This window comes from Paraburkholderia silviterrae, from assembly GCF_004353915.1.
Classification (GTDB): Bacteria; Pseudomonadota; Gammaproteobacteria; order Burkholderiales; family Burkholderiaceae; genus Paraburkholderia; species Paraburkholderia silviterrae.
Genome location: NZ_SMRP01000002.1, coordinates 148,574 through 376,511, shown reverse-complemented (window position 1 = coordinate 376,511; position 227,938 = coordinate 148,574). Strand labels below are relative to the sequence as shown.

The window sequence follows — 227,938 nt, the reverse complement described above, 5'->3', positions numbered from 1 at the left end:
CACGCCCGAGCGCGATGCGGAGCGCCTCGTTCTCGCTCTTGAGGTCGCCGCGCTCCATGCCGGATACGTCGAACTCGACGAAGAAGCGCTGGCGCAAGGGCCAGAGCTTCCGGTTGAATTCCTGGTTGAACTTGACGAGGTCGCGCAGCAGCGTGAATTTCACGAAGCCGCGGCTCATGTTCTCGATGCCGCTGCCCCACGACGTCGTCTTCTCGGTAGAGCCGACCATGAACGGCGGCACGCCGAGGATGCGGCAGATTTCCTCGAGGCCCCATTTCGACGTTTCGAGGATCTGCGCATCGACCGGGTTGAGCGTCAGCGTCTTGATGTCCAGGCCGCCGGTCAAGACTGCCGGCAGATGCGAATTCGAGACGCCGCCGTGGCGCTCGCCCCACGTTGCGCGCAGGAGCTTCGCCTGCTCTTCCGACATGTTGCCTGGCGTCGTCAGAGCAAAATCCGGGCGCGCGCCGTTCGAAAAGAAGCGCGCGCTGTATTCGGCAGCCGCGAGCGACGTTCCCACCGATTGCCGCGCCGCGTAGGTGATCGGGCTCGGACTGCGAATCCCGTCATAACCGAGGCTCGGCACATGGATGATGTCCGCCGGGTGCAGGATGTACTCTGCGCCGACGAGCGGCTGCACGCGGTAATACAGGTCACCGTGGCTGTCCCGGAACGGGAACACGCGCAGCGGGTGGTGCGCCTTGAACGCGGTAACCGAGCTGCTGCGGAACGACGGGCGCACGATCTCTGCAAAGCAATCGCCATAGAACAGGCGCGCTGCGACCATGAATTCCCAAAACACAGCCGCCGACACATCGGGCTCGGGCTGCTCATTCAGGAGCCACCAGTACGGATGCTCGATGCGTGCCCGGCCCGTGGCCGTGCGCTCATAGATCGGCATCGGTAGCGTCGAGATCGCGCCGGCGATCAGCGCGACGCACGCGTAGACCGCCGACACCTTCATCGCGGTCGTCTCGTTCACGACCGGCCCGGCGTTGCTGATCGCACCGCCGCCAATGATGTTCGCCAACTCCTGAACAGTCAGGTTCTGCCGCGTCTCGTTGACGTTGTTGATTTGCCCGGTCGCTTCAGGCCCATGCTGCGCGCGCCAGGCGTTTAGCACAGACGAGCCCGGCGTTCGGGCCTTCGCCTGCGCTGCCTTGAATACCGCTTCGCTCATAGGATCACTATTCCGGGTTGTGCTGCTGCCTGCGGGTTCAAGCTGATCAGCGAGATCGCATTGAACGTCGCCATTAGCGGGTCGATCTTCGCGGAGCCGCTCGCCTGCTTGGTGATGAGGATTGCGTTGCCGCGCGGCTCGACGCGGGCGTTGCCCACGCACCAGGCCATCATGCGCTGCCCTCCGTGCACGAGCGCGCCTTCGGCGAGCTTCCGCTCGGTTGTCTTGATCGCGCCGCCGAGTTTCCAACCCTGCGAGATCGCGATGACCTTCTCTTCCGGCACGCCACCATCAACCAGCGCATCAAGGATGGCGCCGATGCCAGCCGGGTCGACACCGATGCGGTCGAGCTTTCCAGACTGCTCGCATTGCGCGACAAAGCCGGCGAGCTCGTCGACGTCGTCGCCAATCACCTTGACCAGCGAGAGGTTGCCGTCGCGCGCGAAGTCATCGAAGCGCGCCGCCTCCGCCTTGCGCCGCTCGAGCACCGACGGGTGCGCCCAAGCGTGCGTCCAGAGCAACCACTTGCCCGTGCCCGTTTCGCGCCCTGCGACTGCGAGGCCCAGCAAGTCATCGAGGCCACCGCCGTCGATCCCAACGTCGACGATTTCCGAGCGCGCGAAAAGCTCTTCGAGTGAGCGGCATCCGGTCGCCTGCTGCTCCCAGTAGTCCGCGCCAGCCCATCGGTCGGACCGTAGTGCAAGCCCGATTTCGACGTTCGCGTGCTTCGCGAGGAAGCCGCGGAACGACTCTTCGCCGCCCTCCTTAGCCTTGCGAAACTCGCGAAGCAGGAAGGCCTCGTCGACCGAATAACCGAGGTTGGGGTTCACCATCCCAAGGTTTTCGGCGAGCAGGTGCTCCTTACGCGCCACCATTTCGGGCGGGTGCTCGTAGATCACCGGCACGAAGCAGGGATCGACAACCTTTCCGTCCCGCACGTCGCGCGCATAACGAAGCTTCTGCAGGAAGACGCCCGCCGGCGGATCGTCGGACTGCGTCGTCAGGTAGATGACGAAACCTTCCGGACGCGATGCGAGACCGCCGATGGCCTCGCGCAGCATGTTCTCGGCGTTCGGCTGCTTGCCGAAGAGCCAGACCTCGTCCACGAGCGTCCCGACGCTCTTCTTGCCGCCCACTGTGTTCGAATCGGCGGCCACCACCTTCAGCGTCGCACCCGTCGTGCGATGCGTGATCGTCTTGACGTGCGTCTGCACCTGGAAGAGATCGTCAAGCTCCTCTTCGTGCTTCACCATGTCGCGGCTGGGCGCGAAGCTGTTGCCGGCCACCTCGATCGTCGGAGCGAGAATCGCGTATTCCGCCGACATGCGCCAGTTCAGGATCATGGCCGTCATCATGATTCCGGCGGCCAGCGTCGACTTGCTGTTCTTCTTGGGCAGGCAAACGAACCATTCAGTGATCAGGCGGCGCCCGTTCTCAGCGTCGTACGCACCAAAGATCGACGCGACCAGATCGAACACCCACTGCGCCGATGACTCACCGAACGTCGGACTGCCAGGCGCGTCGACAATCTTGAGCTCCTTGAACACGGCGAGCGCGTGCTCGGCCTGCTCGGGAAAGATCGGCGGCGGAATGATCGACTGCCCCGCCTTGAGCCGCTCGGCCCAATCTGGACACGCTGTCGACCATTCCATACGTCACTTCCTGTTGTTCACCACCAGTTTCGGCGGCGCGAGCGATCCGAACTTGCTCGCGGCCTTCTTCGCTGCTTCCGCCTTGGCGTCCTTCTTGCCGCCTTCGCCGAGCTTCTGGTGGAAGAACGGCATGAGCGTTTGGGCCGCAGTCACGCGAAGCTTTTTCTCCGTCTCCGGATCGTTCATCGCAGCCAGCAGGAAATCCCTGGGGTCCTTGAAAGTCAGGATCGCGCCGAGATCGAAGCCGGCGTCGACAGCCGCACGGGTCATCGCTGCTCGTTCGTCGTCTTGCGGCAGCGACGACGGCAGCTCAGCCTTCGCGGCGCCCTTCTTCCCGCGCTGCTCGATATAGGCGACGACGTCCTTGTCCTTCGCGAGCCGAGAGCCAGCCGCCGAAGCGGTCTTCGGGCTGCAACCAGCCTCGATGGCTGCCTCTTTGTTCGACTTGCCGGCGAGAACGGCATCGGCGAACGCTCGCTTCTTGCCGGTCAGCGCCACAGCAACCTCCTTTAACAAGGCGCCATCGCTTTAACATCGCGTGGAAACGCCTGAAACCTTTGCCCGATAAAGCTTTGCGCCGTTTCGAGCGCTGTTAAACCCCTTTAACAAATTTCTGAAAGGGGGATTTTTTCTCCGCGTGGGAGGACGCGCGGTGTCCCGTGATACGAAACGCCAGACTTTCGGTACCCCCCACCGCAAATGCGAATTGATCTCATTTACAATCGACGGATCGGGCTGCGATCTGTTGCGAATGAGAACGATTTTCACTATATCGTCATCGCAACCGGGCGCGCGCCTCATCTGCAGTCTTCAGCTTGTGGCAGTCGTCGCACAGCAGCTTCAGGTTGCTATCGTCGTTGCTGCCGCCCTGCTCGAGCGGGACATCGTGGTCGAGCTGATCGCGCCACGGCAGCCACACACAGCCGCAGCGCTGGCACTTGAACTGCTGCGCGACCGCCATGCGCTGGCGCGTCCTAACCCAACGGCTGCCACGAATGCGCGGCGTCGTACCGGCTTTCGCCTCCAGCATCGGCACGCGCGTGGTCGTGAGCGATTGCACGCGAGGCTTGAGTGTCGTTAGCTTTCGGCCCATTTGAGAGAATATTCGGTCGCGCGCGCAGAATCGACCCGCACACCCCTAGTTGTTGAGACGGACCGCATTACGTTCAACTTACAGCCACTGTAAAATCGTTGAGCCGGAAACAACCGGCACATCACCATAAGGAATCCATCTTGGCTATCTACACCGCTACAGAGGCAACCGGGAAGGCGGTTGATCTCGCAAAGGCAGCCCTTGAGGCTGGTTGGTTTACACCGGTCATTGGCGCGAATTACGGCGATCCTGCAAAAGCCGGGCGCGAAAATGCCCAGTTCCTCGGTGCTTTCATCAAACAGCTCACCGAAGAGATCAAGGCGCTGTAATGAAAAAACCCGCAGGGCTTTCGCCTTGCGGGTGTATAGAGGCTTACGAAGTAAAATAAGGCCGCGCACAGCACAGCACGGCACAGCACATCAACCAGCATCTACGGGAGCTACATTATGAGCGAACCCAAACCCGTGGTCCCGCAGCCGCAACCAAGCCGGCGAGACCAAGCGAAAGATATGCCGTTCAGAAAAGACGACTCACCAAACCGACCGCAGCCGCAATAAGCGGTGTCAGCAATGCGCAGAGGCGGATTCGGTTCAGCCGGTCCGCCACACGTGCATTGCGCGCGGCAGTTTCATCTATCCGCTGCTGCAGATTCTCGAATTCCACTTCTTTAATCGACTCCAAGGAAAATGTCGGCTGGAAGATGTTCCGTGGCTCATTCGTCGGCGCATGAATGGCCTCAATCTTCATGCAGCCGTGAATCAGCCAGCCCGACAAACACAACAGGGATATGCCGAAGGCGACAGCCGCCGCGAGTAGCCATCCAGGATGATCAGGCTCAAGCAGCTTAACCACGTAGGCAGAAGCCCCGCCCACCCCTGCCAGCAGAAGAGTCAGAGTGGTATTCGCTTCCTTCGCGATGAGTTCCGCACTCTGAATATGGAAACGCAGATTCTCCAACGCCTGCTCTTCCACCCAATCAGTCAGATCACTCATATTTGAAATCGCTCACGTAGCAGCGCTTCAGTTGCGAACCGCCGGCCAGCAGTTTAGGCACAAGGGCTAATGCACAAGAAAAAGCCCGCTTGCTTTCGCTTGCGGGCTTCGTGTTCGCACCATTGGTACGGTATATGAAAACGTAGTTTATGCGGGCGATTCCCGCATGTCAAGTGCACAGCGTCTGCCGCACACCAGCGCCAGCTTATTCAATCCGCGGAATCGCGCCAACGACACCCAGCAATAGACTCGCCATCAAAGTCGAAGTCGTCTCATCGCCGATCCGGATGTCACCATCGATTTCCCATTCGAAGTCACCCGTCAAATTCCAAGTCGCCAAGCGGCTCTCATTGAACAGAAGCCCATATACCTGCTCCGCACGCTTCTCGCCCAACACATCGGTCCTGATCAAGAAAAATGTGAATCGGCCCAGCAAATCCTGATCACGAACGACCTGATCGTACACAACCCGGATTTGACCGTGCGCGCATTCGATTCGCAGATCGTCTGCGACATCCGAAGCGGCGAGCCCGAAACCATAAGCATCCGCGAACCGCGCCTCTTTCACACAGGCACGGAAAAGATTGCGCAGGATCACTGATGCACCATCCAGACGCTGACTGACCTGAACAAACCTCTTCGCATTTACAACTGCTTGGTAACCCATTCGCTTCCCCGTTTAGCATTGACTGGCCGCTGTGCTGCGGGCAATAGCATATTCCCTCGGACAACGAGGCACAAGGCGCCGGACGAAGGTCATCCAGCACGCATCAGCATGCCGATGTCGTCGAGTCGCTCGCTGAAAGCCGTGAGGCCGTTCTTCTCCAGATCCCGAATGCACTTGCGGATTGCCGTGATGTGGCGCTCGGCTGCGGCCTTCTTGATCTCAAGGTGCTTCGCCACCTCCAGCGGGTCAGTCTTCTCCCCGAAGTACTTCATGATCACTGCGACGCGGAATTCCTTAACCGGTGGCACAGGCGTTAGCGTGAGCGCAACATAATCCGCAAGCTGGTTCACAGCCTCCTCGAAAATCGGATTCAACTTCCAGCCGCGGCAGCATGAGCGGCGGCAATCGCAGCGCTCGCTGCGCGCGAGCTTGCCGGTAATGAGCACAGCTAGCTGCCAGTAATCGATGCGCTGCAGTTCGGCGAACACCATGCCTGCCTGTCCCGCGCCGTCGAGCCCGACCAGACCGCGACCGCTGCCGCGCGACGGACCTTGTAGCAGCTTGGCCATAGGCGACATCGCATATTGCTGACTGGAGAAGTTGCACGCGAACATGATCGCCTCTTGTGCGCTCTTGAAAATGCCGGTTTGGGTTGCGTTCATAGTCACCTTGTGGTTTGCGTTGTGTTCGGTCACATGACGACCGTGAAATCGATGCCGTAATACGTGAGCCAGTCGCCCAGCGCGTGCCGCAGCTCGACGGAGTGCGGCCACGCGAATTCGATCTGCGTCAAGCCCTCCGACGTCTCGCTGATTTCGCCGCTGAACGGCGAGTTATCGAACGCGATCAGGCGCGCGCCGGTCACCGTGTCACGATGGCGCAGCGCCGTTTCGAGCAGCGCCTCGGGCACATCGTCGTATTGGATGTAGGCGTGCGCGGTCATGCGGTCTCCGATTTCCATTCGTCATCACCGCTAGCGAGGAACGGCGCCAGCGACTTTTTGTTGTCTGCAAGCGTTGCGGTGCACCAGGCATGCTCGGCACCAACCAGCCTTCCCGATTCGCGCAGGTGGCTGCGGAACTGCTCTGGCACGAACGCGAGCGCTCGAACGTAGTCATCGGCGATCTGACCTTTGAATTCCACTCGGCGCAATCCGTGGACCATCGCCTCAATCGGTCCCTCGATCTCGCCGACCGCCGAACGCCCCTTGATGCTGAACACGCCGATCGTCGGCATCTGGACCTGCAGGCGGATCGGCTTCATGCGGACACCTCGGCACGCCATTCATCGTCGCCGCTCTCGAGGAACGGGCGAAACGCGGTCGAGTTGAGCGCGATGAGCGCGTCCACCCAGGCCAGATCCTTCGTCACCCACTGCCAGCTCTTCACGAAGAACCGATACCCGCTCGGGATTTGCGCGAGCACGTGGACGACGTATTCCTTGCCCGCTGCATCCTTCTGCCGACAGCGCCGAAACCCGTATGCCACCGCATGCACTTGCCGCATGATTCGCTCGTTCTTGAATCGCCCATTCACCCACGCGCGCCGCGGCGCCGCAGGCATCGGCAGCTTGATCTCGACTTTCACTGGCTGCATTCAGCACCCTCCGTAATACCCATCTTTCGATCACGAACCGGCTCCCAGCGTGCGAGCGCGTCGAGCGTTGCGTCGCGCCGCTGTTCCTTGGTCGGCTCCCTCGACTGGTCGAGCCAGAAGTGACAGGCGCCGCAGCCCGGAAACGTGAATCGGTTGTCCGCCTTGATACCCTTCCCCTTGCCGTGCTCGAGCAGATTCGAGTGGCACGGCACGACCGTGTCGTCGTTCGGGTTGAGACGGCAAATGCCCGGCACGCGCAGGTAGCACGGCTCGTCGCGGCACGCCGCCAGATACTTCGATCCTTCCGCCACCGTTGGCTTGCGCGGCCGGCTTCGCTTCTTGGCGCGGCGCTCGGCCGTCGCCCGATTCGCGAAGCTGCTGAAGGGCGAATCGGGCTTGCGCTTGAAGCCGGTCCGCTTCATCGGTGCCGAACGCCTCAAGCGCCCACCCTCCCCGTGCTCACCATGCTGTGCATCGCGCTCACAACTGCAACGTCCGCCACGGGCCACCATCCGGCGGCGGCGCGATAGCGCTGGTCCAGCTCGCGCTCGCGTGCGCGCGCTGCAACTGGGTCTTCATCGACCTCCAGATTGTCGAGCACCTCGTCATCGCCGTTGCCGAACTTGACGTACTGGGTGCCGTATGGACCGCGCTCTGCCGAGACGTACAGTTGACGCTGGTCGAGCATGCGCCCGACGATCCGGCGGATGGTTTTGTGCGAGGCGCCGAATTCGGTCACCAGCTCGCCGTATGTCCATGGCCTGCCATCGCGAAGCAGATCGAGGATCGCCTCCGGATACGATTCGACGAGCGGCACCTTGCTTCCGAGCCCGAGGCGCTCCGCGAGCTTGTGCACTGCGTTCGCCGTGCGGCCCGGCAGGCGATGCATCTGCTCGCCCACATGGCACCCGGCGCGCCAGATGTCGCGGACAGTCGCGAGCTCGTCATCAGTCCACTTCCTCGGCATCTCAGATCTCCTTGATGGTGATGTCGTGCACGGCGAGCATCTGCTTGCGCTTTTGCACGTATGTCCGGTTCTTGCGCGTCGCGATCGACTTCACGTCCTCGACAACCTGCTTGCCCGTGGCGACGTCGATGTAGACGAAATCCGCCACATACTTCGATGCGCGCTCCCATGTGCCGTCATCGCGCCGCTTGCGCTCGGTCAGGACGAACGGCACCTGCAGCTGCAGATCGCGGATGCGGCCGGCGGCCTGCAACTGGATCAGGTGGAACCAGCGCGAGCGCTCCTTCTCGCTGTCGAACTTGATGCCGTTGTGCTCGCACTTCGAGTTTCGATACTTCGGTGCCTTCCTCGGCTTGGCCATGCCGAGCGACGGGACGGCGTCGCGGCGATACGCCGGCGTGCGCGCCGTGCTGCTGTCGGCGCCGTCGGCGATCTCGTCGAAGCCGTGCGCGGGCTGCGTGCCGAACTTCTCGGCCAGCTTTCGCTGCGCGTAGCCAACGGGCAGCGCGTCGTCGCGCACGCGCGCGGTGCCGACTGTCTTCGTGCCCGCCGGCACGACCATTGGCCATGTGGTGCGCTTCGTCATCGATTGACCTCGCACCGCCGCGTCCCACTCTTCCGGAGTTGCGTCATCTATCGACCTCCTGTTCATTTCCAAATACCCCTGCGGTTTATGGGAAGGCACTGCCATCCCTCTCGAAGCGACTCGGGAATACCTCGCATACCCTTGCGCCCTCAACGGCTTAAATCGGCCCTAATTCGCTGGCGCCTCGCAATCTCGTTCGCCGAGAGCGCATCGAAGCGATCGCACTCGTTCTCGGTGAACGGCTCGTCGAGCCATTCGCGCCAGCGGCCCAGAGGGAACGACCGTGCGAAGCGGCACGCGGAGCCGATTGCGTTATCCAGCTTCACGGCGCAAGCGCAGTTAGCGCAGCAGTGCTTTTCGGCGCTCATGCGGCCTCCGCAAGCGCGGGCTTTTCGCGCGGAATGTCGTTGAAGTAGGCGTACAAGGCTTCGTAGCGCTCTTCGCTCTCGCGGCTGACCGTGCGTAGAAGCTCTTCCATCCATTCGCCCGGGCCCGCCAACTTGCAGACCTTCGCCTTGAATTGCTCAAAGAACTGGAACTTCGCTCGATCGACGCCGAGCTGCGCGCCGCGAGTGAGGTAGCCGCTCTCCGACTTCCACCAGTCCGCCGGCGGTGCCGCCGCACCCGACGTTGCGGCCTGCTGCTGCGCATCGCGCACTGGGAACAGGCCCGTCCATCCGCGCAGCACTGCCTCATCGATCGTCGTCTCCACCGACTGGCCGGCGTCGAGCAGCTTCTTGATCCGCTTGATCGACACCTTGGCTGCGGCCAGGGTCCACGGTGCGTCTTTCGCCTTCGCCTCGCGGTGCTCGCACCAATCGGCCCATGCTTCTGCTGGCAACCAGTCGGGCAGTTCCATCGATCGCAGTTCGGAATTCAACGCAACTCGCGACGCACGTCGCGCAGGTTGCTGATCTCCTGCTTTCTCTTGCACTACTAAAGCTATCTTGGTGTCGAAATTTGGAGGGGCTTCAGGTGAAATTTCACCCCCTTCAACGTGGGATTTGGAGGGGCTTGAAGTGGAATCTGGAGCCGCTTGGGATTTCGAGGGGCTTGGTTTTTCACCACCCTTAGCGGGGTGAGATTTCGAGGGGCTTCGTTTTCCACCCCTCTTCGCCATGAACTCTTCGAGCGTCGGCGGGCTCAGCGAGATCGTTTCTCCGCGCGCGTCGACGCTCTGCACGATCGTCGCAGCCGCAGGCGCCAGCATCTGGTAGACGACGATGCTTTGCGTGCGGCCGAGGCGCTTGTCCGTCTCCAGCAGGTAGCCAAGCTCGATCAGCTTGTTGCGCGCGCGGCGGATCGTCTGGATATTCAGTTCCGTGTCGAGCTCAAGCTCTTCGTTCGTGACCCACGTCGAATAGTCCTCACTGGCCCAGTTCGCGTAGGTCTTCAGCAGCGTCTTTGCAGACGAATCGCCGACTCGCTGACGCTTGGCCCACTGGTACGCGTATCCACTCATAGCGCCCTCAGTTCGCCGCCGGCAAGCCGAGCGTTTCGTTGTTGACGCCTGTGGCCGCGCACTTCTGCGCACCACGAACTGCCAGCTTCGCGTCGTCGAGCAGCTCTCGCACACGACCACAGACGCTCGACAGGCGCATGTTCGTGCGGTCGGCGATCTCCTGCCGCGTGAGCGTCAGGAACGGGCTGTAGAACAGGTCGAGGATCATTTGCTTCTGCGTGCGCCGCGCGCCGCCGTCGAGCGCGTCGTAGGCCGCGCGCTGGGTCCATGTGGTTCGCATTACTTGCCCTCCGCCATGCCTTCGATGCGGCCAACGAGACCGAGCAGCACCTTGATGTGGGTCCAGGCGCAGTCGCGAATACGGATCACTTCGTGGCGCTCGACGCGGCCGTCTTCGAACGTGCGATTGACCTCTTTGCCGATCTCGCCGTTCGTCTCCCACGTTTTCGCCATCAGCTCGATCACCTCGCCGTCCGCGCAGTTTTCGGGCGTCGGGAGCTTGATCAGGGCATAGCCGCGCTCGCGAGCCCAAGCTTCAAGGACTCGGTCATCGTCGGTCTTCACCGTCATGTCGACGACGTTCATCAGCGTCACGTGATGGGTGTCGGTATTCGGATTGACCTTGTTGCGCAGCACCTGCGCGGACATGCCGAGCCGCGGCGCGAGCGATTCGCAGCCACCGGGATATTCGTGCGCCACGGCGTGGACGGTGTCGAGGATGTTCAATCGAGCCTCCAAACAAACATGTTTTCTTGCCGTGAGGACTACTAAAGTGCAATCACACAACAAGAAACGGGAAACTAACAAAAATGAAAGGGTTGGTGACGGTTACTGTCGCAACTGCATCGGATCGAAGCGCGGGGAATCGCTTCGCCGTTCGTTCGCCCGCTCCGCGTAATGGAGTCGGGCGAACTCTCTTACCGTCTCAAGCCAACGCAGCAAGCGCATCGGTTGCCTCGCTGCTCTTGCTCGCGGCCTTGGCGCCGCTGCTGTGCAACTGAGCGAGCCGCGTTGCGGCCTCAACCTTTGCCCAATCGACGTGGTTCACGAAGCCCTTCATCGGAATGTTGCGCGCGGGCTGATTCAAGAACACCCGCTGAGACAGCGTTTCGCGCTCACCGTCTTCGATGTGCAGCGCCGCCGAGTTTTCCTCGCGGATGATCTTCACGACTGCGTTGATGCCGCCATGCGTGGCGTGCTCGCGAAGCATCTGTTGGTGGTGTGGAAGATGCATTTATGCTCCGTGGGTAGAGGGATGAGGATCCCGATATTCGTCTGTAGAATTGGAAGTCCTTACACAACCCTTTCTACAAAGGATCCTCATGTTCAATCGGGACTACAAAACCAAAGCGCGGTCGCATTCCGGCGCCGCGCCGGGGCCGAAAATCACTTCGTAGCTTCACCATTTGGGGCACCGCCAGTCGGCGGCTGGACGTCGTCGGAAGACGCGACGCTTTGTTGATCGGCCAGCTCAGGCCAGATTTCGTACCAGTCGTCAGGGCGAAGATCGCGGCGCGTGACAACGAGGCCCGATTCGCGCTCAATACGTACGCAGAGCTTTTCGCCAGCGATTCGCTGGCCGTACATGACATTTCGCAAGAATGCGTACGTTGTCCCACACCGCTTCGCGAACTCCTTGCGATGCGCTGGCGACATTGATGATAGAAACGCCTTGAGCTTGTCCATGGCGTCAGATTACACCGTTTGGTGAAATCAATCAACACCATCTAGTGAATTTCACCATTTGGTTTACGCTGGTCTAATCCAACTATGAAAATCGATCTGCTGGACTTCGAACAGGTCACCGAGATGCGCAGGCGGAACCTCGCGCGCTTAGTGGAAATACACACGCAAGCAGTCGTTGCGCGGCGGACAGGCAGGGTCGACCGCCAGATCAGCGATATGGTCAAATCGAAATCGTTTGGGGAAAAAGTCGCGCTCGAGATGGAGCGCAAATGGCTCGATAGCACGGGTGAGGCTATCGACCTGATCGCCCCGCGCCCGAGAGAAGAAAGTGCCGGTGCGCCGAGCGGATGGAATCAGCTGGATGATCTGGGGCGCATGAAGGTGGAGGCATACATTAGCGGCCTCCTCGCGCAATCGCCGTCACTGCCGCCCGGCAGCGGGCGCTTCCAGGCGGACTAAATCTGCATCGAGCCCACTCCTTTCGCGGAGTGGGCGAAGCGACGTATCGCGAAATGCCGTTTTGTTTCCGATGAGCGGGCGCCCAGTGCCGAATTCCAGGCCGAAGCCCGGCTCTCCCAGCAGAGTCACATTCCACCGGCCCTGCTCACCCCATTGCTCGACGAGAACAAGCCGCCCCACGAGGAGCGGATTGGTCGAATAAATCACCTGCGCAAGATCCCCCGGCCTGCATCTGCGGCCGCCCAGCTCCCCGATTTGATGCTGCATCTTCTTTTACCCGCACCCCAATATCTGTCTAAATATACAGTACCAGAGCTTTCGGTCGACTGCTAGAGTAGAAAGGTTTGTGGAGAGATTGTAATTATCCAAAACGCATAATACCAACATCAATGGCTGCCGGACTGCAAAGGACAGCCGCGACACAACCACATACATAAAACGGGGAATTCCATGGGGATTCGAACTATCGCCACATGTGCGGCCACAGCCGCCATCGCGTCGCTCAGCGCTTGCACATACAACGTTCCTCTTTCCGCGCAGAGCGGGGCCGCCGAGGTCATGTCGACCAAGGCCACGAAGGGCAGCGCATACATCGTCATGTCGCCCGAGCTCTCGAGTCTGGGTCGGACCGTCAAGCCGGGCTTGATCTGCGGAGCGCACAGCTATCCAATCTATGCGGGCGATGTTATCCGCAGCTCGCTTATAAAGACGCTTGAAGGCGCCTATTCGTCCGTCTCGGCGAGTGACTCACTGCCCACTGCTGCTCAAGGTCCAGTCTTTAAATTCGACGTCGCGGACTTCGACCCGAGGCTGCGCTTCGCGCAAGGCTTCTGGTCAGGCTCGGCAGATGCCAACGTTGACCTGGCAATACGCGCTCGCGTCACCTCACCCACGGGAGCTGAGCTCATCACAACGACGTTCCGCGGCCAGGGGCACGGCAGCGAAGACGGCCAGGGCTGCGGCATGGGAGCCGATGCGCTGTCAGACGCTGCCGCAAAGGCAATCCGCAGCGCGATGGAAAACTTCGTCGACAAGGTGATCAACACGGGTGCATTGCAGCAGCCTATAGCCCAGACGACCCAAGCCGCAACCGCTTCCGCAAAATGATCGCCGCAGCTGTAGTCGTTCGCTGCTATTCGTGTTGATGGCGAGAGGGTGCACTTAAAGTCTTTGCTGCAACAAAACTCAAAAAGCAAGCGACATAGAGGGGGGGCGTTGCGCCCGCCCTCCTCATTTATACCGTATGGGCTTACATCGGCTGGAGGCTGTGGCTGCGCATGAATTGCTCGATCTCGTCGTTACGCGAGCCAATGGCCCGGTAGTAGCAGACGTTGTCATCGCACTTGCTGCTAACCGCCTTTTCCCATTTCTTCTGATTATCCTGCAGCTCGCGCTTCTCGCTGTCGGATACGCTCGATGAATTGACGATGCGCTTGTAGTTCTCTTTCATACGGAGCATCCCACCGTTGGCGCCGTACTGGTAGCACTGCTGGGCTTCGGCCTGCGAGCGCTTCATTTCGCAAATGTCGACGTAGGCGTGGGCTTGAAGACTGATGGTTGCGAGAGCGAGGGCGACAATGAATATACGCAAGATTTCTCTCCTGGAAGGGTTCAATTCAAACGCATGTCGGGAACGCCATACTTCGACGTTTTCTGGTAGGTGAAGTCCTTGAACTTCTGGATGTGGTCGATGTAGCAAGCGGTATCCGGATAACCACCGCTAGCTTTCGGACACTGACGATCGGCATCTAGCGCGATATTCTCACGCTTGGTTCTCACCTGTTGTTTCACGGCTTCGGGAACCCTGCGCGTTCCAAATACCGCGATCTCGTATTCCTCGGCTTGTTCCATTTCGCTACTCATGATGTTCGACCAGCAGTCACTCCGCTGTTGCTTGGTCGGCATGGTGTCGCAGGTGGAGACAGCGAAAGCGGTGGAGGAGGACGCGGCGACAGTGGCTATAGCGACCGCCAAGGCCAGTTTCGTCGAGCTGTTTTTGTTCTTCTTCATCGAGGTTTTCCTTTCGATTGGTTGGTTTGTGGGTGGGAGGAAAAACTGGATTGTCGGGGAAAAATTTGACTACGAAAGCAAGAAGAAATGCAATAGAAAGGCTGGCAATGTCTAGGCGTTAACGGCATTCGTCCATGAAGGTTTAGCCCGGACTTTGTAGGGCAGTAAGACTTGCTTGTGTGGAGCAAGCGCATCAAGCCCGCCCCCCTCTCCAAAGCCCGCCCTGAGCGGGCTTTTTCACAGCCGCGCCATCCGCCCAGCCACGCCGTTAGAAAATTTCCTCGAGTATTCACCAAATGGTGTTGACATACGGAACACCATTTGGTGTAATCCGTCTCACGCACTCACCGAGGCACTGAGCGGGGGTGTCTCAAGTCGGCGCGGCGACTCTAAATAGCCCGTAACGGTCTCCAACGGCAAACAGGACGAGACTCCCCCGCTCAGTGCTGCGATACCTAATGGAGCTTGAGAGATGAATCGAATCGCTTGCGATAACGCCCTGCTGCTCGCATGCCATGACTTCTCGGGCCGCGTGGCGCTGGGCTGCAAAGTGATCGCCGTCGGCGCAGCGGTGGGCATCGGCTGGTGGCTGCTCGTCGCAATCCGCGCTGGTGCCTGATGGAAACGATCAAGCTCGGCGCGCGCCTCGCAGTCGCCATCCTCGCAGTGTTCGGCCTCCTGTTGATTCAGGCCCAGATGCAGGAGCGTGAAGCGGCATTCGAGACCCGCTGCAACGTGCATCGCTGCACCTAATCCCGTAAAGGCTCACCGATGAACCTGGTCGAAGCAATTTGCATCGCAGTCCTTATCGGTTTGCCTCTAGGTGTGGTAGTCGGAAAGTACCTCGCGTGGCGCCATTGCGGCGCGCGCGAATGCGCGGAGCTCACGCCGCCGCGCGAGTTGGATGAGCCCTACCCGCGTTGGTGGGAATGACCTGAGTTCTGGAGGACGTCGAAATGGGTGGCTTCTGTGTGTATGGGCAGTCGATGGAGGTTGCGCGTAAGCGCGCTGAGAAGAAGGTGTCCGAATTCGATCCCGGCACGCGCCGTCCGCTGACGCCCGTTGAGTGGAAAGAGCGCGTCGATGCAGAGGCTGTCGGCATCTTCGCGCAAATGAAACCCGTGCGCGTGAGCGGCGAATTCGACGCCCCCCAGTTCGCGCGCGACTTCATCGACGTTGCGCTCGAGACAGCGCAGTGCGCAAACATGGCCGTCATGCGCATCGAGAAGAAGCGCGACGCCAAAGGCAATAACGTTCTCAGCAAAACGAGCGGCCTACCTCTCATGACATGGGTTCGCCACGAATAGGAGCGTTGGATTGGATCAAACCTTTCTCGAGCACCGCCCAAGTTTGGTCGAGCACCATCTCAATGCGCAAAAGTTCGCCGCGGAATTGCGGCACTGCCTCGTCTAACCAGTTCCCTGACTTGAAGAATTTATTAGTTTCATCGCCCATTTGTGCAAGCACCGACTTCATCAGAATCAAAGCACGCACGTTCTCTGGGGACCCCAAATCATGCAGCGGAATATTATCGATTGCCAAGACCATGCCATTGAAAAGCGGTTCATTCTGGCCGTTCCAGGTCCTATAGAAGCCGGCTTTCTCGAGTGTGCTTCCCAAGCGAATAACATTTTTTGCTTGATTGTGCGCGCCTTCTACGACGGCACCGTATGCCCCCATCCTGTGGCGCCGCTCGCGTTCCGCCATCTCCTGTGCCTGCCTCATATTGGACTCGGACTGACGTTCGCCGATCTTGTAAGCGCCAAATATTGCGGCAATAGAACCGACAGCTTGAACCCATCCGGATGCGGCTTCGCTATGCAGCTTAAAAGCGTAGACCAAGAACGCGACAACGACGCCGAGCCCTGCGAGTGCGAACGCAACTTCGACGCATTGCCAAACTCGCTTCATTTCCTCACCCCGATTTATTTTGCTGGATCGTATCACGTCAATGCGGACTCGATTTGAGAGTAACTACGATGCTTACGCGCGCTCTCCCGGCATTACTCGCAGTCGCGGCTACCGTGACTGCAGCGTGCCTCTCGATTCAGTCTGGCCTGCAGCGTGGCGGCTTCTTTGCCGAACGCGCGCTGTGGGTCGCCGTCGGCGTCGTACTCGTCGTGGCCGCTCACCTGCTACCCGCCCTCGTCCGGTCGCACGGCTGGCGCGTGCGCGTCGTCGGCGCCCTGCTCTGGATCGGCTGCATTGCGGCTACCTGCTACGGTCACGCCGTCTTTTTCCTGACTGCTGCCCGTCACGCCGGTGAGCTGCGCGCCGCTGCCGTACCGGTCGTGACTGCGCATGGTCGTGACTTGGCCGTGATCGCCAGTGACCGCGCAGGTGTAGTAGCGCGACTGGCGCGAGTAACGGAGCGGCGCTGCGCTCAGCCGTGCCCGGCGCTGCGCGTCGAGCGCACGACGCTCGCCGCCACGCTGGACGCGCTGGACGCCGAGAAGGCCGAAGCGTTGCGCATTGAGGCCGCGCAGGATCGCGCCGCCGCAGCGCGCGCCGCTGCCCTCGCTGATCCGGTAACGGGCGCCATGACTGCCTTCGGCCTGCCCGCTGCGCGCGCCGACCTGATTGCCGGGCTCGCCTTCGCTGGCGTGCTTGAGGCTGTCGCCTGCTTCGCCTGGCTGCTCGCGTTGCGCCCCGCCGCCGTGACTGAAATTGCGGTAACGCCCGCCCAGCAAGGGAGTAACGCAGTACCAGTAACGCCAGCAACGCCCGAGAGTATCGCCGTGCCTGCAGTCGTGACGGTCACGTCGCCCGCCGCCGCGCCGGTCGTGGCCACGCCCGCCGCCGAGGTGCTGAGCCTGCCAGTAGTCGAGCAGACCGATGACGTGACCCGAGTCACGACTGCAATCGCCGCCGGCGAACTACGCGGGACCGTGACCGAGATCCGCAAGTTTCTGGGCTGCTCACAGTCGCGCGCCGCGGCAGTCCGCAAGCAGCTTGAACTACAACCGATTGAGTGAGACGAGCGTGAAATCAATGGATCACTTGAGAAAGAGCGCGATGACCGAGACGAACAGCGAAAGACCCGCGATGAGCCACGCAATTTTCGCGTGCTTCGCGGACTGCTTGGCACTGACCGCGGATTCCTCCGATGCCTGCGCCGATCGCTCCGATGCTTGGGCGGCAGCCTCAGTCGCCTCGGTCGTGCGGCGTGCCAATTCGCCTGCAGCCACGTCCCTGGCCTGTTGCTTCAGAAGAAGCCATTTACGAACGTCACGCTCCCGTGCGCCCCATCTGCGCGTATCGAGATCAGCAACGACGGAGGCCTCACCGCGCTCTTCAAGGACGTCGAAGAACCTGCGCTCGTCGTCGGTCAGGGCCATTTGCTGCGGCACGTCGCCCATACGAGTCTCCACGGCATTTGATGCGCCGAATGCTAGCACGACCACCACTCACGAGGATTGAACAAACATGGATGCACTACGCGCTGGTCTGCAGGAGAACAGTCCGGCCATCCTTCCCAATATTGATGAGCTCGTTTCGCCGATTGCAGTACGGGCAGAACACATATATGCCGAAATCATCGATGCCGATTTTCTCCGGCTTATACGGAAACTCCCTGTGGCAACGAACGCAGAGCCAATTCATCACGACCTCGTGTCGAAAAGGATGACAGCAATGAACGATAGGATAAGTTTGGAGGAAGGCAAGCGCGCCGCTCTCCCTTCCGATGCAGCGCAAGCGCCGGTCATGCTGACGGATGAGCAACGCGGGGCTATCGAGTGGGCGGCAGGACGGGCGCATGTTGCGTCGCTCGGGAAGCCTATCGATGGAATGGAGGGGCAGCGCTGGCGCGTCTTGAACGATCTATTCCGCGCCGCTCCCGTCGCCACTGCTGCGGCAGCACAGCCAGCTCCGTCTTGCGACCCAGCCGATGTTTGTGCCGGTTGCCGGTGCGAGTATGGCGCGACGTACGGAGCGCCCGACTCGGCAGCGCAGCCCGACGAGCAGGCGAAAGCCGACCGGGATCTCACACTCTACGGCGAGTCGTTCATGGTCGACGGCAAGCACGTTTCGCTCGAGCGCATCACGAGACTGTTCCGCGACACTGCGCGCCAGCCGGGCGCGATGCTGATTGCTGGCGAGGCGCGCATGAGCGACGCCGCGCGCGATGTATTCGCCGAACGTGCGCGGCAGGTGAACGAGGAAGGTTGGGACACGGCGCACGATGACCGGCACGTGACCTTTTCGCTCTCTCAGGCAGCAGCCTGCTACGCCTTCCACGCGTGCGGCGTCTACGCGGGCAGTTGTCCGGTTCTCTGGCCGTGGGATTACGAGCACCGGAAGCCGACGACGCCGCGCCGCGATCTCGTGAAGGCCGGCGCGCTGATCCTTGCTGAGATCGAGCACATCGACCGCACGGAAGGTAAGGCGCAATGAGCTATCCGTCCGACTGCTACACGCGCTTTCTGCCCTCAGTGGGCCGCGTGGAAACGCTCGTATATCTCGCGCATCTTGCGGTGCGTGCACGGACGCCCCGGAGCCACTCGCTGAATCTCGGCATTCAGCTGCCGCACGGAAAGCCCTCGCTCGCTCAACTTCGCGGCCATCTCCCTGAGATGAGTTTCATGCAGAAACTTTCCGCTTCGCCTGTTGCACCAGATCAAGCGCTGTCCGCGGGCTGGCCCTCGCTTAACGGTGCCGAACTCGAACTTGAGTACGCCAGCTGTCTTGAACCAATAGTCGACAATTTGTTGAGTTTCCATAGGCACCTCGCAGTTGAGTCAAGAGATGCTACGCCAGCTTGCAGCAGCCGTGTGATCGACGGTGTTCACATCGCAGTCGAAGGTAACCGCGCACCCATAGGCGTGCACCAAGAGGAGTGCGATTGATGGCTACATATATGACGCGCGCTGAGCTGGCAGAGCTCGTCGGCTGCGAGCCGCGCAGCCTGGCCTGTATGCGCCGCTGGCTCGACCGCAACAACTGGCCATACGTGACGAACCTCGCTGGCGTGCCGCAAGTAATCCGGCAGTACTTCATTGACCGGATGTCAGGGCGCGCTGCGCCCGCCGCCAACACCGAAGACGAACCAGACTTTTCAGCACTCGACGCATGATTGGACGACGCAAAACCCCGGACGGCCTACCGTTCCGCCTCTATCCCCGCTACGGCAAGCACAAGGTCAGCTTCGCCTACAAGCTGCCGAACGGGAAATGGGCGTTTCGACTGTCGGCGCCCGCGCACAACAAGGAAGCGATCGCCGAGATCCGCAAGCAGGCGATCGAGCGCGCCGAGGCGCTCAACGGCGACGCCGTCGAGCCGGGCACCGTCGAAGCGCTATTCGAACGCTACTTCTCCTGGCAATACGGTCTGCCGGTCGACAGCGAGCTTCGCAAGGCTTCGTCCACGCTCGAAGAGAACGAGCGCGAGAAGCTCCCACTGATCAAAGTGTTCGGGAAAATGTCGCCCGCGGCGATCAAGCCGAAGCACGTCTATGGGTATCTCGATAAGCGCGCACAACAAGGCGCGCCGGCCAAGGCGAACAAGGAAATCGCCCTGCTTTCCGCCGTGCTCGAGTACGGCCGCCGCCGCGGCGACCTCGAAGTGAACCCGTGCCGCGGCATCAAGTACAACCCGACGCGCCCGCGTGAGAAAGTCGTTGGTCTGCACGAGCTCGACCTCGCGGTCGAGGTGGCGCGCCAGCGCCGCAGTTCAGACGGCGACGCCGGTGCTTCGGTCTACTTAATCGCGGCGCTGTGCGCAAAGGCCGCGTATCTGACAGTCAGCCGGCCGACAGAAATGCGCGCGCTGCTCCGGCAGGCCATCGGCACCGACGGCGTCACGGTACCTGTAGGAAAGAGAAAAAAGGGACAGGCGCAGAAGAACAAGACTGTGCTCTGGTCGCCAGATCTGCGCGCGACCATCGATGAGGCGCTCGCACTTCAGCGCACGACGAGCCTGTATGTATTTGGCAACACGTCAGGCCAGCTCTACACGCGCAGCGGCTGGAACACGAACTGGGCGCGCCTGATGGGCTACTGCGAGAAGGTCGCGGCTGAGCGCGGCATCACGTTCGAACGCTTCTCGCTCGCCGACATGCGGCCGACTGCGGTCACCACGCGAACCGAGGAAGGCGACGATCGAATCGTCGACGCAACCGGCCACGCAGACGAGCGCATGGTGCGGAAGGTCTACGATCGTCGACGCCAGCGAAAGGTGCGTGCAACGCGTTAGAGCGTCAGCCTTCCGGACACCTGCTTGCTATTCTGTAAGGGGGTTCACTTCGGCGGCATCTACCGACAACGCGTTTAGGCTGTCAGACTTCTGAATCCCGATACCCATAATCGGGACCATGGCCGTCGGGTTGATGTCGTCTTGGCTCGGCCCCACGTTGACTACGCCAAACCCGAGGTTCACTGCCAATGCCCAGATGCCCTCGTGGATATTCTGCTTTTTGAGCAGCGCCGTGACGACTTCGCGGTGAGTAAACATGTATTGCGTTGCTTCAGCCACGAGCGCCCCCTATTCCCGTGTACACCATTGGATGAATGTTTGAGACGAACGTCCCCAAATCATCCACTTCAACGACCTCGGTACTAGTCGTCACTCCTGTCAGCACACCCCGACGTACAGCCTCCCACATGATGCGATAGTGCGCTCCTCCCATCACAACACCCTTGGCGTGGGAAGGCTGTGTGTGCAACACGGCGAGCCGCTCTTGAACGACGTGCAGACTCTGAGCGCTAGCAATTAGCGTCACCAAGTACTGATTCAGGCTGACACCCTCGCGTTGTGCACTGACTGCAAGATTTCGATGCATCGACTTGGGAACCCGGAGGAGGAACTTGCCGCTGTACTCAACCTCCGCCGGCCGCGAAGGCGGCGGGATCGGGTTTCCGGCGCTTGCTGCCGCCTCTTTCCAAGCGGCGATCGCATGTTTCAGTTCGGCAAGGGCGGACGCTTCGTCTTCACCAAATGCGGAGCAACCAGGGAGATCGGGAGCGATTGCGATGAAGCCTTCATCCTCGTCACTCCAGAACACCTCCGCTGGATAACGGTCAGGATTGTTCATCTTCGTACTTGTCCATCATGGAAATGAGCTGCTTCGCCTGATACGGCGGAATTTTGCCGGCACGATTCTGAAAATTCAGTTGCGTCGGCTCCCCCGGCCTCGAGTACGCCCAGTGGGACGTTCCACCCGATCCGGTATGCGTGAACCCCAGCTCTACGGCGACAGCACACGCGTCGTCAAACCGAACATCTTTCGGATTCTGACGAATTCGGTCGCGGCGCTTGAGTCGCTGGTTCATGGTCCTGATACTACACGTAGTATCAGACTCGCGCCACTTACTTTGGTTCTCGGATGTGCGGCAGCAAACTTTAGATCTCGAATAATCAGACCCTATTTATAAGCTGCGCCCCCATAATTTTGGAAGATGCTTGAAGTGCGTCCCGTGGGTAAAGGCTTGTCGGATGGCTCATGTTCCAAAGTTCCGACGCAACTACTTGTTTACATTGATATTGCGACCAGGATTGTGATTCCTGTCGTCGTGGGTTCGAGTCCCATCAGCCACCCCAAAGAATTCCCCGGTAGTTCAAGCAGTTAGAGAAAGGCACTGTGATTTGCACAGTGCCTTTTTTGCATTCAAGCCCCAAGAAATTCTCGATCTGGGAATATGCCTGGCCGACGCGCGCTTGACGTATCTGCGTTGACCTCAGCGCCTCGACTTCGCACGACCAGGAGAAGGCCCGCCTGAATGGCGAGCCTTCTGTTCAAAAATTCGCTGTCTTGCGCGTCGCCACGCATTTCGCGAGGCCCAGCTACCGGGCCAGCCGGAGCAACTCAGACAAGCGACCCCGCTACAACTGAGCGGTTGAGGTAACCGGTCCCGTGGAACCCTTCAATGCGTCGTAGAGCTCCGCTATCGGCAAATCACCAATCTCGCTTCGGATGTACGTGGTAAATGCGCGGTCGTAGAGTGCGCGCCCCTCTGCGGTTCCAATCGTCATATCGAAGCCCTCCAGTACCAACTCGGCGACTTCATCGGCCTCGATAAGAACGTGCTCAGCCTTTTTCCTGTCCATGTTCGCTCCTTACTGCAGCATGACCATGAATTTTAGGGCATTCGCGTGGGTGTTGAAGAAAAAGTAAGCGCGCTCCCAGCTGCCGTCGAAATCTTCCGGACCAGACCGGTGCATTCTCCAGTACTCCAGAGCAATCAATAACGACTCGACTCCCTCGGGCAAGCACGGGTGATCAGCATACTCATTGCGTCCCCGTGCTGCCCCCACGGCCCCCAGCATTCTGCGCAACCGGATCCGCCACTGCCGCCATCAACTCAGCCGGGCAGAGCGAAAAGAACGAGCGCGCTTCATCGGTCGATTGGCACGCCAGCCAATTTTCATACTCCGACGGCGGTACGATTACGACCGATCTCTTTTCATCGCCCGGTTTGTGGAAGCGACTCATCAACGGATGCTGCGCGGCATCGATCGTGATCATCGTGAACGAAACGGCGAGCGTCATGACTTCCGGCCCGCTGCCCTCGCCCCCGATCTCCCACTCACGCCATAAGCCGGCAATGGCTAAGGGCTCGCCCGATGCCATGCCGATCCGCCAGCGCACCGCCTTCCCTGTTTCGTAACACGGTTCGTAGAATGCCTCACACGGGACCAGGCACAACTGGAGCCGCTTCCACGCGCCGCTGAACGAACGCTTCGCTCCCACTGTTTCAGAGCGCGCGTTCATCGTGTCGAACGCCCTCACGCCCGCTGGAATACGCTTGCGCGGCACCATGCCGAATGTCGCAAGATCCGCGCGCCGGTCGCCATCGACACGGCGGATGATTGGCGCCGGGTAGTCCTTATAGATTTCGTCGCGCCACGGGCTATCCGGCGGCTCGACACCGAAATGCCGAAAGAGGCGATCGCGGCGTGCAGCCGCGTAGTTCGTGCACATGGCCGGCTCCTGTCAGGAAAATCCATCTTAGCCGCGCGACGTCCCCGATGCACACAAATGAAAGGCAATCGGCGGCAGCATTCACGCCACCTCTCGGCCAATCGCTCTGCGCATAGCCACACTATTTGCCCGCTGTACCAAACCAGACACGCGGATATATTCGTATTGAATAATCCACAGGATGCCAAATCAATAAACTCGATAATATCGCTGACGCGCCGCTTTCACCCCACCAGCCCCCTTGCGTAAAATCCCTTCCCGCAACGCAATAATCCCTAAACCTCGCTCGACGACGGAAAAATCGATAACCATGGAAAAATGGCTCGAACGACGCTTCACGCTGGCCGGCCGCGCCACGCGCCGCGAATATGCCTTCACGATGGCAGTGTTTCTTTTCTTCATTGTCGCGTTCGACGCTTTCATGCCCGAAGGCGGGCTCGGCGATACACTCCCGGCCGCGATCCTCGGCATCGTGATTGTCTGTGTGGCGTTCTGGATTCCCATTGCCGCAATGGTGCGCCGGCTGCACGATATCGGCGTGAGCGGCTGGTGGTGGTGGCTGATGGCGCTTATGCCGCTTGGTCAACTCGGCATGGTGCTGCTGCTATTCATTGGCCCCGATAAATTCAACCAGACGCGCCATTATCCGGACCCGCGTAAAAGCGGTGCGAATCTCGCCTGATTTTCTCGTGACTCAATACCTGCGACGCCATCGCCCGACCTGCCGATAACCCCTCAATGCGATTGCGCGGCGCCGCTGTCAATCCACGCGCGGGCCGCCTCGAAGCCCGCCTCGGCGGCGCCGTGCTCGGTCGGCCAGAGGCGGTCGATATGGACCAGTTGCCAGTCCGCTATCACGGCGCCGGCCTTGAGCACGCGAAAGTGCGCCTTCACGCCCGTGAGCACCTGTTCGACCGCGACCTCGATGTCGTAGTCCTTGTAGCGCTCTTCGTAGTCGCCCATGTCGATGCCTTTCGGCTCCATGATCGTCTCTCCGTCGTGGCTTGCCGGTCCATGCTAGCACTTCCACGCCGTGTGCCGGGGGCCGGACGCCGCCCCGCACACGAAACCGCCCATGGCCGCTCGCGACCGCTCACAAGCGCGCGATCGACACCTCCGTCGACTTCACGAGCGCGACGACTTCCGAGCCAACTTTCAGTTCGAGTTCGTCGATCGAGCGCGTCGTGATAACCGACGTGACCACGCCAAACGGCGTGTCGACGTCGACTTCCGATACCACCGGCCCGCGGATGATCTCCCTGACCTTGCCGCGGAACTGGTTGCGCACGTTGATGGCGGAAATGCTCATTGAATTAGCTCCCAATATGAATAAACGAAAATCACGCAATACAAGGGGTTCGCAAGGCGTTCAGAGCGCCCAGCGCACATCGGCGGGACGCAGCCCGTAAGGCGTCTCTTGCGCGTGCGGCGCATGCGCGGTCGCGGGCGTCTCGCTGCCCAGCACCCGCTGCAGCACGCGCTCTTCGAGCGCGGCAAAGCGTGCGTCGGCGCGGGCGCGCGGGCGCGCTAGAGGCACGCGCTGGTCGAGCGCGATGCGGCCCTGCTCCACCAGCAGGATGCGCTCGCCCAGCGCGACGGCCTCGTGCACGTCATGGGTGACCAGCAGCGCGGTAAAACGATGCTCGCGCCAGAGCCGCTCGATCAGTGCATGCATTTCGATGCGAGTGAGCGCGTCGAGCGCACCGAGCGGCTCGTCGAGCAGCAACAGGCTCGGCCGGTGCACCAGCGCCCGCGCGAGCGCCACGCGCTGGCGCTGGCCGCCCGAGAGCCGGGCGGGCCACTCGTCGGCCCGCGCGAGCAGCCCCACTTCGTCGAGCACGGCGCGCGCGTCCTCGCGTGCGCCGCGACCCAGCCCCAGCATCACGTTCTGGAGCACCGTCTTCCAGGGCAGGAGCCGAGCGTCCTGAAACATCATGCGCGTCTCGAGCGGCGCCCCGTGCTCGTCGCGCCGCGCCAGCTCGCCGGCATCGGGCGCTTCGAGTCCGGCAACGAGACGCAGCAGCGTGGATTTCCCGCAGCCGCTGCGCCCCACGATCGCCACGAAGCTGCCGCGTTCGATCGAGAGGTCGAAGCCGTCGAGCACGACACGCTCGCCGTAACGCTTGCCCACGCCGCGCAACTCGACAGCCGGGTCGCGCGCGCGCGCGCCGCTGCGCGCCGTCGCCGTTGTTACCTTTGCCGCCGCGCCTCGCCCGTCATGGCGGGCATGAGCGCGCCGCGTGCCGCGCGGCTCGGCGGCTTCATGCGCCTCGCGTTCCTGAATCCGCGGCAATTCGACCTCGGCTTCGAGATCGCGGCCCGCCACGCCGCCGAAGTGGGCTGCCAACGTGCTTGCGTTCATGCATCGCTCCCTTGTTGATACGCGGGGTGCCAGCGCAACGCGGCGCGCTCGAGCCCCTTGGCGAGCCAGTCGGCGAGCTTGCCGAGCGCGGCGTAGAGCAGAATGCCGACCACCACCACATCGGTCTGAAGAAACTCGCGCGCGTTCATCGTCATATAGCCGATGCCCGACTGCGCGGAGATCGTTTCCGCGACGATCAGCGTCACCCACATCAGCCCGAGCGCGAAGCGCACGCCCACGAGGATCGACGGCAGCGCGCCCGGCAGGATCACTTCGCGATAGAGCGCAAAGCCCTTGAGCCCATAGCTGCGCGCCATCTCGATGAGGTTCGTGTCCACCGAGCGGATGCCGTGAAACGTATTCACATACACCGGGAAAAACACGCCGAGCGCGACGAGAAACACCTTCGCCTCCTCCTCGATGCCAAACCAGAGGATCACGAGCGGAATCATCGCGAGCGCGGGAATGTTGCGGATCATCTGGATAGTCGAGTCGAGCGCGGTCTCGACAGGCTTGAACAGGCCCGTGGCAAGCCCGAGCGCGAGGCCGATGCCGCCACCGATCGCGAAACCCGAAATCGCCCGCCACGTGCTCACGCGCACGTCCTGCAGCATCTCGCCCGACTCGATGAGCGACCACGCGGCCTTCACGACCGCGAGCGGCTCGGGCAGCACGCGCGTGGAAAGCACGCCGCTTCGAGCGGCCAGCTCCCACGCGGCCAGGATCGCGAGCGGCACGAGCCAGGGCGCGATGTGCAGGAAGGCCTTGCGTCCATAGAAAGCGAATGGCCTGCCGCTACGCGGGGCGATGCCCGTGCCGGCAGCGCCGGCGGCAGTCACAGCGGATTGAGTCATCGGTGTGTTCTCCTCACCACCTTGTGCCGTGCGAGCGCCTGCGCATTCGTGTGCGCTCGCGCTCGCTGGCCGGTTGAATCCGATTGATTGCGTGTCAGCTCTGGCTCACCTTCGGCAGATACTGATTGCCGACCACTTCGCCGAATGGCCCGGAGACCGGGCCGCCAGCCGTCTTCGCCTGGCGCCCCGGCAGCAGCGGGAACACCAGCTCGGCGAAACGGTAGGATTCCTCAAGATGAGGGTAACCAGAAAGAATGAAGGTCTCGATACCGAGCTGCGCGTACTCCTTCATGCGCTCGGCAACCTGCTGCGGATTGCCGACGAGCGCCGTGCCCGCGCCGCCGCGCACGAGGCCCACGCCCGCCCACACGTTCGGGTACACCTCCAGCTCCTTGCGCGTGCCGCGCTTGCCGCCGTGCAGCGCGGCCATGCGGCGCTGGCCTTCCGAATCCATCTTGTTGAACGCGGCCTGCGCACGCGTGATGGTGTCGTCGTCAAGACGGCTGATGAGGCGCTCGGCCGCGGCCCACGCTTCCTCCTCGGTCTCGCGCACGATCACATGCATGCGAATGCCGAAGCGGATCTTGCGGCCGTGCCGCTCAGCACGCGCGCGGATATCGGCGATCTTCTTTGCTACGGCCTCAGGAGGCTCGCCCCACGTCAGATAGGTATCGATGTGCGCGCCCGCCATGTCGTGCGCCGCCGGCGACGAGCCGCCGAACCACAGCGGCGGGTGCGGCTCCTGCACCGGCGGATAGAGGGCCTTGCCGCCCTTCGAGCTCAAATGCTTGCCCTCGAAATCGATCGCCTCGTTCGTGTGCGACGCGGCGAGCAGCTTGCGCCAGATATGCAGGAACTCGTCGGTGATTTCGTAGCGCGTATCGTGGTCGACGAATACGCCGTCGCCTTCGAGCTCGGCGGCGTCGCCACCCGTCACGACGTTGATGAGCAGGCGCCCGTTCGAAAGGCGGTCGAAAGTCGCGGCCATGCGTGCCGACAGTCCCGGCGACGAGAGGCCCGGACGAATCGCGACGAGGAACTTCAGGCGCCGCGTCGCGGCGATCAGGCTCGATGCCACGACCCATGCGTCTTCGCACGAACGGCCCGTCGGCAGCAGGACGCCTTCGTAACCGAGCGTATCGGCCGCGACGGCCACCTGCTGGAAGTACGCGAGGTCAGCAGCGCGCGCGCCTTCGGCCGTACCCAGATAGCGGCTGTCACCATGGGTCGGGATGAACCAGAACACATTCATGTGTTGCTCCTGCTTTTGGTCGAGACGTGAGACGAATAATTCGGGACGCGGCGCCGGCAAGATGCGACGCACAGGACATCGCGCATGCGATTACAAGGACCGGGAGAGCGGCAGGGCCGGCGCCATGACGGCGGCGCCGTCTTCATGGGGATTCAGTCTAGGGATGGCACCAAGCGTTTAGAACGATTTTTTTTAGCTTAGGTTTTCCACTTTCGTGCTTTACGCGACGCTTTAGCATACGCAGGTGCAATCACAGGCGCGGCGCGCCGATATAATGGCGCACACATCGACAATAATCCGGCCGGCCGCGCTTTCACGCCTTTTCAGGCATGCGCGCTCCGCGCCACGCAACCCTCGCGCCCCCATGCAAAAACTGATTTTGCCGTTCGTCTCCGGCTTTCTGGCCTCGCTGTTCTTTCGCGAGGCCACGCTCGCGCTCCTTCACGCAGCGCAGGTCATCGACGCCGCCGGCTTCTCCACCGAGCCGTTCGCGCCGATCGGCCTGCCCGAATTCCTCGTCAACGCGATCTGGAGCGCCTTATGGGCCATCCCGATGACGTGGCTGCTGCGCATCTCGCCGTCGCGCCCCGCGCCGTGGGTGCAGGCGTTCGTGTTCGGCGGCATCGTGCTCACGGCCGCCATGCTGTTCGTGATCGATCCGCTGCGCGGCATCTGGCCGAGCGGCAACATGCTGCCGCGCGTGGCCATGGGCTTCGCTTCGAATGCGGTCTGGGGCTGGGGCGCACTCGTGTTCATGCGCGCCTTCATGAGCGAAACCGAAGAAGACTGAGCCGGCCCGCATGCGCGGCGCAAGGTGCGCGCCGCGCGAAGCCTCACGAGGCCGCGAAGCTAGTCCGGCAACGCCCGCAGCGGATGGTCCGCCGCGTCCCACGGGCTCTTGAACATCGCCTCGACGTCGGCGGGCGACACATCCTCGACACACGCGAAGCGCCAGTGCGGATCATTGTCCTTGTCGATGATGCGCGCGCGTATGCCTTCCATCACGTCGCCCCCGGCAAAGCTCGAGCGCGTGAGATCGAGATCGCGGCGCAGCACGCTGGCCATCGAGCCTTCCGCAAGCGACACGCCCTCGAGCGCGACCGCCATCGACAACGGCGAGCGCTCGCGCAACACCCCCACGATCTGCTCGGCCCAATCGCGTTGCGCATCCGCGGCGTCGCGCTCCACGCTCTCCAGCGACGCAACAATCGCCGCCACCGAGTGCCGCGAAAAGTGCAGATCGATCCATGCGCGCGCAACGGCCAGCGCGGAGCGTGCCGTGCCGCGCTGCACCTCGTCGCTTGCGGCAGCCGCGTGGCGAAGCCGCTCGACGACCTCCGCGCCCGAAGCAAACGACTCGCTCCTCAATGCGTCGAGCAACGCGGGCCACGCGGACTCGTCGATGAAGACATCGGCGAGTCCTGTGTATAGCGCGCTATACGCATCGATCGTGTCTCCGGTCACGGCGAGATAGCGCCCGAGCGCACCCGGCGTGCGCGCGAGGAACCAGCCCATGCCGACATCGGGAAAAAAACCGATACGCGTCTCGGGCATCGCCATGCGCGTCGAGCTGCTCACCACGCGCAGGCCACCTGTGCGATGCGCGCCCTGCGAAATCCCCATGCCGCCACCCATCACGACGCCACCCAGCAGCCCGATATAGGGCTTCGGATAACTGAAGATCGCGTGGTTCAGGCGGTACTCCTCGGTAAAGAACGTATCGATTGCCGCCTGATCACCGGCGCGGTACGACTCATGGAGAAAGCGGATGTCACCACCCGCGCAAAACGCACGCGGATGACACGTGTGCACGATCACGGCGAGCACTTCGGGATCGTCGCGCCAGTCGTCGAGCGCGGCCTGCATCTCGCGGATCATCGCCGTGGACAGCGCATTGAGCGCCTGCGGGCGATCGAGCTCGATGAAGCCGATGCGGTTCTCGACCTGCGTGAGCACGTGCTGCCCGGCATCGGCGGCAAAGGCGCTTGCGGTGGCTTCCTGTGACATGGCAATCGATCGGGATGAAAGCACTATGAAAAGGGGCATCCGGCGCCAGTGCGCGCCATGCTCGCACAACGACACGCAACTCGCACAACGACACGCAGCGCGCCCAACGAGGCTATCACGACGAGCCCTCCTGCGTTTGCTTTGCCACACGCGCCGGCGGCGATGTGTCGTGCCGCGCTTGCGCACTCCCGTGCGCAGACACGGGCTCGGCCAGCCAGCCGTCGAGCGCCGCGTCGACGATCGGCACCAGCGACGCCTCACCGGCAAACTCCGGCCCAATCAACGAAAAAGCCACCACGCCATGCAGCATCGCCCATAGCGCGCGTGCGAGCAGAGCGGATTCGCCAGGTGCGCCTTGACGCAACTGCCCCGCCGCTGCGAGCGCTTCGAGCGCATCGGCGAACAGATCCGCGACGCGAGCGGCCTCCTCGCATGACAACGCATCGTCCTGTTGCGCTGGCGCCGGAGATGCGGCGGTTTCCGGCGTTGCCGCACGCCCCACAGCTTGCGGCGCTGAACGGCCGCCCTCACCCGCCTCCACGTACATGAGCCGGTACGCCTGCCGATGCGCGCGTGCGAATGCAACATAGCCATGCGCAAGCGCATGAAGCCGCTCTCGTGGCTCGCCGATCGTCCCCAGCGGCTCGAGGTGCGCAAGCAATTGCGCAAAACCCTCGCGTCCGAGCGCGCGGGCGATCGCGTCGCGGCTTTCGAAATACGAATAGAGCGACGCGGGCGAATAGCCAATCGCCTCGGCAAGCTTACGCATCGAAAGCGCACGAAGCCCGTCTCGCGTCACGATGCGGCGCGCGGCATCGAGGATGCGTGCGCGAAGTGCCACGCGAAGCGCGGCGGCGCTACGGTCATTGGGCTCGGTGGGGCTCATGGGCGCGATTCTCGAACCGGCGTGGCGAAAAGTCGAGGCGCCGGGCGCGCGCAGCGTCGTCAGGAAAGCTGGGTGCCCGGCGGGAAATGGCCGCTTTTGAGGAGGACGGGGGTGCCGTTGCTGAGCTCGAGATGCGCGCGCGCCACGGCTTCGATGCGCGTGCGCCCCGCGTCGAACGCCTGCATCCACGCCTCGCGTTCCGCGCGCAGCGCGCCGAAATGATCTTCGAGCGCCTCGACGGAGATCGCGCAGGGCACGCGCGCGCCGTCCACCAGCGCGGGAAACACGACCGTGAGATTCGAATCGTGCCAGGACGGCGCCTCGGAAGGGAAATGAATATTCATATCCAGCCCCGTTTGAAAATCCGCAGATGAAAACCCGCGCCGGCGGACGGCGGGATCGCGATCCATGTTACCCGCTGCGCTTCCGGAATGGGCCGATGCTTGGCATCGGAGAACACGTGACGGGTGGACGGGTGGACGGATGGGCACGGGAACTGCAACACTGACGCCTGAGCGGCGCGAGTCGACTACGCGCCACATGCCCCTTTCATATTTGCAAGCCCGCATTGCGTGGGACCACGAGAGAACAATGGCATCGAACCTGACAGGCCAATACTTCGAAGCAAACCGCGAAATTCCGGAGCCGCAGGCCGCGACCCTCTGGTTCACCTATGCGCAGGAAAACGGCATCGACGTCGCGCGCGCGATCAGCCTGTGGGAAGACGCGGCCACGCCCGAAGGCGGACGAAGCCGCGACACCATTGCGGGCTGCGGCATCCGCATCGTGCCGCCCGAGCGCTGAATCAGGGACCGCTGCGGCCTCGAGCGGACGGCATCGGCGAGTACCTCAGTGCGCCTGCATCTTCGAAAACAGATTCAGGACGATCACGCCCGCCACGATGAGCCCGAGACCGAGCACGGCGGGCAGATCGGGCATCTGCTTGTAGAGCACCATCGCGACGAGCGTGATGAGCACGATGCCCACGCCGGACCACACGGCATAGACGACGCCCACGGGCAGATTCTTGAGCGTGAGCGAAAGGCAGTAGAACGCGACGCCGTAACCGGCGACGACCACCGCCGAAGGCACGAGCCGCGAGAAGCCGTCCGAGGCGCGCAGCGCGGAGGTGGCAATGACTTCCGCGACGATGGCGATGGTGAGGAAGAGCCAGGCAGACGTACGCATCGTGTCAGGCCTTTGCGAGCGCAAGCTGGCTGTAGTCGGCGTCGAGATGGGCGCACAGCGCTTCGACCACGAGTTCGTGATCGCGGCGTTGCGGCAGACCCGAGACGGTGACCGAGCCGATCACGCCCGCGCTCGCGACGGTCAGCGGAAATGCACCGCCATGCGTGGCGAAATCGGCGACGGGCAGGCCATTTTTCTCGGCGAGCGTGGCGCCCGACTGCTGCACGCGCAAGCCGATCGCGTACGAACTGCGGCGAAAGTGCTCGACCACGCGCGACTTGCGGCGCGCCCACTCGACGTTCTCGGGCGTGGTGCCGGCGAGCGCGCAAAAGAACAGCGGCTGGCCGAACGTGCGCACGTCGATGACGATCGCGTGCGAGCGCGCGACGGCCAGCTCGCGCAGCAGGGTGCCGAGTTGCCAGGCGCGATCGGCGTCGAAACGGGGGAACACCAGCGCACTTTCTTGCGCGGCTATCGTTTGCAGATCGAGGGCGATGTCCATGGAGGGTTGATGAGGCAGAGTCAGGGGCAAGGAAGAAAAACGACCCGGCGGCGCGCGATGCCCGCCGCGGCAACCGAGCCCCGATTCTAGCCTGGCGCCCCGTGCGGACGCCCCGCAGGCAGCCTTGCCGGAGCACTGCGCAACGCTTGTGCAATCGGCCAGAAGGCTATTCGTAAATTCCTGTTGCGCTGCCGCAGGATTTACCCTATAATCTTTTTCTCTGACGGACGCGGGGTGGAGCAGTCTGGCAGCTCGTCGGGCTCATAACCCGAAGGTCGCAGGTTCAAATCCTGCCCCCGCAACCAAAGCTCAGGGCTGTTTCTGGGCGAAAGCCGTAAAAATCCGTCGTACCAATGAACCCGCCTTCGAGCGGGTTTTTTGTTGTCCGGAGAAATTCGATTCGAGCAGGCGTTCATATTTTTGGGGGCTTTTCCATGAAGAAATACGCACTCGCACCGTTGGCGCTCGCCGCCGTAGCCATCAGCCTCACCAGCGTCGCACACGCGACCGATGTCAATGTCGGCATCAACGTGGGTACCCCTGTCATAGTCGCGCCGCCCCCGCCGCCCGCCGCCATCGTCATCGCGCCGGGTTGGCACGGCGACCGGTATTGGGACGGTCGTCGCTACTGGGACCGCGACGACTGGGAAAGGCACCACCATCACGACAAGGGCTGGCACTGCCCGCCCGGACACGCCAAAAAAGGCGAGTGCTGATCAGGCTCAGCACCCGGAGTCGCAGGTTCAAATCCTGCCCCCGCAACCAGGCATCCAGAGTCAGCGCAATCAAGGGTTACAACGCATCGGTGTGTAACCCTTTTTTGTTTTCCGGCGTCGGCGAATCTTGCGGCGTACAGCGCGGTGAACGGCGGGCACACCGTCCCTATACCGGGGATTTGTGCCGGTTCACGTCACCCTGCCCTGCGGTGATACACTCGCATCACCCATCCCCCTATCGTGCCCATGAAATTCTGCTCGACTTGCGGTCAGGCGGTCAGCCTGCTCGTCCCGCCCGGCGACAATCGCGAACGCTACGTCTGCTCGCACTGCGGCACCATCCACTACCAGAATCCGCGCAACGTGGTCGGCACCGTTCCCGTTTGGGAAGACAAGGTGCTGCTGTGCCGCCGCGCGATCGAGCCGCGCTACGGCTACTGGACGCTGCCTGCGGGCTTCATGGAGATGGGCGAGACGACTTCGGAGGCCGCCGCGCGCGAGACGCTCGAGGAAGCCGGCGCGCGCGTCGAGGTGCAAAACCTCTTTTCGCTGCTGAACGTGCCACGCGTGCATCAGGTGCATCTGTTCTATCTCGCGCGTCTGCTCGACCTCGATATCGAAGCCGGCGAAGAGAGCCTCGAAGTGCGCCTGTTCGAGGAGCACGAAATTCCGTGGGACGACATCGCGTTCCCCACCGTCGGCCAAACCCTGCGCTGCTTCTTCGCCGACCGCCAGTCGGGTAGCTACGGCCTGCACACGGGCGACGTGCTGCGCTCCCTGCGCGACGGCTGATCCGCTTCCGGCGATGGTGCCCTGGCTTTCGCCCGACGCCCCGTTCCCGCCCGTCGAGCGCGCCCTTGGCGCGTCGAGCGGCGCGCCGGGCCTGCTTGCCGCAAGCGCCGACCTGCTGCCCTCGCGCCTCGTCGACGCCTATCGGCACGGCATTTTTCCGTGGTATTCGGACGGCCAGCCCGTGCTCTGGTGGAGTCCCGATCCGCGCATGATCCTGCGTCCCGACGAGTTCAAGGTCTCGCCCTCGCTCAGGAAGACGCTCAAGCGCGTATTGCGCGACCCCGCCTGGGAAATCCGCGTCGACACCGATTTCGCCGCCGTGATGCGCGCCTGCGCAAACGCGCCGCGCCACGGCCAGCGCGGCACCTGGATCACCGCCGACGTGATCGACGCCTATTCGACCCTGCATCGCATCGGCGACGCGCACAGCATCGAAACCTGGCTCGACGGCCAGCGCGTGGGCGGTCTCTACGGCGTCTCGATCGGCAAGATGTTTTTTGGCGAGTCGATGTTCGCCTCCGTCACCGACGCCTCGAAAATCGCGCTCGCCGCGCTCGTCGCGCATCTGCGCCGCAACGGCGTCGAGCTGATCGACTGCCAGCAGAACACCGCGCATCTGGCCTCGCTCGGCGGACGCGAGATCGCGCGCAAGGCGTTCATCGCGCATGTGCGCGCGACGGTAGGCGCGCATGCGATCGGCTGGCGCTTCGACAAGCAGGTGCTCGCCGACTGGATCGGCCAGAGCCACGCCGACAACAGCCCCGTCACGACGCTTTGAGCCGCCCCCGCGCTAATTTGTGACCCCTGCAGCGCCCACTGCGGCACCCGCTGGGCGGCGCGCAATTCGGTGGATACACGCCTGGCGTCGATGTTAGTATGCAAGGAGAAAACGTCGCATCCGCCAAATCCACCATGGGCGGCGCTGCGCGACGATCCGAACTGCCTGCGAGAGCTGCCAACGTGACGCATCCAAACGAGCTGCCGCTTTCACCGCTTTCCGCGCTGCAATTCTATGCAACGGCGCCCTATCCCTGCAGCTATCTGGAGGGGCGCATCGCGCGCTCGCAAGTGGCGACGCCCAGCCATCTCATCAACTCCGACGTCTACACCGATCTCGTGAAGGCGGGCTTCCGCCGCTCGGGCGTGTTCACCTACCGCCCCTACTGCGACGGCTGCCGCGCCTGCGTGCCGGTGCGCGTGCCGGTCGAGCGCTTCACGCCGAACCGCACCCAGCGCCGCGCCTGGAAGCACCACGGCGCGCTCCTGGCGACGGTCGCGCCGCTCCATTACGACGAGGCGCATTACGCGCTCTATATGCGCTACCAGTCGGCGCGGCACGCGGGCGGCGGCATGGACCGCGACAGCCGCGACCAGTACGAGCAGTTCCTGCTGCAAAGCCGGATCAATTCGCGTCTCGTGGAATTTCGCGAGCCGGATCCGCAGCGCCCCGACGAGCCGGGCACGCTGCGCATGGTGAGCATGATCGACATCCTCGGCGACGGGCTCTCCTCGGTCTACACCTTCTTCGAACCCGACACGCCGCACACGAGCTACGGCACCTACAACATCCTCTGGCAGATCGAGCAGGCGCGCAGTCTGCAACTGCCTTACGTCTATCTCGGCTACTGGATTCGCGAAAGCCCGAAAATGGCCTACAAGGCGCGCTTTCAACCGCTCGAAGGCCTGTTCGACGGCGTCTGGCGTGCCCTCGGCCCCGCCGCCGCCGACTCCGAAAGCTAGTCCGGCGCACCTCTCGCCGCAGCCCCACGAGCTGAGTCACGGCAGCCTTCCCATGCGCGCACACCTGGCGCCCCGCCTGTGTCGCGAACTTTGTCGCTAAAATAGCGGGTTCTCATTTTCCGGCGCCCGCGCCTTTCTCCCGTGTTCAGTACCCTTTATCCGCTCGTCCGCGACCGGCTCTTTCGCATGGACGCCGAAGACGCCCACCACCTCTCCCTGCGCATGATCGGCGCCGCGGGCCGCACGGGCATGGCGGGCCTCCTCGCGCCGCGCGTGCCCGACTCGCCGCGCACCGTCATGGGCCTCACGTTCCGCAATCCGGTGGGCCTCGCCGCGGGTCTGGACAAGGAAGGCGCCGCCATCGACGGATTTGCCGCACTGGGCTTCGGCTTCATCGAAGTGGGCACGGTCACGCCGCGTCCGCAGCCGGGCAACCCGCGGCCGCGCATTTTCCGCCTGCCCGAGGCCGGCGGCATCATCAACCGGATGGGGTTCAACAACCAGGGCGTCGAGCAGTTCGTGAAGAACGTGCAGGCCGCGCGCTACCGCGGCATCCTCGGCCTGAACATCGGCAAGAACGCCGACACGCCGATCGAGCGCGCCGCCGACGACTACCTGTTCTGTCTCGAGCGCGTCTATCCGTTCGCGAGCTACGTGACGATCAACATCTCCTCGCCGAACACGAAGAACTTGCGCCAGTTGCAAGGCGGGGGCGAGCTCGACGCCCTGCTCGCCGCGCTCAAGGACAAGCAGCAGCGTCTGGCAGACCTGCACGGCAAGCTCGTGCCGCTCGCGCTGAAGATCGCGCCGGATCTCGACGACGAGCAGGTCAAGGAGATCGCCGACACGCTCCTGCGCCACAAGATCGAAGGCGTGATCGCGACCAATACGACGCTCTCGCGCGCCGCGGTCGAGGGTCTGCCCAACGCGAACGAAACTGGCGGCCTCTCGGGCCGCCCGGTGTTCGATGCCTCGAACGAGGTGATCCGCAAGCTGCGCGCCGAACTCGGCGAGCAGGTGCCGATCATCGGCGTGGGCGGCATCTTCTCGGGCGAAGACGCGCGCGCGAAGATCGCCGCGGGCGCCTCGCTCGTGCAGCTCTACACCGGCTTCATCTACCGCGGCCCCGCGCTCGTTGCAGAATGTGCGCGGGCGCTGGCTTCGGGCCGCGCGTGAAGCTATAGTTTCAGGCCATGTGCGGCGCATCGCAGACGCCGCCGGCCCTGTTGCAGGCACGCTCTGGAACCCCCAGGGGCATCCCGGGCTTGCCGCAAAACCGCAGCAAAACAAGAGGAAAACAATGAAAGTCGCCTTGCTGAAAAAACTCCTTGCGCTCGCACTCGTGGGCGCATCGTTCGTTGCAGCGAGCGCCCACGCCGAAGACCTGCTCGACCAGGCGAAGGCGCGCGGCACGCTGCGCATCGGTCTCGAAGGCACGTTCCCGCCGTTCAACTCGAAGGCGCCCAACGGCGATCTGGTGGGCTACGACGTCGACATCGCGAAGGCCGTGGCGGCGAAGATGGGCCTGAAGCCCGAATTCGTCACGACCGAATGGAGCGGCATCATCGCCGGTCTGCAGGCGGGCAAGTTCGACGTGATCGTCAACCAGGTGGGCGTCACCGACCAGCGCAAGGCCGTGCTCGACTTCTCGCCGGCTTACACGTACTCGGCCGCGCAGCTCATCCAGCGCAAGGACGACACGCGCCAGTTCAAGTCGCTCGACGAACTGAAGGGCAAGAAGCTCGGCGTGGGTCTGGGCACCAACTACATGGACATGGCCAAGTCGGTGCCGGGCATCGACGTGAAGACCTATCCCGGTGCGCCCGAATACCTGCGCGACCTCGCGGCCGGGCGTCTGGACGCGGCGCTCAACGACCGCCTGATGCTCGCCTACCTGCTGAAGAACTCGCAGCTGCCGCTGCGTACGGGCTCGATCGTCGGCGACGGCAACCCGTCGGCCATTCCGTTCAAGAAGGGTAATCCGAAGTTCGCCAAGGCCATCGACGACGCCATGACGCAACTCGAAGCCGACGGCACCTTCACGAAGATCTCGGACAAGTGGTTCGGCATCGACGTGACCAAGCCGATCACGAAGTAACGATGCAACTCACGCTGGCCACTCCCGTGCAGTTCGCGCTGGCGCATCTCGCGCTGGCGCATCTCGCGCTGGCGCATCTCGCGCTGGCGCATCTCGCGCAGCGCATCAGGGCGGCCACGTGACATAACAGGCGCGGGGCGGTATCGCAGGATGCCGCCCCTTGTTTTTACGGCTCGCACCGCGAGCGCTTCTCACCCGCGTCCTCCCATGCCCATCTCTACGCTCATCATCCAGTCGCTGCCGGTGCTCGCGCAGGGCGCGGTGCTGACGATCAAGTTCGCAGTCCTGTCGATGATCTTCGGGCTGATCGGCGGCGCCGTGCTCGCGCTCATGGGCATCAGCACGAATCGCGCGCTCGTGTTCATCGCGCGCGTGTACGTGAGCCTCATGCGCGGCACGCCGCTGCTCGTGCAGATCTTCGTGATTTACTACGGATTGCCGAGCATCGGCATCTCGCTGGACCCTACGCCCGCCGGCGTGATCGCGCTCTCAGCGAACGTGGCGGCCTATCTCTCCGAGAGCATGCGCGGCGCGATTCTCGGCATTCACCGCGGCCAGTGGCTGGCAGCGTATAGTCTCGGCCTCTCGCGGCGCCAGACACTGCGCTACGTGATCGCGCCGCAGGCGCTGCGCATTGCGGTGCCGAGCCTCTCGAACAGTCTCATCAGCCTCATCAAGGACACCTCGCTCGTCTCGGTCATCACCGTGACCGAGCTGCTGCGCAGCGCCCAGGAGATCATCGCTTCGACGTATCAGCCGCTGCCGCTCTATCTCGCGGCAGCCGCCGTGTACTGGGTGCTCTGCCAGGTGCTCGAGTGGATCCAGCACTGGTACGAAAAGCGCCTCGCCCTGCCCTCACGGCATTGAGCGCCATCCATTGCCGCTGGGCGCCGCCTGGCGCGCCCGAGCGGCAAAGCGACCCCAAGCCTCGCCGCGCGGGGCCGCGCCTCTTCCCCTTCACTCGCAGTCAAAACGCAAGCCGAGCGCCGCGCGCGCGGCGTCGGCCATCGCAATCATGCGCCGCGAGGTTTCGTGCGGCATGACCGGGCTCTCAAGCGCCCCAGCGCGCAGCAACTCGCAAAAGTGCGCGGTCTCGTAGTTCAGGCCGCCGCCATCGAAGGGCTCGTCGAGCTCGACCGTGCGTCCGTCGACATAGCGGATCGTCGCGCGCACCGGGTTCCACCAGTTCGCATGGATCGTCACGTTGCCGAGCGGCCCCGCCAGCAGCGCGTCGCCGAAGCCATGCAGGTCGAGCCCGCAAAAGAGCTGCGCGATACCGTTTTCGTGCTGGCAATTGAGGCTTGCAAACGTATCCACGCCGGTCGCGCCGAGGCGTCCGATGGTCTGCACCTCGCGCGGCGCGCCTAACCAGTCAACGGCCAGAAACATCTCGTACACGCCAATGTCGAGCAGCGCTCCGCCCGCATGCTCGAACGAGAACGACGGATGATCGGCGGCAACGTTGGCGACCGAGCAGCCCGCGCGCACGAGACCCACCGGGCCGATGGGATCGGCTTGCAGATGCGCGCGCAAGGCGCGATAGAGCGGATAGAACGGCGGTTTCATCGCCTCCATGAAGAGGCGCTGCGCGCCGTGCGCGGCGTCGAGCACGCGCTCGAGTTGCGCGGCATTCACCGTCGCCGGTTTTTCGCAGAGCACGGGCAAGCCCGCTTCCAGCGCGGCGATCGCGTAGTGTGCGTGGCTGTCCTGCATCGTCGCGATATAGACGGCGTCGATGCCGCTCGCGAGCATCGCCTCGAAGCTCGGGCACGCGGCGGCGCCGAACTCTTGAGCAAGCGCCTGCGCCGGCGCCGCGCGGCGCGACCACACCGCGCTCACGCGCGCGCCTGGCACGTGCGCCACGCCCTGCGCGAAGCGCCGTGCGATGCGGCCCGCACCCACGATGCCCCAACGTATCGTCTCGGGATTGGTCCCGCTGCTATTGACTGAGTCGCTCATGCCTTGCCTCGTATTGCCGATCGCCGAACGCTGTGCGCGTCAGCGTGTTGCGTCATCCGCCTCATCAGCGCGCTGGGCGCGACGAGGCAAAGACTCGCACGATACTGGCTCGCACGCGCGCAGGCAACTTCACAGGCAACCAGGCAGGCAAGGCAGCGCGCGCCCGGAATCAAACAACGGGCGGCGCGTGCAGGAAACGGACAAGGCGCGCTAGCGCGGCTCGACAGCCTCGGACGCGAGTGAGCGGTGGAGTTCGTCGGCGGTGAGGGCGATCATCGCCGACGCGGCCGCGCGTGCTTCCTCGGGCGCGCGCCGCTCAATCGCGTCGACCACGGTGCCGTGCGCGTTGACGACATTGAGCCAGCCGTCCTCGCGCTGGCTCAGAATGGGATTGACGAGCGTGAGCGCGCCGCGAATGATCGCCGCCATCTGCTGATAGAACTGATTGCCGCTCGCCGCGAGAATGCGCGTGTGCAAGAGCGTGTCGGCCGCTTCGCAGCCGGCGTCGCCGGGACTCGTCTGGCGCAGCGCCTCGAAGGCGTCGCGCATGCCCGCAAGGTCGGCCGCGCTCGCGCGCTCCGCTGCGAGCGCGCACGCGGCAGGCTCGATCAGCGCACGGAACTCGATCACGTCGCGCAGGAAGGTCTTGTCCGGCTTCGCGCGAAAGCGCCAGCTCACCACGTCTTCGTCGATCATGCGCCAGTCGCGCATGGGCCTGATGCGCGTGCCGATCTTGGGCCGCACGTCGAGCATGTGACGCGCGAGCAACATGGACAGCGCTTCGCGCATGACCGTGCGGCTCACGTCGAACTCCTTGGACAGGACGTCCTGCGGCGGCAGAATCGCGCCGTAACGTTCCTCGACGATGCCCGAAATCAGGCCATCCATGACCTTGCTCACGAGTGAGCGTTCCTTATTCCCGAGTTCCATGACCCCTCCCCCCGATGCGGCGTAATCGCCCTGTTTGACGGTTGCAGCGCGGGCCTCGTGCTTCGTCGAACTTAGTCATACGTTGCCATGCGAATTGCATAATCCGCCAGCCAGGATATCTCCTGACGCAAAAATCGCGCGACAAACGCCCAGTTCGTACGAGCCTTTCCCCGATCGGCCCTTCGTTTTCCCGAATTTTGTGATTTACAGTCTTTCGTTGTCGATTCGTAAGCAGTCTGTATGAATCGTCCACTTACCGTTTTGTCATGCCGCCGCGCCATCATCGGCATGACGATGATGGCGCGGCGTCCTCCCGTGCATATGCAGTGCTGCCCCGGCAATTTGCCTCAACGCGGCGCGGTGGTGCCAGCGTGCTCTCCCGCACGTCCGTACTGATCGTCGAAGCGCACGATGTCGTCCTCGCCGAGATAGCAGCCCGACTGCACCTCGATGATCTCGAGCGGCGTCTTGCCCGGATTTTCGAGCCGGTGCTTCACGCCGAGCGGAATGTAAGTGGATTCGTTCTCAGAGATCAGGAACACCTCGTCGCCGCGCGTGACGCGCGCCGTGCCGCGCACGACCACCCAGTGCTCGGCGCGATGATGATGCATCTGCAACGAGAGCTGCCCGCCCGGCTTCACGACAATGCGCTTGACCTGGAAGCGCTCCCCGCGATCGACCGAGTCGTAGCAGCCCCACGGCCGCTCGACGCGGCGATGATGCTGCGCCTCCTCGCCGTGCTGCGCCTTGAGCTTGCCGACGATCGCCTTGACACTCTGCACCCGGTCCTTGGCCACGACCAGCACGGCATCGGCCGTCTCCACCACCACCACGTTGTGCACGCCCACGCAGGCGACGAGCCGGCCATCCGAATGCGCGAAGCTTTCGCTCGAGTCTTCGAACAGCACGCGCCCGCGCGCGACATTGCCGCTCGCGTCCTTCTCGGAGACCTGCCAGACCGCATCCCACGCGCCGACGTCCGACCAGCCCGCCACGAGCGGCACGACCACGCCTGCGAGACGCGCGTCGGCGCCCACGGACTCCATCACCGCGTAGTCGATCGAATCGGAAGGACACGCGGCGAGCGCCGCCGCGTCGAGATGGACGGTGCCGTCCGCGTCGATGCACGCCCGTTCGAAAGCCAGCTCGCACTGCGCCGCGATGGCGGGCCGGCAGCGCGCGATGGCCGCGAGCCACACCGAGGCGCGCACCACGAAAATGCCGCTGTTCCACCAGTAGTCGCCCGAGGCGACGTAGCGGGCGGCGACATCGGCATCGGGCTTTTCGACGAAGCGCTCGATGGTGCGTGCCCCGCTTGCGCCGAGCGTGGTGCCTGCGCCTATGTAGCCGTAGCCGGTTTCCGCCCGTTGCGGCGGCACGCCGAGCGTGACGATCGCGCCGCGCGCAGCGTAGGTCACCGCGTCTTCGAGCGCGGCGGCAAACGCGGCACGATCGGCGATCAGATGATCCGCGGGCATCGCGACCAGAATCGGATCACTGTCGTTCTCCAGCACGTTTGCGTTTGCCGTTGCCGCTGTTTTCGCCGCTGTTTTTTCCACTGCCTGCGCGGCGCATGCGGCGAGCGCGGCAACCGTGAGCGCCGGCGCGGTATTGCGCGCGACCGGCTCGAACACGACACGCGCCGCCATGCCGCTGCGGCCGAGGCGGTCGGCCGTCATGTGGCGCAGCTCTTCGCTGCTCACGACGAGCGGCGCCGCCTTGCGCACCTGCGGGCCGCCGCGCGCGTATACCCCATCGAGGCGGCGCACGGTGGCTTCGAGCAGCGACTCGCCGTCGAGCAAGTCGATCAGCTGCTTGGGACAGTGTTCGCGCGAGAGCGGCCACAGCCGCGTGCCCGAACCGCCGGCCAGCACCACGGGCTGGACGACGAGTGCAACTTCGGGTTCATTGGCAGCGGCAATCAAGCCGGCCGGCGTGACGACCTGGTTCATGCGGGAAGCTCCCGTTCGGATGTCTGGTCCCGGACCCACGCGCGCGCCATATGGCCCACGCGCCGCCTCGGTGTTCGGACTCCATTGGAGCAAAGCGCGGCAGCCGATTCTGTACGCATACCCACACTGACCGCTCGCTACCGCACTTGCGGCTCGCCAGCGGGCAAAACGGCGTTGTGCACGCCCGTCTCGCACTTGCCGGGCCGTTGCGCGGGCAACGCCTGGCCTCTTCGTCAGCGGTGCCTTGCGTAACGTGATGGGTCGTAACGCCGTCATGTTTCAGGAGCGTACGTTTCTGCGCAGATCGCCTGCGGTGCAACGCAGCTGAATCAATTTCGAACAGTTCCACGCACGTCCCGGCCGCACGGCCATCGGCCCCGGGTGCGCGTGTTTCAGCATGGAGTCATTTTCGAACACACCCTCCGCCACCCCGAATAACTCAAGAAATTCAATCACTTGCCCCTGTGCGGAACGCTCGGCCGACGGCTGCGCGCCGGTGAGCCGTCGTACATATTTGAAACAAAAACCCGGGGTTACACCGGCGCGCTCAGGACGTAACGCCCGCAAAGCCGCGCAAGCACAAGGTTTGAGACTCTCTGGCACACACCCTGCTTAGTGGGAAGCGCCACACAGGCGTGACGCATACAACCGATATCGCGAACGCACTCGGGACTATGGGGCCGGCACGACGAACCAATAGCCGCTACGGGAAGCGGCATACAACAAATGGTTCGGCGGCCGGAATGACAAGACAAGAGGCGGCGAATGCTGCTTCGCACGAGGACCAATCATGTTGACCCTTCAATCGGACCTGCACGGCAACCACCTTCTCGGCGCATTGCCGTCGCACGAGTGGCAAGCACTCGCACCGCATCTCGAACTCGTCCATCTGCGCACCGAACAACTGCTTTGCGATTCCGGCCAGCGCATTCATCACGTCTACTTTCCGACGACGGCGATCATCTCCATGCTCTCGACGATGGAAGACGGCAGCTCCGTGGAAATCGCCGCGGTCGGCCGCGAAGGCATGACTGGCGTGCCCGTGCTCACGGGCGGCGAAACCATGCCCAATCGCGTGCAGGTGCAATGCTCGGGCTTCGCGTATCGCATGAGCGCACAAAGCCTCCGGCAACAGTTCGCGCGCTCGGATTTCCTGCGCCGCCTCATGCTGCTCTACATGCACGCACTGCTCACGCAAGTGGCGCAGACCGCTGCCTGCAACCGCCATCACTCGCTCAGCAAGCAACTGTGCCGGTGGCTGTTGATCGAGGTGGACCGCGTGGCGTCGAACGACCTGACGGTCACGCAGCAGCTCATCGCCGACATGCTTGGCGTGCGCCGCGAAGGCATCACCGAAGCGGCAGGCAAGCTGCACGACGAAGGTCTGATCCACCACAGCCGCGGCCGCATCCGCGTGCTCGACCGCAAGGGCCTCGAAGCCCGCGCCTGCGAGTGCTACGGCCTCGTGCGCCGCGAGTTCGACCGCCTGCTGCCGCGCCTTCAACAAGCGGAAACGGTGGAATGAGCCCGCGCCGGGCCGCCCCCCGGCAGAAGCGCGCTGACTCGTCTCGATGGCTGGGTTTGCAAAGCGTGCGCAACTGGGCACGCTTTGCCGCTTCGCCCGCTTCGCCCGCTTTGCCCGCTTCGCCCGCTTCGCCCGCTTCGCCCGCTTCGCCCGCTTCGCCCGTTTTGCCGTTTTGCCGTTTTGCCGTTTTGCCGTTTTGCCGTTTTGCCGTTTTGCCGTTTTGCCCGTGCCGCGACAGGCCGTGATAATCAGGATGTCTGATTAATTTCGGCGCACGACGGAAAGGTTCGCTTGATGCCTTCCCGCCCGCAGGTACCCGGCACACCGCCTGGCACCCAGTCGAAAGCGAGCGATAGCCCGCGCTCCGCGTAACGGTATGCGCGCGGGTTATCGCACGTCTTTGCTCGCCGCCGCTCGCGCGCGCTATCAGCCCTTGTGGTATTCGACGCGCTCTACGCCCGCTTCGCCGCCGATGAGGCACAGGTCGGCGCCGCGTGCCGCGAACAAACCCACGGTCACGACACCGGGCCATGCGTTGACGTGCGCCTCGAGCGTGCGCGGGTCGCTGATGCGCAGGCCCTTCACATCGAGAATCTCGTTGCCGTTGTCGGTGATATAGGGCGAGCCGTCCTTCTGCACGCGCAGCACCGGCACACCGCCGAGCGCCGCGACGCGGCGGCCGATGGCCGTGCGCGCCATCGGCACGACTTCGATGGGCAGCGGGAACTGGCCGAGCACGTCCACGCGCTTGCTCGCGTCGGCGATGCACACGAACACCTCCGACACCGAGGCGACGATCTTCTCGCGCGTGAGCGCCCCGCCGCCGCCCTTGATCATCGCGCCCGACGCGTCGATCTCGTCGGCGCCGTCCACGTACACGGGCAGCGATTCGATCTCGTTGAGGTCGAAGATCTTGAAGCCATGTGCTTCGAGGCGCGCGGTCGTCGCGACCGAGCTCGACACGGCGCCGCGGTAGCGGCCTTTGCTGGCGGCCAGCGCGTCGATGAAGCAGTTCGCGGTCGAGCCGGTGCCGACGCCAATCACGGCGCCTTCCGGCACGTGCGCGTTGACATAGTCGGCGGCGGCCTGGCCGACCAGTTTCTTGAGTTCGTCTTGAGTCATGATGGGGAACTGCCCGAGGAGAGAAAAACGCGGAAAACGCATAGTTTACCGGAGTTGCGGGCAGCCGCAGCCGCGACTACACCCGCAGTGCTTCGATCGCGAAGCATGGGATCAGAGTAAGGCGCTTTGCATGGGGCGGGAGTAAGTGCTGAAGCACTAACTCCCGCCGCGGCTCAAGGCGCGCTTTCAGCCGCGCCGGGCTGTGCGGGCGCCGCCTGATCGACGTATTTGTCGAGCAGCGCCTGCGCGATGGCATCGGTTTCGGCGTCGGGCGTGCCCGAGTAGTCACGCGGCCGGAAATGCATCTGGAACGCCGCGAACACGCGCCGCGTGCGCTCGTCGAACACGCCGTCGGTCGCGACGTCATAGCCATAGCGCGCCAGTTTCGTCTGCAGGCCGCGCACATCGGCCGGGGCGTCGGGGGCGCGGCCCGCGAGATCGGCCTTGAGCGTCGCGTCGTCGGGCCACGCGCCCACCCCCGCCTTGTAGAGCTGCTGCCACGGGAACAGCGGGCCCGGATCGATCTTGCGTTGCGGGGCGATATCGCTATGACCCACCACGCGCGTGGGGGGAATGCCGTAGCGCGTGACAATGTCCTTCGAGAGCGCGATGATCGCGGCGACCTGATCGGGCGGCCAGGGCGCCCACTCGCGCCCCTGCGGCGTGTCGCGCGGCCCCGAATTGACGTTTTCGATGCCGATCGAAGCCGCGTTCAGCTCGGTCGTGCCCTGCCACTCGCTCACGCCCGCGTGCCAGGCGCGCTGCGCCTCGGGCACGAGTTGCAGCACGACGGGCTTGCCGTCGCGCACCGGCGGATGCTGGGGAACGAGGTAATGCGCGCTCACGCTCTGCTGCGTCAGCTCCTCGAGCGAGGTGCGCTCGTCGCCCTCGGTGTAGTGCAGCACGAGAAAACGGATGCGCGAGTCGGCGCTGCGCGCGTGATATTGCGTGTCGGCGACGTAGCCGCCACGGTCGATCATCGTGGCGGGCGCACAGGCGGCGAGCGCCAGCGCGGCGAGCGAAGCGGCGCCGAACGTGCTCAATGTGCTGATCTGGCCCGCCAGGCCGGCTCCGCCAATCGCGGGCGGCGCAACGCGCGCTTTCGCGATCGCGATCCGCATCGCAGCCCGGCTCGCCTGGCGCAGAGACGTCATGGGCCGGACGCGTCAGCGGGCGGCCGCGCGTTGACGCACCGCCTCGAACAGGCACACGCCCGAAGCCACCGAAACGTTCAGGCTCTCGACCGTGCCCGCCATCGGAATCTGCATGACCTCGTCGCAGGTTTCGCGCGTGAGGCGGCGCATGCCCTCGCCTTCGGCGCCCAGCACGAGCGCGACGGGGCCGTCGAGCTTCGTCTGATAGAGGTTCGCGCTCGCGTCGCCGGCCGTGCCGACCACCCACACGCCCGCGTCCTTCAACTCGCGCAGTGCTCGCGCGAGGTTCGTGACCGTGATGTACGGAACGGTATCGGCCGCGCCGCTCGCCACCTTCGCAGCCGTGGCGTTCAGGCCCACGGCGCGGTCGCGCGGCGCGATCACCGCGTGAGCGCCGGCGGCATCGGCCACGCGCAGACAGGCTCCGAGGTTGTGCGGATCGGTCACGCCGTCGAGCACGAGCAGGAGCGGCGAGCCCTGGATGCCGTCGAGCAACTCGGCCAGGTTCTGGGCGAGCGGCAGATCGTGCACGCGCGCGACCACGCCCTGATGGCGCTCGGTGCGCGCGAGACCCCACAGGCGCGTCTCGTCCGCGGCGATGATGCGCACGCCCGCGTCCTTCGCGGCGTGCAGGAAATCCTGCATGCGGCGGTCGCGCCGCGTCGTGTCGTAGTAGACATCCTCGACCGTGGACGCGTCGTGCCGCAAGCGCGCGGTCACCGCATGAAACCCGTAAAGAACCTTGAGACGTGACATGACTTGATACAACCCCTGATGAACGGTTCGCGGCGCGCAAGGCGCGGTGCCTCTCGCCGCGAACGAGTGTGATTCCACCGGCCGACGCGCGGTCCGGGTCACGCCATGCCCGCGCCCGCGGCCACCTCGATGGCCGCCTCGGCGGCAGGCACGGCGTGTCTGGTCAAACGACCATGCGCCGCGCGGCATTCGCGGCGCGGCGCATTCATGCTCCACACGCTGCGCGCTCACGCGCGCAGCACGGCTTCAGCGCTTCTTGCGCGGTGAAGACTTCTTGACTGCCGCCTTCGATGCCGCGCGCTTTTTCGCGGTCTTGGCCGCGCTGCGCGCCGCGCGCGCTTCCTTCACGGCGGCGCTCGGCGCGGGTGCGGCCTTCTTGCGCCGCACGTCGTCGGCGCCCTGACCGCCCTGACCGCCTTGGCCGCCTTGACCTTGCGGCAGCGACCGCAAGCGCGGACCGCCGTCCGCCGCGCCACGCTCCTGCTGCTGGCCTTGCGGGCCGCGATTCATGGCAGGCTTGACCGGCGTGTCGCGCACGAGGCGGAAGTCGATCTTGCGGGCGTCGAGATCGACGCGGCTCACCTGCACGCGCACGCGGTCCGAAAGACGATAGCGGATGCCGGTGCGCTCGCCGCGCAACTCGTTCTTGATCTCGTCGTACTGGAAATAGTCCGAGCCCAGTTCCGTCACATGCACGAGGCCTTCGATGAACAGCGAATCGAGCTGCACGAAAATGCCGAACGACGTCACGCCGCTCACCATCCCGCCGTATTCCTCGCCGAGCTTGTCGCGCATGAAATAGCACTTGAGCCAGGCCTCGACGTCGCGCGAGGCTTCGTCCGCGCGGCGCTCGTTGGCCGAGCAGTGCAGGCCCAGTTCTTCCCAGATTGCCGTGTTCGCGCCGCGTGCGCGCTTGCCGCGCTTCGCCTCGTCCTCGGCTTGCAGCGCGCGGGCGCGCGGCGAGAGTGCCGTATTGAGTTCGACGCCCTCCGGCGCCGCCGGCTGATACTTCTTGCCCTGCAGGATCGCGTAGATCGCACGGTGCGTGAGCAGGTCCGGATAGCGGCGGATCGGGCTCGTGAAGTGCGCATAGGCCTCGTACGCGAGACCGAAGTGGCCGATGTTGTCCGGGCTGTAGACGGCCTGCTGCATCGAGCGCAGCAGCATCGTCTGCAGCATCTGGGCATCGGGCCGGTCGCGGATGTGCGCCATGAGCGCGGCGTAATCGCTCGCGTGAGGCGTGTCGCCGCCGCCGAGCGAGAGACCCATGCCGCGCAGGAAGGTGCGCAGGTTCTCGAGCTTTTCCGCGCTCGGCCCCGCGTGCACCCGGTACAGGCCCGGATGCTTGTTGCGCTTCATGAAGTCGGCCGCGCAGACGTTGGCCGCGAGCATGCACTCTTCGATCAGCTTGTGCGCGTCGTTGCGCTGACGCGGCACGATCTGCTCGATCTTGCCCTGCGCGTTGCAGACGATATAGGTTTCGGTCGTGTCGAAGTCGATCGCACCGCGCTTCTGGCGCGCCGCGAAGAGCGACTTATAGACACTGTAGAGGTTCTGCAAATGCGGCAGCAGCGCGGCGCGGCGCATCGCCTCCGGCCCCTTGGTGTTCTTGAGCACCGCGGCCACTTCGGTATACGTGAGACGCGCAGCCGAATGCATCACGCCGGGATAGAACTGATACGCCTTGATCTCGCCGCGCGCGGTGATGACCATGTCGCAAACCAGCACACAGCGGTCCACGTGCGGATTGAGCGAGCACAGCCCGTTCGAGAGCTTCTCGGGCAGCATCGGAATCACGCGGCGCGGGAAGTACACCGAGGTGCTGCGCTCGATGGCGTCCACGTCGAGCCCGCCGCCGGGCAGCACATAGTGCGAGACGTCGGCAATGGCCACGAGCAGACGGAAGCCGTCGCCGCGCCCGACCTTCGTCGGCTCGCAGTAGACGGCATCGTCGAAGTCGCGCGCGTCTTCGCCGTCGATGGTGACGAGCGGCACGTCGCGCAGATCGACGCGATAGCGGATATCGGCGGGACGCACGGCGTCGGGCAGCTTCGCGGCCTCGTCGAGCGCGGCCTTGCTGAACTCGTGCGGCACGCCGTACTTGCGCACGGCGATCTCGATCTCCATGCCAGGGTCGTCGATATCGCCGAGCACCTCCATCACGCGGCCTAGCGGCTGCGAGTGACGGCTCGGGAAGTCGGTGAGCTCGACCACCACGACCTGGCCGACCTTGGCCTTCTTCACGTTCTGCGTGACGAGGATGTCGTGGCCGATGCGCTTGTCTTCGGGCGCGACGATGAGCGCGCCGTTTTCGTTCAGGAGCCGCCCGATCACGCTGCGGTTCGCGCGGTCCGTGACCTCGACGATGTGCCCTTCCGGACGCCCGCGACGGTCGTAGCCGACGATGCGCGCGAGCACGCGGTCGTTGTGCATGACCTTCTGCATCTCGCCTTGCGGCAGGAACAGGTCGTCCTGGCCGTCGTCGCGCACGAGGAAGCCGTAGCCGTCGCGATGGCCCTGGACGCGGCCCGCAACGAAGTTCGACGGATGCGCAAGCTGATAGTGGCCGCGCGAGTCGAGCCGGATCTGAGCGTCGCGCTCCATCGCGGCGAGCCGCCTGAAGAACCCTTCGCGCTCCTGGCGCTTGATGGCCAGCGCCTCGGCGATATCGTTCGCGGTACAGGGCGATTCGCTGGTCCGCAGCACGCCGAGGATCTCTTCGCGGCTGGGAATCGGATAGGGATATTTGCTCAAGGGCTTGTCGATGGTTGTTCTCGTGACTTGGACGTCGGATAGTGCGCGGATACGGGAAATCATGCCGCGCCCCGGTCTTCGAGTGCTGCAACATGCGGCTGGCACAAACGGCGCGCAGATGTGCACCGCTGCGCGCTTCTGGCACACCACGCGCGGTGACGCTTTGAGCGCTTGCGCCATGCCGTCTCTACTGCTGCGAGGCATTCTAACACCCGCGCCGCACCCGGCAATTCAGCGTGCAGGCTTGCAGAGGCACGGTGCACGAGACTCGTGCACCGGACTCGGGCCCGACGGCGGCCGCGAATCTTTTTCTCAAAAGGGCCTTGACAGGCCCTACAGACACGCTAGAATCTCGTTCTCTGCTGCACGACACAACGCAGCAGCAAGTAGTAAGCGACACCTTGCCCAGGTGGCGGAATTGGTAGACGCACCAGGTTCAGGTCCTGGCGGTGGCAACACTGTGGAGGTTCGAGTCCTCTCTTGGGCACCAAGATTCAAAAAAGCCGGCTTTATGCCGGCTTTTTCATTTTCGGCGCGCGAGCAGCACTTCCCTCTGCGCTCCATGTTTCGCCGGTTCGTGCACACCGATGCAGATCTTTCGCAATGTGAAGATTTATTGAAAACATCTGTTGACAGAGTTCAGAATCGCGCTATAATCGCTGTCTAGCTTGAAGACGTGCCCAGGTGGCGGAATTGGTAGACGCACCAGGTTCAGGTCCTGGCGGTGGCAACACTGTGGAGGTTCGAGTCCTCTCCTGGGCACCACGCTGCTTCAAGTACTGAAGCTTCATTAAAAAAGCCCGCACATTGCGGGCTTTTTTGTTTTTCGCGCACATCGCCTTCCCCGCTCAGCGCCAGGACTTCGGCTCACCTCGCACAAAACGGCTGACCCGCGGACGCCGCTCAAAAAGCACCCCGTTATATTTAGTGGTATACATTGACCGCAAACGGTCGACGCCTGATGCACGTCGTCTGTACCGGACCATGCCGATAACAGGGAGACGAGATGCCAGTCGTCGTTAGCGTCGCGATCATAGCCGTGGGCTTCGGCGCCGCAGCGACATGGTTGATCGCAACCCGATTGCCAGCCGAATGGGTCGAGCGCGGCCGCAACGATGGACGCTATGCGGCGTTGTCCGCCGCAGACGAACTTGTCGAAGTGCCCGAGACCGATCCGCGCCGCGTCCAGGCGCGCACCCACTCCCGGCGTGTGCGCCGCGCGCGCGTACGCGCGACACACACCAGGACTGCGAAGCCGGGTTGAGGGTGCAAGGCTCGCGCCTTATTCTCCGGAACCAAGCGGCTCGCGAACCAACGCCCTGTCCGTACGCTTCGCGCTCACGCCCGACTGGAGAATCCAGCGCCGTCGCATCGGCTGCAAGAATACCTTCGCGCACACCCCCGCCATCATCGCGATACAGGCCGCGAATTCGAACACCATGTTCCATCCGCCGTGGAGCGCCAGCAGCGTGGCAACCGGCACCAGCAACGCGGCGGTCCCCTTCGCCGTATAGAGCGTGCCCGCATTGCCCGCCGCGTAGCGCGCGCCGAAGGTGTCCGCGCAGGTGGCCGGAAAGTTCGAGAAGATGTCGCCGTAGAACAGGAACACGAGCCCCGAGAACAGCATGAACAGGTACGGGTCGTGGCCGTAGTAGCGCAGGCCGAGCAAGGCGAGCCCCTCACCCAGGAACGTGATGAACATGGTGTTCTCACGCCCGATCCGGTCCGAAATGAGCCCGCACAGCGGCCGCGTGAAGCCGTTGCAGAGATTGTTGATCGACAGCGTCATCGTGAGGAGCGGAAGCGACGCGCTCATGAACGCCACCGGCATCGTGGCGAAGCCGTACGACCTGGCGATCGGTCCGATCTGCGCGGTCGCGATGATGCCGCCCGTGGCAACGCACACGAACATCGCGTACATCACCCAGAAGAGCGGTGCGCGGACCATCTGCCGCGTCGTGTAGTCGGTCTTCGTGGCGACGACGCGCTGCACGCCGGCCGCATGCGCAGGCGGCTTCGGACGCACCATCACCAGCGCGAGCGCCATGATGCACACGCCCTGCAACAGGCCGAAAAACACGAAGGCCGTCTCATAGCCCGAATGCTGGATCATGCGCGCGATCGGAATGACGGTGAGCGCCGCGCCCGCGCCGAAGCCCGCGGCCGTCATGCCCGCGGCGAGACCGCGCCGGTCGGGAAACCATTTGAGCGCCGTGCCCACGCAGGTGCCGTACACGCACCCCGCGCCGATACCCGAGATCACCGCCGCCACGTAGAGCACCGGCAACACGGGCGCCCATGCGTCGAGCGCCCACCCCAGCGCCACGCAGCATGCGCCGCCCATCACGACCGGACGCGGCCCGAAGCGGTCGACGAGCCAGCCCTCCACGGGGACGAGCCAGGTCTCCGTCACGATGAACAGCGAGAACGCGAGCTGAATCGCGGCCTGCCCCCAGTGATGCTTCGAATCCATCGGTACTACGAACAGTGTCCACGCATACTGCAGATTGGCGACTAGCCCCATGCAGGCGACGCCCGCCACGAGCTGCACCCAGCGGTTGTGCCGCCGCGCCGTATAAGGAACGTCGATGCGATCGGTATGTGCCACGGTTGTCTCTCTCCGTACGTTGATGCGCCGCCGTCACCGGTGGCCTCGCGCGCGGCCGGTCTCGCCGTGCCGCGCGCCATTTGCCGTGCGCGATTGCCCGTCAAGCTGTTTCGAGCTGCCTGAGCAGTGCGTCGACGCTGCCCTTTGCATCGCCGAACAACATTCGTGTGTTCTCCTTATAGAAAAGCGGATTGTCGACGCCCGCGTAACCCGTCGCCATGCTGCGCTTGGAGACCACCACGGTGCGCGCCTTCCACACCTCGAGCACCGGCATGCCGGCGATCGGGCTGCCCGCATCCTCCTGCGCGCCCGGGTTCACAATATCGTTCGCGCCGATCACGAGCACGACATCGGTGCTCGTGAAGTCTTCGTTGATTTCGTCCATTTCGAGCACGATGTCGTAGGGCACCTTCGCCTCGGCGAGCAACACGTTCATATGGCCCGGCAGGCGCCCCGCCACCGGATGGATGCCAAAGCGCACACGCACGCCCTGCGCGCGCAGCCTGCGCGTGATCTCGCTGATGGTGCTCTGCGCCTGCGCGACTGCCATGCCGTAGCCGGGCACGATCACGACCTCGGCGGCGTCGCGCAGCAGCGCCCCCACTTCCTCCACCGAGGTCGCCACCACTTCGCCCTGCGGCGCCGCGCTTGCCGTGCTGGCCACCGCCCCGAAGCCGCCAAGGATCACCGAAACGAAGCTGCGGTTCATGGCGCGGCACATGATGTAGCTGAGGATCGCGCCGCTCGAGCCCACGAGCGCGCCAGTCGTCACCAGCAGGTCGTTGTCGAGCATGAAGCCGGTTGCCGCCGCTGCCCAGCCCGAATAGCTGTTGAGCATGGACACGACCACGGGCATGTCCGCACCGCCGATCGCCATCACCAGATGCACGCCCAGCACCGCCGCAATCGCGCACATCGCGACGAGCGCAGTGAGTGCATACGGGCCCTGCGGCGCACTCACGAAGAGATAGCCGAGCGCGATGCACAGCGCCAGCGCCGCGGCATTCATGAGATGCCGGCCGGGCAGCACGAGCGGCTTGCCGCCCACCGTGCCCTGCAGCTTGAGGAACGCCACGATCGAGCCACTGAAAGTCACGGTGCCGATGAACGCGCCGACATAGATCTCCGTGTCGTGAATTCCGCGCTCGATGGCGCTAGTCGCGGCGGCGGGCGAGAGAAAGTTGGCGAAGGCGATGAGCGTTGCCGCAAGGCCGACGAAGCTGTGCAGCACGGCCACGAGCTGGGGCATTTGCGTCATCTCCACGCGCCGTGCGAGCACGGCGCCGATGCCGCCGCCCACCAGCGCGGCCCCGAGCGCGATCTCGAGCCCCGCCCCGCCCGTGACGAGCAGCGTGGCGAGCACCGCGATCGCCATCCCGCAGATGCCGAAGAGATTGCCCCGCCGGGCACTCGCCGGATGACTGAGCCCGCGCAGGCTGAGGATGAAGAGCGTGGCCGAGCCGAGCCACGCCATATTGCCGATTCCACCGAGCATGACGCCAGTCTCCTTAAGTCCGTTGGAACATCTTCAGCATGCGCTGGGTCACGAGGAACCCGCCCGCGATGTTGACCGTCGCGACCAGAAGCGCGACGCCCGCGAGCACGCTCACGACGGTGCCCGTATCCGCGCCATGGGGATGCAGCAGCGCGCCGATCACGATGATCCCGCTGATAGCGTTGGTCACGCTCATGAGCGGCGTATGCAATGCCGGCGTCACATTCCAGACGACCTGATAGCCGACGAACACGGCCAGCACGAACACCGTGAAATGCGCCACGAACGCAGGCGGTGCGACTGCGCCAAGTGCGAGCAACAGCGCGGCGGCCACGACCAGCGCGGCCAGCGGCCACGCGCTGCGCCCGCGTGCTGCAGCGGCATCGGGAGCCGCACCGCCTGCCGCAGCGTGCGCCTGCGGCCCGGCCTTCGCCGCAGGCGCCGCTGCGGCGGTCTGTGCGACCGCGGTCGGCACGGGGGGCGCCGGCCAGCACAGCTTGCCCCGCTCCATGACCGTCGTGCCGCGCTGCACGACATCGTCCATGTCGAGTATTATTTCGCCATCCTTAGTAGGCGTGAGATCGGTCAGCAGGTGGCGCAGGTTCGTCGCGTAGAGCTGGCTCGACTGGTTCGCCATGCGGCTCGGCAGATCGGTATAGCCGATCACCGTCACGCCGTGCGCATGCACGACCTCGCCCGCCCGCGTGAGCTCGCAGTTGCCGCCCTGCTCGGCGGCCATGTCGACGATCACGCTGCCCGCGCGCATGCACGCGACCATCTCCGCATCGATCAAGCGCGGCGCGGGCTTGCCCGGGATCAGCGCTGTCGTCACGATGATGTCCACCTCGCTCGCCTGGGCCTTGAAAAGCGCCATCTCCGCTTCGATGAATTTCGCGCTCATCACTTTCGCGTAGCCGCCGCCACCACCGCCTTCCTCCTCCACGTCCACGCTCAGGAACTCGGCGCCCATGCTCTCGATCTGCTGCCCGACCTCGGGCCGCGTATCGAATGCGCGCACGATGGCACCCAGCCCGCGCGCCGCGCCGATGGCCGCGAGACCGGCCACGCCCGCGCCGATCACGAGCACCTTCGCGGGCGGCATCTTGCCCGCGGCCGTGATCTGGCCAGTGAAAATACGTCCGAAATGCTGCGCGGCCTCGATCACGGCGCGATAGCCCGCCATGTTCGCCATCGAGCTCAACGCATCGAGCTTTTGCGCGCGCGAGATGCGCGGCACACAGTCCATCGCGAGCACCGTCGCGCCACGGGTGGCGAGCACGTCGAGCAGCGCGCCGCTTTGCGCTGGCCAGATGAAGCTGATGAGCGTCGCTCCGGTCTTCAGGCGCAGCGCCTCCTCGATCGACGGCGGACGCACCTTCAGCACGATGTCGGCGTTGGCCCAGAGCTCGAGCGCGCCATCGACGATGCATGCGCCCGCCGCGCGATACGCGTCGTCGCCGTAGGATGCTTTGTGGCCGGCCCCGGCTTCGATCTCGACCTCATAGCCGAGTTTGATCAGTTGTGCGACGCTTTCCGGCGTTGCCGCCACACGGCGTTCGTTTTCGAAGGCTTCGCGGGGCACTGCGATGGTCATTGCCATGACGAACCTCCGCGCATGGATGTAGCGCTATCGCAGACGCGAGGAATCGGCGGGGCGCAAAAGCCCCTGGCGCGCCGATGGCGTGGCCATGCTGTCATGAAACGTCTCCTGTGTCGGCCAGAGTGGGTCAAAGCGCCTGCTCCGGCCCCATGCAAGGGTGTTATTGCCCAGTTATTGGAATAGTTCGCGCGCGTCGGATGCTGCGCCGCGCGGCGCCTCGTTGCGTCTTCCCGGGACCGCTAGCGAAGCGCGTTGACTGTCCCGAGATACGTGAGCACGGCGAGCGCCGCCTTGCGGGCGCCCGCAATGGCGGCCGCCTCGCTGGCGAAGACGGTCTCGTCAGCCACACGCTGCTCGGGGAACACGGCCGCGCCCTCGCCATGCGGGCCACGCTGCCCGGACGGCTCGTCCGGGCGTGCATGGATCGCGGCAAACGCCGCCCAGCCGCCGTTGTGGATGACCTGACGGGCCGAAAGTTCGACCTCGTAATGTCCGAGTCTTTCTGTATGCATCGAAGCGCTCCGTGCGAACCTGAAGAGTGGCGTCAAGCGATCTACCGGCAACTGCGGGCGAACCCGCTGGCTCAGGACTGCTGCATGTGTGCCTGTGCCTGCGCTTCGAGCTCGGCAATGCGCTTGCGCAGATTGCGCTCCTCCTGGAAGCGCGCAGTCTCGTCGCGAATCACGGCGACGATGCCCGTCACCTCGCCTTGCTGCCCATGCAGCAGCGCGACGGTGAACGCGATGGAAAGCGCGCGCCCGTCCTTGTCGACGGCGGGCACGCGCAGCACGTCGTTGCCGTAGCGCGTCTGCCCCGTCGCCATCGTCTTGTGATAGCCGTCCCAGTGGCGGCCGCGCAGCCGCTCGGGAATGATCAGATCGAGCGTCTTGCCAAATGCCTCGTCGCGCGTATAGCCGAACATGCGGGTGGCGGCGGGATTCCAGTAAGTGATGTCGCCGGCGGCGTCCGAGATGACGATGGCGTCGCCGATCGCGTCGGCAAGTTGTTCGAAATCGATGGCGGTTGGCATGGCGCTAGACATATCTTGGGCAAAGGGGGAAAGGGTTGGGCCGGCAAAGCGCGGCGCGCGCGAAACTCACTCGCACGCCGCGCTGCGCTTGTCGGCCAGAGCGTCCCGCGCCTCAGACGGCGCGCGACTCACGCAGCGCCGCGATCTGCTGCGGCGTGTAGCCAAGGTCGGCGAGCACTTCGTCCGTATGCTCACCGAGCAGCGGCGAACCCGTGATTTCTGGCTTCAGCTCCGAGAACTTGATCGGGCTGCCCACGGTGAGATACGAACCGCGTTCCTTGTGCGGGACCTCGACGATAGTACCGCTTGCGCGCAGCGACGGGTCATTGGCAATTTCCTTCATGCTGAGCACCGGCGCGCACGGGATGTCGAACTTGCGCAGGATATCGACGGCCTCGAACTTGGTCTTGTCGGCAAGCCACGCCTCGATCACCGCGAAGATGTCGAAGATATGCGGCTGGCGCGCCTGGGCCGTCTTGTAGTTCGGATCGTCGATCCACTCGGGCTTGCCGATCGCGCGGCAGATCGGCTCCCATGCGTGCCCCTGGACCGTGAAGTAGATATACGCGTTCGGATCGTTTTCCCAGCCCTTGCACTTGAGCACCCAGCCCGGCTGGCCACCGCCGCCCGCGTTGCCGCCGCGCGGCACCACGTCGCTGAACGTGCCGTGCGGATACTGCGGGTACTCCTCCAGATAGCCCACGCGATCGAGACGCTGCTGGTCGCGCAGCTTCACGCGGCACAGGTTGATCACGCTGTCCTGCATCGAGACGGCCACCTTCTGGCCCTTGCCCGTCTTGTCGCGGCCGATCAGCGCCGTGAGAATGCCGATGGCCAGATGCATGCCGGTGTTGCTGTCGCCGAGCGCCGCCGCGCTGACCGTGGGCGGGCCGTCCCAGAAGCCCGTGGTCGAAGCCGCGCCGCCCGCGCACTGCGCGACGTTCTCATAGACCTTCAGGTCGTCGTAGTGATGGCCTTCGCTGAAGCCTTTCACCGAAGCCACGATCATCTTCGGATTGAGCTCCTTGATGCGCTCCCAGGTGAAGCCCATGCGATCGAGCGCGCCCGGGCCGAAATTTTCCACCATGACGTCCGACTCGCGAATCAGCTTCTCGAGCACCTCCTTGCCTTCCGGCTTCTTGGTGTCGAGCGTGAGCGAGCGCTTGTTGCTGTTGAGCATCGTGAAATAGAGCGCGTCGGCTTCGGGAATGTCGCGCAACTGCGAGCGCGTCACGTCGCCAGCGCCTGGCCGCTCCACTTTGATCACGTCCGCACCGAACCACGCGAGCATTTGCGTGCACGCGGGGCCGGCCTGGACGTGCGTGAAATCGATGATCTTGATGCCGTCGAGGGGTTTGCTCATTATCCAGACTCCTAATAAAAATATATCCTGACCGGGCGGATTTATTTCTTCATGGCCGCGCTTTGCGGATTCAGATTCGTGAGGCGGCCGCTCTCGGTGCCGGCCGACTCGTCGATTACTGCGTTGATCAGCGTGGGCTTGCCCGACGCGATCGCTTCAAGCAGTGCCGCGGTGAGTTCTTCAGGAGTGCTCGCCTGGAACCCGATGCCGCCAAACGCCTCGATCATCTTGTCGTAGCGCGCGCCCTTCACGAACACGGTGGGCGCGACGTCGGCGCTGCCGCTCGGGTTCACGTCCGTGCCGCGATACACGCCGTTGTTGTTGAAGACGATCGTGCAGACCGGCAGGTTGTAGCGGCAGATGGTCTCGAGCTCCATGCCGCTGAAACCGAACGCGCTGTCGCCTTCGATGGCCACGACCTGCGTGCCGCTCGTAACCGCCGCGCCGATCGCAAAGCCCATGCCGATGCCCATGATCCCCCACGTGCCCGAATCGAAACGCTTGCGCGGCTGATACATATCGATGACGGCGCGCGCGTAGTCGAGCGTGTTCGCGCCTTCGTTCACGACGTTGATGTCGGGGCGCGTCTTGAGCACGTCGCGAATCGCGCGCAGTGCGCTGTGGAAATTCATCGGCGACGGGTTCTTCTCGAGCGTCGCGGCCATCTTCGCGAGGTTCTTGCTCTTGCGTTCCGCGACGGCATCGAGCCACTGCGCGTCGGGCTTCGGAAAGTCCGCGCCCATGCCGGCGACGAGCGCCTCGACGCACGAGCCGATGTCGCCGATCACGGGCGCTTCGATCGCCACGTTGCTATCGATCTCGGTGGGCGCGATATCGATCTGCACAAAACGCTTGGGCGCCGGCGCCCCCCAAGTCTTGCCCTTGCCGTGCGAGAGCAGCCAGTTCAGGCGCGCGCCGATCAGCACGACGGCATCCGACTCCGCCAGCACGAACGAGCGCGCCGCCGAGGCGGACTGCTCATGCGTGTCCGGCAGCAGGCCCTTGGCCATCGACATCGGCAGGTACGGAATTCCGCTCTTCTCCACCAACTCGCGAATCTGCGCGTCGGCCTGGGCATAGGCCGCACCCTTGCCGAGCAGGATCAGCGGGCGCTTTGCAGTCCTGAGGACATCGAGCGCGCGCTTGACCGCTTCGGGGGCGGGCAGTTGGCGCGGCGCCGCATCCACGACCTTCACGAGCGATTGCTCGCCCTTCACGGCGTCGATGGTCTGCGCGAGCAGCTTGGCCGGCAGGTCGAGATAGACGCCGCCCGGCCGGCCCGAGACCGCCGCGCGGATCGCCCGCGCAATGCCGATGCCGATGTCTTCGGCATGAAGCACGCGGTACGCGGCCTTGGCATACGGCCTGGCCGCATTGAGCTGGTCCATTTCCTCATAGTCGCCCTGCTGCAGGTCGACGATCTCGCGCTCACTCGAACCGCTGATGAGGATCATCGGGAAGCAGTTGGTGGTGGCGTTCGCGAGCGCGGTGAGGCCGTTGAGAAAGCCAGGAGCCGAAACCGTCAGGCAAATACCGGGCTTCTTCGTCATGTAGCCCGCGATGGCCGCGGCATTGCCCGCATTCTGCTCGTGCCGGAAGCCGATGAAACGCAGCCCTTCGGCCTGGGCGAGACGCGCGAGGTCCGTGATCGGAATTCCGACCAGACCGTAAATCGTGTCGATGTCGTTGAGCTTGAGCGCGTCGATGACGAGGTGAAAACCGTCGGTCGTCGGTTGCGCTTCCTGCGCAGGGCTCTCCTGCGCGTCGTTGATGCCTGCTTCTGCCATGACGTCTCCTCTTTGTCGGGGCGTTGGGTTACTCGTGATATACAATATTCCACACACAGTATTAGTCAAGATGTTTTTTTACGCGCCCGGTTCATGCCGCGCTGCAATATGACGTGCAACGCTTATGCGAGCAGACGTCTGTGCCTTCGCTTTGATGCGGCACACAACACGATCCGCAACGCTGCGCCGAAATGCACGGGTGCAAATCATCCATTTATTACGGAGTCCAAACATATTGGGTAGCAAAAGCACGCAGATGAAAGCGCGGAACGCATGGGCTCACACCGCTGCAGCGGCGTTCAATTCATGCCCATGAATGTCCAGATGAACGGCGTGCGTCGTTGCGCGCGCCGTGCTCAATCGAGAAAGTCGCAGTTCGCCTCGACGAACAGCGCAAGATCGATCGAATGCTGGCGCACGAGCCGCTCCACTCTTTCGGTGTCGCGCGCCTCGAGCGCCTCGATGATTCGCATGTGATCCACGATGGATCTCGACGCGCGATCGCTCTGCGCGATCGTCATGCGCCGGATCGCGCGCACATGCATGAAGATGTTCTTGATGGTCTCCACGATGATCGGCGACTTGGACAGCTCCACCAGTGCCTGATGAAACGTGATGTTGGCTTCGGAGTATTCCTCGATATGCTCGGCGGGCGCGCCCTCGCCGAAGTCCGCGAACATGCGGCGCAGCCGCGCAATGTCCTCATCCGACGCGCGCTGCGTGGCCAGCCTCGCGGCAATGCTTTCGAGCGCGGCCCACATATAGATCATCTCGACGATCTCCTTGCGGGTCTTGCGCAGAATATAGACACCGCGCCGTGGCACGGTGCGCAGGAATCCTTCCTGTTCCAGCAGCGTCATGGCCTCGCGCACCGGTGTACGGCTCACGCCGAGCATTTCGGTCAGCTCCTTCTCATCGAGCCGGATTTCATCGCGGGAGCGGTAGATATCGGTTTCGGCAATCGCCTGCTTGAGCCGCGCATACGCCTGATCGCGCAGCGAGACGGTGGCGTGAATGGGTTCGAGCGTCAAGCTCAGCGGGGACAACCTCGCTTCGTACTGGGTTTCGGCAGACATCGGTGGTGTGTCTCCAACGTTGTGTTTAGCCGTTGCTACAAGCAAATTCCATATGTGCAATACAATATATCAGAAGCGAGAGCGCAACCAAGGGGGTTTACGCGCACCCCGTCCCGTTACGGCTCGTGGCGCACATTCATACACGATGCCTTATATAAATCGAAAAAAACTTTAACTATCGCTTATTCATTGGCGCTTCTACGATTGGCTCACGTCACCTGAACTTGAACGGAGGCAGCCATGAGCCACTCTTCAGCCAGCCAGAAAGCCGCGGAGCACGATCACCACTTGCACAACCAATTGAGCGCATTCAATTCCGCTTTCGCCGAGCTCGGACTGCGCTTTCGCTGGGACGCGCCCACGCTTTACGCGCTGGCGTCGATCCAGGGCGAAGCGGCACGCCTTGCGGCCTACATCGAAACGCATCATGCGCATCTGCTGAAGGCGTACAGCGTCGACTTTCTGTGCGAGGCGATTCTCGGGCGCAAGAATGCGCAGGCGCCCGGCGAATGGTCGCCGGGCCGCATCACGCAACACGCGGGATCGAAGGCGGCGCCCGCCGGGGCGCCGCTGGGAGGATGGGACTGGAGCGAGCCGGGCCTGCCGGCGCTGGCCGGGGCCTGAGGCTCGCGGGGCAGGAGGTTCGGCGCGCTTATGGCGCACTTATGGCGCGCTCGAGGCTTGCTTGAAGCATGCCTTAGCAGGCCTTAGCGCTCGGCGGCCTCCTCTTCCTGCAGCTTGCGCCAAAGGATCTTGCCACTGCCCGACTTCGGCAGCGTCTCGACGAACTGCACGATGCGCGGGGCCTTGTAAGCGGCCATGTTCTCGCGTGCCCACGCGACGATGTCGTCTTCGCTCACACTGCCGACCTGTTTCGGATCGAGCACCACGACAGCCTTCACGGTCTCACCGCGCTTCGGGTCCTGCGCGCCGATGATGCAAACCTCCTTGATCGACGGATGCCGGTACATGAGCGCTTCGACTTCGGCCGGCCACACCTTGTAGCCCGACGCGTTGATCATGCGCTTCAAGCGGTCGGTCATGAAGTAATAGCCGTCCGCATCGCGCCGCACGAGGTCGCCGGTGCGCAAAAAGCGCTTGCCGTCGCGCTCGATGAAGGCCTCGCTGGTGGCCTTGGGGTTGCCCCAGTAGCCCTGCATCACCTGCGGCGCGCTCATGATCAGCTCGCCCGCTTCGCCCTCGGGCACCTCTTCGAGCGTGATCGGATCGACGATGCGCGCATCGACGTCGTAGACCGGAATGCCAAGGCACTGCGCCTTCGGGTGCTGCGGCGGATTGATGTGCGTGGCCGCCATCGTCTCGGACATGCCGTAGCCCTCCACGAACTCGAGGCCCGTGAGATCGCGCAGTTTCTTGACCACGGCATCGGGCATGGTCGCGCCGCCGCCGCGCATCCAGGCGAGGCTAGACAGATCGTATTCGCCGATGCGCGGATTCGAAATGAAGTCGACCACCATCGTTGCGATCGCCTGCCAGCCGTTGATGCGGTAATGCTCGATCGCGCGCGCCGCCGCGTCGCGGTCCCAGCGCGGCAAGATCACGACAGTCGAGCCGTTGTAGAGCGGGCTGTTCATGCCGCCCTGCATGCCGGTCACATGAAAGAGCGGCAGCACGGAGAGCTGCACGGCATCCTGATTGCTGCTGAACCAGTTGCAACCGCCCACGGCCGTGCACATGACGCTGCGGTGCGTATGCATGCAGCCCTTGGGCTTGCCCGTCGTGCCCGACGTGTACGGCATCACGCACAGGTCGTCCGGCCCCGCGGTGAGCGCGCCGGGCGTGCAGTGCGCCGCGAGCACGTCGGCCCAGTGCGTGACGCCCGGGCCTTCTACGTGGCGCGGGGCGCTCACGAATTCGGGCGGCGGCGAGAACGGCTCGTTCTTCAAATAGTCGCTGTAGGTGGCGACGAGCAGATGCCGCAGCCCCTGTCCCGCGCCCTCGCCCACCAGCGGCGCAATGCGCGGATACAGATCCTGCGCCACGAACGCCGTGGTCGCGCCGCTGTCTTCCACGTAGTGCTCGAGCTCGTCGGTGAGGTTCATCGGGTTGACGGGCACGACCACGGCATTCGCGCGCAGGATGCCGTAATACGCGATCACCCATTGCGGGCTGTTCTGCATATAGAGCAGCACGCGGTCGCCGGCCTTCACGCCGCATTGCGTCTGCAGATAGCCCGCCACGCGCTCGGCCTCGTCCTTGAACTGCGCGAAGGTAACGGGCGTGTCGTAGAAGACGATGAACGGCTTGTCCGGGTAACGCGCGGCCGAAACCTCGGCGTTATAGAACAGGTTCGTGGCGGGAATGCTCAGGTGCGGCGAGAGTTGCGAAGGCCAGTATGGCGAGCGGGTGCGCGGTACGGCGGTGTCGGACGTGGGCATGGCAGGTATTCGTCTCGTGGGATGCGCGCCGTTGCGGGCGTCGCAAAGATCTTGCAATCCAGACAATCGGTCATGCAACACACGCGGTGCGCCGCACGGCCGCCCATTGATCTGCTTCGGACTACGATTCAAACGATGGCGCCACGCCATGGCGATTCGAGCGCGACGCACATCGTCGAATACGGCGTCAGACGACGCTCGCGCCGCCGTCGATCGCCAGATACTGGCCGGTGATATGGCGCGACGCGGCGCTCGCGAGAAACACGGCCGCGCCCTTGAGATCGCTTTCGTCACCCAGGCGCTGCAGCGGCGTGCGCTCGATCACCGTCTGACCGAGCGTGTCGAGCAAACCCGCCGACATCTTCGAGGGGAAGAAGCCCGGGCAGATCGCATTCACATTGATGCCGTACTTGCCCCATTCGGCGGCGAGCGCGCGCGTGAAGTTGATGGCCGCGGCTTTCGACGTGTTGTACGCGATGGTCTGCATGGGACCCAGTGCGCCCTTCAGGCCCGCGATCGATGCGATGTTGATGATCTTGCCGCGCCGCGCGGGAATCATGCTGCGCTTGCCCACTTCGCGCGCAAGGAAAAACGGCGCGTTGACGTTGAGGTTCATGACCTTGTGCCACGCCTCGTCGGGATAGTCCTCCGCCGGCGCCCCCCAGGTCGCGCCCGCATTGTTCACGAGAATGTCGATCTGGCCGTACGCCGCCAGCGTCTCGTCGACGAGCGGCTTGACGGCCTCGGGGCGCTGCAGGTCGCTCACGACCGTCATCGCCTCGATGCCGCGCGCCTGCAAATGCTGCTGCGCTTCTTTGAGCTCGTCGGCCTTGCGCGCCGTGATGACCACACGGCAGCCCATTTCCCCGAGCGCCTCGGCCATCTGCAGCCCGAGCCCGCGCGAGCCGCCCGTGATGAGTGCCACCTGCCCGCCCAGTTCGAACAATTCTCTGACCTGCATGCTTGTGTCTCCTTGATGTCTGCCGGCGGGCGTGCGCTGCGCGGCAACGCCCGCCGATTGCGCCAGGCCGCGAGGCGGCTCTGGCCCTGATCGCACTGCTGGCCCGCATAAATTCCGCATAACGGAATCCACGAGGATCAAACCGATTCTAGTGACGCTGTCCAGTCACGTGAATCGGGAAAAGCACGGTCGTTCATTATCATCGAAAATGTGCGTCCGCGCTGTGGGACGAACGCGTTGCACGTGGTGCGCGGCATCGGCGCAATTTTAAGAAGCCTCCGATATCGGCCATTTACAGGCGTCGATAGGATTTATCTGACAAACATCTTCGACGCTCCGCCGATGTCCCACGATCCGGAACAGCAACTCCTCAAGGCCTTCGTCGCGCACACCCGCAGCCCTTCCGACCCCGCCCCCCTCCTCCAGATTTGCGAAGCGCTCGTGCGCGTGAAGCGCGACGAGCAAATGCTGCCGTGGGCCGAAAAGGGCCTGGCGCTCGACCCGCGCAACCGCGCCTTCGTGCACGCGCGCGCCCGCGCGCTGCGCCTGCTCGGCCGGCACGCGCAAGCGGTGCAGACCTGGCTCGATTTCGCGCCGCTCGACTGGTCGCCCCTGTTCTATCAGGCGAGGCTCGGCCGCGACCTTTACCTGAGCGGCGACACGGCGGGCGCCGTCGCGTTGCTGGAGCGCGCCTTGCTGAACCCGGCTGAAGATGACGACGCCGACAAGCTGCGGGTGCACAAATGGCTGGCCGAGGCGCTCCTGAGCACGGGCGACGCACGCGGCTTCAAGCACTGGATATGGCGCAACCTCGGCGACAGCGGGAACTACCGTTACAGCGCGGTGCCGATGTGGGACGGGCAGCGCGACTTGCGCGGCGAGCGCGTGCTGGTCACGCACCAGATGGGCTATGGCGACCAGTTCATGCTGTACGGCAGCATCCGCCAATGGCGCGCCGCCGGCGCAGAGGTCATGGTGACCTGCGACGCGGTGATCCACAGCGTCATCGCGGCGTCGCTGCCGGACTTGCGGGTCGTGGCGGCGCGCCGTCCGATGGTACGGCGCTCGCCGATCGACGCCGAGACGCTACCCGCCGTTCAAGCATTTGCGCCAACCCTGCAGGCCACACTGCTGCACCTGCCGATGCTCGCCGCGTGCGACCAGCCGCGCCCCGAGCCCTTTTTTGAAGCCTATATCCGTGCACCGGTGGCCGCGCACGGCCACGCGGCAAGCTGGGCAAACGCGTTGCGCGCGCAGCACCCGGGCAAGGCACTGGTTGGCGTGTTCTGGGATTGCTCGCAACGCCATGCCCGCGAATTGAGCAACAAGGACCGCAGCTGGGCGGGCCTGCGCAGCTTGCCGCTCGAGGCGCTCGAGCGACTCACCACGGATCCGCAGCTCACGAGCCGCGTTCACTTCGTCAGCCTTCATCATCCCGTTGCGGAAATCATGGGCGGCTCACCACGCGGGAACATCAGCCACTACGCGCCAGGCATCATGACGTTTGGCGATACCGCGGCCTGCATCGCGCATCTGGACGCCGCTATCAGCGTCGACTCGGGCGTGGCCAATCTCGCCGTCATGAGCGGCAAACCCACTGCCGTGCTCGTCAACCCAGCCGGCGAATGGCGCTGGGGCAGTAACGGCATGCGCTCGCCCTGGATGCGCGATGCCCATGTGCTGCGCCAGGCCACCATGGGCGACTGGGACGCAGTCGTATCCCGCGCCGCCCAATGGCTGTTGCAACGCTGAACGACAGCCCCCGCCAGTCCCCTGCCCGAAGCGCCGCCAATCCTTGCGGCGCGCCCCCAGAATTCAATCAGGATTGCAAACGATCATCGGCGACGTTGCCCCCGTTTGCCCACTTGTCCGATCAATTCGGAATTGAGCGCTTAAGCACGCGTCTGCGCGCGCGTCCGTCATTCGAAGGACATTCAATTTTCGATTCACATTAATTACATTTAAATTACTACCAAGACAAAATCCTTTCATTTGATAAGACCCGATAAACCCCTTCTCCAGGGATTAGCCCGGGTTGCGCCGGGCTTTCATGCAAATGTTTAATGCCGGGCGTACACTCGTACGACGCTCGTCGCGCGGGGCGGAGCAAGCACACGCGCATAGCCGGGAGACAAGGCGTTGCGCGTGCCTATGAGGAGAACAATGAAATGAGCTGGACGCGAGAACAGAGAAACGTCACGATCGCAGCGTATTTGGGGTGGACGCTCGACGCATTCGATTTCTTTCTAATGGTTTTCGTTCTGAAAGATATCGCCACTGAATTCAACACCGAGATTCCCGCCGTCGCCTTTGCCATTACGATCACGCTGGCCATGCGCCCGATCGGCGCGCTGATCTTCGGCAGGCTCGCCGATAAATTCGGCCGCCGTCCCACGCTGATGGTCAACATCGCGTGCTATTCGTTCCTCGAGTTGCTCACTGGCTTCTCCCCCAATCTCACAACGTTCATCGTCCTGCGCGCGCTCTTTGGCGTGGCGATGGGCGGCGAATGGGGCGTGGGCTCCGCGCTCACCATGGAGACCATTCCGCCGAAAGCGCGCGGCTTCGTCTCGGGCCTTCTGCAGGCGGGCTATCCGAGCGGCTATCTGCTCGCTTCGATCGTGTTCGGCGTGCTGTACCAGTACATCGGCTGGCGCGGCATGTTCTTCGTCGGCGTGCTGCCCGCGCTCCTCGTGCTTTATGTGCGCGCTCACGTGCCCGAATCGCCGGCCTTCAAGGAGCTGGAAAAGCGCGTGCGCCCGACCCTGCTCACCACGCTCAAGCACAATCTCGGCCTGTCGCTCTACGCGATCGTGCTGATGACGGCGTTCAACTTCTTCTCGCACGGCACGCAGGATCTCTATCCGACCTTCCTGCGCGAACAACATCACTTCAATCCGCATACGGTTTCGCTCATCACCATCACGCTCAATCTCGGTGCGATCGTGGGCGGCCTTTTCTTCGGCTCGTTTTCCGAAAAGATTGGCCGCCGCAAGGCCATCTTTATCGCGTCGCTGATCGCGCTGCCGGTGCTGCCGCTCTGGGCGTTCTCGTCGGGTCCGGTGTTGCTCGCGCTCGGCGCGTTCCTCATGCAGATTTCCGTGCAAGGCGCCTGGGGCGTGATCCCGGTGCACCTCAACGAGATCTCGCCCGACGAAGTGCGCGCAACCTTCCCGGGTCTCGTCTATCAGCTCGGCAACCTGCTGGCTTCGGTCAACGCCACGCTGCAGGCCTCGCTCGCACAAACGCACGGCCAGAACTATGCAATGGCGATGGCGATCGTCGCGGGCACGGTGGCGGTCGTGATCGCCGTGCTGATTCCGTTCAGCCGCGAGCGGCGCGGCATCGACATGACACAGACCGCCAGGCACGTGACCGCCTGATGCGGCGCACCGCCTGAGCATCGGGCAAGCATTCGGGCGGCGCCGCTGTGTCGCCCGAATGCCGTCACGCAGGACACAGAACCACGAAACGAAGGCCGTGCCGGGCTGCCGCCCGCACGGCCTTTCGTTTTGGCGCGCCGCGCAATCGCACGACGGGCGCCCGGGCACGGCACGGCGCTGCGGGGAAACTCTGTCTGCCCTTCTTTCCAAGCGCGGTGCATCATGAATGCGTCGTGTAAGCCAGGCGCGCTGCACACGCCGGCGGCGCCATGCAATAAGGCGACGACCCACGCTACGCCCGGAGAACGAGAATGAGCGATACGCCACAACAGCCGCGGCACGAAACGGCCCCACCCCCTGCGCAAGCCGCCACGCCACCGCCTGCGCAAGCGCTCGCCGACGCCGCAGCCCCGAATACGGACGGCATCTGGTATGCCTCGTATCCGCCGGGCGTCCCGCACGAAGTCGACGTGACGCACTATGCCTCGCTAGTCCAGTTCTTCGACGACTGCACCTCACGCTTTCGCGAGTGCGTGGCCTACGTGAGCGCCGGCTCGCCGATGACCTACGGCGCGCTCGCCAGCAAGGCCACCGCATTCGGCTCATGGCTGCAGGGCGCGGGCGTGAAGCCCGGCGAGCGCGTCGCCATCATGCTGCCCAATACACTGCAGTATCCGGTTGCGCTATTCGGCGCGCTCAAGGCCGGCGCGGTCGTCGTGAACGTCAATCCGCTCTACACGCCACGCGAGCTCGCGCATCAACTGAAGGACAGCGGCGCGCAGACCATCGTGGTGTTCGAGAGCTTCGCGAAGACGCTGGAAGACGCGCTGCCCGGCACGCGCATCGAGCGCGTCGTCCTCACGCAGCTGGGCGACCTGCTGGGCGAAGGCTTCAACCTCAAGGGCCGCTTCATCAACTTCATGCTGCGCCATGTGAAGAAGCTCGTGCCCGCGTACCGGTTGCCGGCCAGCGTGCGCGTGGTGCGCTTGCTCGACGCGCTCTCGCAGGGCGCCCGCGAGCCGCGCGCACCCATCGGCGCAACGCTCGACGATCTCGCCTTCCTGCAATACACGGGCGGCACCACGGGCGTGGCCAAAGGCGCGATGCTCACGCACGGCACGATCCTCGCAAACGTGATACAGGCGAAAGGCTGGATCGCGGGGCAGCTCGAGAGCAAGGCCGAGACCATCCTCACGCCGCTGCCGCTCTATCACATCTATTCGCTCGCCGTGAACGCGCTGATCTTCATGGCGATCGGCGCGCGCAACATCCTGATTGCCAATCCGCGCGACATGCCGCGCGTCATGAAGATCCTGCGTCACGAAACGTTCACTTGCATGAGCGCGGTCAACACGCTCTACAACGCGTTCCTCGAGAACGAAGCCTTCCGCCAGCGCGATTTCTCAGGGCTCAAGCTCGCGATGGGGGGCGGCATGGCCACGCAGAAGGCCATCGCCGAGCGCTTCAAGGCCGTCACCGGCAAGCCGATCGTCGAGGGCTATGGGCTCACGGAATGCTCGCCCATCGTGGCGATGAATCCCGTCGATATCGCACATCTTCAGGACTTCGAGGGATCGATCGGGCTGCCCGCGCCCTCCACCCAGGTGCGCTTTCGCCGCGACGACGGCACGTGGGCAAATATCGGCGAGCCGGGCGAGCTTTGCGTGAAAGGCCCGCAGGTCATGAAGGGCTACTGGATGCGCCCCGACGAGACCGCGCGCGTCTTCGTGGGCGACGGGTGGCTGGCGACCGGCGACATCGGCGTCATGGATGCGCGCGGCTATATCCGCCTCATCGACCGCAAAAAGGACATGATCCTGGTCTCGGGCTTCAACGTGTACCCGAACGAAATCGAGGACGTGATCGCGCGGCATCCGGGCGTGCGCGAGGTGGCGGCCGTCGGCGTGCCCGACCCGGTGCAAGGCGAGCGCGTGAAGGTGTTCGTCGTGCGCCGCGACCCCGCGCTCACCGAGGACGCGCTGATCCAGTTTTGCCGCCAGCAGCTCACGGGCTACAAGGTGCCGCGCCTCGTGGAGTTTCGCGAGACGCTGCCGCAAAGCAACATCGGCAAGATCCTGCGGCGCGCGCTGCGCGACGAAGAGATCGCAAAGATGAGCCAGGCGAGCGCGGCTTAAGTCTGCGGCACGTCGAGCACGATGCAACGGTGCGGCGCGGCGAGACGTTCGAGCACGAAGCGGTCGGAGGCGCGCAACGCACAGAGCGCGACGACCGGTGTGTCAGCACGGGTTTCGAAGCGACGTGCAAACTGTGCATGCCACAGCATGCCGATGTCGTTGCCGAAATCTTCTCCGACTGCGAACGCCGGCACGCTCATGCGCGCCGCCGCGCGCGCAAGCGCCCTGCCCCGTGCCAGCGCCGGATCGTAGACGGCCATGCGCACCGGGCCTGGCATCGGCAGTGGCTGCGTGCTTTGCAGCGCATCGAGCGGGCGTGTGGCGGCGCGCGCAGCGCATGCCGCCGCTGCCAGCGCCCCACCCGTCGCGTGTAGAAACGTCCGCCGGTTCATCGCGTCATCCTCATTGCTGTGTGTGCCGCAAGCATGCGTGCACGCATATGCGAGCGTCACCAGCATCACGTATAGCCGCGCATTGCGCGCCACGCCGGCGGCCACACGCCCTGCTTGCCCGGCGCGAGCACGCCCTGCGGATCGAGCGCGTCCTTCACCGTCTGCGCAAGCCGTAGCAGCGCGCCATCGTTGAAGTCGTACTGCGCCGCTGCGTAATCCATGTAGAGCAGATGCGAACGGTAGACACCGTAGCCCGCCGCGCGCGCATCGCTCATCAGCGCGCGCAGCAGGTCGCCTGCGCGGGCCGCGTCGTCGCGCCGCTCGCGCGCGAAGATCGCCGCGAACACATGATGCAGGCAGCGGCCCGCCGCCGTGAAGCCGCCGTAGTAATCGAAGCCGTATTCCGCCGCGCGCGCCTTCACGAGCGCGTACTGGCGCAGCGCGTCGCGCCCGTCGGCGGGACACAGCGGCGAGAAGTCCACGTGCGCGCCAACGCCGCCGCGCCAGTCGAGCATGCGAAATGCACTCATCGAAGGAATGCCGGCCATGCTGCGATCGCCGCCGTCGTGCGGCTCCTCGCTGCCCGCATAGCGCTTCGCGAACGCGCGCACGTGTGGCACCTGCGCGAACGCGCGCTCGACAATGCGCCGCTGCAGCTCGATCACATCGGGGTCGCCGTAGAGCGCGTAATGCAGGTTCCAGCGGCCGATATCGAGGTCGCGCTGCATGGCCGCAACGGCCGCCTCGGGCATCGCCCCCTCCCCCGCGTACCAGCGCGCGCGCGGCGCAATGCCGGCCGCCCGGCGGATCGCACCTTCGATCACCGCGTGCTGCGCAATCGTGCCGCCCAGTTGCAAGCCACGCAGCGTATCGACGATCGTGCCCAGATCGTCCTCACGCGCAAACTGGATTTCGCCGATCACGTAAGCAGGCGGTGCGGGCATCAGCCAAAGCCCCATCTTCGTGACTATGCCGTAGTTCGATTGCGTGAAGAGCGCGTCGAACGACGGGCCGTAGCCTGACTTGTAGAGCTGCCACGCCGAGCCCGTCTCGATCGCGCCCATGCCGGTGCGCACGATGTCGCCATTGGCGAGCACGATTTCCATGCCGCACTGCGCCGCCGCATGATCGCCGTAGGCCGTGTAGCCGAAGCCGCGCTCGAGCGTATTGCCGATCACGCTGCCCCAGCCGGCCGCAGGCGGGTCCACCCAGAGCTTCAGGCCGCGCTCGCGCAAATGCGCATGAAGGTCGAAGTAGCTCACGCCGGGCTCGACGAGCGCCCAGGCGAGCCGCTCGTCCACGTCGAGCACGCGGTTCAGCCGCTGCAGGTCCAGCACGACCGAGCCCGCGAGGCGCGGGGCCGCGCCGCCATAAGCGAAGTTGCGGCCCGTGGAGACGGTCCAGAGCGGCACGCGCGCCGCGTTGGCCACACGCAGGATCGCGCGGATCTCATCGACGTTGGCCGGCAGGAGCGCCGCCGAGGGCGCGAACACGCGCTCATCCTCGACGGGCGCGAACGGATCGAAATACGGTGCGAGCGCGGCGCCGCCACGGCAGACATTGGGCGCGCCCACGATCGATTCGAACGCGGCGAGCGCACGCGCGAAGCGCGCCGCGCTCATGCCAGGAGGCAGCACGCGGGCCGTATCCGTTCTCGCGGGTTCCATCGCGCCCGTCACCATTGCGCCCGCGTGCCGCCGAGCGCGCCGCACACCTCGTACGCGATGGTGCGCAGGCGCGTCTCCGTGGCCGGGCCGGAGAGCGCATAGCCCATACCGTCGGTGCTCCAGTAGAAGGTGCGGTGGTTGCCGTCGCTCAGCAGATGCACCGCATCGCGGCCGCGGCCCGACACGCTCACGTAGAGCGTAAGCCGCGAGCCGGCGCCGTTCTGATACATGAACTGCGCCGCCGGGCCGGCCGCGCCGGGCAAGAGCCGTCCACCGACGAGCGTGTAGCCGTATTCACCGAGCGGCGGAATCGCGAGCGGTTTGCCGAGCCGCTTCGAGAGCCACGCGACCAGATGCGCTTCGTCCGCGGCGCCCACTTCCACGGGATGACGCACTTCAGGCGAGTACACGGCATAGGCCACGTCGGCGCGCCGCGCGAAACCTTCCGCGTCGCGCGCCAGAAACGCGGGGTCGTGGCCCGCGCCCGCGGCATCGCGCGTGGCGCCGCCCCAAGCGCCATCGGGAAGCCATTGCGGCATCAGCGTGCCCGCCGCCACCGCGAAGCCCGCGCCCACGACGGCCCACGCCGCCGCGAGGCCCGCGCGGCGCCACCACGGGTCGCGCCGCCTCAGCACCACGTAACCGGGCGAAGCCGCCTCGTCACCAGCGCGGCAAAGCGTTTGCAACGCGGCCTTCTGCGCGCGCCAGGCGGCGATGCGCTGTGCGGCGCTGGCGTCGGACGCCAGCCGCGCCTGCAGCGCCGCGCGTGCGTCCGCCGACAATTCGTCGTCGACGTAGGCGCCCAGCGCGGCAAAATCGGCGTCTGCGTCGCAGCCGGGAACAGCCGAGGGGGCGGTGGGCGGCACCCCGCCATCGGGCGAAGCAGCCGGTGCGGGACGGGCGCTCGCGCGCTCGCGTTCGCGTTCGAATTCGTCGTCGTTCATCGCGTCGTCCCCACCACCCTGAGCGGCGCGGCGCGCCGCGCCGGATCCTGTACCGGCCCCGTGTCCAGCAGCACCCGCAGATGCTCGCGCGCACGCGAAAGACGCGACATTACCGTGCCCGCCGGCACGCCGAGCACCGTGGACGCCTCCTGATAGCTCAGCTCCTCCACGCACACCAGCAACAGCACTTCGCGCTGCGCGGCGGGTAGCAGATAAAGCGCGCGCTGCACGTCGCGCAGCACGAGGCCGTCGACTTCGCCGTGCGGCGCTTCAAGGGTGCGCCAGGGCGCGCTATCGTCGTCCACCGCAATCTCGCGCCGGCCGCGCAACTGGTCGATGTAGATGTGGCGCAGGATCGTCAGCAACCAGGCGCGCAGATTGCTATCGGGCCGGAACGACGACGCGCGCGAGAGTGCGCGCTCGGCAGCGTCCTGCACGAGATCGTCGGCCCACGCGGCATCGCCGGTGAGAGCGCGCGCGTAGCGGCGCATGGGCGCGAGCTGCGCGACCACTTGCGCTTCGAACTCCGCGGACGGGCGGCGCAGCATGGCGCGCGGCAGCCAGTGGCGCAGTCAATAGAGCAATGTTTAGCGCAATCAGTAACCGCCCGAAGAGCCACCCGAGGAACCACCCGAACTGCTCGACGAGCCGCCGCTGCCCGAATCCATGCCACTGCATGCGGTCAGCGAACCCGAGACCGCCGCGATCGTCAGACAGAAAAGACAAGCAAGAACAATGCGAGTCCGTTTCATGGTCATCTCCCGTTTGAGGTTGTCAGGCAAGGCATTAGCCAAGCCGTTACCCGATATTGCCGGTTGCCAGGGACAGCGAACTGCCGGCGCATTGCGAACGTGGCATGCGGCTCATCGCGAACCGCAGGCGTCGACATGGTGATAAACGCAGCGCGGCGATGGCTTATTCCTGGCGCACGCCAGCCGTGCCATTTTTATTTGCGGGGCCGGCAAGAAACGCGCGGCGCACCGCGTCGCGCAGCCGGAAGTTGGCCCCCTGCACGTGCGTCGCCGCACGGAACCCAGGCGCGCAAAACTGGACAATCGAATTACAGTAAGGTGCTGGAAAGGTCTGTTGCGATCGCGCGCAAACACACCGAAATCCGTGACGCATTCGTGCGTGCTTTGCACTACGCTATGAACGTATGCGCTGCCCCTGCGTCAAATCGACCATGCCTGAGAGGCCATACTTGACAAGCCATACCTGACCGGCCGTGCCTGACTGTCGCAGTTCGGGCCCGCTTTCATGTATCTTGACTGGCATGCCCCATACACGCTCCCTGATTCTGCGATGACGGCCGCGAGCCGGTATAGTTCTACAGTAGAGTATGTCAACGCACGCGCGCTTTGCCGGCACAAGGTAGAATTGCGGCGAGCAAACGTTTCCAATTGAATTGCGGCACTGAGCCGCCTGGTCAAAATTCGTCCATGCCTTCCGCAGAATCGCACCCGCAAAACGACTTCATGAACGCCGCGCGCAAAGAGCGCAAGCGTGTCGAAATTTATCTGGTCAACGGCATTCGCCTGACCGGATGCATCGAGTCGTTCGATCAGTACCTGGTGATGCTGCGCACGCCTGTCGGCCTGCAAGGCATCTACAAACGCGCCATCTCCACCATCCAGCTCGACACCGGCACGCGCCCGGGCCCGCGCACGCCGCGCCCCTCGCACGGCGAACACACGAGCCGCGGCCCGCACGGCAACTATGGCAACCACGGTGGCCATGGCCCGCGCGAGTCCCGCGAATCGCGTGAGCCCAGAGACCGCGAGCCGCGCGAATCCTGGTCGGCGCCGGCTTCGTCCGAGCGCCCCGCCCAGGACGGCCCAGTGGTCGTCACGCGCCGCCGCCGGCTCTACGGCACCGTGAACAACGGCGGCAATGGCGGTGAAGGCTCGAACAACAGCTAAACCGTGCGTGCGCGTCCCACGCGCTCTTTTCTGCAACGGTTGAGTTCACAATGCACAGGCGCGCGCGACGCGCCTGTGTTCGTTCTGGTCAGCAGCCCGCGTTGCAAGCGCGTCCGCCCGGATGCGCACGACCAGACGCTCAAAATGCTTCCCTTTGCGTTATTCTGAAAGCGACTCTCTTCGCCCCCGGAGAACGCCATGAGCTCATCCAAACCGAAGTCCCCTCAGCCCTCGCAGGACGACGCGCTCGACGAGGCGCTCGAAGAAACTTTCCCGGCAAGCGACCCGATCGCCATCGATCCGCCGCCCTCGAAGCACAAGCCCGCCGACGACACTGAAAAGGGCCACGGCAAGCATCATCACGGCAAGCACTAAGGCCGCAAAAACATCCCGCCCAAAAACAACGAAGGCGGCGCGTCATGGACGCCCGCCTTGGTTTTACATCCCGTCTTCGCGCTGCGAGCCGGATCGCCGAACCGGCCCGCACCGATGAGGCCCGGTGCCCGCGCCCCAGTGCGCGTCACTGGACCGGCAAGCCGCCCTCCACCTGACGCTGCAGCTCTTGCACCTGGCGCTGTACCGCGCGCAGTTGATCCTGCGCCGCCGCCTTCTCGACCTGGAGCGCATTTGCCTGAGCACGCGTCTGCTTCTGCTGATCCGCAACGAGCGCCTGCTGCTGGCGGGCGATCGTGAGGTCGGCCTGCAGGCGATTCGCGTGGTCCTGCGTGAGCGCAATCATGCGGGCCGTGAACGCCTTTTGTGCTTCGAGGCGCGTCCGGCGAATCTCGACATCCGACAACTGCAGCGTCTTCTGCGCGAAGTCGCGGTAGATCGCCTCGGCGCGCGTTTCGTCGCTGGTCTTGATCACGCGCCAGAACGTCTTGTTCTGGAACAGCGCCACGTAATAGGTCATTTCCTTGCCATAGAACAGCAGGCTTGCGCCGTAAGTGCCGTTGTATGTCGTGCGCAATTCGTTGAGATCGGAGCCGCGGATCATCTGCTGCAGTTCGGCCACATTGCCCGCCGCGTTCTGCTGTGCCTCCTCCGGCGTGAGCGCGACCGGCGTGCCGGGCAAGGGCTGCGCGGCGGATTCCGCCTGCGGCTGCACCGACGCGGCCGCAGGGTCCTGCGCCGCCACCGTGCTCACTGCCGTGTTCGCGGCCAGGTTAGCCGTCCCCTGCGCCGCGGATTGCGCTTTTGCCTGCGCCTGGGCCTGTGCTTTTCCCTGCGCTTGTGCCTGATCAGCCAGCGATTGCGCGCAACCGGCCTGGGCACCCCCGAGCAGCATTAGCGCCACGACCGCGACTTGCCGAACTCTCCACTTGTCGTTCATGAAGCCCCTGTTTTTGTACCGTTCTTTTGTATGATTTTACAAAATCGCACAATTATTACTCACTTTCACCAGTTGCGGGTTCCTCGTCGAAAATTTGATATTTGCGGATCTTTTCCCACAACACCTTGCGGCTGATTCCCAGGTATTGGGCCGTGTCCTTGCGGCGCCAACCGTTTGCGTCCAGCGCCGCCAGCAGCCGGCTGCGCTCGGCCATGTCCCATTTGCTGCGATCGACGACGGGCGCCGCAGGCTCCGTTGCCACCGCCTGGACACCGCTCGATCCGGCGAGCAGCCGGCGCAGGCGCGGCAAGTCCCAGTTGCCCATCTGCCGCACCGTCACGCCGACCCGTTCGGCCAGGTTGCGCAGCTCGCGAACGTTGCCGGGAAAGCGCATCGCGGCCACCTGGTCAGCCAGCCAGTAAGGCAGCTCCGGCAGCGCCCCGAGCCGCTCTGAGCCCACCACCGACGCGACGAAGGCCTTGAACAGCGCGATTTTGTCCACCGCGCCGCGCTCTTCGAGCGACGGCACGATCAGCTCGATCACGGCAAGCCGGTAATAAAGGTCGGCGCGAAAATTGCCCTCCTTCACCAGTTGCGGCAATTGCCGGTTGGTGGCCGCCACGAGGCGAAAATCCACCTTCAGCGGCGTGGCCGAGCCGATGCGCGTGACCGTGCCGTCCTCCAGCACGCGCAGGAGCTTGACCTGCTGGTAGAGCGGCAAGTCGCCGATTTCGTCGAGAAACAGCGTGCCGCCGTCGGCCTGCTCGAAGTAGCCCTTGTGCGCGAGCGCCGCTCCCGTGAAGGAGCCCTTCGCATGCCCGAAGAAGAGCGACTCGAACAGGCCGTCCGGAATCGCGCCGCAGTTCACGGCGACGAACGGCCCCGTGCCGTAGCGGGCGTGCTTGCGGTGTAAAAGTTCGGCGACGCGTTCCTTGCCGGTCCCGGTTTCGCCGTGCACGAGCACGCTCGTGTCGCAGTCGGCGAAGGTCTCGACTTCCCTCAGCAGCGCACGCATGCTCTCGGACTCGGCCACGAGCATGTCGGCGCCCGCCGTCTCGGCCGAATGCGCGCGCAGTTGCGCGACGAGCTTGGACACGAGCCCGCGCAGTTCGGCGCAAGTGAAGTCGAGCGGCAGGATGTGCGAGTACTCGGCGGGATACATGGCCGGATCGTTGTCGCGCGGCGCCGCGCCGACCCAGATCACGGGCATGCCATGGGTGGCCTGCCAGTCGCGCAGCACGAGCGCACCGGTGTCGATCACGCTCACGCTGACGATGGCGATCGACGCGCGCGCGGCAATGCGTTGCGGCGAGACGGCGGTGTCGTCGGCGCGGATCACCTCGACGTCGAGGCTCGACATGCAGCGCGCGACGCGCTCGACGATATCGGCTTTGCCTTCCCAGACGTAGAGGTCGAGTTCCTCGATGGGGGTGGTGGTTCGCATCGTGGGTTTTCTTCTTATTGGACGAGTGTTGCAACACCGCAGGTGAGCGGCTTGGGGATCACCGTCGCGACGCCGAGCTGGACGCCGAGGAGTTGGAGCAAGGGGCCGATGATGAGGTCGTCGAGGCTTCCGGGTCCAGTGAGCGCCGGCCCCAGCGTCGAGCCCAGAACGCCCGTCACGAGCGGCAGCGCGACTGTGTTGACAATGGTGCCGACCAACGGAGTCAGGATGCTGGACAAGCCGGTCACCCCCGGTAGCACCTTCACCGTCAGCCCCCCGTTGCTTGCACTCAGTTGGCTGAGCGTCGTCACGGTCGACTGGAGCGTGTTGTCGAGCTCCGCGCCAATCGCGTTCGAATTGATCGAATTGCCGTCGATCGGGTCGCCGTTGCCGTCGAACATCAAGGTCGCACTGGACGGGTTGACGACCGGCACGCCGAACGAAGGCGCGGTCACCGTCGCCACCTGTATGCCGACCAGCGACACGTTCGCGAGCGTCCATGGCACGTTCGTGCTGCTGCAGCTGAAACCGCTGACGCTCTTCGCGCTCACGCCCGCTGGAAGTGGCGTACCGAGGCAGAGCGTAGCCAGCCCAGTCTGCACACCGATCGTCTGCGTACTGGCCGTCTTGCTCGCCGCGCACTGCGCGGACTGCAGCCACGCCTGGCCCGGCGCCACGACGACATAGAGCGGGATCTGCACGGTCACGTCGACGGCATAGGACAGCAGCGCAAGAAGGTACTGCCCGCTCTTCGACGCAATCTCGGCGTTCACGCCAAGCAGGATCTGCGCGGTCTGGGCCTGCGTGCGCCACGTGCTCGTCCCCTCGAAATAGCCGGGCTCGCCCACGGCGATCGAAGGCGGCGAGATCACTTGCAGCGTGAGCGCAACGCCCAGCCCGTTCAGGCTCACGTTGAACGCGCTCGGCGCATTGCCCGCGGCGGCAATCTCCGCGCCGGCGACCAGCATCTGCATGACGTTGACCGTCGCGTCGGCCGCGTACTGGGCATTGGCCACGCCGAGTTGCAGCAAGGCGGGCGAGCCGGACAGCGCCGCCACCTGAATCGGGTTGAGCGTTGCCTGCGGGACCAGCGCGGCCACCGCGCTCAATGCGCTTTGCGCCGCCGACACATCGGCCGTGAGCGCGCCGTCCTGGCCAACGGCATTGAACAGGATACTGGCGAGACCGCTGACCGTAGTCTGCGTGGCGAGCAAGCCATCGTAAGTGCCGGCCGTGGTCGCCACGGCGGCGAGATCGGCCACTTTCACGTTGGCATTCAGGAGTCCGTTCCACTGCGCGGCATCGAGCCGCACCTGCGTGCCGCCCAGCAGCGCGCCGAGCATGCCGTTGAGCAGATTCACCTGCGCAAGCGAGGTGCTCAGCTGAAACGAGCCGATCACCGTCGCCTTGGCCGTGGCGCTCGCCGCGATCTCCAGGCCCTTCCCAACAAAGAAGTACGGCACGAAACTCGTGGCGCTCACCTGCACGCCGTTCAGCGGCGGCGTGCCGTTGTTTTCCACGAACGTCATCCCGCCATTGCCGTTCGAATCCCAGCGCCCGCACTTCGTGCTGAGCGTGCGCGTCGTGCCATTCACCACGAAGCCGTTGCTCGCCGCGTTGGCGAGCGCCGTCGTTTGTGGCTGCGAGCATGCGTCGTCCATCTGTTGCGCGGCAGCGAGCGCCGCGAGATCGGCAACGTTTTGCAACTGGCGCTTCGCGAGATAGATATTCGCCACATCGATCACGCCCAGCGCCGCCACCGCGACCACGAGCCCGATGACCGCGATCAACGCGAGCGAGCCGCGCTGGCGCCGCGCGAGCATGCGCGCACGCACACGCGAGCGTGCACGTCCGGGCGCATGCGCGCGCGGACACGGCGGTGCAACGGCTGCCGCAGCGACACGAGAGCGCTGGCCTGAGCGCGCCACCATCTCAGTAGGCGCCTGAACCGCTTGACGAAGCCGAGCCGCCTGCGCTGCCTTGCCCACTGCCCGTCTGGATCGTCGAGCCGAAGCTTGCCGGAATTTCCGTGTCGAACGACTTCATATAGCGCCGATAAGCGTAGCCTGCCTCGGCGCCGAGCATCGGCAGCGCGGGAGCCGCCTGGGTGTTGCTGCGCTGAAGCTCGAGCCAGGCTTGCGTCGCATGGCCGACCTCGCTGTCCGGAACCGGCGCGCCTGAAGCCTGCACATCGGTACCCTGCGCATGCGCGGCCGGCACCACGAGCGCCATCGCCACAATCGCGGCAGCAACGGCCGCGGCGTGGAAGCAACGCGCCCGAGAAGCCGCCGAAGCGACGACACCAGCGGCGCAGCCCGCATCCATGAGCTGATTGTTTTTCATCGTATTCCTCGTGTTGCGCGAGACGTGCCGCGCCCGCCAGGTCCTGCATGCACTTATTGCGCGAAGCGATCCACCAGGCGTGGCTGCGCATCGCCGCCGGGCCAGCTGCCCTGGGCACTCGCCAGCGCGCGCGCCGCCGGCACCGCCGCGCGCCGCGCCGCTTGCTGCGAGGCCTGCTCCGCCGATTCGCGCCGCTGCGCCAGCTGGCGCGCGCGCTGCACTTCACGCACCTTCTGCGCGTCGCGCGCAACCGCCGCGCGTGTCTGCGCAGGCAAGCCCTGATGCGCCATCAGCGCCTGCGCGTCCGCGTCGTTGCCGCTCGCCTCGAACAACAGCGCCGCGTTCGCGACGATCTTCGCGTTGTGCGAGTCCAGCTCCAGCGCCTCGAGGAGCGGCACACGCGCACCCGCCACATCGCCGTCGCGCAGCAGCGCATAGCCCAGGTCGGAGAGCATGGCTGCGTTGGTCGGGTCGAGCCGCGAGGCCTGCGCCAGTTCCTGCGCGGCCTGGTGGAAGTCGCCCGCAGCGCCCGCGAGCAGACCGAGCCCGCGATGGCCGCGCGCAGCAAGCGGCGTGTCGAGCAGCTGCGTGTACGCCGTCGCGCTCGCGCTGGCCTGCCCCGTCACGCGCAATGCGTCGGCGCGCAGCAGGATCGAATCGGGCGTGGCGCCGTACTGGTGCTCGAACGCGTCGATGTGCGCAAGCGAGGCGTAATAAAGCCCCTCGGCCTGCATGCGCTCGATGAGGCCGAGGTACATGCCGGGCGTGTCAGGCGCCGGGTCGTGGCTGGCCGAGCGCATCTGCATCTCGGCCTGCGCCTGCGGGCCCACGCCATAGCCCTGCTGCGTGCCGCACGCGGCGAGCGTCGCGAGCCCCGCGCAGGCCATGGCCGCCAACGCGCGGCGCGCGGCCGGCCGGCGCACCGTGGCCGTATCAATGGTGAAATTCTTCATGAGGGTTCTGGCCGTATTCATAGCTCGATCACGCTTCTCGATCACACTGCGCCTCAACGCTGAATCGATGCCAGCGTGCGCATCACGGCGATGACGCCGGGCCCCGCCGTCACAATGAGCAGCGCAGGTAGCAGGGTCACCACCATCACGCCGGTCATCCTCACGGTGAGCTTGCCGATGCGCTCGCGCAGCGTCGCGCGGCGCACTTCGCGCAGCCGGTCGCCGAACTGCCTGAGCGGCTCCTGCACCGCGCCGCCGTGCTTGTCCACCTGTACGAGCATCCGGATCACCGCGCGCAGATCCTCGTTTTCGTAGATCGTCGCCATCCGATGCAACGACTGCTCGCGCGTGCGGCCCGCCACGAACTGGCGCTGCGCGATCTCCATCTCGCCCGCGAGCACGGGCAGCACGAGGCGAAATTCGTTGATCATCACCTGCAGGCTCTGATCGAGCGAGAGCCCGACGCCCTGCAAAAGACGCAGCAAATCGACGAGCATCGGCAGCTCCTCGGCCACGGCGTCGAGGCGTGCTTGCGCACGGCGCCGCACCACGAGCTTCGGCACGAAGAAGCCGAGCAGCAGGCCGGCACCCGCGAGCGCCACGGGCCGCGCGCCGTGTGCGAGCCCGTACCACGTGGCCAGCAACGCCATGACGGACGCGCTCACGAGGCGGATGATGCAATAGAGGCCGCGCGCACGCGCGTCGGCATAGCCGCATTGATCGAGCAAACGGCGGTCCTCGTCGGCGACGATCAGCTTGCCGGCCGACGTCTCGAGCCAGCGCATCCCGGCGGCGCCGAGCGCGTCGAGCATGCCTGGGAGTCCGTAGCGGTGTGGCGTGCCCATGAGCGCATCGACAGGCGCGGCACCGCCCTTGCCTTGCGCCGGCGCGCCGCCCTGCGCGCCGCGGGAGGCGCCAGCCGCGCCGCCGCGTATGCTGCCCGCGAGGCCAACCTGCACGCCTGGCGGCACACCGGCCGACGCGTCCATCGATGCACTGACCGATGCACCCAGAGATGCACCCACCGGCACGCCACCCGCCGCGACGCGTGCGTCGGCTGCGCCCGTGCCCTGCTGGCTCGCGTGCGAAGCGTAGTTCGTCATGACTTGCTCGAGCATGCGCGCGCTCTTGTGAGCCGCCACGAGTCGTGCGCACGCGAGCGCCGCGAGCAGCGCGAAGCCGAGCGCGCCGAGCAGCAGCGCAAGCACGCCGAGGCTATGCGCGCTCACAGCGCCCCCTTGAGCCGCGTGAGCCGGTACAGCAGCCAGGCACCCGTGAGCTGCAGGCCGATCGCCCCGTACACGAGCAAACGTCCCGAGCTGTCGTTCCACATCGACGCGAAATACTGCGGGTTGGTGACGATGAGAAAGCCGACGATGCCGAGCGGCAGCAGCGCGAGCACCCATGCTGACAGGCGCGTTTCCGCCGACATCGCGATCAGCTCGCGCTGCCCCTGCTCGATATCGCGCATGAACGTCGCCATGCGTTCGAGCATCACGTCGGCGCGTCCCCCATAGCGCACCGAAAGACGCAGCACCGCGCCCACGAGCTCGAGCTCCCGCGTCCGATAGACTTGCGCGACCTGATTCAATGCGCGATCGATTTCGACGCCGGCGCGCAACATGCGCGAAACGTGATCGAGACATTCGCGCAGCGGCGCCTCGGTGCTGAGCAGCGCGGCCTGAAACGCCGCGGGCACGCTGTTGCCGAGCACAATCAGCCGCACGATGCCGTCGAGAAAAGAAGGCAACTGCGCGACGAGCCGCGCGCGCCGCCGCTGCATGCGTATCGATAGCGCAAAGGCCGTCAGCGCCGTCACCAGCACCAGCACGGCGAGCGCCGCCGGCACGCCGCTCAGCAAGAGCGCCCAAAACGCCAGTAGCGTCGCAATGAAGCCGATAAACACCAGCGGCTTGCGCACGTCGACAATGCCGGCGCGGCTCAGCATGCCCTGAAACGCGAATGTCACGCGGCCGCGCCAGCCTTGTGGCGGAGCCGCGAATGACGGCAGCGCGCCGCCGCGCGTGGCGGCGTTGCCGCCCACATAGGCCGCGCGTATTGCCTCGGGCCTGGCCGCCCCCGCTCGCGCCCCGAGGTTGCCCGCGCCGGGCATGCCAGGCGCGCCCACGGGCGGGCTCGCGGCGGCGACGCGGCTATCGACGAAACGTGTCACGTGCTCACGCGCGGCGCGTTGCTGCGCCCGCTGCCAGAGCATCAACCCGGCAGCGGCAAACAGCAGCGCAAGCGCCGCAATGAGCGTGATCACGCTAGACATTGAAGCCCCCGTCGCGCCCGCCCCCAAAGCCAAAATTCGACGACGCCGAAAGCGTCTGGCGAAAACGCGCGAGCTTGGGCGAATGCGGATGAATGCCGAGCGACTCCCATCGGTCGAGCTCTTCGCCGTCCGCGTTCATGACCGGCTCGTAGCGGTACAGCTCCTGCGTGGCGATGATATTGTCCGCGAGCCCCGTTACTTCGGTTACCGAAAGAATCCGGCGGCGCCCGTTGGAGAGGCGCCCGATCTGCACGATGAAGTCGACAGCGTTGGCGATCTGCCGGCGCAAGCTGCTTTCGGTCCCCTGAAAGCCCGCAAAGCCCGCGAGCATTTCGAGCCGGTACAGACACTCGCGCGGCGACGACGCGTGCACGGTCGCCATCGAGCCGTCGTGGCCGGTGTTCATCGCCTGCAGCATTTCGAGCACCTCGCCGCCGCGCACTTCGCCCACGATGATGCGGTCCGGGCGCATGCGCAGCGTATTGCGCAGCAGATCGCGTATGGTCACCACGCCCGTACCGTCGAAGCCGCCGGGACGGCTTTCGAGCCGCACCACGTGCGGGTGATTGAGCGAAAGCTCGGCAGTGTCCTCGATCGTCACCACGCGCTCGATCTCGGGAATATGAAACGCGAGCGCGTTCAGGAGCGACGTCTTGCCCGAACTCGTGCCGCCCGAGACGAGAATGTTGCAGCGCGCCTGCACCGCCGCCTCGAAGAGCGCGCCGATCTCCACGCCGAACGTGCCGTTGCCGAGCAGATCGTCGGGGCGCAGCGGATCTTTGCGGAACTTGCGGATGGAAACGATGGGGCCGGCGAGCGAGAGCGGCTCGATCACGACATTGATGCGCCCGCCGTCGGGCAGGCGCGCATCGACCATCGGATTCGATTCGTCCAGTCGCCGCCCAATAGGCGCAAGAATGCGCCGCACGATGCGCAGCAGGTGCGCGTTGTCGGAAAAGCGCACCGGGATCCTCGAGAGGATACCGTGCCGCGACACATACACGTCGCTATAGCCGTTGATGAGGATGTCCTCGACGGCCGGATCGGCGAGCAGGTCCTCGATCGGACCGAAGCCGGCGAGCTCCTTGGTGAGCGCACCGGCAATCGCGCGTACCTCGCTCTCGTTGATCGGAATGTGGCGCAGCCGCACGAAGCTGTCCATTTCCAGGTCGACGAACTGGTTGATCGCCTGGCGCGACCAGCGGCCAAACTCGGCGCCAAGCTCCTCGATGCGTGTGAGCAGGTGCTCGTGTGCCGCGTTCTTGATGTCCTGGAACTGTTGGCTCTGCGCGAACAAGGGCGCGTCATCGGCAAACTGGATGTTATCCGCCATGATCTACGAACGCTTCGATGAGTGTTGGAAAAGGCCACGCAGCGGGCGGCGCAGCGCGTCGAACTTCTTCGGTACCGGCGTGCGCATGCCGTCGAGCTGTGCCGCGAGCGCGTCGAGCGCACGCACGTAGGGGTCGCGCGGCGCGCTCTGAACGAGCAGCTGGCCGCGGTTCGCCGCCTGGCACAGCGCCACGCGACGCGCAGGCAGCACGCCCGCGAGCTCGATGGCGAGGCGCTCGGCGATCTGCGCCGCGCTCAGGTCGATGCCCGCTTCGTACTGGTTGATCACGAGACGCAGGCTGGTGTTCTCGATGCCGCCGTCGCGCAGCAATTCGAGCTGGCGCGACGCCGCGACGATCGACGCAACGCTCTGGTCGCACACGAGCCAGGCCTGATCCGCCGCGTGCGCCACCTCGAAGACGAACTCCGCGTTCGAGAAGCCGCCGAGGTCGACGACCTGCTGGTCGAAGAACGCGCGCAGGCGCGTGAGCAAGGCCACCGCCGACTGATACGAGACCTCGCGCAACGCGCCGAGATCGGCGGGCAGCGTGGTGAGCGCGAGCCCGCTCTCGTGACGTGCGAGCGCCGTGTGCACGAAGGTCTGATCGAAGCGGCGCAGGTTGCGCACCGCATCGACGAAACTGAAGCCGTTGCCCGCGTTCAGGAGCAGCGCGCCGTCCCCCGCGGGCAGTCCGAGATCGAGCAGCGCGGCGTGCCGGTTCAGCGCGGCGCCCTTTTGCGCGAGCAGCACGCCGAGGCCCGCCGCGAGCGTCGTGACGCCCATGCCGGGGCGCGCGCCGAGCAGCACCGTGAGGCGGCCATGCCGGCTCACGGGCTCCACGCGGTTCTCCAGCACCTGGCGCACGATACGTAAGGCATCCTCACTGTCTGCGCCCGCATCGACGAAATCGCGCACGCCTGCGCGCAGCGCCGAAATCGCGCTCTCCGGCTCGGCGAGGGTGCCCACGGCGATGATTTGCAGGCCCGGAAACGCCGCATGCGCAGCCGCCGCCACCGCGCTCGCGGCGCTACCCTGCGCGAGGCCGGCGCGCCGGGAGCCGCCCTGCGCATTGCCGCTCCCGGAAAAATCGACCAGCAGCAGCGAAGGCATGTTCTGCGAGATCTGCTGCGCGACGAGTGCGGGGTCGAGCACGACGGTCTCCACCTTGCCTACCGGGCCGAGCGTGTGCGCGACCCAACGCGCGTGCGCGTCGTTCGCCGACGCGAAGACGAACGAATCCGCCACCGTGCGTTCAGTCGACACCTGCGCTCTCGCGTTCATGAATGCTCTCCTTGTGCTGCTCGCGCAGCGAATGCCGCCGCGGATGCGGCCCACGCGCGCGGCGTGCGTACCAGAGCGCGCCACTCGCGCGCCGCGTCACGGTGAAAATCCCGGCACCGGATCGCGCGAGGCCGCGCCGCTAAGCAGCGAGCGCCATACCGGCGCGTCGCGCTGCTCGGACAGCTCGCCGGGCGTGGCGGGCAGCTTCGCGTCCTTCGCGAGCGGCGACACCAGGTGCGGCGTCACGATGATCACCAGTTCCTTGTCGTTTTGCTGATAGTTCAACTGCTTGAAGAACGTGCCGATGATGGGCAGGTCGCCCAGCACCGGCACCTTGTTCACGTTCGACGCCGTTTCGCGATCGATCAGGCCGCCAATCACGAAGCTCTCGCCGTCGCCCAGCTCGACGGTCGTTTCGGCGCGGCGCGTGGTGATCGCGGGCACGGACACGCCGCTGATCGTCACCGCGTTCGCGAAGTCGAGCTGGCTCGCCTCGGGCGCGACTTTGAGCGCGATGCGCTGCGGCGAGAGCACCGTGGGCGTGAGCGAGAGCCCAATGCCGTAAGGCTTGTATTCGATCGCGGTGGCGCCGAGCGCCTGCGGCACCGGCACCGGAATCTCGCCGCCCGCGAGGAAGTTCGCGCTCTGGCCCGAGAGCGCGACGAGCGTGGGCTCGGCGAGCACGCGCGCAAGGTTGTTCGTCTCCATCAGGCTCAGGTCGGCGAACAGGCCGTGCGTGGCGGACGCGAACACGAGGTTGAACGCGGAGGCGATCGGCGCGGCCGCCTGGAGCGTCGTGCTCAACGCGCTCGACGTCGTTGAATTCGTGGACCCCATCGAACCCGACGATCCCGATCCCGCCGAGTTGATGGTCCCCGAGTTGAATGAGGTGGGCGAGAACGAGCCGAACGCAAAGCCATTGTTCTGGTGAAAGAAGTTGAAGCCGATCTGCTTGAGCACGCTGCGGCTGAACTCGACCACGCGCACGTCCACCTGCACGACCGGGCGCGTCGCGATGCTCGACGTGTCGAGCACGTTCCCTTCCCTGGCGTCCTTGCCGCCCTTTGCGCCCTTGCCGACCGAGCCCTGCGCCGCCGCCACCGCGCGCTGGTGCTGCTCCATCGTCGCGGCGCGGCCGGTGATGAGCGCCGTGTCGCCCAGCACTTTCACGTCGGGCGTGCCCGCGCCCAGCAGCGCGCGCGCCGCATTCGTCGTCACATTGACGGTGAACGTGCGCGGCGCGCCGCCGCCTTCCCACAGCATCACGTTCGTCGTGCCCGCACCCTTGCCGACGAGCAGCACACCACCGCGCCGGTCGCCGCGGATCACCAGCACGTCGGCCACGGAGGGGTCGCCCACGGCGATACGCGTGAGCGTGCCCGTGACGGGCAGCGTGCGCTGTTCCCCCACCGCGATATCGATGCTGGATGGCAAGCCCTCTGCGGAGTCGCTCGCATATGCCGTGCTGCCCTGCGCGGGCGGCGCTGCGCATGCGGGCATGGCGGCGAGCACAAGCGCGCCCGCGCATGCGGCGGCCACAGCCACGCCGAAAACTCTCGTTATCGTCATTGTGTTCCTGCTTCTCTCGTAGGCGGCCAGGTCCGCGCAACCTGCTGGCGGCTTGAGCATCACGCGCCCCTGCATCGTTACCAGGCGACCGTTTCGGTGCGCCCCCCCCGTATCACTTCGAGCCCGCCGTGCGCGCTCGCGCCGGCGCGGCGCGGCGCGGCCGGCGCTGCCGGCGTTGCCGGCGCCGTCTCGCGCTGCACGCCGTTGCCCGCGAGCTGGTCGAGCGCGACGCCCGCCGCCGCACGCGTGGAACTGTCCGGCGCCGTGCGCGAGACCACCTTGAGCACGCCGGGCTGCGGGCCGAATGCGGCGGGATCCGCCTCACCGTCATCGGTCGGGTTGCGCAGCGCGAGCATCAGTTGTCCCTGGCTTTGGGCGAGTGCGAGTTGATCGACTTCGGCGAGCGGCACGGCGAGCACCGCCGTGCGTGGCGCTACGTTCTGTCTGCCGAAGTTGCTCGTGCGCTGGCCGCCCGCATACCCCGGCGCCTCGGGCTGCGCACCGAACACCAGCACGCGCGCCTTCGAAATCAAAAGACGCGCCTGGGTACGGGCGATCTCGCCGCCATTCGCGCCGTTGCCGTCGCGGCGCAGCGTGAAGAACACATCGACGTAGTTGCCCGCGTGCAGCGCATTGCCGACCGCGTTGGTTTCATCGACACGCACGGCCACCGCGCGCTCGCCAGGCGCCAGGCTCGCGGCGAGGCTCGACGAGAGCTGCTGATCGAGCACGGGCGCGTCGGCGGCGATATCGGCTAGCGGCACGCGGCCCGCAACCAGCGCGCTGTCGCTCACGGCACCCTGCGGGTGGATCGGCAGCGGCTGGACACGCAGCGCGTCCGCAGGAATCGGCTGGCCCGCGGATAGCGCGCGCGTGGCCACCACGACCGGCGTGAGCACCTGCGTAGTAGGCGGCGCCGGCATCACGGAGGGCGGCGGCGGGCGGCGCGCAAGCGTCCACGCGAGCAGCCCGAGCACGAGCGCGCCCGCGATCAGGAGTCCTGCGGTGATTTTGGTCAGGTTGGCCATGAACGGTCATCCACAATGCGAGCGAATTGGATCTAGCAAGTTTCGAGCCGGCAGACTCCGTAAGCAAACCGAAGGCACGCACGCAGGTTTCACAGGAGGTTCTCCGGATCGATCTGCACGCTCGCCTGGCCAACGAGCGACGACGGCGCGAGCAGCCCCATGAGCGGCAGCGGCGGCACCAGCGGATTGGTGCTCCATGCGTAGGTGAGCGTGATCTGCACGCAATCCATTGCCGTGTTCCCGGTGCATCCAGACGGCGCGGCGTTGACCGCCGGCGTGCATTGCGGCGCGTGCGTGAGCCAGCTCACGACGGTGAGCGCCCGCGTGCAGGCCGCCTGTGCGCGGCTCGCAAGCGCCGAGGCGGGATCGGCCCCGTTCTGATAGACGAGTGCTGCACGCGCGCCTTCCGCGGCGGCCGAAGTCAGGCTTTGCTGCACGAGAAAGATCACGCTGTACATGACGATCCCGTAAAGGATCGCGAAGAAAAGCGGAAATGCGAGTGCAAACTCGACAGCGGCGGTGCCGCGTTGAGCGCGCTTGCCACGCCCTGCCCGCGTGAGGATTGCCAGCTTATTGGTTGTTCGCGCAATCATTTCGGCAACCCGGACGCCAGTTGGAGCACGAGCCAGACGAGCGCGGGCACACTCAGACACGCAGCATACGGCGTACCGCGCCGCGCCCCCACGGTCACGAACCGCGCGGGCCGCACCGTGGTGACATGCGCGCGTGCGCGCAGCGTAATCAGCATGGCGAGCGCGTGCACGAACGCCGCAAGGCTCGCGACCACCCACAGGCCCACGAGCGAGTGCATCCCGCACCACGCGCCAAGCACCGCAAAGACCTTGACGTCGGCCGCGCCCATCATGCCGAGCACGAAGAACGGCATGAGCGCGGCAAGCCCCACCGCGGCGGCGGCCAGTGCCTGCCCGATGCCCAGATGCGCCGGACCCGCGTGCAGCAGCGCCGCCGCCAATGCGGCGACTAGCCCTGCGCCCACGAGTCCGTTTGGCACGCGGCGCGAGCGGCAGTCGCAGACGGCAACTGCCACAGCCCACGCGCCAAACACGAGGCTGGATAGATAAAATGGAATCATCGAGAACGGTGTGCGCGCAACCATCCAGCACGTGCTCGCAAGCGAGCGCGCGCTGGAACGTCTAACAGTGAGCGATGTTGAGCGTTACCCGAAACGCTCGATCAGCCTGCCGCGTTTGAAGCAGCAGTCGCGACCTTGCCCTCGATGGAGTTGAACAAGGACGTGAGTTGTGTTCCCAGTGCAGGAACAGTCGACGCCACAGCAATGACGATAACCCCGGCGATAAGCCCGTACTCCAGCGCCGTGACCCCTTCTTCCGACTTTGCGAAGTGCTTTAACAACTTGTTCATTTCGGCCCTCTCTCTTTCGCACGCTTACGCTGATTCACACCGGCGCTCGTAATAAACGCTTCTTGAATTGCGCCGATGCATCCGGTCCACGAACTGCCATGTCAGTCCGCCAACGTTGCGGCCCAATCGCAGGCATGTCCCTCGTTCATGCTTGCGTAAGGCTCTGTTTGTATTTTTTGGTCTGTGCGTTTTTATAGCGTAACGCCCTACGTAACGCAATCGATCGTTATGCAAGCGCCAAGTCGTAACTTCATTATCGGCATCTGCATTTTGCGGTTTACTTCGGGCAAACCATTACGTCACTAGTCAGGACTCGATAATCTGACAGTGTTTAACGTTTGCTCTGCCAACCCAGTCTCCATGCGGGCGCGAGGTTATTTATCTTCGTGTCACCGCGATGACTTTCCTGTCTCGTTACGCCAACACCCGTAACACCGAACTCTCCACGTTACGTGACGTAACGCATGGCATCGCGTAACGCCCCATTTCGGCCTCCCGCTATTCATTCGACAAAAGCGCTCGCAAAGGCTTGATAAGTCTTGATTAGACGAAACCCTCCACACGGCACCAGGTGTTGTTTTCGCGCGAGCGCTTGCATTGGCACGTCAGTTGCAGTGTAGGTGGCGCAGGTCTGATGGACCGGGCACATAAACAAACAACACACGATACGAACCGAGGGCACATCATGAACAAACAGCGCATCGCGAACGCAGCACGCTTGACGGTCGTCGCTGCGACCATCGCCACGCTGCTCTCGCTGAGCGCCTGCGGCGGCTCGGGCTCCCTCAGCAGCGGTACCGGGGGCGGCAGCGGCGGCGCGCTGCAGACAAGCAGCGGCGCAAGCGGCGCCACTGGCGGCAGCACTGGCAGCGGGGACGGCAGCGGCTCAGGCTCAGGCTCAGGCGCCACCGCCGCGGACAACGCCAACGGCACTGGCGACAGTGGCGCGGGCACAGCCAGTGGCAACGGCACACAAAGCGGCGCGGGCAACACCACCACCGCCTCCAACGGAAACGGAAACGGCAGCGGGAACGGTTCGGGCGACAGCAACAGCAGCAATAACAGCAGCGACAACAACAATAACAACAACGGCACGACTGTCTCGGCCAATGCCGTGGGCGCTGTCGCGCATGCTGCGGGCAACGTCGTGGGCGATACCGGCTCCACCGTTTCGGGCGTCGGCAACACGATCGCTGCGCAGACGCTGCCCGGCGTGAGCCCACAAACCACCCAAGCCGCAGGCGGTGTCGTCCAGAACGTGGGTGGCGCGGTCTCCACGCTCGGCAACGGCGTTTCCCAAGGGCTCGGCCAGCTCGGCGCGAGCAGCAATCCGGTGGGCACCACGCTCGCGAGCACGGGCGGCGGCGTGAGCGACGCGGGCAAGGGCGTCACCAGCACGGGCCAGCTCGTCACGAGTCTTGGCAGCGGCCCGCTTGCGCCGCTCGCAGCCATCACGACGCCCGTAGGCGGCGCGGTGGGCACGTTGGGCAGCGCCGTCACGGGCGCGGGCAACACGCTCACGGGCGCCCTCACGCAAGGCCCGGTGCAGCAAGTCACGCAGCAACTGAGCTCCACCATCACGCCGATCACCTCGATGCTCGCCGCCACCACGCAGACGGCGGGCAGCACGACGGGCGCAAGCGCACCGGTCGCGGGCCTGCTGCAGACACTCGGCGGCGGCATCCAGAAAGGCGGCGCGCTGGTCTCGCAAACGGGCGGCACGAATCCCGCCGCGACGGGCGTGGGCAACCTCGTCGCCGATACGGGCAAGACCGTCGCCACCCCCGGCAACCTGCTGACGGGCGGTAAGACGAGCGGCGGCACCAATCCGCTTGCGCCCGTCACGGGGATCTTGAGCAGCGTGACCGGTGGCGCTGCCGGCGGCGGTGCAACGCTCGGTATCGGCGTCGGCGCAAATGCGAGCGGCGGCAATCCGCTTGCGCCCGTCACCGGCGCACTCGGCACGGCGACCAGCGCGCTCTCCTCGGCCTCGGGCGGCAGCAGCAGCCCGCTCGCTCCGGTCACGGGCCTCGTCGCCGGCACCGTCAACAGCGTCACCGGCGCGCTCACCAGCGCCGCGAGCAGTACTGGCACCCCGGGCGGTGGGGTTGTCGCGGGAGCAACGCTCAGTGCAAGCACCAAGCCCGCCAGCACGTCCAGCGCACCGGCCGCCAGCAACACCTCCAGCACAGCGCCGGGGCTCTCGCTCAGCTCCCTGACCGGGGGCAACGCCGGCAGCGGCGCAACGAGCCAGCTCGCTGGGCTCACGTCACTCGTCGGCGGCCTGCTCGGCGGCAAGAAGTAATCCGCCCCGGAAAGCCGTTCGGCACCGCATTCCAGCGCTCTTTCAGTTCAAGTTCAGGAGACAGCGTCATGTCCAGCAGTTCCAGTTCCAGCTTTACTGCCAATCACAACCACCCCGGCAGCGGCGGCGACCGTGTCGTCGCGCTCGTGCGCAGCCTGCGCCTCACGGCGCTCGCCGCAGCCGTGGCCTGCAGCGTCGCCGCCTGCGGCGGCAGCAGCTACACGCCACCCTCGGCTTCGTCGGGCGCAACCGGCACGACCGGTGCTGGCGGCACCGGTGGCAGCTCCGGCGGCTCCGGCGGCTCCAGCGGCTCGACCGCCGGCACCAGCGGCAACGGCTCGAGCAACACCAGCGGCAACGGCAGCACCAGCGCGTCGACCGGCACGAGCGGCGTGGTCAACTCGGTGGCCAAATCGGCAAACGATCTCGGCAACGCGGTCGGTTCGACCACGGTGTCGGGCACGAGCCCACAGGCCAGCCAGGGCCTCGGCGATGCCGTGTCGAGCACCGGCACGGTCGCCGCCGCGCTCGCCAACGCCGTCTCGAACGGCGTCGGCCAGACCGGCTCGACGCCAAACCCGGTCGGCACGACCGCAGCCGGGCTCGGCAACGTCGTGAGCGCATCGAGCGGCGTGGTCCAGGGCGCCGCAACCACGGTCAACGGACTCGGCAACGGGCCGCTCGCACCGCTCGCCCCTGTGACGACGCCCGTCGCCACCGTGCTCGACACAACGGCCGACGCCGTGAACACCACGGGCAAGTCGCTCGGCAACGTGCTCTCGTCCGCTCCGGTGCAACAGGCCACGCAGCCGATCAGCACGACCATCACGCCGATCGTCGCCACGGCCGGCCTCATCACCCAGCAAGCGGGCACCTCGACCGGCCTTGGCGTGCCGGTCTCGGGCCTGCTCGCGCAAGTGGGCGGCGCGGTGCAGACGGCCGGCACGAAGGTCGCATCGACTACCGCCGGCTCGCAGGCAAACGGTGCGCCTGGCGCGCTCGGGCCGCTCGGCGCCGATGCCGGCACGCTGATCAGCGCCGTCGGCAACACGGTCACCAACGCAGGTGGCCTCGTCAACCCGAACGCACCGAATAGCGCTGCGCCTATTCCTGGCCTCATCACGAGTCTCGTGGGTGGCAACACCGCGCTCGTCGCCAACGGGCCGCCGAGCGGCGCAGCTGCAGCTGGCCCGCTCGGCCCGCTCAACGCGACGGTAGCGAGCGTCGGCCTCGGCGGCACGCCGCTCGCAGCGGTCACGGGCGCGGCAGCCGGCGCCACGAATGGCAGCGGTGGTGCGGGCGGCGCTGGCGCGCTCACGAGCGGCCTTGGCAGCCTGCCGGTGGCCGGCGGGCTGCTTTCGAGCGTGAGCTCCACGGTAACCTCCGCTGCGGGCTCGGCAGGCAGCGCGGCAGGCAACGCGGCAAGCAGCGGCGGCTCGGGCACCGCGACGGCGACGGGTCCGCTCGCTGCGCTCGCGGGCGGCAGCAGCACGGGTGCGGGCGCCCTGCTCACCCCAGTGACAGCCCTTGTCGGCTCGCTCACGGGTGGGCTCGGCGCGACGGCCGGCGCCGCGGGTTCTTCAAGCAGTTCTGGCGGCACAAGTACATCGGGGGGATTACTGAGCGGCGTGCTGCACAAGCTGCCGTAGCGCGCACAACCACCGCCGTGCAAGATGGGCGATGCGCAGCGCGGCGTTTGGAGAGGAACGGCGCGGCGCGCGAAGCCTGGCAACGTCAGATCAGGTAGTACGGAGTACACAGGAATAACACGCGGGCAATCAGGGAGCCACGCAAAGACCGCTGAAAAGGCGGCACAAAGAGACGGCCGCGCCACAGTGTTCAGGCACCCGGCGCGCGCCGTCCGACAAGTCGAGGGTAGTCCAATGAAAGTCGCAGGATGGGCCGTGCTCGCCGCGTTGGGAGTCATGGCGAGCGCCGGCTTGACGGGGGTGGCAGTAGCACAGCAGAACCGGCCGGCGTCGGGCGGGAATTTACAGGGAGGCAACCCGCTGGGAGGCAATCCGCTCGACGCTCTGCCGCAAATCAATGCGCCACAGAAAGCGCCCAGCGTGACCGTGCAAGTGCAGCAGCAAACACCTGCCCTGCAGCAGTTGCTCGCCACGCATATCACGCCGACCACCTTCAAAGTGGAGGGCGTGAAATCGATTCCATTCGACGAGGTCGCCAGGCGTTTTGCGCCCCTCGCGAATCACGACATCACGATCGGCCAGCTCATCGAAACGGCCAATGGCGTGACGAAGCTCTACCAGGACCGCGGCTATGCGCTGTCGTTCGCGTTCGTGCCGGCGCAGGACTTCGCGGGCGGCGTGGTGCACATCACGGTCGTCGAAGGCTATGTAAAAGACGTGAAGATCACGGGCAAGCCTGGTGCGCTCGAGGGCAAGATGCGCGCGGTCGCGGCGCACATCGTCGAGGACCGGCCACTGCGCACGGCCACGTTCCAGCGCTACATCAACGTGCTCGGCATGCTGCCGGGGCTCAAGGTAAAGGCGAACGTGCCGCCGCCCACGACCACCGACGGCGCCACCACGCTCGAGCTCGACGCCGCGCACAAGCCGTATGACGTGAGCACCGGTATCGACTTCAATCACCCGGGCGTGCAGGGCCTCATGACGCTCACCGAAAACGGACTCACGCCGTTCGGCGAGCAGTTGAGCTTTTCGGCGCTGCTGCCCAAGGGGCGCGACAACGTCACCTACCTCGCCGCGCATGCAGCCGTGCCCATCGCGAGCGACGGCTTGACGGCGAAGCTCGACGCCTCGCATTACCGCGGCAACCCCGTCGACAACCCGGGCCTGCCCAGTTACGTGGAGCGCACCGTCATCAGCGACAAGCTCACGGGCTCGCTTTCGTATCCGCTGCTCTTGAGCAATACGCGCAGCGTCGTCGGCACCGTGAGCGCCTATGCGGCGCACGACGAGGACCGCTACCACAACACCATCAACGGCCTGCAATACGGCCTGAGCTCGCAGGTGCGGGTGCTGCAACTGCAAGCCGATTACACCGACGTGAAGCCGGGCCAGGTGCGCAAGGCGAGCGTCGCGGTGGCGAAGGCCTTCGACATTCTCGGCGCATCGAAATCGGCGGACACGAACATTCCCGGGTTCGCGCTGCAGAACCCCGTGTCGCTGAACTTCGTGCGCACCGACGCCTCGTTCTCACAGACCAACGACTGGCCGATGGGTTTCGGCACCGCAATCGCCGCAACGGGGCAATACAGCCCGAACACGCTGCCGACCTCCGAGCAGATCTCCTTCGGCGCGCAACGCTTCGCTGCGGGCTATGAGCCGGGCGAGGCGTCGGGCGATTCGGGCTGGGCCTTCGCGCTCGAGCTGAACCATCCATTCAAGGTGGGCCAAGTGTGGCTGCAGACGATCACGCCCTACGTCTCGTTCGACATGGCGCGCGTGTACCTGCATGCGGGGACGCCCTCGCCTTCGCGGCTTTCGTCGGCGTCGCTGGGCTTCCGGATCACCGACGGCAAGTACTACAGCCTCGATCTCTCCGTGGCAAAAGCGCTCGCCGATGCGCCCGTCGAAAGCGCCTCGCGCAGCCCGCGTGTGAACGCGACGTTCTCGTATCAGCTCAACTGAGCCCGTATCCGGGCGGGACGACCGAACGGGACGAGGGCCCGCATCGCTCGGCCAGGCACGGCGCGTGCATAGCGCGCTCGTGCATGCCGACTAGAGTTTCTCCTCGCAAACGCGCGCAGCGCTTTCGCGTATCCTGCCCTGACCGCTGCGCGCCTTCGCCGCGAACGAATGCGCCGTGCGGTTCGCCGCAAATCGAGGCCATGCACTGTGGCCCGCGGCGGTTAGACGCACACATAGCGATAAACATCAGTGGAGGAAGACACATGTTTCAATTCAATAGCCGTGCCCCCTCGTTGGCGGCCCGCGCGGTGCGACAATTCGCGCTGGCGGGAGTCCTGCTCGGCGGAATGCTCGCCGCGCATGCGCAGTCGAACTCACCCGTCGGCGTCTGGCAAACGGTCGACGATCACACCGGGCAGCCCAAGGCGCTCGTGCAAATCAGCGAGGACGGCAGCGGCGGTCTCAGCGGCAAGGTCATCAAGGGTCTGGATCCGAACGACCACCCCGACCGCCGCTGCACCGCATGCACGGACTCACGCAAGGACCAGCTGATTCTCGGCATGACGATCATCGACGGCATGAAACAGGCCGGCGACGAATGGGACGGCGGCCACATTCTCGACCCCGAGAATGGCAAGGTATACCGCTGCAAGATGCACACCGAAGAGGGTGGCCAGAAGCTGGTGGTGCGCGGCTACCTGGGCATTTCGCTGCTCGGCCGCTCGCAAACCTGGGTACGTCAGCAGTAAATTCGCGAACGCCTGAAAAAGCGAAGGCCGCCTTGCAACAAGGCGGCCTCGGCAGGCTTCTCGGGTGCGCATCACGCGCTCGGGGCGCTCGCCCCGTCAAGCCGTGTGACGGTACACCGAGCGATAGCTGAACGGCTGCGGCACACCGGGCGTGGCCGGGCTGAACGGCGAATTGCGCGGCGCGGACGGCACGCCCGGCATCCCTTCCTGAACGCGCGCAGCGGCCTTTTCGGCACGGCTCAGGTGCTTGCGCATGCGCGTTTCGATCGTGTCGCACAGCGCGACGCCCTCTTCGCCGAACAGCTCGGCCATCACGCGCTTGAGAACACCTTCGTCATGCCAGGCTTTGAAGCGCCGATGGCAGGTTTGATAGGACGGGTAGCGGCGCGGCATGGCCGACCACGTGGCGCCGCTATACATGACCCACAGGACGCCATTGAGCACCGAACGGGTGTTGGCAAGCGGACGGCCGCGCATTTCCGAGCGCGGACGCAATTCTGGCAGCAGCGGCATCACGCGCTGCCATTCTTCCTCGGTAATATCGCGATGGGGGGTCATGGTCTACTCCTTTGTCAGAACCTGTCCTGACTAAAGATATCGACTTGACCCTCCGGCCCCTATCAGACGAGTCCGAATCTTGAAAAAGCGGATTCGCGCCTGTTTTTTCAGGGCCGTAGTGGCGCATTGCGCCCCGGATGCTCGACTCCGGACGCCTGAGCGTTTAAGTCAGCGACGTATCCACGATACGGCGCGGCGTTTCGAGATATTCCTTCGACTGCATCTCGACGATGCGCGAAACGGTGCGCGTGAATTCATTGGCCATCGGGCCTTCGACGTATAGCTGCTCCGGCGGCACCGCCGCCGACATGAGCAGCTTCACCTTGTGGTCGTAAAACACGTCGATGAGCCAGGTGAAGCGGCGCGCTTCGGACTGCATACGAGGCGTCATTTGCGGCACGTCCGAGAGGATCACCGCGTGAAAGCGGCTCGCGAGCTCGAGATAGTCGTTCTGCGAGCGCGGACCGCCGCACAGCGTCGCGAAGTCGAACCACACGACGCCATCGGCCTTGCGCAGTGCCTTGAGCTCACGCTTTTCGATGCGCAGGAGCGGGCTTTCGTCGGGCACCGCGGCGAGCTGCGCGAACGAGTGGCGCAGCGCGCGGTCGGCGGCCGCGCCAAGCGGCGTGTGATAGACCTCGACCTGCGCGAGCGTGCGCTGGCGATAGTCGACACCCGCATCGACGTTCAGGACATCCAACTTTTCCTTGATGAGCTCGATGGCCGGCAGCATGCGGTCGCGATGCAGGCCATCGGGATAGAGCAAATCGGGATCGTAGTTAGACGTCATCACGAACTGCACACCGTTCTTGAACAGACCATCGAGAAGGCGATAAAGAATCATCGCGTCGGCGATGTCCGAGACGTGGAATTCGTCGAAGCAGATCAGGCGATAGCGCTTCGCGATGCGCCGCGCGAGTTCATCGAGCGGGTCGGCCTGGCCCTTGAGCTCTTCTAGCTCGCGGTGCACCTCGCGCATGAATTCGTGAAAATGCAAGCGCGTCTTGCGCTGTAGCGGCACGACCGCATAGAAGCTGTCCATCAGGAAGCTCTTGCCGCGGCCGACGCCGCCCCACATGTAGACGCCGCGCGGCAGGTCCGGGTGGTTGATGAGCTTCCAGAACGCGTTCGAGCGACGCGACTTGTATGCGACCCACTCGTCGTAGCACCGCTGCAGCCGGTCGATGGCGACACGCTGGGCCGGGTCGGGCTTGTATCCCCGCTTCTGCAGTTCGTTTTCGTAGTATTCGGTGACGTTCATTTCGTGGGCAACAAACAAAGAAAGGCGGGGGGGCCAAAGCCCACCCGCCTCTGTACGTGATGCATGGTACTGCGAGGCAAAACGGCCATTAAAAGACGGCCGCCCTGCCCTGATGCATTACATGTTGAGCGCGCGCTTGTCGGTGGCGAGCGCCGCTTCGCGCATGACTTCGGACAGCGACGGGTGCGGATGGCAGATGCGGCCGATGTCTTCGGCGGCAGCCTTGAATTCCATCGCCACCACGGCTTCCGCGATCAGGTCCGATGCGTTGGCCGAGATGATGTGCACGCCGAGCAACTCGTCGGTCTTGGCGTCGGCGATCATCTTCACGAAGCCGTCCGACTTGTTGATGCCGAGCGCGCGGCCGTTGGCCATGAACGGGAACTGGCCCGTCTTGATGTCGCGGCCTTCGGCCTTGAGCTGCTGCTCCGTCTTGCCGACCCACGCGATTTCCGGCTCGGTGTAGATCACCCACGGAATGCAGTTGTAGTCGATATGCGGCTTCTGGCCGTCGATGATCTCGGCCACCAGCACGCCTTCGTCTTCGGCCTTGTGCGCGAGCATCGGGCCGCGCACCACGTCGCCGATCGCGTAGACGTTCGGCACTGCCGTGCGGCAGTGGTCATCGATGTCGATGAAGCCGCGCTCGTTGGCCTTCAGGCCGATCGCTTCGAGACCGAGGTTGTCGGTGTTCGGCACGCGGCCGACCGACACGATCAGGCGGTCGGCTTCGAGCACTTGCGCGTTGCCGTCCTTGTCCGTGTAGTTGATCGTGACGTTGTTGTCGGTGGCCTTCACTTCGCCCACCTTCACGCCGACGTGAATGTCGAGACCCTGCTTCTTGAAGAGCTTCGCGGCTTCCTTCGCGAGCGCCTGGTCAGCCGCGCCGAGAAATTCCGGCAGCGCTTCGAGGACCGTGACGTCGGCGCCGAGACGGCGCCACACCGAGCCGAGCTCCAGACCGATCACGCCTGCGCCGATCACGGCCAGCTTCTTCGGCACGGAGTCGAACGTGAGCGCGCCTTCGTTGTCGGCGACGATCTTGTTGTCGACCGGAATGCCCGGCAGATGACGCGCCTTCGAGCCCGTCGCGATGATGACGTTCTTCGCCGTGACGACTTCGGTCTCGCCTTCGCCGCTCACTTCGATCTGCACGCCGGCATCGGTCTTGCCCGTGAACTTGCCGTGGCCCTTGAGCCAGGTGATCTTGTTCTTGCGGAACAGGAACTCGATGCCCTTGGTCATCTTCTCGACGATGCCGTCCTTGCGGGCGAGCATCTTGGCGATGTCGATCGACACGTCGCCCACGTTGATGCCGTGGTCGGCCAGGTGATGCTGGGCGCTTTCGAACTCTTCCGACGAGGCGAGCAGCGCCTTCGAGGGAATGCAACCGACGTTCAGGCAGGTGCCGCCGAGCTTCAGCGTGCCAGCCGGGTTCTTCCATTTTTCGATACAGGCAACCGACTTGCCGAGCTGCGCGGCGCGGATCGCCGCGATATAGCCGCCGGGGCCGGCGCCAATCACGACGACGTCAAATTCTTTGGACATGGTCATCCTTTCGATACGTGAGCGCGGCGCGCGGAATCCGGCTTGACGGATTGCGCGCGCGCGACGCTCAGTGTGAGACTGGATGCGCGAGCAGGACGTGAGCCCTGGCCCGCGCTACAACGCGTTATTACAGGTCGAGCAGCAGGCGAGCCGGATCTTCCAGCGCGTCCTTCATCGCGACCAGCGACAGGACGGCTTCGCGGCCGTCGATGATGCGGTGGTCGTACGACATCGCGAGGTAGTTCATCGGACGGATCACGATCTGGCCGTTCTCGACCACGGCGCGTTCCTTCGTCGCGTGCACGCCGAGGATCGCCGACTGCGGCGGGTTGATGATCGGGGTCGAGAGCATCGAGCCGAACACGCCGCCGTTCGAGATCGAGAACGTGCCGCCCGTCATTTCCTCGATCGAGAGCTTGCCGTCCTTGGCCTTCTGGCCGAATTCGGCGATCTTCTTCTCGATGTCGGCGAGGCTCATCTGGTCTGCGTTGCGCAGGATGGGCACCACCAGACCGCGCGGCGAGCCGACAGCGATACCGATGTCGAAGTAGCCGTGGTAGACGATGTCGTTGCCGTCGATCGACGCGTTCACGAGCGGGAACTTCTTCAGCGCGTGAACCGCGGCCTTCACGAAGAACGACATGAAGCCGAGCTTCACGCCGTGTTCCTTCTCGAACTTGTCCTTGTACTTGTTGCGCAGGTCCATGACCGGCGCCATGTTCACTTCGTTGAACGTCGTGAGGATGGCGTTGGTTTGCTGCGACTCGAGCAGACGCTCGGCGATACGCGCACGCAGGCGCGACATCGGCACGCGCTGTTCCGGACGGTTGTTGAGCCAGTTGGCAGCCGATGCCGGTGCGTTGACTTGCGGCAGCGACGGCTTCGCTGCAGCGGCGGGCTTCGCAGCCGGTGCGGCGGCCGGAGCTGCCTTCGGTGCGCCGGCGCCGAGCACGTCCTGCTTCGTGATGCGGCCGTCGCGGCCCGTGCCGGCGACGTCGCCGCCCGACAGGCCCTGCTCCGCCATCAGCTTCGAAGCGGCGGGCGATGCGACCGTGCTGCTGGCCGTCGATGCGGCAGCGGCGGCGACCGGTGCCGCTGCGGGAGCAGCAGCCGGCGCGGCAGCAGCGGCGGGAGCCGCAACGGCGCCAGCCTTGCCTTCCGTGTCGATCTTCGCGATCAGCTGTTCGCTCGTGACGGTTGCGCCGTCGCCCACCACGATCTCGGCCAGCACGCCGGCGGCCGGCGCGGGCACTTCGAGCACGACCTTATCGGTTTCGATCTCGATGACGACTTCGTCCTGGGCAACAGCTTCGCCCGGCTTCTTCTTCCACTGCAGCATCGTGCCTTCCGACACCGACTCCGAAAACTGAGGGACCTTGACTTCTACGATAGCCATGTGATTTTCCTGAATACTTGTCCGGGGACTTTCCCCGTATGACGAACCGGGTCGCGCACGTGAGCGCGGGAAAGCGCGTGATCGATGTGTCGCGCTTTCCCGGTTCGATTCACTCTATGTGTGCTTACTTCGCGACCTGCGCGCCCTTCAGGCGGCCGAACGCACCTTCGATCAGCGACTTCTGCTGCTCGTAGTGCTTCGCGTAGTAGCCGACGGCCGGCGAGGCGGAGGCAGGACGGCCGCTGTACGCGAGCTTCATGCCCTCCTTCATGCCTTCCTTCAGGTGGTGCTCGATGTAGAACCACGGGCCCTGATTCTGCGGCTCGTCCTGCACCCAGACCACTTCGGTCGCGTTGTCGTACTTCTTCAGCTCGGCTTCGAACTGCTTGTGCGCGAACGGATAGAGCTGTTCGATACGGATGATCGCGACGTCGTTCGACTTCGATTCGCGGCGATGCGCGACGAGGTCGTAGTACACGCGGCCCGAGCAGGCGACCACGCGCTTGACCTTCTTCGCGTCGATGGCGTCGTCCACTTCGCCGATGACCGGCTGGAACGTGCCCTTCGCGAGCTCCGACAGATCCGAAACGGCTTCCTTGTGACGCAGCAGCGACTTCGGCGTGAAGATGATGAGCGGCTTGCGGAACAGGCGAATCATCTGGCGGCGCAGCACGTGGAAGATCTGTGCCGGCGTGGTCGGTTGAACGACCTGCATGTTGTGCTCGGCGCACAGTTGCAGGAAGCGCTCGATACGCGCCGACGAGTGCTCCGGACCCTGACCTTCATAGCCGTGCGGCAGCAGCATCGTGAGACCCGACACGCGGCCCCACTTCACTTCGCCCGACGAGATGAACTGGTCGATCACGACTTGCGCGCCGTTCACGAAGTCGCCGAACTGGCCTTCCCACGCGACGAGCGTGTTCGGCTCAGCCGTCGAGTAGCCGTACTCGAAACCGAGCACCGCCTCTTCGGAGAGCACCGAGTCGATCACCGTGAACTGCGCCTGGTTCTCGCCGATGTTCTGCAGCGGGATGTAGGTGCCGTCGTTCCAGCGCTCGCGGTTCTGGTCGTGCAGAACGGCGTGGCGGTGCGTGAACGTGCCGCGGCCCGAGTCCTGGCCCGTGAGACGCACGGCGTAGCCCGATGCGACCAGCGAGGCGAACGCGAGGTGCTCGCCCATGCCCCAGTCGAGCTTCGCATCGCCCTTGCCCATCGCGCGGCGGTCGTTGATGACGCGCTCGACCAGCGGGTGAACCTTGAAGTTCTCGGGGATCGTGGTGATGCGCTCGGCAAGGCGCTTGAGCTCGGCGAGCGGCACGGCCGTGTCGGCGGCGTCGGTCCACTTGCGGTTCAGGAACGGCACCCAGTCCACCGCGTACTTGCTCTTGTAGTTCGAGAGCACGGGGTCGATCGTGTGGTGGCCTTCGTCCATCGCGGCACGGTAGGCCTTGATGTAGCTGTCCGCGTCTTCAGCCGTGATCACGCCCTGCTGCACGAGCTTCTCGGCGTACAGCGCACGGGTGCCCGGGTGCTGCGCGATCTTCTTGTACATGAGCGGCTGCGTGACCGCCGGGGTGTCCTGCTCGTTGTGGCCGAGCTTGCGGAAGCAGACGATGTCGACCACGACATCCTTGTGGAACTGCATGCGGAAATCGACCGCGAGCTGGATCGCCAGCACGACCGCTTCCGGATCGTCGCCGTTCACGTGCAGAACGGGCGCCTCGATCATCTTGACGACGTCGGTACAGTACAGCGTCGAGCGTGCGTCGCGCGGGTCCGAGGTCGTGAAGCCGATCTGGTTGTTGATGACGATGTGCAGCGTGCCGTGCGTGCCGTAACCCCGCGTTTGCGCGAGGTTCAGCGTTTCCATCACGACGCCCTGGCCCGCGAAGGCCGCGTCGCCGTGGATCTGCACCGGCAGCACTTGCAGGCCGTCGTCGTCGCCGCGGCGATCCATACGGGCCTTGGCCGAGCCTTCGACCACCGGGTTGACGATTTCGAGGTGCGACGGGTTGAACGCGAGCGACAGGTGGACCGGACCGCCTTCGGTCGCGATGTCCGACGAGAAGCCCTTGTGGTACTTCACGTCGCCGGCCGGCAGGTCGTCCACGTGCTTGCCTTCGAATTCGGCAAAGAGGTCAGCCGGCATCTTGCCGAGCGTGTTCACGAGCACGTTCAGGCGGCCGCGGTGGGCCATGCCGATGACGATTTCCTGCACGCCCTTCGCGCCAGCGTGACGGACGACTTCGTCCATCGCGGCGATGAAGGACTCGCCGCCTTCGAGCGAGAAGCGCTTCTGGCCGACGTACTTGGTGTGCAGGAAGCGCTCGAGGCCTTCGCCGGCCGTCAGGCGCTGCAGGATGTGCTTCTTCTTGTCGTTCGAGAAGCTCGGCGTCGAGCGGATCGACTCGAGACGCTCCTTCCACCAGCGCTTTTGCTCAGGATCGCTGATGTACATGTACTCGGCGCCGATCGTGCCGCAATACGTGTCGCGCAGCGCCTTGACGATCTCGCGCAGCGACGCGCGCTCGAAACCGAAATACAGGTTCGTGGCGCTGAACGTCTCGTCCATGTCGGCTTCGGTGAAGTCGTAGAACGCGGGCTCGAGCTCGGGAATGTTCGGACGTTCGCGGCGCTGGAGCGGATCGAGATTGGCCCATTGCGAGCCGAGGAATCGATAAGCGCCAATCAGGGACTGAACGTAAACTTGCTTGCGCGCCGTGGCGAGATCTTCGCCGCCTCCGCGCGGGATGAAGGCGTTGGCTTTGGCGCGCTGGGCAAACGACTCGACGATCGGCCCGTGGGCGATGTCGTTGTCGGACGTGCCGCTCGATGACGGCACGTTTTGCAGTGCGTCAAAGTACTGGCGCCACGTGTCCGGAACGGACGCGGGGTTATCAAGATATGCTTCGTATAGCTCTTCGACATACGGAGCATTGCCGCCGAACAGGTAGGAGTTCAGCTGAAACTGCTTCATCGTTTCCGACATTTACGCTCACCTTTCTTCGAGTTTCTCGAGAAATAGCGGGTTACTCAACCTTCCGCGCCACGGCCTGACCGTTTAGCGGATTGCGAATCAAGTCTGCTTGGAAGGACCTAAATCATGCATCCGCGGAGGATATCACAGAAGTGATACTCCCCATAGATTGCAATGTGGCACAACCGCACACGCAAACCCTTTGCAGACGGGCCTTTGCGGCGTTTGCAACGCACTCTTCTTGCACTGCAACGCAATTACCGCCGGATGCAAAAAAGCCGCCCACAGAGAGGCGGCTTTGCTGGCTCCTTACTTGCATTGCAGTGCGCAAAAAATCAATGACTGAGCTTACTCTGCAGCGCCTTCGCGGCTCGCGCGGCGACGCTCGTGCTCTTTCAGATGGCGCTTGCGCAGGCGGATCGACTGCGGCGTGACTTCGACGAGTTCGTCGTCGTCGATGAATTCCACTGCGTACTCGAGCGACATCTGGATCGGCGGCACGAGGCGCACGGCTTCGTCGGTGCCCGAGGCGCGCACGTTGGTGAGCTGCTTGCCCTTGATCGGGTTCACGACGAGGTCGTTGTCGCGGCTATGGATGCCGATGATCATGCCTTCGTACAGCGCATCGCCCGGCTTCACGAACATGCGGCCGCGGTCCTGCAGCTTCCACAGTGCGTAGGCGACAGCGGCGCCGTCGTCCTGCGAGATCAGCACGCCGTTGCGGCGCTCGCCGAGTGTGCCTTCCTTGACCGGACCGTAAGCGTCGAACACATGGCTCATCAGGCCCGTGCCGCGCGTGAGCGTCATGAACTCGCCCTGGAAGCCGATCAGGCCACGGGCCGGAATGCGGTACTCCAGACGCGTGCGGCCGCGGCTGTCCGAAGCCATGTCGAGCATTTCGCCCTTGCGGCGGCCCAGCTCTTCCATCACGCCGCCCTGGTGGCCGTCTTCGACGTCCACGGTCAGCATTTCGTACGGCTCCTGCTTCACGCCGTCGACTTCGTGCAGCACCACGCGCGGACGCGACACGGCCAGCTCGTAGCCTTCGCGGCGCATGTTTTCGATCAGGATCGTCAGGTGCAGCTCGCCGCGGCCCGACACTTCGAACGTGGTTTCGTCGCCGGTGTCCTTCACGCGCAGCGCGACGTTATGGTTCAGCTCCTTCGTGAGACGGTCGCGGATCTGGCGGCTCGTCACGAACTTGCCTTCGCGGCCGGCGAGCGGCGACGAGTTCACGAGGAAGTTCATCGTGAGCGTCGGCTCGTCCACCGTGATCATCGGCAGCGCCTCGGGGGTATCGACCGCGCAGATCGTGGCGCCAATGCCGATGTCTTCAATGCCGTTGATCAGCACGATGTCGCCAGCTTCGGCCGATTCGACCTGCACGCGCTCGAGGCCGCTGAACGACAGCACCTGGTTGATCTTGCGGTTCATCACGTCGCCGTCCGGACCGAAGCGCAGCGCCACCGGTTGACCCGGCTTGATGCGGCCGCGCTTGATGCGGCCCACGCCGATACGGCCGACGTAGGTCGAGTAGTCGAGCGAGGTGATCTGGAGCTGGAGCGGACCTTCCGGATCGGCGTCGCGCACCGGCACGTGCTCGAGGATCGCCTCGAACAGCGGGCGCATGTCGCCTTCGCGCGCATCGGCGGTGAGCGACGCGTAACCGTTCAGGCCCGAGGCGTACACCACCGGGAAGTCGAGCTGCTCTTCGGTCGCGCCGAGCTTGTCGAACAGATCGAAGGTCTGGTTGATGACCCAGTCGATACGCGCGCCCGGGCGGTCGATCTTGTTGACGACCACGATGGGCTTAAGACCCAGCGCGAGCGCCTTCTTCGTGACGAAGCGCGTTTGCGGCATCGGGCCTTCCACGGCGTCGACGAGCAGCAGCACCGAGTCGACCATCGAGAGCACGCGCTCCACTTCGCCACCGAAGTCGGCGTGGCCCGGGGTGTCGACGATGTTGATGTGGGTGCCTTCGTACTCGACCGCGCAGTTCTTCGCGAGAATCGTGATCCCGCGCTCTTTTTCGATGTCGTTCGAGTCCATGACGCGTTCGGCGACCTGCTGGTTGTCACGGAAGGTGCCGGACTGGCGCAGCAGTTGGTCGACGAGCGTAGTCTTGCCGTGGTCGACGTGGGCAATGATGGCGATGTTGCGAAGGGCGCGGGACATAGGAACCTGGGTACAGTTGAGTGCGCCGCGCATGCCCTGCTGGCAGGCCCGGCTCGGGCACGCGGCCGCCGCCTCGATCCGCCCGGAAATTTCGGCCGGCGGATCAGTTCAGCATCGCTGCGATGACGCACTTTTGGGAACCTGAAAGTATAGCACGTGTAGATGAATTGATCGTGCTCATACCCAGGGCGCGCCAAAGAGCTCAAGTGGGCGCCTTGGTCGCAGCCCCCTGCCGCTACTGGCGCAGCCACGTTGTTGGCGGAGCGCCCCCGCCAGGGAGAATTTTCGCATGCGCATCCGGGCCCAATTAAGACCTTAGCCGGCAAAGGTTTCTTCGCCCTGCCACAATAAACCCTTGCCGCGTCAACTAACCGACCCTATAATCCCTGCCTGGTCAATCATTGCAGCCGCAGCAGAAACATGACGGATCCGACTCCCACGGTGCCTCCTGAAGTCCGCGATTACGATTTCGGCGAAAGCGTTGGCTACCTCATCTCGCGGGTGAGATCGACGATGTCGAACCTGATCACCCAGCGCACCGTCGCCGAGCTCGGTGTGACGAGCCAGCAAGCCAGCGTGCTGTTCATGGTGGCGAGCGGCAAGTGCGTGCTCGCGGCGGAGCTCGCGCGCGAGTACGGCATCGACGCGAGCGCGGTGACGCGCCTCGTCGACCGGCTGGAAAAGCGCGGCCTGCTCAAGCGCGTGCGCAGTTCCGAGGACCGCCGTGCCGTGCGCCTTGCGCTCACGCCCGAGGGCGAAAGCATTGCCGCTCGCATGCCGGCGATCTTCACGAGCGTGACGGATCAGCTCTCGCAGGGCCTGACACCCGAGGAAATCGGCTTCCTGAAGAGCATGTTGCGGCGAGTTCTCTCCAATAGCTGCGAAGCTATCCAGAATCCGGGCCCGAGCACGGGGCAAAACCCACCGGCTAATTGATGACGCGGCAAGCAAATTTGAGATCGCTGCACAGGAAAATAGCTGCAACGTCCAGTATTACCTCACCTTCTCACGCCATGAGACGAGCAATGAAACCTCAAACCCAGTTTGCGCCAGCGCTCTCCTGCCGGGGAGCCGTCGCCGCCGCGGTGGCGGCGCTCGCGCTCGCGGGCTGCGCGAACTACTTCGGCGTCAAGAGCGACAAGACCATCGCGCAACCGCAACAGTTCGAGACCTCGCAGAGCATTCCGGCCGGGGGCGGCCAATGGCCGACGCTCGATTGGGCGCAGCAGTTCGGCGACCCGCAGTTGCCCAAGCTGATCGACGAGGCGCTCGAGGGCAACCCCACCATCGCGCAGGCGCAGGCGCGCATCGCCAAGGCGTCGTCGTATATCGACACGTCGAAAGCGGCGCTCTACCCGAAGGCCAACGCGAGCTATTCGTGGACCCGCGAGATCTACACGGAAAACACCATCTTCCCGCCTCCGTTCGGCGGCACCTGGTATAACGAGAACAACGCCCTCGCGAGCGCTTCCTGGGATCTGGACCTCTGGGGCAAGAACCGCCAGCGCCTCGCCCAGGCGGTTTCGGCCCAGCGCGCTGCCCAGGCCGACATGCAGCAGGCGCGCATCACGCTCGCCTCGTCGGTCGCGCGCACCTACAACCAGCTCGCCCAGCTCTACGCGCTGCGCGACATCGCCGCGCGCGAGATCGACAACCGCAAGACCATCGGCACGATCACCAACGGCCGCGTGGCAGCGGGCCTCGACACCAACGTCGAGCGCGAGACCGCCAATGGCAACGTCGCGACGAGCCAGGCCAACCTCACGCAGCTCGACGGCCAGATCCAGAACGTGCGCTACCAGCTGGGCGCGCTGCTGGGCAAGGGTCCGGACCGGGGCCTGCAGATCGCGCAGCCGGTGCTCAACCCGGTCGCCGACATGGTCCTGCCCAGCAACCTGCCCGCCGACCTCGTGGCGCGCCGGCCGGACATCGTCGCCGCGCGCTGGCAGGTCGAGGCCGCCATGCACGACGTGAAGGAAGCCAAGGCCGAGTTCTATCCGGACGTGAACCTTGCGGCTGCCGCCGGCCTCGATGCGTTCGGCTGGGGCAAATTCCTCACCTTCTCGAGCCGGCAGATGAACTTCGGCCCGGCCGTGCATCTGCCGATCTTCGACGCGGGCGCGCTGCGCGCGCAGTTGAAGAGCCGCTATGCCGACTTCGATCTGGACGTGGCCAACTACAACCAGACGCTCATCAATGCTTTCCAGGAAGTGGCCACCCAGGTTTCGTCGATCCGCTCGGCGGACCAGCAGCTCGTGGACGCCCAGCGCGCGCTCGACGCCTCGACCAAGGCTTACCAGCTCGCCGTGATCCGCTACAAGGCGGGACTCTCGGAACAGCTCCAGGTGCTCAACGCCGACCAGAATCGTCTCGCCGCGGAGCAAACCGTATCGAACCTCAAAATGCAGCGCCGCGACCAGCAGATGGCGCTCGTCACGGCGCTCGGCGGCGGCTTCGACGCACACGACGCGGGCCTCGCGCCGCCGGTCGAAGTCGGCAGCGACGCGAAGGGCCAGAGCGACGTGAACGGCGGCCCGTGGCGCGACGCGCCGTGGAGCGCGCCCGCGACGGCCGCGTCCATACGCCCCGCCACGGCCGCGAACTGAGCACCCATCACTGAACGAACAGCACGCAAGAACCCGGAGATCCTTCCATGAGCACCCCTCAGCAACCGGCGGCCAATCCGCAGCCGACCGCGACCAATGGCAAGCGCAAGCGCATGATGACGCTGCTTGTGCTCGTGATCGTGATTGCGGCCGTCGCCTACGGCCTCTACTACTTCCTCGTCGCGCGCTTCACAGAGAGCACCGACGACGCCTACGTGAACGGCAACGTCGTGCAGATCACGCCGCAGGTGACCGGCACGGTCATCGCCGTGAACGCCGACGACACGCAGACCGTGAAGATCGGCGACCCGCTCGTGCAGCTCGACCCCGCCGATTCGCGCATCGCGCTGCAACAGGCCGAGGCGAATCTCGGCCAGACGGTGCGCCAGGTGCGCGGCCTCTTCGCCGACGACAGCCAGTACCAGGCGCAAGTCGCCCAGCGCCAGTCCGACCTCTCGCGCGCCCAGGACGACCTGCGCCGCCGCATGGAGGTCGCACAGACGGGCGCCGTCTCGCAGGAAGAAATCTCGCACGCCCGCGACGCCGTGAAGAGCGCCGAAGCCACGCTCGAAGCCGCGCAGCAGCAGCTCGCCGCGAACCGCGCACTCACCGCGAACACCACCATCGCCAATCATCCGAACGTGATGGCCGCCGCGGCCAGGGTGCGCGACGCCTATCTCTCGAACGCGCGCAACACGCTGCCCGCGCCGGTGACCGGCTATGTGGCCAAGCGCTCGGTGCAGGTGGGCCAGCGCGTCTCGCCGGGCACGCCGCTCATGTCGGTGGTGCCGCTGAACGCCGTGTGGGTGGACGCCAACTTCAAGGAAGTGCAGCTCAAGCACATGGGCATCGGCCAGCCGGTCGAGATGACGGCGGACGTGTATGGCTCGTCGGTGGTCTTTCACGGCAAGGTAGTAGGCTTCTCGGCCGGCACGGGCTCGGCCTTCTCGCTGCTGCCCGCGCAAAACGCCACGGGTAACTGGATCAAGGTGGTGCAGCGCCTGCCGGTGCGTATTTCGCTCGATCCGGAAGAGCTGCAGAAGCATCCGCTGCGCATCGGCCTCTCGATGCAGGTGGACGTGAACATCAAGAACGAGACCGGCAGCCACCTCGGCAACGCACCGAACACGGTTTATCAGACCGACGTGTTCGCGAAGTACGGCGACGAAGCCGACGCGGAAATCGCCCGCATCATCGCGGAGAACGCGGGCCAGAGCGCCGGCAAGGCGCAGGTTTCGTCGACTGCCACCGCTCCCGGCGCGGCGAAACCCGCCGCCAGGCTGATGTAAGCCCGCGCGCGCCACCAGCAAGTCAACCACGAAGCACTCAATGGCAGCACAACAACCCGTAGTCCATCCGCCGTTGCAAGGCGCGCAACTCGTGATCGGCACCATTGCGGTGTCGCTCGCGGTGTTCATGAACGTGCTGGACACCTCGATTGCGAACGTGTCGATCCCGACGATCTCGGGCGATCTCGGCGTCGCCTCCGATCAGGGCACGTGGGTCATCACCTCGTTCGCGGTCGCCAACGCGATTTCGATTCCGCTGACCGGCTGGCTCACCGACCGAATCGGGCAGGTGCGCCTGTTCATGGCGTCGATCATCCTGTTCGTGATCTCGTCGTGGATGTGCGGCCTCGCGCCCACGCTGCCCTTCCTGCTCGCTTCGCGCGTGCTGCAGGGCGCCGTGGCGGGCCCGATGATTCCGCTCTCGCAAACGCTGCTGCTCGCGAGCTATCCGCGCGCGAAGGCGCCCATCGCGCTCTCGATGTGGTCGATGACCACGCTGATCGCGCCGGTGGCGGGCCCCATTCTCGGCGGCTGGATCTCGGACAACATCTCGTGGCCGTGGATCTTCTACGTGAACATCCCCGTGGGCATCGTGGCCGCGATCGCCACGTGGACGATCTTCCGCAACCGCGATTCGGCCATCAAGAAGGCGCCGATCGACGGCGTGGGCCTGGGACTCCTGATCGTCTGGGTCGGCTCGCTGCAGATCATGCTCGACAAGGGCAAGGACCTCGACTGGTTTGCATCGACCACCATCGTCGTGCTCGCGCTCACAGCGGTCGTCGCGTTCGCGTTCTTCGTGATCTGGGAGCTGACCGCCGACCACCCGGTGGTCGACCTGTCACTGTTCGCGCGGCGCAACTTCACCGGCGCGACGATCGCGCTCTCGGTGGGCTACGGCCTCTACTTCGGCAATCTCGTGCTGCTGCCGTTGTGGCTGCAAACCACCCTTGGCTACACCGCGACCGACGCGGGCATCGTGATGGCGCCCGTGGGCTTCTTCGCGATTCTGCTCTCGCCGATCACGGGCCGCATCCTGCCGCGCACCGACCCGCGCTATATCGCGACAGCGGCGTTCGTGGTGTTCGCGCTGTGCTTCTGGATGCGCTCGCAGTACACGACCGGCGTGGACACCTGGGCGCTCACGGTGCCCACCTTGATCCAGGGCATCGGCATGGCGGGCCTGTTCATTCCGCTCGTCTCGATCACGCTTTCGGGCCTGCCAGGCAGCCGCATTCCGGCCGCTTCGGGTCTGTCGAACTTCGTGCGGATCATGTGCGGCGGCATTGGCACCTCGATCTTCGAGACCGCGTGGGACCATCGCACGACGTTCCATCACGCGCGCCTCACCGAGCAAGCCACGCCGACCAATCCGATCTTCAACCAGTCGATGCAGCAGATGCAGAGCGCGACCGGGCTCGATCCCTCGCAGGCGCATGGCATGTTCGACCGCATGGTCACGCAGCAGGCGGCACAGCTCGGCGTCAACGATCTGTTCTGGATTTCCTCGGCGATCTTCATCGTGCTGATCGCGCTCATCTGGGTCACGCGCCCCGAGCGCACCAGCAGCGCCGACGCAGGCGCGGCGGCTTCGGCGGCACACTGAGCCGCATTGATGCCACATTGACCCCGCATTGACGTTATTGAGCGAGCACTGCCGCATTTGCTCGCTCAATACTCGCTCAAGCAGCACCAATAAAAATGGCACGTCCGGTTCAACACCGGCGTGCCATTTTTTTCATCTCTGGCGCGCGCGATCACTTGCGTGACGCGCAACGCGAATCAAGCCGCGCCGCTCACCACCAGCCGCTCCGGCGCGAGCACGCCATTGGCCGCCTTCGCGACGCCGAGCAGGCGCCCCTCTTCTCCATAGACGCGCACGCGATCGGCGGCTTCGCATGCCGTGCGATCGAGCGCGAGTTCGTTGAGCGGCAAGCGCTGACCATGCATGAAGCGGCGCGCCGCCTCGGCGTTCAGCGTCACGGCGGGAAACGTGGAAAGCAGCGCGTCCACGGGCTGCAGCCATGCGTCGCGCGCAGGCTCGTCGGCGGCCGTGAGCGCATCCAGCGTCACGGCGTGCTCTAGCGTGAGCGCACCCACGCCCGTGCGCCGCAGCATCACGAGATGCGCGCCGCAACCGAGCGCCTCGCCGATGTCCTCGGCAAGCGTGCGCACATAGGTGCCCTTGCTGCACGTGACGCGAAACGTCACCTCGGGCACAGCAGGCAGCGCGCAAGCGATCATCTCCAGCGCGAAAATCGTCACCTGGCGCCCTTCGCGCTCGACCGTCTGGCCCGCGCGCGCGTATTCGTAGAGCGGTTTGCCGTCGCGCTTGAGCGCCGAATACATCGGCGGCACCTGCACGATCTCGCCGACGAACTTCGCCATCGCCTGGCGCACCGCGGCTTCGTCGCAGCGCACTTCGCGCGTCTCGACGGCTTCGCCTTCGGCGTCGCCCGTCGCGGTGCGAATGCCGAGGCGCATGGTCGCCTCATAGGTCTTGTCGGCATCGAGCAAGTCCTGCGAGAACTTGGTCGCCTCGCCGAAACACAGCGGCAGCAGGCCCGTGGCGAGCGGATCGAGCGTACCGGTATGGCCCGCCTTCTTCACGCGAAAGAGGCGTTTCGCGCGGATCAGCGCATCGTTGCTGGACAGTCCAAGCGGCTTGTCGAGCAGGAGCACGCCGTCGAGCAGACGACGCGGCACTTTCGGACGGGCCGCCTCAGGTCGGGCCGCGCCTTGAGGAGTCTTGGAAGATGCAGTCATATCAGAGTTCTGACGAGCGCAACACCTGGCGGCGTGCAGCACGAAACGCACGTGTTGCGCGTGCGCCAGTTTGGCGTGGTGGCTCAGTCGTCCCGCGGCTCGTCCTGGTCGTCGTCCTTTGCACGCGACGCGTTCGCCTCGTCGATGAGACGCGACATCTCAACACCCTTTTCGATCGACTGGTCGTAGTGAAAATGCAGCGTCGGCACGGTGTGGATGTGCAGGCGCTTGAACAGCTGATTGTGCAGATGGCCCGCGGCGTGATTGAGCGCTTCCTGGGTGGTCTTCGGATCTCCCGTGAGGGTCGTGAAGTAGACCTTGGCGTGCGCGTAGTCGGGCGTGAGCTCCACGCTCTGGATCGTCACGAGACCGATGCGCGGATCCTTCACTTCGCGCATCAACTCAGACAGATCGCGCTGGATCTGGTCGGCGATCTGCACGTTGCGATTAGGGGAAGTACGTTTTTTCGGCATGATGGTTCCACCTCTTTTTCTACGAGGCATTCAGGCGGCGTTTCCTCCATCGAGGAAGAAACCGCCGCGCAAAAACAAAACGGGCGGGGCTGGCCAGCGCCTGCCCCGCCCGTTATCGGCAAACCCGCGGCCAAGCCCGCGAGCGGCCTCAAATGCCGCCCGCGTGCGCCGCTGAATTACAGCGTACGCGCGACTTCGGTGATCTCGAACACTTCGAACTGATCGCCTTCGACGATGTCGTTGAAGTTCTTGATCGACATACCGCACTCGAAGCCTTGCTTGACTTCCTTGACGTCGTCCTTGAAGCGCTTGAGCGAGTCGAGTTCGCCGGTGTGGATGACCACGTTGTTGCGCAGCACGCGCACCGACGACGAACGCTTGACGATACCGTCCGTGACCATACAGCCGGCCACCGCGCCAACCTTCGGCACCTTGAAGACCTGGCGCACTTCGACCATGCCGGTGATGACTTCGCGCTTTTCCGGCGCCAGCATGCCCGACATCGCCGCCTTCACCTCATCCACTGCGTCATAGATGATGTTGTAGTAGCGGATGTCCACGCCATTGGTCTCGGCCAGCTTGCGCGCCAGTGCATCGGCACGCGTGTTGAAGCCGATGATGACCGCCTTCGAAGCCGTCGCGAGGTTGACGTCGCTTTCGCTGATGCCACCCACCGCGGCGTGCACGATCTGCACACGCACTTCGCTCGTCGAGAGCTTGAGGAGCGCGTGAACCAGCGCTTCCTGCGAGCCCTGCACGTCGGCCTTGACGATGAGCGGCAGGTTCTGTACTTCGCCTTCGCCCATCTGCTCGAGCATGTTCTCGAGCTTCGCGGCCTGCTGCTTGGCGAGCTTGACGTCGCGGAACTTGCCTTGACGGAACATCGCGATTTCGCGCGCCTTGCGCTCGTCCGGCAGAACGATGACTTCTTCGCCGGCGCCCGGCACTTCCGAGAGACCCTGGATCTCGACCGGAATCGACGGACCCGCTTCCTTCGTGGGCTTGCCGGTTTCGTCGAGCATGGCGCGCACGCGGCCATAAGCGCTGCCAGCCAGCACCACGTCGCCACGATTGAGCGTGCCGGACTGGACGAGGATCGTTGCAACCGGACCCTTACCCTTGTCGAGCTTCGCTTCGATGACGAGACCCTTGGCCGGCGCTTCGACCTGTGCCGTCAGTTCCAGCACCTCGGCTTGCAGCAGCACGTTTTCGAGCAGATCGTCGATGCCCGCGCCGGTCTTGGCCGACACCGGCACGAACGGCGAATCGCCACCGTACTCTTCCGGCACGACGCCTTCGGCGACGAGCTCCTGCTTGACGCGCTCGAGGTTCGCATCGGGCTTGTCGATCTTGTTGATCGCCACGACGAGCGGCACGCCCGCAGCCTTCGCGTGCGAGATCGCTTCCTTCGTCTGCGGCATCACGCCGTCGTCGGCCGCGACCACCAGAATGACGATGTCGGTTGCCTTCGCACCGCGCGCACGCATGGCCGTAAAGGCCTCGTGACCCGGCGTGTCGAGGAACGTAATGACGCCACGCGGCGTTTCGACGTGGTAAGCGCCGATGTGCTGCGTAATGCCGCCCGCTTCGCCCGCTGCGACCTTGGCGCGGCGGATGTAGTCGAGCAGCGAGGTCTTGCCGTGGTCGACGTGACCCATGACGGTGACGACCGGCGGACGCGGCAGTTGCTCGGCGTCCGTGGCCGTGGTCTGGCCTTCGACCAGCAGCGCTTCCGGATCGTCGAGCTTCGCGGCAACCGCACGGTGGCCGAGTTCCTCGACGATGATCATCGCCGTTTCCTGGTCGAGCATCTGGTTGATGGTGACCATCTGGCCCATCTTCATCATCACCTTGATGACTTCCGATGCCTTCACGGACATCTTGTGCGCGAGGTCGGCCACCGTGATGGTTTCCGGCACGTGCACTTCACGCACGATCGGCTCGGTCGGCGCCTGGAACGTCGAGCTGTTGTCCTGGTGACGGCCACGGCCCTTCGGGCCGCCGCGCCAGCCACGGTCGACGCCGCCCGACGAGTCGCCGCGCGTCTTGATCCCGCGGCGCTTCGCAGCGTCGTCCTGCCAGCCGCCCTTGCCTGCGCCCGGCTTCTTGTTGCGGTCGCCCGCGCCGGCACCCGGCGCGCTCGTCGAGGGCGCTGCCGTGGTGGCGGGCTTCTTCGCGCCCGCGCCACCTGCTGCCGGACGTGCCGCTGCACCTTCCGGACGCGCCGGCTTGTGCAGCGTGCCCTTGGCTTCGGCGGGCTTGGCCGGCTCGACGGGCTTGGGCGGCTCGACCGCCTTCACCTGCGCCTTGCGCGGCGTGTTCATCATTTCGCGGATCGCGCGCGCTTCGGCTTCTGCAGCCGCGCGGCGGCGAGCGATCTCTTCCTGTTCCTTCTGCGCCTTCTCGGCGGCCTCGCGCGCGGCGGCTTCGGCCTTCTGGGCCGCTTCGCGCTGCGCTGCACGCTCGGCTGCGGCGCGCTGCTCGGCGGCGGCGCGCTGCTCGTCTTGCTGGTCTTGTTGTTGCTTCACTTCCTTGGTCGCTTCGCTCTCAGCGTTGCGTTGCGCAGCCACGGCCTGGGCGGCCAACTCACGCGCGGCGGCGTCGGCTGCGGCCTTCTTCTGCGAGGCTTCTTCCTCGGCGCGGCGGCGTTCGGCCTCGGCGGCCTCTTCGCGTGCACGGCGCTCGGATTCTTCAAGCGCGAGACGCTCCTGGCGCTCCTTGAGCTCCTGAGCCTGACGCTCGAGCAGCTCGGCCTCACGGCGCGCTTCTTCTTCGCGGCGCTGCAGTTCCGCCTCTTCGGCGGCAACGGCTGCGTCGGCGGCATGATTCGATGCCTCCGCCTCACCGGCGGACTCGTCGCGGCGGACGAAGGTGCGCTTCTTGCGCACCTCGACCTGAATGGTGCGAGCCTTACCCGTCGAATCGGACTGCTTGATTTCCGACGTATGCCGTTTCGTCAGCGTGATCTTGCGCTTGTCTGCATCAGTCGAGCCGTGAGACTTGCGCAAGTGGTCGAGCAGACGCGCCTTGTCCGTTTCAGACAAGGAGTCAGCTTCGCTCGCTTTCGTGACGCCCGCCGCCTGCAGCTGCTCGAGCAGCACGCCGGCAGGCATTTTCAGTTCCGCGGCAAATTGGGCTACGTTGTTACTCGCCATTCATTCCTCTTAATGCAAGGACCGATTCCTTGCGGTTGACATCGGGTCATGCGGCACCGTGTGCCCCGCGCCTCTCCTTCTGGCTAGCGGGGCGGCCGCGATCAGTTAGTGGGTCATGGTCGCTTCCTGCTCGTCGCGCCCGGGTTCCATGCCTGTTGCCAGGCTCACTGGAACCAGTGCTCGCGCGCTTTCATGATCAACGCCTTGGCGGCGTCCTCTTCCATTCCCGTCATTTCCGTGAGCTCGTCCACGGCCAGCTCGGCAAGCTCGTCGCGGGTGTGAATCTCGTGTTGCGCCAGCTTCGCCAGCAGGTCCGGGTCGATGCCGTCGAGGCTCTTCAGATCCAGCGCGGCGCTTTCCACCTTCTCTTCGTTCGCGATGGCCTGCGTGAGCAACGCGTCGCGTGCGCGATTGCGCAGCTCGTGCACGGTGTCCTCGTCGAACGCCTCGATTTCCAGCATTTCGTTGAGCGGCACGTAGGCGATCTCTTCGAGGCTAGTGAAGCCCTCGTCGATCAGGATGTCGGCGACTTCTTCGTCCACATCGAGACGCGCCATGAACAGGTCGCGCAGCACGGTGCGCTCCTGGTTCTGCTTCTGCGCGGATTCGTCCGGCGTCATGATGTTGATCTGCCAGCCGGTCAGCTCGCTGGCAAGACGCACGTTCTGGCCGCTGCGGCCAATGGCGACCGCAAGCTCGCTCTCGTCGACCACGACGTCCATCGCGTGCTTTTCTTCGTCGACGACGATCGACTGCACGGCAGCCGGCGCGAGCGCGCCGATCACGAACTGGGCGGGATCCTCCGACCATAGCACGATGTCGACGTTTTCGCCACCGAGCTCGTTGCGCACGGCCTGCACGCGCGAGCCGCGGATGCCGACACAGGTGCCGATCGGGTCGATGCGCTTGTCGTAAGCCACCACGCCGATCTTGGCGCGCACGCCCGGGTCGCGCGCCGCGGCCTTGATCTCGAGAAGGCCCTGCTCGATTTCCGGCACTTCCATCTCGAAGAGCTTCATCAGGAACTCAGGCGCCGTGCGCGAGAGCTCGATCTGCGGGCCGCGCGCGGTGCGGTCGACCTTGCCGATCCAGGCGCGCACGCGGTCGCCCACGCGCAGGTTTTCCTTCGGAATCAGCTGGTCGCGGCGCAGCAGCGCTTCGACACGGCCCGACTCGACGATGAAGTTGCCCTTGTCCATGCGCTTGACCGTGCCGGTCATGATGCTTTCGCCGCGCTCGAGGAAGTCGTTCAGGATCTGCTCGCGCTCGGCGTCGCGCACCTTTTGCAGGATGACCTGCTTGGCGGCCTGCGCACCGATACGGCCGAACTCGACCGAAGGCACCGGCTGCTCGATGAACTGGTCGATCTCGGCGTCGGGCTTTTGCTCGCGCGCCTCGAACAGCAGGATTTCCTGGTCCGGCTCCTGCAGGCCCGCCTCGTCGGGCACGACACGCCAGCGGCGATACGTTTCGTGCTCGCCGCTGTCGCGGTCGATATGCACGCGAATATCCGCATCCTCGTCGAAGAGTTTCTTGGAGGCTGACGCAAGCGCCGCTTCAAGGGCGGCGAACACCACGTCCTTGTCGACATTCTTCTCGCGTGCCAGCGCATCCACCAGCATCAACACTTCGCGACTCATTGTTTGCGGCTCCTAAAGTCAACTTTGGGGATAAGACGTGCTTTGTCGATGTCCGCGAGCGTGAAATCGAGCATCGCAGGACCCGCCTTCCCTTCGAATTCCAGACCGATGGTCTCGCCTTCCGGGGCATGCACGATGCCGCGGTACGATTTCCGTCCGTCCAATGGCTTTTTCAACGTGATGACCGCTTCGCAGCCCGCGAAGCGTTCGAAGTCCGCCAGTTTCTTCAGCGGACGGTCGAGGCCGGGCGACGAGACTTCGAGGCGCTCGTAGTCGATGTTCTCGACCGTCAGAACGTGCTGCAGCTGACGCGTGACCTTCTCGCAGTCCTCGATCGCGATACCCGCGGGCTGATCGATATAGATGGCCAGCATGCCGCGCCCGGTGCGCTCGAGGTCGACCAGCTCGTAGCCGAGCCCGGTGACCGTGGTTTCAATCAGTTCCGTCAGTTGCACAATGCCTGCTCCAGATGTTCGCGCAGCGAGCCGGCAACTTCCAGTGATTCAGGATTCGCGGGCCGCGCGCCAGGTGAGCGCGCGCTCTTGCACTTTGCCCCACGATGACGACCACTCAGGCCGGGTCCGGCGCCGACGATGTTTTTGCAAGACTTGCCTGCAACACTCAATCGGGCGGACCAAAAAAAAAATGGGCGAAACGCCCATCTTCTCACTTAGCCAGGTGGTCGCACCTGGGGCGCAAATAAAAGCCGCACGCCCAGCGACTCCGAGATTGTAGCTTTTTTTTGGCTTTAACGCAAACCGCTGCTGGCGCTAAGCCCCGCGTGCCGGGGGAAATCCCGGCATTGCGCGGCGCGTTCAGGCACATTCGCGCACATTTATGCATTTCCCTGCTGCTTTCCAGCACTAACCTGATGGCGCCGGAAAGCAGCGAGCGGCGTCTCAGTGCCCGCGCGTACGGTTGCGCGGCGTGCCGCGCTGACCGCCGCGGTTGCCGCCCGGCGCACGGTTGCCGTTCGTGCTGGCGCCGGCATTGGCGTTGTTGCCCGGCCCGCGGCGATTGCTGTTCGCGTTGCTGCCCACACGCTTGCCCGCGCTGGGCGCGCGGTTGCCGTCGACTTCACGCGTGCCGCTGCGCGTGTTGCCGCGATTGCTGCGATTGCCGCCCGTGCCGCCCGTCCCGCCGCCAAAACCACCACCGCCGAAATTGCCCAGCGCGCTGCCAAAGCCGCCCTGTGCTGCGCCGCGCCGGCCTTGGCCTTGACCTTGCCCCTGACGGGGCTGGCGCGGCTGGCCCATCGCACCGTGCGAGCTCAGCACCGGCTCGCGGTTGATGAAACCCATCGAGGTCTGCATCGGATCGGGCTGACGGCGTTCCGTCTCCTTGCCGCGGCCGCCCTTTTCCTCGGTCGGCACCTTCAGGCCGACCGCCGCCAACAGGCCGCGCACCTGGTTGTCTTCGAGCTCTTCCCAGCGGCCGCGCTTGAGCCCCTTGGGCAGCGCGATCGGGCCGTGGCGCGTGCGGATCAGGCGGCTCACCATCAAGCCGACGGCCTCGAACATGCGGCGCACTTCGCGGTTACGCCCTTCGGCCAGCGCGACGTGGTACCAGTGATTCGTGCCCTCGCCACCGCCATCGCGGATGCGCAGGAAGTTCGCCGGGCCGTCGTCGAGCTCGACGCCCTTGAGCAGCTTCTGGCGGTTGCCTTCGGTGAGCTCGCCCACCACGCGCACCGCGTACTCGCGCTCCACGCTATAGCGCGGGTGCATGAACCGGTTCGCGAGATCGCCCGAGGTCGTGAGCAACAGGAGACCTTCGGTATTGAAGTCGAGACGGCCCACCGCCAGCCACTTCGCCGTTTTCATCGACGGCAGGCGGTCGAACACCGACGGACGACCTTCAGGGTCCGCGTGGCTCACGATTTCGCCGGTCGGCTTGTGGTACAGCAGCACCCGCGGCGGCTTGTTCGGCAGCTTGCGCCTGATCGGCTTGCCGTTGATGCGGACCTGGTCGGTCGGCAAGATGCGCTGGCCGATGTGCGCAGGCTCGCCGTTCACCGACACGCGCCCCGCGATGATCAGCTCTTCCATGTCGCGGCGCGAGCCCATGCCGGCATCGGCCAGCACCTTGTGCAGCTTCGGCGCGTCGTCGTCCGGGCTCAGCACGCGCTTGTCCTGCTGGACGCGGCCACGGCGCAGCATCGGCGCGTGCACGCCGCTGCCCGTGCCGTCGTCGGCGTCGAAGGCCGGCGACGTCACGTACAGGAACAGATCGTCCGCCGCATTTTCGGTCGCGGCGGCGGGCGCCTCGGGGCGGCTCTTGCCACCCTTGCCGCCCTTGCCACCGGCGGCACCCCTGGCGCCCTGCTTGCCGGCTTGCGCGGGCTTTGCCTGCCCCGCAGCGGCCGGCTCGCGGCGCCCCTTCTTCGCACCGGCGTCCTTGCGCGGCGTGCGCACCTGCGCAACGGCGACGCCGTCCGGCGGCGTCTGCGTCACAACCGGCGCAGCGACGTCGGACGCGGGCTCAGCCGCAGCAGCACCTTCGCCGGCCTTGCCCTTGGCGCCCGCACGGCGGCGCGCGATCAAGCTGCGCGGACCGCGGCGCAAGCCGCGGCGGGGGCGGTCCTCGCCCCCGGCATCGCCCGCCGGCTGGCCAGCGACGTCGCCCTTGTCGGCGCGCGTGTCGTCGTCGCGCGCCGAAGACGTGCGACGCGCGGATTCGGACCCATCGGTCGAATCGGTGTCGTGGATATCAGTCAAAACAACCTCGAAATGTCAGGTTGCGCGCCCGCTCGCAATGGATTGCCCAAGGCGCGTCAAAAGTGTTTGTTGCGTCAGACGCCGCGTGGAGCGGCTTCGTCGTCCGTCGTCGAGACGGGGTCGTCCTGCGCCGCGTCGCTGCGGCTCGGGTGTTCTTCTTCGGGCGCACCGGCGGTGTGCCCGGCACGCTCCGTTTCCTGCGCGTCGAAGCGGGTTTCGTCGTGACGATGCTCAACCGCATCGGCCATGCCCGGCGCCTCCTGCCCGATATCCGCATCGGCCGATATCGGTGCAGGCGCTTCGCCGCTTTCCGGCATGCCCGCGGCGACCAACTGTGCCACCTCGCCGTCCGGGAATTCGATCGCGTGCTGAGCCAGCAATTGCTCGCCCAGCTGGTTCGACGGGTCGTCGAGCGGCGGCAGCTCTTCGAGCGACTTCAAGCCGAGGTCGTCCAGGAACTGACGCGTCGTTGCGTAAAGCGCCGGCCGGCCCGGTACGTCCCGGTGGCCAATCACTTCGATCCAGTTGCGGTCCTCGAGCTGCTTGACGACCTGCGTGTTCACCGTCACCCCGCGAATCTCTTCGATATCGCCGCGCGTGACCGGCTGCCGGTACGCGATGATCGCGAGCGTTTCGAGCACGGCGCGCGAATAGCGCGGCGGCTTCTCGGGATGCAGGCGGTCGAGGTAGGTGCGCATGGCCGGCTTGCTCTGAAAGCGCCAGCCCGACGCGAGGCCCACCAGTTCCACGCCGCGCCCGGACCATTCGTGCCGCAGGTCTTCGAGCAGGTTACGGACTGTGTCGGCCGAAATGTCGTCGGCAAACAGTTTGCGCAGATCGCCGATTTTCAGCGGCTCCTGCGTGCAGATCAATGCAGTCTCGAGGACGATTTTCGCCTCTTGGGTATTCATGCAGCCAGGTCAGACCCTAAGTAAGGTAAATCAGGTTCAAGGAACCGGATCAGACAGACGAAAGACGATGTGGAACTGGAGACGCGCTCGCCCGATTCTGATCGGTCATATTGATGGGAGCACGCACCGGGGGGCCGTTATACAACACAGAAACAGGCAAAGTGCCAGACCCAGCCGGACGGAGCAGCGAAATTCCCGCAGGGAAAACGCGTGACTGAACGCCATCTTACGCAAAAACGCCGGGGGCGTAAAGACGGCGCAAGGCTCGCTTTTGTCTGCCGGAAGCCGCCTCGAGGCCCGCCGATGCCTTCTGCATGGCGCGCAACGTGGCACAAACGTCCCGGCGCGCCGTCGAGCGTGCTCAGCGGCTCGCGAGATAGCGCGCCAGGCGCTCGACGCCGGCGTCGAGCCGGGCCGGATCGCAGGCGTAGCACCAGCGCACGAAGCCCTCGCCTTGCGGGCCGAATGCGCTGCCCGGCGCGAGCCCGAGGCCTGCGTCGCGCACCAGCGCCTTGCACAAATCGAGGCTCTGTTGCGCCCCAGCCAGCTTGAAAAACAGGTACATCGCGCCGGGCGGCACCTTCACGTCGACGCCCGGCAGCGTCGCGAGCGCCGCAGCAAGGTGATCGCGCGAGGCGCGCAGATCGGCGACGAGTGCCCGCGTGAGCGCCTCGCCCTCTTCGAGCGCGACGACACCCGCCTGCTGCACGAACGCAGGCGCGCACGACGTGTTGTATTCGACCAGTTTGCCGAGATCGTCCATGAGCACGCGCGGCGCGACGATCCAGCCGAGCCGCCAGCCCGTCATGAGCCATGCTTTCGAGAATGAATTGACGCAAATCAATCGCTCTTCGCGCGACGCCAGATCGAGAAACGACGGCGCCGTCCGCTCGCCGTCCTCGCCGTAGTAGAGCCGCTCGTAGACTTCGTCGGCGACGATCCAGATGCCGTGACGGCGACAATGCGCCAGAACGGCACGCTGCTCGTCGCGCGTCATCACCCAGCCGGTCGGGTTATTCGGCGAGTTGATCATGAGCAGCTTCGTGTCGGGCGTGAGCGCCCTCAGGAGACTGTCCAGATCGAGCGCCCAGCCCCGCTCGCCGTAGTCGAGCGAGACCGTCTCGACCGTCGCACCGAGGATCTTCGGAATCTCGACGAGATTCGGCCAGAGCGGCGTCACCGCAACCACACGATCGCCCGCGCCCACGACGAGTTGCGCGGCGAGCATCAGCGCGTTCACGCCGGCGCTCGTGACCGCGACGTTCTCCATCGGCGTCGCGCCGTGCAGCTCGCTCACGTATCTCGCGAGCGCATCGCGCAGCGGCGCGATGCCGAGATTGTGCGTATAGAACGTCTCCCCGCGCATGAGCGCCGCGGCGGCGGCTTCGCGGATAAACGCCGGCGTCACCCGATCGGATTCGCCGAACCAGAATGGCAGCACGTCGGCGACACCGAAGCCCGCGTTCGCCACCTCCCGGATCTGCGACGAGCGCAACGCCCTCACCGCATCGCGCGCCGCGGCCGGGGCGGCGGCACCCGATGCGGCAACGGTGGAATTGAGCGAGCGAGTAGCGGGCGAAGACAGATCGAGATCGCGCATCGAGGCATCCAGAAAGGTCGACAGGGAATTCGCGTTTGCGAAAGATCAACAGTGTAGCGCGCGTGGCCACGTGGCGAAGGCCCCTCCGAAAGGCCTGTGCGCCGCATGGTTCACGCCCGCCATGCGCTGCGCATCTCTTCGGGGCCGGCGTCCAGTTGGCGGATCAGCGCCCACACGGCCTCGGCGGCGGGCGAGAGCGAGCGGTCGCGCCGGCGCACGAGCTCGACGGTGCGTTCGGCGCGCGGCACGAGCGCACGAGCGCGCAGCGACGAGCCCGCCGGCACCGGCAGCGCAAACCACGGCAGCACGCTCACCCCTACCCCAGCCTCCACGAGGCCGAATGCCGTTGCCGGATGCCCCAGCTCCTGCACGACGCGCGCGTGCACGCCCTGCTCTTTCAGCACGGCGTCGATCAGCGGGCGGCTGCCCGAGGCGTGGTCGAGCAACACGAGCGCTTCACCGTCGAGCGCCTTCCACGAGACCTGCTCCTCTTGCGCAAGCGCATGGTCGCTGCGCACGACCACGCAGAAGGAATCGGTGGTCAGCAGCTCGGTCTCGAGATCCTCCGCCGCAAACGGCCCGATGACCACCCCGAAATCCACTTCGCCCGAACGCACCTTGCGCAGCACGTCGCTTTGCACGTCGTCGCGCAGGCCGAGCGTCACATAGGGGAACTGCTGCCCGCACGCGGCCACGACCTCGGGCATCAGCCGGCACGCGACGGTCGGGCTCGCCGCCACGACGACGCGGCCGCGGCGCTGCTCGCCAATCTCGCGGATCTCGCGCAACGCGTCGTCGAGATCGCCGATCAGGCGCGGAATGCTCGCGATCAGGTTTGCGCCGACATCGGTCAGCTGGACCTCGCGCGTGGTGCGGTCGACGAGTTTCACGCCCATCTCCGCCTCCAGCTCGCGCACGCAGCGGCTCACCGCGGACTGCGTGAGGCCGATTTCATCGCCCGCCCGGCTGAAGCTTTGCAGTCGCGCCACTTCGATGAACACCCGCAACTGCCGCAACGTCACATTCATCCGTCTGCCTCATGAATTCTTCGATTTCATGCAATTTTATGACAGACCACGAGCACGTTATAGCCACACATGTCCAGTCCTCGTTGCTCCCAAGCTTTCGCCGCAATGCAGCAATACGGCGCAAACGCACGCCCACTGGGCCTCTTTGCACAAGATTGGTGATTGTCCCGATTTCCCGGCGATGCGTTTTCGAGTCTCATACGGCCCTGGCAAGCACCCGCGCGGGCTTGATGCCACGCGGCTTCGAGACGAAAGCGTGCGAGCTGGCACGCTTCTCGCATTAAGGCACGTACAGGATCGCCGGACGGTCCACGGCTTTTCGAGACTGGCCCGTCCAAACCGATTCCGCCTGGTACTCCGCCAGCCGGCCGGAAGTACATGAAGAGTGCGCAGCGCGGGGCAGCGCACCGGAGATAGCTTCGCTGAGGTGAAACATGATGCTGTTCGACGATTTGAGAGACAACGAATGGGCGCTGGTCGAGGCGTTGTTCTGTGCGGAACCCGCACGCAGCGAACGCCGCGGGCGGCCCCGCGTCGAAGCGCGCGCCGTGGTCAATGCAGTGCTTTGGGTGCTTTCGACCGGTGAAGGCTGGTCCAAGCTGCCGGGCCGCTACCCCTCGCCGCCTACCTGCCGCCGCCGCTTCGACGAGTGGCAGGCCGACGGCACGCTCGCCGAGATCGTGAAGCGCCTGAGCACGAGCGGTCGCGAAATTTCGCTGCGCGGACGCATCGGCGCAACGGCCACGAAGCCGCCCGCGCCGCCGAGCCGCGACCGCCTGCGCGGCGCCTTCTGGACCAATCCGGAGTCGTGGCGCGCGCCCGTCAAGATGGCCTGAGCCCTCGGCACGGGGCCCGAGCCTTTCGTCTTTGTTCTTTCCCGCCGGGCGTTGCACGCGCCCGGCACCCGAGTTCCGCGGCGCATGCCACGCGACACTCCCGAACCGGCCCAGTCTGCCGGCCATCACCGTCTGTGTCTCACGCGGCGCGCGAAGCGCGTTGCGTGATCGCCACCGGACCCAAAACATTGCCCCTTCGCGGCCGCTCTGATGCGGGTCTGGCCGGACCGATACGCGGGCCAATGCCGCACCGGGATCGGTGCGCACGAAACATCTAATTACCAATATTTACAGCGCGCTTTCGCAGCGGCCATTAGCTTAGAGGCATGTCTACTAACGTCAACTACCCGTCCTGACGGGAGGCTTCCATGAAATCCATGACTCTGTTCAACCGGGGCTTCATGGTTTCGCTCTCCGCCCTCGCACTTCTTGCGCTCCTCACGCTCTCGGCACCGCTCGCGTCCTGGCTGACGCCGGACGCCGCCGCCCAGCCTCCGCGTTCTGGCACGCCACAGCTGTCCGCGGCGCATACCGGCAAGCATCCTTGGGGACTCGTCGACGACCGTCGCGCCAAAGGCGCCGCGCAAGCGGTGCCGCGTGGCGACCTGCGCAGTGACATCGCCGATAACGCGCGTCGCAGCGCGGCACCGCGCCAGGAGCGGCCGGACGCCCCACGCAGCCGGTAACCGCGCAGCAGGGAAACGGCAAAAAGAAGCGGCGAGAAAAAACGGGAAAGCGTTGCATGGCGAACACAGCGCAACATCCGCGTGTCGATGATGGGAACCACCGCGCCTGAAGCCTGTCTACTCTTTTGCCATCAAGCACAGCGTGGCAGCAGTAATTCCGGTAAGCCCGTATCTTCCGATACGGGCTTTTTTTTGGCGCTGCTATAACCCGGATTGACCGGCTTCGTCGGACGACTGCACAACGGCATCGGCCACATAGTCGGCCATGCGTTGCGCAGTCCAGTTCAGGGAGCGTTCGTCGCGGGCAAGGCGCGCGAATTCGGCGCGTCCGCGTTCAGTCAGCACGGCGATATCGACCGGCGCATGAAAGCCGGGGGCGGGAGCAACGGTGCGCTGCCGGACGGTGTCCATGAAGCCCAAGTCGCGCAAATATTGAAAGACTTGTGGGCGTCGCGCCCACGGGACCTGCCGATACTGCACCCGCCGCAATGCTTCGAGTACCGCTTCGTTGGAATACGTGGTCATCTCACTTCTTTCTTAAAATGCAGTCCTGCTGCCATCCCGCCTGCTGCGGCGCAATGCCGGCGAGGGCTGCAACGGCTGCACGATGCGCGGCCAGGCGCCCTGCCGTTTCCTTGCGCAGTGGCAAGGACTGCAGGTTATTCGGGCCCCGGGAACGTGCGGCGCACCGGCGCCCGACACGAAACATCCCGAAAACAATACGTTACCTCATTCAAATTGATTCTATTCGGATTATTTGCGCTATTTTTTGCGCTGTTCATGCTGTGGCATGACGCCCGCTGGCCTATTGCGGTAGCAGCCGTCGTCCTTTTCTGGCTGCTCGGATCGGGATGGCTCACAAAACCGCTAGTCGATCTGGCACAGCCCGGGAACTATCGCACTCCCTACGATCCGGCGACGACGCCGGCTTCGGCGTTCGGCCCGCGCACGTCGATCGTCATGCTCGGCGGCGGCACGAACGAACGCGCCGACGGCACGCTCGTGCCCAAGCACGACGTGTACGCCCGCATCGCGCTGGTCGCGGCGCTGCAGGCACGGTGCCTCGAGGCGGGCGGAACCTGCAAGGTGATCGTGAGCGGCGGCAACCCACAGCATCACGCCGCCAGCGAAGCCGATACCTACGCGCCATGGCTGTTGCGCGCAGGTGTCGCGAAGCGTGACCTCGTGCTCGAGAACCGCAGCCTCACGACCTGGGAAAACGCACGCAATGTTGCTCCGATCGTGCAAAGCCAACGCGCGGACACGCTCTTCGTCGTAACCTCGGCTTATCACATGCCACGCGCGATGCTGGACTTCCACCGCTTCGGGATGAATCCGGTGCCCGCTGTGTCCGACGTGCGCCGCGTGAGCATGGGCATCTGGCCGCGCCTGACCAATCTGCGCAATGCTGAAACCGCGTTGCACGAATTGGTTGGGATTGCGCAGTTTTATGTGTATCGGATGCTCGGCTGGTTCTAGCTTGCGCGGTTAAACGGACACGTGATGACCAATGCGCGACAAGATCTGCGAGGATATGTAAAGATATGTAACAGGCATGCGCATGCCTTATTCGATGTCATCTGGAACGAGTATTTGATCGTTAAAATGGCATGCCAATCCTGCTTGGCAGGCACCGGCTGGGTCCATAAACCGCTCCTTCGGAGGTAGTCATGAAAAAAGTGTCCCTCGCAGTCCTGATTTCGCTTTCCGCCCTGACGGGCGCTGCCTATGCGCAAACGGAAAACGGCGTCATGATGAGCACCGATCCGGCCCGGGCCGCAGATGTCGAGCAGCGTGCTCAGGATCTGCAGTCGCGCCAGGAGGCAGCCGCCCAGGCGCCGGCAGAGAAGATGCCCATGAAGCATCACAAGAAGGAAGGCCATTCGCATCACCACAAAGCGCCTGCCAAGGCCGCGGAGTAAGGTTTGCGCATCAGCCGTGCGAGGCGGGCTCAGCGCACATCCACTTGTCGCCGCGCTGGTTGCAGTCCTCGCTGAGCCTGCGCAACGCTGGGGTGCCGTATTGCTGGCCCATGCTGCGGCAGGTCCGCACTGCGCCATTCCGAACGAGCCGATGCCGGTCCCCGGTATCGGCTTTTTTCTTGCCGCCGCCCGCACGCCTGCAAGTCGCCGCGCGCGGTATGCTAAAGTCGCCCACCCCGAATTCACCACCCGTTTGTGCGCGACGCGCGCGGAGAAACATCCATGAGCAACATTCAGCTCGACATCGAATGGACCGAAGCGGCCTCCCGCAAGATTGAAAAGTTGATGCCCCGCGGCAAAAGCGGCGACGACGTGCTCGCGCTGCCCCCCATCGAATGCCTGCCGATGGAAGGCGACGTGCTGTTCCTCGGGCCGCAAGGCAAGCAGCAGCCGTTCATCGTCGCCGAGCGCCAGTATCACCATGAAGGCGACGCCGACTGGACCATCATCCTGATCCTCGACGTGCCCCATACGGCTCACTAACGCCACTCGACGGACACACCAGCGGCTCATTGCGTGAGCACTGCACGGCGGGCACCCGAGCGGTGCCCGCGCGGCCCTCGAGCCTGGACATCGAGTCCGCCACAAAACTCCCGGCCGCCCTTCCCGCGCAGCCGCACTGCCCGCCGTCTGGCGGGCATAATTTGCCGATACTCCGTACACTGGCGGTAAAGCGTACTGCCCAGACCGCCCTTCCCCCTGAGCCTGCGCGTCATCGCCTGTCGTTCGTCTGCGTGCCAGTCCGTTCGCGCACGAGCGCAGTCAAATCCGCTTTCGCCTGACCGGCTGCAACCGGCCAGCGACTTCAATCACGCGCCGCGAGGCGCGCCCCAAGCGCCATGTCGAACACGCAGGCATCGCTCGCCACGCTGCTCACGCATCTGGAACCGCATGACGGCGGCTTTCGGGCGCGCTGGCACGGGACGCTGCTCGAAAGCGCGTTCCAGCCGGTGCTCTCGATCACGCATCAGCGCGTGGTCGGCTATGAGGCGCTGCTGCGCGTCGCCGACGCCGCGCCCGGCTGCATCGGTCCGGCCACAGGTCCGGCCACGCTATTCGCGCGCGCGACGCCCGAGGCCGCCCGTGAGCTCGACGAGCTCGCCCGTTGCCTGCATCTCGCCAACTTCACCGCGCAAGGTGTCGCTTCGGGGTGGCTCTTCCTCAACTCGCTGCCGCGCCCCACGCCCGCGGACTGGCCGACGCAAGCCGCCATCGACGGCCTGTGCCGCCACTTCGCCTTCCCGCACGAGCGCGTGGTGATCGAAGTGCTCGAGCAGCGCGCCGGCGACGAGCCCGCCTCGTTCCTCGAGGCCCGCCCACCGCCTGGCGGACGCGATTTCCTCGTTGCGCTCGATGACTTCGGCGCCGGTTTTTCGAACTTCGACCGGGTCTGGCGCTATCGCCCCGACATCGTGAAGCTCGACCGCTCGCTCGTGCGGCGCGCGGCCAACGACGAGAGCCAGATCTCGTTCATCGCCAACCTCGTCGCGATCCTCCACCATGCGGGCGCGATGGTGCTCGCCGAGGGTGTCGAGACCGAAAGCGAGCTGATGGTGCTGATGGAAGCGGACGTCGATCTCGTGCAGGGCTTCTGGTTCGGCCAGCCGCATGCCTCGGTGCGCGCGGCCAGCGCCGACGCGCCCGCGCTCGCGCAAACGATGTGGCGGCGCTTCGCCGACTATCGACGCCGCAGCCGGCTGCACGAGCAAGTCGATCTTGGCGAGGTGACGCGCGTCATGCTGCGCGGCGCGCGCGTGCTGACCTCGGGTGGCGCGCTCGAAGCCGCCGCGGCGGCGATTTTCGAGAGTGCCAACGCGCTGCGTGTCTTCGCGGCGAACGATCAGGGCGAACAGCGTGCGCCATCGATCGCGGCGCCGGGCATCGGGCCGCTGCAGCGGCTCGCACCGCTTTACCCGGACACGAACAGCAACTGGTCACGCCGCGAATACTTCCGGCGCGCACTCGCCGCGCCCGGACGCGTGACCGTGATGGGACCGCACTACTCGCTTCATGACGGCGCGCTGTGCTACACCGCCGCCATCGCGCTCGACTACGCGGGGGCAAGGCATGTGCTGTGCGCGGATTTCCCACCGGCGCTGGCACTGCGCGAGGCGCCGGCGAGCTAGCCGATGCAGCTGAGGGCGTACGGCCGCGCGGTTCGGGGCGCGGTTCGGGGCGCGGTTCGGGGCGCGATTCGCGGCATCATTCGTGCACGCGGCGCCGCCCGGCTTTCACGTCGCTGTTACGGGCCTTGCTGTCCAGACGCCGCAGCTTCGAGGCGCGCGTGGGGCGCGTGGCCACGCGTGCCTTTCTCGTCACGCTCACACTGTCGATGAGCGACTCCAGACGCGCGAGCGCAGCGGCGCGATTCTGCTCCTGCGTGCGGTATTCCTGAGATTTGATGACGACGACGCCCTCGTGCGAGATGCGCCGGTCGGCGAGCGCGAGCAAGCGCATCTTGAGCACCTCAGGCAGCGACGAGGCGCGGATGTCGAAGCGCAGGTGGATCGCGCTCGACACCTTGTTGACGTTCTGGCCGCCCGCGCCCTGAGCGCGAACGGCAACGAGCTCGACTTCGTGCAGTGCAACGGGCAAACGGGCAGTCATGGCGGGCGGGAACACAGGGGCAAGGCGGCCCGGCTGGGCCAAGCCTTGCAGTGTCGCATACGGCAGCGAGCGGCGCTCGGCATGCAAAGCAAGATGCAGCAAAACGCAGCGCAGCGGCGCCCTCATGGACGCCAACCCAGCCACACGAGCGCAGGCACACGATATGCGTAGGCGCGTATCATCGGCCACAAGAGGGTCGTTTGTGGATGGCCGGCCCCCAGCTCAACCATTTTTCATCCCTTTCTGGAGCGCACCGCCCGTGAAGCTGCGTCCAGCCTTCGTCGCCGAGCTTGCGGTCAACTTGTTGCTGCCGTGGATCGCGTACCGGCTCGCCCAGCCCTGGTGGGGCGAAGTCGGCGGCCTCATTGCCTCGGCCGTTCCGCCGCTTGCCTGGAGCATCGTCGAACTCGTGCGCTTTCGGCGCATCGATGCGCTCTCGGCGATCATCCTGCTCGGCATCGTCCTCTCACTCGCCGCCATGGCGTTCGGCGGCAGTACGCGCATGCTGCTGATGCGCGAAAGCTTCGCCTCGGGCGCGATCGGCGCGGCGTTCCTGTTCTCGCTGCTGGCGAGACGCCCGCTGGTGTTCTACCTCACGCGCGCCACGGTCGCGCGCGAAACGCGCGAGGGCGTCGCGCGGCTCGAACTGCTGTGGAGCGAGAACCGCGGCTTCGTCGCGGCCATGCGCCTGCTCACCCTCGTCTGGGGCAGCGGGCTCATCGCCGACTGCGCCGTGCGCACCTACCTCGCCGCCACCTGGCCGGTCGAGCGCTTTCTGATCGTCTCGCCGATCATTGGCTACAGCGCGCTCGGCGCGCTGCTCGCCTGGACCTTCTGGTATCGCACGCGCATGCGCCGCATTCACGGCACGCGCGGGCTGCTCGGCGACGCCTCCACGCTGCGCGCAGACTGACGCCGCGCAGGGGCGACGCCAGAATACAGAGACGGGCAGATCGCGCCTGAAATCATTTAAACTCACCGCCACAGTCCGCGGCGCACCGTCCGCACTCGAACACCACCGGCAGTCGATGCGCTACTCCGTAGAAATCAGGAAATTCCTCTATAGCCAGTACTTCTACGGCGGCCTGCGCATCGCAGTGGGCATCTCGCTCCCCGCCATCCTGTGCCTGTTCGTCTTCGACAAGAGCGATCTCGGCTTCACGATTTCGACTGGCGCGCTCGGCGCGTGCGTGGTCGACATGCCGGGCCCGCTGAAGTACAAGCGCAACGAGATGCTCGCGTGCAGCGTGATCGGTTTTCTCGCCGCTTACGCAACGGGCCTCGCCACCTTCAGCCCGGTCGCGCTCTGGGCCGCCGTCGTGCCGCTCACCTTCGTGCTCTCGCTGATCGTCGTCTACGGCAACCGCTGGCCGCAGATCAGCTTCGCCACGCTGTTCATGATGGTGATGACGCTCGAGGACCATTTCACGCCGCACCAGGCGCTCGTCAACGCGGCGTGGATCCTGCTGGGCGGCCTCTGGTACACGGGCTGGTCCACGCTCGTGAGCCGGTTGATGGTCGATCGCATCGAGCAGCAGGCGATCGCCGAAAGCGTGTTCGCGTGCGCCGACTATCTGCTCGCGCGCGCGCAGTTCTTCGACCTCGACAACGATCTCGACGAGTGCTACCGCAACCTCGTCGCGAAGCAGATCGCGGCGGTCGAGCGCCAGGACGCCGCGCGCGACATCGTCCTGCGCAATCTGCCCAAGCTCAAGCGCGGGCAGATCGATGCGCGCCGCGCGATGCACTTCAACCTGTTCATCAATACCGTCGATCTGCACGAGCTGTTCGTGGGTGCGCATACCGACTACCCGCTCGTGCGCAACACCTTCGGCGGCTCCGATCTGCTGGCGTTCTACCGCGACCTGATCCGCAAGGCCGCCGCCGATCTCGAGGATATCGGCCTCGCCGTGCTGCAAAACGAGGCGCCGCGCGCAAGCGTCAACGTGAAGGCGGAGCTGCGCGCGATCGAGTACGAGCTCGAGCTGCTCAAGAAGCGCGACCTGCCCGCGAAAGACCCCGAGGCCTATGCAGCGATCTCGGCCTCGTTCCGGCGCATCTGGAGCGCGACGCGCCTGATCGACCGCATGCGCCGCGACCTCGCGAACGACGTGCCCACCACCGAAACGGAGCTGCGCATCGACGAGGCGCTCACGCGCTTCGTGACGAGCCGGCGCGTGCCCTTCCTGCAGATCTTCTCGAATCTCACGATGGCCTCGCCAAGCTTTCGCCACGCGCTGCGCGTGACGATCGCCGTGGCGGTGGGCTTCTGGCTCGGGCGCCTGTTGCCGCTCACGAACGCCTACTGGATCGTGATGACGAGCATCATCATTCTCAAGCCCGGCTACTCGCTCACGCGCCAGCGCAACGCGCAACGTATCGTCGGCACGCTGATCGGCTGCGTGGCGAGCATCGCGCTGATCCTGCTCGTGAAGCAGCCGCTGGTGCTGCTCGTCTCGATGTTCGCGGCAATGGTCATGAGCTACAGCCTGCTGCTCTTCAACTACACGGCGAGCGTGGTGTTCACCTCGGCCTATGTGCTGCTGATGTTCCATCTGCTCGCGCCGGGCAACATGCGCATCATCGGCGAGCGCGCGATCGACACCGTCATTGGCTGCATGATCGCCATCGGCGCGAGCCATCTGTTCCCCTACTGGGAATACCGGCTGATGGGCAAGCTCGTGAACGACATGATCGCCGCGACGCGCAGCTATCTGGAAGCGAGCTGGTGGTGGAGTGGCCGCACGCGCAGCGCGCAGCCGGCCTTTGCGGGGGCGATGCCCACCGAGACGGCCGCGCGCGTGCCAGCGTTCGCGACGGCGTCGAGCGGCGCGCCGGTGGTGGAGCCAAGGGTTGCGGAGGTGCCGGGCGCCGATGCGCCGGTCGCGGACATGCCGGTCGCGAATATGCCAGCTGCGGACATGCCGGTTGCGAACATGCCGGTTGCGAACATGCCGGTCGCGGACATGCCGGTCGCGGACATGCCGGTCACGGACATGCCAGCTGCGGACATGCCGGTCACGGACGCGGCGGGCAACGGCACGCCTCGCGAACTGCCGCAAGTCGCGCAGGCAGCCGACGAGCAAGCCGCCGTCGTGCTCGACGCCGAAACGCAGCCGTCGTCCGCGCCCAGCCAGCCCGCGGCATCGGCGGGCGGCACGAAGCCCTCCGCTCAGGCAGCTGCGCAGGCGGGCTCCGCACCATCGACGCCGGCGGGCGCCGCCGTGCCCGCGCTCGCGCGAGACTTCCGCTACCGGCTCGCGCGCAAGAACGTGCACGTCGCCTTCGCCAATCTCGGCCAGGCGTTCCAGCGCATGATGCTCGAGCCGAAGTCGGCGCAAAAGTTCGTGCCCGAGCTCAACGACCTGCTCGTGCGCGGGCACGTGCTGGCCTCGCAGATCACTGCCACCGCGCCGCTGTTGCGCGACACGGCGAATGCAGCACCGGGCGTCAAGCTCGATGCGCTGGAACACGCGCTCAACTGCGTGCGCGAGAACCTCGTCGCCGCCGAAGCGGGCACGCCGATACCCGATAATCAAACCGAGATCACGAAGCGCATGGTGCGCGAACTCGACACGATGGTAGTGGAGACCGAGCGCACGCTCGGCCCCGCCAGCGAATTCGCGCAAGACGTGAAGCTGCTGGCGCATCACTGCAAGCAGATGCTCACGGCGTCCTGGGTCCTTCGCAAGGACGCGAGCGTGATCCGGCTTCCCGAAGAATAAAGGCGCCGCTGCGGCAGCCCCGGCCGCCCCGGCCGCCGCCGCAGCGAGCCTCGCCGGCGCTCAGCGCGCCGGGAGGCGCATCATTGCGCCGCGCTTGCTGCGCTGGCCGCCGGCGCTGCGATCGCGCTCGCAGCCGTGCTCGTGGCCTGTGCGCCCACGGTCTCGTCGTACTCGCGCTTGCTGCGCAGTGCGTTGAAAAGCACGATGCCGATCACGATGAGGACCACCACCACAATCATCACGCCAACGCCAAAGGTGGGGTTCTTCTTGCGCGTATCGTTCATGAATCGTGCCCTGCCTCAGAGATGAAAAAAGAAACGGGCATTCTACGCCGCAGCGCCTTGCAGACTGCTTGCGAGCGAAATTGCGATGCTCCGCCATTGGCCAACGCCGGCAAGCGTTCAAACGCCGCGCACCGGCAGCGCCGTCGAATATTTGATCTGCTCCATCGCAAAGCTGGAGCTCACGTCGAAAAGCGCCACGGCGCGAATCAACTGCTTGTAAACGCGGTCGTAGTCGTCGATATCCGAGACCACCACTCGCAGCAAATAGTCGGTCTCGCCGCTCATGCGATACGCCTCGACGATCTCGGGAACCTCCTGCACCGCGCGCGTGAAGGTCTGCGCCCACGCCTCGGTATGCTGGTTGGTGCGCACGGCGACGAACACCGTCGTACCCACGCCGAGCTTCTTCGCATCGCACAGCGCCACCTGGGCCCGGATCACGCCAGTTTCCTTGAGCCGCTGCACGCGCTTCCAGCACGGGGTCTGCGAAAGATTCACGCGCTGCGCCAGTTCCGCCACCGGCATGGTTGCGTCCTGCTGCAACAGTTCCACCAGCTTTCTGTCGATGATATCCATTCCCAGCCTCCCCGTAGCATAGAAATTTCTTCTATCTTACGCTGCAATGGGGAAAGAGAATGGAAACTCTTTCTCGGCGTGGGGCGCTATAACTCTCTGTAAGAAGGACGACAACAGACGAGGCCCCCCGATGAACGCTCCCGAATTTTTCATGCTTGAGGCCGCGAGCGCCATCAGCGCCGCCACCGAGCACGCCGCCGCCGTTGCGCGCCTGTGCGCCGCGCTCGACGCGGCATTCGACGCATGCCGCCGTCCGAGCGAACCGGATGCTCCCACCGATCCTTCACGCCACGCCGCTTTTGCGAAAGGCGTGCGCGCCGCGCTGGCACAGGCGCTGGCCGACCCTGCCCTCGTCACGGCCGCACAGCGCGAAGGCAGCGCCGAGAAGTATCGGCGCCACCTGATCGCCGCCGATCCGAACGGGCGCTATGCAATCGCCTCGCTTGTCTGGCAGCCGGGCCACGCGAGCCCGATCCACGCACATCAAACCTGGTGCGGCTACGCGGTGCTCGAAGGCACACTGACTGAAACGCTTTATCGCTGGGACGAGGCGCGCGGCGGCGCGCAGACGGTGCGCTCGCACCCGCGCGCGCCGGGCGCCATCTCCTTCGGCGCAAGCGGCCGCGCGAACATTCATCGGCTCGCCAATGACAGCACCGCGCCTTGCATTTCGCTGCACGTCTATGGCGTGGCGGGCGAACAGATGGCCACCCACGTGAACGACATCGTGGCACTCGTGCTCTGACGAGCCCGCTCAAGACCGAAGCCCCGAATCACCGACGCCCACAAAGCCCACGAACGCTGCGCGCTCGCGCGAACCAGCCAACCGGTGCGCAGCCCCGGGCACGCCTAACGCTGGCCCAGATCCATCGACGGCGCCACGGCGCGTTGCTGCTGGCTCTCGCCAACCAGCGACTGCGTGCGCGTACGCCGCGCCGCGTCGAGGATCCGCTGGCGCGACTGCTCAGGGTTCAGCAGCACGAGCCCAAGCGCCCCGCTCACGAGCAGCAACGCGCCCACCACGAGAAAACCATGCTCGTAGCCGAGCGCGGGGTTGCCGTGATTCGCCTGCACGATGCCGCCCATCAAGGCCGGCGCGATCAGCCCCGCGAGCGTGCCGATCGAGCTGTTGATGCCGAGCAGCGCCCCGCGCTGCCTGACCGAGACGATATCGCTGATCATCAGCGGTCCGAATGAAAACACCAGTTGACTCGCCGCGCCGCCAAGCGCGAGGCACACAACCTTGAGCACCGGATCGAGGCCGCTCGAGATCGCGATGAACAGCGCGCCTCCCGCCATCGCGAAACCACCCACCAGCGCGCCGCGCGCGAGGCGCGAGCTGACGCCCTGGCGGATCAAGCGCTGCGACACCCATGCGAGCAGCAGCGAGACCGGGATGAATGAGCCGACGATGGTTGAGAAAAGCCAGCCCGTATCGATCGGCGCATAGCCCAGGCCGCGCTGCAGATAGACAGGAAACCACGTGAACGCGAGCGAAACGACTGCATACTCGACGAAGTAAATGAACAGCACGCCCATGAACGTGCGGTTGAGCAGCAGGTGACGATAGGCGATCGTCTCGCCCGCGTTGTCAAGCGCTGCGCCCAGCGCTTGACGGTCCGTATCAGCCGCATGACCTGCGTGGGCCGGTTCGGCGGCGCCCACCGGACCGTCGCGTCCGATCGCCAGCCACAGCGCCGTCCACACCACGCCGACGATCCCGAGTGCGAAGAACGCCATGTGCCAGTCGTAGCGCACGATGATGTACGAGAGGATTGGCCCGGCCAGCATCAGGCCTGCGCTCGCGCCCTGCTGCACGACGGTGTTCGGCACATTGCGGTGCGCATTGTCGAACCATTTGAAGCATGCGTGCTGCGCAAGCGGAAACGCGGGCCCCTCCCCGACGCCAAGCAGCACGCGCGACACGATCAGCACCGGCAGGGTCACGCTCGCCGTCACGAGCGGGAACTGCACGGCGCTCCAGATCACGGCGAGCAGCGCGAGCAGCCATTTGCTCTGCACGCGGTTGGCGACGAATCCAAAGCCGATTCCCGAAAGCGAGAACAGCAGGAAGAAGCTGCTGCCAACGAACCCGAATTCGCGTGGGCTCAGGTTCAGGTCGTGCATGATCGGCACGGCCGCGAGACCGAACACGGCCTTGTCGGCGAAATTGATCACCATGAACAGGAACAACATGGCTACGATCAGCCACGCGCGGGTCGAACCTCTTGCACTCATTGTGTCGTCTCCATATCGCTTTGTTTTGGTCTGCTGACTTCTTTGATCGTGCACGCCACGCCTTCACATCACGCTGGCAGCGTCGCCTCCAGCGCGCGAAGCGCGGCGTCTGCCTGCGCGACAAGCGTTGCCATCTGCGCGGCCACCGTGGTCGGCGCGTCGATCGCAAACACGCTCTGGCCCGCCGCCTCGTAGATCAGGTCCGCGCGGTCGTACTCGTGCATCGCGCTGAAATCCGCGCCCGTGAGCGCCTGCTGCAGGGGCATCGGTAAGGGCTTGGGTGCGTCTTGCTGCTGCCATGCGTCGATCCACGCGCTGCGCACGACGCGGCACGGCTTGCCGCTGTGCGCGCGCGTGATGAGCGTGTCCTCGCTGTGCGCATCGATCAGGCGGCTCAGCAACGCGGGCGGCGTGTGATTCTCGGCGGCCGCGAGCCAGAGCGTGCCAAGCCATGCGCCTTGCGCGCCCATCGCGAGCGATGCCGCGACCTGCGCGCCGGTGCCGATCCCGCCCGCGGCGAGCACGGGCCGCCCCGCTGCGGCGGCGACGATCTGCGGCACCAGCGAGAACGTGCCGATCTGCCCCGTGTGGCCGCCCGCATCGGCGCCTTGCGCGACCAGCGCATCGACGCCGAGCGCGAGTGCCTTGTGCGCATGGCGCGGCGAGCCCACGAGCGAGATCGTGTACTTGCCCGCCGCACGCGCCCGGGCGATCAGCTCGGGCCGAATGCCGATCGCGGTCGCGACCGCACGCGCGCCTGAAGCAAGCACGGCTTCGATCTGCGCCTCGAACAGCGCCTCGCTGCGCACCTGGGTCGTGAAGAAGCCGGGCCGCGTGGGTGCATCGAGGGCGAAGCGCGAACGCAGGCCCGCAACGAATTCGACGTGCGCATCGGGTAATTGCGCGCGCACGCTCGCGATGTCGGCTTCCTTTGGCACGCCTGCGGGCAGCATGAGATCGATGCCGTAAGGCTTGCCCGCGAGCCGCCGCTCGACCTCGGCGATGATGGGCGCGATGTCCTGCGGCATCTCGCGCGCGAGGCCCAGCACGCCGAAGCCGCCCGCTTCGGCCAGCGCGACGATCACGTCGGGCGAATGCGAGAAGCCGAAGATCGGATAGCGCACACCGAGCTCGTGGCAGATGGCGGTGGGTCCCAGGCGGGCCATGAAGTGTCTCCGGTGTCGACCGGAGTTAGCGCTTTAGCGCTTACTCCGGTCCCATGCTTCGCGGTCGACAGGAGTTAGTGCTTTAGCTGTCGACGGGAGTTAGTGCTTTAGCACTTACTCCCGTCCCATGCAGAGCTCTTACTCCGGTCCCATGCTTCGCGGTCGCTCGCAGTTAGCGCTTTAGCGCTGACTGCGATTCAATTTATTGCTGTCGGTTGTGAACGGCGTTCGATGCGCGGCTAGCGGCTAACGGCTAGCGCCTCGCACCCGCTCACTCGGCACGCTGATGCAGCAGGTGGTGGCGCGCGTCATGCAGCGGCGCACGCAGCGTGAGCCTGGCGATATTGAGCTCATGAATCTGCGTCGTGCCCTCGTAGAGCCGGAACAGGCGCACGTCGCGATAAAGCCGCTCGACCGGGTTGTCGGCGATAAAGCCTCCGCCGCCGTAGACCTGCACCGCGCGGTCGGCTACGCGCACGCACATCTCGGAGGCAAACAGCTTGGACATCGAGGCCGTCATCGTCACGTCCTCGCCGCGATCGCGCGCACGCGCGGTCTCCAGCACCAGCGCGCGCGCCGCGTGTATCTCCGTGTTGCTTTGCGCGATCATCTGCTGCACCAACTGGAAATCGGCGATGGGCTTGCCGAACTGCTCGCGCGACTTCGCACGGGCGAGCATCTCGTCGAGCAGGCGAATGGCCGGCCCCACGCACAAGCCGGCCAGATTGATGCGTTGCTTGTTGAGCGCCTTCATCGCGCTGCGAAAGCCGCGTCCCGGCTCGCCGCCAAGCAGCGCCGAGGCAGGCACGCGGCAGCCTTCCAGATGAATCTCGCCCACCGGCGAGCCGCGCTGCCCCATCATCCGGTACGCAGGCGAAGTGGTGAGACCAGGCGTGCCGCGCTCGATCAGGAATGCCGAGATGCCGCCCGCGCCCGGGTCGTCGGGATCGGTGCGCGCGAACACCGTGAAAAGATCGGCGATGGGCGCATTGGTGATATAGCACTTGCTGCCGTCGAGCACGTAATAGTCGCCCTCGCGGCGCGCCGTGGTGGCGAGCGCGGTGGCGTCCGAGCCCGCTCCCGGCTCGGTCAGGCCGAAACAGCCCGTGATCTCGCCGCTCGCGAGCCTCGGCAAATAGTGGCGCTTCTGCTGCTCGGTGCCGTCCGCGATCAGCGCCTCCGAGCCGATGCCCGTGTTGCCGCCAAAACGCGCGCGAAACGTGGGCGCGGCCTGCGAGACCACCATATTCACGCACGCCAGCTCTTCGGTCGTGAGGCCCGAGCCGCCGTACGCCTCAGGAATGCTGTGGCCGAACAGACCCAGTTCACGCATGCGCGCGACGATGGACTCGGGCAGCACGTCGGTGCGGTCGATCTCGGCTTCGAGCGGGATGCACTCGTCCTGCACGAAGCGGTAGAGTTGCGTCAGCAGGTGATTGAGCCGTGCGGCGTCGCGAATCATCGTGTCTCCTCGTTCATATGATTAGTCATGCTGATGTTTTGTGCGCAGCACGTCCGGAACAGGGCTTACCCGACGCCCGCCCCGCTCGCGTCGGCCACACCGCAAGCGCGCTCGATGCGCAGTGCGGCTTCGAGCAGCAGCGGCGCGACCGTGCGCTCGAGCCAGTCGTCGGCAAGACGGCGGCTCACCACGGTGCAGTTCAGCGCGATGCGCTCCTCGTCGGGCGGCTGACGCACCGGCACGGCGATCGCGTGGATGTCGCGCAGCCAGTCGCCGCGGCTCAGGGTAAAGCCACGCTCGGCGAAGGCGGCGTGGTCGGCCTCCCAGATGTCCCGGTCGAGTGCGTAGCGCTCGGGGTCGCTCAGGCGCAGCCGGTTAAGCACCGCCGCGCGCTCCTTCGCGCTCTCGCCGATGAGCAGCGCGCGCCCGATCGAGGTCGCGAGCAGCGGCCGCGTGCTGCCGATATCGGGTTGTGCATTGTTGTCGCGGCCCGGGCGACAGGTATCCACGTAGACCACGTTGAGGCGGTCGCGCATGCCCAAATTCACGGTGCAGCGCGTCTCGCGCGCGAGTTTCTCCATATACGGACGCGCAATCTGGCGCACCTGCATGGCCGCGAGCATCGGGTAGCCGAGCGTGAGCACGCCCGCGCCCAGCCGGTAGCGCTGATACTTCTCGCTGCGGTTCAGGTAGCCGAGCAAGGTCAGCGTGTAGGTGAGCCGCGAGATGGTGGCCTTGGGCAAGCCCGTGCGGTCGGCGAGTTCGCGGTTGCCGAGCATCGGCTCGGCCGGGGTGAACGCGCGCAGCACCTGCAGGCCGCGCGCGAGGTTGATCGCGAACTGGCGGTCTGTCGATTCTGCATCGGGCGGCACGGGCAAGAGCGGCTCCCCCACACGGCGAGCCGCCGCCGGCACCGGCAGGGCGGCGCGCGCATGTGAGCGCGCATTCGCGGGCTTCTCGCCCTGTGTGACCGGTGCGAGCGGTGCGTTCGGGCGCACGGCGCGGCTTGCGGTGGCGGTTGACGGCTCGGTTTGCATAGGGGCTTTGCGCGTGGCGGCCCGCTTCGAAGCGGCCCTTGAAGATGACGATCCCATAGTCGAGAAAGGCCTTTAGATGGTCAAGAAAATCAGCATAGTGTTTCGCTCTGCGGTATGCCAGTTGAACTTGCGCGCCCCTCTCGCCTAGTGTGTGTGGAACTACGGATTCCCAAACGGACTTCAGGAGACACGATGGTCACGCAACCCTCGCCGCCGCGCGGCCCGCTAGCCGGCGTGCGCATTCTCGATCTTTCGACCGTGGTCGCCGGCCCCTTCGGCGCGACGCTCTGTGCCGATCTCGGCGCCGATGTCACGAAGATCGAGCTGCCTGACGGCAGCGACGCGCTGCGCAAGCTGCAGCCCGTCAAGGACGACATGGCCCTCTATTGGAAAGTGACGAACCGCGGCAAGCGCGGCATCACGCTCGACGTGCGCAAGGCTGCCGGGCGCGCGCTGTTCCTGCGGCTCGTTCAGGACACCGATGTGCTCGTCGAGAACTTCCGCGCGGGCAAGCTGGAGGAATGGGGGCTCGACGTGGAAACGCTGCACGCGGTCAATCCGCGCCTCGTGGTGCTGCGCCTCACCGGCTTCGGCCAGACCGGCCCGTACCGCCAGCGCGGCGGCTTCGCGCGCATCTTCGAGGCGATGAGCGGCCTCACGCAGCTCACCGGCGAAGCCAACGGCACGCCGCTGCACATGAACTTTCCGCTCGGCGACACGGTAGCGGGCCTGTTCGCCGCGTTCGCCATCGCCGCCGAAATGGTGCGCATGCGTTCGGACCCCGAAGCAAGCGGCGTCGAGATCGACCTCTCCGCGACCGAGGCGCTCTTTCGCATGCTCGAACCCCTCGCGGTCGAGCGCGAGCAGTTGGGCCTCGTGCGCGGCCACCATGGCAATCGTGCGACCTATACCGCGCCCTCGAACATGTACCGCAGCGCGGACGGCGTGGCGTTCTCGCTGGTCGCGTCAACGCAGCCGATCTTCCGGCGGCTGTGCGCGGCCCTCGAGCTCGGTGACGTGCCCGACGATCCGCGCTTCGTCGACAACGTCAACCGCGTCGCCCATGCGAGCGCGCTCGACGCGCTGCTGCAGGGCGCGTTCGCCGCACTGCCGTTTGCACGGCTCAGCGCCCGCCTCACCGAAGCGGGCGTGCCGCACACGAAGATCTACACCATCGACGACATTGCCGCCGACCCGCATTTCATCGCACGCGAGGCGATCATCCGGCTGCCCGACCCGGAGCTGGGCACGGTGCCCGCGCCGTGCATCGTGCCGCGCGTGAAGGGCCGCGCAGTGCCGGCGCCGCGCAGCGGCCCTGCGCTCGGCGAGCACAACGAGGCGGTGTATGGCGCGCTGGGACTCGATGCGCAAGCGCTCGCCGAGTTGCGCCGCGAGCAGGTGATTTAAGCGTTCAGTGCCCTTGACCGCGACCCGCGCAGTCCTGACAAATGTCGCGGTCAAGGGCGCTTCGCTCAGAAGTCGGTCGTGAGCTTGCCCGCAGGCAGGCACGGGTGGCGCTCGAGCGACGCCTCGCCCGCGCGGCGCACGGCGTCGCGGCCGATCACCGTGCGATGCACCTCGCTCGAACCCTCGCCGATCTGATTCAATTTCGCATCCCTGAAGAACCGTTCGAGCGGGAACGCCTTCAGATATCCGCGCCCGCCGGTCAGTTGCAGTGCATCCGTGCACACCTTCATGCCGAGATCGGTCGCGTGCATCTTGGCCATCGAGGCCTGCACGGCGGCGTCGGCATCGCCGCGGTCGTAGCTGGCCGCCGCGGCGTCCACGAGCGCACGCGATGCCTCGATCTGCGTGATGGCGTCGGCGAGCATCCACTGCACGCCCTGATGCGCGCCGAGCGGCTTGCCGAATACGTCGCGCTCGCAGCAGTACGCGGCGGCAATTTCCACCGCGCCCATCGCCCGGCCCAGCGCCATCGACGCGTGGCCCAGGCGCGCGCGTACGAGCGCGTCCTGCGCGAGCGCGAAGCCCTCGCCTTCTGCGCCCAGGCGCCAGCGCGCGTCCACGGCCACGCCGTCGAATGCGAGCTCCGCGATCGGCACGCCGAACCAGCCGAGCTTGTCGACGGCGGGACCGGCACTCAGGCCCGGCGCATCGCGCGGGATCAGCAGCGCGACGAAGGGGTCGTCGGGACTAGCGCCCGCCGACGCCTTCTCATCGCGGCAACGGGCGACCACGACGAACCAGTCGGCCACGTTCGCGCGCGTGATGAACTTCTTGCGCCCGCTCACGCGATACCCCTCGCCCGCGCGCACGGCCACCGTCGCGAGATTGCGCACGTCCGACCCTGCCCCCGGCTCGGTGAGCGCGAAGGCCGCCTGCAGGCGGCCCTCGCACAGCGCGGGCAGCAACTGGTCCTGCACGGCCTCGGACGCGCCCGCGACGATCGCGCGGCACGACAGGTCGGCGCCCGTCACGAGGGAGGCCGCCGCGCTGCACACACGGCCGAGTTCCTCGACGAGGCGAATACGCAAGCGCTGACGTGCCTCGCTGCCGCCGAAGCGCCGCGGAAACGCGGTGGCGACGATGCGATGCTCGACGAGCAGACGAAACGTCTGAGCGGCGAACGTGTCTTCGCGCGCGACGGTGTCGGCATCCGGTCCGATGCGCTCGCGGCAAAGACGCCGAGTCGTCTCGAGCAACGTGCGCTCGTCGGGATCGAGGGCATGCAGGAAGCGCTCGCTGAATAGGCGGGTCATAGGGTGTCTCCTTGTTTTTGAACGGCGGCGGGAAAGACAGAGGGCGTGTCACGACGGCGTGCCGCAGCACGCTGGTCAGGCACGGCCGGTCAGGCACGGCCAGTCAGGCACGGCGGCTCAGTGAAAGCCGCTCAGTGAAAGCCGATGATCGAGCGCCCGCGCGTCTCGCCGCGCACCTGGCGCTCGCAGACATCGAGGACGTCGTCCAGACGGATCACGCGGGCGATGGCATCGAGCCCACGCGGACGCAGGCCGCCCGCGATGCGGGCCCACACGGTCTCGCGCAGCGGCATCGGACTGTTCGCGTTGATGCCGATGAGTTGCACGCCGCGCAGGATGAACGGCAGCACGCTACCGCCGAAGGCATGGCCGCCCGCATTGCCAAAGGCCGCGATGGGCGCGCCTTCACGCATCGTGGAGGCGAGCCACGCGAGCGTCTCGCCGCCCACCGAGTCGAGCGCGCCGGCCCAGCGCGCATGACGCAGCGGCTTGCCCGGCGCCTCGACGGCGCTGCGCGGCAGCACGCTCGCCGCACCGAGGCTGCGCAGCCACGCCGCCGCATCGTCCTTGCCCGTGATGGCGACGACCTCATAGCCCGCGGCGGCCAGCATCGCGATGCCGAGGCTCGCGACGCCGCCCGTCGCGCCCGTCACGACAACGGGGCCCGCGCCGGGCGTGAGGCCGTTGTGCTCCATCCGATGAATGGCGAGCGCAGCGGTGTAGCCCGCGACGCCTAGTGCCGCCGCGTCGAAGAGTCCGAGCCCGGCCGGTACCGGCATGACCCAGTCCGCCGGCACGCATACGCGCTCGGCAAAGCCGCCGTCGTGCTCGACGCCGATGCCGAAGCCGTGCACCATCACCGCGTCGCCCGGGCGAAAGCGTGCGTCGGCGCTCGCCTCGACGATGCCGAACGCCTCGATGCCCGCGACGCAAGGCAAGCGCCGCATAATGGGCGCGCTTCCGGTGACCGCGAGTGCATCCTTGTAGTTGACGCCGCTGTGCACGGTGCGGATTGCGACACCGCCAGCGGCGACGGCATCGAGTTCGGCAGTTGCGATCTGCACGAGCGCGCCGCGTGCGCGCCCATCCGACTCGGCCACCTGAATCGCGCGGATCGATGAAGTCACGCTCTCGCCTCCGGCAAGTGAATGTTTGCCGGTCATGTTCGCATAGCGGTGCGCGGCGCCGAACAGAATGGCGAATCTGTTTCGCTCTGCGAAATGTGCCTCGAATCCACGCCGCAGGGCAGCGCGCAGCGTGTGCGAAACGCGCTCAGGTCCGCCCGGCAGCGGGAATTTGTGGCGGCGCGCCCTCGGGGCCCGCCGTGGGTGGCGGCGCCGGACGCGGTTCGTGCGAGGCGTCGCGCGTCACGCCGCGCGCCGCCGAATCCGCATGCGCGCTCACGCCATGGGCCGCCGCGGGATCGTGACCCACGTGGTCCCCATGTTCCATGTCTTGCGCGCGCGGCTCGTCGAAGCGCTCATCGTCCCCGCTGCGCGAGGCCATATGCACCTGCATCTGCGGCACCGGCATCTGGATGCCGGCCTCGTCCATATGGCGCTTCAAACGTGCGTTGAACGCGCGCGCCACGCTCCACTGCTGCAGCGGACGCGTCTTGATCTGCCCTTTCACGACCATCCAGTTCGGGTCGAAGCGGTCGAGCCCCCACACCTCCACGGGACCGAGGATTTCGCGCCGGTAACGGAAATCGGCGATGAGCTCGGCGCCCGTCTCGCGGATGATGCGCGTGACCGTGTCGAGATCGACCGAGAACGGCACGCGCACCTCGAACACCGCGAACGCGAAATCGCGCGAGAGGTTCTTCACGATCTTGATCTGCGAGAAAGGAATCGCGTGGACCGCGCCCTGCCCGTCGCGCAGTCGCACCGTGCGGATCGACAAATGCTCGACCGTGCCGGCATGGCCGTTGTCCAGATCGATCCAGTCGCCCACCGAGATCGTCTCCTCGATGATGATGAACAGTCCCGTGATGAGGTCGGTCACGAGCGACTGGGCGCCAAAGCCGATCGCGAGACCAATCACGCCCGCCCCGGCCAGCAGCGGCGTCACGTTGATGCCGAGATTCGCGGCGGTGACGATGCCCGCGATCGTGAGGATCGTCACGAGCAGCGCATTGCGCACGAGCGGCAGCATGGTGCGCGCGCGCGTGCTGGGTGCGCGGCCCTTCGTGCGCGGCCCGCTCGGATTGAGCGCTTCGAGGATGGCGGTGTCGAGCACGATCCACACGAGCCACGCGAGGAACACCGTCACCAGGATCGCGAAGATCGCGTGCGCGATGCCGCGCGCGGCCACGCTCGCCTCGATGATCGCCGCGAGCGAGATGTCCCAGAGACGCGCGCACGACTCGAAGAACGCGAGCCACACGAACAGCACGAGCAGCGTGCCCACGAAGCGCAACAGGCGGCGCAGGTACGGCGAGCGGCGCCGCACCCGCGTGGGGTTCGGCCGCGTGATGCGCATGATCACCGCCGATAGGAAGAACGCGAGCACGAGCAACAGCGCCGTGACGACCGAGATCTGCAGCACGTTCTCGTTGCTGCTCAACCCGCCAAGCGTCGCGACGATCGACGCGGCGGCCAGCAGCAGCATCGGCAACTGCCAGAGCGAGGCGAGCACATCGAAGATTTCGGTCAGCGCCTTGTGACCGTGGCGCAGCGTATAGCCGCGGTTGCGAATGAGATGCGCGACCGGGCGCCGGAATGCGATCGCGAACACGGCCGTGAGCACGGCGGCGGTCATGTTCGCGAAGGTCGAGACGAGCGCCGCCAGGCTCACGCCGAGCTGATGCGCGACTTCGTAATTGGTGGCGGCATCGCCGAGCGCGGCGAGCACGCCGATCGCAAAGAGCAGACGGCGCGAGTCGCGGATCAGCACATGCACGGCGGCACGCCGATGCCCCGCGCCGAACAGCGAGAACATGATCAGGCAGATCGCCGAGAACACCGCGCCGGCGACCATGGCATAGGCGATGACGAGACCCAGCGTGCGCCCGAGCGCCTGGGGCATCGACCGCTCGACCACGAGCGCGCCAACGAAGGCGACGATCCATGGCGCCACGCGGTGCAACGCGAAGAACACCAGCTCGAGCGTGGTGGGATTGGGCCGCAGACCCGTCGCCATCGACAGGCGCCGCAGGAGCCGCCGCTCGAGCCAGCGCAGCACGGCGGCGCACGCGCCCCAGCCCACCAGCATCGCGACCATGTCGAAGACGATGCGTCCCGGGCTCTCGCCCTCTCCGCCCGACGCAAGCGCATAGATCTCCACGCCTGCCGCGCCGAAGCGGCCGGCCCAGTAGTGCAACGGGCTGCGTCCGCGGCGGGCGTCCGACTCGACCGAGGCGAGTCCCGATGCGATGGCGCCGAGCAGGCCCGAGGTTGCCGTGGCGGCGCCCGAGGCCGGCGCGGGCGCGACGTCCTGCGAGGCGCTGCGCAGCTTCTTGAGCTGGGAGACGAGCGCATTGCGCTGGCGATCGTCATCGAGCGTGGCGATCACGCTGTTGAGCGAACGCGTGAACTCGGCCTGGCTCGCCGGCGAGGGTGCGGAAGCCGCCTGGGCCGCCGAGGCGCCCGAGGCCGACGCGGGTGCGCCCGTGATGAGGCTTTGCAGCGCGGGCAGCACGGGCACGGCCGCCGCCGCGGGGCCAGCCGCCAGCGCTTTCACGGGCAAGCCGGCACCGACGCATAGCGCAAGCCACACGTATAGCGCGAATGCGTGACGCAAAAGCCAGTGCATGCGGTCCGCCGTGACGGCGGCGCGTGAATACGGGCCGCAATCCCTTGCGGGTGACGCAAGCGATGCGGCAGGTTGCGCCCCCGCATCGTCCCGTCCGGAGCGTGAAATCATGACGAAGGGGCTAAATCAGGACGCTTCAGTGTAGCCGCAGTCGGCATACGCACGCGTCACGGGTGCGTAACAGAATGCAAGCGTCCAGCGCGAGCGCCCCGGCCCGCGCCCTTTCACGCTCTTGCGCCCACTTCGGTTGAGCGACCGGCCCATCAAGCCGCCGATTGCCCAGCCGATCGAGCCATTGCGCCCTTCAATACGCCACGGTTGCAATCTGGCGGATGAAGCGGCCCTGCTCCAGTTCGTCGACGAACGCAACGGCGTAGTCCTCGGCGGAGATACGGCTTTCTCCATTGGCGTCGGCGATCAACGTGTTTGCCCCGGTGCGGAACGTACCGGTACGCTCGCCCGGCGCGATCAGCGCGGCCGGCGCGAAGCAGGTCCAGTCCAGATCCGTCACCTTGCGGTATTCGTTGAACGCGATGCGGTGCGCAAGCGCGATCGGCTTATAGGCATCGGGGAAGCCCGCGGTATCGACGAGCTGCACGCCCGGCGCGACTTCGAGCGAGCCCGCGCCGCCGACCACCACGAGGCGCTTGAGGCCCGCGGCCCGCGAGCCTTCGATGAGCGCGCGAGTCGCCGCCTGGAGGTCGTCGAGCCGGTTCGCGGGCGGCGCGTAGGCGCTCGCGACCACGTCGTGGCCACGCACCGCCGCCGCCACGTTCGCGGCGTCGAGCAGATCGGCCTTCGCGGCGTGGACGTTCGGCGCCGCAGCAACGCGCTCGGGCTGGCGCACCAGCGCGCTCACCTGATGGCCGCGCCGTGCCGCTTCCGCGGCAATGCGCGAGCCGATCATGCCGGTTGCACCAAACAAGGCGATCTTCAGTGACTTGCTCATTTCCTGACTCCTGTACGAAATATTTATGTAACTATATTAGTTACAGATAAAGGCCCAAAAAACGGGGCAACGCCCCGTCAGGATATCCATCTGCACTTTGCGCACAGACTTCGTCGGTCTCACGCCCGCCGCGGCGCTCTCGGTGCACGCGCGCGTTCGAGCTTGCGCTCGTTGCGCTGCATGTCCTCGACGACCTCGGCAAGCGTGCGCGTCGCGAGCGACGCCTCCATGGCGCGCTGCGCGTCGCTGATGATGCCGCGCAGCGTCTGCTGGATCTGCCGCCCCACCATGCAGTCCGGATTGGGCTCTTCGCGATGCATGGCAAAGAGCTGCGCGTCGTCCACCGCACGGTAGATGTCCAGCAACGCGATCGTGCGCGGCTCGCGCGCCAGCAGCGCCCCGCCGCCCGCGCCAAGCTGCGACGCCGTGAGCCCCGCATTGGCGAGCATCGTCAAGAGCCGCCGGATCAGCGCGGGATTCGTGTTCACGCTGCCCGCGATGATCTCCGAGGACAGCGGCACGCCCTCCTGCAACGCCAGCAGCGCGAGCACATGGACCGCAAACGCAAAACGGCTACTCGTATTCACAACACACCGGTCGCAGGAATCACGGCGAGATAAAGTGTAACCATCATAATTACATTAATTCCGCCCGTCAACCGCGAGCCCTCGCAGCGCCGGTCATTGGCTGCGGTCCGAAGCCGGGCCAGCCGCCGCTGCGCCGCTCGCAGCCCAGCGCTGCAGCGAACTGCCCGCCATCGACAGGCCCGTGCCAGTAGCCGCAGCCGCGTTGCCGAGCATCGAGTGGGCCGCGCTCGCCGCCGCTTGCCACTGCCCGCGCGCCTGCGAGGCGAGCGCGTCGGCCGAAGCGCTCGCGCCCTCTGCAACCGCTGCGCTGGCGCCCTCGCCTTGCGACTTAGGCTGTACCTGCGCTTGCGTCTGCGAAGCCGCCTGATCGAGCTTGCGCTGCGCGGCGTCGAGCTGCTGATTCACGTAGCTGGCGGCCTTGTCCAGCGTCTGGGCCGCCTGCGCGGCGGCCTGGCTGGCCGCGAGCTGGGCAGCCTGCTGCGCGGCGTCGGCTGACTTTTTGCTCAGATCGGACACCGTCGCATTCTGTTTGTCGCAGCCTGCGGCAAGCGCCACGCACAGCAGAACCGGCACGATGCCCAACCGTTTTGAAACCCGTTTTGAAACCTTCAAAGACATAGTCATCCTGAAAAAGATGCCGCACCGAGCGGCTTGCAAAGATGAAAACGCGGCAATGATACGCTGCCGCGCCGCACGATCTCTTCTGCGACCAGCGAAAAACCCGCGCACTCGAACACGGGGCGCGCCAGCGCGCTGGCGTCGGTGTCGAGCGTGCTTGCCCCCGCTTCGCGCGCGAGCACCTCGAAGCGCGCGATGAGCGCGCGGGCGAGACCCCGCCGCGTCCAGTCCGGCGCGACGTAGAGCATCTCCACGTGATCGCAGGGAAACAGCTGCCCGAACGCGACCGGCTTGCCCGCGTGCTCGGCAACGAGCGTCACGCCACGCGCGAGACGGGCGTCGAACGCGTCGAGGTCGTCGGCCGCCGAAGCCCAGGCCGCGCGCTGCCCGGCGTCGTAGTGGGGCGCCGCGAGCGTCAGGATGGCGGCGCGAAACAGCGAGGCAAGCGGCGCCGCGTCTTGCTGCGCCAAGTACGCGCGCCAGAGCACGGCGTCACGCGCGCGCTGGGTGTACGGATCGGCCGTGCCGGCCTTCGTCAAATCGTCAAGCATGCAGGAGTAGACTGCGTGGGCACCCGTTCCGTTCCACCGTCCCAACACCACAGGAGCCAGGCGATGGCAGCCAAGAAGATCCTCTTTCTCACGGGCGATTTTGCCGAAGACTATGAAACGATGGTGCCATTTCAGGCGCTGCAGGCCGTGGGCCACAAGGTCGATGCCGTCTGCCCCGGCAAGAAGGCCGGCGAGCGCATAAAAACCGCGATCCACGACTTCGAGGGCGACCAGACCTATACCGAAAAACCGGGCCATCAATTCGCGCTGAACGCCAGCTTCGACGAGATCGATCCCAAGGACTACGACGCGCTCGCCATTGCGGGCGGCCGCGCGCCCGAGTATCTGCGCCTGAACCCGAAGGTGATCGAGCTCGTGCAGCACTTCGCGCACGCGAACAAGCCGGTCGCCGCGATCTGCCACGCGGCGCAGTTGCTCGCCGCCGCCGAGGTCATCCGCGGCAAGCGCATTTCGGCCTACCCGGCGTGCGCGCCCGAAGTGCGGCTCGCAGGCGGCGAATATGCCGATATCGCCATCGACAGCGCCGTGACCGATGCGCCGTTCGTCACGGCACCGGCCTGGCCCGCGCATCCCGAATGGCTGCGGCAATTCCTCGCATTGCTCGGCACGCGCATCGAGCCCTGAAGTGTCCGCCGCGCGCCGCCGCCGTGCGCGGATGGCGCGCCTCATCTGCCGGCATCGCCCGCCGGGCCGTGGCGCGCGTGTCTGACAATCTTTAACTCAAGCGCGCGAAGATTCAGACCACTCTGATGTCAGTCAAACCCCGCACTTCCGACAATATCGTTTTGATTGCAGGAATGTGCGGCGATGGATCTGACGGATTGGGTTGTTTTACTCGCGATTGTCTTGATGGCAATCGCATTCTTTTGCAGGCGCACGAGCCGGCGCGGGACCTCGGCCGAGCGCGCACGCCACGCGCGCGGCACGCGCATGCTGATTCAGGCGGGCATCGCGCTGTGGAGCGCCCTGTTCATGCTCGAGCGCACCCTCGTCTCGCCGGGCAGCATGCCCATCGGGCATCTGAATCCTCACGCGGCGCTGGCCGTCGTGCTCGCGCTAGCCGTCGCGGGTTGCCTGTGGTCGATCCGCGGCCGCAGCCTGCTCAAGCAGCGACGCATTTTCGCCTGCTGACCCGGATGGCGCCCCAGGCAGTCAGCCGCGTTCCTGTCGAACCCAGGCCGGCTTCCTGCACGGCCCCCTGAAGGGCCTATCGCCCCGCCCGCGGCCAGCCCGCAGCCGGAGCGCCGGCCACGTCCGCGCCGCCCGGCACGCCGTTGCCGGCCGCCGCCACCGACAACGCCGCGCCGCCACCCGGCACGCCATTGCCAGCCGCCGACAACGCCACGCCGCCGCCCGCAGAGTTTTCGGTCGTGCCGTCGCCGTACCGCTCACGCGAGCGCTCGTGCGCGGTCACGAGCGCCGCAGCCACGCCTGGCGCCGGCGGCACGACGGCAAGCGCGTCGGGCAGCGAAAGATAGAACGTCGTGCCCTCGCCTTCGACCGATTCCACCCAGATACGCCCGCCATGCCGCTCGACCATGCGGCGCACAAGCGCGAGACCAATGCCCTCGCCGGGCGCGACGTTGCCGTGCATGCGCTGGAAGGCCTGGAACAGGCGCGGCTTGGCCACCTCGGGAATCCCTAGACCGTTGTCGCGCACGTAGAAAATCTGCAGCGTCTCCACCCCCGGTGGCGCGCTCGCCGTGCCGATCTCGACGCGCCCCTCGCGCGAGGGATCGAGATAGTTCAGCGCATTGCCGATCAGGTTTGCGAAGACCTGCTCGAGCGCGGTGGGGTCGCCCCACACCGGCGGCAGCTCGCGCACGCTCACCTGGGCGTTGCGCGCGCGCACCGACGCGTGCATAGCGTCGACCACACGCTGCACCAGCTCCCGCACGTTGACGCGCTGCCGCCGGTACTCCACGCGGCCCACGCGCGCGAGCCGCAAGAGCGCGTCGATGATATGCGAGGCGCGCAGCACCGCCGTCTGCAGATAACGCAGCGCCTCGCCGATGTCCTCGTTGATGATCCGCTCGATGCGTGCACGCGCTTCGGGATCAAGCGGCGAGCGCGCCACGCGCTCGCGCAAGTCGTCGCAGGCGTGGTTGAGCTCGCGCGAAAAGCCCTGAAGGTTCACGAGCGGCGCGCGCAAATCGTGCGACACGCTGTGAATGAACATCTCGTTTTCCTGGGTCTGCTGGCGCAGATTCTCGTTGATGCGCGCGAGCTGCTCGGCACGCCGCGCGAGGTCGGCCTGAAAGCCAAGCTGCAGCCGCTCCGCCTCAACTAGCCGCTGGCTAATCTGATGCAGCGTGAGATCGAGCTCGGCGATCTCGTCGTTGCCGGTCGCGAGCGGCGCGAGCGGCTCGTTGCCCGCGAGCCGCCCCGCGTTGTCGGAAAGCGCATTGAGCCGCCCGCGCACGCCGCGCGTGAAGAGCCAGACGGCCAGCGCGACCAGCGTGATCGAGCCGATCACCGCGGTCATCATGAGGGACTGCTGCTGGGCGCGGGCCTGCTCGGCGAGCGTCACGCGCATCACGTCGAGGCGCCGCTCCTCGGTCTGGAACGAGGTGACCTGGGTGCGCACGCGGTCGAGCGCATCGAAGTCCGTGGAAGCGCGAAAGCGCTCGATGAGCTCGGCGCGGCGCCCCGAGTGCAGCAGATCCTGAATGCGCTCCGACCACTGGCGATAGGTTTGCACCGCATAGCGGATCTGCACGGCGCGCTCGACCTGGGACGGATTGTCGGAGACGAGCTCCGCGAGCCGGTCGATGCGCTGGTCGACATCCATCCACATCTGGACCGGCGTCGAAAACTGCGCATCGCCGGCGGCCACCGCGCCGCGCAGTTGCACCGACTCGACCAGCACCGGCTCCAGCACGCGGTTCGCTTGCGCGAGCACGGCCTGGCTGTGCTGGCCCCAGAACTCGGCGCCTTCCGCGTCGGCCTCGGCCTTCACGATAGCCGATAGCAGCGTCAATTCGAAGACGGCTGGGATCGCGATCAGCAGCAGCCCTTTGGTGGTGAGGCGCATTGAGTGGCGGTTCGGGGCGTCCGGACGACTGAGGAAATAGTTCGACCATTATGTCGGCGTTTGCACCCCACGTGCGCCCTAAGTGCCGCATTCCCGAGCCCGGCATCCGCACCGCCCGCCCAATCATTTCGAATCACCGACAAGACGTTGGAATGGAAAGGAAAATCGAATAACTTGCCCTGATCTGGCGCGCAACTTCACCAACTTGGCGCGCTGGCACTGCAAATGTGCCGGGTCGCCTTGCACCCGCAGTGTGCGCACGCATTTCGTGCGCGCAATCGCGGCGCACGCCGTAGCCGCTGCGGTGCACGCACGCACCGTCAAAAGGCTTGCCTCCCTGCGCCGCTCACCAGTTTGGCGCGAAGCTGGCCCGCATCTTGCTCAGTGTGCGCCTATTTATGCGCCCATTTTGGGCAAGGGGCAGGACGCAAGGATGGACAATCTCAAGACCGGTACCGACACGCTGTTTCTGCTGCTAGGCGCCGCCATGGTGCTCGCCATGCACGCAGGGTTCGCGTTCCTCGAACTCGGCACCGTGCGCAAGAAGAATCAGGTCAACGCACTCGTGAAGATCCTCGTCGACTTCTCGGTCTCGACGATCGCGTACTTCTTCATCGGCTACACCCTCGCCTACGGCGTGCAGTTTTTCTCGCCTGCCGACGTGCTCGCCGAGCACAACGGCTATCAGCTCGTGCGCTTCTTCTTCCTGCTCACCTTCGCGGCGGCGATCCCGGCCATCGTCTCGGGCGGCATCGCGGAGCGCTCGAAGTTCAACCCGCAGCTGTTCGCGACCTTCGTGATCGTCGGCTTCATCTATCCGTTCTTCGAAGGCATGGTGTGGAACAACCGCCTGCACTTCCAGGATGCGATCACGCACGTGTTCGGCGTGCCGTTTCACGACTTCGCCGGGTCGGTGGTGGTGCACGCGTTCGGCGGCTGGGTCGCGCTGCCCGCCGTGCTGCTGCTCGGCCCGCGCCACGGGCGCTATTCGCGCGATGGACGCGTGGCCGCCCATCCGCCCTCGAGCATCCCATTTCTCGCGCTCGGCGCCTGGGTGCTCGCGGTGGGCTGGTTCGGCTTCAATGTGATGAGCGCGCAGACCATCGACAAGATCAGCGGCCTCGTCGCCGTGAACTCGCTGATGGCGATGGTGGGCGGCACGCTCGCCGCCTGGCTCGCGGGCCGCAACGACCCGGGCTTCACCTATAACGGACCGCTCGCGGGGCTCGTGGCCGTATGCGCGGGCTCGGACGTGATGCATCCGCTCGGCGCGCTGGCGACGGGCGCGGTGGCCGGCGTGCTGTTCGTTTACATGTTCACCTGCGTGCAGAACCGCTGGCGCATCGACGACGTGCTCGGCGTATGGCCGCTGCACGGCCTGTGCGGCGCGTGGGGCGGCATCGCGGCGGGCATCTTCGGCGCGCACGCGCTGGGCGGAGCCGGCGGCATCTCGCTCGGCGCCCAGATTGTCGGGACGATTGCCGGCATCGTGATCGCCTCGCTCGGCGGCTTCGCGGTCTACGGCGCGCTGCGCGCCACCGTGGGCTTGCGCATCGATCAGGAGGACGAATATAGCGGCGCCGACCTGTCGATCCACAAGATCACCGCGACGCCGGAGCGCGAAGCGGTGTCCTGAGGCTTCGGGGCGCGTGGGCGGCGTCGACGCATGGCGCGCCGCCCACGCAAGCAGTGGCAGCGAGGCGCGCCAACCTGCTGGCGAAAGGCTCTATTCGCTCATGAATCACAAGGCCCCAGCATCAAACCAGCGGCACAACACCAGGCAGAAGTTGGCCTCGGGCCAACTCCGCACCATTGTTGGCCGAGACGATGACCAGTTGAACGAAGCTATGTGCTGGTGCGTACCGGACGAATACGCTTTCGAGTACTCGCGCATAGACGGCAAGCGGCGAACCACCCAGAGCGCCCTCGTCGATCGCGAGCCGCACCCGTTGCCCTCGAACCATTCTGGACTGGAGCTTGTCCACGACCCACTCGCTCACGGTCTCGCGGGTGAGTCCGACGATGGCACTGATCTGCTGCTCGCCCGATGGCGCGCCTAGGGGCACGTGGCCCTCCATCAGCGACTTCAGGGCAGGCAGGCCGGACTGGTCAAGATTGAACGGGCCGGCCGACAGGCTCTGGATGAGGTTCCAGTAACGGTTGCGTGCGAGCGGGCGCGGCGCACCGTCGGTTGGCTTGTGGAGCAGCGTGATTTTGCCGACAACGGAACGGTCCGGGTAAGTAAAGTCCCCCTTCGGGTCGCCCCATTGCATCGACGACGGCAAGTCGCCGTTGCTGCAGACGAGCATGGCGTCGATCTGTTCGTCGCGCGGCGGCTCGGTCCCCTCGCCGCGTCCGTCAACGAACGAGAGGACACACTCCGAAGCACGGCGCTGCAATTCGGAGCGAGCCTCACGCTGCGCTAGCCAGTACAGGGCCGGCCTTCCGGTCGTGGAACTGCCGAAGCCCGCATGATGCTCAAGCGAGTAAAACGGCTTGATCTCTCTTGACGACGAACTGCCGCCGCCATCCCGTGCGCCTCCATCCCGCGTGAGCCGCACCGATTTCACGGCCCATACGGCGGTCGCGGCCGGCGAAACAGTCTGCGGCACCAAAGGCCAGGCTGGCAGCGTCACGTCCTTCAGGGCGATCGGTTCCGCCGCGCAGGTGAAAAGGTTCACCACCGGCGTGCAGCCCATCCTGAAGTTACTCGCCGTCAATCCCGCCAACGACGTCGCAGCAGCCGTATCGGGATGAAGGCCACAGACGGGCACATGAAGGGTAAGGCGTCGTATCGCGCCCCGGCCGTTTTGAATCTGTCCCAGATGGAAGTCCAGGAAGTGAAATTTTTGCGGATAGGCGAAATATTCGAGCAGCAGCCGGTATTGGGACTTCCCGGCGTCTGGGCGCTCGATCAGTGCTTCTTCCTCGCCGAAGCCGGCGCACGAGACGGGTATGGCATCCAGCACACTCCAGCGCCCGCTCGAATCGACCTCGACAAAGGCAGTCCTGGCCCTGTGGATGAGCGCGTCGATGAGCGATGCAGTGGCCATCCCGGATGCATCGACGAAAACCCGCGCGATCGCCGGTGCCGCACCGGCGAACGCGAACGTTTCGGGACGCACAGAAAAACTGATTGAGAAGACGCCACTCGCGCCCTGGGGCAACTGCACGCTGGAGGGCACCGCGGACGGCAACCGATAGATGGCCTCATCGATACGCAGTGGCGCAAGCGTGACATCGTAGATGGTCCGGAAGCCGTAGGCGCCGGGCCGGGTCGTCAGATGCGTGCCGCGCTTGATCACGACCGGCTTCTGCAGGCGGTCGACGGCCGCGTTCGGCTCGAAGCACGCGATGGAGCACGATGGGAACGGCCGAAGGAACTCGGGGTACAGAACCTCGAGCAGCGGCGCGGTGAAGTCGGGCACATCGTCTTCGAGGCGCTCCCGCACCCGCGCATTGAGCAACGCGGCTGCCTGGATCATCCGTTCGACGTGCATGTCCTCCGAGTGCTCCCCCGTCATGGACAGGCGTGCGGCCACGCGCGGATGACGCGCGCCGAATTCTGCCAGCCCGCGCCGCAGTAGAAGAAGTTCCCGTTCGTAACTAGTGATGAGATCCGACATCAGCCACCCTGGCCTGTTGCTTTAGCCGCACGTCGTGGACTGACTGGCGATCAATCGCGCTGCGCATGCGGGCCTGCCACCCCCTGCGGCGGCCGCCCGACCCTATCAAACTATTCCCGACGTAGCAACGCTGGAAATCAGCGTCGCGCCGCATGACGTTCTGTGGCCGTCAAATGCCACAGCACGGCCGTCGATCTGTACCTTTTCATCGCCCTCGATAATCCGGCAATCGTTGTGTCCCGGCTTCGGACACGTACACCGGTCCCCAACGCATGCCACGGCGCGGCCCAAAACCACTGAGCCGTCCTGCCCCGAGACGACCTTGCCGCCGTGACTCGTCGAGTCGCCCACACGGATTACGCCACGCATGACGCTTTCCTCCGGCCGCCAGGTGGTGCTCGCCTGGCACCGATTTCGGCCACAAGCACGCCACCTTGTCCAATAGAGACCGTACTCATGCGAGATTGCACACGCCTGGAGAAACGAAGATCCATGTGATCAACGCAGCCGCGATATAGCTTGCGACGATGGCGAGAGCGAATCGCGACCACGTCAGCCGAAACCGCGTTTGCCGGCTGCCAATGAAGACCACAGCGACGTACGCGAGAAGCACCATCCAGAACAGCCCCGGCGAATCCGTTGCCGCGACGGCGGGCCCGCCAACGCCGATAAAAAACGCCCAGAACACGGCGCCCACGAGTTCCCGGCAATAGAGCGATGAGTAGCCAAGGATCGCGGCGCCAGCGACTGCCGCGCCCGCGACCGCCAGCAAGAAAAATCTCGCTCGTATCGACGTAGCGGGCGCTATGCCCGTTGCGCTCGCGCGATCCTGCGATCGCGACTCTTCAGAGATATCAGTCATTTGATTTGTATTCGAACGGGTTGTCGCCCTTGGCGGCTGCGTAGCGCTTCTTTTCTGCATCCGAAGGTGGCGTAACCGCGATGAATTCGGCATAGCCGTTCGGATTCCGATTGACCACCACGCTCGATTTCCCGTCTCCGTATCCGGCCATCAAAGAAAGGCCGAGTTGGACCAATGCGGAACTCACACCAGTATTGCCGAGCCGGTAGCCAATGTCGAACCCTTCCTTGACGTTTCCCGGCGAAGGCGCATCGGCCTGCGCGCCCAGCGCCTGCGTAAGCGGGATAACCCAATCCCTCGCGCCGGTCGTGTCGAAGAACACACGCGCTGGATGACCGGTCGACCCGTCGGCTGAAAGTACCGTCTTCCAGCCTTGCTGAAGTGCCGCCGCCTGCTCCTGCTCTCGCAACGCAGATCCATGGTCGTCAGTGAAGCGGACCCGCACCGGCCGGTGAATGTACCCGAGCACCGGCGAGTCATCGAACTCCTTGAGCTGCCAGGTTGTCCAGCGTACCGGCGTCCAGACATCCGGTCGAAATTGACCCGGCCCCTTGTTTTCCGTCTGATGCCAAAGCGAAGGCAAACGCGATCGCCACCATGCAACGCTCATGGTATGTGGCTTGACGGGGTCGCCGACACCGCGTGCCTGCTCGTCAGCGACATACTGATCGTCATAGGAGGTCGTTTCTTCCCAGTAGAAGTTCCAGAGTTTCACCAGGTCGTACTGCGTTTCGCGCGTATCCACGCTATCAGGCTCGTTGACCGCGAAGGCATGCATCTGCTCCACCCGCTCCGGGCGCGTCACGAGGAGCGCCACGTTACTGTCGAATACCTTCGGCACGACGGGCACGTTCGCTGACTGGCCAGCACCGGGTTTGCCGAGCAGCTTGCGCACGACCATCCCATCGGTACAGAAAATCAGCGCGGCCGGAACCTCAGGGTTCGCATCGAAGAAATGGAACACGTCGTCGAGTGAAAGGCCCGCATCGTTGGCCGCTTGCTGGACCAGAAATAGATGGAACGGCAAACTCCCTTCCTGTCTTGCGCGGCTGATCGAGACCGCGGCGCCGAACGGATTGGCGGCATCCTTGGGCGGGCCGAACACGAACACCGGCAACGGTGTGTATTCGACCCACTCTCCAGCACCCGCGTGTAGCGCCAGGCCGATCCGCAAACGTGAGTTGCTCGACAAAATAGTTGGGCTCGAAGGGTAGTCCGCGGGGACGTTCGAGTAGATCGATGCGTGGGTATCGGCCTTCGCGAGTATGTGTTGCCAGATCTCATCCTGACTGAGTTCGTCGACGGTGATGCCAAGCCCCCTGACCTGCAGGCTTGTGAGCGGGATTGCAGCCGCGCCTGATGATGCTTCACCGGTTGAGCTGGATGTTGCCGGAGCTGACACCCTCGACTGGGCATCTACCGCACGTACGCCACCGGTGAGCCACATCGTGGCCCCAACGATCGCGAGCAGCACTGCAATAAGGGATGCCTTTCCCGCGGTACCGAATGACGACATTTGCGAAGCTTCTCCTGAGCCAACTGAAGCGTGACGGAGCAGTTCAAACAGAATCCCGATGAACACCAGTCCGAGGACCGCAAGCAGGACGAGCCGAAGATTATTGATTTTCATGACTATCCTCGCGGCAGCGAGCTAAAGTCCCACTTGAAAACGGGTGTGACCGGTTTCTCAGGGTTCGAGCGCTGGTCTTCTGTCTGGCTCACCACAAGACCAGGAGGCTCTTTGGGCACCGCCGCGTCAGGCAGCGTGCCGGACCAGTAGTAATCGCTCGCCAGCTTGACCATTTTTTGCCCGTCAGGCGTCAAGCTCGAAAACTTGGCGAGCGAATGGATGTCTTCGTATGAGCTTTTCCAGTCGGCAATCGCAATCCAGAGTTGCTGCCAATCCTTGTCATCAAGTGTCCTGGCCTGCCCGAGCGCGACATCCATGGCCGTACCCCATCGCTGATTCCATGGATCACGCAGGATCGCCGAGTGATAGGAGTTCGCCGTGAACACGCCCGTGCGATTCAACGGGCCGTACTCGCCCTGCTTGATCAACGACGCCTCATCGCCTGACATCCGCGCTCGTGCTTCACCCGGCGTTTCTTCGCGCCAGGCCGTGATATGCCCGAAGCCATCGTTGACCATCTGCACGTTGCTCGTTTGATCGTCGAGACTCTTGCCGGCGTTGAACTGCTTTTGCAGACTCTCGATGGTCGAACCGGACGAGATCGGCAATGGCTTCCATTGGAACGCAGCATATGAGTTACCCAGCGCGAGATCCTGAGTGACAGCGTCGGGCGCTTCCTTTCCGACCTTGTGTTTCAGTTCTCCGCCGTGCATGCGCGGAACGAACGCCGGTGTCAGTTGATCGCCGTTGATCGTGCGTTTACCGATAGCCGGAATGTCTACGACTTGTGGCTTCGCGCCAACGAGGATCGTGGTCTTTGCGGGGTCCGGCACCGCCCAGACACGTTGCCGGAAATTCAGTTTCTCGAGCGCCTTCATGGCGTCGCTGGTGTCGGTGGCGCTTTGCGGCCTCGTGTGGTTACCGTCCCAATAGTAGTTTTTTGCATCCACGGTGTCCGCAATGCCGTGGGTGCCGATACCTTGCACGATCGGGAGATCCACCGTCGAATCGGACGGACAGAAGTACAGGTACACACGGCCTCGATTGTCCCGCTCGTCAAACGAAACCGGCTTGCCGTTCTGATCGAGCCGGCTGCCTTTGGTCGGGCTCCACTTGTGACCCGCGCGGCCACCGTGGTTTGCACTGTCTACGCAGAGGTCCTTCAAGGGAGGAAGCTGGTGAGGACTCCTCGTCACCTCGGAGACGATGTTGACGAGCGTCTGCAATTTTGCCTGGACCGTCTGGCGTGGGACATAGGCCTGGGAAACCTTCGAGAAGAACAGACTGTCGTTGAGCGAATAGGGGCTATCCACGAGGATGAGACAGTCCGCGTAGCGCTTGCCCTGGTCATGCAACAGTGCCTGTGCCAGCAAGCTGACGATCGTCCCCTGGCTGTGCGCCATCACGGTGATCGTCTCGTCTGGCGCAACCTCCCGGATTTCGGCAATCAGCATTGCCAGCCGCTGGGCGGCGAACACCTGATAGCGGCGGTCCGGACTGGCCCCCGAGAACTGATAGTTGTTCATCTGGTGAGCGTTCATCAATGCCCGGGTCGCCCAGGTCGATGTGAAACCCTTCCCGAACATATCGGGAATGCTCACGGTCGCATTGTTGAACATTCCACCAGCCTTCGCGAAATGCGCATCGAGACGATTGCCGCGTACATCCTGATATTGCGTACGCAACCTGGCAGGATTTCCGCTCTTGTCCTTTTTGACTTCTGCCGGGGACGCCCGGTAGCCCCAATAGAACGGGATGAATACCGAATGAGCCGATACCCCGTCACGCTGATACAGATAGGTGTCCGGATCACTCGCGATCACGTTCATTTGCGCATTGCTTTGTCCCTTTGCCCGTTTATCGAGTGCATCCTTGTATTGGGCACCGTACTCGCCCTTGATCATATCGGCCCGGTCAAGCCGCTCGTTAAGTCCCTGGCAGAGTCCTTCCTCTACCGTCTCGTAGTTCGCGCCCGGATCGTTCACGCCGTGCGAGAAAATCAGCACGCCTGGCAAGTCGCGGGGCCGGGCGACGTTGCGGTCGTTCGACCGGTTTGACATCGTCACGCCGGCTCCCGAGCCGATTGCTTTTGTGCCCTTTGCTGTATCGGTCATGGTCTTCTCGCCTCAAAGTTCTGACCGAAGGATGTCGATCTTCAGGATGCGCATCGCATCGTCTTTGACGACACTCGTCAATCCTTTCGCGTCGGTGACGCCCTCGATCACACGGCCATCGTCCGTCGTGATCCGGTAAGCCTGATTGGCCGCCGGCAACGGCGCATCGGGCGTGTCGCCCGTGTAATGCAGCCGGAAGCGCTGGTCCGTCGGCTGGTTGTTGAAAGCCGCTTTGGGTGCGCCTTGCGTCGACGGGCCGCCCCATTGGTGAGACGCGGACAGCAAATGGATATCGCCGCTTGTTCCCAGCGTGATGCCGCCGCCTCCGATCTTGACGTAGCTACCGTCTTCGGCAACGAAGCGGACCGTCGGTGCGCTAAGGAGGATCTCGCTCTCGTTGCTGCTGATCTGGACGCCCTTTTGCGCACTGACGGCCAGCGCATCGGCCTGCGACTGCACGGTCACCGGCCCTTCTCCGGCCAACACCTGAACGCCCTTTCCTCGAGCAAACAACTGCATGCCCTGCCCAGCGGTTGCATTCAGACGTTGCCCGCTCATCAGTTGAAGATGCTGCTGCGCGACCTGATCGATGTTCTCGCCCGCGTAGGTGACGTGCGTCTTCGGCGTAACGTTGACGGCTCCGTCCTGGGCACCCAAGGCGATGAGCGCTTGCGACGCGCCTGCAGTGCTTGCGGCCGACCCGCCGGTGCCATTGCCCGGCGACCAGCCCTTGACGGCATTCGCGACGGCACTTTGCCCGGTTCCGTCCGCCGCCTGGCCGCCGTGCTGCCCGGCATAGTCTCCGAGCGCCTTGAACAGTTCCGTGCATTCGCCCAGCAACTTGAGCAGCTCATCCCGCTCCATCTGGCCACCTGTGGCTTGGGAACGCGCATAGGTGGTCAGCAGAATGCCCTGCGCCGCGCGAACAGCAGCCGCGGCATCCGTGCGCAACTCGGCTCCTTCGCCCCGGTCCGCCCCCTTGCCGTCGGTTCGAGGCTGCGTCAGATACCCGAGATTGAGCTGCGAGTGCGCGTGCTCGCTCGCCAGCTGCGCGCTGATCTGGGACGGCGTATCGTCGAGCCGCAACTGGTTGTATCGCTGTCCCTGGATTTCCTGCGAGCGAAGGCCAGTCAGGTAGCGGTTGCCCGGCAAACCACCCGTGCGGCTGAAGGTGGCGGGCATGTTTTGCCCGTTCGCGAAGACACCGGCGACGTACATCCGGTCCGGGTCGCCATTCATGAAGTCGAGCAAGACTTCCATGCCCCCGCGCGGCAGCACGTGCTGTCCATAATTCGCGCCCGCCCACCCGCCGAGGACCCGCACTGCGGCGCTATCGGCAGGTGTGCCCCGGGTGCCGGCACCACTGGCATGCGCATGGTCGGCCTCATCGAGACCCTGGATCTGGACGAAGATCCGGCCATATTCGTCGCAATGAACCTCTTCGCCGTCGGGCACCACCACCACGCCGGTGATGGGATGGACACGCGGCAAGTCGACTCGCGGGTCATATATCGGCGTGAGTGGCGTGCCGCGCGGCACGCCGGTGAAGGTGTTTTCGTAACGGCTGGACTCCGAAGCGTCGAGCGTCGCGGGCCGCATACGGGTATCGACCGATACCGGTGGCGAGTCGAAGTGCCACCGGCTGGCAGTGAAAAGCCCCTGCGCGCGCTCGTTCAAATCCTTGGGCAGGTTATTTTCACCGCGGTGATGCAGCGTCGTGACGATCACGCGCCGATCGACCTCCTGCAAGCGGTCGAGCTCCGGGTGACCCGCGACGGCCACCCATGTACCCACCGCGAGGTTGCGCACACCGCTGGCGCCGTCCATGCGCACGGCCTGCGCGCCGTGAGCCATCAGACGCGCGCGCCCGAGGCGCTGGTTGTCGTCCGGGGAATCCGCCATATGGGGAGCGTCGATTCGCGCATCGGATAGCAGCCGGGCAAGATCGTTACCGGCCACGCCCTGATCGACGCGCGTGGGAGCCTGCAGCGTGTCCATCTGGCTGGGCTTGTAGTCCCAGCTGGCACGGCGCACGGAACCGGCCACAAGCTGCCGGCCCGTCGTAAGCAGCGTGATGGAGTCGCTCATGCCGATGGCCGCGTCGGCGTGCCAGGAAACCGTACCCGCGGGCGACTGCTCGAGCTTGATGACGTTATCGAAGAAAACCAGCGTGTGAAACGGCTCTTCGCTCAGGTCCGAGCCCCCCTCCTGCGCGCCTGCCTTGATGAACCACGCGATGCCTTCGCGCCGGCATAGACGCCGGATAAAATCCGCGTCCGACTCGTCGAACTGCAGAGTCTGTTCGCGAACCGGATATTTAGAGGCATCGAGGCGCGACACGTCGATATCGAATGTCGCCGCGAGCGTGCTGCTTCGCGAGCGCCATTCTCGGACCAGCGTCTGGATAATATCCAGCGTGCTTTGGGTGCGGAAAATCCGCGTATTGGCGCGGCGCTCGAGAATCGAAAGCGCATCGCGCACCACCAGTTGATAGGTCGCGAGTGAGCCATCCGACTCGCCTTCATGCGCGTCCGTAACAATCGCGCAGATTGACTGTAGCGTCCCTTTATCGGTCATCAATTGGACCGTCACCGGCTGGCCCAGAAAATTCTGGAGTGCAATGCCGTTGCTTGTCGAGATACAGGAAAGCCGTCCTTCGATGCCCCCGCACAGGTCCTCACGAATGTCCAGACGCTGAAGAAACAACAAGCCGGCAAGGTCCTTTTGAGAGGCACGCCAATATAATCTGAACGGGCGCGTGTCCTGCGACGGGAGCGCGCCAATAAATACACGCTGGATGGCGGTAAAGTTCACGAACTGCTCCCCGGTAGAATTTCGGCTATATGCGCTTTAAATTGGCAACGACACTGCAGCCGCTTATGCCAGCGCGCTTATGTCAGCACCTATGCCAGCGCAATAAATGCTTGCGTCAGAAAATCGCGCTGAAAATATCAGGCAAGTGAGTTGCTGTCAAATTCCGCCAGGCGACCATCAAACAACCTGCATTTATTTCCGAATTATTAGTGGCGGGCGACGAAAAGGAAAATTATTCCGTCTGAAGCCAATGTTTTTCCATGCAGGGTGAATTTCCCCGGTAACACCAACTAAGCGTGCGAGAGCACAAGTTCCCGCACCCGTCGTTGTTGCGACCAATGGAAAAAAAAGCGCCACGTGTGAACGTGACGCTTTGAAAAGTTCTAGCCATTCCGAGGGCCGTGCTAGAACCTGAGAGACGGTATTCGACCGCTGGACCGGGACGCTGGGCTGGCCTCTGAATTTATGCAAAATGCATACTTCGAGACACTTAAAAACCCCGCAAGGTTCGCGGGGTTCTCGGTTCAGGCCGCTATGCGAAACCCTTGCCAAACGAGCCGAGGCGACCGGCGCCCGGTATGTCCAGAGCGCCTCGGAGCCTCCGAGGTCAGGTCGAAATCAGGTTGAATTTTTTATCCAGCCGCTGACTAAGTCAAGCAAAATCTCGCCAGAATACGCGAACCATCAAACATTTCTCCCCAATTTCCCGCCCGCGTCTGCCGCATCCGTGTTCTCCCATGGCCCGTCACCCCTTCCTACAACAGATGGGACGAGCTGTAACCGCCGTAACGTCCCGAAAGATACAGGGCTGGACTGTAACGGAGACACCGACGTAGCATCATGCTTTTTGGCTGCATTGGCTCCCGGCCTGACATCGGCTAGCCTCGCGCCGGCCGCCGCAGGTGCGCAGGTGCCTTTGCGCGGCGAGCGCGCAGGGCGCTCAAAGGCATCGGCGCGGCAACGCGCCGGCAACCCACGCCGACAACCACGCCGGTCGCTCGCACCAGTCGCCCGCGCCGGTGGCCGTATCGTCAGGCGTCAAGGCCGCGGACGGCCCGCGAGGCGGCGCTCAACAAGCACCTGACATCAACCTTGCGGGCGTCTCGCGTAGCATCGCGTCATACGTGAGCGGGCGTGGCCGAAGGTGGTGGCGCACACCGCCCTCGCCGACCGCTCGCGCACCCGACCAATCCGCTCAACCGACAAGCACGTCACCGATTTCGTTACCGACCTGACCGATGGATAAAGAAGAAAAGCGCCCGGATTCCCCTCGTCGAGATACGCCGCCCGCCCCTGCCCCTTCGGGGGGCCCGGCGCCGCGCAAGAGCCGCGGCAAGCTGATCGCGCTCGCCATCGTGCTGATCGTCGCCGCCATCGCGCTGCTGCGGTGGCAGCCCTGGAACAAGAACCCGAGCGGTGCCGCCAGCCCCGCCGCCGCGAGCGGCGCACGCATGCGTCACGGCGGCCCCGGCGCGATGGCGAACATGCCGCAGCCCGTCAGCGTGGCAACCGCCAGGGCCGGCGACATGCCCATCGTCATCACGGCGCTCGGCACGGTCACGCCGCTCGCCGACGTCACGGTGCGCACGCAACTTTCCGGCACGCTGCAGAGCGTGAACTTCGAGGAAGGCCAGATGGTGAAGAAGGGCGACGTGCTCGCACAGATCGACCCCCGCCCCTATCAGATCTCGCTCGCCAACGCCGAAGGCCAGCTCGCGCGCGATCAGGCGCTGCTCGCCACCGCCCGCCTCGACCTCAAGCGCTACCAGACATTGCTCGCGCAAGACTCGATCGCGAGCCAGCAAGTGGACACGCAAGCCTCGCTCGTGAAGCAGTACGAAGGCACCGTCAAGTCGGATCAGGCCAACATCGACACCTACAAGCTCGACCTCACCTATGCGCGCATCACGGCGCCGGTGTCGGGGCGCGTGGGCCTGCGCCAGGTCGATGCCGGCAACTACGTCACGCCCGGCGACACCAACGGCATCGTCGTGCTTACGCAGCTGCAGCCGATCAGCGTGATCTTCACGACCTCGGAAGACAATCTCCCGAGCATCATGAAGCCGTTGCGCACGGGCACGAAGATGTCGGTCTCGGCCTACGACCGCAGCAACACCACGCTGCTCGAAAGCGGCTTCCTGCAGACCATCGACAACCAGATCGACACCACGACCGGCACCGTGAAGCTGCGCGCGAGCTTCGCCAACGACGACCAGTCGCTGTTCCCGAATCAGTTCGTCAATGCGCGCCTGCTCGTCGACACGATCCACGACGCGGTGATCGTGCCCACCTCGGCGGTGCTCAACGGCTCGCAAGGCTCGTATGTCTATGTGATCAAGCCCGACAACACCGTGACCGTGCGCCTCGTGAAGGTCGGCCCGGTCGACGCCGAGCGCACCAGCATCGCCTCGGGCCTCGCCGTGGGCGAGCGCGTCGTGACCGACGGCTCGGACCGCCTGCGCGAAGGCTCGACGATCACGATTCCCGCCGAGCGGCCCAAACATGCGTCGGGCGCCTCAGGTGCCTCAGGTGCCTCAGGTGCCTCAGGTGCCTCAGGTGAGAAAGGCGGCGCCTCATCGGCCGGCGCGGCGTCGGGCGCCTCCGGGGCTCACCACGGCCATCGCCGCAAGGCCTCCGGGGCTGAGGGCCAGTAAGCCGCATGAATCCATCCCGCGTCTTTATCCTGCGTCCGGTCGGCACGGCGCTGCTCATGGCGGCGATCATGCTGGTCGGCCTCGTCGCGCTGCGTTTTTTGCCGCTTTCCGCCCTGCCCGAAGTCGATTACCCGACCATCCAGGTCCAGACCTTCTATCCGGGCGCGAGCCCGGACGTGATGACGTCCTCGGTCACGGCGCCGCTCGAGCGTCAGTTCGGCCAGATGCCGTCGCTCAACCAGATGTCGTCGCAAAGCTCGGCGGGCGCCTCGGTCATCACGCTGCAGTTCAGCCTCGATCTGCCGCTCGACGTGGCCGAGCAGGAAGTGCAGGCGGCCATCAACGCCGCCGGCAATCTGCTGCCCTCGGACCTGCCCGCGCCGCCGATCTACGCCAAGGTCAACCCCGCCGACGCGCCGATCCTCACGCTCGCGATCACCTCGAAGACGCTGCCGCTCACCCAGGTCCAGGATCTCGCCGACACGCGCCTCGCACAGAAGATCTCGCAGGTCGCGGGCGTGGGCCTCGTGAGCCTCACGGGCGGCCAGCGCCCCGCCGTGCGCATCCAGGCGAATCCGCGCGCGCTCGCGGCCTACGGCCTGAATCTCGACGACCTGCGCACGAGCATCTCGAACCTGAACGTCAACACGCCGAAGGGCAACTTCGACGGCCCGACGCGTGCCTGGACGATCAACGCGAACGATCAGCTCACCGACGCCGACGCCTACAAGGACGCCGTGATCGCCTACCGCAGCGGCCGCCCGGTCATGCTCACGGACGTGGCGAACATCGTGCAGGGCGCCGAGAACACCAAGCTCGGCGCGTGGGTCGACAACACGCCTGCGATCATCCTGAACGTGCAGCGCCAGCCAGGAGCTAACGTGATCCAGGTGGTGGACAGCGTCAAGGCGCTGCTGCCGCAATTGCAGGAAGCGCTGCCCGCCTCGCTCGACGTGCAGATCGTCACCGACCGCACCACCACGATCCGCGCCTCGGTGCGCGACGTGCAGTTCGAGCTCCTGATGTCGGTCGTGCTGGTGGTGCTGGTGATGTACCTGTTCCTCGCCAACGTCTACGCCACCATCATTCCGAGCCTCTCCGTGCCGCTCTCGCTGATCGGCACGCTTGCCGTCATGTACCTGTGCGGCTTCTCGCTCGACAACCTCTCGCTGATGGCGCTCACGATCGCGACCGGCTTCGTCGTGGACGACGCCATCGTCATGATCGAGAACATCGCGCGCTACGTGGAGGACGGCGAAACACCGCTGGAAGCCGCGCTCAAGGGTTCGAAGCAGATCGGCTTCACGATCATCTCGCTCACGGTTTCGCTGATCGCGGTGCTGATTCCGCTGCTCTTCATGGGCGACGTGGTGGGCCGGCTCTTCCACGAGTTCGCGATCACGCTCGCCGTGACCATCGTGATCTCGGCGGTGGTCTCGCTCACGCTCGTGCCGATGATGTGCGCGAAGATGCTGCGCCACACTCCGCCACCCGAGAGCCATCGATTCGAGGCGCGCGTGCATGGCTTCCTCGAATATGTGATCGGCCGATATGGCGTCGCGCTGGAATGGGTGCTCGCGCGCCAGCGTCTCACGATGATCGTGTTCGCCATCACCTTCGTGCTTACCGGCGTGCTCTACGTGATCGTGCCCAAGGGCTTCTTCCCCGTGCAGGACACCGGCGTGATCCAGGCGATCACGCAGGCGCCGCAATCGGTCTCGTACGCGTCGATGGCCGAGCGCCAGCAAGCGCTCGCCACCGAGATCCTCAAGAACGAGAACGTGGAGAGCCTCACCTCGTTCATCGGCGTGGACGGCACCAACATCACGCTCAACAGCGGCCGCATGCTCATCAACCTGAAGCCGCGCGACGACCGCAGCGAGACGGCGAACCAGATCATCCGCGACTTGCAGCAGTCGGTTTCGCACATCTCGGGCGCGACGCTCTACATGCAGCCGGTGCAGGACCTGACGATCGACTCGACCGTGAGCCCGACGCAATACCAGTTCATGCTCACGACGCCCAACATCCAGGACTTCACGACCTGGGTGCCCAAGCTCGTGCACCGGCTGGAGCAGGCTCCCGAGCTTGCCGATGTCGCAACCGACCTGCAGGACCAGGGCCAGTCGGTGTTCATCGAGATCGACCGCGCAAGCGCCGCGCGCTACGGCATCACGCCCGCGACCGTGGATAACGCGCTCTACGACGCGTTCGGCCAGCGCATCATCTCGACGATCTTCACGCAGTCGAACCAGTACCGCGTGATTCTCGAAGCCGATCCGGTGATGCAGCACTACACCGACTCGCTCAATGGCATCTACCTGCCCTCCTCGACCTCGACCACGGGCCAGGTGCCGCTCTCGGCCATCGCGAAGTTCCACGAGCGCCCCGCGCCGCTGCTCGTCACGCACCTCTCGCAGTTCCCGGCCACGACCATCTCGTTCAACCTGGCGCCTGGCGCGTCGCTGGGCGCGGCGGTCAAGGCGATCGAGCAGGCCGAGAAGGACGTCGGCCTGCCAGGCTCGTTCCAGACGCGCTTCCAGGGCGCGGCGCTCGCGTTCCAGGCGTCGCTCGCGAACGAGCTGTTCCTGATCCTCGCCGCCATCGTGACGATGTATATCGTGCTGGGCGTGCTCTACGAGAGCTTCGTGCATCCGATCACGATCCTCTCGACGCTGCCGTCGGCGGGGATCGGCGCGCTGCTCGCGCTGATCATGACGGGGCACGACCTCGACATCATCGGCATCATCGGCATCGTGCTCCTGATCGGCATCGTGAAGAAAAACGCGATCATGATGATCGACTTCGCGCTCGACGCCGAGCGCAACGAAGGCAAGCCGCCGCGCGAGGCGATCTATCAGGCGTGCCTGCTGCGCTTCCGCCCGATCATGATGACGACGATGGCGGCGCTGCTGGGCGCGCTGCCGCTCATGCTGGGCACCGGCGCGGGCTCGGAGCTGCGGCGGCCCCTTGGCATCGCGATCGCCGGCGGCCTGATCGTGAGCCAGGCGCTCACGCTCTTCACCACGCCCGTGATCTACCTGGCGTTCGACCGCATCGCGGCGCGCATGCGCCGGCGTTTCGGCGGCGGCTCGCATCCGGGCACGCCCCCGGCACCCCCGGCGCCCTCGCCATCGTCACCGTCGGAGCACTGACGCGATGAATCTCTCGCGCCCGTTCATCAACCGCCCCGTCGCCACCACGCTCCTCGCGATCGGCATCGCGCTCGCAGGCCTCTTCGCGTTCGCGAAGCTGCCCGTCGCGCCCCTGCCACAAGTGGACTTCCCCACCATCTCCGTACAGGCGACGCTGCCAGGAGCCAGCCCGGAAACGGTGGCCACCAGCGTGGCGAGCCCGCTGGAGCGCCACCTCGGCTCGATCGCCGACGTCACCGAGATGACCTCGCAGAGCTCGGTGGGCAGCACGCGCATCACGCTGCAGTTCGGCCTGAACCGCGACATCGACGGCGCCGCGCGCGACGTGCAGGCGGCCATCAACGCCGCGCGCGCCGACTTGCCCACGAGCCTCAGGCAGAACCCGACCTACCACAAGGTCAACCCCGCCGACGCGCCCATCCTGATCCTCGCGCTCACCTCGCCCACGCTCAGCGCGGGCCAGCTCTACGACTCGGCGGCCACGGTGCTGCAGCAGTCGCTCTCGCAGGTGGACGGCGTGGGCGAAGTCGACGTGAGCGGCTCGGCCAACCCGGCCGTGCGCGTGGAGCTCGAGCCGCACGCGCTCTTTCACTACGGCATCGGTCTCGAAGACGTGCGCGCGGCGCTCGCCTCGGCGAACGCGAACAGCCCCAAGGGCGACATCGAGTTCGGCACGCGGCGCTTCCAGCTCTACACCAACGACCAGGCGAGCAAGGCGAGCCAGTACAAGGACCTCATCATCGCCTACCGCAACGGCGCGGGCGTGAAGCTCTCCGACGTGGGCGAAGTGGTCGATTCGGTCGAGGATCTGCGCAACCTGGGCCTCGCCAACGGCAAGCGCTCGGTGCTCGTGATCATCTACCGCCAGCCCGGCGCGAACATCATCGAGACCGTGGACCGCGTGATCGCGATGCTGCCGCAGTTGAAAGCGTCGCTGCCCGCCAACGTCGACGTGATCCCCGCCTCCGACCGCTCGGTCACGATCCGCGCCTCGCTCAAGGACACCGAGCACACGCTCATGATCGCCGTGGCGCTCGTCGTCATGGTGGTGTTCCTGTTCCTGCGCAACTGGCGCGCCACAATGATTCCGAGCGTGGCCGTGCCGATCTCGATCATCGGCACCTTCGCGGCCATGTACATGATGGGATTCTCGCTCGACAACCTCTCGCTGATGGCGCTCACCATCGCGACGGGCTTCGTGGTGGACGACGCCATCGTCGTGCTCGAGAACATCTCGCGCCACATCGAGAACGGCGTGCCGCGCATGAAGGCCGCACTGCTCGGCGCGCGCGAGGTGGGCTTCACGGTGCTCTCGATCAGCGTCTCGCTGGTGGCCGTGTTCCTGCCGATTCTGCTGATGGGCGGCATCGTCGGACGCCTGTTTCGCGAGTTCGCGCTCACGCTCTCGCTTGCGATTGGCGTGTCCCTCGTGGTCTCGCTCACGCTCACGCCGATGATGTGCTCGCGCCTGCTCGAGCAGCCGCAGGAAAAGAAGAAGGAAGGCCGCTTCGGGCAGTGGCTCGAGCGCGGCTTCACGCGTCTGCACCGCGGCTACGAGCACACGCTCGGCTGGGCGCTCGAGCATCCGCGCCTGGTGCTCCTGACGCTCTTTGCCACCATCGCGCTGAACGTCGTGCTTTACGTGTTCATCCCCAAGGGCTTCTTTCCGCAGCAGGATACGGGGCGCCTCGTGGGCGGCATCCAGGCCGACCAGTCCACCTCGTTCCAGGCGATGAAGGTGAAGTTCGCCGAGATGATGAAAATCGTCGGCGAGAATCCGGCCGTCGATCAGGTGGTGGGCTTCACGGGCGGGCGCGCGACCAACTCGGGCTTCATGTTCGTCTCGCTCAAGCCCAAGAGCGAGCGCAAGCTCTCCGCCGACCAGGTGATCGCGCAGCTGCGCGAGCCGCTCTCGCACGTGGCGGGCGCGCGCACCTTCCTGCAGGCCGTGCAGGACATCCGCGTGGGCGGGCGGCAGTCGAACGCGCAGTATCAGTTCACGCTGCTCGCCGACAATACCGCCGACCTCTACAAGTGGGGGCCGAAGCTCACCGAGGCGCTGCAAGCGCGCCCCGAGCTCGCCGATGTGAACTCGGACCAGCAGCAAGGCGGCCTCGAGTCGATGATCACGATCGACCGCGCGAGCGCGGCGCGCCTGAAGATCACGCCTTCGCAGATCGACAACACGCTCTACGACGCGTTCGGCCAGCGCCAGGTCTCGACCATCTACAACCCGCTGAACCAGTACCACGTGGTGATGGAAGTCGCGCCGAAGTACTGGCAAAGCCCGGAGATGCTCAACCAGATCTGGGTGAGCACGTCGGGCGGCACCGCAAGCGGCGCGCAGAGCACCAATGCGACGGCGGGCACGGTAAGCGGGCCTTCCACGTCCAGCGCCTCGACCGGCGGCACGGGCGCAACGTCGGCCTCGAGCGCCGCGGCCATCGCCGCCGACTCCGCGCGCAATCTCGCGATCAACTCGATCGCGGCGAGCGGCAAGTCGAGCGCGTCCTCGGGCGCGGCGGTCTCCACGGCGAAGGAAACGATGATCCCGCTCTCGGCGATCGCCTCGTTCGGTCCTGGCACGACGCCGCTCTCGGTGAACCACCAGAGCCAGTTCGTGGCCTCCACGATCTCGTTCAACCTGCCGCCGGGCAAGTCGCTCTCGGACGCGACCCAGGCCATCTATGACACGATGGCCGAGATCGGCATGCCGCAGACCATCCACGGCAGCTTCCAGGGCACCGCACAGGCGTTCCAGCAATCGCTCGACAACCAGCCGCTCCTGATACTCGCAGCGCTCGCGGCCGTGTATATCGTGCTCGGCATCCTCTATGAGAGCTACATCCACCCGCTCACGATTCTCTCGACGCTGCCTTCGGCGGGCGTGGGCGCGCTGCTCGCGCTGCTGATCTTCAAGACCGAGTTCAGCATCATCGCGCTGATCGGCGTGATCCTGCTGATCGGCATCGTGAAGAAGAACGCGATCATGATGGTGGACTTCGCGATCGACGCCTCGCGCCAGGGCTTGAGTTCGCGCGATGCGATCTATCAGGCGTGCCTGCTGCGCTTTCGGCCGATCATGATGACGACCTGTGCGGCCCTGCTGGGCGCGCTGCCGCTCGCGTTCGGGCGCGGCGAGGGCGCGGAGCTGCGCGCACCGCTCGGCATCTCGATCGTGGGCGGCCTGATCGTGAGCCAGGCGCTCACGCTCTATACGACGCCGGTGGTGTATCTGTACATGGACCGCCTGCGCGTATGGTGGGATGAGAAGCGCGGGCGCGCGGCGCCGCCGCCGCGGGTGCTGGAGTGAAGGCTGACCTACATATAAGGGCGGCTGAAGTGAGGCTTCAGCCGCCCCTATACCAAGTTCTATGTCGAAATGCGCGGGAGCAGAGAGTACCTGTCGACAGAAAGCGGGCACTCGACCTGCCGAATCAATGGCCAGAAACGGCCGCCCACCATTGGACATGAGCGGCCGGCGGAGGCCGTAGGCCAGAGGATGTCCACTCGACACAAGAATTGGGCGTCTAAGCTTCGGGAGTAGATCCAAAAGACTAGCAATTAACAGAACCGCTTCGTCGCGCCCCCCTCTATGCTTTCGCGCTCAAGAAGCGCCGAAACAGCGCAGCGTACCCTGGCTGCGCAATCTCAGATACATTCGATCCGTGCCTTTCGTAGTATTTTCCATGAAAGTCGCAGGGCTCATGACCTGCCTCCACCCTAAAGATCACAAGGGATCGATCAGAGTACGAGATCAATCGCACGTCTCGGGATATTTGAGCGCGGGCCCACTCAGTCATCTGCGTTGCAGCGAGCCGCTGCGTTATTCCAAGGAAATAGGAGTCTAACTTCTTCGGAAGCGCAGCGGCTTCGTGGTCGATACCGGTGATCAAGAATCGCTGGTACGATATCGGAGTTATTCCATAAAGATCCTTAATTCGCGCCGCCGTCTTCGCATCGTCGGCCACGCCGACGATTACGTACCCAACCGCCCCTGGGCCCTGATTGGCCATCGCAGCAAGTGTTTTGAACACTTTCTCGAATAGAGGTTCATCGAATTTCGCGGAGCCATCCAAGAACATGAATCCTTGCTTAAAGTCATAGAGCGCTTGCTCCGTGTATGACTGCATCAGAATATTCTCGAACTCCGTGGTCCACGACGACAATGCAGGGTCATTTTGCTTTCTCTTCGAGAAACTTTTCTGAAGAAGGCCTCTAACCACCGTGATATTCTTTTCCCGATCATCTGCGCTGAATCGTCCGCCACCGCCACCGATGGAAATATTCTCACCCGCACCGTCGAGCGCCTTGGCTGCTCTTTTTACATCTTTGATGACCAACTGCTCGTTAATCAATAGCTCCCAAAGAGCCAAAAAGACGCTCTGAAAATAGCGAGGTACGCGCTGCCCAGCATCCGCGAACATTAACTCGCTGAAACGTTTTCCGGATGCCTTCACGATCTCGCGAAAAACATCGTGAACTGCCATGTATTGCATAATAAGGACGTCGCTGCCGACCTTTTTTACAGCAGCCTCGATCTCGTCTCGTCGAGCTTGCTTTGCACCGTTCGGTGAATAGCCGAAGAATTCATCGATAATCTCCGCGCTGGAGGATACCTTTGGAGTAAGAAGCACATAGCCGAGCATGTCAGCTATAAGTTCCTCATCGCGCGATTGGCGAATGTACTCGCGAGTGAGAATGTTATTTTGAACCCAAAAAATCGTGTCAACGTTCAAGCCATAGGGCAACTCCTTGCTAGTGATACTTATCTGCTTCATCGAGGACAAATACAGCTTGTCGCTTGCCGACACGTCACCTCGAACCCTTGCAGCTAGATTTCGTACAAGTTGGGCAAAAGAGCTTGTGACACCTGCGACGCGAAGCTCCTGCCTTGACAGGTGCCTTCCATAGGCATTGATTCTGCGAAAGATCTCATCGATTTGCGTGTGAGCGGTAGCAGGATAAACTGTGAGCGGCAAGCTGTAGCCAACAATCTTGACGCAGATTGCCCGATCGAGAACCGGCGTCTTCTGAAGCAACTGGGCCTTGTCAAGGAGGAGCTTCGTCTGAGCCATCGCCTGCAGATCAAAGTACGCTCCGTCGAGATCGAACTCACCTTCTATGAAGGAGACGATTGCGTTTAGCCGCTGCATTCCGTCAATGATCTCAAAGCGGTCCTCCCCCTCGTGGTCCACATCTGCAAGCAAAATCAACGGAACGGGAAACGCCTGACGAAGTGAGTCTATAAATGCTCGCTTCTCATCTATGGACCAGACGAGTTTCCGTTGATACCGACGATTTACGAGAAATCTGCTCTCCGCATTGAAACCGTACACGCGTTCAACGCTCTCGTTCCGATTTGTAAGATCTTGCTTTATGCTTGCCATTTGTTAACCGTTTCTGAGGGTGAGTTCTAAGGAAGTCTTCGTTAAAGGTACCGCGCTTGGACAGAAACGCTAACAGTTCAAGCAGACACGAAGATTTCAGCATCACTTCGAAAGACCGATGATAAACGATGAGGCGATGTAGGCATACCTAGCTCGAAAAATCGACCAGACCGCGCAAGCTATGTACTGCTCTGCAAAAAATTTAATTCAGGTAGATAGCGATATTCACACGGTACAATAGTTGCTTGTACATTTGGATGTGTCAATGACCTTGACTTATGCCTCTGTTCTAAAGCTCGGCTACGGAGCCGTCTCCAATCCACTCGATGTGCTGGCTGGTCGGATGCCATGAAAAGTGACACAGGCGAGAGTCCGCTCTTCGTCGAACTCAGTCGGCCTCGCTGGGTTCCGAACTAGTATTCACTGAGCCTTTTACAATCTGCACCACCGAAGCCCGTGCTCATCGACTAGCGGTATCGCCCGGCATAGCCGTCAGAAACTCAATCGCCAGCCCGACACAGTAGTCAAATGAAGGTGTGTAGCGCAGCGTCTCCATATCATTGAATCTCGACATCAGAAATTCACGATGCTCAACAAGAAGCCGTAGAAACGTCTCACGATGCCGAATGAGATATGCGCTAGCCGCCCTCAAACTATCCGGCTCCTTTTCGATCACGAGACTCAGATCAAATAAGTCTCGCGCCGTCGGGCGATCTCCGCGATACCACATCTTCTTGGCGACAATTTCCGCCGCAGTCTCGACCTTGACCAACTGCCCCATCAACGTCCATTCGTCATAGCCGGGCGAAGTCAGATTCGGGGAAACGACGAAGTCGATTTCGCCTTCGGGCAAGATGAGCTTCACAAATCCCGCGTGCTCGTCGTAGTCCGTCGTGATCCCCGATGCCGTGTCGTTGATGCGAGGATTAACGTACCCAAGATACTGCGGATTTGGAACGAAGATATCGATGTCCTTGCTCATTCGGTGGCCATAGCGCAGCATGAGCACTGTGCCGCCGCCGAAGGTCCAGAACGGACTGGACGTGCCATACGTACGTATTTCGTCGACAAGCGTCAACGCATGCCGGAAGAGAGTCTGCCACGGGCCACTGGGCAGAGACGAAGGTGTGCTCATACCCATACTCCCCGATACAGATGAAGGTCCTTCGACCATGAGGCGAGATTCTTCCAGATCTGCCTCAGTGGCGTACCGGAGCACCTGGAGGCTTCTTCGACCGCTTTTACGACGACGGGCACAGGAACCTCGTCGAGGATGGCCGAGATTTGAGATTCGTATCCTGCTGGAATCTGGCCCGTGGAAAGCGCGTCGGTGAGCAAACGCTCCGTGAGATGCCCTTTGTAGCTGACGTTCGCACTCACCGCGGCCTTATAGAGGCCCCGTTGCTGCGGCCTTGGCGTGGCAGCGAGTTCGAGGCCGAGCACACTGAGCAGCGGAATCAGCTTGTTGATGCCCAGGTCCTTGACTTTGCCCGACTCGAGCTGATTAATGGTGAGTCGCGACAGACCGGCGAGTTTCGCCAGTTGTGCTTGAGTGAGATCGAGTTCCGCGCGCCGTTTCGCCACTGCCTGGCCAATCTCGTAGAGTTGCATGATGACCTCCAGGGCGCCCAAGCTGGCCACCCGTCAATGTAAAGTATATCTTACATCTATGGAGATCTTCACTCGCAAAATTCGACAAAAACGGCTTCGCGCCTGGGGCCGTCAAACCCGCCCTGCCCGCCTCAAATCCATCGGCAAACAACGCACCAGCAGATGCAGTACCAGCGGCACGAGAATGCCATCGTCGACCACGCCCACCAGCGGCAGCGCGATATTGAACGGCGCGAGCGCATAGAGCGCGACGAGCGCCGTCGCGGGCATCAACCACCCCGGGCGTCCGGGCTGACGCAGCGCGAACCACAACACGCGCAGATCGCCCTTCACGACATTCCACAATAGAGCGATACGTTTCATCTCCACCTTCCTTGCCCGCGTAGGGCCTGCAACGCACGCCTCGTCAATGCTGCTCGTGCCCGGGAGCGTCAGAGCGCGAAGTGCGGACCACGAGCCCATCCGGCGAAAAATGGGCGTTGAACATGCCGTCGCCGGCCACGCCGCCTTCGGCCCAGTGCCAGCTCCATACTTCCTCGTGACTCAGCGCGTACTTCGCGACCGTCGCCGGCTTGCCAAGCAGGCGGCGCACCTCGTCCTGCGGCATGCCCGGCACCACTTGCGCGATATTCTGCGCCGTCAGCGCCTGAGTCATCGCGACCAGCTTGCCGTCTGCGTCGAAGTCGAGCATCCATGTAGTCAAGCCGTTCGGCCCGCGCGGATATTCCAGGCGCTGCGCGCCGTCGTCGTCCTCCCACACCATCTCGGGCTTACCCGCCTGACGCCGCACGTCCTCGACCGTCGAGACACCGATTTTCAGTCCTCCGAACGCCATCGAATCCGGTTTGACGGCATTCACGGCGTCGGCGACTTTTTGCTGGTCGCAGGCGGTTAAAAGCGTGGCACTCGTGGCAGCGAGCGCGAGTCCTACATAAAAGCTGCGAAGCATGGGGAATCTGGATGAGTTCTGACAAGGAGCATTCGACACTGCGCTGCGTTTCAAAGTTTCTGCCCGATCGCCAGCGTAAAAATACGCGCCCAGCGCTTTGCCTCGCACTCGCTCGGCATGGGCAACTGCCAGAGCGGCTTGCCCGCATCGGCCACGCTGAGGGCGACGTGCCAGCCGCTCGCGTCCTGCCCGGGCTGCGCGCCTTTCAGGTCCGCGAAGATATACGCGCCGTGAACCTCGCCGAGCGTGACTTCGCACAGCCGCTTGCCGGCCGCGAGCCGCGCCTCGCCCCACACGCCAGCCACGCGATGAGTCCAGTCGCCCTCGCCGCGCAGGTTCGGCGCCACTTCGCGGCGGCGCTGCAGCCAGTTCGCAAGCAGCGTGGCGAGCGCAGCCACGACCACCGCTGCCACGCCGATCGCCACGTCCGTGCCAAAACGCGTAGCCAAAGCCTGAAACGACCAGACCGCGCCGTAGACGAGCGCGGCGAATACGATAAAGAGAACGAGGATAGGCATACGAAGACGGGCCCCCCGGGCGCTCATATGCCGCGGTTGACCACTGGGAACGGGGAAAGCTGCACGATACCAGCGCGCAACACGCGCGGCCCTACCGAAGCGGCCCACGTTTGCCGCATCGCAAGCGCACCTCACGGCCCGCGGCGCGCGGCACGAGATCTGCTACGCGCCGCTGGCGTGGCGTTTTACTGTTGCGGATGCTGCTCGGCCCACTCCTTCACGGCGCGCAGCGTGTTCTCCACATGCTTGTCGGGCGAGAGGCTCGTGTATTCGTAGATGACCTTGCCGTCCGGCGCGATCACATACGAGACGCGATTGGCCATGACGGCGTGCATTGGCATCGACGCGTCGTAGGCCTTGATGATCTTCGAATCCTCGTCGGCGGCAACGGGGAACTTGCTGCGACACTCGCTCACCGAAAACTTCGTGAGGGTGTCGATGTTGTCGTGCGAAACGCCGATCACGGTCGCGCCGTACTGCTTGTACTGGTCGACGGCCTCGGCAAAATCATGCGCCTCGATCGTGCACCCCTTGGTGAACGCCGCCGGGTAAAAGTACAGCACCACCGGCCCCTTCTTGAGCTCGGTGGCGAGCGAGTAGGTATAGGTTTTGCCGCCCAGCGACGCCTGCGTCGTGAAATCGGGCGCGGAGTCGCCCGGCTTGAGCGTCGCCTGCGCGCTCAGCGCGAAGAACGCAAGTCCGGCGCACACGAGCGCCGCGGCCCCCGCCGCGAAATACCTCAGTTTCATGTCGGATGTCCTCGTATGACCTCGAATGCGTCGCCGGCGACCGGGCCAGCGCGGCGGCTCGAAGCGCGAGCGGCGAGGCATGGCACGACGGTCTGCGGCGCGGTCCCGCCGCGTCCGGCAACCGCCCTATTGGACCACACTCCGCCTGCGCACGCAGGGCGAGCACCACGGCCCTGCGGCCGGGCGCCCGCAGGGCTGCACGACGATGAACTGCTTACGAACGCCCTTCAACCATCCGCATATGCCGAAAACCAGGCGCTCGCCCACAGATTGAGCTCGCCGAGCAATGCCGGCGTGAGCACCGCGAAACGCCCGCCCGCTTCGCCCACGAGCGCCTCGGCGAGACGGTCGTCGCCGCGCTCGCAGGCCTGCGCCACGCGCAGCAGCATGCCGAGCTCACCACGCTGGCCGTCCACCGCCTCGCTGATCTCGCGCGCGAGGCCGAGCCGCTCGAGCGTGTGTGCAGGCGTCGAGCCCACCAGCACGTGCACGAGCGAAAAGATGCCCGTCATGAAGGCGGCGTCGGCGAACACGGCGTCGTTGGGCGCGAGGCTGCGCGCGGCCAGCTCCATGAAATGCGAGCGCGTGCCCGCGAGCTGCACGAGCGGGTCGCAGGCCCACGGCAGATCGCGGCCGCTCGCGTAGAGCAACAGCTGCGCCCAGCGCGCGATCTGACGCGTGCCGGCCGCGAGCACCGCCTCGCGCAGCGACGAGATCGGCCGCCCCGGCGCATAGGCGCTCGAATTGACGAGCCGCAGCAGCTGCACGACCACGCCCGGATGGCTGCGCAGCTCGCGCTCGAGCTCGGCCACGCCCACGTCGCTCGCCACCAGCGCGAGCAGGCGCACGAGCGCGAGCCGCGAGGCCCGCACGCGTGGCGCATGCAGCATTTGCGGACGCGCGAAGAAGTAGCCCTGGAACAGATCGAAGCCGAGGCCGCGCGCGTATTCGAAGTCCTCGCTCGTCTCGACCTTTTCGGCGATCAGCGTCTTGCCCTCGGCGGCGATGGCCTCGACGAGCGCGGGCAGCGCGGCGCGCTCGGTCTGCCGCAGATCGACCTTGACGATGTCCGCATAGGGCAGCGCGCGGCGCAGGTTGTCGGTGAGCGCGCTCACGTCGTCGAAGGCGATGCGGTAGCCTTCGCGGCGCAGCTGCGCGAGGCGCTCGAGCACCGCCATGTCGAGATGCACGTGCTCGAGCACCTCGAGCACGAAGCGGCCCGGCGGCAGCAGATGCACGATGTCGTCGAAGAGCAGCTCGCGGCTCATGTTCACGTAGCCGTGATGACGCCCGAGCACGGCGGGCACGCCAAGCTGACCCATGGTGCGCGTGATCACCTGTGCGGTGGCGAGCGCGTCGTCGGTCACGTCGGCGCGGTTTTGCGCGCTGCCCCGAAAGAGCAGCTCGTACGCGGTGAGCGCGCCGCTGCGGTCGATGATAGGCTGACGACCCAGATAGACGAACGGCTGGGAGCCAACGTGCGCACTGTGCGCCACATGCTGATCGGATTGCGCTTGCGGCTGTGCACCGGCACCGCTGGTGTCTCGCGCGGCCGCGCGCACAGGCGACGCGAACGGTGACGATGAATCGGACATGGCAAAAGATTCGAGCGGATGGGTTCGGTCTGGATGACTCGTTGGGCGACCTCGTCTGGGAAATGCTGTACGCATGCACAGCCCACGCGCGGCCGGCGCCACTTTAACCGAATCCGCGCGCGCCGGCATCGCCTTGTCAGGCCGCCTTGGCGCCTCGCCCGTTTTTTTGCCGCGCAGCTAAAGATTTCGCGTGTGGGGTCGATATCTCGGTCTGATGGGCGCGTCAAGCAGCAGCGCGTTTCGCCGCTGCCGCAACCCGGCGCGCGGCCCTGCCACGCTTCGCATGCAAGCCGCGCGCCCGACTCGACACGCCGACAAGTACACAGGTTGCCAGCGACACACATGGAAGCGAACAGGATTACCGCGCCCCGCCCGGGCTGGCTACGCACGGTCTTGGACCGGCTGCGGCCACGCGCCGTGCGCACAGGCGAGCGGCACGACGCCCGCCCCGGCGTCCCGCTCGCCTGTGCGCACGCTGCACCGCCCTTGCCGGACGCACAGAGCGTGCCCGCTCGCGCGGCCGCCGCGGGCATTGGCCGCCCGTCCGGCGACGAAGCCACCGCGTCCGAGGCCCATCCGCGCGCCTTCGAGCAAACGGCCGCCGCGGTGGATTTCCTCGTGCATGTGGACCGCAACCTGCGCTTTCTCTACGTCTCCGATGCGAGTCTGCGCTTTGCCGGCTATCACCGCGAGTTCCTGCTTGGCGCGACGCTGCACGACCTCGTTGCGCCCGACGATCTCGCGCGCCTCGACGCGCTCTTCGCGCGCGCACTGGAGAGCGGCGTAGTCGAAAAAGACACGATCGATCTCGTGAAAGCGCTGACCTACCCGCTCGCCGTCGAGCTGCGCGTGCAGTCGAGCACCCGGGCGGGCGTCGACGGCTTCGCCGTGGCGGGCTTCGACGTCTCGGACTGGCAGCGCGTGCAGGCGCGCCTCACGCATGCGCTCCATCACGATCCGCTCACGGGCCTGCCGAACCAGGCGGCGCTCGAGCCTGCGCTCGAACGCGCGCAGGCCGAAGCCGACCGGCACGGCACGCCCATCGCCCTGCTGCTGCTCGATCTCGACGACTATCAGCGCGTGAACCGCGCGCTCGGCTACGATGCCGGCGACGAGTTGCTGCGCGAGACCGCGCGCCGCCTCACGCACCTCACCCAGCAGGGCGAGCTGATTGCGCGCACGGGCAGCGACGAGTTCGCCATTCTGATCACGCCGCAATCCGCGTCGCATTCCTCGTCGCGTTCCTCGTCGCAAGGCGTGCCGCAACGCGGCGGCGCGTCCTTTGACGTTCGTGGCGCCGCAGAAGCGCTTGCGCGGCGCCTGCTCACGTCGATCCTGCAGCCTTATTCGTTTCGCGACCAGCCGGTGCATCTCGCGGCGAGCATCGGCATTGCGTTCCATCCCGAGCAGCGCCCGGACGGCGGCGAGAGCGATGCGCAGCCCGAAAGCACCCCGCTCATCCGTCGCGCCGACCAGGCGCTGCAACAGGCCAAGGCCGCGGGCGGCAACTCGCTGATGCTCCACGTGCCCGATGACGACCCGACCGACGCCCAGCGCCTGAAGCTCGAATCGGACCTGCACGACGGCGTGCGCAACGGCGAGTTCTCACTGCACTTCCAGCCCATCACGAGCAGCGCCACGGGCGGCGTGGTTGGGGTCGAAGCGCTGATGCGCTGGCAACATCCCTTGCACGGACTCGTGCCGCCATCAACATTTATCCCGCTTGCGGAATCCGTCGGCCTGATTAATTATCTCGGCAACTGGGTTTTGCGGGCGGCCTGCATGCAGCTGACCCAATGGGACGAGCAAGGCATTGCCTTGCAGTACGTCGCGGTCAATGTTTCGCCGCAGCAGTTCCGCAATCCCCGTTTCAAGGAGAGCGTCGAAGAAGCGATCGGGCTCACCGGGATCGATCCGCGCCGGCTCGTCTTCGAGATCACCGAGAGCGTGCTGATGCAGGACCCGCAGCACGCGGTCACGCTGCTCGAGGAGCTCACGGCGCTCGGCATCCGCTTTGCCGTGGACGACTTCGGCACCGGGTATTCGAGCCTCGCGTATCTGCAGCGCTTTCCGCTTTCGAAACTGAAGATCGACCGCAGCTTCGTCGTGAACCTGCTCACCTCGCGCAACGATCAGGCGATCGTCAATGCCGTGGTGGGCCTCGCGCGCACGCTCGAGCTCGAGCTCGTCGCCGAAGGCGTCGAGACCGAGGCGCAGCGCGAGCTGCTCACGAAGATGGGCTGCGATCATATTCAGGGATGGCTCGTCTGCAAGGCATTGCCTTCGGAGGAGCTCTCGCAGCGTTTCGAGTCGCGCACCTTGCACGTCCACGGCGTGCATTGAGCGCGGCACCGATACACGCAGGGCATTAGCGAAATTGACATGGTTCAGATGGTAAAGGCAGTCCTGCTCGACCGGCTCTGGGCTCGTATGAACGAGCGCGGCGACTTCCCCATCCTGTCGCAATCGCTGCGCACGACGGTTGCCGCCATGACCAACGACGACTACGACTTCACCGCGCTCGTGAAGGTCGTGCTCTCGGACTTCGCGCTCACGCAGAAGGTGCTGCGTCTCGCCAACTCCGCCATGTACATGGCCTTCGGCGGCAACATCACGACCGTCACGCGCGCGCTGATGGTGCTCGGCATGGACGCGGTCGGCCATCTCGTGGTGGGCCTGAAGATCGTCGACCACTTTCATCACAGCGCGCCGCGCCGCATCGACGCCAAGCTCGAGCTCAACCGCACGATGCTTTCGGGGTGCGTCGCGCGCAAGCTGACCGAGCGCGGCGACCTGCGCGCGGGCGAAGAGGCCGTGGTCTGCACGCTGATGCGCCAGGTGGGCAAGCTCCTCGTGGTGTTCTACCTCGAGCCGGAGTGGGAGCAGATCCGCCGCGAATGCGAGCAAGGCACGAACGAAGACGATGCCTGCATCGACGTGCTCGGCGTGACCTTCACCGAAATTGGCCAGGACGCGGCCACGCGTTGGCGCCTGCCCGAGACGATCCGCGAAGGCATGGGCGAATACGATCCGGCGGGCAGCGAGTCGCGCCAGGTGCAATGGCTGCGCGCGATCACGAACTATTCGACCGAGGTGGCGCGCGTGCTCACCACGGCGGGCCTCACCGACGAAACGCGCGAAGAGCACATCTCGGACCTCGCGCATCATTACGGGCGCGCGCTCTCCACCGATCCGGAAATGCTCGTGCAGATGAGCCTCGCGCTCGCCAACGAAGAAGCCAACGACGGCGTGATGCGCGAGATCGTCGAGCTGCGCGCGAACGCCGACGCCATCGCGCGCGAGTCGCTCGACCCCGAGGCGCGCATCGCCGCGGGCGTGCAAGACCTGCGCGCGCTTCCCGCCGGGAGCCCGCTCTCCACGGCGCTCACGCTCGCCACCGAGACCGTGCTGGCCGGCCTCGGCTTCGCGCGCACGGTCGTGTTCGTGCGGCGCGGCGCGAACATGTTCGAGGCGCAGCGCGGCTTCGGCCCGCAGGTCGAGGACAATCTGGAGCGGCTCGCGTTCAGCGCGGCGTTCCAGCCCGACGTGTTCCATCTCGCGATTGCGAACTCGGTGGGCATCTTCATTGAAAACGCGCGCGACCCGAAAATGCTTGCGCGTCTGCCGGCCTGGTACCGCGCGCGCCTCGACGACGCGCGCGCGTTCGTGCTGCTGCCGGTGGCCCACCCTGGCGAGCCGCCCGTGGCGCTGCTCTATGGCGACTGGCTGCTGAGCCAGGAGCCGCGCCGCATCCTGCAAAAGGAAATGAGCGCGCTAAACGAGCTCGCGCACGAGCTGGCGCGCTTCTTCAGCGCGAGTCCCGTGAAGGCGTAAGCGTCTTCAGCCCCCGCCAATCCCTCCGGTCGCTCCAGCGCGCGGCGTCGCCCGCCTGCCCCGGCGCACTGGGCCAGCACCTCAGTCCTCGATCCGCGCGAGCCCCTCGGCCTCGGCGTTGCGCTCGGCCGTGCCGGCCCACTCCGCCGCCGCAAGCGCAAGCGCCGCCAGCGCCCCCGCGTCGAGCGGCGCGAGCGTGGCGCACGCCGCATCCACGGCCGCCCAGTCGCCGCGCTCGAGCGCCTCGCTCACGCCGAGCAGGCGGCCCAGCACGCCTTCGCGGCGCGCGATGGCCGCGCGGATCGGCTTGGCCAGCCTGAGCATTTCGAGCGTCTGGTCGAGCGGGCCGCCGAACACGGCGTCGACAAACGAGAACACGCCGACGAGAAACGCCGCATCTTCCTCCGCGGGCCCGGCTTCGGGCAGCACCGCCGCGGCAAGCTCCATGAAGCGCGCGCGCGTGGCCGCGAGCTGCAGCAGCGGATCGACTTCCAGCGAGATCTTGCGGCCGTCCGCGTACAGCAATAGCTGCGTCCAGCGCGCGATGCGGTTGGTGCCCGTCGCGTTGATCGCCTCGCGCAACGTGCTCACCTTGCGCCCGAGACCGAAGCTGCTCGAGTTCGCGAGCCGCATGAGATGCATCACGAGCACGGGATTGAGCTTCAACTCCGCTTCGAGCTGCATCACGGTGGGCTCCGAGGCCAGTAGCTGCAACAGGTTCAGCAACGCCTGGCGCGGCGCGCTCGCACGGCGCGCCCCGCCCTGGGGCTTCGCGAAGTAGTAGCCCTGGAAGCGGTCGAAGCCCAGCGCGTGAGCGCGCTCGTATTCGGCGGCCGTCTCGATGTTCAGCGCCACGAGGATCTTGCCCGCCGCCTTGAGCACGCTCGTGAACTTCGGCAGCAGCGCAGGCGCAATGCCGCGCGGATCGAGCTTGACGGCGTCCGCATAGGGCAGCAGCTTCGCGAACGACTCGTCGGCTTTCGTGACGTGGTCGAGCGCGAAGCGATAGCGCTTGCCGTGCAGCTTGACGAGCCGCGCGATCACCTCGGGATCGGCGCCGATGCCAGGCGGCAGCTCCAGGATCACGCGATCGGCGGGCAAGCGCAGCAGCACATCGTCCAGCAATCGCTCGCGCGTCACGTCGAGCCACGCTGGATGTCCGCTCAGCGCCCCGCGCAGCGCGGGCGCGCCGAACGCTTCGATCAGTGCGCGGTTTTGCGCCCCGGTCTGCGCCGCGCCGTCACTCGATGGCGCTTCGCCGGCGTGGGCTTTGGCGTGTTGCCCGAACCCTTCGCGCACCACGACGCGCGGCAGCGTCTCGAACGCGCAGAGCATGCCGTCGCGATCGAGCAAAGGCGCGCGCGCGAAGTAGACGTGCCAGGGATTGGCCGGCGGTTCGGTCGAAGATTCGTCTATCCGATAGCTGCCATCGACGCCGGACATGCGCGGCCGGTCTGCGGCATTGAAGCTCATGGGTCCCCCGCGAAGCGCCTCGCGTTGCGCGCGCGCCTGGTCGTGTGGTCTCTCGTGCGGCTCGTTCTCGCCTGTTATTGCTTGTTGTTGCTCGCCGTTCGCGCTGCCCGTGCGGCTGCAAAGGCGCCTTCTTTGTCGATCGATTTTATCCTGGCCGATACGTCGCGCATATGAAGCCCACGCGTGGTCCAAATAAAAATGCCGGCGGGGCAACGCCCTCGCCGGCATTCGCGGCGGGATTGCACCCGCCGCTCACGCATGTGCGCGCTTACTTGAGCACGACCTTCACGTTGAAGTACTTCGCGGCGATCTTGTCGATCGTGCCGTCGGCCTTGAGGTCCTTGAGTGCGCCGTTGAGCGCGGCCTTGAGCGCCGCGTCGTTCTTGCGCACGCCATAGCCCACGCCCTCGCCGAGCAGCTTCGCGTCGACGACCTGCGGTCCCGCGAACGCGAAGCCCGCGCCCTGCGGCTTGTTCAGGAAGCCCTTCGATGCGGCCTCGGCGTCCTGGAAGGACGCGTCCAGACGGCCCGAGGCGAGGTCGGCGTAGATCTGGTCCTGGGTCTGGTACGGTACGACGTCGACGCCCACGGGCGCCCACTTGGCCTTCGCGTAGGTTTCCTGGATCGTGCCCTGGAGCACGCCCACGTGCTTGCCCTTGAGCGATTCGGGCGTGGGCAGCAGCGGGCTGCCCTTCTTCGCGATCATCTGGTTGGGGATCGCGTAGATCGGATCGGTGAAATCGATGGCCTGGCGGCGCTGATCCGTGATCGTCATGTCCGAGTTGATGGCGTTGAACTTGCGCGCCTGCAGCGCCGGAATCAGGCCGTCGAACGAGTTCTCCACCCACACGCACTTCGCCTTGAGCTTCGCGCAGACCGCGTTGCCCACGTCGATGTCGAAGCCCTGCAGCTCGCCCGTGGGCGATTTCGATTCGAACGGCGCGTACGATGCCTCGACGCCGAAGCGGATTTCCTTGATATCGGCGGCCTGGGCGGCGCCCGCAGCCAGGGTGAAGGCCGCGCAGAGCGTGAAAGTGGCCAGCTTGTTCCAGTTCATGTTCATCAGTGTCTCAGTCCAGTCGAATTACAGCGCGCTTCAGAGGTCCTACGGCGCGCTTCGGTGCAGGATCGCTGCGCCAAAAAGGGCGGCTCAAACGGGCGCATCGTCTATGACGCGCCGCAGCAACCGCGAGGCCGCGATTGTACCGCGCCCGGCACAAGCGGCCGGGAAACGCCTTCTGGCGGGGTTTTCGCGCGGGACGCGTGGCGCGGCGAACGCGTCGCCGCGCCACGCGCGATTCAGGCAATTCAGGTCAGCGAGGCAAGTGTTTCAGCGCTCGTGTCGACCACGAGCAAACCCGCGCGCAAACCCGGCTTCACGGTGGGATTCGGAAACACGATGCGCTCTTCGTCGTGTGCGACGACGTAGCGATACGTGCCGTCCTCCGCCAGCACCGTGCCGCGCGCGAACGGCGTGAAGTTCGGCACGTCGGCGGCCACGTGCAGCGCGAAGGCATCGCTTTGCTTCGTAATCTGGCCGATCACCGTGAAGACGCGCGGCATCGCTTCGTCCTCAGCGGCCTGCGCGCCCGAAACGAGCCTGCGCAGCGCCGCGTCGGCCGGCGCAAAGCGCGCGAGATCGTTCTGCCCGAACGGCTGCACCTTGCCGAGCTCGAGCGTGCACGCGAGCGCGCCGCAAGCATCGGCGGTAAACGACGAGTACGTCGCGCCCTTCTCCGTATGGATCAGGACGGCGGCGATGCGCGCGTCGGCGAGCCAGTCGAACATCGCGCGCGTGGGGGCGTCGCCGGTATAGGGCAGCAGCGCGAACTGCTCGAACGCCGAGGCGCGGATCGCCGTGTGCATGTCGAGGTGCCAGCGCGCGCCGGGCAGCGCAGGCGCATCGGCGAAGAAACGCTGCGCCGCCGTTTCGAGCACCACGGCGCGCGGCGCCTCGCGGCTTTGCGGCACGCGCGCGTGGCGGCCGCCGAACAGACGGTTGAGGTCGTCGTCTTCGTAGCGCGTGGCGGCGCGCATCGCCGCCACGTTGCCGAGCACGACCAGCAGGCGGCATGCGAGCGCGAGGCGCCCCGCCGCAACATCGGCCACCATCTGCGAAAGCAGCTCGATGGGCGCGGTCTCGTCGCCGTGCACGCCTGCGGAGAGCAGCACGCTCTTCGTCGTCTCGCCCCGTGCGCCACCGGTGTACTCCGGCTCGAGTTGCAGCACGCCTTCGTCGAGCCATTGCCAGCGCACCGCGCCGTACGCGCAAGTGCCCTGCGCTTGCGCCTCGCTTGCGGGCCGAACGCCTGCCAGCGTCGTGGCAAGAAAATCGGCGAGGCAATCGGGCGTGGCCGCCCCCGCCGCGTGCGGGGACCTGAGCGGCTCAGCGCTGGAAGTCATAGAGCGACCCCAGGCCGAGGATCTGCGTGAGCTCGTCGAGCGCCGTGCGCGACTCCACCAGCAGCGCCGGATCGGTGAGATCCTGGGGCGCGAGGCGATCGCGATAGTGCTTCGCGATCCACGCATCCAGACGTGCGAACAGCGCATCGTTCATCCACACGCCCGGCGCCACCGCCGCGCGCTCGGCCTCGCTCAGCACCACGCGCAAGCGCAGGCACGCCGGGCCGCCGCCGTTCTTCATGCTCTCGCGCAAGTCGAACACGAGCACCTCGTCGATGGGGCCGCTCTTCGCGGCCAGCTCGTCGAGATAGCTCGCCACGCGCGGATTCTCGCGGCATTCCTTCGGCACGACGAGAATCTGCTTGCCGTCGGCGCGGCTCAGGAGCTGGCTGTTGAACAGATACGACGAGACCGCGTCCGCCACGCTCACCTGGGCGTCGGGCACTTCGATCACATCGAACGGCGCGCGGTGCGCCTCGAGCTTCCTGCGCAGCTCGTCATAGACGCTCTTCTGGTCGACGAATGCGCGCTCGTGGCAAAACAGCGTGCTGCGGTTGCCCACGGCGATCACATCGTTATGGAAGACGCCGGCGTCGATCACTTCGGGAGTCTGCTGCGCGAACACCGTCGTGTCATCGGTGAGGCCATGGCGCTGCGCGATCGCGCGGCTCGCCTCGAAAGTCTGGCGCGCCGGGAAGCGCTTGGGCTCCGGCCCGCGGCGGTATTCGCTGCGGCCATAGACGAAGAACTCCACGCCGCGCTCGCCGTACTCGGCGCAAAAGCGCGTGTGATTGGCCGCGCCTTCGTCGCCGAGCGCGGGCGTGCCCGGCAGCGCGTCGTGCACCACGAAGTGCGACGGGTCAGCGAAGATCGTGCCGAGCGTGCGGCGCGTGTACTCGTGCTCGATCGCGCGATGCAGCTTGCTGCACAGGTTCGCGGGCGTGAAGTGCACGCGGCGCTCGGGCGTGTCGGCCGAGGGGCTCACGGTGGCCGCGTTCGCGGTCCACATCGCCGAGGCGGAGCTTGCGGCCGCGAGCAGCTCGGGCGCGTCCTTCGCGGCGCGCGCGATGGCCTCGGCGTCCTTGCCCGTGAAGCCCAGCTCGCGCAACAGGCGCATCGAGGGACGCTCCTGCGGCGGCAGCACGCCCTGCGCGAAGCCGAGGTCGGCAAGGCGCTTCATCTTGCGCAAGCCCTGTTGCGCGGCGGCGCGCGGGTTCGCGACCGACTTCTCGTTGTTCTGCGAGGCGACGTTGCCGAACGAGAGCCCGGCGTAGTTGTGCGTGGGGCCGACGAGGCCGTCGAAGTTGGCTTCCAGGGTGCCCGCGAGCGTCGCTGCGGACGCCGTTGCGTGGTTAGTCATCGTCGATCCTCAGAATTGAAGGCCCGGCGAGACGCTCGCGGGCATGGTCAGTTGTGCGCTCTCGACCGAGGCCATCGGCCAGGCGCAGTAGTCGGCGGCGTAGAATGCGCTCGGACGGTGGTTGCCCGAGCGGCCCGGGCCGCCAAAGGGCGCGCCGCTCGACGCGCCATTGGTGGGCCGGTTCCAGTTCACGATGCCCGCGCGGATCTCGCCCGAGAAGCGCTGCCAGAGCGCGGCGTCGTCGGCGAGCAGGCCCGCCGAGAGACCGTAGGCCGTGTTGTTGGCCTGCGCGATGGCGTCGTCGAAACCGGCGTAGCGGATGATTTGCGCGAGCGGCCCGAAATGCTCTTCGTCGGGCAGGTCGGCCACATTCGTCACGTCGAGGATGCCCGGCGTCACGAAGCCGAGCGCGGGGTCGCGCTGCTCCATGCGCAAGAGCGCCTTCGCGCCGCGTTCGAGCAGTTGGGCCTGTGCCTGAATCAGCTTCGCCGCCGCGCGCGCCGAGATCACGGCGCCCATGAACGGCTGCGGCTCGGCGTTGTATTCGCCCACCGCGATGCGCGAGGACACTTCGACGAAGCGCTCGATGAAGCGCTCGCCGAACTCGCCGGTCGGCACGAGGATGCGGCGCGCACAGGTGCAGCGCTGCCCCGCCGAGAGAAACGCCGACTGGATCGCGTGATGCACGGCGGCGTCGATATCCTCCACCGGCGCCACGACGAGCGGGTTATTGCCGCCCATCTCCAGCGCGAGCACGATCTCGGGGCGGCCGCCGAACTGGCGATGCAGCAGCGTGCCGGTATCCGAGCTGCCCGTGAAGAAGAGCCCGTCGATCTGGCGATGGTTCGCCAGCGCAATGCCCGTGTCGCGCTCGCCCTGCACGAGATTGAGCACGCCCGCGGGTAGCCCCGCATCGCGCCAGATCTCGACCGTTGCGCGCGCAACGTCAGGCGCCAGCTCCGACGGCTTGAAGACAACCGCGTTGCCCGCGATCAGCGCCGGCACGATGTGCCCGTTGGGCAGATGGCCCGGGAAATTGTACGGCCCGAACACGGCCACCACGCCGTGCGGGCGATGGCGCAGCACGGCCGTGCCGTCGGCCATTTCGCTGCGCTTCTCGCCGGTGCGCTCGCCATAGGCCGTGATCGAGATCGCCACCTTGGCAGCCATCGAGGCGGCCTCGGTGCGCGCTTCCCAGAGCGGCTTGCCGGTCTCGCGGCCGATCGCCTGCGCAAGTTGCTCCTTGCGCTCGGTGACGAGCGCGGCGAAGCGCTTGACGATCTCGCAGCGCGCCTCGAACGGCGTCTGCGACCACGCGACGAAGGCGCGGCGCGCGGCGCTCACCGCACGGTCCACGTCCTCGGCGCTCGCGGCATTGCCGCTCCACACGGTCTCGCCCGTGCCCGGATTGTGCGAAGCGAATGCGGGGCCGCTAGCCGCGCACCATTGCCCATCGATGAAAAGCTCGTTCATGGTCATCCTTGTCTTTCTGGGTGGCTCTGCAGCCTCGCCCTTAACCTTGCCGCGGCTTGTGCGTCGCGCCCAGCACGCGCACCAACTCGCCCTCTGCGACGTTCAGCGCCGCCGCTTCCTGCGCGCTCAGCGTGAACGCGCCGTCGTGCACGACGCCCGGGGCAAAGCCCACGCGGAAGTCGGTCAGCGACGTGTTCGACACGAGCGAGCGCACGCCCTCTTCCGCCTCCTGCGCACCCATATCGCCGATACGCACCGGCACCACCACGCTCTCGCGCGCCGTGCGCAAATCGGAGGTATGGCATTCGAGCACGGGGCCCGCGTCGAAGATGTCGACGTGATTCTCGTAGCGCAGCCCTTCGGCTTCGAGCATGCGTCGCGCCGGCACCGTGTCCGCGTGCGTGAGGCCCACGCAGGCCTGCGCGTCCTCGGGCAGCAGCTCGACGTACACCGGAAAGCGCGGCATCAGCTCGGCGAGAAACGCCTTGCGGCCGTGCGAGCTCAGATAGTCGGCTGCGTTGAAGTCGATTTGATAGAAGTGCGAACCGACGGCGCGCCAGAATGGCGACGTGCCTTCCGCGTCGAAGTGCCCGCGCAACTCGGCGCAGATGCGCTCCGGAAAGCGCTCGCGGAACTGCGCGATGAACATGAAGCGCGAGCGCGAGAGCAGGCCGCCCATGCCGCCCGTGCGATAGCGCGGCGAGAGGAACAGCGAGCACACCTCGGCATAGCCCGTGAGGTCGTGCGAAATGTTGAGCGCGCGCATGCGCGTCCAGATGCCGAGGTCCTGGCTCGCGTGCACGACCGTGCTCACGCGATAGTTGTAGAACGGCTGCTGCAGGCCCACGGCGGTTTCGATGCCGCACACACCGGCCACGTCGCCGGTCGCGGTGTCTTCCATCACGAAGAAGTAGCCCGCCTCGCCCTGCGAGGCCTCGCCCGCGAGCGTGCGGCGCGTGCGCTCGATGCGCGCTGCGAGCGCCTCACGGTCGGGCTTGAAGGTCGTGAGACCCGGGCCGGTTTCCTGGGCGAGCGCGACGAGCGCGTCCACATCGCCCGTCTGCACGACGCGTACCACAATCATTGCGCTTCTCCCATCGATTCGTCCTCGTTTTGCGGCGTTTCCGGATACAGCGGCGCACAGCGCACCGCCTCGCCATCCTGCACATTGAGCGCCGCGCGCGTGGCCGCATCGAGCGGCGCCGCGGCCGGCACGTGTGCGCCGTGGCGCGCGGCACTCGCCCCCGCTGCTTCGACGGCTTCAGGCAGCGTCGCCAGTGCGCAGCGGAACTCGCCGCCGTGCTGGCTCGCGACGAGATACTTCGCGCCCTGAGCCGCGCTTGCGCTCTCGCGCACCGTGCGCGTCTCATTGCCCGCGACCGACGACGTGCGGTCCACCTGCGCGGTCATCACGGGGCCGGCGTCGAAGATATCGACGTAGCGGTCCGTCTCGAAGCCTTCTTCCAGATGAATCTCATAGGCAAGCAAGGCGCTCGGGTCGGGCTCGCCCAGCACGCGTTGCGCGGCCTCGGGCAGGAGCGGCACGTAAAGCGGATACGCGGGCATCACTTCGGCGATGAAGGTGCGGCTGCGGCCACCCGAAACCATTTCGATGTCCTTGAAATCACGGCCGAAGAACTTGCGCCCCACCGCTTCCCAGAACGGCGAGACGCCCGCGTCGTCGGTCACGCCGAGCAACAGCGAGAACACCTCGGGCGTGAAGCGGCGCCGGTTCATCGCCACATACATCATGCGGGCGCGCGACATCAGATGCGCGGCCGCGTCGCCGCGCAGCGACGGGTCGATGTAGAAGCCCGCGAGCCGGCTCTTGCCTGTGAGCTCGTGCGACATCGTGAGCGCGTGAATCTTGCGGTTCACGTGCAGCTCGCGCGAGGCGTGAATCAGCGCGTCGTTGCGAAACGCGTAGAACGGCTCCGAATAGCCCGCGGCCGCGACGATGCTCGAGGTGCCGACGAGCTTGCCCGTCACCGAATCTTCGAGCACGAAGAGATAGAACTCCTCGCCGGGGAAATCCACCTGGGCACGAAACGAGTCCTCGGAAAGCGCGATGCGCGCTTCCAGCGCCGCGCGGTCGTGCGGCAGCGAGTGCAGCACGGGTTGCGCGGTGCGGGCCATGTGGGCGATCGCATCGAGATCGGAGAGCCTTGCGGGGCGAACGAATAGCATCGTCGGTCCTGTATCGAATGAGGGGCGTGCGGGCTGTTAGCGCGCGCCGATCACATCTTCGAAGGCCTTCTCGAGGCGTGCGAAGCCCTCGTTCAGGTCGGCTTCGGGAATGATGAGCGAGGGCGCGAAGCGCAGCACGTCGGGGCCTGCGATCAGCATCATCACGCCGCGGTTCGCGGCTGCCGCGTTGAAGTCCTTCGCGCGGCCGGCAAAGCGTGCGCTCAGCTCGGCGCCGATCAGGAGGCCCTTGCCGCGCACTTCCTTGAACACGTCGAAGCGCTCATTCAGATGCGCAAGCCTGGCGCGGATCGCCTCGCCGCGCGCGCGCACGCCGGCGAGCAGCGCCGGGTCGCTCACGAGCTCGACCACCTTGTCGGCGATTGCCGCGCCCAGCGGATTGCCGCCGTAGGTCGTGCCGTGCACGCCCACCTTGAAGTGCGCCGCGATGGCTTCGGTCGTGAGCATCGCGCCAATCGGAAAGCCGTTGCCGAGCGCCTTGGCCGTGGTGAGGATGTCGGGCGTCACGCCCGTATCCTCATACGCGTAGAAAGTGCCGGTGCGGCCCACGCCCGTTTGCACTTCGTCGAAAATCAGCAGCGCGTTGTGCGCGTCGCAGGCCTCGCGCAGCGCTTGCAGGAAGGCCGGATCGGCGGGAATCACACCGCCCTCGCCCTGCACGGGCTCGACGATCACGGCGCAAGTCTGCGCACCGATCGCGCGCTTTGCGGCTTCGATGTCGTTGTACGGCAGATGCACGATGCCGGCGGGGACCGGGCCGAAACCTTCCGAATACTTCGGCTGGCCGCCCACGCTCACCGTGAAGAAGGTGCGGCCATGGAACGACTGCGTGAACGAGACGATCTCGGCCTTCTGCTCGCCATGGCGCTCGAACGCCACGCGGCGCGCGAGCTTGAGCGCGGCCTCGTTGGCCTCGGCGCCCGAGTTGGCGAAGAACGCGCGCTCGGCGAACGTGAGCGCTTCGAGCTTGCGCGCGAGGCGCAGCACCGGCTCGTTGGTGTAGCCATTGCCGATGTGCCAGAGCTTGCCGCCCTGCTCGTGCAGCACGCGCAGCAGTTCGGGATTGGCGTGGCCGAGCGACGTCACGGCGATGCCGCATGCGAAGTCGATATAGTCGCGGCCCTCGGTGTCCCATACGCGCGAGCCCTCGCCACGGTCGGGGACGAACGGCGCGGGTGAAAAGCACGGCACCATTACTTCGTCGAAGGTCTTGCGGCTCACAGTCTGGTCGTTCATGGCGAATCCTCTTGGGCTCAAATTGGGGTTCTGGCTTCGGGCGGCGCGTGTCTGTTGCGGCGCAGCGCCCTTTTCAGGAGTAACAGAAGCAGTGTAGGCAACCGTGCGGCAATCGTCTTGCGTAACCGCGACGTGTTTTTTCGTCGGAACCTGAATGCGGGTGCGATCACGCACTAGCCGACGCAAGCTGGCACGAGCAGGCGCGAGCCAGCACCGGCGGCCGCGCTCAGTCAGGTTCAGTCAGGCTCAGTCGCGCTCCGGCGGCTCCACGAGCGCGCCCGCGCGCGGCTCCTGCACCGCGCCGGCCGCGCCGCCGTGCTGGCGCTCGATCCAGTTGCGGCGGTCTTCGCGCGGCGTCACGCCGAAGCGCTCGCGATAGGCGTTGGAAAAATGCGCCGCCGATGAAAACCCGCACGCGAGGCTGATCTGCACCACCGACTTGCTGGTGCGCTGCAACTGCGAGCGCGCTTTTGCCAGCCGCAAGCCCAGGTAGTACTTCGACGGCATCGCATTCAGGTACTGCCTGAACAGCCGCTCGAGCTGCCGGCGCGAGACGCCCACGTGGCCGGCGATCTCGTCGGTCGTGAGCGGATCTTCGATATTCGCCTCCATCAGCATGAGCGCGTCGTTCAGGCGCGGATGGCGCTCACCGGGCGCGGTCACGAACGGAATGCGCTGACGCTCGTCGCCGCTCCTGAGCGTGCTGGCGCCCAGCGCGTCGGCGATGCGGTCGACGAGTTCCGGCCCGTGCTCGCGGCCGATCATCGCGAGCATGAAATCGAGCGTGGCCTGGCCGCCGGAGCAGGTCGCGCGGTCGCGGTCGATCTCGTAGATGTGCTGCGTGACGATGGTGCGCTCGAACTGCTCGGAGAACTGCTGATAGGTCTCCCAGTTCACGGCGACGCGATAGCCCTGGAGCTGCCCGGCCATCGCGAGCCACCAGATGCCGTGATGGATGCCGGTCACGAGCGGCGTGCGCTGCCCCACGCGCGCGAGGCTCGCGAGAAAGAGGCGGTAATCGGCGAACTGCTGAAAGCGCTCGGTTACGACGATGAGCCAGTCGCACGAGAGCGCGTCGCCGAACGCGCAGTCGGCGGGCCATTGCGCGCCGCCCGCGAGCGGCACGGGCCGGCCGTTCCACGAGCACATCTGCCAGCGGTAGAGCGCGCGGCCGTCGATCTCGTTGGCGAGATTGAGCGCGTCGACGATGGGGCCCACGCCCGACATCGAGACCGGCGGCAAGGCGACGATCGCGACCTGAGTGGTGCGGGACACCGCATTCGACACGTTCTGGCGCCCCGCTTACTTGAGGCTGCCCGAGAGGAACTGGCGCAGCCGCTCGCTATTCGGATTGCCGAGCACGTCGGCGGGCGCGCCCTGTTCCTCGGTGCGGCCCTGATGCAGGAACATCACATGATTGGAGACGTTGCGCGCGAAACCCATTTCGTGCGTGACGACGATCATCGTGCGGCCTTCCTCGGCGAGCTTTTGCATCACCTTGAGCACTTCGCCCACGAGCTCGGGGTCGAGCGCCGAGGTGGGCTCGTCGAAGAGCATCACGTCGGGGTTCATCGCGAGCGCGCGCGCGATCGCCACGCGCTGCTGCTGACCGCCCGAGAGGTGCGAGGGATACTGCTTCTCCACGCGCGGCGCGAGACCGACCTTCTCCAGATACGCGCGCGCACGCTCCTCGGCTTCCTTGCGCGGCACGCCGAGCACGTGCATCGGCGCCTCGATCACGTTCTCGATCACATTCATGTGCGACCAGAGATTGAAGTGCTGGAACACCATCGCGAGCTTGGTGCGGATGCGCTGGAGCTGCTTGTGGTCGGCCACATCGAGGTCGCCGTTGCGGCCCGCCTTGGTGCGCACGGCCTCGCCGTCCACGACGATCTCGCCGGCGTTCGGCTTCTCGAGAAAATTGATGCAGCGCAGGAACGTGCTCTTGCCCGAGCCGCTCGCGCCGATGATGCTGATCACGTCGCCCTTCTTCGCGTCGAGCGAGACGCCCTTGAGCACTTCGTTGTCGCCGTAGCGCTTGTGGATGTCACGCGCAATCAGCTTGCTATTCGAGGATTGCGAGGATTGCGCCGGGGTTTGCGTCGCACGCGGGGTCGTTTGCATCGTCTGAGCCAAGATGGTCTCCCAAAAATTATCGCGTACGCACGGCGAGGTGGCCGAGCCAGCGCTTCTCCGCGCGGCGGAACGCAGCCACCAGCACGAACGATACCGCACAGTAGATCAGCGCCGCGAGCCCGAACGACTCGAACGAGCGGTAGGTGGCCGAGTTGGCGTCGCGCGCGACCTTGAGGATGTCGGGCACCGTCGCGGTGAACGCCACCGTCGTCGCGTGCAGCATCAGGATCACTTCGTTACTGTACAGCGGCAGCGCGCGGCGCAGCGCCGAAGGCAGGACGATGCGCCAGTACATCGTGAACGGGCTCATGCCGTAGGCACGCGCCGCTTCCACTTCGCCGTGCGAGGTCGCGCGAATCGCACCCGCGAAAATCTCCGTCGTGTAGGCGCAGGTGTTGAGCGCGAACGCGAGGACCGCGCAGTTCAGGCCGCTGCGGAAAAACGCGTCGAGCAGCGGCTCGGAGCGAATGAAGGCGAGACTGTACACGCCCGTGTAGATCAGCAGCAACTGCACGTAGAGCGGCGTGCCGCGGAACACGTAGGTGTAAAAGCGCACCGGCAGCGAGAGCCAGCGCCGGCTCGAGACGCGCGCGACCGCAAGCGGCACCGCGCACACGAAGCCGAACGCCACGGAGATCACGAGCAGCCAGAGCGTCATCGCGAGGCCGGAAACATGCTCGCCGTCCCAGTACAGGAACGCGCGGCCGAATTGCTGGATGATTTCGTTCATCGGTTCGCTCTCCGCAGACTCACAGTTGCGCGTGGCGCACGCCCGCTGAATAGCGGCGTTCGAGCCAGATCAGCGCGAAGTTGGAAATGGTGGTGATCGCGAGGTAGATGAGCGCCGCGACCACGAGGAAGAAGAACAGGTTGAAGGTGCTGCGGCCCGCGTCCTGCGCGGCCTTCACGACGTCGGCAAGCCCGATGATCGAGACCAGCGCCGTCGCCTTCACGAGCACCTGCCAGTTGTTGCCGATGCCGGGCAGCGCAAAGCGCATCATCTGCGGAAACAGGATGCGCGCGAACACGCGTGCGCCGCTCATGCCGTAGGCGTAGCCCGCTTCGAGCTGGCCGCGCGGCACCGAAAGAAACGCGCCGCGGAACGTCTCCGTGAAGTACGCGCCGTAGATGAAACCGAGCGTGAGGACACCGGCCACGAACGGGTCGATGTCGATCTGCGCCATGCCGAGCGCGTCGGTGGCCTCGTTCACGCCGATCTGGATGCTGTAGAAGAGCAGCAGCATCAGCACGAGATCGGGCACCGAGCGGATCAGCGTGGTGTAGGCCGTCGCGCAGGCTGCGAGCGGACGGTTGAACGAGAGCTTCGCTGCCGCCCCCGCGAGGCCGAGCAGCACGGCCACGCCGAGCGAGAGCAGCGAAAGTTCGATCGTCTGGATCGTGCCAGCGAGCAGCACCGGGCCAAAGCCGTAGAGGATCACGCGCGTCTCCGTGAAGATGTTGTCGACGCCCCGGGCGTTGCCGCGAGCGTTGTTTGGAAGATGTGCGCGGATGGTCGCAGTGCAAAATAGATTGCTCAAACGCGCACGCCGCCTATGCTGCAGCGCACCATCCGCGCGCTTCGCACGCCTGGCCGGCGTTTTGGCCCGCGCCGCCAAGGGCGCGATGATTTTGAAAGCTAAAAAGACAACGCCCCAGCAAGTGGGGCGTTTTCACAAGTTTCGGGTCGCTTTTTCGATAGAAGCGAGGGACCCTCAGGCCCCGTGCGCCGGGAGCGCCCCCTCGCGCGCACTCGCACGTTCGAGGCGCTCCACGAGCGCGCCGAACAAGAGCCCGATCACGGTCCAGAGGATTGCCTGCATGCCGATCGCGACGCTGCGGAACTTCCAGAGCAGCACGGCCGGGAACGCGGCCGGCACCTCGTTGATAGCGGGCAGCGCGGCCTGAATCACGCCGATCGCCACGACAAACAGCACGAGCGCCGCAATCGAGCCGTTCCAGCCGCCCCACTTCGCCGCCAGCGCGCCGCGCACCTTGAGCGAGAACACCGTGACGGCGAGCGAAATCGCGATCATCAGGAAGAAGAGCCCCGTGCGATAGCCGATCGTGTCGGGGTCGCCGACCGAAGGCGGATTCGCCGGATACTTGATGTTCGGCACGATGGCGATGGCGACGAACGCCGCGAGCGCGAGCGAGGCGGACAGCGCACGCGCCGAGAGGCGGCCGGTGCGCCCGCGCGCATACGCGAACACGAGCGCGAAGATCCCGCCAATCGACGCGCCGTAGACCATCACGCCCGTGAAGAGCCCGTAGCTCGCCTGAGTCGCGCGGCTCACGATTTCCGGCTCGGGCGCCTCGCCCTTTGCGGCATCGGCTTTTTCCTCGAATGAGATGGCCTGGTCGACCTGGGGCTCGCCCACCACTCTCGCGAACGAGAACGTGAGGAGTCCCGCGGCGATGCCTGCGAGCATCCCGCGTATCAACAGCTTGCCTACCATGTCAGCTCCCGGTCAGTGGCACGGAAAGCCAAGCAGATGGCGGCCGTCGTGAACGAATTCGTGAACGTACATGCCCGGAAAGATCGACGTCGCGCCCTGTTCGGCGCCGACGAAGTACAGCGCGAGCAGCAGCATGAGACCGCCGAAGACGGCCCAGGGCAGGATCTCGCGCAAGGGGATGGGTGCGGGCGTGGCCGGCGCATGCGACGGCTGCGCCGGATGGAATGCGGCTTCGGACATGATGACTTCTCCTGGGGTTACGCGCCCCGTTAGTCGTGGGATGAAATTGCTCCGGGTGTGCCCCAATACATGACACGCGGGTCTGGCTTCCGTGGCTTCGAGACATCGGCTTTCGACGTATCGAAGGCGCGCGGTTACAGTGGCGCGACCGTGCCGGACTTGCACCGGCTTCCGCGTGTGGGGCGAGCCCGTATTCTACGCGCTGGGCCGGCCTTGCGCGGGCCGGATGCAAGCGCGGCACAAGCCGGATGTAAACAAACCGACGATGGGTGGGAGAACAGGCCGATGCCGGGAACGACAGTCTGGCTGGTATGTCATGCAGCCAATGCCGCCTTGCGGGCGGGGACATTTCCTCGCACGCCGGGCGGGGACAATCGCGAAGAAGAAGCGTTCGATGCACGCGCCATCGAGGCTATCGAAGCCTGGCGTGCGCGCTGGCAAGCGCGCTTCGCCGGCGCCGACGGGCAAGCGCCGCGCGCACTGACGAGTCCCGCTGCCATCGCCCGCGCGAGCGCGCAGGCGGCCGGCTTTGCAGCCGAGCGCGTCGATGCGCTCGCGGACGCCGCCTACGGCGTGTGGCAAGGTCTGCGCCTCGCGAATGTCGCGCGGGAGCAGCCCGATGCACTCGCAGCCTGGACGCGCGATCCGGCCTTCAGGCCGCCCGGTGGCGGCGAATCGTTCGACGGCGTGCGCTCACGCGTGGGGGCATGGCTCGACGCGCTTCCCGAGGCGGAGAAAACTGTTGTGGCTTTCACGCACGCGCCGGTGATCCGCGCGGCGATCCTGCATGCGCTCAGCGCGCCATCGGCGTCGTTCAGGCATCTGGAGATCGCACCGCTCGCCGTCACGGCGCTGAGGCGCTCGGCACAAGGATGGGCGTGGATCGCGGCGTTGCCGTGAAGCAACGGCATCGATTTCGCGTATCAACGCGTTGACACAAGCCTGATCGATGGGTAGCCTCGCAGTGTATCTACGCGTTGATACGCCGTTTGGCAGACTGGCGGCTCACCCAAGGAGAAGGACAATGGCCATTCAAACCCTCAAGCGTTGGGGAAATAGCCTCGCGGTACGTATCCCGGCGAGCGTCGCAGCCAAGCTGGCGCTCACCGAAGGACAGGAGATCGAAGTGGAAGTCGAAGACGGCGTGCTTACGGTCCGCGCTCATACAGCCATACGGCGCTTCTCGCGCGAGCGCTATTTGCGTCAGTTGCACGAGAGCAGGCTCGAGCAGCCGCCGCTCATCGACTTCGGCGCGCCGCAGGGCTTCGAATTCGGCGGTCCCGATGACCCAGCGCGTTTTGATCTTTGGTAAAGACGCATGAAGAACGGAACACCAGACGCAGGCGATATCGTTTGGCTGAATGTCGGTCCGGGTGTGGGCAATGAGCAAAACGGCTTTCGCCCGGCCCTCGTCATCACAGACGCCGAATTCAACGAACTCACGAGCCGCTTCATCGGGCTGCCCATCACCAGCACCATTCACGGCTGGGAATCGGAAATCCCGATCAGCGGCCTGAGCAAACCGTGTGTCGCCATGGCGGACCAGATCACCACGCTTTCCTTGACGGGGAGGGTTTGGCGCCACAGAGGCGAGCGCGCGACGCAAGACGAGCTGAGCGCGGCCAAATTTGCCATCGCCGGCATTCTGAATCTTTGATCGAAAGGCGCGCGCGGGCGTCTTGCTCGCGATTCCACACAGCACGCGGCGGCGCGCCTTAGTCCATCCCCAACTGCGCCTTGATCGCGGGCAGCATGTACTGCACGGCTGCGCGCCCTTCCGCAATGGCCGGCGCGGCGCGATGAAAGTCGAAGATGCCCATGCCGCCCAGGCGCGGCTGGATCAGCACGTCGGCGGGCTCGCCCGCCAGCCGGCTGCGCGTGATGCGCACCTGCATGATGTCGATGCTCTGGGCAATCGAGCTGAGCATCGACGGCACGCGCGCGCTGGGAGGCGGCGCGACGCGCACATCCGCCCCGCCCAGCGCGCCCGGCCCCGAGGGCTGCAGCCATTGCGGAAAGGGCTTGCCATTGCGGCGCAGCAGCGGTGCGGGGTCCGCATCCGGCAGCGAGCCGGCTTGCGCGTCTGACTGGGCTTCAAGCGGCAATTCCGGCTGCGCGCCACTCGCAGCCGACGCACCCGCGCCGCCCACCTCGGCCGGCGTTTCGCGCGGCACGGTGTCGATCGCGCCGCCCAGGTCGCGGCCATTGAGAATGTCGTGATTGAGGTCGATGGCGATCACCGTGTCGGCGCGCATCGCCCGCGCCGCCGAGACCGGCACCGGGTTGCTGAGGCCACCGTCGACGAGCCACACACCGTCATGCCAGATCGGCGTGAAGAGGCCCGGAATCGCGATGGAGGCGCGCACCGCGTCCACCACGCCGCCCTCGCGCAGCCACACCTCGCGGCCCGTGTCGAGCTCGGTGGCCACGGCCGTGAACGGCATCGCCAGTTCGTCGATCACACGGCCGTTGAACTGCTTCGCGAACAGGTCGATCACCTTGCGCCCGCCCAGCAGGCCGCCGGAAAAGCGCAAGTCGAGCAGCCGCACCACCGTCTGCCATGTGAGCTTGCCGACCCAGTCCTCGAGCCAGTCGAGATCGCCATTGGCGTAGACGGCGCCCACCAGCGCGCCGATCGAGGTGCCGCACACCACGTCGGGCTTGATGCCGGCCTCCTCGAGTGCGCGTATCGCGCCGATATGGGCCCAGCCGCGCGCCGCCCCGCCGCCCAGCACGAGCCCCACACGCGGCGGCCGCCGACGATGCATCACCATGCGCACCTCCCGCGTCCGCCGGTTCTTGCCAATAGCTTGCCCGGCAAATTCAATGCCCTCTGTCCGTTGCGCAACACCTGCTCGTATTCACTCACGCCCTTTCGCACCTATCAAAGCCCATCAAAGCCCACTAATGCCCAGCAATGCCCATCAATGCCCGCGCATCACGTCGGAACGCGAGGTTGTCGAGACCCGGCCGTCCGGCCCGAAGTGCACGTTGAAATACGCCTCTTGCGTGACGCCGCCTTCGAACCACTTCCAGCTCCACACCGTCTCCTTCTTGAGCCGGTACGCGGCCACCTGCCCCGGTTTGCCCAGCAGGCGCCGCACGTCGTCCTGGCTCTCGCCGATGCGCACCTTCGCGAAGTTCTCCGCGGTGAGCGCCTGGGTGATCGCCACGAGCCGTCCATTCGGGCCGATGTCGACCATGTAGGTCTTGAGCCCCTGGGGCCCGCGCGGATATTCGAGCCGCCGCGAGCCGTCCTCGAACACGCGCTCGGTCTCGGGCTTGCCCATCTGCTCGCGCACCTGCTCGAGCGTCGAGACGCCGGGCGTCAGGCCCTTGAGCAGCAGCACGTCGGGTTTCACCGAATCGAAGAAGGCCTTGAACGTCTGCCGAAGGGCGTCGAGCATGGAGTCGATCTGGCGGTCGTCGCAGCCCGTGAGCGTAAGCGCCGCCAGTGCGGCGCACGCCACGGCAAGCGAGCGCGTGGATGAAAAAATGAGCGGCATGTCATCGCTGGGCAATGGCTGGACATCGCGAGGCGTCACCAGCGCTATCGCCGACGCGGCGCGTCCCGCGCACGCTCACCCATTGGCTCAGCGTGCGCTTACATCCCACAATGTACCGTCAATGGGTCTGGTCGTGGCGTTGCGCATGCTTCGGATGCGGCTCACGCAGCGGGCGCGCGGGCGCAGAAGGCACGACGGGCACGGCGGGCAGCGCTTCGCTCGCGGCAGCGGAACGGTTGCGCTCGCGCAGCGAGCGGCGTGTGCGCACGATCTCGGCGGCCTGCCAGGAAAGCAGCGCAAGCACGCCGAACACCACCTCGCGCATGCGCTTGACGAGCGCGAGCGAGAACGCCACTTCCTGGCTCACGCCGAACAACTGGGCGAGCAGCACCACAGCGACTTCCTGGACGCCCAGGCCCGCCGGCACCATGAAGGCTGCGTGACGCACGGCCTGGGTGATCGCCTCGATGGCGAGCGCCTCGCCCACCGTGACCGGATGGCCGAGCAGCGTGAGTGCCCACCACGTCTCGAAGGCGCCGAGCATATAGCCGCCAAGCTGCCAGAAGAACGCGCGGAACATGAGGCCGGTGCGCGACATGAGCCGATCGAGATCGGCGTCGAGCTGCTGGCCGTCGATGCCCATCATGAGCGAATTGCCGGTGCCGAGCAGGCGCGCGGCCCAGCGCTCGATCGCGTGGAACACCCCGCCACGGCGCAGCAGAACGACCGCGAGCACGGGCAGCGGCGCCGTCAGGAGCAGCGCGAGCACGATGGTGACGAGGGTGCGCAGCGAGCCGCCGTCGCCCGTCGCCGCCACGATCAGCACGACGCCGAGCGCCGAGAAAGCGTATTGCACGGCGATCGTCACAAACACCTCGACGATCACCGAGGCTGTGACCTGGCTCGCGTCGCCGGCACCGCGCAGCTTCCAGCGCGCGAGGCGCACGCCGACGATCTCCCCGCCCACCCCCACCGAGGGCAGCAGACGGTTGACGGCCTCGCGCACGGTCGCGACCCACCAGAGGAAACTGAGCGGCGCGCGCTTGTCGAGCAAAAGACGCCACGCGTGCGCATCGAGCAGCAGCGGCAGCGCGTGGAACGGCACGAGCCAGAGGAGCACCGGACCCGCCGTGCCGATCACGCGCACCACGTCGCTCGCGCCGTCGTGCACGACCAGCCCGATCAGGATCGCGATCCCGATTGGCAAGCCCAGCCATTGAAGCCACTTCATGATGATGCCTGTGTCTGCTTCGCCCGGGCGCTCGCACCCCGGGATGTCGAGGGCTTGGCCCTGCCACCGAAAAACACATCGGTGAAGCCGCCGTGGCGCACGCCGCTGCGCTTCAGGGCCTCGGCCACGCGCGGCGAAATCAGCGCGCCGAGTTCGTCGGCATGGCGATACGTGCGCATCGAAGCCGTGATCGGCCCCTCGCCTGCCGCCGGCGCTTCGGCCGGATGGCAATAGATCTCGCCCACGCCCTGCGGCGGCAAATGCGCGAGCGCTTCGAGCAGCACCGCCTCGTCCATCGCGCCCGTCTTTGCAATGCCCACGACGTAATCGTTATGCGCCACGCCCGCGCGCGCAAGACGCGCGCGCACGAGCGCGAGCCAGGGCTTGAGCGCAAACGGCGCGCCCGCCTCCAGCGGCAGGCGCATCGCGCGCAAGCCGTACTCGCGGCCAATCGAGAGGATCAGCGAAAGCACCGTGGGGTGCAGATGGAAGTGCTTGTGCGTGTTCACGTGATCGAGCGCGAGCCCGGTCGCCGCAAACGCCTCGAACTGCGCGCGGATCTCTTTGGCGAGCTGAGCGCGCACGTGCGGCAAGAAGAAGAAGCGCACGCCGTCGCGCACCATGTTGTCGCCGAAGCGGCCGGCCGCGTCGACGAGCGCCGGAATCTGCGCGCGCGGCAGCATGGCGGCGCCGTCGGCGAGCACGAGGTGCAGGCCCACGCGCAGGTTCGGCAAGTGACGCGCGCGCGCCACCGCGTCCGCGGCGGCGGGCGCCGCGACCATCAGGCTCGCGGCGTTGAGCACGCCGTCGCGATGCGCGCGCTCGACCGCTGCGTTGACCCGCTCGTGCAGGCCAAAGTCATCGGCGGTGAAGATCAGCGCGCGGCCGCCGCTGCCGTCTTGCCCGGTGTTCGCGGCATGGGGGGCAGCGTCCGCGCGCGGCGTATCCACGCCGGACGCATCCATCATGCCTCGTGGGCGCGCAGGAAGCGGAAGAACTCCACGCCTTCGCGCAGACGGCGCTTCATCATGTCCCAGCTCGTGAGCATTTCGCGCACGATTTCCCAGATCTTCGACGGGCGGAAATAGAACTGGCGGTAGAACTGCTCGAGGTGGTGATAGATCTCCTCGCGCGGCAGGTTGGGATAACCGATCGCCGCGAGCTGCACGCCTTCCTTGCTCACCAGGTTGATGGTCTTGTTCTCTTCCATCCAGCCGTTCTCGACGGCCTGCTTGTAGAGCGTCGTGCCCGGATAAGGCGCGGCGAGCGAGACCTGGATCGTGTGCGGATTGATTTCCTTCGCGTACTCGATCGTCTTCTTGATGGTTTCCTGCGTCTCGCCCGGCAGGCCGAGAATGAAGGTGCCATGGATCTTGATGCCGAGCTGCTTGCAGTCCGCGCTGAAGCGGCGCGCGAAGTCCGTACGCACGCCCTTCTTGATGTTCACGAGGATCTGGTCGTCGCCGGATTCAAAGCCCACGAGCAGCAGACGCAGGCCGTTTTCCTTCAGGACCTTGAGCGTCTTGTACGGCACGTTCGCCTTGGCGTTGCACGACCACGTCATGCCGAGCTTGCCGAGGCCGCGCGCGATCGCTTCGGCGCGCGGCAGGTCGTCGGTGAAGGTGTCGTCGTCGAACATCAGTTCCTTGACTTCCGGCATGTTGTCGCGGATCCACTTCGCTTCCTCGAGCACGTTCTCGACCGAGCGCGTGCGGTAGCGGTGGCCGCTGACCGTCTGCGGCCACAGGCAGAAGGTGCAGCGCGACTTGCAGCCCCGGCCCGTATAGATCGATACGTACGGGTAGTTCAGGTAGCCGATGAAGTAGTTGTCGATCTTCAGGTCGCGCTTGTAGATGGGCGCGACGAACGGCAGCTCGTCCATGTTCTCGAGGATCGGGCGTGCTTCGTTGTGCTCGATCGAGCCGTCCTTGGCGCGCCACGAGAGACCCTTGATCTGCGGGAACGGCTTGCCTTCGGCGATTTCCTTGCAGGTGTAGTCGAATTCTTCGCGGCAGACGAAATCGATCGCTTCGGTCGCCGTGAGCGAGTTGTGCGGATCGACCATCACCTTAGCGCCGACCATGCCGACGATCAGCGACGGCTTGCGCTTCTTGAGGTCTTCGGCGAAGAGCGCGTCGGTCGGGAACGACGGCGTGCTCGTGTGGATGATCACGAGGTCATAGTCCATCGCGATCTTGAGCGTTTCTTCGACGCCGATGCCGTCGGCGGGCGCGTCGAGCACACGGCTGCCCGGCACGAGGGCCGCGGGCTGCGCGAGCCACGTCGGATACCAGAACGAGCGGATCTCGCGCTTCGCCTGGTAGCGCGAGCCTGCGCCACCATCGAAGCCGTCATAGGACGGGGCCTGCAAAAACAGCGTTTTCATGAGATGAGTGCTCCGGCAGCCCTTTTTATTAATGGGGCATGAATGAACAATTGCGCGCGCGCCGGCTGGAGCCGGCGCTGCGCGCGACATATTAATTTCGCGCCCGGGTTTCACGCCCCCGGGGCGCTTCGGTCTGACACATGGGCCATATCAACGGCCTTTCGATACCTCGACTGCCGCCCGGCGCGGCGCGGCGCTCACACGCGCTTCGCCGCCGGCACGCGGGATCCCGGCCATGTCGGCCGGCGCGAGCGCGTCGGGGTTGGCAACCGCCACGCGCACGCCGCGCCAGATGACGTGCGAGCCGAATACGGCGGCCAGCCACTGCAGCAGCAAAAGCGTGTCGCGCAGCGGGACCAGCGGTAAATCGCGCCAGAACTCCCGCACGCTCGAACTGCCGCGCGCGTGCAGCGCCAACCGCGCGATGATACCGCCAACCGTGCTCGTGCCGAGCGCGGCCAACGCGAGGCGCGTCCCGGCACTGGCCGCAGCGGCTCCCGCGCTGGCCGAAATCAGCCAGTACGCGAGCGCGCCGAGCACGAGCCACGGCGAGGTGAAAGTAATAAATAGCGAAGCGAAACCCGCCGGATTGACCGAGCGGATCGTGCGCAGCCAGCGCGTCTCACGCAGCCACAGCGTGCGGAACGTCGGCTCGATCACGTCGGTGGCGACCACCACGGGAGCCAGCACGGTGGCGAGCCCATGATCGCGCGCAAAGCGGGCCAGCTGGTAATCGTCGGCAAGGCAATCCTTGAGCGACTCGAACCCGCCGATGCGCTCGAGCGTGCCGCGCGAGAGCGCGAGCGTTGCGCCGAAGCCGAAGGCGCGCGAGCCCGTGGAATGCGCGACGCGCACCGAAGGCGCGAACCACTCGTTGATGAAGAGCGCGCCCACGCGCGGCCAGAAGCCGCCGACGCTGCGTGCGCTGTAGAGGCAGGTGACCACGCCAACTTGCGGGTCGGCGAGTGGCGCGGTGACGATCTCGAGATAGTCGGGCTCGACGGCGATATCGCTGTCGGCGACGATCAGCACGTCGTGGCGCGCATGCGCCGCCATGTTGATGAGATTACTCACCTTCAGGTTGCTGCCGTAGACGCGCGAGTCGATCACGAGCGCGATGTCATGGCCCGGATACGCGGCCTGCAGCCGGCGCACGACCGCAATGGCCGGATCCTTCGACGAGGACACGCCGAAGATCAGTTGATAGCGCGGGTGATGCTGCTCGCAGAAGGTGGCGAGATTCTCGTAGAGACGCGGCTCCGCCCCGCACAGCGGCTTGAGCACGCTCACCGGCAGCGGCGTGCAGGCGCGGGCGCGCCGCGCCGCCGCACGCACCTGCGCGGCGGAGCCAAGACGCGGCATGGTCAGCGCGGCGCTGATGGCGTAAAAAGTCACCGCGCCACACAGCGCGATCACGAGCCACCAAACCGACGGAGACAGGAAATCAAGCAGGACCGTCATGCCACGATGCCTCGCATGTCGCCGGGGTAACGCCGTCCGTTGCGGCTGAAGGCGCCGGCGCCGGCCCAAACGCAGCCTGCGCGCGCACCAGCCCCGACGCTGGAGCCGACGTGCCGCAATGCCGTCGCGGCGCAACCGCACCGCGCGCCGGCTAGCTTAAGCGTGTCGCCTGCAACCATTTGCCCCACCCCAAATATCACAAAAAATTACAAGCGCATCGTAGCCGCGCCGCATATTCGCCGCCATCAACGTAACAGTCGGCTACACTTTTTTGATCCTAAGCAAACCAACTGAGGAATCGATTGAGTGCTGCCGGAAGGCAAGGCCGCATCGCACTGCTTGTGCCCTGATTCAAAGGCGAAAATTGTAGCAGCAACGTCCGCGCACCGCTTCCGCGTCCCCCGCAAAAATGCTTCTCATACTTGCAAAGGCAACGATTCTTTCACAACTCTCACGACCAGCTTCCAAACTGATTCAGATCAGAAAATATCCGGTAAACCTATTGAAACACCTCGTTAACGACATTGAATCGAGATTGTGTAGAGCTCGTGTGAATAGGCTTATAAACAAGAATTATTCCAATTCAATTCAAAATAACCTGAGCCTCGCCTGAAACCTCGCCTGAAACCCCAGCCTGAAACCCCATAAGGCGCATGGATTACCGGAGGCCTCCAGCACGATCCGGATCGCTTTGGCACAATGGCCCGCACCTTGCGTCTGCCTTGCAGCCGCCCCGCCGCCCGCGCGGCGAATTCGGGGCAGGCTCGCACGGCCGCGCCTCATGAACTCCGGAACGCCACCCGCCCATGATTCCCTTTTCCGTCCTCGATCTCTCGCCGGTGCCTGCCGGCTCGAACGCCGGCGTCGCGCTACGCAACACGCTCGACCTCGCGCAGCATGCCGAGCGCTGGGGCTACCACCGCTACTGGCTCGCCGAGCACCACAACATGACGGGCATCGCCAGCGCCGCCACCTCGGTCGTGATCGGCCACGTGGCCGGCGGCACGCGCACGATCCGCGTGGGCTCGGGCGGCATCATGCTGCCCAACCACGCGCCGCTCTTGATCGCCGAGCAGTTCGGCACGCTCGAAGCGCTCTATCCGGGCCGCATCGACCTGGGCCTCGGGCGCGCCCCCGGCACGGACCAGACCACGGCGCGCGCGCTGCGCCGCGACCTGCAGGCAAGCGCCGATGCCTTCCCCGACGACGTGGCCGAACTGCAGCGGCTCTTCGCCGAGCCCGTCGAGGGCCAGCGCGTGCGCGCGGTGCCCGGCGCCGGGCTGCACGTGCCGCTCTATATCCTCGGCTCGAGCCTGTACGGCGCGCAGCTGGCCGCGGCGATGGGCCTGCCCTTCGCATTCGCCTCGCACTTCGCGCCCGACCATCTGCTCACCGCGCTGCGCGTCTATCGCTCGCAGTTCCGGCCATCGGCCAAGCTCGCGAAGCCGCATGCGATGGTGGGCGTGAACGTGTTCGCCGCCGAAACCGACGACGAAGCGCGCCTGCTTTTCACCTCGGTGCAGCAACAGTTCGTGAATCTGCGGCGCGGCACGCCGGGGCAGCTCCCGCCGCCGGTGGCGCAAATCGCGGCCAGTGAATTCGAGCTTTCGAGCGTCGCGCATTCGCTCGCGTGCTCGGTGGTGGGAAACCGGGAAACGGTGCGCGCGGGACTTGCGTCCGTGATCGAGCAGACCGGCGCGGACGAGCTCATCGTCACCGCGCAGATTTACGATCACGCAAAGCGACTGCGCTCGTTCGAGATCGCTGCTGAAGTGCGCGCGGAGATGGCCGCTTGCTGAAGCCGTTGGTGTGATTGAGGCCGTTTGGGCCGTTTGGTCCATTCGGGCCGTTTGAAGCGGCCCAAACCGTTGCGGCGGATGAACGAGGCAGTCCAGGCAGCTGAAGCAGCGCCATGGATAACGGTTTGAGCGAAATAGCGATGTGCCGGAGGCAGAGAATCAGCTTCCTCGCGGATCTCCGGGAAAAGGCGCTTGTCGACCCGCCTGCGCCATTGACCATTCCATTGGGTAGACGGCAGCAATCGGGCTCACAGAGGACCTCAGCAGAGGAGTCGCCTGGCACGCGATTCCTTCACCCTTCCCTCGCGACTCCATCACACGGCCGTCACGCAGGTTCCGCCTCACAATAATCCGTTGCCAGAGCAGCAGCGAGTTCCAGCAGGTGGTCGTCGGCCGTCGCGTGAGCGTGACCCAGATGAGGCAGCTTCAGATCTGCAGTCAGAGCTTCGTCGACTGCCCGATCGAGCTGCTCCAGCAAATCCGCAATCAGCGTCTGCCGCCTGCGAAATTCAGCACGCCGCTTTGACGGAACCTCGCTGACGTCGCGGTGATAGGGGCGAAGCGGCAGCACGAACCGCCCGTCGACCTCAACCCCGCCTTGTTCACGCCAGAAGCCGTCATAGTCCGCGCCAAACTGGATCGCCGTTGCGGCGGACACGTGCGTCTTCTTCGTCACGCCCGTGAGCGCGTCTATCCTCGCCATCCTGCACAATTCGCTGACGGCTTCGATAACAGCGGCCTTCGGTCGTAAGCCATGGCATGCGCGCGTAGCCTCGCGCACACGCTCCCGGTCCGCGCCGGCTGGCCCTTGCAGGCCCCCGATCAGCGCACTCCGCTTGCCTGATCCGGCATGCCGTTCGAAGCTGATGGTCGCCCACGCCAGATCGACGTGCTCGAACACGTCGCGCCACGCGACGGTAAGCAAGCCCTCGCGCCAGCAGCGTACTGGCTCGCTCACAACGAGCGCATACCTGCCACTCGATGCCAACGTCACGTGCTCCGAATTCAGGTAGAGCCTGCGCACAAGATCTTCGCCAAACAGCTCCCGCACGACTCGAAAATGACCGCAAAGCAGCTCGGCACGCTCGTTTGCACGCATATCGGCCTGGGCAAAGCAATGAAAGGGACGCTCGAGAAAGCGCCGGTTGCGGGCAGCAATATCTGCAAGCAGAGTGTTCGTCGATAGTGCCTTTAACCAGATGCGGGCTGCAAACGGGTTGAGCAGCGCGTACATCAGCACGCGGGCCCGCCTGAAGAGGTCATGGGGCGTTCGCCCAGGAATCGACCTGGACAGCAGGTGGCGAATTTCAGAGATTGACGTCATTAGCCACGATCGGTTTTGCACTTTCATGAATGGTCCAGGCACGAAGGCAGCCGCGACCAGTACGAGAGTCGCCGCCAGCGAACTTGTCATAAGAAGGCTGACTTGAAGAAAATTCGGGAGAAGCGTGAAGAAAGTGCCCGGCCACGTCGCGTGCGCGCTATATCGTCTAGCGCGACAGCGCTTCAATTCACAACGCCGGGGCACCCGAATGTCGACTCCGCATGGGCGCATCAAACTGCGCGCGCAGATGCGTCGGACTCCTTATCGACTGCGGCGGTCCAAGTCGATGGTGTTCGATAAGCGCCATCAGGCACAGGCCATGTACCCGCCCTTCGAACAGCTCATGCGAGCATCCCTGCAATGATCTGATGGGCGCGCAAGATTACAGAATATTTCAAAGGTAATCAAATATTACCTTATATTCCACTGGACGCCTAGCGCCAACCGAAACATCGCAAGTTCTGTATTTAGAAAACGGGGGCGCATCGCGCGCCGACTACACCTGTCGGCAGGCGGTCTCCACGGAAATTCCGGTGGCGGGACAGAAAGCCTTTCGAATGCTCAGCGGTTCGCCGGCGCCGCTGCCAGCCAGTCCAACAGCGCCTTATGAAACGCCTGCGGATCCTGCATCTGCGGCGCATGGCCGAGGTCAGGGAATTCAACCAGGGTCGCGTGCGGAATCGCTTTCGCGGCAGCCTTGCCGAGCTCCGGATAATTACCGAGCGTCGCGCGCACTTCGGGCGGCGCGAGATCCTTCCCGATTGCGGTGGTGTCCTTCTGACCGATCAACAGCAGCGTCGGCATGCGCAACTCGCCGAATTCGTACACCACCGGCTGCGTGTAGATCATGTCGTAAAGGAGCGCCGAATCCCAGGCAACCTGCTGCTTGCCCGGCCCCCGGTACATGCCGGCCAGCATCTGCACCCACGGCTCGTAGCGCTCGCCCCAGTGGCCCGCGTAGTAGGTCGACTGCTCATACTTGCGTATCCCGTCGGCGCTCGTCTTGAGCTCCCGTGCGTACCAGTCGTCCACGGAGATCGAGGGCACGCCCTTCGCTTTCCAGTCCTCGAGCCCGATCGGGTTCACGAGCACCAGCTGCTCCGTCTCGCGTGGATACATCAGGCCGTAGCGCACCCCGAGCATGCCGCCCGTCGAATGGCCGATGATCGTCGCGCGCTCGACGCCCAGCGACGCGAGCAGCACATGCGTGTTGCGCGCGAGCTGCTGGAAGCTGAACTGGTACGCGGCAGGTTTGCTCGATTTGCAAAACCCGATCTGGTCCGGCGCGATCACGCGATAGCCGGCATCGGCGAGCTGGGTAATGGTCTCGCCCCATGTGCCAGCGCAAAAGTTCTTGCCGTGCAGCAGGACCACCGTACGGCCGTTGGGCTTTTGAGTGGGCCGGCCCACCGGTTGCACGTCCATATACGCCATGTGCAGCGTCTGGCCTTGGGACGTGAAGGTGAACTCGTGCACCGGGTACGGGTATTCGAAGCCCTGCAGCTCGGGACCATAGGCGGGACCGTCGGACGGTGTGCTTGCGCCAGAAGCGCCAGGCGCGCTGGCGGCGGACGGCGCGTTCGCGCCACTCCCGGCGGCGCAGGCGGCAAGTACACATGCGGCGGCACAACAGGCGGCGATGGTGGAAAGCTTGCGTATCGAGAGCATGGGCAATGTCGTCATGAGTGGCGTGACCTCGCGCGCGGCGGGTCCTTCAACGCCCAGCCGGCGTGACGCGCGGAGCGTCAGCGATTCTAGCCGCCATGCGCCCGGCATGCGGGCAGCGCAGCAACGCGCGATGGGCGCGCCGCTCGCAGACCGCTCCGGGCAAGCGGCTTGCTGCTTTCGCACAGGCGCCGCCGACTGCCGCCCTGTGCAGCGAATTCGCGCAACGCGGCATTCGGTGCTAGAACATTCATTGCGCGGTCACAAAAGCGCTGCCGACGGCGGGCAAACGACATGCAAACGGCACACCGGCATGACCGCCTGCGCGCCGGCGCGGGCCGACCTGCAAGGCGCGTCGTGTGCGGCCCGACCTCGGCGGCACCACCTGCGCGGCCCCACCTCGGCGGCCCCACAAAAACACCTCTGGCGCATGAGCCGGCGGACGCGGACCTGGCGACACCCCGGGGGCACAACAAGGAGACGATCATGGAAACTCCGGCAAGCCTCAACGATCTGCAGCGCACCACGCTCGCGATCGTGCTCGCGGGTGGACGCGGCACCCGTCTCGGTCCGCTCACCAACAAGCGCGTCAAGCCCGCGGTCTACTTCGGCGGCAAGTACCGCATCATCGACTTCGCGCTCTCGAACTGCCTGAATTCGGGCATCCGCCGCATCGCCGTCGTCACGCAGTACAAGGCGCATTCGCTGCTGCGCCACATGCAGCGCGGCTGGGGCTTCCTGCGCGGCGAATTCAACGAGTTCGTCGACTTGTGGCCCGCGCAGCAGCGCGTGGAAGGCGCGCACTGGTATCGCGGCACCGCCGACGCCGTCTACCAGAATCTCGACATCATCCGCTCCATCTCGCCGAAATACGTGATCGTGCTGGCCGGCGACCACATCTACAAGATGGATTACACGCGCATGGTGGCCGACCACGCCGCGAGCGGCGCCGATTGCACCGTGGGCTGCATCGAGGTGCCGCGCATGGACGCGCGCGCCTTCGGCGTGATGGCCGTGGACGAGTCGCGCCGCGTGACCGGTTTCGTCGAGAAGCCTGACGACCCGCCCGCGATGCCGGGCCACCCCGACATCGCGCTCGCGAGCATGGGCATCTACGTGTTCGAGACCGCCTATCTCTTCAAGCAGCTCGAGGAGAACATCTCGCGCAGCGCCACCGACCACGACTTCGGCAAGGACATCATTCCGCGCGTGGTCACCGATGGCTACGCGATCGCGCATCCGTTCAGCCTTTCGTGCGTCTCGTCCGATCCGAACGCCGAGCCCTACTGGCGCGACGTGGGCACCATCGACGCCTACTGGTCCGCCAATCTCGACCTCGCCTCTACGATTCCCGCACTCGATCTCTACGACCGCAACTGGCCTATCTGGACCTATCAGGAGCAGTTGCCGCCCGCCAAGTTCGTGCGCGACCTGAACGGCCTGCAAGGCTCGGGCACGAACCTGATCGTGTGCGGCGGCAGCGTGATCTCGGGCTCGCAGATCTCACGCTCGGTAGTCTCGTCGAATGTGCTCGTGAAGTCGTTCTGCAACATTGCCGAGGCAGTCTTGTTGCCGGAGGTGACAGTGGGCGCAAGCTGCCGGCTGCGCCGGGTGGTGGTGGACCGCGGCTGCGCGATCCCCGACGGCACCGTGATCGGCGAAGACCCCGCGCTCGATGGCGAACGCTTTTACCGGACCGAGAACGGCGTCGTGCTGGTGACCGACGAGATGCTGGCGAAGCTCAGGCGCGGCGGCTGAGCGGCAAGCAGCGTCGGCGAGCGCCTCGTCCGGGCCGCATGCAAGCGAGATGCGAGCCGCATGCGGCCCACGTGCTGCGCCCACGCAAGGAACCTGCAGCAACAGCCGGACACGATCCGGACAGCCGCAAGAGCAGCAGCAAGAACGGCCACACGAGCAACTGCACGAACATCTGCACGAACAAGCAGACGAACAAGCAGACGAACACCCAGACGAACAACCGGACGAACAACCAGGCCAGCCCGCAAAGGACCCCAGACCGATGACGATCCGCGTCCTGCATGTAGCCAGTGAACTCTATCCGCTGCTAAAGACCGGCGGTCTTGCCGACGTCACCGCCGCCCTGCCCGTCGCGCTGATCGAGCAAGGCGCCGATGCGCGCGTCCTGCTGCCGGGCTTCGCGAGCGTGGCCGCGGGCCTCGCCGATCTGCAGCCGATCGCGCGCCTCACGCGCACCTTCGGCGCGCCCGAGGCGTCGCTCGAGCTGGGCCGCCTGCCGGGCAGCGGCCTGGCGGTCTACATGATCCGCGCCGACACGCTCTATGCGCGCCCAGGCAACCCCTACCTCGACGCCGAGCAGGTGCCCTACGGCGACAATGCCCAGCGCTTCGCGCTGCTCGGCTGGGCGGCCGCACAGCTCGCCCAGCACGCCGACCCCGACTGGGCGCCGCGCATCGTGCACGCGCACGACTGGCATGCCGGCCTCGCGAGCGCCTACCTGCGCGCCGCCGCGCGCTCGCGCGGCCACGCAGGTCAACAAGCCGACCCGCAGTCCGCCGCCCTGCACACGCGCTCCGTCTTCACGATTCATAACCTCGCCTACCAGGGCATCTTTCCGGCCCAGCAGTTCGACATGCTGGGCCTGCCCGCGGACTTCTTCGACATGCACGGCGTCGAGTTCTACGGTCAGCTTTCATTTCTGAAAGCAGGCCTTTATTTCGCCGACAAAATCACGACGGTGAGCCCGACCTACGCGCGCGAGATCCAGACCGTCGCTCAGGGCTGCGGCCTCGAGGCGCTGCTCAAGGGCCGCGCGCACGATCTGGTGGGCATCCTGAACGGCGTGGACTATGCCATCTGGAATCCGGCCCATGACGATGCCATCGCCACGCATTACTCGGCCGCGCACATGAGCGGCAAGCCGCGCTGCAAGACGGCGCTGCAAGCGCGCCTGAACCTCGCGCAGCGGCACGACGCGCCGTTGTTCGGCGTGGTGAGCCGCCTCACCGAGCAAAAGGGCCTCGACCTGCTGCTCGGCGCGCTGCCCGAGATCGTCGGGCGCGGCGGCCAGCTCGTCGTGCTCGGCACCGGCGACGCCAGCCTCGAGCAGGGCTTCACGCGCGCGGCGCAGCAGCATCCCGATGCCGTGGCCGTCGAGCTCGGCTTCGACGAGACGCTCGCGCACGAGATCGTCGCGGGCGCCGACGTGATGGTGGTGCCCTCGCGCTTCGAGCCGTGCGGGCTCACGCAGCTCTACGCGCTCGCCTATGGCGCGCTGCCGCTCGTGCATCGCGTGGGCGGTCTCGCCGACACCGTGGTCGACGCCTCGCTCGAGAATCTCGCCGACGGGCTCGCCACCGGCTTCGTATTCGAACGCTTCGAGCCCGACGCGCTTGCGGCTGCGATCCGCCGCGCCTTCGCGCTCTACGCGCGCGGCCACGACTGGCGCGAGACGCGCGCGCACGGCATGCAGCAGGACTTCGGCTGGGCCGCGTCGGCGCAACGCTACATGGCGCTCTATCGCGAGCTGGCCTGAAGCGCGCAATCGAGGGCGTACTGACCGAAACATGCTGCCCGGTAGCGCGGGCGCTTCGCAGGACGATCCACGGCCATCGAGCCAACACGACGGCTGAACGCAACACTGCGCACACGCGGCCATCGACTGGGCGCGGAGAATTCGGTTATCGTTGCTGCACCGCGCGAATTTTCGCGCCCCCCACCGACCGCCCATGAAAAACGTTTTGAGCATCCAGTCACACGTGGTGTTCGGCCATGCGGGCAACAGCGCCGCTGTGTTCCCGATGCGCCGGCTCGGCGTGAACGTTTGGCCGCTCAATACCGTCCAGTTCTCGAACCACACGCAGTACGGCCACTGGAGCGGCAGCGCGATCGACGCCGAGCAGATGGTGGAGCTCGTCGAGGGCATCGGCGCGATCGGCGTGCTGCCGCGCTGCGACGCCGTGCTCTCGGGCTACCTGGGCGCGCCCGAGCAGGCGCAAGCGGTCATCGACATCGTGCGTGCCGTGAAGGCCGCCAATCCGCAGGCGCGCTACTTTTGCGACCCGGTGATGGGCTCGGTCAACGACGACGGCAATGGCTGCAAGGTCGAGCCCGGCATCCAGGAGTTTCTCGTGCGCCACATGCCGGAAGTGGCCGACGCACTGATGCCGAATCACAGCGAGCTGCAGCGGCTCGTCGGCCGCGAGATCGAGACCGCCGAAGAAGCCGTCGACGCCTGCCGCGAACTGCTGCAGCGCGGGCCCAAGCTCGTGCTCGTGAAGCATCTGCTCGACCGCAACAGCCCGGCGGATACCTTCAACATGCTCGTCGTGAGCGAGCGCGAGGCGTGGCTCGGCCAACGCCCGCTCTATCACTTCGCGCGCCAGCCCGTGGGGGTGGGCGACATCACGAGCGCCATCTTCGTCGCGCGCCTGATGAACGGCGATGCGCTGCGCCCCGCCTTCGAGCACACGCTCGCCGCCGTGAACGCGGTCGTGAAGACCACCTACGACGCGGGGCGCTACGAACTGGAGATCGTCGCGGCACAAGACCAGATCGCGCGCCCGCGCGAATGGTTCGACGCCTGGGCCTTCGACATGGCCTGAGCGCGTGGCCCCGGTGCGGGTGCCGGGTGCATGAGCTAACTGCAGCGCTAACTGCAGAGCTAACTGCGTGGCCGCGCGTCCTATAATGCGAGCCGCGTGCGCCATGCGCATTTCAGCATCTGGGCGCGAGGCCCACCGTTAGTGAAGAGATTGACCGATGTCCCACCCTATCCGCAGCGAACAGGAAGAGTATTTCGAGCAGCTGTGCCTTGCCGTCGACGCCGGCGAGACGCACGAGCAGGAAGCGATCGAATACTTCGAAGAGCAAAGCCATGAAGCCGATTTCGATGCCGCGCAATGGCTCGACATCGCGCTCTACCACGCGCCCGAAGTGGCGCGCGGCATCATCGACCTCGTCGATGAGGAAGACCGCCAGCGCAGCGACATCGCGCAGACCATCGCCGACAACCTCGACATCGCCTATGGCGATGAAGACTGCGAGCGCTTCGAGGCCATCGTGCGCCTGGCGCTGGCCAATGGCGTGCCCGTCGATCTGGACGTCGTGCTCGACGGCTGCAACCGCGCCCTCGACGACCTCGAAGGCTGGGCGAACGAAGACACCATGGCGCCGCTCGTGCGCCTGCGCGAAACGCTCCTTGCGATGCAATCGGCGCATTGAGCGCACGGTGGCGATGGCGAGCAGGCGCGTTTGAGTTCAACACAGGAGTCACGATGAGACTGCGCCACGCGCCCCGCCGCTCGCTGCACCACCTGCCGCATCCCGCGCCAGGCTGGCCATTGCGGCCGTCGCGACGCACTGCGCTGCTCGCCGTCGTGCTCGGCGCGCTCTCGTGCGTGCTCGCCGCTGCGCCCGGCGGCGCTGCGCACGCGGCGGCGCCCGGCGCAGCGGCGTCCGGCGCGGCCACGCCGCTCACCGTGCGCATCGGCTTTGTCGCGCCGCTGAGCGGCGAGTACGCGGACTATGGCCACGACCTGCAAAACGGCGTGCAGCTCGCCCTCGACGAAGCCAACGCGCAAGGCGTGAAGATCGGCGATCAAACGGCGCACTTCGAGCTCGTTTCCATCGACGATCGCGCCGACCCGCGCCTGGGCGTGCAGGCCGCCGCGCGGCTTTCGAATCAGGACGTGGCCGCCGTGGTCGGCCACTTCAACTCGGGCACCGCGATTCCGGCTTCACGCATTTACGAGAGCGCCGGCATCCCTATGATCGACCCCGCCGCGACCAATCCCGTCATTACCTCGCAGGGCTTCGCCAACGTCTTCACGGTGATCTCGAACGACGCGCAGAACGCGGGCATGGCGGGGGCCTGGGCCGTCGACGTGCTGAAGGCGCGGCGCATCGCCATCGTCGACGACCGCAGCGCGTTCGGCCAGGGTGAGGCCGACGTGTTCGAGCGCACCGTGAAGGCGCACGGCGGCACCGTGGTCGCCCGCGAGTTCGCGGCGGGCGACTCCGGCGATGTCGTCGACTTCGGCCCGCAGCTCGCGCATATCAAGGCCGCCGACGCCGACCTGCTCTATTTCGGCGGGCTCGCCCGCCAGGCGGCGGCGCTCGTCAGGCAATTGAAGGCGCGCAGCATGAGCGCGCAATTCGTGGGCGGCGGCGGCGTGGCGATCCCCGAGTTCGTGCGGCTCGCGGGCCAGGCGGGCGAAGGCGCGCTCGCATGGGAGTACGGCCGGCCGCTCGCGCAACTGCCCGACGGCCCGCGCTTCGAGCAACGGTTCAAGAGCCGCTTCGGCGCCGATGTGCTCGCCTACGCGCCGTTCGGCTATGACGCCGCCTGGGCCGCCATTCACGCGATGGCGGCGGCGAAGTCGGCGAATCCCGATGCCTGGCGCGGTACGCTCAGAACGCTGTCGTTCGGCGGGGTGACAGGCCGCATCGCCTTTGACGAGCAGGGCGCGCTCAGGAACGGCGCCTCGACGCTTTATCAGGTCAAGCAGGGCGCCTGGGTGCCGGTGATGACGCGCGGCGGCTAAGGAGCCCCAGCGGTCCGCCTCGACCGATGCACGAAACGGCGGCGCACGCCACACTCGGACGTCCTTCTGCCTCGCCCCGCCGTTCATCGCCGGTCGTTCTTTCCCGCTTCGCACGCACGACGATCTGGGCGTGCGTATCGCGCTGCATGCGCACGAGCGCATCGCGCATTTGCGCGAACTGTTCAGGCGAACACATCTGCCGCCCAAACTGCGCGGAGAGCCGGCGCGTAACCTGCACCGTGCGCGAGGCCGGATCGAACACGTAGTGCGACGCGTAGTCGAGTCGCGCACCGTCCGCGAGCGCGCTCGCGGAGGTGTCGCGCGGCAGGTCCGTCACGCGCGCGAACGCGGGCAGCACGATTTGCGCGAGTTCCTCGAAATTGCCGCCCACGCAGGCCCATGGCTGCGTGCGCCGCGGCACCGCGAGCCATGCGTCGAGCTGCGAGGCGATGCCGCCCGTGAAGCTGCTCAACGCGGGCAGCGCCGTCGTGCCGTCGGGCCAGACGACATGCTCGAGCGTGCCGCTGACCGTAGCGGCGAACGGGCCGCCCGTTGCATCGAGCGCGCTCGTCGAAAGCCGCGCCGTGCCCGCGAGGCCAGTTTGGCGCAGGCGTTGCAAGGCGATCTGCTGCGCCTCTTGATGCGTCGCGCGGCGAAACGTATTGCGCTCGGGCTCCGCGCCCGCGCCCGTGTCATCCACGCGATAGCGGTACGCTGCGGCGCCGCTCGCCGCCACGTCGATTTCGAGCCGCGCCACGCGCTCGCGTGGCTGCGTGGCGGGCGTGCGCACGAGCACGCCGTCGTCGACGAGCAGCGCCGGGCGGTCCATCACACCGGCCGGCAGATAGCCGAACGCCACGCCGCCCGACGAGGTATCCGCGAACAGGCCCAGCTCGGGCAGCCACGCAATCGCGTGGTCGATCGCCTCCACGCCGTAGCCCGGCACCGATGGCAGCGTATAGACCGGACCGAGATTGAGCAGCGCCGCTTCGGCGCGAATGCCCACCGCCGCGAGCAGCGCCGTGAAAAGCGCGACGTGGTCCTTGCAGTCGCCGTAGCGCACGCGCAGGATGTCCACCGCGTGGTGCGGGGCCGCCGCGGTCTCGCCCAGAAAGAGCGCCACGTAGCGGATATTCAGGCGCATCCAGTCGTAGATGCGCGCGGCTTTCTCGCGCGGATCGTCGAGCCCCGCCGTAAGCGCGCGCGCGAAGGCCGCGATGGATGGATCGCTCGCCGTGGGATCGGCGGCGGCCTCGCGGTAGCGAGCCGCAAAGGCCGCGTAGTCGGGCACCGTCGTGACCATCAGGCGCGCGCCCCAGTTCACGCGCGCGACGGCGCCCGGCTCCAGCGGTGCGTCAGGGCCATGGCGATACTCGAAGGCGTAGCGGGTGCGGCCGTTCGCGCTGACGGGAGCAAGCGCCGTGTAGCCGCGCGCATCGACATGGAGCGGCAAGTCCGCGGGCAGATCGAAGACGAGACGCTGGAGCTCGACCGGCTCGCCCGGCGGCTCGGCGAAGTACGAGAACGTGCCCGCCTGCAGCGCCTTCGCGCGGCGCTTCGCCCACACGAGACGCACGCGCGAGCCCGGCTGCACGCCCGGGAAGATCACCGTGCGCAGCACGCCGTCCTCGAAGGTCGGCGCGCCCGCCGAGCGCGGCTCCTGAACGTCGCGGATCGCGCTCGGGGCCACCTCGTGCACCGTGCCGTCCGGGTCGACGGTCTGCGCCGAAAGCTCCGTGATCGTTTCGATATCCTTATTGAACCAGACATAGCGCTGCGCCACGGCGTCGACGCCTGCGGTGGTGTTGGCGCGCAGCGTCGAGTCGTCGTGCTCCTGCACCGAGCCGTCCTTCTGGACGACGAACAGATGGACGTCGCGCTCGAGCGTGGCGGGCGGCAGATCCTCGAGGTCAGCGAGATCTGAAGAATCGGCGCCTACGCCCGAGTCCGCCTGTGCGGCGGCGGGTGGCTGCGCGTGCGCGCATGGGACGGCGAACGTCAACGCCAATGCCAATGCCCATGCAAGAACGAACGCATCGGTCCCCGCCGGCCTGGCGCCGCGCCTCACGCGTTCCTTCATGCTTCGCGCCACTCCCCTCGTTGTTTCCTGCGTACCCTGCATGGGCTGCACGCATGGGCTACATCGTATCGTGAGCGGTGGTTGCCCGGTGCTCGGGTCTGCGGGCGCCGCGCTCAAGTCCGCCGCATCGGCGCCTCGTCCATCGTGCTGGCCGCGCTTGCTGGATTCGGCGCGCTCGCCGCGCTCGCCGCACTCGTCGCACTCGTCGCACTCGTCGCACTCGTCGCACGCGGCCAGGAGCTCGCCGCGAGCTGGCGTGCGCGCGCCGCGTCGCGCCACGCACGCGGGCTCGCGCCGAACTCGGCACGAAAAGCCGCGTTGAAGTTCGACAGGTCGTTGAAACCGCTCGCCAGTGCAATGTCGACGATCTTCGCCAAGCCTTGCCCGTTGCGGCCCCCTGGACCGTCGCCCTCGGCTTCCCCGGCGAGCAAGCGCAGCGCGGCGCCGCGCAGCCGCGAGCGCAGCAAGTATTGATGAGGCGTCACACCCGCGACCGCCGAAAAGGTCCGCAGAAAGTAGAACTCGCTCACGCCTGCCGCCGCCGCGAGGCTCGCAAGCGTATGCGGCGCATCGGGCGTCTCTTCGATCAGACGCAGCGTCGCCGCCACGCGCGCTGCCACGGCCGCCGCGGCCACCGATTGGCCCGAGCTTGCCGCTTGCATCGTTTGAGCCGTTCCGCGCACGTCCTTGCCGCTTGCGCTCATGCGCAAGGTCGCCACCGCGAGCGCAAGCGCCAGCTCGTCCCAGGCAGCGGGGACGCCCGCGCCACGCTCGAGCGCCTCGACATTCGCGCACGCGCGCGCCACGAGGGGTGCGAGCGCGCGCAGCGGCGGCACGCGCAGTGCGCTCCAGCGCCGCGCGCCGGGCGCGAGGCCCGCGGCGGCCGCCTGCTCGTCGAGCCAGGCGGGATCGAAGTGAAACGAGACGCAGCGGTCACCCGCGCCGTGGCGGTGGCCGCACTCGAAGCACGCGCCCGGCTCGCCCAGCATGAGCGCGCCGGGAGTCATCAGTTCGGGGGCGTGCGCGGCGCCGCGCAGGCGGCCGCCCTGCGCGCCGCCCGCCCCGCAGCGGTAGCCGAACGACCCGGCCGCGACGATCGCAAGGCACGCGCTCGTGTGGCGCTCCTCGTAGGGGCGGTCGGCGGGACCGAGCGTGCAGACGACGTCGTCGGCCTGCCAGCCCGGGCCGGCCGCGAGCGCGCGCACGACGGGCGCACGCGCCGCGCCCTCGCGCACGCGTTGCGCTATGGCGCGTTGCAGACCGGTGGCGAGAGCGGACACGTCGACCTCACGTGGACGATGGAACTCGCCTTTCGTTGTAGCACATCGTTTCGCCGCGTGCCGCGCCAGCCGCGAGCGCGGCTTCGTTGCCTTCGTGGGCCTTCGTGGCGTCAGCGCAGCGCGCCGGTCAAGCCGCGCGCGCGCCGCGCTCTTCGAGCGCGTGCAGCAGCGACACCGCAATCCCCTCGGCCGCGAGCCGCACCTCCTCCAGTGCCGGAAACGACGGCGCAATCCGCAGATGGCTGTCCTGGGGATCCACGCCATAGGGAAACGCCGCGCCTGCGGGCGTCAGCACGAGCCCGGCCTCGCCGGCGAGCTCGACGGTGCGCCGCGCGTAGCCCGGCGGCGCATAGAGGCTGATGAAGTAGCCGCCGCGCGGCACGTTCCAGCGAACCTGCGGCACATGCGAGAGACGCGCGCGGAACACCTCGTCGACGGCGGCGAACTTCGGCGCGAGCAGCGCGCGATGCCGCGCCATCAGATCCTCGAGCGTCGCGCGATCGCGCACGAAGCGCACGTGGCGCAACTGGTTGAGCTTGTCCGGGCCGATCGTGCGCACCGCGGCAGAGCGCTGCCACCACGCCACATTGCCCGGCGCGGCGGCAAGCCAGGCCAGCGCGCCGCCCGCGAACGTGACCTTCGAGAGCGAGGCGAACACGAGCACGCGCTCGGCATGCCCCGCCGCCGCGCAGGCCGCGAGCACGTCGGGCGTCGCGTGGCGCTCGTCGGTGAGGTGGTGAAAGCGGTAGGCGTCGTCCCAGAAGAGGCGAAAATCGGGCGCGGCGACGGGCATGGCGGCGAGCCTGCGCACCACGTCATCCGAATAAATGGCGCCCGTGGGATTGCTGTAGAGCGGCATGCACCACATGCCCTTCACCGACGCGTCTTCGCGCACGAGCGCCTCCACCGCGTCCATGTCAGGGCCATCCTCGCGCATGGGCACCGCGATCATGCGCACGCCCAGCGCCTCGCAGATCGCGAAGTGCCGGTCGTAGCCCGGCGCTGGGCACAGGAACGCAATCTCGCCCTGCGCGCGCCACGGCGCGCTGCGGCCCTCGCCCACCGGCACGCCGTGGAGCAGCGCAAACGCGAGCGCGTCGTGCATGAGCTCGAGGCTCGAATTGCCGCCCGCAATCACCTGCGCCGCCGGCACGCCGAGGAGCTCGGCACCCAGTTCGTGCGCCTCGGGCAAGCCGGACGCGAGGCCGTAGTTGCGGCAATCGAAGCCGTCGCGCGCGCGATAGCCGCCATCGAGCGCATCGTCGAAGAGTCCCTGCGAGAGGTCGAGCTGCTCGGGCGCAGGCTTGCCGCGCGACATGTCGAGGCGCATCCGCAGTTGGCGGAATCGTTCGTAGTTCAAATCAACAGGCGGGTTCATCGACATGGGTTTTCCCGGCGTGAAAACGTGAAAGAGGCGCGAGACCGCAGCTCAGCGAGACGGCAACACAAGGCGGATCGTGCGGACCAGCATACGAGCGTCGCCATGTTCAGACAAACGCGTTATATTGAATGTTTCGATCAGTTTTTCTGATACCGCGCTTCGAAGACCCATGAAGACCCTCGATTTCGACGTCCTTGCGATGGTGGTGGCCGTGGCCGACGCCGGCAGCTTCGTGCGCGGCGCCGCGCTCGTGCACCGCTCGCAGGCGGCGCTCTCCATGCAGATCCGCGCGCTCGAAGACACGCTCGGCAAGCCGCTGTTCATTCGCGCACCGCGCAACGTCACGCCCACGCCGGACGGCCACACGCTGATCGCCTATGCGCGGCGCATGCTCGCCCTGCGCGACGAGGCGTGGGCCTCGCTCGCGCACCCCGAGGTCACGGGCCGCGTCTCGATCGGCATGCCCGACGACTACGCCTCGTCGCTGTTGCCGCCCGTGCTGCGCAAGTTCTCGGCGAACTGGCCGAAGGTGGAGATTCAGGTGGTCGGGTTGCCGAGCAGCGCGCTCGCGCCGCTCGTGCGCGACAACGAGATCGATCTGGCCTGCGTGACGGGCACGCGCGGCCTCGCCGGCGAATTCATCCGTTTCGAGCCGATGGTCTGGGCCGGGCCGCCCGCCAGCGCGAGCGCGGCCATCGGCCGGGAGATCTGGCGCGAGCGGCCCCTGCCCATCGCGCTGTTCAGCGCGGGCAGCGTCGCGCGCTCGAACGCAATTGCCGCGCTGGAGCGCGAAAAGATCGCCTATCGCACGTCTTACGAAAGCCCGAGCCTGATGGGCCTGTGCAGCATGGTGGCGGCGGGTCTCGCGGTCGCGCCGCTCGCGCGCTGCGCGGTGCCCGCAACCTTCGTCACGCTGGGGCGGCAGCACGGCCTGCCGGAATTGCCGGAGCTCGAAGTGGTGCTCGCGCGCAGCGCCCGCTCGAACCGGCCGCCGTGCGACTTTCTCGCCGAGCAGATTCTTGCGGAGCTGCGTGTCTGAGCCGCCGCTCCAACACGGCGCGCTTGCGGCGTAGCGCTGCGCCGGCGCGGCTACACACCAGTCGTGTGCGCCGTTCGCCGGAGGCAGTCGGGATCAGTCGTCGGTGGATCGAGTGAGCAGCGCGTGGAGCCGCGTGATGTGGCGCAGCAGCAGCTCGCGATGCTTCTCGATCTGCTCGAGCCGGCCCTCGAGGTCGGCACGCGCGCGCTCGTCGTGCTCCGCGTAGGCAATTACGTCTTCGATGCGCGCGCGCAGCGCCTCCGGCTCCACCGGCAGCATGCTCAAATGTCGTTCGAGCTTGCGCACATCCTGCGCGGCCAGCTCCAGAATCTTGCGCGTGCCAGCCATGCGCCGCTGCGCATCCTGTGCGGCCGCGCTCTGCGCGCGCCGGGCGTCCGCGCCATGGCCGAAGATCGGCTCGGTGCGCAGCACCGGCGCCTTGCGCACCGGATGCGCGGTGCCGCGAAAGCGCCCTCGCGGCGTTTCGTCGGCGATTGCGTCGCGCGCCTCCTGGGGCACGTCGCCCGTGCCGTGCGGCTCGTCCATCCAGCCTTCGGGCAAGCCCGTGACAGCCTCCACGCCGCGCACGAACTCCGCGCTGAAATCGCGCTGCCCCGAAGTGATCAGCTTCATGTGGCTCGCGGAAAACGTCATCATCCTCGCGAGCCGCGTGACCGCGCCCACTTCACGCGTGAGCAGCGCGAGGTTCGCGCGCCAAACGGGCATGAGCGTTGCGCCGGAATCTTCCATCGCCGAGGTCCTCCCTCTTGGGCAAAGCTTGCTTCGCCGATGCCTGAAGGTTAGCCGCATCGCAAGGCAAGACGCAACCCGCGCGCCACGCTGTGGTAAGGAAGATGAGAGAAAACCCGCTGAATGACGGGACGAAGGCACACGCGCAGCCTTGCGCGCGGCGCGATAAGCAGGGTCGCAACGTTTGAGTGACGCGTGCCGGCAACACACCGCCCGCTCAGGCGGACCAACACGATGAAACCTGGCGGCACACTATTGCTTCGGAGCGCCTGGCATCTGCAAGCCCATCGGGCGGACCGGATGCGTGAATGAAGCTGCGCGAATGAACCTGAAAGCGCAGGGCAAACAGGCTGGAGGCGGACTGGAAGCGCGCGCCTAGAAATGCCCCGTGAAGCGATACCGGCTACCCGGATGCCACAGGTTCGCCACCGAAGCCACGCGCCCGCTCGAACGGGTGCGCCGGTGCAGCACGAGGCACGGCTCGACCTCGGCCATCTTGAGCCGCGCGCGGGTATCGGCCTGCGGCGAGAGCGCCTCGATGCGGTACTCCACGGCCTGGAGCGGCGCGACGCGCATCAGATAGTGGTTCGGCGTGGTCGACGTGAAGTCCTGCTGCGCATAGTCCGGCGCGACGGCCGGATTGACCCAGCGTTCCTCGAGCTGGACGGGCTCGTCGTTCTCGAAATGCAGCATGCGCGAGTAAAAGACCTTGTCGTTCGCGCGCAGCCCCATTTCGATGGCGAGCGCCTCGTCGGCGGGCAGCACGCCGATCTCCAGCACTTCGGCGCGGTAGCCGTGCCCGCGCGCGAGCACTTCGTCGGAGATGCTGCGGATCGCCACCAGCGTGGACTCGTACTTGGGACGCGCGACGAAAGTGCCCGCCCCTTGCACGCGCGTGAGGACCTGCTCGGCGGTGAGCTCGCGCAGCGCGCGGTTCACCGTCATGCGCGCGACCTTGAACTCGCGCGCGAGCTCGTTCTCCGAAGGCACCTGGTCGCCCTCGCTCCACTCGCCCGCGTGGATGCGCGCGAGAATGAAGTCCTTGATGCCCTGATATGCGGGTGCGTTCATCGCCTGCTCGAATGCGCCAGGGGGTCGACGTGCGCTTCATGCAGCACTGCATGCCAACCCCCGACAGTATCGCCACCGTTTCCGTTAGCGCGCTTCCGACTCGAACACGAACGGGCTGTGCGCCGCGATTGCGCCGTTCTGCACGAGCTGCGTCATGGCTGCGATATCGGGTGCGAAGTAGCGGTCCAGATCGTAGTGCGGCACCTCGCTGCGCACCGACTGCATCACCTTTTGCAGCGCCGGGCTGGTCGCGTGCGGTGCGCGCAGGTCCACGCCCTGGGCGGCGGCAAGCAACTCGATCGCGAGGATGTTGGCCGTGTTCTCGGCGATGTCGCCGAGCTTGCGCGCGGCGAAGGTCGCCATCGACACGTGGTCTTCCTGGTTCGCCGAGGTCGGCAGCGAATCGACCGAAGCCGGATGCGCGAGCGTCTTGTTCTCCGAAGCCAGCGCCGCTGCCGTCACGTGCGCGATCATGAAGCCCGAGTTCACGCCACCGTCCCTCACGAGGAAAGGCGGCAGGCCCGAGAGCGTCGCGTCGATCAGCAGTGCGATGCGGCGCTCGGCGAGCGCGCCGATTTCGGCGGCGGCCAGCGCGAGATTGTCAGCGGCGAACGCCACCGGCTCCGCGTGGAAGTTGCCGCCCGAGATGACTTCCTTCGTGTCCGGAAAGATCAGCGGATTGTCCGAGACCGCGTTGGCTTCGATGAGCAGCACTTGCGCGGCGTGGCGCATCTGGTCGAGGCACGCGCCCATCACCTGCGGCTGGCAGCGCAGCGAGTACGGGTCCTGAACCTTGCCGCAGTCGCGGTGCGAGAGGTTGATCGACGAGCCCTCGAGCAGG

The 227,938-nt window shown here is 65.6% G+C and carries 211 protein-coding genes, 3 tRNA genes and 2 pseudogenes (1 of these 216 only partly in view); 69 read left to right on the top strand and 147 right to left on the bottom strand.

What is annotated here, in order from left to right; all coding sequences use genetic code 11:
* From EYW47_RS05850 to EYW47_RS05835, 4 genes are all read right to left on the bottom strand, one after another.
* Positions 1-1,180, bottom strand: partial view of a phage portal protein gene (locus tag EYW47_RS05850; RefSeq protein WP_133193917.1) — the 5' portion only. 179 nt of this gene lie to the left of the window's left edge; only the first 1,180 of its 1,359 coding nucleotides appear in the window; its start codon is at positions 1,178-1,180; the stop codon falls past the left edge of the window.
* Positions 1,177-2,832: a terminase large subunit gene (locus EYW47_RS05845; protein WP_133193916.1), complete on the bottom strand. Its 1,656-nt coding sequence runs from the start codon at positions 2,830-2,832 to the stop codon at positions 1,177-1,179. Before EYW47_RS05845 ends, EYW47_RS05850 begins: the two co-directional genes overlap by 4 nt.
* Before the next feature lie 3 nt (positions 2,833-2,835).
* Entirely contained in the window at positions 2,836-3,330 is a 495-nt protein-coding gene (locus EYW47_RS05840; RefSeq protein ID WP_133193915.1) for a terminase small subunit, read from the bottom strand.
* A gap of 277 nt (positions 3,331-3,607) precedes the next feature.
* Entirely contained in the window at positions 3,608-3,925 is a 318-nt protein-coding gene (locus EYW47_RS05835; protein ID WP_240763563.1) for an HNH endonuclease, read from the bottom strand.
* Positions 3,926-4,065: 140 nt separating this feature from the next.
* Here EYW47_RS05835 and EYW47_RS05830 point away from each other — a divergent pair, with 140 nt between their 5' ends.
* Positions 4,066-4,254 (top strand): hypothetical protein, encoded by a 189-nt coding sequence (locus EYW47_RS05830; RefSeq protein WP_133193914.1) that lies wholly within the window; start codon positions 4,066-4,068, stop codon positions 4,252-4,254.
* A gap of 187 nt (positions 4,255-4,441) precedes the next feature.
* On the opposite strand, the gene EYW47_RS41720 is transcribed toward EYW47_RS05830, so the two are convergent.
* The 14 genes from EYW47_RS41720 to EYW47_RS05760 form a co-directional block, all read right to left on the bottom strand.
* Positions 4,442-4,918 carry a hypothetical protein gene (locus EYW47_RS41720; protein WP_240763562.1) on the bottom strand — a complete coding sequence of 159 codons (477 nt, stop codon included), beginning with the start codon at positions 4,916-4,918 and terminating at the stop codon, positions 4,442-4,444.
* A gap of 205 nt (positions 4,919-5,123) precedes the next feature.
* Positions 5,124-5,585 (bottom strand): hypothetical protein, encoded by a 462-nt coding sequence (locus EYW47_RS05820; RefSeq protein ID WP_133193913.1) that lies wholly within the window; start codon positions 5,583-5,585, stop codon positions 5,124-5,126.
* Positions 5,586-5,674: 89 nt separating this feature from the next.
* Positions 5,675-6,280 (bottom strand): hypothetical protein, encoded by a 606-nt coding sequence (locus EYW47_RS05815; RefSeq protein ID WP_133193912.1) that lies wholly within the window; start codon positions 6,278-6,280, stop codon positions 5,675-5,677.
* Positions 6,277-6,528: a phage portal protein gene (locus tag EYW47_RS05810; RefSeq protein ID WP_133193911.1), complete on the bottom strand. Its 252-nt coding sequence runs from the start codon at positions 6,526-6,528 to the stop codon at positions 6,277-6,279. The genes EYW47_RS05815 and EYW47_RS05810 overlap by 4 nt, the downstream gene beginning before the upstream one ends.
* On the bottom strand, positions 6,525-6,848 hold the full coding sequence (locus EYW47_RS05805; RefSeq protein WP_133193910.1) for a hypothetical protein: 324 nt from the start codon (positions 6,846-6,848) through the stop codon (positions 6,525-6,527). The genes EYW47_RS05810 and EYW47_RS05805 overlap by 4 nt, the downstream gene beginning before the upstream one ends.
* A complete protein-coding gene (locus EYW47_RS05800) occupies positions 6,845-7,180 on the bottom strand; it encodes a hypothetical protein (protein WP_133193909.1) in 336 nt (111 codons plus the stop codon). Before EYW47_RS05800 ends, EYW47_RS05805 begins: the two co-directional genes overlap by 4 nt.
* A complete protein-coding gene (locus EYW47_RS05795) occupies positions 7,168-7,602 on the bottom strand; it encodes a nuclease domain-containing protein (protein ID WP_133193908.1) in 435 nt (144 codons plus the stop codon). Before EYW47_RS05795 ends, EYW47_RS05800 begins: the two co-directional genes overlap by 13 nt.
* 14 nt (positions 7,603-7,616) lie before the next feature.
* On the bottom strand, positions 7,617-8,147 hold the full coding sequence (locus EYW47_RS05790) for a hypothetical protein (RefSeq protein WP_133193907.1): 531 nt from the start codon (positions 8,145-8,147) through the stop codon (positions 7,617-7,619).
* Between the two features lies 1 nt (position 8,148).
* Entirely contained in the window at positions 8,149-8,733 is a 585-nt protein-coding gene (locus EYW47_RS40775) for a DUF1064 domain-containing protein (protein ID WP_165976502.1), read from the bottom strand.
* A 364-nt stretch (positions 8,734-9,097) separates the two neighbouring features.
* Positions 9,098-10,195, bottom strand: a complete 1,098-nt coding sequence (locus EYW47_RS41715) for a helix-turn-helix domain-containing protein (RefSeq protein ID WP_240763561.1) — start codon at positions 10,193-10,195, stop codon at positions 9,098-9,100.
* Between the two features lie 7 nt (positions 10,196-10,202).
* Positions 10,203-10,475, bottom strand: a complete 273-nt coding sequence (locus tag EYW47_RS05775) for a hypothetical protein (RefSeq protein WP_133193906.1) — start codon at positions 10,473-10,475, stop codon at positions 10,203-10,205.
* Positions 10,475-10,921 (bottom strand): phage regulatory CII family protein, encoded by a 447-nt coding sequence (locus EYW47_RS05770; protein ID WP_133193905.1) that lies wholly within the window; start codon positions 10,919-10,921, stop codon positions 10,475-10,477. Before EYW47_RS05770 ends, EYW47_RS05775 begins: the two co-directional genes overlap by 1 nt.
* Positions 10,922-11,120: 199 nt before the next feature.
* Entirely contained in the window at positions 11,121-11,363 is a 243-nt protein-coding gene (locus EYW47_RS05765) for a hypothetical protein (RefSeq protein WP_133193904.1), read from the bottom strand.
* 218 nt (positions 11,364-11,581) lie between these two features.
* Complete coding sequence (locus EYW47_RS05760) at positions 11,582-11,881, bottom strand: transcriptional regulator (RefSeq protein ID WP_205710025.1); 300 nt, start codon at positions 11,879-11,881, stop codon at positions 11,582-11,584.
* 84 nt (positions 11,882-11,965) lie between these two features.
* Here EYW47_RS05760 and EYW47_RS05755 point away from each other — a divergent pair, with 84 nt between their 5' ends.
* The gene (locus EYW47_RS05755) at positions 11,966-12,340 is read left to right on the top strand and encodes a hypothetical protein (RefSeq protein WP_133193903.1); all 375 of its coding nucleotides are present in this window, start codon (positions 11,966-11,968) and stop codon (positions 12,338-12,340) included.
* A gap of 558 nt (positions 12,341-12,898) precedes the next feature.
* Positions 12,899-13,447, top strand: coding sequence for a hypothetical protein (locus EYW47_RS05745; RefSeq protein WP_240763560.1), 549 nt, complete (start codon positions 12,899-12,901; stop codon positions 13,445-13,447).
* Between the two features lie 142 nt (positions 13,448-13,589).
* On the opposite strand, the gene EYW47_RS05740 is transcribed toward EYW47_RS05745, so the two are convergent.
* Both EYW47_RS05740 and EYW47_RS05735 read right to left on the bottom strand, forming a co-directional pair.
* A complete protein-coding gene (locus EYW47_RS05740; protein ID WP_133193902.1) occupies positions 13,590-13,931 on the bottom strand; it encodes a lysozyme inhibitor LprI family protein in 342 nt (113 codons plus the stop codon).
* A 20-nt stretch (positions 13,932-13,951) separates the two neighbouring features.
* Positions 13,952-14,350, bottom strand: a complete 399-nt coding sequence (locus EYW47_RS05735) for a hypothetical protein (RefSeq protein ID WP_133193901.1) — start codon at positions 14,348-14,350, stop codon at positions 13,952-13,954.
* Positions 14,351-14,822: 472 nt separating this feature from the next.
* Between EYW47_RS05735 and EYW47_RS40770 the strand changes: the two genes are divergently transcribed.
* From EYW47_RS40770 to EYW47_RS05730, 4 genes are read left to right on the top strand one after another with little or no spacing between them, the layout of a single operon-like run.
* Entirely contained in the window at positions 14,823-14,969 is a 147-nt protein-coding gene (locus tag EYW47_RS40770; protein WP_165976501.1) for a hypothetical protein, read from the top strand.
* Positions 14,969-15,103 (top strand): hypothetical protein, encoded by a 135-nt coding sequence (locus EYW47_RS42390; protein WP_276322931.1) that lies wholly within the window; start codon positions 14,969-14,971, stop codon positions 15,101-15,103. The genes EYW47_RS40770 and EYW47_RS42390 overlap by 1 nt, the downstream gene beginning before the upstream one ends.
* A gap of 18 nt (positions 15,104-15,121) precedes the next feature.
* Positions 15,122-15,283 (top strand): hypothetical protein, encoded by a 162-nt coding sequence (locus EYW47_RS41315; RefSeq protein ID WP_205710024.1) that lies wholly within the window; start codon positions 15,122-15,124, stop codon positions 15,281-15,283.
* Positions 15,284-15,306: 23 nt separating this feature from the next.
* Complete coding sequence (locus EYW47_RS05730; protein WP_133193900.1) at positions 15,307-15,657, top strand: hypothetical protein; 351 nt, start codon at positions 15,307-15,309, stop codon at positions 15,655-15,657.
* Here EYW47_RS05730 and EYW47_RS05725 read toward each other — a convergent pair.
* Positions 15,632-16,261: a hypothetical protein gene (locus EYW47_RS05725; RefSeq protein WP_133193899.1), complete on the bottom strand. Its 630-nt coding sequence runs from the start codon at positions 16,259-16,261 to the stop codon at positions 15,632-15,634. The genes EYW47_RS05730 and EYW47_RS05725 overlap by 26 nt on opposite strands.
* Positions 16,262-16,374: 113 nt before the next feature.
* Here EYW47_RS05725 and EYW47_RS05720 point away from each other — a divergent pair, with 113 nt between their 5' ends.
* Entirely contained in the window at positions 16,375-17,325 is a 951-nt protein-coding gene (locus EYW47_RS05720; protein WP_240763559.1) for a hypothetical protein, read from the top strand.
* A gap of 21 nt (positions 17,326-17,346) precedes the next feature.
* Here the strand turns inward: EYW47_RS05720 and EYW47_RS05715 are convergent, their stop codons facing one another.
* The gene (locus EYW47_RS05715) at positions 17,347-17,709 is read right to left on the bottom strand and encodes a hypothetical protein (protein ID WP_133193898.1); all 363 of its coding nucleotides are present in this window, start codon (positions 17,707-17,709) and stop codon (positions 17,347-17,349) included.
* 67 nt (positions 17,710-17,776) lie between these two features.
* Here EYW47_RS05715 and EYW47_RS05710 point away from each other — a divergent pair, with 67 nt between their 5' ends.
* Entirely contained in the window at positions 17,777-18,745 is a 969-nt protein-coding gene (locus EYW47_RS05710; RefSeq protein ID WP_133193897.1) for a hypothetical protein, read from the top strand.
* Positions 18,746-18,780: 35 nt separating this feature from the next.
* Here the strand turns inward: EYW47_RS05710 and EYW47_RS05705 are convergent, their stop codons facing one another.
* Entirely contained in the window at positions 18,781-19,071 is a 291-nt protein-coding gene (locus EYW47_RS05705; RefSeq protein WP_133193896.1) for a hypothetical protein, read from the bottom strand.
* A 125-nt stretch (positions 19,072-19,196) separates the two neighbouring features.
* On the opposite strand from EYW47_RS05705, the gene EYW47_RS05700 reads away from it, so the two are divergent.
* Together EYW47_RS05700 and EYW47_RS05695 are read left to right on the top strand one after the other, a co-directional pair.
* Positions 19,197-19,424, top strand: a complete 228-nt coding sequence (locus EYW47_RS05700; RefSeq protein ID WP_133193895.1) for a DUF4224 domain-containing protein — start codon at positions 19,197-19,199, stop codon at positions 19,422-19,424.
* Positions 19,421-20,542: a site-specific integrase gene (locus EYW47_RS05695; RefSeq protein WP_133193894.1), complete on the top strand. Its 1,122-nt coding sequence runs from the start codon at positions 19,421-19,423 to the stop codon at positions 20,540-20,542. Before EYW47_RS05700 ends, EYW47_RS05695 begins: the two co-directional genes overlap by 4 nt.
* A 27-nt stretch (positions 20,543-20,569) precedes the next feature.
* On the opposite strand, the gene EYW47_RS05690 is transcribed toward EYW47_RS05695, so the two are convergent.
* The 5 genes from EYW47_RS05690 to EYW47_RS05670 all read right to left on the bottom strand — a co-directional run bounded on the left by EYW47_RS05690 (position 20,570) and on the right by EYW47_RS05670 (position 23,267).
* The gene (locus EYW47_RS05690) at positions 20,570-20,821 is read right to left on the bottom strand and encodes a hypothetical protein (protein WP_133193893.1); all 252 of its coding nucleotides are present in this window, start codon (positions 20,819-20,821) and stop codon (positions 20,570-20,572) included.
* On the bottom strand, positions 20,814-21,380 hold the full coding sequence (locus EYW47_RS05685; RefSeq protein WP_133193892.1) for a type II toxin-antitoxin system HicB family antitoxin: 567 nt from the start codon (positions 21,378-21,380) through the stop codon (positions 20,814-20,816). Before EYW47_RS05685 ends, EYW47_RS05690 begins: the two co-directional genes overlap by 8 nt.
* Positions 21,367-21,618, bottom strand: coding sequence for a type II toxin-antitoxin system HicA family toxin (locus tag EYW47_RS05680; protein WP_133193891.1), 252 nt, complete (start codon positions 21,616-21,618; stop codon positions 21,367-21,369). The genes EYW47_RS05685 and EYW47_RS05680 overlap by 14 nt, the downstream gene beginning before the upstream one ends.
* 550 nt (positions 21,619-22,168) lie before the next feature.
* Positions 22,169-22,393 carry a hypothetical protein gene (locus EYW47_RS05675; RefSeq protein WP_133193890.1) on the bottom strand — a complete coding sequence of 75 codons (225 nt, stop codon included), beginning with the start codon at positions 22,391-22,393 and terminating at the stop codon, positions 22,169-22,171.
* Positions 22,394-22,574: 181 nt separating this feature from the next.
* Positions 22,575-23,267, bottom strand: a complete 693-nt coding sequence (locus EYW47_RS05670; protein WP_133193889.1) for an SOS response-associated peptidase — start codon at positions 23,265-23,267, stop codon at positions 22,575-22,577.
* Positions 23,268-23,508: 241 nt separating this feature from the next.
* Between EYW47_RS05670 and EYW47_RS05665 the strand changes: the two genes are divergently transcribed.
* Complete coding sequence (locus EYW47_RS05665; protein WP_133193888.1) at positions 23,509-23,949, top strand: DUF805 domain-containing protein; 441 nt, start codon at positions 23,509-23,511, stop codon at positions 23,947-23,949.
* Between the two features lie 53 nt (positions 23,950-24,002).
* Here EYW47_RS05665 and EYW47_RS05660 read toward each other — a convergent pair whose 3' ends face one another.
* From EYW47_RS05660 to ssuD, 5 genes are all read right to left on the bottom strand, one after another.
* Positions 24,003-24,251, bottom strand: a complete 249-nt coding sequence (locus EYW47_RS05660) for a DUF6566 family protein (RefSeq protein WP_133193887.1) — start codon at positions 24,249-24,251, stop codon at positions 24,003-24,005.
* Between the two features lie 109 nt (positions 24,252-24,360).
* Entirely contained in the window at positions 24,361-24,576 is a 216-nt protein-coding gene (locus tag EYW47_RS05655) for a TOBE domain-containing protein (protein ID WP_028216757.1), read from the bottom strand.
* 60 nt (positions 24,577-24,636) lie between these two features.
* The gene (locus tag EYW47_RS05650; protein ID WP_133193886.1) at positions 24,637-25,629 is read right to left on the bottom strand and encodes an ATP-binding cassette domain-containing protein; all 993 of its coding nucleotides are present in this window, start codon (positions 25,627-25,629) and stop codon (positions 24,637-24,639) included.
* Complete coding sequence (gene ssuC, locus EYW47_RS05645; RefSeq protein WP_133193885.1) at positions 25,626-26,483, bottom strand: aliphatic sulfonate ABC transporter permease SsuC; 858 nt, start codon at positions 26,481-26,483, stop codon at positions 25,626-25,628. Before ssuC ends, EYW47_RS05650 begins: the two co-directional genes overlap by 4 nt.
* A gap of 94 nt (positions 26,484-26,577) precedes the next feature.
* Positions 26,578-27,735: an FMNH2-dependent alkanesulfonate monooxygenase gene (ssuD, locus tag EYW47_RS05640; RefSeq protein ID WP_133193884.1), complete on the bottom strand. Its 1,158-nt coding sequence runs from the start codon at positions 27,733-27,735 to the stop codon at positions 26,578-26,580.
* Positions 27,736-28,099: 364 nt separating this feature from the next.
* On the opposite strand from ssuD, the gene EYW47_RS05635 reads away from it, so the two are divergent.
* The gene (locus tag EYW47_RS05635) at positions 28,100-28,525 is read left to right on the top strand and encodes a hypothetical protein (RefSeq protein WP_133193883.1); all 426 of its coding nucleotides are present in this window, start codon (positions 28,100-28,102) and stop codon (positions 28,523-28,525) included.
* 59 nt (positions 28,526-28,584) lie between these two features.
* Here the strand turns inward: EYW47_RS05635 and EYW47_RS05630 are convergent, their stop codons facing one another.
* The 3 genes from EYW47_RS05630 to EYW47_RS05620 all read right to left on the bottom strand — a co-directional run bounded on the left by EYW47_RS05630 (position 28,585) and on the right by EYW47_RS05620 (position 30,972).
* On the bottom strand, positions 28,585-29,742 hold the full coding sequence (locus EYW47_RS05630; protein ID WP_133193882.1) for an enoyl-CoA hydratase/isomerase family protein: 1,158 nt from the start codon (positions 29,740-29,742) through the stop codon (positions 28,585-28,587).
* 115 nt (positions 29,743-29,857) lie between these two features.
* The gene (locus EYW47_RS05625) at positions 29,858-30,628 is read right to left on the bottom strand and encodes a TetR/AcrR family transcriptional regulator (RefSeq protein ID WP_133193881.1); all 771 of its coding nucleotides are present in this window, start codon (positions 30,626-30,628) and stop codon (positions 29,858-29,860) included.
* A 59-nt stretch (positions 30,629-30,687) separates the two neighbouring features.
* Positions 30,688-30,972 (bottom strand): DUF1488 family protein, encoded by a 285-nt coding sequence (locus tag EYW47_RS05620; protein WP_133193880.1) that lies wholly within the window; start codon positions 30,970-30,972, stop codon positions 30,688-30,690.
* Between the two features lie 247 nt (positions 30,973-31,219).
* On the opposite strand from EYW47_RS05620, the gene EYW47_RS05615 reads away from it, so the two are divergent.
* A complete protein-coding gene (locus EYW47_RS05615; RefSeq protein ID WP_133193879.1) occupies positions 31,220-31,432 on the top strand; it encodes a hypothetical protein in 213 nt (70 codons plus the stop codon).
* 45 nt (positions 31,433-31,477) lie between these two features.
* Here EYW47_RS05615 and EYW47_RS05610 read toward each other — a convergent pair whose 3' ends face one another.
* Positions 31,478-31,816: a DMT family transporter gene (locus EYW47_RS05610; RefSeq protein WP_133193878.1), complete on the bottom strand. Its 339-nt coding sequence runs from the start codon at positions 31,814-31,816 to the stop codon at positions 31,478-31,480.
* A gap of 4 nt (positions 31,817-31,820) precedes the next feature.
* Positions 31,821-32,318 (bottom strand): heme-degrading domain-containing protein, encoded by a 498-nt coding sequence (locus tag EYW47_RS05605; protein ID WP_133193877.1) that lies wholly within the window; start codon positions 32,316-32,318, stop codon positions 31,821-31,823.
* A gap of 228 nt (positions 32,319-32,546) precedes the next feature.
* Between EYW47_RS05605 and EYW47_RS05600 the strand changes: the two genes are divergently transcribed.
* From EYW47_RS05600 to EYW47_RS05565, 8 genes are all read left to right on the top strand, one after another.
* Positions 32,547-32,623: transfer RNA gene (locus tag EYW47_RS05600), tRNA-Met, on the top strand.
* A gap of 129 nt (positions 32,624-32,752) precedes the next feature.
* Positions 32,753-33,034: a hypothetical protein gene (locus EYW47_RS05595; RefSeq protein ID WP_133193876.1), complete on the top strand. Its 282-nt coding sequence runs from the start codon at positions 32,753-32,755 to the stop codon at positions 33,032-33,034.
* A gap of 246 nt (positions 33,035-33,280) precedes the next feature.
* On the top strand, positions 33,281-33,826 hold the full coding sequence (locus EYW47_RS05590) for an NUDIX hydrolase (RefSeq protein ID WP_133193875.1): 546 nt from the start codon (positions 33,281-33,283) through the stop codon (positions 33,824-33,826).
* A 13-nt stretch (positions 33,827-33,839) separates the two neighbouring features.
* Positions 33,840-34,604, top strand: coding sequence for a leucyl/phenylalanyl-tRNA--protein transferase (gene aat / locus EYW47_RS05585; RefSeq protein ID WP_133193874.1), 765 nt, complete (start codon positions 33,840-33,842; stop codon positions 34,602-34,604).
* Positions 34,605-34,786: 182 nt separating this feature from the next.
* Positions 34,787-35,566, top strand: coding sequence for an arginyltransferase (locus EYW47_RS05580; RefSeq protein WP_133193873.1), 780 nt, complete (start codon positions 34,787-34,789; stop codon positions 35,564-35,566).
* A 141-nt stretch (positions 35,567-35,707) separates the two neighbouring features.
* Positions 35,708-36,742 carry a quinone-dependent dihydroorotate dehydrogenase gene (locus tag EYW47_RS05575; protein WP_133193872.1) on the top strand — a complete coding sequence of 345 codons (1,035 nt, stop codon included), beginning with the start codon at positions 35,708-35,710 and terminating at the stop codon, positions 36,740-36,742.
* Between the two features lie 124 nt (positions 36,743-36,866).
* Positions 36,867-37,664: a transporter substrate-binding domain-containing protein gene (locus tag EYW47_RS05570; RefSeq protein ID WP_133193871.1), complete on the top strand. Its 798-nt coding sequence runs from the start codon at positions 36,867-36,869 to the stop codon at positions 37,662-37,664.
* 207 nt (positions 37,665-37,871) lie between these two features.
* A complete protein-coding gene (locus EYW47_RS05565; protein ID WP_133193870.1) occupies positions 37,872-38,531 on the top strand; it encodes an amino acid ABC transporter permease in 660 nt (219 codons plus the stop codon).
* A 90-nt stretch (positions 38,532-38,621) separates the two neighbouring features.
* On the opposite strand, the gene EYW47_RS05560 is transcribed toward EYW47_RS05565, so the two are convergent.
* The 3 genes from EYW47_RS05560 to EYW47_RS05550 all read right to left on the bottom strand — a co-directional run bounded on the left by EYW47_RS05560 (position 38,622) and on the right by EYW47_RS05550 (position 42,505).
* Positions 38,622-39,623: a Gfo/Idh/MocA family protein gene (locus EYW47_RS05560; protein WP_133193869.1), complete on the bottom strand. Its 1,002-nt coding sequence runs from the start codon at positions 39,621-39,623 to the stop codon at positions 38,622-38,624.
* 210 nt (positions 39,624-39,833) lie between these two features.
* On the bottom strand, positions 39,834-40,553 hold the full coding sequence (locus tag EYW47_RS05555) for a FadR/GntR family transcriptional regulator (RefSeq protein ID WP_133193868.1): 720 nt from the start codon (positions 40,551-40,553) through the stop codon (positions 39,834-39,836).
* Between the two features lie 347 nt (positions 40,554-40,900).
* Positions 40,901-42,505: a mannose-1-phosphate guanylyltransferase/mannose-6-phosphate isomerase gene (locus tag EYW47_RS05550; protein WP_133193867.1), complete on the bottom strand. Its 1,605-nt coding sequence runs from the start codon at positions 42,503-42,505 to the stop codon at positions 40,901-40,903.
* A gap of 790 nt (positions 42,506-43,295) precedes the next feature.
* Between EYW47_RS05550 and EYW47_RS05545 the strand changes: the two genes are divergently transcribed.
* Positions 43,296-44,030 carry a Crp/Fnr family transcriptional regulator gene (locus EYW47_RS05545; protein ID WP_028216738.1) on the top strand — a complete coding sequence of 245 codons (735 nt, stop codon included), beginning with the start codon at positions 43,296-43,298 and terminating at the stop codon, positions 44,028-44,030.
* A gap of 46 nt (positions 44,031-44,076) precedes the next feature.
* Positions 44,077-44,295 (top strand): hypothetical protein, encoded by a 219-nt coding sequence (locus EYW47_RS05540; RefSeq protein ID WP_133193866.1) that lies wholly within the window; start codon positions 44,077-44,079, stop codon positions 44,293-44,295.
* A gap of 161 nt (positions 44,296-44,456) precedes the next feature.
* Here the strand turns inward: EYW47_RS05540 and rpiA are convergent, their stop codons facing one another.
* The 4 genes from rpiA to rnr form a co-directional block, all read right to left on the bottom strand.
* Positions 44,457-45,152 (bottom strand): ribose-5-phosphate isomerase RpiA, encoded by a 696-nt coding sequence (gene rpiA, locus EYW47_RS05535; RefSeq protein ID WP_133193865.1) that lies wholly within the window; start codon positions 45,150-45,152, stop codon positions 44,457-44,459.
* Positions 45,153-45,325: 173 nt separating this feature from the next.
* Positions 45,326-46,306, bottom strand: a complete 981-nt coding sequence (locus tag EYW47_RS05530) for an N-acetylmuramoyl-L-alanine amidase (RefSeq protein ID WP_240763558.1) — start codon at positions 46,304-46,306, stop codon at positions 45,326-45,328.
* A gap of 12 nt (positions 46,307-46,318) precedes the next feature.
* The gene (gene rlmB, locus EYW47_RS05525; protein ID WP_133193864.1) at positions 46,319-47,062 is read right to left on the bottom strand and encodes a 23S rRNA (guanosine(2251)-2'-O)-methyltransferase RlmB; all 744 of its coding nucleotides are present in this window, start codon (positions 47,060-47,062) and stop codon (positions 46,319-46,321) included.
* A gap of 246 nt (positions 47,063-47,308) precedes the next feature.
* Positions 47,309-49,816, bottom strand: a complete 2,508-nt coding sequence (gene rnr, locus EYW47_RS05520; RefSeq protein WP_133193863.1) for a ribonuclease R — start codon at positions 49,814-49,816, stop codon at positions 47,309-47,311.
* 403 nt (positions 49,817-50,219) lie between these two features.
* On the opposite strand from rnr, the gene EYW47_RS05515 reads away from it, so the two are divergent.
* From EYW47_RS05515 to EYW47_RS05505, 3 genes are all read left to right on the top strand, one after another.
* Positions 50,220-50,306: transfer RNA gene (locus EYW47_RS05515), tRNA-Leu, on the top strand.
* 188 nt (positions 50,307-50,494) lie between these two features.
* Positions 50,495-50,581, top strand: a tRNA-Leu gene (locus EYW47_RS05510).
* Positions 50,582-50,822: 241 nt separating this feature from the next.
* The gene (locus tag EYW47_RS05505) at positions 50,823-51,080 is read left to right on the top strand and encodes a hypothetical protein (protein WP_133193862.1); all 258 of its coding nucleotides are present in this window, start codon (positions 50,823-50,825) and stop codon (positions 51,078-51,080) included.
* An 18-nt stretch (positions 51,081-51,098) separates the two neighbouring features.
* Here EYW47_RS05505 and oxlT read toward each other — a convergent pair whose 3' ends face one another.
* The 8 genes from oxlT to EYW47_RS05465 all read right to left on the bottom strand — a co-directional run bounded on the left by oxlT (position 51,099) and on the right by EYW47_RS05465 (position 60,775).
* The gene (gene oxlT / locus EYW47_RS05500; protein WP_240763557.1) at positions 51,099-52,424 is read right to left on the bottom strand and encodes an oxalate/formate MFS antiporter; all 1,326 of its coding nucleotides are present in this window, start codon (positions 52,422-52,424) and stop codon (positions 51,099-51,101) included.
* A 100-nt stretch (positions 52,425-52,524) separates the two neighbouring features.
* Positions 52,525-53,919, bottom strand: a complete 1,395-nt coding sequence (locus EYW47_RS05495; protein WP_133193861.1) for an NAD(P)(+) transhydrogenase (Re/Si-specific) subunit beta — start codon at positions 53,917-53,919, stop codon at positions 52,525-52,527.
* A gap of 13 nt (positions 53,920-53,932) precedes the next feature.
* Positions 53,933-55,519, bottom strand: coding sequence for a Re/Si-specific NAD(P)(+) transhydrogenase subunit alpha (locus EYW47_RS05490; RefSeq protein WP_133193860.1), 1,587 nt, complete (start codon positions 55,517-55,519; stop codon positions 53,933-53,935).
* Positions 55,520-55,758: 239 nt separating this feature from the next.
* A complete protein-coding gene (locus tag EYW47_RS05485) occupies positions 55,759-56,031 on the bottom strand; it encodes a hypothetical protein (RefSeq protein ID WP_133193859.1) in 273 nt (90 codons plus the stop codon).
* A 71-nt stretch (positions 56,032-56,102) separates the two neighbouring features.
* Positions 56,103-56,549: a PAS domain-containing protein gene (locus EYW47_RS05480; RefSeq protein ID WP_133193858.1), complete on the bottom strand. Its 447-nt coding sequence runs from the start codon at positions 56,547-56,549 to the stop codon at positions 56,103-56,105.
* A 112-nt stretch (positions 56,550-56,661) separates the two neighbouring features.
* Positions 56,662-57,912 carry a formyl-CoA transferase gene (gene frc / locus EYW47_RS05475; protein WP_133193857.1) on the bottom strand — a complete coding sequence of 417 codons (1,251 nt, stop codon included), beginning with the start codon at positions 57,910-57,912 and terminating at the stop codon, positions 56,662-56,664.
* A 41-nt stretch (positions 57,913-57,953) separates the two neighbouring features.
* A complete protein-coding gene (gene oxc, locus EYW47_RS05470; RefSeq protein WP_133193856.1) occupies positions 57,954-59,699 on the bottom strand; it encodes an oxalyl-CoA decarboxylase in 1,746 nt (581 codons plus the stop codon).
* 356 nt (positions 59,700-60,055) lie between these two features.
* Positions 60,056-60,775 carry a GntR family transcriptional regulator gene (locus tag EYW47_RS05465; protein WP_133193855.1) on the bottom strand — a complete coding sequence of 240 codons (720 nt, stop codon included), beginning with the start codon at positions 60,773-60,775 and terminating at the stop codon, positions 60,056-60,058.
* A gap of 240 nt (positions 60,776-61,015) precedes the next feature.
* Here EYW47_RS05465 and EYW47_RS05460 point away from each other — a divergent pair, with 240 nt between their 5' ends.
* The gene (locus EYW47_RS05460; RefSeq protein WP_133193854.1) at positions 61,016-61,399 is read left to right on the top strand and encodes a hypothetical protein; all 384 of its coding nucleotides are present in this window, start codon (positions 61,016-61,018) and stop codon (positions 61,397-61,399) included.
* An 83-nt stretch (positions 61,400-61,482) separates the two neighbouring features.
* On the opposite strand, the gene EYW47_RS05455 is transcribed toward EYW47_RS05460, so the two are convergent.
* Both EYW47_RS05455 and EYW47_RS05450 read right to left on the bottom strand, forming a co-directional pair.
* Positions 61,483-63,174 carry a long-chain fatty acid--CoA ligase gene (locus EYW47_RS05455; RefSeq protein WP_133193853.1) on the bottom strand — a complete coding sequence of 564 codons (1,692 nt, stop codon included), beginning with the start codon at positions 63,172-63,174 and terminating at the stop codon, positions 61,483-61,485.
* Between the two features lie 187 nt (positions 63,175-63,361).
* Positions 63,362-64,135, bottom strand: coding sequence for an SDR family oxidoreductase (locus tag EYW47_RS05450; protein WP_133193852.1), 774 nt, complete (start codon positions 64,133-64,135; stop codon positions 63,362-63,364).
* A 342-nt stretch (positions 64,136-64,477) separates the two neighbouring features.
* On the opposite strand from EYW47_RS05450, the gene EYW47_RS05445 reads away from it, so the two are divergent.
* From EYW47_RS05445 to EYW47_RS05435, 3 genes are all read left to right on the top strand, one after another.
* Positions 64,478-65,887: a glycosyltransferase family 9 protein gene (locus tag EYW47_RS05445; protein ID WP_133193851.1), complete on the top strand. Its 1,410-nt coding sequence runs from the start codon at positions 64,478-64,480 to the stop codon at positions 65,885-65,887.
* Between the two features lie 416 nt (positions 65,888-66,303).
* Positions 66,304-67,518 carry an MFS transporter gene (locus EYW47_RS05440; protein WP_133193850.1) on the top strand — a complete coding sequence of 405 codons (1,215 nt, stop codon included), beginning with the start codon at positions 66,304-66,306 and terminating at the stop codon, positions 67,516-67,518.
* Positions 67,519-67,829: 311 nt separating this feature from the next.
* Positions 67,830-69,653, top strand: coding sequence for an AMP-binding protein (locus EYW47_RS05435; RefSeq protein WP_133193849.1), 1,824 nt, complete (start codon positions 67,830-67,832; stop codon positions 69,651-69,653).
* Here the strand turns inward: EYW47_RS05435 and EYW47_RS05430 are convergent.
* The 5 genes from EYW47_RS05430 to EYW47_RS41310 all read right to left on the bottom strand — a co-directional run bounded on the left by EYW47_RS05430 (position 69,650) and on the right by EYW47_RS41310 (position 73,408).
* On the bottom strand, positions 69,650-70,045 hold the full coding sequence (locus tag EYW47_RS05430) for a hypothetical protein (RefSeq protein ID WP_133193848.1): 396 nt from the start codon (positions 70,043-70,045) through the stop codon (positions 69,650-69,652). The genes EYW47_RS05435 and EYW47_RS05430 overlap by 4 nt on opposite strands.
* A 65-nt stretch (positions 70,046-70,110) precedes the next feature.
* Positions 70,111-71,712 (bottom strand): FAD-binding oxidoreductase, encoded by a 1,602-nt coding sequence (locus EYW47_RS05425; protein ID WP_133193847.1) that lies wholly within the window; start codon positions 71,710-71,712, stop codon positions 70,111-70,113.
* A gap of 8 nt (positions 71,713-71,720) precedes the next feature.
* Positions 71,721-72,656 carry an anti-sigma factor family protein gene (locus EYW47_RS05420; RefSeq protein WP_240763556.1) on the bottom strand — a complete coding sequence of 312 codons (936 nt, stop codon included), beginning with the start codon at positions 72,654-72,656 and terminating at the stop codon, positions 71,721-71,723.
* Entirely contained in the window at positions 72,653-73,204 is a 552-nt protein-coding gene (locus tag EYW47_RS05415) for a sigma-70 family RNA polymerase sigma factor (RefSeq protein WP_133193846.1), read from the bottom strand. Before EYW47_RS05415 ends, EYW47_RS05420 begins: the two co-directional genes overlap by 4 nt.
* A gap of 48 nt (positions 73,205-73,252) precedes the next feature.
* A complete protein-coding gene (locus EYW47_RS41310; protein ID WP_205710023.1) occupies positions 73,253-73,408 on the bottom strand; it encodes a hypothetical protein in 156 nt (51 codons plus the stop codon).
* 687 nt (positions 73,409-74,095) lie between these two features.
* Between EYW47_RS41310 and hfq the strand changes: the two genes are divergently transcribed.
* Entirely contained in the window at positions 74,096-74,575 is a 480-nt protein-coding gene (gene hfq, locus EYW47_RS05410) for an RNA chaperone Hfq (protein WP_133193845.1), read from the top strand.
* Between the two features lie 198 nt (positions 74,576-74,773).
* Positions 74,774-74,950: a hypothetical protein gene (locus tag EYW47_RS40765; protein WP_165976499.1), complete on the top strand. Its 177-nt coding sequence runs from the start codon at positions 74,774-74,776 to the stop codon at positions 74,948-74,950.
* Between the two features lie 145 nt (positions 74,951-75,095).
* On the opposite strand, the gene EYW47_RS05405 is transcribed toward EYW47_RS40765, so the two are convergent.
* From EYW47_RS05405 to EYW47_RS05340, 14 genes are all read right to left on the bottom strand, one after another.
* Positions 75,096-75,908: a DUF2968 domain-containing protein gene (locus EYW47_RS05405; RefSeq protein WP_205710022.1), complete on the bottom strand. Its 813-nt coding sequence runs from the start codon at positions 75,906-75,908 to the stop codon at positions 75,096-75,098.
* 55 nt (positions 75,909-75,963) lie between these two features.
* Positions 75,964-77,352, bottom strand: coding sequence for a sigma 54-interacting transcriptional regulator (locus EYW47_RS05400; protein WP_133193844.1), 1,389 nt, complete (start codon positions 77,350-77,352; stop codon positions 75,964-75,966).
* Between the two features lie 14 nt (positions 77,353-77,366).
* The gene (locus EYW47_RS05395; protein WP_165976498.1) at positions 77,367-79,187 is read right to left on the bottom strand and encodes a TadG family pilus assembly protein; all 1,821 of its coding nucleotides are present in this window, start codon (positions 79,185-79,187) and stop codon (positions 77,367-77,369) included.
* Between the two features lie 97 nt (positions 79,188-79,284).
* Positions 79,285-79,695 carry a DUF3613 domain-containing protein gene (locus EYW47_RS05390; RefSeq protein ID WP_240763555.1) on the bottom strand — a complete coding sequence of 137 codons (411 nt, stop codon included), beginning with the start codon at positions 79,693-79,695 and terminating at the stop codon, positions 79,285-79,287.
* 53 nt (positions 79,696-79,748) lie between these two features.
* Positions 79,749-80,648, bottom strand: a complete 900-nt coding sequence (locus tag EYW47_RS05385) for a tetratricopeptide repeat protein (protein WP_240763554.1) — start codon at positions 80,646-80,648, stop codon at positions 79,749-79,751.
* A 53-nt stretch (positions 80,649-80,701) separates the two neighbouring features.
* Positions 80,702-81,877, bottom strand: coding sequence for a type II secretion system F family protein (locus tag EYW47_RS05380; RefSeq protein WP_240763553.1), 1,176 nt, complete (start codon positions 81,875-81,877; stop codon positions 80,702-80,704).
* Complete coding sequence (locus EYW47_RS05375) at positions 81,874-82,923, bottom strand: type II secretion system F family protein (protein WP_133193842.1); 1,050 nt, start codon at positions 82,921-82,923, stop codon at positions 81,874-81,876. Before EYW47_RS05375 ends, EYW47_RS05380 begins: the two co-directional genes overlap by 4 nt.
* Positions 82,916-84,256 (bottom strand): TadA family conjugal transfer-associated ATPase, encoded by a 1,341-nt coding sequence (locus EYW47_RS05370; RefSeq protein ID WP_133193841.1) that lies wholly within the window; start codon positions 84,254-84,256, stop codon positions 82,916-82,918. The genes EYW47_RS05375 and EYW47_RS05370 overlap by 8 nt, the downstream gene beginning before the upstream one ends.
* A gap of 3 nt (positions 84,257-84,259) precedes the next feature.
* Positions 84,260-85,537, bottom strand: coding sequence for a P-loop NTPase family protein (locus EYW47_RS05365; RefSeq protein WP_133193840.1), 1,278 nt, complete (start codon positions 85,535-85,537; stop codon positions 84,260-84,262).
* Positions 85,538-85,633: 96 nt separating this feature from the next.
* Positions 85,634-87,037 (bottom strand): type II and III secretion system protein family protein, encoded by a 1,404-nt coding sequence (locus tag EYW47_RS05360; RefSeq protein WP_133194207.1) that lies wholly within the window; start codon positions 87,035-87,037, stop codon positions 85,634-85,636.
* Positions 87,038-87,183: 146 nt separating this feature from the next.
* Complete coding sequence (gene cpaB, locus EYW47_RS05355) at positions 87,184-88,134, bottom strand: Flp pilus assembly protein CpaB (RefSeq protein ID WP_133193839.1); 951 nt, start codon at positions 88,132-88,134, stop codon at positions 87,184-87,186.
* Between the two features lie 89 nt (positions 88,135-88,223).
* Positions 88,224-88,727 (bottom strand): TadE/TadG family type IV pilus assembly protein, encoded by a 504-nt coding sequence (locus tag EYW47_RS05350; protein ID WP_133193838.1) that lies wholly within the window; start codon positions 88,725-88,727, stop codon positions 88,224-88,226.
* The gene (locus EYW47_RS05345; protein ID WP_240763552.1) at positions 88,724-89,251 is read right to left on the bottom strand and encodes an A24 family peptidase; all 528 of its coding nucleotides are present in this window, start codon (positions 89,249-89,251) and stop codon (positions 88,724-88,726) included. The genes EYW47_RS05350 and EYW47_RS05345 overlap by 4 nt, the downstream gene beginning before the upstream one ends.
* A 77-nt stretch (positions 89,252-89,328) precedes the next feature.
* On the bottom strand, positions 89,329-89,517 hold the full coding sequence (locus EYW47_RS05340; RefSeq protein WP_133193837.1) for a Flp family type IVb pilin: 189 nt from the start codon (positions 89,515-89,517) through the stop codon (positions 89,329-89,331).
* A 685-nt stretch (positions 89,518-90,202) separates the two neighbouring features.
* On the opposite strand from EYW47_RS05340, the gene EYW47_RS05335 reads away from it, so the two are divergent.
* The 4 genes from EYW47_RS05335 to EYW47_RS05320 all read left to right on the top strand — a co-directional run bounded on the left by EYW47_RS05335 (position 90,203) and on the right by EYW47_RS05320 (position 96,185).
* Positions 90,203-91,822, top strand: coding sequence for a collagen-like triple helix repeat-containing protein (locus tag EYW47_RS05335; RefSeq protein ID WP_133193836.1), 1,620 nt, complete (start codon positions 90,203-90,205; stop codon positions 91,820-91,822).
* A gap of 68 nt (positions 91,823-91,890) precedes the next feature.
* On the top strand, positions 91,891-93,471 hold the full coding sequence (locus EYW47_RS05330; RefSeq protein ID WP_133193834.1) for a collagen-like triple helix repeat-containing protein: 1,581 nt from the start codon (positions 91,891-91,893) through the stop codon (positions 93,469-93,471).
* A gap of 276 nt (positions 93,472-93,747) precedes the next feature.
* A complete protein-coding gene (locus tag EYW47_RS05325; RefSeq protein WP_377784933.1) occupies positions 93,748-95,436 on the top strand; it encodes a ShlB/FhaC/HecB family hemolysin secretion/activation protein in 1,689 nt (562 codons plus the stop codon).
* A 263-nt stretch (positions 95,437-95,699) separates the two neighbouring features.
* Entirely contained in the window at positions 95,700-96,185 is a 486-nt protein-coding gene (locus EYW47_RS05320) for a DUF2147 domain-containing protein (RefSeq protein ID WP_133193832.1), read from the top strand.
* Between the two features lie 96 nt (positions 96,186-96,281).
* On the opposite strand, the gene EYW47_RS05315 is transcribed toward EYW47_RS05320, so the two are convergent.
* The 6 genes from EYW47_RS05315 to typA form a co-directional block, all read right to left on the bottom strand.
* Complete coding sequence (locus EYW47_RS05315; RefSeq protein WP_133193831.1) at positions 96,282-96,743, bottom strand: transposase; 462 nt, start codon at positions 96,741-96,743, stop codon at positions 96,282-96,284.
* A gap of 163 nt (positions 96,744-96,906) precedes the next feature.
* Positions 96,907-98,004: a cell division protein ZapE gene (gene zapE / locus EYW47_RS05310; protein ID WP_133193830.1), complete on the bottom strand. Its 1,098-nt coding sequence runs from the start codon at positions 98,002-98,004 to the stop codon at positions 96,907-96,909.
* A gap of 117 nt (positions 98,005-98,121) precedes the next feature.
* Entirely contained in the window at positions 98,122-99,552 is a 1,431-nt protein-coding gene (gene lpdA, locus EYW47_RS05305) for a dihydrolipoyl dehydrogenase (RefSeq protein WP_133193829.1), read from the bottom strand.
* Positions 99,553-99,679: 127 nt separating this feature from the next.
* Positions 99,680-100,948 (bottom strand): 2-oxoglutarate dehydrogenase complex dihydrolipoyllysine-residue succinyltransferase, encoded by a 1,269-nt coding sequence (odhB, locus tag EYW47_RS05300; protein WP_133193828.1) that lies wholly within the window; start codon positions 100,946-100,948, stop codon positions 99,680-99,682.
* Positions 100,949-101,072: 124 nt separating this feature from the next.
* The gene (locus EYW47_RS05295) at positions 101,073-103,937 is read right to left on the bottom strand and encodes a 2-oxoglutarate dehydrogenase E1 component (RefSeq protein WP_133193827.1); all 2,865 of its coding nucleotides are present in this window, start codon (positions 103,935-103,937) and stop codon (positions 101,073-101,075) included.
* 336 nt (positions 103,938-104,273) lie between these two features.
* Complete coding sequence (gene typA, locus EYW47_RS05290; protein ID WP_133193826.1) at positions 104,274-106,100, bottom strand: translational GTPase TypA; 1,827 nt, start codon at positions 106,098-106,100, stop codon at positions 104,274-104,276.
* Between the two features lie 420 nt (positions 106,101-106,520).
* Here typA and EYW47_RS05285 point away from each other — a divergent pair, with 420 nt between their 5' ends.
* The 4 genes from EYW47_RS05285 (at position 106,521) to EYW47_RS05270 (ending at position 111,601) form a co-directional block, all read left to right on the top strand.
* On the top strand, positions 106,521-107,036 hold the full coding sequence (locus EYW47_RS05285; RefSeq protein ID WP_133193825.1) for a MarR family winged helix-turn-helix transcriptional regulator: 516 nt from the start codon (positions 106,521-106,523) through the stop codon (positions 107,034-107,036).
* A gap of 89 nt (positions 107,037-107,125) precedes the next feature.
* Complete coding sequence (locus EYW47_RS05280) at positions 107,126-108,706, top strand: efflux transporter outer membrane subunit (RefSeq protein WP_133193824.1); 1,581 nt, start codon at positions 107,126-107,128, stop codon at positions 108,704-108,706.
* Positions 108,707-108,753: 47 nt separating this feature from the next.
* A complete protein-coding gene (locus EYW47_RS05275; RefSeq protein WP_133193823.1) occupies positions 108,754-109,995 on the top strand; it encodes an EmrA/EmrK family multidrug efflux transporter periplasmic adaptor subunit in 1,242 nt (413 codons plus the stop codon).
* A gap of 40 nt (positions 109,996-110,035) precedes the next feature.
* Entirely contained in the window at positions 110,036-111,601 is a 1,566-nt protein-coding gene (locus EYW47_RS05270) for a DHA2 family efflux MFS transporter permease subunit (protein WP_133193822.1), read from the top strand.
* Positions 111,602-111,777: 176 nt separating this feature from the next.
* Here EYW47_RS05270 and truB read toward each other — a convergent pair whose 3' ends face one another.
* From truB to EYW47_RS05225, 9 genes and pseudogenes are all read right to left on the bottom strand, one after another.
* Entirely contained in the window at positions 111,778-112,761 is a 984-nt protein-coding gene (gene truB / locus EYW47_RS05265; RefSeq protein WP_133193821.1) for a tRNA pseudouridine(55) synthase TruB, read from the bottom strand.
* 83 nt (positions 112,762-112,844) lie between these two features.
* Positions 112,845-113,234: a 30S ribosome-binding factor RbfA gene (rbfA, locus tag EYW47_RS05260; protein WP_133193820.1), complete on the bottom strand. Its 390-nt coding sequence runs from the start codon at positions 113,232-113,234 to the stop codon at positions 112,845-112,847.
* A 176-nt stretch (positions 113,235-113,410) separates the two neighbouring features.
* Complete coding sequence (gene infB / locus EYW47_RS05255; protein WP_133193819.1) at positions 113,411-116,389, bottom strand: translation initiation factor IF-2; 2,979 nt, start codon at positions 116,387-116,389, stop codon at positions 113,411-113,413.
* A gap of 164 nt (positions 116,390-116,553) precedes the next feature.
* Positions 116,554-118,029 (bottom strand): transcription termination factor NusA, encoded by a 1,476-nt coding sequence (nusA, locus tag EYW47_RS05250; RefSeq protein ID WP_133193818.1) that lies wholly within the window; start codon positions 118,027-118,029, stop codon positions 116,554-116,556.
* Positions 118,026-118,484, bottom strand: a complete 459-nt coding sequence (rimP, locus tag EYW47_RS05245; protein WP_133193817.1) for a ribosome maturation factor RimP — start codon at positions 118,482-118,484, stop codon at positions 118,026-118,028. The genes nusA and rimP overlap by 4 nt, the downstream gene beginning before the upstream one ends.
* A 444-nt stretch (positions 118,485-118,928) precedes the next feature.
* Positions 118,929-120,746 carry a 23S rRNA pseudouridine(2605) synthase RluB gene (gene rluB, locus EYW47_RS05240; RefSeq protein ID WP_133193816.1) on the bottom strand — a complete coding sequence of 606 codons (1,818 nt, stop codon included), beginning with the start codon at positions 120,744-120,746 and terminating at the stop codon, positions 118,929-118,931.
* Positions 120,747-121,080: 334 nt separating this feature from the next.
* Positions 121,081-121,657 (bottom strand): annotated as a pseudogene (gene scpB, locus EYW47_RS05235) (SMC-Scp complex subunit ScpB); the annotation flags it as partial.
* A 361-nt stretch (positions 121,658-122,018) separates the two neighbouring features.
* Positions 122,019-123,257, bottom strand: a complete 1,239-nt coding sequence (locus EYW47_RS05230; RefSeq protein ID WP_133193815.1) for a pyridoxal phosphate-dependent aminotransferase — start codon at positions 123,255-123,257, stop codon at positions 122,019-122,021.
* Positions 123,258-123,367: 110 nt separating this feature from the next.
* The gene (locus EYW47_RS05225; RefSeq protein ID WP_133193814.1) at positions 123,368-124,285 is read right to left on the bottom strand and encodes a LysR family transcriptional regulator; all 918 of its coding nucleotides are present in this window, start codon (positions 124,283-124,285) and stop codon (positions 123,368-123,370) included.
* 437 nt (positions 124,286-124,722) lie between these two features.
* On the opposite strand from EYW47_RS05225, the pseudogene EYW47_RS05220 reads away from it, so the two are divergent.
* Both EYW47_RS05220 and EYW47_RS05215 read left to right on the top strand, forming a co-directional pair.
* A pseudogene (locus EYW47_RS05220) lies at positions 124,723-125,118 on the top strand (transposase); the annotation flags it as partial.
* Between the two features lie 371 nt (positions 125,119-125,489).
* The gene (locus tag EYW47_RS05215; protein ID WP_133193813.1) at positions 125,490-125,807 is read left to right on the top strand and encodes a hypothetical protein; all 318 of its coding nucleotides are present in this window, start codon (positions 125,490-125,492) and stop codon (positions 125,805-125,807) included.
* Between the two features lie 201 nt (positions 125,808-126,008).
* Here the strand turns inward: EYW47_RS05215 and EYW47_RS05210 are convergent, their stop codons facing one another.
* Positions 126,009-126,332: a hypothetical protein gene (locus EYW47_RS05210; protein WP_133193812.1), complete on the bottom strand. Its 324-nt coding sequence runs from the start codon at positions 126,330-126,332 to the stop codon at positions 126,009-126,011.
* Between the two features lie 255 nt (positions 126,333-126,587).
* Here EYW47_RS05210 and EYW47_RS05205 point away from each other — a divergent pair, with 255 nt between their 5' ends.
* From EYW47_RS05205 to EYW47_RS05190, 4 genes are all read left to right on the top strand, one after another.
* Complete coding sequence (locus EYW47_RS05205; RefSeq protein ID WP_133194205.1) at positions 126,588-127,286, top strand: YdcF family protein; 699 nt, start codon at positions 126,588-126,590, stop codon at positions 127,284-127,286.
* 191 nt (positions 127,287-127,477) lie between these two features.
* On the top strand, positions 127,478-127,729 hold the full coding sequence (locus tag EYW47_RS05200) for a hypothetical protein (protein WP_133193811.1): 252 nt from the start codon (positions 127,478-127,480) through the stop codon (positions 127,727-127,729).
* A gap of 282 nt (positions 127,730-128,011) precedes the next feature.
* Positions 128,012-128,272, top strand: coding sequence for a DNA-binding protein (locus EYW47_RS05195; RefSeq protein ID WP_133193810.1), 261 nt, complete (start codon positions 128,012-128,014; stop codon positions 128,270-128,272).
* A gap of 356 nt (positions 128,273-128,628) precedes the next feature.
* The gene (locus EYW47_RS05190) at positions 128,629-129,915 is read left to right on the top strand and encodes an EAL domain-containing protein (protein WP_133193809.1); all 1,287 of its coding nucleotides are present in this window, start codon (positions 128,629-128,631) and stop codon (positions 129,913-129,915) included.
* A gap of 76 nt (positions 129,916-129,991) precedes the next feature.
* Here the strand turns inward: EYW47_RS05190 and arfB are convergent, their stop codons facing one another.
* Positions 129,992-130,396 (bottom strand): alternative ribosome rescue aminoacyl-tRNA hydrolase ArfB, encoded by a 405-nt coding sequence (gene arfB, locus EYW47_RS05185; protein ID WP_133193808.1) that lies wholly within the window; start codon positions 130,394-130,396, stop codon positions 129,992-129,994.
* 259 nt (positions 130,397-130,655) lie between these two features.
* Between arfB and EYW47_RS05180 the strand changes: the two genes are divergently transcribed.
* Complete coding sequence (locus EYW47_RS05180) at positions 130,656-131,309, top strand: VC0807 family protein (RefSeq protein ID WP_133193807.1); 654 nt, start codon at positions 130,656-130,658, stop codon at positions 131,307-131,309.
* A gap of 115 nt (positions 131,310-131,424) precedes the next feature.
* On the top strand, positions 131,425-134,121 hold the full coding sequence (locus tag EYW47_RS05175) for an FUSC family protein (RefSeq protein WP_133193806.1): 2,697 nt from the start codon (positions 131,425-131,427) through the stop codon (positions 134,119-134,121).
* An 80-nt stretch (positions 134,122-134,201) separates the two neighbouring features.
* On the opposite strand, the gene EYW47_RS05170 is transcribed toward EYW47_RS05175, so the two are convergent.
* Positions 134,202-134,405 (bottom strand): hypothetical protein, encoded by a 204-nt coding sequence (locus tag EYW47_RS05170; RefSeq protein ID WP_133193805.1) that lies wholly within the window; start codon positions 134,403-134,405, stop codon positions 134,202-134,204.
* 117 nt (positions 134,406-134,522) lie between these two features.
* Positions 134,523-134,987, bottom strand: coding sequence for an Lrp/AsnC family transcriptional regulator (locus EYW47_RS05165; RefSeq protein ID WP_133193804.1), 465 nt, complete (start codon positions 134,985-134,987; stop codon positions 134,523-134,525).
* 145 nt (positions 134,988-135,132) lie between these two features.
* Here EYW47_RS05165 and EYW47_RS05160 point away from each other — a divergent pair, with 145 nt between their 5' ends.
* Positions 135,133-135,726 (top strand): cysteine dioxygenase family protein, encoded by a 594-nt coding sequence (locus EYW47_RS05160; protein WP_240763586.1) that lies wholly within the window; start codon positions 135,133-135,135, stop codon positions 135,724-135,726.
* Between the two features lie 104 nt (positions 135,727-135,830).
* Here EYW47_RS05160 and EYW47_RS05155 read toward each other — a convergent pair whose 3' ends face one another.
* From EYW47_RS05155 to EYW47_RS05140, 4 genes are all read right to left on the bottom strand, one after another.
* Entirely contained in the window at positions 135,831-137,219 is a 1,389-nt protein-coding gene (locus EYW47_RS05155) for an MFS transporter (RefSeq protein WP_133193802.1), read from the bottom strand.
* Positions 137,220-137,287: 68 nt separating this feature from the next.
* On the bottom strand, positions 137,288-138,385 hold the full coding sequence (locus EYW47_RS05150) for an NAD(P)H-dependent flavin oxidoreductase (protein ID WP_133193801.1): 1,098 nt from the start codon (positions 138,383-138,385) through the stop codon (positions 137,288-137,290).
* Between the two features lie 271 nt (positions 138,386-138,656).
* A complete protein-coding gene (locus EYW47_RS05145) occupies positions 138,657-139,847 on the bottom strand; it encodes an acyl-CoA dehydrogenase family protein (RefSeq protein ID WP_133193800.1) in 1,191 nt (396 codons plus the stop codon).
* A 65-nt stretch (positions 139,848-139,912) separates the two neighbouring features.
* Positions 139,913-140,884 carry an IclR family transcriptional regulator gene (locus EYW47_RS05140; RefSeq protein ID WP_133193799.1) on the bottom strand — a complete coding sequence of 324 codons (972 nt, stop codon included), beginning with the start codon at positions 140,882-140,884 and terminating at the stop codon, positions 139,913-139,915.
* A 192-nt stretch (positions 140,885-141,076) separates the two neighbouring features.
* Here EYW47_RS05140 and EYW47_RS05135 point away from each other — a divergent pair, with 192 nt between their 5' ends.
* Entirely contained in the window at positions 141,077-142,291 is a 1,215-nt protein-coding gene (locus tag EYW47_RS05135; protein WP_133193798.1) for a CaiB/BaiF CoA transferase family protein, read from the top strand.
* A gap of 65 nt (positions 142,292-142,356) precedes the next feature.
* Here EYW47_RS05135 and EYW47_RS05130 read toward each other — a convergent pair whose 3' ends face one another.
* The 7 genes from EYW47_RS05130 to EYW47_RS05100 form a co-directional block, all read right to left on the bottom strand.
* Positions 142,357-143,604 (bottom strand): acyl-CoA dehydrogenase family protein, encoded by a 1,248-nt coding sequence (locus EYW47_RS05130; RefSeq protein ID WP_133193797.1) that lies wholly within the window; start codon positions 143,602-143,604, stop codon positions 142,357-142,359.
* Between the two features lie 131 nt (positions 143,605-143,735).
* Positions 143,736-144,731 (bottom strand): acrylyl-CoA reductase family protein, encoded by a 996-nt coding sequence (locus EYW47_RS05125; RefSeq protein WP_240763551.1) that lies wholly within the window; start codon positions 144,729-144,731, stop codon positions 143,736-143,738.
* Between the two features lie 145 nt (positions 144,732-144,876).
* Complete coding sequence (locus EYW47_RS05120; RefSeq protein ID WP_240763550.1) at positions 144,877-147,357, bottom strand: mechanosensitive ion channel domain-containing protein; 2,481 nt, start codon at positions 147,355-147,357, stop codon at positions 144,877-144,879.
* 304 nt (positions 147,358-147,661) lie between these two features.
* On the bottom strand, positions 147,662-148,306 hold the full coding sequence (locus EYW47_RS05115) for an NAD(P)-dependent oxidoreductase (protein ID WP_133193794.1): 645 nt from the start codon (positions 148,304-148,306) through the stop codon (positions 147,662-147,664).
* Between the two features lie 119 nt (positions 148,307-148,425).
* Positions 148,426-148,893 (bottom strand): Rrf2 family transcriptional regulator, encoded by a 468-nt coding sequence (locus tag EYW47_RS05110; protein WP_133193793.1) that lies wholly within the window; start codon positions 148,891-148,893, stop codon positions 148,426-148,428.
* Positions 148,894-148,986: 93 nt separating this feature from the next.
* Complete coding sequence (locus EYW47_RS05105; RefSeq protein WP_240763549.1) at positions 148,987-149,466, bottom strand: BCAL1086 family glycoprotein; 480 nt, start codon at positions 149,464-149,466, stop codon at positions 148,987-148,989.
* A gap of 47 nt (positions 149,467-149,513) precedes the next feature.
* The gene (locus EYW47_RS05100) at positions 149,514-150,062 is read right to left on the bottom strand and encodes a GNAT family N-acetyltransferase (protein WP_133193792.1); all 549 of its coding nucleotides are present in this window, start codon (positions 150,060-150,062) and stop codon (positions 149,514-149,516) included.
* 63 nt (positions 150,063-150,125) lie between these two features.
* Between EYW47_RS05100 and EYW47_RS05095 the strand changes: the two genes are divergently transcribed.
* The gene (locus EYW47_RS05095) at positions 150,126-150,707 is read left to right on the top strand and encodes a DJ-1/PfpI family protein (RefSeq protein ID WP_133193791.1); all 582 of its coding nucleotides are present in this window, start codon (positions 150,126-150,128) and stop codon (positions 150,705-150,707) included.
* A 183-nt stretch (positions 150,708-150,890) separates the two neighbouring features.
* Complete coding sequence (locus tag EYW47_RS05090; protein WP_133193790.1) at positions 150,891-151,214, top strand: hypothetical protein; 324 nt, start codon at positions 150,891-150,893, stop codon at positions 151,212-151,214.
* Positions 151,215-151,290: 76 nt separating this feature from the next.
* Here EYW47_RS05090 and EYW47_RS05085 read toward each other — a convergent pair whose 3' ends face one another.
* Complete coding sequence (locus tag EYW47_RS05085) at positions 151,291-153,117, bottom strand: sensor histidine kinase (RefSeq protein WP_133193789.1); 1,827 nt, start codon at positions 153,115-153,117, stop codon at positions 151,291-151,293.
* Between the two features lie 433 nt (positions 153,118-153,550).
* On the opposite strand from EYW47_RS05085, the gene EYW47_RS05080 reads away from it, so the two are divergent.
* The gene (locus EYW47_RS05080) at positions 153,551-154,753 is read left to right on the top strand and encodes an ammonium transporter (protein ID WP_133193788.1); all 1,203 of its coding nucleotides are present in this window, start codon (positions 153,551-153,553) and stop codon (positions 154,751-154,753) included.
* A 121-nt stretch (positions 154,754-154,874) separates the two neighbouring features.
* Here EYW47_RS05080 and tssF read toward each other — a convergent pair whose 3' ends face one another.
* From tssF to EYW47_RS05050, 6 genes are all read right to left on the bottom strand, one after another.
* Positions 154,875-156,743 (bottom strand): type VI secretion system baseplate subunit TssF, encoded by a 1,869-nt coding sequence (tssF, locus tag EYW47_RS05075; RefSeq protein ID WP_133193787.1) that lies wholly within the window; start codon positions 156,741-156,743, stop codon positions 154,875-154,877.
* 105 nt (positions 156,744-156,848) lie between these two features.
* Positions 156,849-157,112, bottom strand: coding sequence for a PAAR domain-containing protein (locus EYW47_RS05070; RefSeq protein WP_133193786.1), 264 nt, complete (start codon positions 157,110-157,112; stop codon positions 156,849-156,851).
* Positions 157,113-157,197: 85 nt separating this feature from the next.
* The gene (locus EYW47_RS05065; RefSeq protein ID WP_133193785.1) at positions 157,198-157,605 is read right to left on the bottom strand and encodes a hypothetical protein; all 408 of its coding nucleotides are present in this window, start codon (positions 157,603-157,605) and stop codon (positions 157,198-157,200) included.
* A complete protein-coding gene (locus EYW47_RS05060; protein ID WP_133193784.1) occupies positions 157,598-159,235 on the bottom strand; it encodes a type VI lipase adapter Tla3 domain-containing protein in 1,638 nt (545 codons plus the stop codon). Before EYW47_RS05060 ends, EYW47_RS05065 begins: the two co-directional genes overlap by 8 nt.
* A gap of 2 nt (positions 159,236-159,237) precedes the next feature.
* Complete coding sequence (locus EYW47_RS05055) at positions 159,238-161,349, bottom strand: T6SS effector phospholipase Tle3 domain-containing protein (RefSeq protein ID WP_133193783.1); 2,112 nt, start codon at positions 161,347-161,349, stop codon at positions 159,238-159,240.
* A gap of 12 nt (positions 161,350-161,361) precedes the next feature.
* On the bottom strand, positions 161,362-164,163 hold the full coding sequence (locus tag EYW47_RS05050; RefSeq protein ID WP_133193782.1) for a type VI secretion system Vgr family protein: 2,802 nt from the start codon (positions 164,161-164,163) through the stop codon (positions 161,362-161,364).
* 1,238 nt (positions 164,164-165,401) lie between these two features.
* Between EYW47_RS05050 and EYW47_RS05045 the strand changes: the two genes are divergently transcribed.
* Genes EYW47_RS05045 through EYW47_RS05035 form a run of 3 tightly spaced genes read left to right on the top strand, consistent with a single transcriptional unit; the run spans position 165,402 to position 173,285 of the window.
* A complete protein-coding gene (locus EYW47_RS05045; RefSeq protein ID WP_133193781.1) occupies positions 165,402-166,817 on the top strand; it encodes an MdtA/MuxA family multidrug efflux RND transporter periplasmic adaptor subunit in 1,416 nt (471 codons plus the stop codon).
* A 5-nt stretch (positions 166,818-166,822) separates the two neighbouring features.
* The gene (locus EYW47_RS05040) at positions 166,823-169,972 is read left to right on the top strand and encodes an MdtB/MuxB family multidrug efflux RND transporter permease subunit (RefSeq protein WP_133193780.1); all 3,150 of its coding nucleotides are present in this window, start codon (positions 166,823-166,825) and stop codon (positions 169,970-169,972) included.
* A gap of 4 nt (positions 169,973-169,976) precedes the next feature.
* Entirely contained in the window at positions 169,977-173,285 is a 3,309-nt protein-coding gene (locus EYW47_RS05035; RefSeq protein WP_133193779.1) for an efflux RND transporter permease subunit, read from the top strand.
* A gap of 280 nt (positions 173,286-173,565) precedes the next feature.
* Here EYW47_RS05035 and EYW47_RS05030 read toward each other — a convergent pair whose 3' ends face one another.
* The 8 genes from EYW47_RS05030 to EYW47_RS04995 form a co-directional block, all read right to left on the bottom strand.
* Positions 173,566-175,311 carry a GmrSD restriction endonuclease domain-containing protein gene (locus tag EYW47_RS05030; RefSeq protein WP_165976497.1) on the bottom strand — a complete coding sequence of 582 codons (1,746 nt, stop codon included), beginning with the start codon at positions 175,309-175,311 and terminating at the stop codon, positions 173,566-173,568.
* A 511-nt stretch (positions 175,312-175,822) separates the two neighbouring features.
* Complete coding sequence (locus tag EYW47_RS05025) at positions 175,823-176,497, bottom strand: nucleotidyl transferase AbiEii/AbiGii toxin family protein (RefSeq protein ID WP_133193777.1); 675 nt, start codon at positions 176,495-176,497, stop codon at positions 175,823-175,825.
* Positions 176,494-176,973: a helix-turn-helix domain-containing protein gene (locus EYW47_RS05020; RefSeq protein WP_133193776.1), complete on the bottom strand. Its 480-nt coding sequence runs from the start codon at positions 176,971-176,973 to the stop codon at positions 176,494-176,496. The genes EYW47_RS05025 and EYW47_RS05020 overlap by 4 nt, the downstream gene beginning before the upstream one ends.
* 111 nt (positions 176,974-177,084) lie before the next feature.
* Entirely contained in the window at positions 177,085-177,336 is a 252-nt protein-coding gene (locus EYW47_RS05015; protein WP_133193775.1) for a hypothetical protein, read from the bottom strand.
* Between the two features lie 43 nt (positions 177,337-177,379).
* Positions 177,380-177,922 (bottom strand): hypothetical protein, encoded by a 543-nt coding sequence (locus tag EYW47_RS05010; protein ID WP_133194203.1) that lies wholly within the window; start codon positions 177,920-177,922, stop codon positions 177,380-177,382.
* 50 nt (positions 177,923-177,972) lie between these two features.
* Complete coding sequence (locus tag EYW47_RS05005) at positions 177,973-178,440, bottom strand: hypothetical protein (protein WP_133193774.1); 468 nt, start codon at positions 178,438-178,440, stop codon at positions 177,973-177,975.
* Positions 178,441-178,625: 185 nt separating this feature from the next.
* Positions 178,626-179,189: a peroxiredoxin gene (locus EYW47_RS05000; protein WP_133193773.1), complete on the bottom strand. Its 564-nt coding sequence runs from the start codon at positions 179,187-179,189 to the stop codon at positions 178,626-178,628.
* A 227-nt stretch (positions 179,190-179,416) separates the two neighbouring features.
* On the bottom strand, positions 179,417-180,784 hold the full coding sequence (locus EYW47_RS04995) for an EAL and HDOD domain-containing protein (RefSeq protein ID WP_133193772.1): 1,368 nt from the start codon (positions 180,782-180,784) through the stop codon (positions 179,417-179,419).
* 342 nt (positions 180,785-181,126) lie between these two features.
* Here EYW47_RS04995 and EYW47_RS04990 point away from each other — a divergent pair, with 342 nt between their 5' ends.
* Together EYW47_RS04990 and EYW47_RS04985 are read left to right on the top strand one after the other, a co-directional pair.
* On the top strand, positions 181,127-183,127 hold the full coding sequence (locus EYW47_RS04990; RefSeq protein WP_133193771.1) for a putative bifunctional diguanylate cyclase/phosphodiesterase: 2,001 nt from the start codon (positions 181,127-181,129) through the stop codon (positions 183,125-183,127).
* A 48-nt stretch (positions 183,128-183,175) separates the two neighbouring features.
* Positions 183,176-184,618, top strand: a complete 1,443-nt coding sequence (locus tag EYW47_RS04985) for an HDOD domain-containing protein (RefSeq protein ID WP_133194202.1) — start codon at positions 183,176-183,178, stop codon at positions 184,616-184,618.
* A gap of 81 nt (positions 184,619-184,699) precedes the next feature.
* On the opposite strand, the gene EYW47_RS04980 is transcribed toward EYW47_RS04985, so the two are convergent.
* From EYW47_RS04980 to EYW47_RS04915, 14 genes are all read right to left on the bottom strand, one after another.
* Positions 184,700-186,091 (bottom strand): EAL and HDOD domain-containing protein, encoded by a 1,392-nt coding sequence (locus tag EYW47_RS04980; protein WP_377784852.1) that lies wholly within the window; start codon positions 186,089-186,091, stop codon positions 184,700-184,702.
* A 268-nt stretch (positions 186,092-186,359) separates the two neighbouring features.
* A complete protein-coding gene (locus EYW47_RS04975; protein WP_133193770.1) occupies positions 186,360-187,154 on the bottom strand; it encodes an ABC transporter substrate-binding protein in 795 nt (264 codons plus the stop codon).
* A 245-nt stretch (positions 187,155-187,399) separates the two neighbouring features.
* Entirely contained in the window at positions 187,400-188,494 is a 1,095-nt protein-coding gene (astE, locus tag EYW47_RS04970; RefSeq protein WP_133193769.1) for a succinylglutamate desuccinylase, read from the bottom strand.
* Entirely contained in the window at positions 188,478-189,854 is a 1,377-nt protein-coding gene (gene astB, locus EYW47_RS04965; protein ID WP_133193768.1) for an N-succinylarginine dihydrolase, read from the bottom strand. Before astB ends, astE begins: the two co-directional genes overlap by 17 nt.
* 9 nt (positions 189,855-189,863) lie before the next feature.
* Complete coding sequence (gene astD, locus EYW47_RS04960) at positions 189,864-191,327, bottom strand: succinylglutamate-semialdehyde dehydrogenase (RefSeq protein WP_133193767.1); 1,464 nt, start codon at positions 191,325-191,327, stop codon at positions 189,864-189,866.
* Positions 191,328-191,367: 40 nt separating this feature from the next.
* A complete protein-coding gene (gene astA, locus EYW47_RS04955) occupies positions 191,368-192,411 on the bottom strand; it encodes an arginine N-succinyltransferase (protein ID WP_133193766.1) in 1,044 nt (347 codons plus the stop codon).
* Entirely contained in the window at positions 192,408-193,514 is a 1,107-nt protein-coding gene (aruF, locus tag EYW47_RS04950; RefSeq protein WP_133193765.1) for an arginine/ornithine succinyltransferase subunit alpha, read from the bottom strand. Before aruF ends, astA begins: the two co-directional genes overlap by 4 nt.
* A gap of 36 nt (positions 193,515-193,550) precedes the next feature.
* Positions 193,551-194,768: an aspartate aminotransferase family protein gene (locus EYW47_RS04945; RefSeq protein ID WP_133193764.1), complete on the bottom strand. Its 1,218-nt coding sequence runs from the start codon at positions 194,766-194,768 to the stop codon at positions 193,551-193,553.
* A 246-nt stretch (positions 194,769-195,014) separates the two neighbouring features.
* On the bottom strand, positions 195,015-195,995 hold the full coding sequence (locus EYW47_RS04940; protein ID WP_133194200.1) for a GlxA family transcriptional regulator: 981 nt from the start codon (positions 195,993-195,995) through the stop codon (positions 195,015-195,017).
* 75 nt (positions 195,996-196,070) lie between these two features.
* Complete coding sequence (locus tag EYW47_RS04935) at positions 196,071-196,892, bottom strand: ABC transporter ATP-binding protein (RefSeq protein WP_133193763.1); 822 nt, start codon at positions 196,890-196,892, stop codon at positions 196,071-196,073.
* A gap of 28 nt (positions 196,893-196,920) precedes the next feature.
* Positions 196,921-197,634, bottom strand: coding sequence for an ABC transporter permease (locus tag EYW47_RS04930; RefSeq protein ID WP_133193762.1), 714 nt, complete (start codon positions 197,632-197,634; stop codon positions 196,921-196,923).
* A 19-nt stretch (positions 197,635-197,653) separates the two neighbouring features.
* Positions 197,654-198,343: an ABC transporter permease gene (locus EYW47_RS04925; protein WP_133194199.1), complete on the bottom strand. Its 690-nt coding sequence runs from the start codon at positions 198,341-198,343 to the stop codon at positions 197,654-197,656.
* A 273-nt stretch (positions 198,344-198,616) separates the two neighbouring features.
* Positions 198,617-199,360, bottom strand: a complete 744-nt coding sequence (locus EYW47_RS04920; protein WP_133193761.1) for a CbtA family protein — start codon at positions 199,358-199,360, stop codon at positions 198,617-198,619.
* Between the two features lie 12 nt (positions 199,361-199,372).
* Entirely contained in the window at positions 199,373-199,600 is a 228-nt protein-coding gene (locus EYW47_RS04915) for a CbtB domain-containing protein (RefSeq protein WP_133193760.1), read from the bottom strand.
* Positions 199,601-199,885: 285 nt separating this feature from the next.
* Here EYW47_RS04915 and EYW47_RS04910 point away from each other — a divergent pair, with 285 nt between their 5' ends.
* The 3 genes from EYW47_RS04910 to EYW47_RS04900 all read left to right on the top strand — a co-directional run bounded on the left by EYW47_RS04910 (position 199,886) and on the right by EYW47_RS04900 (position 201,257).
* Positions 199,886-200,500 carry a histidine phosphatase family protein gene (locus tag EYW47_RS04910; RefSeq protein ID WP_133193759.1) on the top strand — a complete coding sequence of 205 codons (615 nt, stop codon included), beginning with the start codon at positions 199,886-199,888 and terminating at the stop codon, positions 200,498-200,500.
* 124 nt (positions 200,501-200,624) lie between these two features.
* The gene (locus EYW47_RS04905) at positions 200,625-200,912 is read left to right on the top strand and encodes an AbrB/MazE/SpoVT family DNA-binding domain-containing protein (RefSeq protein WP_133193758.1); all 288 of its coding nucleotides are present in this window, start codon (positions 200,625-200,627) and stop codon (positions 200,910-200,912) included.
* Between the two features lie 6 nt (positions 200,913-200,918).
* Positions 200,919-201,257 (top strand): type II toxin-antitoxin system PemK/MazF family toxin, encoded by a 339-nt coding sequence (locus tag EYW47_RS04900; protein ID WP_133193757.1) that lies wholly within the window; start codon positions 200,919-200,921, stop codon positions 201,255-201,257.
* Between the two features lie 58 nt (positions 201,258-201,315).
* Here the strand turns inward: EYW47_RS04900 and EYW47_RS04895 are convergent, their stop codons facing one another.
* The 6 genes from EYW47_RS04895 to hpnI all read right to left on the bottom strand — a co-directional run bounded on the left by EYW47_RS04895 (position 201,316) and on the right by hpnI (position 208,184).
* Complete coding sequence (locus EYW47_RS04895; RefSeq protein WP_133194198.1) at positions 201,316-202,371, bottom strand: patatin-like phospholipase family protein; 1,056 nt, start codon at positions 202,369-202,371, stop codon at positions 201,316-201,318.
* A gap of 153 nt (positions 202,372-202,524) precedes the next feature.
* Complete coding sequence (locus EYW47_RS04890) at positions 202,525-203,106, bottom strand: hypothetical protein (RefSeq protein ID WP_133193756.1); 582 nt, start codon at positions 203,104-203,106, stop codon at positions 202,525-202,527.
* Between the two features lie 118 nt (positions 203,107-203,224).
* Entirely contained in the window at positions 203,225-204,340 is a 1,116-nt protein-coding gene (locus EYW47_RS04885; RefSeq protein ID WP_133194197.1) for a lysylphosphatidylglycerol synthase domain-containing protein, read from the bottom strand.
* On the bottom strand, positions 204,334-205,305 hold the full coding sequence (hpnK, locus tag EYW47_RS04880) for a hopanoid biosynthesis-associated protein HpnK (protein ID WP_240763546.1): 972 nt from the start codon (positions 205,303-205,305) through the stop codon (positions 204,334-204,336). Before hpnK ends, EYW47_RS04885 begins: the two co-directional genes overlap by 7 nt.
* Positions 205,302-206,723, bottom strand: coding sequence for a hopanoid biosynthesis associated radical SAM protein HpnJ (gene hpnJ, locus EYW47_RS04875; protein ID WP_133193755.1), 1,422 nt, complete (start codon positions 206,721-206,723; stop codon positions 205,302-205,304). Before hpnJ ends, hpnK begins: the two co-directional genes overlap by 4 nt.
* 150 nt (positions 206,724-206,873) lie before the next feature.
* On the bottom strand, positions 206,874-208,184 hold the full coding sequence (hpnI, locus tag EYW47_RS04870; protein WP_133193754.1) for a bacteriohopanetetrol glucosamine biosynthesis glycosyltransferase HpnI: 1,311 nt from the start codon (positions 208,182-208,184) through the stop codon (positions 206,874-206,876).
* Between the two features lie 806 nt (positions 208,185-208,990).
* On the opposite strand from hpnI, the gene EYW47_RS04865 reads away from it, so the two are divergent.
* The gene (locus EYW47_RS04865; RefSeq protein WP_133193753.1) at positions 208,991-209,983 is read left to right on the top strand and encodes an LLM class flavin-dependent oxidoreductase; all 993 of its coding nucleotides are present in this window, start codon (positions 208,991-208,993) and stop codon (positions 209,981-209,983) included.
* Between the two features lie 325 nt (positions 209,984-210,308).
* Here EYW47_RS04865 and EYW47_RS04860 read toward each other — a convergent pair whose 3' ends face one another.
* Together EYW47_RS04860 and EYW47_RS04855 are read right to left on the bottom strand one after the other, a co-directional pair.
* Entirely contained in the window at positions 210,309-211,334 is a 1,026-nt protein-coding gene (locus tag EYW47_RS04860; protein WP_165976496.1) for a VirK/YbjX family protein, read from the bottom strand.
* Between the two features lie 534 nt (positions 211,335-211,868).
* Entirely contained in the window at positions 211,869-212,990 is a 1,122-nt protein-coding gene (locus EYW47_RS04855) for an alpha/beta fold hydrolase (RefSeq protein ID WP_133193751.1), read from the bottom strand.
* A 468-nt stretch (positions 212,991-213,458) separates the two neighbouring features.
* On the opposite strand from EYW47_RS04855, the gene glgC reads away from it, so the two are divergent.
* The 5 genes from glgC to EYW47_RS04825 all read left to right on the top strand — a co-directional run bounded on the left by glgC (position 213,459) and on the right by EYW47_RS04825 (position 219,496).
* Complete coding sequence (glgC, locus tag EYW47_RS04850) at positions 213,459-214,730, top strand: glucose-1-phosphate adenylyltransferase (RefSeq protein WP_133193750.1); 1,272 nt, start codon at positions 213,459-213,461, stop codon at positions 214,728-214,730.
* Positions 214,731-214,992: 262 nt separating this feature from the next.
* Positions 214,993-216,486: a glycogen synthase GlgA gene (gene glgA, locus EYW47_RS04840; RefSeq protein ID WP_133193749.1), complete on the top strand. Its 1,494-nt coding sequence runs from the start codon at positions 214,993-214,995 to the stop codon at positions 216,484-216,486.
* Between the two features lie 193 nt (positions 216,487-216,679).
* Entirely contained in the window at positions 216,680-217,555 is an 876-nt protein-coding gene (gene pdxY / locus EYW47_RS04835) for a pyridoxal kinase PdxY (RefSeq protein ID WP_133193748.1), read from the top strand.
* Positions 217,556-217,712: 157 nt separating this feature from the next.
* A complete protein-coding gene (locus EYW47_RS04830; protein WP_133193747.1) occupies positions 217,713-218,174 on the top strand; it encodes a hypothetical protein in 462 nt (153 codons plus the stop codon).
* A gap of 53 nt (positions 218,175-218,227) precedes the next feature.
* Complete coding sequence (locus EYW47_RS04825; RefSeq protein ID WP_133193746.1) at positions 218,228-219,496, top strand: branched-chain amino acid ABC transporter substrate-binding protein; 1,269 nt, start codon at positions 218,228-218,230, stop codon at positions 219,494-219,496.
* On the opposite strand, the gene EYW47_RS04820 is transcribed toward EYW47_RS04825, so the two are convergent.
* The 3 genes from EYW47_RS04820 to EYW47_RS04810 form a co-directional block, all read right to left on the bottom strand.
* The gene (locus EYW47_RS04820; RefSeq protein ID WP_133193745.1) at positions 219,453-221,576 is read right to left on the bottom strand and encodes a DUF3857 domain-containing transglutaminase family protein; all 2,124 of its coding nucleotides are present in this window, start codon (positions 221,574-221,576) and stop codon (positions 219,453-219,455) included. The genes EYW47_RS04825 and EYW47_RS04820 overlap by 44 nt on opposite strands.
* A 113-nt stretch (positions 221,577-221,689) precedes the next feature.
* Entirely contained in the window at positions 221,690-222,856 is a 1,167-nt protein-coding gene (locus EYW47_RS04815) for a helix-turn-helix transcriptional regulator (RefSeq protein ID WP_133193744.1), read from the bottom strand.
* A 127-nt stretch (positions 222,857-222,983) separates the two neighbouring features.
* Positions 222,984-224,240, bottom strand: coding sequence for an aspartate aminotransferase type Ic (locus EYW47_RS04810; RefSeq protein WP_240763545.1), 1,257 nt, complete (start codon positions 224,238-224,240; stop codon positions 222,984-222,986).
* Between the two features lie 166 nt (positions 224,241-224,406).
* On the opposite strand from EYW47_RS04810, the gene EYW47_RS04805 reads away from it, so the two are divergent.
* Positions 224,407-225,276, top strand: a complete 870-nt coding sequence (locus tag EYW47_RS04805) for a LysR substrate-binding domain-containing protein (protein ID WP_133193743.1) — start codon at positions 224,407-224,409, stop codon at positions 225,274-225,276.
* Between the two features lie 93 nt (positions 225,277-225,369).
* On the opposite strand, the gene EYW47_RS04800 is transcribed toward EYW47_RS04805, so the two are convergent.
* The 3 genes from EYW47_RS04800 to EYW47_RS41710 all read right to left on the bottom strand — a co-directional run.
* On the bottom strand, positions 225,370-226,026 hold the full coding sequence (locus tag EYW47_RS04800; protein WP_133193742.1) for a hypothetical protein: 657 nt from the start codon (positions 226,024-226,026) through the stop codon (positions 225,370-225,372).
* Positions 226,027-226,401: 375 nt separating this feature from the next.
* The gene (gene hutC, locus EYW47_RS04795) at positions 226,402-227,097 is read right to left on the bottom strand and encodes a histidine utilization repressor (RefSeq protein ID WP_133193741.1); all 696 of its coding nucleotides are present in this window, start codon (positions 227,095-227,097) and stop codon (positions 226,402-226,404) included.
* Positions 227,098-227,181: 84 nt separating this feature from the next.
* Positions 227,182-227,938: aromatic amino acid lyase (locus tag EYW47_RS41710; protein ID WP_240763544.1), on the bottom strand; the 757-nt coding region annotated here is incomplete at its 5' end.

Bases quoted from the DNA above. Each gene is read 5' to 3' on its own strand.
- EYW47_RS05845 (WP_133193916.1), bottom strand. From the start codon at position 2,832: ATGGAATGGTCGACAGCGTGTCCAGATTGGGCCGAGCGGCTCAAGGCG.
- EYW47_RS05835 (WP_240763563.1), bottom strand. From the start codon at position 3,925: ATGGGCCGAAAGCTAACGACACTCAAGCCTCGCGTGCAATCGCTCACG.
- EYW47_RS41720 (WP_240763562.1), bottom strand. From the start codon at position 4,918: ATGAGTGATCTGACTGATTGGGTGGAAGAGCAGGCGTTGGAGAATCTG.
- EYW47_RS05820 (WP_133193913.1), bottom strand. From the start codon at position 5,585: ATGGGTTACCAAGCAGTTGTAAATGCGAAGAGGTTTGTTCAGGTCAGT.
- EYW47_RS05810 (WP_133193911.1), bottom strand. From the start codon at position 6,528: ATGACCGCGCACGCCTACATCCAATACGACGATGTGCCCGAGGCGCTG.
- EYW47_RS05805 (WP_133193910.1), bottom strand. From the start codon at position 6,848: ATGAAGCCGATCCGCCTGCAGGTCCAGATGCCGACGATCGGCGTGTTC.
- EYW47_RS05800 (WP_133193909.1), bottom strand. From the start codon at position 7,180: ATGCAGCCAGTGAAAGTCGAGATCAAGCTGCCGATGCCTGCGGCGCCG.
- EYW47_RS05795 (WP_133193908.1), bottom strand. From the start codon at position 7,602: ATGAAGCGGACCGGCTTCAAGCGCAAGCCCGATTCGCCCTTCAGCAGC.
- EYW47_RS05790 (WP_133193907.1), bottom strand. From the start codon at position 8,147: ATGCCGAGGAAGTGGACTGATGACGAGCTCGCGACTGTCCGCGACATC.
- EYW47_RS40775 (WP_165976502.1), bottom strand. From the start codon at position 8,733: ATGACGAAGCGCACCACATGGCCAATGGTCGTGCCGGCGGGCACGAAG.
- EYW47_RS41715 (WP_240763561.1), bottom strand. From the start codon at position 10,195: ATGAGTGGATACGCGTACCAGTGGGCCAAGCGTCAGCGAGTCGGCGAT.
- EYW47_RS05775 (WP_133193906.1), bottom strand. From the start codon at position 10,475: ATGCGAACCACATGGACCCAGCGCGCGGCCTACGACGCGCTCGACGGC.
- EYW47_RS05760 (WP_205710025.1), bottom strand. From the start codon at position 11,881: ATGGACAAGCTCAAGGCGTTTCTATCATCAATGTCGCCAGCGCATCGC.
- EYW47_RS05755 (WP_133193903.1), top strand. From the start codon at position 11,966: ATGAAAATCGATCTGCTGGACTTCGAACAGGTCACCGAGATGCGCAGG.
- EYW47_RS05745 (WP_240763560.1), top strand. From the start codon at position 12,899: ATGTCGACCAAGGCCACGAAGGGCAGCGCATACATCGTCATGTCGCCC.
- EYW47_RS05735 (WP_133193901.1), bottom strand. From the start codon at position 14,350: ATGAAGAAGAACAAAAACAGCTCGACGAAACTGGCCTTGGCGGTCGCT.
- EYW47_RS40770 (WP_165976501.1), top strand. From the start codon at position 14,823: ATGAATCGAATCGCTTGCGATAACGCCCTGCTGCTCGCATGCCATGAC.
- EYW47_RS42390 (WP_276322931.1), top strand. From the start codon at position 14,969: ATGGAAACGATCAAGCTCGGCGCGCGCCTCGCAGTCGCCATCCTCGCA.
- EYW47_RS41315 (WP_205710024.1), top strand. From the start codon at position 15,122: ATGAACCTGGTCGAAGCAATTTGCATCGCAGTCCTTATCGGTTTGCCT.
- EYW47_RS05730 (WP_133193900.1), top strand. From the start codon at position 15,307: ATGGGTGGCTTCTGTGTGTATGGGCAGTCGATGGAGGTTGCGCGTAAG.
- EYW47_RS05725 (WP_133193899.1), bottom strand. From the start codon at position 16,261: ATGAAGCGAGTTTGGCAATGCGTCGAAGTTGCGTTCGCACTCGCAGGG.
- EYW47_RS05715 (WP_133193898.1), bottom strand. From the start codon at position 17,709: ATGGGCGACGTGCCGCAGCAAATGGCCCTGACCGACGACGAGCGCAGG.
- EYW47_RS05710 (WP_133193897.1), top strand. From the start codon at position 17,777: ATGGATGCACTACGCGCTGGTCTGCAGGAGAACAGTCCGGCCATCCTT.
- EYW47_RS05705 (WP_133193896.1), bottom strand. From the start codon at position 19,071: ATGGAAACTCAACAAATTGTCGACTATTGGTTCAAGACAGCTGGCGTA.
- EYW47_RS05700 (WP_133193895.1), top strand. From the start codon at position 19,197: ATGGCTACATATATGACGCGCGCTGAGCTGGCAGAGCTCGTCGGCTGC.
- EYW47_RS05695 (WP_133193894.1), top strand. From the start codon at position 19,421: ATGATTGGACGACGCAAAACCCCGGACGGCCTACCGTTCCGCCTCTAT.
- EYW47_RS05685 (WP_133193892.1), bottom strand. From the start codon at position 21,380: ATGAACAATCCTGACCGTTATCCAGCGGAGGTGTTCTGGAGTGACGAG.
- EYW47_RS05680 (WP_133193891.1), bottom strand. From the start codon at position 21,618: ATGAACCAGCGACTCAAGCGCCGCGACCGAATTCGTCAGAATCCGAAA.
- EYW47_RS05675 (WP_133193890.1), bottom strand. From the start codon at position 22,393: ATGGACAGGAAAAAGGCTGAGCACGTTCTTATCGAGGCCGATGAAGTC.
- EYW47_RS05670 (WP_133193889.1), bottom strand. From the start codon at position 23,267: ATGTGCACGAACTACGCGGCTGCACGCCGCGATCGCCTCTTTCGGCAT.
- EYW47_RS05660 (WP_133193887.1), bottom strand. From the start codon at position 24,251: ATGGAGCCGAAAGGCATCGACATGGGCGACTACGAAGAGCGCTACAAG.
- EYW47_RS05655 (WP_028216757.1), bottom strand. From the start codon at position 24,576: ATGAGCATTTCCGCCATCAACGTGCGCAACCAGTTCCGCGGCAAGGTC.
- EYW47_RS05650 (WP_133193886.1), bottom strand. From the start codon at position 25,629: ATGAACGCAAGCACGTTGGCAGCCCACTTCGGCGGCGTGGCGGGCCGC.
- ssuC (WP_133193885.1), bottom strand. From the start codon at position 26,483: ATGACTCAATCCGCTGTGACTGCCGCCGGCGCTGCCGGCACGGGCATC.
- ssuD (WP_133193884.1), bottom strand. From the start codon at position 27,735: ATGAATGTGTTCTGGTTCATCCCGACCCATGGTGACAGCCGCTATCTG.
- EYW47_RS05635 (WP_133193883.1), top strand. From the start codon at position 28,100: ATGCAAAAACTGATTTTGCCGTTCGTCTCCGGCTTTCTGGCCTCGCTG.
- EYW47_RS05630 (WP_133193882.1), bottom strand. From the start codon at position 29,742: ATGTCACAGGAAGCCACCGCAAGCGCCTTTGCCGCCGATGCCGGGCAG.
- EYW47_RS05625 (WP_133193881.1), bottom strand. From the start codon at position 30,628: ATGAGCCCCACCGAGCCCAATGACCGTAGCGCCGCCGCGCTTCGCGTG.
- EYW47_RS05620 (WP_133193880.1), bottom strand. From the start codon at position 30,972: ATGAATATTCATTTCCCTTCCGAGGCGCCGTCCTGGCACGATTCGAAT.
- EYW47_RS05615 (WP_133193879.1), top strand. From the start codon at position 31,220: ATGGCATCGAACCTGACAGGCCAATACTTCGAAGCAAACCGCGAAATT.
- EYW47_RS05610 (WP_133193878.1), bottom strand. From the start codon at position 31,816: ATGCGTACGTCTGCCTGGCTCTTCCTCACCATCGCCATCGTCGCGGAA.
- EYW47_RS05605 (WP_133193877.1), bottom strand. From the start codon at position 32,318: ATGGACATCGCCCTCGATCTGCAAACGATAGCCGCGCAAGAAAGTGCG.
- EYW47_RS05595 (WP_133193876.1), top strand. From the start codon at position 32,753: ATGAAGAAATACGCACTCGCACCGTTGGCGCTCGCCGCCGTAGCCATC.
- EYW47_RS05590 (WP_133193875.1), top strand. From the start codon at position 33,281: ATGAAATTCTGCTCGACTTGCGGTCAGGCGGTCAGCCTGCTCGTCCCG.
- aat (WP_133193874.1), top strand. From the start codon at position 33,840: ATGGTGCCCTGGCTTTCGCCCGACGCCCCGTTCCCGCCCGTCGAGCGC.
- EYW47_RS05570 (WP_133193871.1), top strand. From the start codon at position 36,867: ATGAAAGTCGCCTTGCTGAAAAAACTCCTTGCGCTCGCACTCGTGGGC.
- EYW47_RS05565 (WP_133193870.1), top strand. From the start codon at position 37,872: ATGCCCATCTCTACGCTCATCATCCAGTCGCTGCCGGTGCTCGCGCAG.
- EYW47_RS05560 (WP_133193869.1), bottom strand. From the start codon at position 39,623: ATGAGCGACTCAGTCAATAGCAGCGGGACCAATCCCGAGACGATACGT.
- EYW47_RS05555 (WP_133193868.1), bottom strand. From the start codon at position 40,553: ATGGAACTCGGGAATAAGGAACGCTCACTCGTGAGCAAGGTCATGGAT.
- EYW47_RS05550 (WP_133193867.1), bottom strand. From the start codon at position 42,505: ATGAACCAGGTCGTCACGCCGGCCGGCTTGATTGCCGCTGCCAATGAA.
- EYW47_RS05545 (WP_028216738.1), top strand. From the start codon at position 43,296: ATGTTGACCCTTCAATCGGACCTGCACGGCAACCACCTTCTCGGCGCA.
- EYW47_RS05540 (WP_133193866.1), top strand. From the start codon at position 44,077: ATGGCTGGGTTTGCAAAGCGTGCGCAACTGGGCACGCTTTGCCGCTTC.
- rpiA (WP_133193865.1), bottom strand. From the start codon at position 45,152: ATGACTCAAGACGAACTCAAGAAACTGGTCGGCCAGGCCGCCGCCGAC.
- EYW47_RS05530 (WP_240763558.1), bottom strand. From the start codon at position 46,306: ATGACGTCTCTGCGCCAGGCGAGCCGGGCTGCGATGCGGATCGCGATC.
- rlmB (WP_133193864.1), bottom strand. From the start codon at position 47,062: ATGTCACGTCTCAAGGTTCTTTACGGGTTTCATGCGGTGACCGCGCGC.
- EYW47_RS05505 (WP_133193862.1), top strand. From the start codon at position 50,823: ATGCCAGTCGTCGTTAGCGTCGCGATCATAGCCGTGGGCTTCGGCGCC.
- EYW47_RS05495 (WP_133193861.1), bottom strand. From the start codon at position 53,919: ATGCTCGGTGGAATCGGCAATATGGCGTGGCTCGGCTCGGCCACGCTC.
- EYW47_RS05490 (WP_133193860.1), bottom strand. From the start codon at position 55,519: ATGGCAATGACCATCGCAGTGCCCCGCGAAGCCTTCGAAAACGAACGC.
- EYW47_RS05485 (WP_133193859.1), bottom strand. From the start codon at position 56,031: ATGCATACAGAAAGACTCGGACATTACGAGGTCGAACTTTCGGCCCGT.
- EYW47_RS05480 (WP_133193858.1), bottom strand. From the start codon at position 56,549: ATGCCAACCGCCATCGATTTCGAACAACTTGCCGACGCGATCGGCGAC.
- frc (WP_133193857.1), bottom strand. From the start codon at position 57,912: ATGAGCAAACCCCTCGACGGCATCAAGATCATCGATTTCACGCACGTC.
- oxc (WP_133193856.1), bottom strand. From the start codon at position 59,699: ATGGCAGAAGCAGGCATCAACGACGCGCAGGAGAGCCCTGCGCAGGAA.
- EYW47_RS05465 (WP_133193855.1), bottom strand. From the start codon at position 60,775: ATGTCTGCCGAAACCCAGTACGAAGCGAGGTTGTCCCCGCTGAGCTTG.
- EYW47_RS05460 (WP_133193854.1), top strand. From the start codon at position 61,016: ATGAGCCACTCTTCAGCCAGCCAGAAAGCCGCGGAGCACGATCACCAC.
- EYW47_RS05455 (WP_133193853.1), bottom strand. From the start codon at position 63,174: ATGCCCACGTCCGACACCGCCGTACCGCGCACCCGCTCGCCATACTGG.
- EYW47_RS05450 (WP_133193852.1), bottom strand. From the start codon at position 64,135: ATGCAGGTCAGAGAATTGTTCGAACTGGGCGGGCAGGTGGCACTCATC.
- EYW47_RS05445 (WP_133193851.1), top strand. From the start codon at position 64,478: ATGTCCCACGATCCGGAACAGCAACTCCTCAAGGCCTTCGTCGCGCAC.
- EYW47_RS05440 (WP_133193850.1), top strand. From the start codon at position 66,304: ATGAGCTGGACGCGAGAACAGAGAAACGTCACGATCGCAGCGTATTTG.
- EYW47_RS05435 (WP_133193849.1), top strand. From the start codon at position 67,830: ATGAGCGATACGCCACAACAGCCGCGGCACGAAACGGCCCCACCCCCT.
- EYW47_RS05430 (WP_133193848.1), bottom strand. From the start codon at position 70,045: ATGAACCGGCGGACGTTTCTACACGCGACGGGTGGGGCGCTGGCAGCG.
- EYW47_RS05425 (WP_133193847.1), bottom strand. From the start codon at position 71,712: ATGGAACCCGCGAGAACGGATACGGCCCGCGTGCTGCCTCCTGGCATG.
- EYW47_RS05420 (WP_240763556.1), bottom strand. From the start codon at position 72,656: ATGAACGACGACGAATTCGAACGCGAACGCGAGCGCGCGAGCGCCCGT.
- EYW47_RS05415 (WP_133193846.1), bottom strand. From the start codon at position 73,204: ATGCTGCGCCGCCCGTCCGCGGAGTTCGAAGCGCAAGTGGTCGCGCAG.
- EYW47_RS41310 (WP_205710023.1), bottom strand. From the start codon at position 73,408: ATGAAACGGACTCGCATTGTTCTTGCTTGTCTTTTCTGTCTGACGATC.
- hfq (WP_133193845.1), top strand. From the start codon at position 74,096: ATGCCTTCCGCAGAATCGCACCCGCAAAACGACTTCATGAACGCCGCG.
- EYW47_RS40765 (WP_165976499.1), top strand. From the start codon at position 74,774: ATGAGCTCATCCAAACCGAAGTCCCCTCAGCCCTCGCAGGACGACGCG.
- EYW47_RS05405 (WP_205710022.1), bottom strand. From the start codon at position 75,908: ATGAACGACAAGTGGAGAGTTCGGCAAGTCGCGGTCGTGGCGCTAATG.
- EYW47_RS05400 (WP_133193844.1), bottom strand. From the start codon at position 77,352: ATGCGAACCACCACCCCCATCGAGGAACTCGACCTCTACGTCTGGGAA.
- EYW47_RS05390 (WP_240763555.1), bottom strand. From the start codon at position 79,695: ATGAAAAACAATCAGCTCATGGATGCGGGCTGCGCCGCTGGTGTCGTC.
- EYW47_RS05385 (WP_240763554.1), bottom strand. From the start codon at position 80,648: ATGAAGAATTTCACCATTGATACGGCCACGGTGCGCCGGCCGGCCGCG.
- EYW47_RS05375 (WP_133193842.1), bottom strand. From the start codon at position 82,923: ATGTCTAGCGTGATCACGCTCATTGCGGCGCTTGCGCTGCTGTTTGCC.
- EYW47_RS05370 (WP_133193841.1), bottom strand. From the start codon at position 84,256: ATGGCGGATAACATCCAGTTTGCCGATGACGCGCCCTTGTTCGCGCAG.
- EYW47_RS05365 (WP_133193840.1), bottom strand. From the start codon at position 85,537: ATGAACGCGAGAGCGCAGGTGTCGACTGAACGCACGGTGGCGGATTCG.
- EYW47_RS05360 (WP_133194207.1), bottom strand. From the start codon at position 87,037: ATGCCCGCATGCGCAGCGCCGCCCGCGCAGGGCAGCACGGCATATGCG.
- cpaB (WP_133193839.1), bottom strand. From the start codon at position 88,134: ATGGCCAACCTGACCAAAATCACCGCAGGACTCCTGATCGCGGGCGCG.
- EYW47_RS05350 (WP_133193838.1), bottom strand. From the start codon at position 88,727: ATGATTGCGCGAACAACCAATAAGCTGGCAATCCTCACGCGGGCAGGG.
- EYW47_RS05345 (WP_240763552.1), bottom strand. From the start codon at position 89,251: ATGGTTGCGCGCACACCGTTCTCGATGATTCCATTTTATCTATCCAGC.
- EYW47_RS05340 (WP_133193837.1), bottom strand. From the start codon at position 89,517: ATGAACAAGTTGTTAAAGCACTTCGCAAAGTCGGAAGAAGGGGTCACG.
- EYW47_RS05335 (WP_133193836.1), top strand. From the start codon at position 90,203: ATGAACAAACAGCGCATCGCGAACGCAGCACGCTTGACGGTCGTCGCT.
- EYW47_RS05330 (WP_133193834.1), top strand. From the start codon at position 91,891: ATGTCCAGCAGTTCCAGTTCCAGCTTTACTGCCAATCACAACCACCCC.
- EYW47_RS05325 (WP_377784933.1), top strand. From the start codon at position 93,748: ATGGCGAGCGCCGGCTTGACGGGGGTGGCAGTAGCACAGCAGAACCGG.
- EYW47_RS05320 (WP_133193832.1), top strand. From the start codon at position 95,700: ATGTTTCAATTCAATAGCCGTGCCCCCTCGTTGGCGGCCCGCGCGGTG.
- EYW47_RS05315 (WP_133193831.1), bottom strand. From the start codon at position 96,743: ATGACCCCCCATCGCGATATTACCGAGGAAGAATGGCAGCGCGTGATG.
- zapE (WP_133193830.1), bottom strand. From the start codon at position 98,004: ATGAACGTCACCGAATACTACGAAAACGAACTGCAGAAGCGGGGATAC.
- lpdA (WP_133193829.1), bottom strand. From the start codon at position 99,552: ATGTCCAAAGAATTTGACGTCGTCGTGATTGGCGCCGGCCCCGGCGGC.
- odhB (WP_133193828.1), bottom strand. From the start codon at position 100,948: ATGGCTATCGTAGAAGTCAAGGTCCCTCAGTTTTCGGAGTCGGTGTCG.
- EYW47_RS05295 (WP_133193827.1), bottom strand. From the start codon at position 103,937: ATGTCGGAAACGATGAAGCAGTTTCAGCTGAACTCCTACCTGTTCGGC.
- typA (WP_133193826.1), bottom strand. From the start codon at position 106,100: ATGTCCCGCGCCCTTCGCAACATCGCCATCATTGCCCACGTCGACCAC.
- EYW47_RS05285 (WP_133193825.1), top strand. From the start codon at position 106,521: ATGACGGATCCGACTCCCACGGTGCCTCCTGAAGTCCGCGATTACGAT.
- EYW47_RS05280 (WP_133193824.1), top strand. From the start codon at position 107,126: ATGAAACCTCAAACCCAGTTTGCGCCAGCGCTCTCCTGCCGGGGAGCC.
- EYW47_RS05275 (WP_133193823.1), top strand. From the start codon at position 108,754: ATGAGCACCCCTCAGCAACCGGCGGCCAATCCGCAGCCGACCGCGACC.
- EYW47_RS05270 (WP_133193822.1), top strand. From the start codon at position 110,036: ATGGCAGCACAACAACCCGTAGTCCATCCGCCGTTGCAAGGCGCGCAA.
- truB (WP_133193821.1), bottom strand. From the start codon at position 112,761: ATGACTGCATCTTCCAAGACTCCTCAAGGCGCGGCCCGACCTGAGGCG.
- rbfA (WP_133193820.1), bottom strand. From the start codon at position 113,234: ATGCCGAAAAAACGTACTTCCCCTAATCGCAACGTGCAGATCGCCGAC.
- infB (WP_133193819.1), bottom strand. From the start codon at position 116,389: ATGGCGAGTAACAACGTAGCCCAATTTGCCGCGGAACTGAAAATGCCT.
- nusA (WP_133193818.1), bottom strand. From the start codon at position 118,029: ATGAGTCGCGAAGTGTTGATGCTGGTGGATGCGCTGGCACGCGAGAAG.
- EYW47_RS05230 (WP_133193815.1), bottom strand. From the start codon at position 123,257: ATGCGCGATCTCGATCTGTCTTCGCCCGCTACTCGCTCGCTCAATTCC.
- EYW47_RS05225 (WP_133193814.1), bottom strand. From the start codon at position 124,285: ATGAATGTGACGTTGCGGCAGTTGCGGGTGTTCATCGAAGTGGCGCGA.
- EYW47_RS05215 (WP_133193813.1), top strand. From the start codon at position 125,490: ATGAAATCCATGACTCTGTTCAACCGGGGCTTCATGGTTTCGCTCTCC.
- EYW47_RS05210 (WP_133193812.1), bottom strand. From the start codon at position 126,332: ATGACCACGTATTCCAACGAAGCGGTACTCGAAGCATTGCGGCGGGTG.
- EYW47_RS05205 (WP_133194205.1), top strand. From the start codon at position 126,588: ATGCTGTGGCATGACGCCCGCTGGCCTATTGCGGTAGCAGCCGTCGTC.
- EYW47_RS05200 (WP_133193811.1), top strand. From the start codon at position 127,478: ATGAAAAAAGTGTCCCTCGCAGTCCTGATTTCGCTTTCCGCCCTGACG.
- EYW47_RS05195 (WP_133193810.1), top strand. From the start codon at position 128,012: ATGAGCAACATTCAGCTCGACATCGAATGGACCGAAGCGGCCTCCCGC.
- EYW47_RS05190 (WP_133193809.1), top strand. From the start codon at position 128,629: ATGTCGAACACGCAGGCATCGCTCGCCACGCTGCTCACGCATCTGGAA.
- arfB (WP_133193808.1), bottom strand. From the start codon at position 130,396: ATGACTGCCCGTTTGCCCGTTGCACTGCACGAAGTCGAGCTCGTTGCC.
- EYW47_RS05175 (WP_133193806.1), top strand. From the start codon at position 131,425: ATGCGCTACTCCGTAGAAATCAGGAAATTCCTCTATAGCCAGTACTTC.
- EYW47_RS05170 (WP_133193805.1), bottom strand. From the start codon at position 134,405: ATGAACGATACGCGCAAGAAGAACCCCACCTTTGGCGTTGGCGTGATG.
- EYW47_RS05160 (WP_240763586.1), top strand. From the start codon at position 135,133: ATGCTTGAGGCCGCGAGCGCCATCAGCGCCGCCACCGAGCACGCCGCC.
- EYW47_RS05155 (WP_133193802.1), bottom strand. From the start codon at position 137,219: ATGAGTGCAAGAGGTTCGACCCGCGCGTGGCTGATCGTAGCCATGTTG.
- EYW47_RS05150 (WP_133193801.1), bottom strand. From the start codon at position 138,385: ATGGCCCGCCTGGGACCCACCGCCATCTGCCACGAGCTCGGTGTGCGC.
- EYW47_RS05145 (WP_133193800.1), bottom strand. From the start codon at position 139,847: ATGATTCGCGACGCCGCACGGCTCAATCACCTGCTGACGCAACTCTAC.
- EYW47_RS05140 (WP_133193799.1), bottom strand. From the start codon at position 140,884: ATGCAAACCGAGCCGTCAACCGCCACCGCAAGCCGCGCCGTGCGCCCG.
- EYW47_RS05135 (WP_133193798.1), top strand. From the start codon at position 141,077: ATGGTCACGCAACCCTCGCCGCCGCGCGGCCCGCTAGCCGGCGTGCGC.
- EYW47_RS05130 (WP_133193797.1), bottom strand. From the start codon at position 143,604: ATGACCCGCCTATTCAGCGAGCGCTTCCTGCATGCCCTCGATCCCGAC.
- EYW47_RS05120 (WP_240763550.1), bottom strand. From the start codon at position 147,357: ATGCACTGGCTTTTGCGTCACGCATTCGCGCTATACGTGTGGCTTGCG.
- EYW47_RS05115 (WP_133193794.1), bottom strand. From the start codon at position 148,306: ATGAGCAAGTCACTGAAGATCGCCTTGTTTGGTGCAACCGGCATGATC.
- EYW47_RS05100 (WP_133193792.1), bottom strand. From the start codon at position 150,062: ATGCTTGACGATTTGACGAAGGCCGGCACGGCCGATCCGTACACCCAG.
- EYW47_RS05095 (WP_133193791.1), top strand. From the start codon at position 150,126: ATGGCAGCCAAGAAGATCCTCTTTCTCACGGGCGATTTTGCCGAAGAC.
- EYW47_RS05090 (WP_133193790.1), top strand. From the start codon at position 150,891: ATGGATCTGACGGATTGGGTTGTTTTACTCGCGATTGTCTTGATGGCA.
- EYW47_RS05085 (WP_133193789.1), bottom strand. From the start codon at position 153,117: ATGCGCCTCACCACCAAAGGGCTGCTGCTGATCGCGATCCCAGCCGTC.
- EYW47_RS05080 (WP_133193788.1), top strand. From the start codon at position 153,551: ATGGACAATCTCAAGACCGGTACCGACACGCTGTTTCTGCTGCTAGGC.
- tssF (WP_133193787.1), bottom strand. From the start codon at position 156,743: ATGTCGGATCTCATCACTAGTTACGAACGGGAACTTCTTCTACTGCGG.
- EYW47_RS05070 (WP_133193786.1), bottom strand. From the start codon at position 157,112: ATGCGTGGCGTAATCCGTGTGGGCGACTCGACGAGTCACGGCGGCAAG.
- EYW47_RS05065 (WP_133193785.1), bottom strand. From the start codon at position 157,605: ATGACTGATATCTCTGAAGAGTCGCGATCGCAGGATCGCGCGAGCGCA.
- EYW47_RS05060 (WP_133193784.1), bottom strand. From the start codon at position 159,235: ATGAAAATCAATAATCTTCGGCTCGTCCTGCTTGCGGTCCTCGGACTG.
- EYW47_RS05055 (WP_133193783.1), bottom strand. From the start codon at position 161,349: ATGACCGATACAGCAAAGGGCACAAAAGCAATCGGCTCGGGAGCCGGC.
- EYW47_RS05045 (WP_133193781.1), top strand. From the start codon at position 165,402: ATGGATAAAGAAGAAAAGCGCCCGGATTCCCCTCGTCGAGATACGCCG.
- EYW47_RS05040 (WP_133193780.1), top strand. From the start codon at position 166,823: ATGAATCCATCCCGCGTCTTTATCCTGCGTCCGGTCGGCACGGCGCTG.
- EYW47_RS05035 (WP_133193779.1), top strand. From the start codon at position 169,977: ATGAATCTCTCGCGCCCGTTCATCAACCGCCCCGTCGCCACCACGCTC.
- EYW47_RS05025 (WP_133193777.1), bottom strand. From the start codon at position 176,497: ATGAGCACACCTTCGTCTCTGCCCAGTGGCCCGTGGCAGACTCTCTTC.
- EYW47_RS05020 (WP_133193776.1), bottom strand. From the start codon at position 176,973: ATGCAACTCTACGAGATTGGCCAGGCAGTGGCGAAACGGCGCGCGGAA.
- EYW47_RS05015 (WP_133193775.1), bottom strand. From the start codon at position 177,336: ATGAAACGTATCGCTCTATTGTGGAATGTCGTGAAGGGCGATCTGCGC.
- EYW47_RS05010 (WP_133194203.1), bottom strand. From the start codon at position 177,922: ATGCTTCGCAGCTTTTATGTAGGACTCGCGCTCGCTGCCACGAGTGCC.
- EYW47_RS05005 (WP_133193774.1), bottom strand. From the start codon at position 178,440: ATGCCTATCCTCGTTCTCTTTATCGTATTCGCCGCGCTCGTCTACGGC.
- EYW47_RS05000 (WP_133193773.1), bottom strand. From the start codon at position 179,189: ATGAAACTGAGGTATTTCGCGGCGGGGGCCGCGGCGCTCGTGTGCGCC.
- EYW47_RS04995 (WP_133193772.1), bottom strand. From the start codon at position 180,784: ATGTCCGATTCATCGTCACCGTTCGCGTCGCCTGTGCGCGCGGCCGCG.
- EYW47_RS04990 (WP_133193771.1), top strand. From the start codon at position 181,127: ATGGAAGCGAACAGGATTACCGCGCCCCGCCCGGGCTGGCTACGCACG.
- EYW47_RS04985 (WP_133194202.1), top strand. From the start codon at position 183,176: ATGGTAAAGGCAGTCCTGCTCGACCGGCTCTGGGCTCGTATGAACGAG.
- EYW47_RS04980 (WP_377784852.1), bottom strand. From the start codon at position 186,091: ATGAGCTTCAATGCCGCAGACCGGCCGCGCATGTCCGGCGTCGATGGC.
- EYW47_RS04975 (WP_133193770.1), bottom strand. From the start codon at position 187,154: ATGAACATGAACTGGAACAAGCTGGCCACTTTCACGCTCTGCGCGGCC.
- astE (WP_133193769.1), bottom strand. From the start codon at position 188,494: ATGACTTCCAGCGCTGAGCCGCTCAGGTCCCCGCACGCGGCGGGGGCG.
- astB (WP_133193768.1), bottom strand. From the start codon at position 189,854: ATGACTAACCACGCAACGGCGTCCGCAGCGACGCTCGCGGGCACCCTG.
- astD (WP_133193767.1), bottom strand. From the start codon at position 191,327: ATGAACGAGCTTTTCATCGATGGGCAATGGTGCGCGGCTAGCGGCCCC.
- astA (WP_133193766.1), bottom strand. From the start codon at position 192,411: ATGATTGTGGTACGCGTCGTGCAGACGGGCGATGTGGACGCGCTCGTC.
- aruF (WP_133193765.1), bottom strand. From the start codon at position 193,514: ATGCTATTCGTTCGCCCCGCAAGGCTCTCCGATCTCGATGCGATCGCC.
- EYW47_RS04945 (WP_133193764.1), bottom strand. From the start codon at position 194,768: ATGAACGACCAGACTGTGAGCCGCAAGACCTTCGACGAAGTAATGGTG.
- EYW47_RS04940 (WP_133194200.1), bottom strand. From the start codon at position 195,995: ATGTCGGGCGTGGGCCCCATCGTCGACGCGCTCAATCTCGCCAACGAG.
- EYW47_RS04935 (WP_133193763.1), bottom strand. From the start codon at position 196,892: ATGCAAACGACCCCGCGTGCGACGCAAACCCCGGCGCAATCCTCGCAA.
- EYW47_RS04930 (WP_133193762.1), bottom strand. From the start codon at position 197,634: ATGAACGAAATCATCCAGCAATTCGGCCGCGCGTTCCTGTACTGGGAC.
- EYW47_RS04920 (WP_133193761.1), bottom strand. From the start codon at position 199,360: ATGGTAGGCAAGCTGTTGATACGCGGGATGCTCGCAGGCATCGCCGCG.
- EYW47_RS04915 (WP_133193760.1), bottom strand. From the start codon at position 199,600: ATGTCCGAAGCCGCATTCCATCCGGCGCAGCCGTCGCATGCGCCGGCC.
- EYW47_RS04910 (WP_133193759.1), top strand. From the start codon at position 199,886: ATGCCGGGAACGACAGTCTGGCTGGTATGTCATGCAGCCAATGCCGCC.
- EYW47_RS04905 (WP_133193758.1), top strand. From the start codon at position 200,625: ATGGCCATTCAAACCCTCAAGCGTTGGGGAAATAGCCTCGCGGTACGT.
- EYW47_RS04900 (WP_133193757.1), top strand. From the start codon at position 200,919: ATGAAGAACGGAACACCAGACGCAGGCGATATCGTTTGGCTGAATGTC.
- EYW47_RS04890 (WP_133193756.1), bottom strand. From the start codon at position 203,106: ATGCCGCTCATTTTTTCATCCACGCGCTCGCTTGCCGTGGCGTGCGCC.
- hpnK (WP_240763546.1), bottom strand. From the start codon at position 205,305: ATGATGGATGCGTCCGGCGTGGATACGCCGCGCGCGGACGCTGCCCCC.
- hpnJ (WP_133193755.1), bottom strand. From the start codon at position 206,723: ATGAAAACGCTGTTTTTGCAGGCCCCGTCCTATGACGGCTTCGATGGT.
- hpnI (WP_133193754.1), bottom strand. From the start codon at position 208,184: ATGACGGTCCTGCTTGATTTCCTGTCTCCGTCGGTTTGGTGGCTCGTG.
- EYW47_RS04865 (WP_133193753.1), top strand. From the start codon at position 208,991: ATGATTCCCTTTTCCGTCCTCGATCTCTCGCCGGTGCCTGCCGGCTCG.
- EYW47_RS04860 (WP_165976496.1), bottom strand. From the start codon at position 211,334: ATGAAAGTGCAAAACCGATCGTGGCTAATGACGTCAATCTCTGAAATT.
- EYW47_RS04855 (WP_133193751.1), bottom strand. From the start codon at position 212,990: ATGACGACATTGCCCATGCTCTCGATACGCAAGCTTTCCACCATCGCC.
- glgC (WP_133193750.1), top strand. From the start codon at position 213,459: ATGGAAACTCCGGCAAGCCTCAACGATCTGCAGCGCACCACGCTCGCG.
- glgA (WP_133193749.1), top strand. From the start codon at position 214,993: ATGACGATCCGCGTCCTGCATGTAGCCAGTGAACTCTATCCGCTGCTA.
- pdxY (WP_133193748.1), top strand. From the start codon at position 216,680: ATGAAAAACGTTTTGAGCATCCAGTCACACGTGGTGTTCGGCCATGCG.
- EYW47_RS04830 (WP_133193747.1), top strand. From the start codon at position 217,713: ATGTCCCACCCTATCCGCAGCGAACAGGAAGAGTATTTCGAGCAGCTG.
- EYW47_RS04825 (WP_133193746.1), top strand. From the start codon at position 218,228: ATGAGACTGCGCCACGCGCCCCGCCGCTCGCTGCACCACCTGCCGCAT.
- EYW47_RS04820 (WP_133193745.1), bottom strand. From the start codon at position 221,576: ATGAAGGAACGCGTGAGGCGCGGCGCCAGGCCGGCGGGGACCGATGCG.
- EYW47_RS04810 (WP_240763545.1), bottom strand. From the start codon at position 224,240: ATGTCGATGAACCCGCCTGTTGATTTGAACTACGAACGATTCCGCCAA.
- EYW47_RS04805 (WP_133193743.1), top strand. From the start codon at position 224,407: ATGAAGACCCTCGATTTCGACGTCCTTGCGATGGTGGTGGCCGTGGCC.
- EYW47_RS04800 (WP_133193742.1), bottom strand. From the start codon at position 226,026: ATGGAAGATTCCGGCGCAACGCTCATGCCCGTTTGGCGCGCGAACCTC.
- hutC (WP_133193741.1), bottom strand. From the start codon at position 227,097: ATGAACGCACCCGCATATCAGGGCATCAAGGACTTCATTCTCGCGCGC.